Annotated in this window: 213 protein-coding genes, 8 tRNA genes, 11 pseudogenes and 4 riboswitches (2 of these 236 only partly in view); of the genes and pseudogenes, 59 read left to right on the top strand and 173 right to left on the bottom strand. The window is 46.7% G+C overall.

All coding sequences use genetic code 11. The features are described from left to right. Positions 1-401, top strand: partial view of a phosphotransferase gene (locus LCF57_RS13975; protein ID WP_226001228.1) — the final stretch only. Its footprint begins 496 nt before the window's first position; 401 of the gene's 897 nt are visible here — the last part of the coding sequence; its start codon lies off the left edge, out of view; the stop codon is at positions 399-401. 257 nt (positions 402-658) lie between these two features. Further along, positions 659-1,531: an arylamine N-acetyltransferase family protein gene (locus tag LCF57_RS13970; protein WP_226001227.1), complete on the top strand. Its 873-nt coding sequence runs from the start codon at positions 659-661 to the stop codon at positions 1,529-1,531. A gap of 81 nt (positions 1,532-1,612) precedes the next feature. Here the strand turns inward: LCF57_RS13970 and LCF57_RS27900 are convergent. Next, a pseudogene (locus tag LCF57_RS27900) lies at positions 1,613-2,628 on the bottom strand (protoglobin domain-containing protein). A gap of 254 nt (positions 2,629-2,882) precedes the next feature. Then, positions 2,883-4,778 (bottom strand): PrkA family serine protein kinase, encoded by a 1,896-nt coding sequence (locus LCF57_RS13955; RefSeq protein WP_226001225.1) that lies wholly within the window; start codon positions 4,776-4,778, stop codon positions 2,883-2,885. Between the two features lie 242 nt (positions 4,779-5,020). Here LCF57_RS13955 and LCF57_RS13950 point away from each other — a divergent pair, with 242 nt between their 5' ends. After that, the gene (locus tag LCF57_RS13950; protein ID WP_226001224.1) at positions 5,021-5,857 is read left to right on the top strand and encodes a DUF2161 domain-containing phosphodiesterase; all 837 of its coding nucleotides are present in this window, start codon (positions 5,021-5,023) and stop codon (positions 5,855-5,857) included. Between the two features lie 94 nt (positions 5,858-5,951). Here LCF57_RS13950 and LCF57_RS13945 read toward each other — a convergent pair whose 3' ends face one another. Continuing rightward, on the bottom strand, positions 5,952-7,205 hold the full coding sequence (locus tag LCF57_RS13945; RefSeq protein WP_226001223.1) for a PLP-dependent aminotransferase family protein: 1,254 nt from the start codon (positions 7,203-7,205) through the stop codon (positions 5,952-5,954). A gap of 49 nt (positions 7,206-7,254) precedes the next feature. Beyond that, positions 7,255-7,911, bottom strand: a complete 657-nt coding sequence (locus tag LCF57_RS13940) for a response regulator transcription factor (protein WP_226001222.1) — start codon at positions 7,909-7,911, stop codon at positions 7,255-7,257. Positions 7,912-8,186: 275 nt separating this feature from the next. On the opposite strand from LCF57_RS13940, the gene LCF57_RS13935 reads away from it, so the two are divergent. Then, positions 8,187-8,594, top strand: a complete 408-nt coding sequence (locus LCF57_RS13935; RefSeq protein ID WP_226001275.1) for a hypothetical protein — start codon at positions 8,187-8,189, stop codon at positions 8,592-8,594. Next, positions 8,591-9,658: a phosphodiester glycosidase family protein gene (locus LCF57_RS13930; RefSeq protein ID WP_226001221.1), complete on the top strand. Its 1,068-nt coding sequence runs from the start codon at positions 8,591-8,593 to the stop codon at positions 9,656-9,658. Before LCF57_RS13935 ends, LCF57_RS13930 begins: the two co-directional genes overlap by 4 nt. 88 nt (positions 9,659-9,746) lie before the next feature. Here LCF57_RS13930 and LCF57_RS13925 read toward each other — a convergent pair whose 3' ends face one another. The 12 genes from LCF57_RS13925 to LCF57_RS13870 all read right to left on the bottom strand — a co-directional run bounded on the left by LCF57_RS13925 (position 9,747) and on the right by LCF57_RS13870 (position 22,432). Then, positions 9,747-9,995 (bottom strand): AbrB/MazE/SpoVT family DNA-binding domain-containing protein, encoded by a 249-nt coding sequence (locus LCF57_RS13925; protein ID WP_025720558.1) that lies wholly within the window; start codon positions 9,993-9,995, stop codon positions 9,747-9,749. 364 nt (positions 9,996-10,359) lie between these two features. Beyond that, positions 10,360-10,824, bottom strand: a complete 465-nt coding sequence (trmL, locus tag LCF57_RS13920) for a tRNA (uridine(34)/cytosine(34)/5-carboxymethylaminomethyluridine(34)-2'-O)-methyltransferase TrmL (RefSeq protein WP_226001220.1) — start codon at positions 10,822-10,824, stop codon at positions 10,360-10,362. Positions 10,825-11,020: 196 nt separating this feature from the next. Further along, positions 11,021-12,112, bottom strand: coding sequence for a 3-phosphoserine/phosphohydroxythreonine transaminase (serC, locus tag LCF57_RS13915; protein ID WP_226001219.1), 1,092 nt, complete (start codon positions 12,110-12,112; stop codon positions 11,021-11,023). Positions 12,113-12,378: 266 nt separating this feature from the next. After that, positions 12,379-13,803, bottom strand: a complete 1,425-nt coding sequence (glnA, locus tag LCF57_RS13910; protein WP_226001218.1) for a type I glutamate--ammonia ligase — start codon at positions 13,801-13,803, stop codon at positions 12,379-12,381. 271 nt (positions 13,804-14,074) lie between these two features. Further along, positions 14,075-15,112 carry a 3-deoxy-7-phosphoheptulonate synthase gene (gene aroF, locus LCF57_RS13905; protein WP_226001217.1) on the bottom strand — a complete coding sequence of 346 codons (1,038 nt, stop codon included), beginning with the start codon at positions 15,110-15,112 and terminating at the stop codon, positions 14,075-14,077. 234 nt (positions 15,113-15,346) lie between these two features. After that, positions 15,347-16,303, bottom strand: a complete 957-nt coding sequence (locus tag LCF57_RS13900; protein WP_226001216.1) for a 4-hydroxy-3-methylbut-2-enyl diphosphate reductase — start codon at positions 16,301-16,303, stop codon at positions 15,347-15,349. Positions 16,304-16,414: 111 nt separating this feature from the next. Then, positions 16,415-17,893 carry a sensor histidine kinase gene (locus LCF57_RS13895; RefSeq protein WP_226001215.1) on the bottom strand — a complete coding sequence of 493 codons (1,479 nt, stop codon included), beginning with the start codon at positions 17,891-17,893 and terminating at the stop codon, positions 16,415-16,417. A gap of 1 nt (position 17,894) precedes the next feature. After that, positions 17,895-18,584, bottom strand: a complete 690-nt coding sequence (locus tag LCF57_RS13890) for a response regulator transcription factor (RefSeq protein WP_068503687.1) — start codon at positions 18,582-18,584, stop codon at positions 17,895-17,897. Positions 18,585-18,732: 148 nt separating this feature from the next. After that, complete coding sequence (locus tag LCF57_RS13885; RefSeq protein WP_226001214.1) at positions 18,733-20,319, bottom strand: S1C family serine protease; 1,587 nt, start codon at positions 20,317-20,319, stop codon at positions 18,733-18,735. A gap of 195 nt (positions 20,320-20,514) precedes the next feature. Further along, positions 20,515-20,829, bottom strand: a complete 315-nt coding sequence (locus tag LCF57_RS13880; RefSeq protein ID WP_152381045.1) for a hypothetical protein — start codon at positions 20,827-20,829, stop codon at positions 20,515-20,517. A gap of 84 nt (positions 20,830-20,913) precedes the next feature. After that, positions 20,914-21,489 (bottom strand): 3D domain-containing protein, encoded by a 576-nt coding sequence (locus tag LCF57_RS13875; RefSeq protein ID WP_226001213.1) that lies wholly within the window; start codon positions 21,487-21,489, stop codon positions 20,914-20,916. A 61-nt stretch (positions 21,490-21,550) separates the two neighbouring features. Further along, positions 21,551-22,432, bottom strand: a complete 882-nt coding sequence (locus LCF57_RS13870; protein WP_226001212.1) for a putative sporulation protein YtxC — start codon at positions 22,430-22,432, stop codon at positions 21,551-21,553. A 195-nt stretch (positions 22,433-22,627) separates the two neighbouring features. Between LCF57_RS13870 and LCF57_RS13865 the strand changes: the two genes are divergently transcribed. The 4 genes from LCF57_RS13865 (at position 22,628) to LCF57_RS13850 (ending at position 25,910) form a co-directional block, all read left to right on the top strand. After that, entirely contained in the window at positions 22,628-23,023 is a 396-nt protein-coding gene (locus LCF57_RS13865; protein ID WP_226001211.1) for a hypothetical protein, read from the top strand. Between the two features lie 209 nt (positions 23,024-23,232). Further along, on the top strand, positions 23,233-23,727 hold the full coding sequence (locus LCF57_RS13860; protein WP_226001210.1) for a cation:proton antiporter regulatory subunit: 495 nt from the start codon (positions 23,233-23,235) through the stop codon (positions 23,725-23,727). A 5-nt stretch (positions 23,728-23,732) separates the two neighbouring features. Further along, positions 23,733-24,959: a cation:proton antiporter gene (locus LCF57_RS13855; protein WP_226001209.1), complete on the top strand. Its 1,227-nt coding sequence runs from the start codon at positions 23,733-23,735 to the stop codon at positions 24,957-24,959. A 72-nt stretch (positions 24,960-25,031) separates the two neighbouring features. Then, the gene (locus tag LCF57_RS13850; protein WP_226001208.1) at positions 25,032-25,910 is read left to right on the top strand and encodes a YitT family protein; all 879 of its coding nucleotides are present in this window, start codon (positions 25,032-25,034) and stop codon (positions 25,908-25,910) included. Positions 25,911-26,271: 361 nt separating this feature from the next. On the opposite strand, the gene mqnC is transcribed toward LCF57_RS13850, so the two are convergent. From mqnC to metA, 4 genes are all read right to left on the bottom strand, one after another. Beyond that, complete coding sequence (mqnC, locus tag LCF57_RS13845; RefSeq protein WP_226001207.1) at positions 26,272-27,405, bottom strand: cyclic dehypoxanthinyl futalosine synthase; 1,134 nt, start codon at positions 27,403-27,405, stop codon at positions 26,272-26,274. Positions 27,406-27,860: 455 nt separating this feature from the next. Beyond that, on the bottom strand, positions 27,861-29,039 hold the full coding sequence (locus LCF57_RS13840) for an aminotransferase class I/II-fold pyridoxal phosphate-dependent enzyme (protein ID WP_226001206.1): 1,179 nt from the start codon (positions 29,037-29,039) through the stop codon (positions 27,861-27,863). A gap of 2 nt (positions 29,040-29,041) precedes the next feature. Further along, positions 29,042-30,220 carry a PLP-dependent transferase gene (locus LCF57_RS13835; RefSeq protein ID WP_226001205.1) on the bottom strand — a complete coding sequence of 393 codons (1,179 nt, stop codon included), beginning with the start codon at positions 30,218-30,220 and terminating at the stop codon, positions 29,042-29,044. Positions 30,221-30,345: 125 nt separating this feature from the next. Continuing rightward, on the bottom strand, positions 30,346-31,263 hold the full coding sequence (gene metA, locus LCF57_RS13830; protein WP_226001204.1) for a homoserine O-acetyltransferase MetA: 918 nt from the start codon (positions 31,261-31,263) through the stop codon (positions 30,346-30,348). Between the two features lie 115 nt (positions 31,264-31,378). After that, a riboswitch (SAM riboswitch) is annotated at positions 31,379-31,505 on the bottom strand. Positions 31,506-32,058: 553 nt separating this feature from the next. On the opposite strand from metA, the gene corA reads away from it, so the two are divergent. Continuing rightward, on the top strand, positions 32,059-32,994 hold the full coding sequence (gene corA, locus LCF57_RS13825; RefSeq protein ID WP_025716163.1) for a magnesium/cobalt transporter CorA: 936 nt from the start codon (positions 32,059-32,061) through the stop codon (positions 32,992-32,994). Between the two features lie 164 nt (positions 32,995-33,158). Here corA and LCF57_RS13820 read toward each other — a convergent pair whose 3' ends face one another. From LCF57_RS13820 to LCF57_RS13765, 12 genes are all read right to left on the bottom strand, one after another. Beyond that, complete coding sequence (locus LCF57_RS13820) at positions 33,159-34,166, bottom strand: HRDC domain-containing protein (RefSeq protein WP_226001203.1); 1,008 nt, start codon at positions 34,164-34,166, stop codon at positions 33,159-33,161. 165 nt (positions 34,167-34,331) lie between these two features. Then, positions 34,332-35,210: an ROK family protein gene (locus LCF57_RS13815; protein WP_226001202.1), complete on the bottom strand. Its 879-nt coding sequence runs from the start codon at positions 35,208-35,210 to the stop codon at positions 34,332-34,334. 222 nt (positions 35,211-35,432) lie between these two features. Further along, complete coding sequence (locus LCF57_RS13810) at positions 35,433-36,329, bottom strand: 5'-3' exonuclease (RefSeq protein WP_226001201.1); 897 nt, start codon at positions 36,327-36,329, stop codon at positions 35,433-35,435. Positions 36,330-36,398: 69 nt separating this feature from the next. Then, the gene (locus LCF57_RS13805; protein ID WP_226001200.1) at positions 36,399-36,764 is read right to left on the bottom strand and encodes an arsenate reductase family protein; all 366 of its coding nucleotides are present in this window, start codon (positions 36,762-36,764) and stop codon (positions 36,399-36,401) included. 7 nt (positions 36,765-36,771) lie between these two features. Next, positions 36,772-37,728, bottom strand: a complete 957-nt coding sequence (locus LCF57_RS13800; protein ID WP_226001274.1) for an RluA family pseudouridine synthase — start codon at positions 37,726-37,728, stop codon at positions 36,772-36,774. Positions 37,729-37,749: 21 nt separating this feature from the next. After that, on the bottom strand, positions 37,750-38,313 hold the full coding sequence (locus LCF57_RS13795; RefSeq protein ID WP_226001199.1) for a cob(I)yrinic acid a,c-diamide adenosyltransferase: 564 nt from the start codon (positions 38,311-38,313) through the stop codon (positions 37,750-37,752). Positions 38,314-38,331: 18 nt separating this feature from the next. Continuing rightward, positions 38,332-38,901, bottom strand: coding sequence for a hypothetical protein (locus LCF57_RS13790; protein WP_226001198.1), 570 nt, complete (start codon positions 38,899-38,901; stop codon positions 38,332-38,334). Between the two features lie 100 nt (positions 38,902-39,001). After that, complete coding sequence (locus LCF57_RS13785) at positions 39,002-39,208, bottom strand: aspartyl-phosphate phosphatase Spo0E family protein (protein WP_226001197.1); 207 nt, start codon at positions 39,206-39,208, stop codon at positions 39,002-39,004. 114 nt (positions 39,209-39,322) lie between these two features. Next, positions 39,323-40,534, bottom strand: a complete 1,212-nt coding sequence (locus tag LCF57_RS13780; RefSeq protein WP_318840682.1) for an aminotransferase class I/II-fold pyridoxal phosphate-dependent enzyme — start codon at positions 40,532-40,534, stop codon at positions 39,323-39,325. A 12-nt stretch (positions 40,535-40,546) separates the two neighbouring features. Further along, entirely contained in the window at positions 40,547-41,047 is a 501-nt protein-coding gene (locus LCF57_RS13775; RefSeq protein ID WP_226001196.1) for an Lrp/AsnC family transcriptional regulator, read from the bottom strand. 157 nt (positions 41,048-41,204) lie between these two features. After that, complete coding sequence (locus LCF57_RS13770) at positions 41,205-41,591, bottom strand: spore coat protein (RefSeq protein ID WP_226001195.1); 387 nt, start codon at positions 41,589-41,591, stop codon at positions 41,205-41,207. A gap of 34 nt (positions 41,592-41,625) precedes the next feature. Continuing rightward, positions 41,626-41,862 (bottom strand): hypothetical protein, encoded by a 237-nt coding sequence (locus LCF57_RS13765; protein ID WP_226001194.1) that lies wholly within the window; start codon positions 41,860-41,862, stop codon positions 41,626-41,628. Between the two features lie 115 nt (positions 41,863-41,977). On the opposite strand from LCF57_RS13765, the gene LCF57_RS13760 reads away from it, so the two are divergent. Then, complete coding sequence (locus tag LCF57_RS13760) at positions 41,978-43,216, top strand: NAD(P)/FAD-dependent oxidoreductase (RefSeq protein WP_226001193.1); 1,239 nt, start codon at positions 41,978-41,980, stop codon at positions 43,214-43,216. A gap of 71 nt (positions 43,217-43,287) precedes the next feature. Here LCF57_RS13760 and LCF57_RS13755 read toward each other — a convergent pair whose 3' ends face one another. The 4 genes from LCF57_RS13755 to LCF57_RS13740 all read right to left on the bottom strand — a co-directional run bounded on the left by LCF57_RS13755 (position 43,288) and on the right by LCF57_RS13740 (position 48,278). Next, the gene (locus tag LCF57_RS13755) at positions 43,288-44,541 is read right to left on the bottom strand and encodes an MFS transporter (RefSeq protein WP_226001192.1); all 1,254 of its coding nucleotides are present in this window, start codon (positions 44,539-44,541) and stop codon (positions 43,288-43,290) included. 119 nt (positions 44,542-44,660) lie between these two features. Continuing rightward, positions 44,661-45,380 carry a hypothetical protein gene (locus tag LCF57_RS13750; RefSeq protein ID WP_226001191.1) on the bottom strand — a complete coding sequence of 240 codons (720 nt, stop codon included), beginning with the start codon at positions 45,378-45,380 and terminating at the stop codon, positions 44,661-44,663. A 54-nt stretch (positions 45,381-45,434) separates the two neighbouring features. Further along, entirely contained in the window at positions 45,435-45,848 is a 414-nt protein-coding gene (locus tag LCF57_RS13745; protein WP_007429540.1) for a DUF350 domain-containing protein, read from the bottom strand. 60 nt (positions 45,849-45,908) lie between these two features. Then, positions 45,909-48,278 carry an endonuclease MutS2 gene (locus LCF57_RS13740; protein ID WP_226001190.1) on the bottom strand — a complete coding sequence of 790 codons (2,370 nt, stop codon included), beginning with the start codon at positions 48,276-48,278 and terminating at the stop codon, positions 45,909-45,911. Between the two features lie 152 nt (positions 48,279-48,430). Here LCF57_RS13740 and LCF57_RS13735 point away from each other — a divergent pair, with 152 nt between their 5' ends. Next, a complete protein-coding gene (locus LCF57_RS13735; RefSeq protein WP_226001189.1) occupies positions 48,431-48,790 on the top strand; it encodes a phage holin family protein in 360 nt (119 codons plus the stop codon). A gap of 149 nt (positions 48,791-48,939) precedes the next feature. On the opposite strand, the gene zapA is transcribed toward LCF57_RS13735, so the two are convergent. The 15 genes from zapA to ilvB all read right to left on the bottom strand — a co-directional run bounded on the left by zapA (position 48,940) and on the right by ilvB (position 70,648). Continuing rightward, positions 48,940-50,964: a cell division protein ZapA gene (zapA, locus tag LCF57_RS13730; RefSeq protein ID WP_226001188.1), complete on the bottom strand. Its 2,025-nt coding sequence runs from the start codon at positions 50,962-50,964 to the stop codon at positions 48,940-48,942. A gap of 207 nt (positions 50,965-51,171) precedes the next feature. Further along, positions 51,172-53,619, bottom strand: coding sequence for a phenylalanine--tRNA ligase subunit beta (gene pheT / locus LCF57_RS13725; protein WP_226001187.1), 2,448 nt, complete (start codon positions 53,617-53,619; stop codon positions 51,172-51,174). A gap of 28 nt (positions 53,620-53,647) precedes the next feature. Further along, the gene (pheS, locus tag LCF57_RS13720) at positions 53,648-54,679 is read right to left on the bottom strand and encodes a phenylalanine--tRNA ligase subunit alpha (RefSeq protein WP_318840680.1); all 1,032 of its coding nucleotides are present in this window, start codon (positions 54,677-54,679) and stop codon (positions 53,648-53,650) included. Positions 54,680-55,108: 429 nt separating this feature from the next. Further along, positions 55,109-56,974 (bottom strand): ribosomal protection-like ABC-F family protein, encoded by a 1,866-nt coding sequence (gene abc-f / locus LCF57_RS13715; protein ID WP_226001186.1) that lies wholly within the window; start codon positions 56,972-56,974, stop codon positions 55,109-55,111. Between the two features lie 365 nt (positions 56,975-57,339). Next, positions 57,340-58,416, bottom strand: a complete 1,077-nt coding sequence (locus LCF57_RS13710) for a polysaccharide lyase family 1 protein (protein WP_226001185.1) — start codon at positions 58,414-58,416, stop codon at positions 57,340-57,342. Between the two features lie 231 nt (positions 58,417-58,647). Continuing rightward, a tRNA-Gly gene (locus LCF57_RS13705) sits at positions 58,648-58,718 on the bottom strand. Between the two features lie 106 nt (positions 58,719-58,824). After that, positions 58,825-60,966 (bottom strand): EAL domain-containing protein, encoded by a 2,142-nt coding sequence (locus LCF57_RS13700; RefSeq protein WP_226001184.1) that lies wholly within the window; start codon positions 60,964-60,966, stop codon positions 58,825-58,827. Between the two features lie 338 nt (positions 60,967-61,304). After that, positions 61,305-62,408, bottom strand: coding sequence for an ATP-binding protein (locus tag LCF57_RS13695; protein ID WP_226001183.1), 1,104 nt, complete (start codon positions 62,406-62,408; stop codon positions 61,305-61,307). Positions 62,409-62,746: 338 nt separating this feature from the next. After that, complete coding sequence (locus LCF57_RS13690) at positions 62,747-63,163, bottom strand: hypothetical protein (RefSeq protein ID WP_007429530.1); 417 nt, start codon at positions 63,161-63,163, stop codon at positions 62,747-62,749. Positions 63,164-63,429: 266 nt separating this feature from the next. Further along, positions 63,430-63,969: a peroxiredoxin gene (locus LCF57_RS13685; RefSeq protein ID WP_013370083.1), complete on the bottom strand. Its 540-nt coding sequence runs from the start codon at positions 63,967-63,969 to the stop codon at positions 63,430-63,432. A gap of 341 nt (positions 63,970-64,310) precedes the next feature. Next, on the bottom strand, positions 64,311-65,387 hold the full coding sequence (gene leuB, locus LCF57_RS13680; protein WP_007429528.1) for a 3-isopropylmalate dehydrogenase: 1,077 nt from the start codon (positions 65,385-65,387) through the stop codon (positions 64,311-64,313). Between the two features lie 205 nt (positions 65,388-65,592). Further along, a complete protein-coding gene (locus LCF57_RS13675; RefSeq protein ID WP_226001182.1) occupies positions 65,593-67,134 on the bottom strand; it encodes a 2-isopropylmalate synthase in 1,542 nt (513 codons plus the stop codon). A gap of 125 nt (positions 67,135-67,259) precedes the next feature. Then, a complete protein-coding gene (ilvC, locus tag LCF57_RS13670; protein WP_007429526.1) occupies positions 67,260-68,252 on the bottom strand; it encodes a ketol-acid reductoisomerase in 993 nt (330 codons plus the stop codon). A 163-nt stretch (positions 68,253-68,415) separates the two neighbouring features. Then, complete coding sequence (gene ilvN, locus LCF57_RS13665) at positions 68,416-68,901, bottom strand: acetolactate synthase small subunit (RefSeq protein WP_013370080.1); 486 nt, start codon at positions 68,899-68,901, stop codon at positions 68,416-68,418. Between the two features lies 1 nt (position 68,902). Beyond that, positions 68,903-70,648 carry a biosynthetic-type acetolactate synthase large subunit gene (gene ilvB / locus LCF57_RS13660; protein WP_226001181.1) on the bottom strand — a complete coding sequence of 582 codons (1,746 nt, stop codon included), beginning with the start codon at positions 70,646-70,648 and terminating at the stop codon, positions 68,903-68,905. A gap of 611 nt (positions 70,649-71,259) precedes the next feature. On the opposite strand from ilvB, the gene LCF57_RS13655 reads away from it, so the two are divergent. After that, positions 71,260-71,700 (top strand): GNAT family N-acetyltransferase, encoded by a 441-nt coding sequence (locus LCF57_RS13655; protein ID WP_226001180.1) that lies wholly within the window; start codon positions 71,260-71,262, stop codon positions 71,698-71,700. A gap of 33 nt (positions 71,701-71,733) precedes the next feature. Here LCF57_RS13655 and LCF57_RS13650 read toward each other — a convergent pair whose 3' ends face one another. The 10 genes from LCF57_RS13650 to LCF57_RS13605 form a co-directional block, all read right to left on the bottom strand. Then, positions 71,734-72,069: a hypothetical protein gene (locus tag LCF57_RS13650; RefSeq protein WP_226001179.1), complete on the bottom strand. Its 336-nt coding sequence runs from the start codon at positions 72,067-72,069 to the stop codon at positions 71,734-71,736. Positions 72,070-72,341: 272 nt separating this feature from the next. After that, entirely contained in the window at positions 72,342-73,301 is a 960-nt protein-coding gene (locus tag LCF57_RS13645; RefSeq protein WP_226001178.1) for an ABC transporter permease, read from the bottom strand. Between the two features lies 1 nt (position 73,302). Next, complete coding sequence (locus tag LCF57_RS13640; RefSeq protein ID WP_226001177.1) at positions 73,303-74,382, bottom strand: ABC transporter permease; 1,080 nt, start codon at positions 74,380-74,382, stop codon at positions 73,303-73,305. Then, entirely contained in the window at positions 74,375-75,913 is a 1,539-nt protein-coding gene (locus tag LCF57_RS13635; RefSeq protein WP_226001176.1) for an ABC transporter ATP-binding protein, read from the bottom strand. The genes LCF57_RS13640 and LCF57_RS13635 overlap by 8 nt, the downstream gene beginning before the upstream one ends. 137 nt (positions 75,914-76,050) lie before the next feature. After that, complete coding sequence (locus LCF57_RS13630) at positions 76,051-77,088, bottom strand: BMP family lipoprotein (RefSeq protein WP_226001175.1); 1,038 nt, start codon at positions 77,086-77,088, stop codon at positions 76,051-76,053. 370 nt (positions 77,089-77,458) lie between these two features. Continuing rightward, positions 77,459-77,818 carry a 50S ribosomal protein L20 gene (rplT, locus tag LCF57_RS13625; protein ID WP_007429517.1) on the bottom strand — a complete coding sequence of 120 codons (360 nt, stop codon included), beginning with the start codon at positions 77,816-77,818 and terminating at the stop codon, positions 77,459-77,461. A gap of 53 nt (positions 77,819-77,871) precedes the next feature. After that, positions 77,872-78,072: a 50S ribosomal protein L35 gene (gene rpmI / locus LCF57_RS13620; protein ID WP_007429516.1), complete on the bottom strand. Its 201-nt coding sequence runs from the start codon at positions 78,070-78,072 to the stop codon at positions 77,872-77,874. 20 nt (positions 78,073-78,092) lie between these two features. Continuing rightward, positions 78,093-78,590, bottom strand: a complete 498-nt coding sequence (gene infC, locus LCF57_RS13615) for a translation initiation factor IF-3 (RefSeq protein WP_007429515.1) — start codon at positions 78,588-78,590, stop codon at positions 78,093-78,095. A 317-nt stretch (positions 78,591-78,907) separates the two neighbouring features. Further along, positions 78,908-80,146, bottom strand: a complete 1,239-nt coding sequence (locus tag LCF57_RS13610; RefSeq protein WP_226001174.1) for a glycosyltransferase family 2 protein — start codon at positions 80,144-80,146, stop codon at positions 78,908-78,910. Between the two features lie 20 nt (positions 80,147-80,166). Next, the gene (locus LCF57_RS13605) at positions 80,167-80,340 is read right to left on the bottom strand and encodes a hypothetical protein (protein ID WP_226001173.1); all 174 of its coding nucleotides are present in this window, start codon (positions 80,338-80,340) and stop codon (positions 80,167-80,169) included. Positions 80,341-80,746: 406 nt separating this feature from the next. Here LCF57_RS13605 and LCF57_RS13600 point away from each other — a divergent pair, with 406 nt between their 5' ends. Both LCF57_RS13600 and LCF57_RS13595 read left to right on the top strand, forming a co-directional pair. Next, on the top strand, positions 80,747-81,274 hold the full coding sequence (locus LCF57_RS13600) for a phosphatase PAP2 family protein (RefSeq protein WP_226001172.1): 528 nt from the start codon (positions 80,747-80,749) through the stop codon (positions 81,272-81,274). A gap of 51 nt (positions 81,275-81,325) precedes the next feature. Next, positions 81,326-82,459, top strand: coding sequence for an MGDG synthase family glycosyltransferase (locus tag LCF57_RS13595; RefSeq protein WP_413232197.1), 1,134 nt, complete (start codon positions 81,326-81,328; stop codon positions 82,457-82,459). A 46-nt stretch (positions 82,460-82,505) separates the two neighbouring features. Here the strand turns inward: LCF57_RS13595 and trmB are convergent, their stop codons facing one another. Then, on the bottom strand, positions 82,506-83,219 hold the full coding sequence (gene trmB / locus LCF57_RS13590) for a tRNA (guanosine(46)-N7)-methyltransferase TrmB (RefSeq protein ID WP_226001170.1): 714 nt from the start codon (positions 83,217-83,219) through the stop codon (positions 82,506-82,508). Positions 83,220-83,323: 104 nt separating this feature from the next. Beyond that, positions 83,324-83,521: a hypothetical protein gene (locus LCF57_RS13585; RefSeq protein ID WP_013370066.1), complete on the bottom strand. Its 198-nt coding sequence runs from the start codon at positions 83,519-83,521 to the stop codon at positions 83,324-83,326. Between the two features lie 307 nt (positions 83,522-83,828). Between LCF57_RS13585 and LCF57_RS13580 the strand changes: the two genes are divergently transcribed. The 4 genes from LCF57_RS13580 to LCF57_RS13565 all read left to right on the top strand — a co-directional run bounded on the left by LCF57_RS13580 (position 83,829) and on the right by LCF57_RS13565 (position 87,466). Next, the gene (locus tag LCF57_RS13580; protein WP_226001169.1) at positions 83,829-84,782 is read left to right on the top strand and encodes a TIGR01212 family radical SAM protein; all 954 of its coding nucleotides are present in this window, start codon (positions 83,829-83,831) and stop codon (positions 84,780-84,782) included. Then, complete coding sequence (locus tag LCF57_RS13575) at positions 84,783-85,364, top strand: class I SAM-dependent methyltransferase (RefSeq protein ID WP_226001168.1); 582 nt, start codon at positions 84,783-84,785, stop codon at positions 85,362-85,364. Between the two features lie 130 nt (positions 85,365-85,494). Beyond that, on the top strand, positions 85,495-86,469 hold the full coding sequence (locus LCF57_RS13570; protein ID WP_226001167.1) for a type I phosphomannose isomerase catalytic subunit: 975 nt from the start codon (positions 85,495-85,497) through the stop codon (positions 86,467-86,469). A gap of 25 nt (positions 86,470-86,494) precedes the next feature. Then, a complete protein-coding gene (locus tag LCF57_RS13565; protein ID WP_226001166.1) occupies positions 86,495-87,466 on the top strand; it encodes an alpha/beta fold hydrolase in 972 nt (323 codons plus the stop codon). A gap of 72 nt (positions 87,467-87,538) precedes the next feature. Here the strand turns inward: LCF57_RS13565 and LCF57_RS13560 are convergent, their stop codons facing one another. The 5 genes and pseudogenes from LCF57_RS13560 to LCF57_RS13540 form a co-directional block, all read right to left on the bottom strand. Then, a complete protein-coding gene (locus tag LCF57_RS13560) occupies positions 87,539-88,069 on the bottom strand; it encodes a YfiT family bacillithiol transferase (RefSeq protein WP_318840679.1) in 531 nt (176 codons plus the stop codon). A gap of 137 nt (positions 88,070-88,206) precedes the next feature. Beyond that, positions 88,207-89,496, bottom strand: a complete 1,290-nt coding sequence (gene odhB / locus LCF57_RS13555; protein WP_226001164.1) for a 2-oxoglutarate dehydrogenase complex dihydrolipoyllysine-residue succinyltransferase — start codon at positions 89,494-89,496, stop codon at positions 88,207-88,209. Positions 89,497-89,501: 5 nt separating this feature from the next. Further along, the gene (locus LCF57_RS13550; protein ID WP_226001163.1) at positions 89,502-92,393 is read right to left on the bottom strand and encodes a 2-oxoglutarate dehydrogenase E1 component; all 2,892 of its coding nucleotides are present in this window, start codon (positions 92,391-92,393) and stop codon (positions 89,502-89,504) included. A 307-nt stretch (positions 92,394-92,700) separates the two neighbouring features. Beyond that, positions 92,701-94,415: pseudogene (locus LCF57_RS13545) on the bottom strand (ABC transporter ATP-binding protein). A 104-nt stretch (positions 94,416-94,519) separates the two neighbouring features. Next, positions 94,520-94,593 (bottom strand) — tRNA-Pro (locus LCF57_RS13540). A 132-nt stretch (positions 94,594-94,725) separates the two neighbouring features. Between LCF57_RS13540 and LCF57_RS13535 the strand changes: the two genes are divergently transcribed. The 3 genes from LCF57_RS13535 (at position 94,726) to LCF57_RS13525 (ending at position 96,623) form a co-directional block, all read left to right on the top strand. Next, complete coding sequence (locus tag LCF57_RS13535; RefSeq protein WP_226001162.1) at positions 94,726-95,031, top strand: hypothetical protein; 306 nt, start codon at positions 94,726-94,728, stop codon at positions 95,029-95,031. Positions 95,032-95,491: 460 nt separating this feature from the next. Then, positions 95,492-96,250 carry a DUF2087 domain-containing protein gene (locus LCF57_RS13530; protein WP_226001161.1) on the top strand — a complete coding sequence of 253 codons (759 nt, stop codon included), beginning with the start codon at positions 95,492-95,494 and terminating at the stop codon, positions 96,248-96,250. A gap of 31 nt (positions 96,251-96,281) precedes the next feature. Next, positions 96,282-96,623: a GIY-YIG nuclease family protein gene (locus tag LCF57_RS13525; protein WP_226001160.1), complete on the top strand. Its 342-nt coding sequence runs from the start codon at positions 96,282-96,284 to the stop codon at positions 96,621-96,623. Positions 96,624-96,625: 2 nt separating this feature from the next. Here the strand turns inward: LCF57_RS13525 and LCF57_RS13520 are convergent, their stop codons facing one another. From LCF57_RS13520 to LCF57_RS13465, 12 genes are all read right to left on the bottom strand, one after another. Beyond that, a complete protein-coding gene (locus tag LCF57_RS13520; protein WP_226001159.1) occupies positions 96,626-97,186 on the bottom strand; it encodes a GNAT family N-acetyltransferase in 561 nt (186 codons plus the stop codon). Positions 97,187-97,214: 28 nt separating this feature from the next. Further along, entirely contained in the window at positions 97,215-97,772 is a 558-nt protein-coding gene (locus tag LCF57_RS13515) for a hypothetical protein (protein ID WP_226001158.1), read from the bottom strand. Between the two features lie 285 nt (positions 97,773-98,057). Beyond that, complete coding sequence (locus LCF57_RS13510) at positions 98,058-99,002, bottom strand: class I SAM-dependent methyltransferase (RefSeq protein WP_226001157.1); 945 nt, start codon at positions 99,000-99,002, stop codon at positions 98,058-98,060. Between the two features lie 130 nt (positions 99,003-99,132). Next, positions 99,133-100,344 (bottom strand): rhamnogalacturonan acetylesterase, encoded by a 1,212-nt coding sequence (locus LCF57_RS13505; RefSeq protein ID WP_226001271.1) that lies wholly within the window; start codon positions 100,342-100,344, stop codon positions 99,133-99,135. A gap of 60 nt (positions 100,345-100,404) precedes the next feature. Then, positions 100,405-100,905, bottom strand: coding sequence for a DUF2809 domain-containing protein (locus tag LCF57_RS13500; protein ID WP_226001156.1), 501 nt, complete (start codon positions 100,903-100,905; stop codon positions 100,405-100,407). A 196-nt stretch (positions 100,906-101,101) separates the two neighbouring features. Then, positions 101,102-101,431 carry a hypothetical protein gene (locus LCF57_RS13495; RefSeq protein WP_226001155.1) on the bottom strand — a complete coding sequence of 110 codons (330 nt, stop codon included), beginning with the start codon at positions 101,429-101,431 and terminating at the stop codon, positions 101,102-101,104. A gap of 155 nt (positions 101,432-101,586) precedes the next feature. Next, positions 101,587-102,195, bottom strand: coding sequence for a GNAT family N-acetyltransferase (locus LCF57_RS13490; protein WP_226001154.1), 609 nt, complete (start codon positions 102,193-102,195; stop codon positions 101,587-101,589). After that, the gene (locus tag LCF57_RS13485) at positions 102,192-102,905 is read right to left on the bottom strand and encodes an HAD family hydrolase (protein WP_226001153.1); all 714 of its coding nucleotides are present in this window, start codon (positions 102,903-102,905) and stop codon (positions 102,192-102,194) included. Before LCF57_RS13485 ends, LCF57_RS13490 begins: the two co-directional genes overlap by 4 nt. Before the next feature lie 33 nt (positions 102,906-102,938). After that, a complete protein-coding gene (locus LCF57_RS13480; RefSeq protein ID WP_226001152.1) occupies positions 102,939-103,109 on the bottom strand; it encodes a hypothetical protein in 171 nt (56 codons plus the stop codon). Position 103,110: 1 nt separating this feature from the next. After that, the gene (locus LCF57_RS13475; RefSeq protein WP_226001151.1) at positions 103,111-103,689 is read right to left on the bottom strand and encodes a DJ-1/PfpI family protein; all 579 of its coding nucleotides are present in this window, start codon (positions 103,687-103,689) and stop codon (positions 103,111-103,113) included. Between the two features lie 270 nt (positions 103,690-103,959). Next, positions 103,960-105,045 (bottom strand): saccharopine dehydrogenase family protein, encoded by a 1,086-nt coding sequence (locus LCF57_RS13470; RefSeq protein WP_226001150.1) that lies wholly within the window; start codon positions 105,043-105,045, stop codon positions 103,960-103,962. After that, positions 105,032-105,808, bottom strand: a complete 777-nt coding sequence (locus LCF57_RS13465) for a class I SAM-dependent methyltransferase (RefSeq protein ID WP_226001149.1) — start codon at positions 105,806-105,808, stop codon at positions 105,032-105,034. The genes LCF57_RS13470 and LCF57_RS13465 overlap by 14 nt, the downstream gene beginning before the upstream one ends. Positions 105,809-105,978: 170 nt before the next feature. Here LCF57_RS13465 and LCF57_RS13460 point away from each other — a divergent pair, with 170 nt between their 5' ends. Further along, positions 105,979-107,067: a LuxR C-terminal-related transcriptional regulator gene (locus tag LCF57_RS13460; RefSeq protein WP_226001148.1), complete on the top strand. Its 1,089-nt coding sequence runs from the start codon at positions 105,979-105,981 to the stop codon at positions 107,065-107,067. A gap of 103 nt (positions 107,068-107,170) precedes the next feature. Here LCF57_RS13460 and LCF57_RS13455 read toward each other — a convergent pair whose 3' ends face one another. From LCF57_RS13455 to LCF57_RS13375, 18 genes and pseudogenes are all read right to left on the bottom strand, one after another. Next, positions 107,171-107,350: a hypothetical protein gene (locus tag LCF57_RS13455; RefSeq protein ID WP_025721641.1), complete on the bottom strand. Its 180-nt coding sequence runs from the start codon at positions 107,348-107,350 to the stop codon at positions 107,171-107,173. Positions 107,351-107,428: 78 nt separating this feature from the next. Then, positions 107,429-108,429, bottom strand: a pseudogene (locus tag LCF57_RS13450) (sugar kinase). After that, positions 108,426-109,487 (bottom strand): SPFH domain-containing protein, encoded by a 1,062-nt coding sequence (locus LCF57_RS13445; RefSeq protein ID WP_226001147.1) that lies wholly within the window; start codon positions 109,485-109,487, stop codon positions 108,426-108,428. Before LCF57_RS13445 ends, LCF57_RS13450 begins: the two are co-directional and overlap by 4 nt. A 167-nt stretch (positions 109,488-109,654) precedes the next feature. After that, positions 109,655-110,320 (bottom strand): HD domain-containing protein, encoded by a 666-nt coding sequence (locus LCF57_RS13440; protein WP_226001146.1) that lies wholly within the window; start codon positions 110,318-110,320, stop codon positions 109,655-109,657. Between the two features lie 518 nt (positions 110,321-110,838). Continuing rightward, complete coding sequence (locus tag LCF57_RS13435) at positions 110,839-111,873, bottom strand: NAD(P)/FAD-dependent oxidoreductase (RefSeq protein WP_226001145.1); 1,035 nt, start codon at positions 111,871-111,873, stop codon at positions 110,839-110,841. A 114-nt stretch (positions 111,874-111,987) separates the two neighbouring features. Then, complete coding sequence (locus tag LCF57_RS13430) at positions 111,988-112,440, bottom strand: DUF1572 family protein (RefSeq protein WP_226001144.1); 453 nt, start codon at positions 112,438-112,440, stop codon at positions 111,988-111,990. A gap of 69 nt (positions 112,441-112,509) precedes the next feature. Next, a pseudogene (locus tag LCF57_RS13425) lies at positions 112,510-112,695 on the bottom strand (DUF4269 domain-containing protein); the annotation flags it as partial. 162 nt (positions 112,696-112,857) lie between these two features. Then, positions 112,858-113,379 (bottom strand): GNAT family N-acetyltransferase, encoded by a 522-nt coding sequence (locus LCF57_RS13420; protein ID WP_226001142.1) that lies wholly within the window; start codon positions 113,377-113,379, stop codon positions 112,858-112,860. A 54-nt stretch (positions 113,380-113,433) separates the two neighbouring features. Further along, the gene (locus tag LCF57_RS13415; RefSeq protein WP_226001141.1) at positions 113,434-114,441 is read right to left on the bottom strand and encodes a phosphotransferase family protein; all 1,008 of its coding nucleotides are present in this window, start codon (positions 114,439-114,441) and stop codon (positions 113,434-113,436) included. A gap of 2 nt (positions 114,442-114,443) precedes the next feature. Further along, positions 114,444-114,924 (bottom strand): annotated as a pseudogene (locus LCF57_RS13410) (8-oxo-dGTP diphosphatase). 253 nt (positions 114,925-115,177) lie between these two features. After that, positions 115,178-116,134, bottom strand: a pseudogene (locus LCF57_RS13405) (aldo/keto reductase). 134 nt (positions 116,135-116,268) lie between these two features. Continuing rightward, a complete protein-coding gene (locus LCF57_RS13395) occupies positions 116,269-116,757 on the bottom strand; it encodes a hypothetical protein (RefSeq protein ID WP_318840683.1) in 489 nt (162 codons plus the stop codon). Between the two features lie 63 nt (positions 116,758-116,820). After that, positions 116,821-116,940: pseudogene (locus LCF57_RS27895) on the bottom strand (helix-turn-helix domain-containing protein); the annotation flags it as partial. A 12-nt stretch (positions 116,941-116,952) separates the two neighbouring features. Further along, positions 116,953-117,078 carry a hypothetical protein gene (locus tag LCF57_RS27580; RefSeq protein WP_264083611.1) on the bottom strand — a complete coding sequence of 42 codons (126 nt, stop codon included), beginning with the start codon at positions 117,076-117,078 and terminating at the stop codon, positions 116,953-116,955. A gap of 84 nt (positions 117,079-117,162) precedes the next feature. Continuing rightward, complete coding sequence (locus LCF57_RS13390) at positions 117,163-117,624, bottom strand: hypothetical protein (RefSeq protein WP_226001138.1); 462 nt, start codon at positions 117,622-117,624, stop codon at positions 117,163-117,165. A 12-nt stretch (positions 117,625-117,636) separates the two neighbouring features. Continuing rightward, entirely contained in the window at positions 117,637-118,065 is a 429-nt protein-coding gene (locus tag LCF57_RS13385; RefSeq protein ID WP_226001137.1) for a GNAT family N-acetyltransferase, read from the bottom strand. Between the two features lie 165 nt (positions 118,066-118,230). Further along, positions 118,231-118,398 (bottom strand): hypothetical protein, encoded by a 168-nt coding sequence (locus tag LCF57_RS13380; protein ID WP_226001136.1) that lies wholly within the window; start codon positions 118,396-118,398, stop codon positions 118,231-118,233. A 225-nt stretch (positions 118,399-118,623) separates the two neighbouring features. Next, positions 118,624-119,310 carry a hypothetical protein gene (locus tag LCF57_RS13375; protein WP_226001135.1) on the bottom strand — a complete coding sequence of 229 codons (687 nt, stop codon included), beginning with the start codon at positions 119,308-119,310 and terminating at the stop codon, positions 118,624-118,626. A gap of 423 nt (positions 119,311-119,733) precedes the next feature. On the opposite strand from LCF57_RS13375, the gene LCF57_RS13370 reads away from it, so the two are divergent. The 4 genes from LCF57_RS13370 to LCF57_RS28190 all read left to right on the top strand — a co-directional run bounded on the left by LCF57_RS13370 (position 119,734) and on the right by LCF57_RS28190 (position 121,886). After that, positions 119,734-120,309 carry a class I SAM-dependent methyltransferase gene (locus LCF57_RS13370; RefSeq protein WP_226001134.1) on the top strand — a complete coding sequence of 192 codons (576 nt, stop codon included), beginning with the start codon at positions 119,734-119,736 and terminating at the stop codon, positions 120,307-120,309. An 18-nt stretch (positions 120,310-120,327) separates the two neighbouring features. Continuing rightward, positions 120,328-120,933 carry a DedA family protein gene (locus tag LCF57_RS13365; protein WP_226001133.1) on the top strand — a complete coding sequence of 202 codons (606 nt, stop codon included), beginning with the start codon at positions 120,328-120,330 and terminating at the stop codon, positions 120,931-120,933. A gap of 150 nt (positions 120,934-121,083) precedes the next feature. Continuing rightward, on the top strand, positions 121,084-121,173 hold the full coding sequence (locus LCF57_RS27890) for a putative holin-like toxin (RefSeq protein WP_305954445.1): 90 nt from the start codon (positions 121,084-121,086) through the stop codon (positions 121,171-121,173). Positions 121,174-121,796: 623 nt separating this feature from the next. Continuing rightward, complete coding sequence (locus tag LCF57_RS28190; protein WP_007429455.1) at positions 121,797-121,886, top strand: putative holin-like toxin; 90 nt, start codon at positions 121,797-121,799, stop codon at positions 121,884-121,886. A 202-nt stretch (positions 121,887-122,088) separates the two neighbouring features. Here the strand turns inward: LCF57_RS28190 and LCF57_RS13350 are convergent, their stop codons facing one another. The 3 genes from LCF57_RS13350 to recQ all read right to left on the bottom strand — a co-directional run bounded on the left by LCF57_RS13350 (position 122,089) and on the right by recQ (position 127,436). Continuing rightward, a complete protein-coding gene (locus LCF57_RS13350; protein ID WP_226001132.1) occupies positions 122,089-123,399 on the bottom strand; it encodes an alkaline phosphatase in 1,311 nt (436 codons plus the stop codon). A 177-nt stretch (positions 123,400-123,576) separates the two neighbouring features. After that, positions 123,577-125,487, bottom strand: a complete 1,911-nt coding sequence (locus tag LCF57_RS13345; RefSeq protein ID WP_226001131.1) for a B12-binding domain-containing radical SAM protein — start codon at positions 125,485-125,487, stop codon at positions 123,577-123,579. A gap of 50 nt (positions 125,488-125,537) precedes the next feature. After that, complete coding sequence (recQ, locus tag LCF57_RS13340) at positions 125,538-127,436, bottom strand: DNA helicase RecQ (protein WP_226001130.1); 1,899 nt, start codon at positions 127,434-127,436, stop codon at positions 125,538-125,540. Between the two features lie 218 nt (positions 127,437-127,654). Here recQ and LCF57_RS13335 point away from each other — a divergent pair, with 218 nt between their 5' ends. Continuing rightward, the gene (locus LCF57_RS13335; protein ID WP_226001129.1) at positions 127,655-128,668 is read left to right on the top strand and encodes an RluA family pseudouridine synthase; all 1,014 of its coding nucleotides are present in this window, start codon (positions 127,655-127,657) and stop codon (positions 128,666-128,668) included. An 82-nt stretch (positions 128,669-128,750) separates the two neighbouring features. On the opposite strand, the gene LCF57_RS13330 is transcribed toward LCF57_RS13335, so the two are convergent. Beyond that, positions 128,751-129,599, bottom strand: coding sequence for a hypothetical protein (locus tag LCF57_RS13330; protein ID WP_226001128.1), 849 nt, complete (start codon positions 129,597-129,599; stop codon positions 128,751-128,753). A gap of 660 nt (positions 129,600-130,259) precedes the next feature. Between LCF57_RS13330 and speD the strand changes: the two genes are divergently transcribed. Both speD and LCF57_RS13320 read left to right on the top strand, forming a co-directional pair. After that, entirely contained in the window at positions 130,260-131,066 is an 807-nt protein-coding gene (speD, locus tag LCF57_RS13325) for an adenosylmethionine decarboxylase (RefSeq protein ID WP_226001127.1), read from the top strand. A 274-nt stretch (positions 131,067-131,340) separates the two neighbouring features. Further along, the gene (locus LCF57_RS13320) at positions 131,341-132,759 is read left to right on the top strand and encodes an NAD-dependent malic enzyme (protein WP_226001126.1); all 1,419 of its coding nucleotides are present in this window, start codon (positions 131,341-131,343) and stop codon (positions 132,757-132,759) included. 79 nt (positions 132,760-132,838) lie between these two features. Here the strand turns inward: LCF57_RS13320 and LCF57_RS13315 are convergent, their stop codons facing one another. Then, complete coding sequence (locus LCF57_RS13315) at positions 132,839-133,519, bottom strand: serine/threonine protein kinase (RefSeq protein ID WP_226001125.1); 681 nt, start codon at positions 133,517-133,519, stop codon at positions 132,839-132,841. 93 nt (positions 133,520-133,612) lie between these two features. Beyond that, a complete protein-coding gene (locus tag LCF57_RS13310; RefSeq protein ID WP_226001124.1) occupies positions 133,613-134,389 on the bottom strand; it encodes an HAD family hydrolase in 777 nt (258 codons plus the stop codon). A gap of 376 nt (positions 134,390-134,765) precedes the next feature. Here LCF57_RS13310 and LCF57_RS13305 point away from each other — a divergent pair, with 376 nt between their 5' ends. The 3 genes from LCF57_RS13305 (at position 134,766) to LCF57_RS13295 (ending at position 136,943) form a co-directional block, all read left to right on the top strand. Further along, positions 134,766-135,620: a hypothetical protein gene (locus LCF57_RS13305; RefSeq protein ID WP_226001123.1), complete on the top strand. Its 855-nt coding sequence runs from the start codon at positions 134,766-134,768 to the stop codon at positions 135,618-135,620. 112 nt (positions 135,621-135,732) lie between these two features. Further along, positions 135,733-136,488 (top strand): threonine/serine exporter family protein, encoded by a 756-nt coding sequence (locus LCF57_RS13300; RefSeq protein ID WP_226001122.1) that lies wholly within the window; start codon positions 135,733-135,735, stop codon positions 136,486-136,488. Between the two features lie 20 nt (positions 136,489-136,508). Continuing rightward, positions 136,509-136,943 carry a threonine/serine exporter family protein gene (locus tag LCF57_RS13295; RefSeq protein ID WP_152380969.1) on the top strand — a complete coding sequence of 145 codons (435 nt, stop codon included), beginning with the start codon at positions 136,509-136,511 and terminating at the stop codon, positions 136,941-136,943. A 105-nt stretch (positions 136,944-137,048) separates the two neighbouring features. On the opposite strand, the gene LCF57_RS13290 is transcribed toward LCF57_RS13295, so the two are convergent. Then, a complete protein-coding gene (locus LCF57_RS13290; protein ID WP_226001269.1) occupies positions 137,049-137,570 on the bottom strand; it encodes a GNAT family N-acetyltransferase in 522 nt (173 codons plus the stop codon). Positions 137,571-137,775: 205 nt separating this feature from the next. On the opposite strand from LCF57_RS13290, the gene LCF57_RS13285 reads away from it, so the two are divergent. Then, entirely contained in the window at positions 137,776-138,504 is a 729-nt protein-coding gene (locus LCF57_RS13285) for an MBL fold metallo-hydrolase (protein WP_226001121.1), read from the top strand. A 69-nt stretch (positions 138,505-138,573) separates the two neighbouring features. Then, on the top strand, positions 138,574-139,662 hold the full coding sequence (locus tag LCF57_RS13280; protein ID WP_226001120.1) for a M24 family metallopeptidase: 1,089 nt from the start codon (positions 138,574-138,576) through the stop codon (positions 139,660-139,662). Between the two features lie 66 nt (positions 139,663-139,728). On the opposite strand, the gene LCF57_RS13275 is transcribed toward LCF57_RS13280, so the two are convergent. The 5 genes and pseudogenes from LCF57_RS13275 to LCF57_RS13255 all read right to left on the bottom strand — a co-directional run bounded on the left by LCF57_RS13275 (position 139,729) and on the right by LCF57_RS13255 (position 146,655). Further along, positions 139,729-140,427: a queuosine precursor transporter gene (locus tag LCF57_RS13275; RefSeq protein WP_226001119.1), complete on the bottom strand. Its 699-nt coding sequence runs from the start codon at positions 140,425-140,427 to the stop codon at positions 139,729-139,731. Between the two features lie 249 nt (positions 140,428-140,676). Continuing rightward, the gene (locus tag LCF57_RS13270) at positions 140,677-142,074 is read right to left on the bottom strand and encodes an L-cystine transporter (RefSeq protein WP_226001118.1); all 1,398 of its coding nucleotides are present in this window, start codon (positions 142,072-142,074) and stop codon (positions 140,677-140,679) included. 234 nt (positions 142,075-142,308) lie between these two features. Beyond that, positions 142,309-144,212: pseudogene (locus tag LCF57_RS13265) on the bottom strand (beta-glucoside-specific PTS transporter subunit IIABC). A gap of 165 nt (positions 144,213-144,377) precedes the next feature. Continuing rightward, a pseudogene (licT, locus tag LCF57_RS13260) lies at positions 144,378-145,212 on the bottom strand (BglG family transcription antiterminator LicT). A gap of 207 nt (positions 145,213-145,419) precedes the next feature. Next, entirely contained in the window at positions 145,420-146,655 is a 1,236-nt protein-coding gene (locus LCF57_RS13255; RefSeq protein ID WP_226001117.1) for a PTS transporter subunit EIIC, read from the bottom strand. 501 nt (positions 146,656-147,156) lie between these two features. Between LCF57_RS13255 and LCF57_RS13250 the strand changes: the two genes are divergently transcribed. Further along, positions 147,157-148,857 carry a methyl-accepting chemotaxis protein gene (locus LCF57_RS13250; protein WP_226001116.1) on the top strand — a complete coding sequence of 567 codons (1,701 nt, stop codon included), beginning with the start codon at positions 147,157-147,159 and terminating at the stop codon, positions 148,855-148,857. Between the two features lie 98 nt (positions 148,858-148,955). On the opposite strand, the gene LCF57_RS13245 is transcribed toward LCF57_RS13250, so the two are convergent. The 10 genes from LCF57_RS13245 to cobD all read right to left on the bottom strand — a co-directional run bounded on the left by LCF57_RS13245 (position 148,956) and on the right by cobD (position 159,448). After that, positions 148,956-150,587, bottom strand: coding sequence for a cobyric acid synthase (locus LCF57_RS13245; protein ID WP_226001115.1), 1,632 nt, complete (start codon positions 150,585-150,587; stop codon positions 148,956-148,958). A gap of 42 nt (positions 150,588-150,629) precedes the next feature. Further along, the gene (cobS, locus tag LCF57_RS13240) at positions 150,630-151,511 is read right to left on the bottom strand and encodes an adenosylcobinamide-GDP ribazoletransferase (protein WP_226001114.1); all 882 of its coding nucleotides are present in this window, start codon (positions 151,509-151,511) and stop codon (positions 150,630-150,632) included. Then, positions 151,508-152,143, bottom strand: coding sequence for a bifunctional adenosylcobinamide kinase/adenosylcobinamide-phosphate guanylyltransferase (locus LCF57_RS13235; protein WP_226001113.1), 636 nt, complete (start codon positions 152,141-152,143; stop codon positions 151,508-151,510). The genes cobS and LCF57_RS13235 overlap by 4 nt, the downstream gene beginning before the upstream one ends. Next, the gene (cobT, locus tag LCF57_RS13230; protein ID WP_226001112.1) at positions 152,140-153,210 is read right to left on the bottom strand and encodes a nicotinate-nucleotide--dimethylbenzimidazole phosphoribosyltransferase; all 1,071 of its coding nucleotides are present in this window, start codon (positions 153,208-153,210) and stop codon (positions 152,140-152,142) included. Before cobT ends, LCF57_RS13235 begins: the two co-directional genes overlap by 4 nt. Before the next feature lie 42 nt (positions 153,211-153,252). After that, positions 153,253-154,089 (bottom strand): ABC transporter ATP-binding protein, encoded by an 837-nt coding sequence (locus LCF57_RS13225; protein WP_226001111.1) that lies wholly within the window; start codon positions 154,087-154,089, stop codon positions 153,253-153,255. Further along, positions 154,086-155,132: a FecCD family ABC transporter permease gene (locus LCF57_RS13220; protein ID WP_226001110.1), complete on the bottom strand. Its 1,047-nt coding sequence runs from the start codon at positions 155,130-155,132 to the stop codon at positions 154,086-154,088. The genes LCF57_RS13225 and LCF57_RS13220 overlap by 4 nt, the downstream gene beginning before the upstream one ends. Then, complete coding sequence (locus LCF57_RS13215; protein ID WP_226001109.1) at positions 155,129-156,136, bottom strand: ABC transporter substrate-binding protein; 1,008 nt, start codon at positions 156,134-156,136, stop codon at positions 155,129-155,131. The genes LCF57_RS13220 and LCF57_RS13215 overlap by 4 nt, the downstream gene beginning before the upstream one ends. Positions 156,137-156,338: 202 nt before the next feature. After that, positions 156,339-156,550: riboswitch (cobalamin riboswitch) on the bottom strand. Between the two features lie 78 nt (positions 156,551-156,628). Beyond that, the gene (locus LCF57_RS13210; protein ID WP_413232196.1) at positions 156,629-157,369 is read right to left on the bottom strand and encodes a histidine phosphatase family protein; all 741 of its coding nucleotides are present in this window, start codon (positions 157,367-157,369) and stop codon (positions 156,629-156,631) included. A 14-nt stretch (positions 157,370-157,383) separates the two neighbouring features. Beyond that, entirely contained in the window at positions 157,384-158,355 is a 972-nt protein-coding gene (cbiB, locus tag LCF57_RS13205; RefSeq protein WP_226001107.1) for an adenosylcobinamide-phosphate synthase CbiB, read from the bottom strand. After that, positions 158,345-159,448, bottom strand: a complete 1,104-nt coding sequence (cobD, locus tag LCF57_RS13200) for a threonine-phosphate decarboxylase CobD (protein WP_226001106.1) — start codon at positions 159,446-159,448, stop codon at positions 158,345-158,347. The genes cbiB and cobD overlap by 11 nt, the downstream gene beginning before the upstream one ends. A gap of 162 nt (positions 159,449-159,610) precedes the next feature. On the opposite strand from cobD, the gene LCF57_RS13195 reads away from it, so the two are divergent. Together LCF57_RS13195 and LCF57_RS13190 are read left to right on the top strand one after the other, a co-directional pair. Beyond that, on the top strand, positions 159,611-160,612 hold the full coding sequence (locus LCF57_RS13195) for a lipoate--protein ligase (protein ID WP_226001105.1): 1,002 nt from the start codon (positions 159,611-159,613) through the stop codon (positions 160,610-160,612). 160 nt (positions 160,613-160,772) lie between these two features. Further along, entirely contained in the window at positions 160,773-161,573 is an 801-nt protein-coding gene (locus LCF57_RS13190) for a Cof-type HAD-IIB family hydrolase (protein ID WP_226001104.1), read from the top strand. Positions 161,574-161,682: 109 nt separating this feature from the next. Here LCF57_RS13190 and LCF57_RS13185 read toward each other — a convergent pair whose 3' ends face one another. After that, positions 161,683-162,594, bottom strand: coding sequence for a DMT family transporter (locus LCF57_RS13185; protein ID WP_226001103.1), 912 nt, complete (start codon positions 162,592-162,594; stop codon positions 161,683-161,685). Positions 162,595-162,727: 133 nt separating this feature from the next. Between LCF57_RS13185 and LCF57_RS13180 the strand changes: the two genes are divergently transcribed. Further along, positions 162,728-164,224 (top strand): PLP-dependent aminotransferase family protein, encoded by a 1,497-nt coding sequence (locus LCF57_RS13180; protein ID WP_226001102.1) that lies wholly within the window; start codon positions 162,728-162,730, stop codon positions 164,222-164,224. A 9-nt stretch (positions 164,225-164,233) separates the two neighbouring features. On the opposite strand, the gene LCF57_RS13175 is transcribed toward LCF57_RS13180, so the two are convergent. Together LCF57_RS13175 and LCF57_RS13170 are read right to left on the bottom strand one after the other, a co-directional pair. Further along, a complete protein-coding gene (locus LCF57_RS13175; RefSeq protein WP_226001101.1) occupies positions 164,234-165,004 on the bottom strand; it encodes an MBL fold metallo-hydrolase in 771 nt (256 codons plus the stop codon). A gap of 167 nt (positions 165,005-165,171) precedes the next feature. Beyond that, entirely contained in the window at positions 165,172-166,233 is a 1,062-nt protein-coding gene (locus tag LCF57_RS13170) for a sulfate/molybdate ABC transporter ATP-binding protein (RefSeq protein ID WP_226001100.1), read from the bottom strand. A gap of 221 nt (positions 166,234-166,454) precedes the next feature. On the opposite strand from LCF57_RS13170, the gene LCF57_RS13165 reads away from it, so the two are divergent. Beyond that, positions 166,455-166,856, top strand: a complete 402-nt coding sequence (locus LCF57_RS13165; protein ID WP_226001268.1) for a secondary thiamine-phosphate synthase enzyme YjbQ — start codon at positions 166,455-166,457, stop codon at positions 166,854-166,856. A 168-nt stretch (positions 166,857-167,024) separates the two neighbouring features. On the opposite strand, the gene LCF57_RS13160 is transcribed toward LCF57_RS13165, so the two are convergent. From LCF57_RS13160 to LCF57_RS13150, 3 genes are all read right to left on the bottom strand, one after another. Further along, positions 167,025-167,606 (bottom strand): TetR/AcrR family transcriptional regulator, encoded by a 582-nt coding sequence (locus tag LCF57_RS13160; RefSeq protein WP_025716214.1) that lies wholly within the window; start codon positions 167,604-167,606, stop codon positions 167,025-167,027. Positions 167,607-167,611: 5 nt separating this feature from the next. Beyond that, the gene (locus LCF57_RS13155; RefSeq protein ID WP_226001099.1) at positions 167,612-168,244 is read right to left on the bottom strand and encodes a YigZ family protein; all 633 of its coding nucleotides are present in this window, start codon (positions 168,242-168,244) and stop codon (positions 167,612-167,614) included. Positions 168,245-168,392: 148 nt separating this feature from the next. Further along, the gene (locus tag LCF57_RS13150) at positions 168,393-169,748 is read right to left on the bottom strand and encodes a glucose-6-phosphate isomerase (protein WP_226001098.1); all 1,356 of its coding nucleotides are present in this window, start codon (positions 169,746-169,748) and stop codon (positions 168,393-168,395) included. A 249-nt stretch (positions 169,749-169,997) separates the two neighbouring features. Between LCF57_RS13150 and LCF57_RS13145 the strand changes: the two genes are divergently transcribed. Next, complete coding sequence (locus LCF57_RS13145; RefSeq protein WP_226001097.1) at positions 169,998-170,897, top strand: NAD(P)-dependent oxidoreductase; 900 nt, start codon at positions 169,998-170,000, stop codon at positions 170,895-170,897. Positions 170,898-170,983: 86 nt separating this feature from the next. On the opposite strand, the gene LCF57_RS13140 is transcribed toward LCF57_RS13145, so the two are convergent. The 4 genes from LCF57_RS13140 to LCF57_RS13125 all read right to left on the bottom strand — a co-directional run bounded on the left by LCF57_RS13140 (position 170,984) and on the right by LCF57_RS13125 (position 175,990). After that, entirely contained in the window at positions 170,984-171,298 is a 315-nt protein-coding gene (locus LCF57_RS13140; RefSeq protein ID WP_226001096.1) for a pyrimidine/purine nucleoside phosphorylase, read from the bottom strand. A 237-nt stretch (positions 171,299-171,535) separates the two neighbouring features. Next, positions 171,536-173,581: a transketolase gene (tkt, locus tag LCF57_RS13135; RefSeq protein WP_226001095.1), complete on the bottom strand. Its 2,046-nt coding sequence runs from the start codon at positions 173,579-173,581 to the stop codon at positions 171,536-171,538. A gap of 359 nt (positions 173,582-173,940) precedes the next feature. Then, positions 173,941-174,840, bottom strand: coding sequence for a formyltetrahydrofolate deformylase (gene purU, locus LCF57_RS13130; protein ID WP_226001094.1), 900 nt, complete (start codon positions 174,838-174,840; stop codon positions 173,941-173,943). 22 nt (positions 174,841-174,862) lie between these two features. Further along, positions 174,863-175,990, bottom strand: a complete 1,128-nt coding sequence (locus tag LCF57_RS13125) for a deoxyribonuclease IV (RefSeq protein WP_226001093.1) — start codon at positions 175,988-175,990, stop codon at positions 174,863-174,865. Positions 175,991-176,303: 313 nt separating this feature from the next. Between LCF57_RS13125 and LCF57_RS13120 the strand changes: the two genes are divergently transcribed. Further along, the gene (locus tag LCF57_RS13120) at positions 176,304-177,218 is read left to right on the top strand and encodes a TIGR01777 family oxidoreductase (RefSeq protein WP_226001092.1); all 915 of its coding nucleotides are present in this window, start codon (positions 176,304-176,306) and stop codon (positions 177,216-177,218) included. Positions 177,219-177,393: 175 nt separating this feature from the next. On the opposite strand, the gene LCF57_RS13115 is transcribed toward LCF57_RS13120, so the two are convergent. Both LCF57_RS13115 and LCF57_RS13110 read right to left on the bottom strand, forming a co-directional pair. After that, positions 177,394-177,744 carry a hypothetical protein gene (locus tag LCF57_RS13115; protein ID WP_226001091.1) on the bottom strand — a complete coding sequence of 117 codons (351 nt, stop codon included), beginning with the start codon at positions 177,742-177,744 and terminating at the stop codon, positions 177,394-177,396. A gap of 14 nt (positions 177,745-177,758) precedes the next feature. Further along, complete coding sequence (locus LCF57_RS13110; protein WP_226001090.1) at positions 177,759-178,964, bottom strand: WXG100 family type VII secretion target; 1,206 nt, start codon at positions 178,962-178,964, stop codon at positions 177,759-177,761. A 161-nt stretch (positions 178,965-179,125) separates the two neighbouring features. Between LCF57_RS13110 and LCF57_RS13105 the strand changes: the two are divergent. Beyond that, positions 179,126-179,257, top strand: a pseudogene (locus LCF57_RS13105) (XRE family transcriptional regulator); the annotation flags it as partial. A gap of 88 nt (positions 179,258-179,345) precedes the next feature. On the opposite strand, the gene LCF57_RS13100 reads toward LCF57_RS13105, so the two are convergent. From LCF57_RS13100 to LCF57_RS13030, 15 genes are all read right to left on the bottom strand, one after another. Next, positions 179,346-181,157: a DUF6382 domain-containing protein gene (locus tag LCF57_RS13100; protein ID WP_226001088.1), complete on the bottom strand. Its 1,812-nt coding sequence runs from the start codon at positions 181,155-181,157 to the stop codon at positions 179,346-179,348. A gap of 64 nt (positions 181,158-181,221) precedes the next feature. Continuing rightward, complete coding sequence (locus LCF57_RS13095) at positions 181,222-181,734, bottom strand: prepilin peptidase (RefSeq protein ID WP_226001087.1); 513 nt, start codon at positions 181,732-181,734, stop codon at positions 181,222-181,224. 28 nt (positions 181,735-181,762) lie between these two features. After that, positions 181,763-182,743: a TadE/TadG family type IV pilus assembly protein gene (locus LCF57_RS13090; protein ID WP_226001086.1), complete on the bottom strand. Its 981-nt coding sequence runs from the start codon at positions 182,741-182,743 to the stop codon at positions 181,763-181,765. Beyond that, entirely contained in the window at positions 182,712-184,928 is a 2,217-nt protein-coding gene (locus LCF57_RS13085) for a hypothetical protein (protein WP_226001085.1), read from the bottom strand. Before LCF57_RS13085 ends, LCF57_RS13090 begins: the two co-directional genes overlap by 32 nt. A gap of 32 nt (positions 184,929-184,960) precedes the next feature. Next, the gene (locus LCF57_RS13080) at positions 184,961-185,629 is read right to left on the bottom strand and encodes a TadE family protein (RefSeq protein WP_226001084.1); all 669 of its coding nucleotides are present in this window, start codon (positions 185,627-185,629) and stop codon (positions 184,961-184,963) included. Beyond that, entirely contained in the window at positions 185,629-185,820 is a 192-nt protein-coding gene (locus LCF57_RS13075) for a Flp1 family type IVb pilin (RefSeq protein WP_226001083.1), read from the bottom strand. Before LCF57_RS13075 ends, LCF57_RS13080 begins: the two co-directional genes overlap by 1 nt. Positions 185,821-185,833: 13 nt before the next feature. After that, the gene (locus tag LCF57_RS13070; RefSeq protein ID WP_226001082.1) at positions 185,834-186,712 is read right to left on the bottom strand and encodes a type II secretion system F family protein; all 879 of its coding nucleotides are present in this window, start codon (positions 186,710-186,712) and stop codon (positions 185,834-185,836) included. A gap of 12 nt (positions 186,713-186,724) precedes the next feature. Beyond that, the gene (locus LCF57_RS13065) at positions 186,725-187,522 is read right to left on the bottom strand and encodes a type II secretion system F family protein (protein WP_226001081.1); all 798 of its coding nucleotides are present in this window, start codon (positions 187,520-187,522) and stop codon (positions 186,725-186,727) included. Further along, a complete protein-coding gene (locus tag LCF57_RS13060) occupies positions 187,519-188,766 on the bottom strand; it encodes a CpaF family protein (protein ID WP_226001267.1) in 1,248 nt (415 codons plus the stop codon). The genes LCF57_RS13065 and LCF57_RS13060 overlap by 4 nt, the downstream gene beginning before the upstream one ends. Positions 188,767-188,790: 24 nt before the next feature. Then, positions 188,791-189,948 (bottom strand): ParA family protein, encoded by a 1,158-nt coding sequence (locus LCF57_RS13055; protein ID WP_226001080.1) that lies wholly within the window; start codon positions 189,946-189,948, stop codon positions 188,791-188,793. Between the two features lie 525 nt (positions 189,949-190,473). Continuing rightward, positions 190,474-192,801 carry a histidine kinase gene (locus LCF57_RS13050; protein WP_226001079.1) on the bottom strand — a complete coding sequence of 776 codons (2,328 nt, stop codon included), beginning with the start codon at positions 192,799-192,801 and terminating at the stop codon, positions 190,474-190,476. A gap of 219 nt (positions 192,802-193,020) precedes the next feature. After that, positions 193,021-193,908 carry a metal ABC transporter permease gene (locus LCF57_RS13045; RefSeq protein ID WP_226001078.1) on the bottom strand — a complete coding sequence of 296 codons (888 nt, stop codon included), beginning with the start codon at positions 193,906-193,908 and terminating at the stop codon, positions 193,021-193,023. Next, a complete protein-coding gene (locus LCF57_RS13040; RefSeq protein WP_226001077.1) occupies positions 193,905-194,831 on the bottom strand; it encodes a metal ABC transporter permease in 927 nt (308 codons plus the stop codon). The genes LCF57_RS13045 and LCF57_RS13040 overlap by 4 nt, the downstream gene beginning before the upstream one ends. Positions 194,832-194,836: 5 nt before the next feature. Then, entirely contained in the window at positions 194,837-195,601 is a 765-nt protein-coding gene (locus tag LCF57_RS13035) for a metal ABC transporter ATP-binding protein (RefSeq protein WP_226001076.1), read from the bottom strand. A 14-nt stretch (positions 195,602-195,615) separates the two neighbouring features. After that, positions 195,616-196,584, bottom strand: a complete 969-nt coding sequence (locus LCF57_RS13030; protein WP_226001075.1) for a metal ABC transporter solute-binding protein, Zn/Mn family — start codon at positions 196,582-196,584, stop codon at positions 195,616-195,618. Between the two features lie 235 nt (positions 196,585-196,819). Between LCF57_RS13030 and LCF57_RS13025 the strand changes: the two genes are divergently transcribed. Beyond that, the gene (locus LCF57_RS13025) at positions 196,820-197,611 is read left to right on the top strand and encodes a DUF3153 domain-containing protein (RefSeq protein WP_226001074.1); all 792 of its coding nucleotides are present in this window, start codon (positions 196,820-196,822) and stop codon (positions 197,609-197,611) included. Positions 197,612-197,622: 11 nt separating this feature from the next. Here LCF57_RS13025 and LCF57_RS13020 read toward each other — a convergent pair whose 3' ends face one another. The 3 genes from LCF57_RS13020 to LCF57_RS13010 form a co-directional block, all read right to left on the bottom strand. After that, the gene (locus LCF57_RS13020) at positions 197,623-198,042 is read right to left on the bottom strand and encodes a thiol-disulfide oxidoreductase DCC family protein (RefSeq protein WP_226001073.1); all 420 of its coding nucleotides are present in this window, start codon (positions 198,040-198,042) and stop codon (positions 197,623-197,625) included. A gap of 137 nt (positions 198,043-198,179) precedes the next feature. Then, positions 198,180-198,506 (bottom strand): hypothetical protein, encoded by a 327-nt coding sequence (locus LCF57_RS13015; RefSeq protein ID WP_226001072.1) that lies wholly within the window; start codon positions 198,504-198,506, stop codon positions 198,180-198,182. Positions 198,507-198,629: 123 nt separating this feature from the next. Then, positions 198,630-199,049 carry an organic hydroperoxide resistance protein gene (locus tag LCF57_RS13010; protein ID WP_226001071.1) on the bottom strand — a complete coding sequence of 140 codons (420 nt, stop codon included), beginning with the start codon at positions 199,047-199,049 and terminating at the stop codon, positions 198,630-198,632. Between the two features lie 246 nt (positions 199,050-199,295). Here LCF57_RS13010 and LCF57_RS13005 point away from each other — a divergent pair, with 246 nt between their 5' ends. The 3 genes from LCF57_RS13005 (at position 199,296) to LCF57_RS12995 (ending at position 202,583) form a co-directional block, all read left to right on the top strand. Continuing rightward, positions 199,296-200,615: an Nramp family divalent metal transporter gene (locus tag LCF57_RS13005; protein WP_226001070.1), complete on the top strand. Its 1,320-nt coding sequence runs from the start codon at positions 199,296-199,298 to the stop codon at positions 200,613-200,615. 218 nt (positions 200,616-200,833) lie between these two features. After that, the gene (locus LCF57_RS13000; RefSeq protein WP_226001069.1) at positions 200,834-201,376 is read left to right on the top strand and encodes a PadR family transcriptional regulator; all 543 of its coding nucleotides are present in this window, start codon (positions 200,834-200,836) and stop codon (positions 201,374-201,376) included. Between the two features lie 13 nt (positions 201,377-201,389). Then, positions 201,390-202,583, top strand: a complete 1,194-nt coding sequence (locus LCF57_RS12995; RefSeq protein ID WP_226001068.1) for an MFS transporter — start codon at positions 201,390-201,392, stop codon at positions 202,581-202,583. A gap of 105 nt (positions 202,584-202,688) precedes the next feature. On the opposite strand, the gene kdpC is transcribed toward LCF57_RS12995, so the two are convergent. The 5 genes from kdpC to LCF57_RS12970 form a co-directional block, all read right to left on the bottom strand. Then, complete coding sequence (kdpC, locus tag LCF57_RS12990; RefSeq protein WP_226001067.1) at positions 202,689-203,417, bottom strand: potassium-transporting ATPase subunit KdpC; 729 nt, start codon at positions 203,415-203,417, stop codon at positions 202,689-202,691. 56 nt (positions 203,418-203,473) lie between these two features. Next, positions 203,474-205,504 carry a potassium-transporting ATPase subunit KdpB gene (gene kdpB, locus LCF57_RS12985; RefSeq protein ID WP_226001066.1) on the bottom strand — a complete coding sequence of 677 codons (2,031 nt, stop codon included), beginning with the start codon at positions 205,502-205,504 and terminating at the stop codon, positions 203,474-203,476. 53 nt (positions 205,505-205,557) lie between these two features. Beyond that, positions 205,558-207,234 (bottom strand): potassium-transporting ATPase subunit KdpA, encoded by a 1,677-nt coding sequence (gene kdpA, locus LCF57_RS12980; RefSeq protein WP_226001065.1) that lies wholly within the window; start codon positions 207,232-207,234, stop codon positions 205,558-205,560. Positions 207,235-207,382: 148 nt separating this feature from the next. Beyond that, positions 207,383-207,460, bottom strand: a complete 78-nt coding sequence (gene kdpF, locus LCF57_RS28185) for a K(+)-transporting ATPase subunit F (RefSeq protein WP_081752060.1) — start codon at positions 207,458-207,460, stop codon at positions 207,383-207,385. Positions 207,461-207,651: 191 nt separating this feature from the next. Continuing rightward, entirely contained in the window at positions 207,652-208,047 is a 396-nt protein-coding gene (locus tag LCF57_RS12970; RefSeq protein ID WP_025715648.1) for a hypothetical protein, read from the bottom strand. 115 nt (positions 208,048-208,162) lie between these two features. Continuing rightward, positions 208,163-208,335: riboswitch (cyclic di-AMP (ydaO/yuaA leader) on the bottom strand. A gap of 463 nt (positions 208,336-208,798) precedes the next feature. On the opposite strand from LCF57_RS12970, the gene LCF57_RS12965 reads away from it, so the two are divergent. Then, complete coding sequence (locus LCF57_RS12965) at positions 208,799-209,284, top strand: glutathione peroxidase (RefSeq protein ID WP_226001064.1); 486 nt, start codon at positions 208,799-208,801, stop codon at positions 209,282-209,284. A 94-nt stretch (positions 209,285-209,378) separates the two neighbouring features. Here LCF57_RS12965 and LCF57_RS12960 read toward each other — a convergent pair. Then, positions 209,379-209,461 (bottom strand) — tRNA-Leu (locus tag LCF57_RS12960). A 283-nt stretch (positions 209,462-209,744) separates the two neighbouring features. Here LCF57_RS12960 and LCF57_RS12955 point away from each other — a divergent pair. Beyond that, positions 209,745-210,383 carry an urease accessory protein UreF gene (locus LCF57_RS12955; protein WP_226001063.1) on the top strand — a complete coding sequence of 213 codons (639 nt, stop codon included), beginning with the start codon at positions 209,745-209,747 and terminating at the stop codon, positions 210,381-210,383. A gap of 403 nt (positions 210,384-210,786) precedes the next feature. Beyond that, positions 210,787-211,008 carry an XRE family transcriptional regulator gene (locus LCF57_RS12950; protein ID WP_226001062.1) on the top strand — a complete coding sequence of 74 codons (222 nt, stop codon included), beginning with the start codon at positions 210,787-210,789 and terminating at the stop codon, positions 211,006-211,008. Between the two features lie 128 nt (positions 211,009-211,136). Here the strand turns inward: LCF57_RS12950 and LCF57_RS12945 are convergent, their stop codons facing one another. The 6 genes from LCF57_RS12945 to LCF57_RS12920 form a co-directional block, all read right to left on the bottom strand. Next, complete coding sequence (locus LCF57_RS12945; RefSeq protein WP_226001061.1) at positions 211,137-211,520, bottom strand: helix-turn-helix domain-containing protein; 384 nt, start codon at positions 211,518-211,520, stop codon at positions 211,137-211,139. Between the two features lie 65 nt (positions 211,521-211,585). Continuing rightward, positions 211,586-211,960 carry a helix-turn-helix domain-containing protein gene (locus LCF57_RS12940; RefSeq protein ID WP_226001060.1) on the bottom strand — a complete coding sequence of 125 codons (375 nt, stop codon included), beginning with the start codon at positions 211,958-211,960 and terminating at the stop codon, positions 211,586-211,588. Between the two features lie 185 nt (positions 211,961-212,145). After that, positions 212,146-212,601 (bottom strand): MarR family winged helix-turn-helix transcriptional regulator, encoded by a 456-nt coding sequence (locus LCF57_RS12935; protein WP_226001059.1) that lies wholly within the window; start codon positions 212,599-212,601, stop codon positions 212,146-212,148. A gap of 162 nt (positions 212,602-212,763) precedes the next feature. Next, positions 212,764-212,846 (bottom strand) — tRNA-Leu (locus tag LCF57_RS12930). Positions 212,847-212,861: 15 nt separating this feature from the next. After that, a tRNA-Lys gene (locus LCF57_RS12925) sits at positions 212,862-212,937 on the bottom strand. 87 nt (positions 212,938-213,024) lie between these two features. Continuing rightward, positions 213,025-213,096: transfer RNA gene (locus LCF57_RS12920), tRNA-Glu, on the bottom strand. 235 nt (positions 213,097-213,331) lie between these two features. On the opposite strand from LCF57_RS12920, the gene LCF57_RS12915 reads away from it, so the two are divergent. Both LCF57_RS12915 and LCF57_RS12910 read left to right on the top strand, forming a co-directional pair. Then, positions 213,332-214,090: a DeoR/GlpR family DNA-binding transcription regulator gene (locus LCF57_RS12915; protein ID WP_226001058.1), complete on the top strand. Its 759-nt coding sequence runs from the start codon at positions 213,332-213,334 to the stop codon at positions 214,088-214,090. A gap of 68 nt (positions 214,091-214,158) precedes the next feature. Further along, positions 214,159-215,034, top strand: coding sequence for a Cof-type HAD-IIB family hydrolase (locus LCF57_RS12910; protein ID WP_226001057.1), 876 nt, complete (start codon positions 214,159-214,161; stop codon positions 215,032-215,034). Between the two features lie 99 nt (positions 215,035-215,133). Here LCF57_RS12910 and LCF57_RS12905 read toward each other — a convergent pair. The 3 genes from LCF57_RS12905 to LCF57_RS12895 all read right to left on the bottom strand — a co-directional run bounded on the left by LCF57_RS12905 (position 215,134) and on the right by LCF57_RS12895 (position 215,833). Next, positions 215,134-215,222 (bottom strand) — tRNA-Ser (locus tag LCF57_RS12905). A 1-nt stretch (position 215,223) separates the two neighbouring features. After that, positions 215,224-215,299, bottom strand: a tRNA-Asn gene (locus tag LCF57_RS12900). A gap of 45 nt (positions 215,300-215,344) precedes the next feature. Continuing rightward, positions 215,345-215,833 (bottom strand): SprT family protein, encoded by a 489-nt coding sequence (locus LCF57_RS12895; RefSeq protein ID WP_226001056.1) that lies wholly within the window; start codon positions 215,831-215,833, stop codon positions 215,345-215,347. Between the two features lie 143 nt (positions 215,834-215,976). Between LCF57_RS12895 and cmpA the strand changes: the two genes are divergently transcribed. Continuing rightward, entirely contained in the window at positions 215,977-216,111 is a 135-nt protein-coding gene (cmpA, locus tag LCF57_RS12890) for a cortex morphogenetic protein CmpA (protein ID WP_007429337.1), read from the top strand. 99 nt (positions 216,112-216,210) lie between these two features. Here cmpA and LCF57_RS12885 read toward each other — a convergent pair whose 3' ends face one another. The 5 genes from LCF57_RS12885 to LCF57_RS12865 all read right to left on the bottom strand — a co-directional run bounded on the left by LCF57_RS12885 (position 216,211) and on the right by LCF57_RS12865 (position 222,282). Continuing rightward, positions 216,211-218,433, bottom strand: a complete 2,223-nt coding sequence (locus LCF57_RS12885) for a Tex family protein (RefSeq protein ID WP_226001055.1) — start codon at positions 218,431-218,433, stop codon at positions 216,211-216,213. 179 nt (positions 218,434-218,612) lie between these two features. Then, entirely contained in the window at positions 218,613-218,963 is a 351-nt protein-coding gene (locus LCF57_RS12880; RefSeq protein WP_007429335.1) for a type II toxin-antitoxin system PemK/MazF family toxin, read from the bottom strand. Positions 218,964-218,969: 6 nt separating this feature from the next. Beyond that, complete coding sequence (locus LCF57_RS12875) at positions 218,970-219,251, bottom strand: CopG family ribbon-helix-helix protein (RefSeq protein WP_007429334.1); 282 nt, start codon at positions 219,249-219,251, stop codon at positions 218,970-218,972. Positions 219,252-219,545: 294 nt separating this feature from the next. Then, complete coding sequence (gene alr, locus LCF57_RS12870; RefSeq protein WP_226001054.1) at positions 219,546-220,742, bottom strand: alanine racemase; 1,197 nt, start codon at positions 220,740-220,742, stop codon at positions 219,546-219,548. 268 nt (positions 220,743-221,010) lie between these two features. After that, positions 221,011-222,282: an outer membrane lipoprotein-sorting protein gene (locus LCF57_RS12865; RefSeq protein WP_226001053.1), complete on the bottom strand. Its 1,272-nt coding sequence runs from the start codon at positions 222,280-222,282 to the stop codon at positions 221,011-221,013. Between the two features lie 587 nt (positions 222,283-222,869). On the opposite strand from LCF57_RS12865, the pseudogene LCF57_RS28180 reads away from it, so the two are divergent. After that, positions 222,870-223,156 (top strand): annotated as a pseudogene (locus LCF57_RS28180) (helix-turn-helix domain-containing protein); the annotation flags it as partial. Positions 223,157-223,287: 131 nt separating this feature from the next. Here LCF57_RS28180 and LCF57_RS12855 read toward each other — a convergent pair. From LCF57_RS12855 to LCF57_RS12845, 3 genes are all read right to left on the bottom strand, one after another. After that, on the bottom strand, positions 223,288-224,919 hold the full coding sequence (locus LCF57_RS12855) for a formate--tetrahydrofolate ligase (protein WP_226001052.1): 1,632 nt from the start codon (positions 224,917-224,919) through the stop codon (positions 223,288-223,290). 209 nt (positions 224,920-225,128) lie between these two features. Beyond that, a complete protein-coding gene (locus LCF57_RS12850) occupies positions 225,129-225,437 on the bottom strand; it encodes a hypothetical protein (RefSeq protein WP_226001051.1) in 309 nt (102 codons plus the stop codon). A gap of 105 nt (positions 225,438-225,542) precedes the next feature. Continuing rightward, positions 225,543-226,046 (bottom strand): DUF6933 domain-containing protein, encoded by a 504-nt coding sequence (locus LCF57_RS12845; protein ID WP_226001050.1) that lies wholly within the window; start codon positions 226,044-226,046, stop codon positions 225,543-225,545. A 534-nt stretch (positions 226,047-226,580) separates the two neighbouring features. Here LCF57_RS12845 and LCF57_RS12840 point away from each other — a divergent pair. The 5 genes from LCF57_RS12840 to LCF57_RS12820 form a co-directional block, all read left to right on the top strand. Beyond that, entirely contained in the window at positions 226,581-227,285 is a 705-nt protein-coding gene (locus tag LCF57_RS12840) for a response regulator transcription factor (RefSeq protein ID WP_226001049.1), read from the top strand. Position 227,286: 1 nt separating this feature from the next. After that, on the top strand, positions 227,287-228,231 hold the full coding sequence (locus LCF57_RS12835; RefSeq protein ID WP_226001048.1) for a sensor histidine kinase: 945 nt from the start codon (positions 227,287-227,289) through the stop codon (positions 228,229-228,231). A 101-nt stretch (positions 228,232-228,332) separates the two neighbouring features. After that, positions 228,333-229,256, top strand: a complete 924-nt coding sequence (locus LCF57_RS12830) for an ABC transporter ATP-binding protein (protein ID WP_226001047.1) — start codon at positions 228,333-228,335, stop codon at positions 229,254-229,256. Continuing rightward, positions 229,249-229,944: an ABC transporter permease gene (locus LCF57_RS12825; protein WP_226001046.1), complete on the top strand. Its 696-nt coding sequence runs from the start codon at positions 229,249-229,251 to the stop codon at positions 229,942-229,944. Before LCF57_RS12830 ends, LCF57_RS12825 begins: the two co-directional genes overlap by 8 nt. A gap of 122 nt (positions 229,945-230,066) precedes the next feature. After that, positions 230,067-230,211, top strand: a riboswitch (FMN riboswitch). 171 nt (positions 230,212-230,382) lie between these two features. Continuing rightward, on the top strand, positions 230,383-230,686 hold the start of the coding sequence (locus LCF57_RS12820) for a DMT family transporter (protein WP_226001045.1). 644 nt of this gene lie beyond the right edge of the window; the window shows 304 of its 948 coding nt (coding positions 1-304); it begins with the start codon at positions 230,383-230,385; the stop codon falls past the right edge of the window.

The raw sequence follows: 230,686 nt of genomic DNA, 5'->3' as shown, positions 1-230,686 counted from the left end.
TACAGCAGCCCAAGGTTCGAGAAGCAATCGACTCGGAGCAAAAAGCCTCCGCCTTTATACATGGCGACTACAATTATCCCAATCTGATTAAAGACAGACGGCTCCAGATCCATTTAATTGATTTTGAAAATTGCTCCCTGCATGTAAGAATGAAAGACTTGTCCCATCTTCTTCATCGAAATTGTCTTTGGAACGGGACAAAGATGCTGCGCGCGATTGACTACTATCAGCGATATCGTCCATTAAGCACCCGTGATTTACATTTGCTTCACGCGCTTTTGATCTCTCCCTATCACGTGGTCCGCAACATCAGAATAGGCGGCATCCGTTCTGCTAAGCGTGTTATTCCATCCTTAGCGCAATTGAACAGATACCGACGTGAGCTTAGAGCGCTGCTATAATCTGCACGATTGAAACCAGAGCAAAAAAACAGAATATAAAAACAGACCTAACTAAACGGTCTGTTTTTTTATGCTCTGATAGCCATATACGCGAAAAGTGTTTGTTACTAAACCGGATTTATCTGCTGATTGTACCGGTACACTTAAAGATTTATAGTATTGTAACCAGTACATTCTCTTTCTACAATAATGCTAAGACTCAAGGAACTTTACTCTGAAGAGGTATTTGAAAAACTAATCATTGAGGTGAATGAGGCATGTACATCATGACAAAAGAAGAAATAAAGGCTTATCTAAACAGGATCGGAATTCAAGACATTCTGCCCCCTACCCAATCCTATTTATTTGAGCTGCATAAGGCCCATGTGAAGCATCTTTCGTGGCAAACGGTGGACATTTTTGCAAGAAAACCGGCAGCTATTGGTTTTCAAGAATCCGTTCAACTGATTTTGCAGGGGAGAAGCGGTTATTGTTTTCACCTGAATGGTGCGTTCAGCACACTACTACATTCACTGGGTTATAAAGTCTGCCTGCATCGAGCAGGAGTTCAGCCTCTGGGGGCAGAGCCACGCATCAATTCATTTCATCTCGGGTTAACCGTGAACTTGCTAAATGAGCAGCATGAAGATGAAGTATGGATTGTTGATGTCGGTTTAGGCGATATGCCCTATGAACCTGTTCCACTCCGTATGGGTACTTATAAACAAGCTCCTCTTCAATATAAGGTTACGGAGTCCGGGCTTGTTGCAAAAGGCTGGCGGTTAGAGCATGATTCGCTTGCTTCATTTGTTGGCGTTGATTTTGACCCTACGGTTGTTCAGGATTTGGAAGAGTTTATGCCAAAACATCATTTCTATAGCCGCTCAGCGGATTCTCCATGGTTCAACCTATTTTTGATTCGGCAAAGACAAGCATTAGAGACAAATGAACTAAGAGGCTGCATTTGGAAAAAGCATGGGCTGAACGGATTGGAAAAAATAGAGCTGGATCATAAATCGCAGTGGCTGGAAGTATTGGCAGATGTATTTGGCGAGCCACTTGTTCACTATAGTCACCAGGAACGGGACGAGTTATGGAAAAGAGTATTTGCGGCTCATGCCGAATGGAAGAAATCAACCATTTCCTTATAGGTAATACACTCTTCCTCGGTTGCGCTGATTGGACCGCCACAGAGGGAGAGCATTGTCACTATTCTATCTATCCTCTTACACCTACATTATTTCGCTGGGATGTTGAAGCATCTCCAACTCCTTCACCATATTTTCAATCAGCTTTGTGAAGGAGGCCAATTCCTCGGAGCTGGAAGCTTGTTGCCGAGCACTGGCTGTTGTGGCAGCTGTTTCGGATTGAACGCTTTCCAGCATGCGAGCAATATCCATCACTTTGCGCTGAATTTGCTCCTGCGCTTGCTTCGAATTGGATGCCAGCTTTCGCACCTCCTGTGCTACAATTTGAAACCCTCTCCCCGCTTCCTGCGCATGTGCTGCCTCGATGGCCGCATTCAGCCCCAACAGATGCGTCTGATCGGACAGCTCACGGATCGTGCTGTTCATCTGCTCAATTTGCTTAATCTCACCGCCCAATTGTTGTACCAATTCCTCTGTATGTTCCTGGGAAGAAGCCGTGTTACAGGCACTCTCCGCGATATTATCTGTATTTTCCCTAAGCTCGGCAATCATCCCGGTCAAATTTTGGGCAATGCGGGACACAACGGTCAGCACCTGTGTCTGTTCGTTGGCCGCTCGTTAATTTGTTCCTTTTCCTTCTTCTGATAAGCCTCCAGCACAAGCTGAGAATCCAAATTAAACATTTTGGAAAGAGCGTGAACAATCGGATACCAGTCATCAATCCCCGAATGCTTTAAAATATCAACTGCAATATCAAGATAAGCAATATACGTACCTAAATAATAATCGGAGGACAAGCCAATTCGGGAATGCACCTGCCCCACAAAAAGACGGTGTGCTATAAATTGCTCATCTATTTTTCCATCTGCAAGAGAAAGCCAGTATTCTCGTTGTGTTTGCTTAAGCCGTTCAATATTCGACCATTTGGAGATAATCGACATAAGGTGCGGGATCTGCTCTACGTGCTCATAGAAACGATCGACGACCTCATTCACAATAGATTGGAATAATCCCTGATAATGATGCAATAAAGCTAAATCATCATGGGTAATACCAATATATTGAATCTGCTTTAGCCTATTCTCATCGACATGAATCATAAGTTCCTCCAACTAAATAGTTTACATAGATTTAACATTACCTATTTATCGTCATATTTTCTACAAAATGTTAAAAAACTGAGAATTAATTGTGATTTTTCACATATCAACGTAAGAAAAAAAACTCATGTGACAACCATCTTTTGATACAAAAAAATCCGGCAGCACCTAAAACTTCCTGTGCTTACCGGATTCCCACATATGATATGATTGATCGAACTGCGCTGTCTGCTGTCCTTGCTAACCTCAAATGACTAACGATTTAAGAGACTGCCTACATACCGCAACAAATCGTTAGCGCTGGCCCCTGTGTAGCCGTGCTCCTCAATCAGCCGCTTAATGACCTCATTCATCCGTTTAAGCTGGTTCGCATCAGGCGTTTTGGTCGAGGTCGTAATCTTCACAATATCTTTCAAATCCGCAAACAGCTTCTTCTCAATTGCCTCTCGCAGTCGATCATGATGATGATATTCAAACTTCCGCCCCTTACGCGAATACGCAGAAATCCGGATTAATATTTCCTCGCGGAATGCCTTTTTCGCATTTTCGGACACCCCGATTTGCTCCTCAATCGAGCGCATAAGCCGCTCATCTGGGTCGAGCTCCTCATCCGTGAGCGGATCGCGGATTTTAGACCAATTGCAGAAGGCTTCGATGTTATCCAAATAGTTGTCGAACAGCGTCTTGGCTGATTCCTCGAAAGAGTATACAAAGGCCTTCTGCACTTCTTTTTTCGCCAACTCGTCGTACTCTTTGCGGGCCACGGAAATGAAATTAAGATAGCGCTCCCGCTCTTCCTTTGTAATGGAAGCATGCTGGTCCAGACCATCCTTGATCGCTCGTAAAATATCCAGAGCATTGATGGACTCCACATTTTGCTTAATTAGCGCGCTGGAAATACGATTAATGACGTACCGTGGGTCTACCCCGGACATGCCTTCCTCGAGAAACTCATTTTGCATCTCCTTCAGATCGGCTTCCTTATAGCCTTCGACCTCTTCACCGTCATACATGCGCATCTTTTTGACCAAATCCATGCCCTGCTTCTTCGTTTCTTTCAAGCGGGTAAGCACGGAGAAAATGGCAGCCGTTCGCAGCGCATGAGGAGCGATGTGAATATGCCGCATGTCACTTTGCTCAATGAGCTTGGCATAAATCTTTTCTTCCTCCGACACTTTCAGGTTATAAGGAATCGGCATTACAATCATCCGCGACTGCAATGCCTCGTTCTTTTTGTTCGCAATAAAGCTTTTATATTCCGACTCATTGGTGTGAGCTACGATCAATTCATCTGCACTGATGAGCGCAAACCGTCCGGCCTTAAAATTTCCCTCCTGGGTCAGAGACAGCAAATTCCACAAAAACTTCTCATCGCATTTGAGCATTTCCTGAAACTCCATCAACCCGCGATTCGCTTTGTTCAGCTCTCCGTCAAAACGATAGGCACGCGGATCTGATTCCGAGCCATACTCCGTAATCGTGGAAAAGTCGATACTGCCTGTCAAATCAGCAATATCCTGAGACTTCGGATCAGAAGGACTGAACGTACCTATGCCAATCCGGTTTTCTTCCGATATAAATACCCGTTCCACGCGTACCTTTTCGATATCGTCATCAAATTCCGTACGCAATCTCATCTGGCAGGAGGGGCAGAGATTACCTTCAATGCGTACACCCAGCTCCTTTTCAAATTCAGGGCGCAGCTCATGCGGAATAAGATGAAGCGGATCTTCATGCATAGGGCAGCCTTCTATAGCATACACAGCCCCCTGATCCGTTCTCGAAAATTTCTCCAGCCCACGTTTCAGCAAAGTAACCAGCGTCGACTTGCCCCCGCTGACGGGTCCCATTAAAAGCAGGATACGCTTGCGCACATCGAGCCGTCTGGCTGAGGAATGGAAGTATTCCTCCACCAGCTTTTCCAGCGCACGATCCAGCCCAAAAATCTCCTGCTCAAAAAATTTATATCGCTTATGTCCCCCAACCTCTTCTACACCAAAAGATTCAATCATCTTGTAAACCCGTGCATGAGCGGTCATCGCCGGCGTCGGGTCTTTCTTGAGTATCTCGATATACTCTCTAAAAGTGCCGTTCCAGGCCAGACGGTTGTTTTCCGCCCGGTACTCCGCAACGCGTTCAAAAATATTCATGCTCGGTTCCTCCCATGACTGCGTAATGACTATCCTCCACTCCTGATGGTAATGGCTACACTCGTCACGACTTTCAGGATATGATGTAATCCCCCTAAAAAAAAGTGTAATACATACCTATGCAGATTGATTTCAGAATTGACCTATTTTTTGTGTGCTAAAATATACAACAACGACGCGGAGCTGACGCATTATGGTACAATATAAGCTCGGAATAACAGGATAAAGGGGCGGGAGAAGCAATGGCGGTTCGGCATGAGACAGAGCTATATGCTCCGATCAAAGCCTTTTTTGAGAGCTTGGGATATGAAATCAAAGGAGAGGTGCGCAACTGCGATTTGGTGGGTATCAAGCCAGGACAGCAGGAGCCACTGATTGTGGAGATCAAAAAGACGTTTAATCTGTCGCTTGTGCTGCAAGGCATGCAGCGTTTGAAGTTAACCAGCAATGTATATGTGGCCGTAGAACGAAATCGTGCAAAAAAGGGAGCCGTGAATCAGCGCTGGAACGAACTGGTCGCACTATGCCGTCAGCTGGGAGTCGGCTTGCTTACCGTCACCCTGTTTAAGACCAAGCCACCGCTCGTAGAGATATTGTGTGAACCTGCGGGCCCTAACCGCGATGATCGTAAAACAACAGCGATCCGCCTCGGCTCGCGCAAGGAGAGACTGCTGCGGGAATTTCACGCACGCAGCGGTGACTACAACACCGGCGGCAGCACCCGGCGTAAGCTGGTCACGGCCTACCGGGAAAAAGCGCTGCGTGTAGCCGCAGCCTTGCAGGTCCTGGGGGAGGCCGCCCCTGTACAGCTCGCCCGTTCGGCTGCCGTCAGCGGAGCGGCTGCTGTCCTGCAGCACAACTACTACGGCTGGTTTGAGCGCGTAGCCCGTGGCCGCTATAAGCTGACCCCGTTCGGCGAAGCCGCCCTGAGCGAGTATGCAGCGGTGCTGCAAGAGCAGAGCAATGAAACGGCCGCAGCAAAGGCCGTAAAGCCTGACGAAGGCGACACGCTACATCGAATCGCAGAAACGCCAGTCCCTTACTCCTCCACCGCTGCTGCGGATACGGAAAATGACTGACATTAGAGCGGTAGGTTGTCGGTACGCCCTATCTGTGTCATTCAGCAGTAATTTGCTGTTGGCACAGATAGATTTCCCGCCCCCTCTGCGCTTGCTAGCTTCGGGCGGTAAATTCACTGATCGTCTCACCGATCAGATTCATGCCCATAAGCAGCTGCTCGCGGCCCGGATGGCTAAAATTAAGGCGAATATGGGACGCGCCCTCACTGCCAACCGCACACAGTGCCCCCGGCATAAAGGCTACGCCCTTGGGCAACGCCGCTTTTAACAGCAATGCGCTATCCAGCCCATCTGGTAGCCGCACCCATACATACATGCCGCCTGACGGAATGTGATACGTCACGTTCTTCCAAAACGGACGCTTGAACAGCTCCAATATGAGCTGAAGCCGTGTTGAGTATTCCTTGTTCAGCATCGCCAAGTGCTCGTGCCATTGAAAACGCGAACGGGTCAAAAGCTGGAACAGCAGCCGCTGGTTCATCGTACTGGACTGCATATCAGCCAGCTGCTTCAAGGCATACATCCCTTCAATCAGCGGTGCAGGACCAGCTGCCCAGCCCGTTCTCAGCCCAGGAGCGACTGTTTTATTGAAGGAGCCAATATATAGCACTTGACCGCCCTGACCTGCATGATCCAGTGCAAACAGCGAAGGATATGCCTCTGCAAATTTCCGACTCTGTCCATGCGGACTCTTGTCAGGGGACTCGTTCTTTTGCTTAAAATGCAATTCACCATAAGAATCATCCTCTACTACCAGCACCTGATGGTGCCTGCACAGATCCAAAATTTCCTGCCGTCTTGCTGCGCTCCATAAGAAGCCGGTCGGGTTCGTAAACGTCGGCGTGGCAAAAAAAAGCTTGGGGCGATAGCGGATCATTAAAGCTTCAAGCTTATCAGGAATGACACCTTCCCCATCTGATTCAACAGGCACAACCTGCGCCCCTTGCATAGATAACACCTGCAAACATCCGGGGGAGGTTGGATTTTCGACCAACACCGGATCACGCTCATCCACCATCAGCCTTACGATCAGGTCAATGGCCTGCTGACTGCCAGTTGTAAGAAGGATTTGCCCCGGGGGCACCCTAACTCCTTTTCGCTGCTCCCACTCTCCCGCAAGCCATGCCCGCAAAGGAAAATAGCCCTCCGGTTCACCATACTGGAGGGCATCAGGGCCGGAACCAAACACATCATGAGCTGCTTCTTCCAGCAGCTTCACTGGAAACAGTTCTTGTGCAGGCAATTCTTCAGCCAGAGATATAAAGGAGTGTCTTCTCGCATTTTCCCGGATATGACGCACTGGAGAAGCCAACATTGCAGCCGTTCGTGAAGCAAAGGAATATTGCATGAACATCCTCCTTCTCCTGAAAATAGGTCACTGCCTCCGGGCTGACGCGTCAGGCATATAGCTGCTTCAACTGACGTGCATATAAGGCATAACGTTCAATCGCCTGCGCCCGGCTGGACACGCCTAATTTTGCATAAATTTTACGTAGATAATTATCAATGGAGCGTCGACTTACTTCGATCTCGGTAGCAATTTTGTCATATGTAATGCCTTGTACAATACGTTCCATAATGAAAACTTCAGTTTGTGTCAAATCATCAAAAGGCTCAGAGGCCACTAACGGCATAAACGGCCAGTTCCCGCAACGGATCCAGTCCATCGGTAAAGAAGCAAATCCTTCGCGTAAACCGTTGATCAGATGGATAAGCTGGTTGGGTGACGCCTGTTTGGATAGCATTCCATTCGCTCCCAGCGAAATTAGTTGCTGAAACAACGTAATATTATCCTCATCCGTCATAATAACAATATGGCTGTCTGGAGACAAGGCCCGCATTTGAGTCAAAAACGGTTCCGCGGTCCCCTCAGGCAACCTGTAATCCATTAAAATGACCTCCGGCTGGATGGAACAAGCCAGTTCCAGGCCTTCCGTTCCGGAGGAGGACATCCCTCTGACAAGTAAATCCTGCTGATCTTCCAAAATAAGCTTTGTTCCCAGCATACTTGTAGGATGGATATCTATAATGACCACCTGCCATACTTTTCTCATGTCTTAACCTCCTGAGTTTACAAAAAAATACATAGTTAGCTAAAATGAATCTAAAATTGGGGATTACATATGTAGAAATTGCGCGAATGTGTACGTATAGGAAGTGAAAACGATTTAAGGAAATTGTATCCTAGGACTTCCTTCCGATGCAATCTCTTTTTCCAAATATTCTTATACTCTTACTTCGCTTTTGCGAAATAAATAGGCCCATGATAGAATTGGAACTGCAAAATAAAGACTGGAAATTTGACTTTACACGGGAGTTGAAAAATCACATGCAAGTTTCACCTGAACGCCCTCTTGCCGAAGCCCGGCGGAGCAATTCAAGAAAGGGGTTGCCCGTAAAGGCTTTTCTGCTATTTTGGTTTATTCTTATTATACTAGGTGCTCTCGCAACCTATCTGTATAGCAATCACTTGAAGCAGCAGATGCTAGACGAGATGCAAACCCATACAGACCAACAGATTCAAGCGCTCAAATCCGACTATGAAAAGCAGCTAACCGCACTTTCCAAGGAAGTTAGCGGCTTGCAGGGAAAAGTGCAGTCCTTCAATGAACTGCTGACCTTTACGAAAGACAATGCCAATAACAAAACCGATAACAGCAATAAGCTTTATACTCAATTAAACGAAGTCAAGCAGCAGCTTAATATACTTCAGAAAAAAATGGACTTGCTAAAATGAATATAGATGCAAAACAAGTGAATCGGTTCTTTATGTTAGCCCTTGCTCCTTTTATCGGCTTGTTGGGGTGTATTTTGTTAGTGCATCCTCCCCTAAGCTTTCCCAGGTCTACTGCTCCGAGTCTGCAAAAAGCCGAACCGATTGTACAAACGCAAGCCGTAGGCAAGCAACTCGATGAAGCCAAACAAACGGCAACGTACACCTTGTCTACGATTCGCCGGACATCCGAGCTGTATAAGCGAACGACCCAAACGATGAATCAGCTTGTCCAAACAGCCTCTACCCAGTCCAAACGTCCCGCGGTCATCTATGATCGGCGTATTACCGCCAAGCTGGGGGTTCCCTATGAGCGTGTAGATAGCAAACGGATTACCATTGAATTGTTCAAGGTGAATCCAGGTGTCTATCACGGGTACGCCATGAAGGTTAAGTTAAAAGATCCTACCGCAATGAAAATGTCACTGGGAAGCGACAAATTGGGCGGCTCTGAAACAACGATGCGTGCTGTCTCGAGACACGGAGCTGTCGCTGGCATCAATGCAGGCGGCTTTGCGGATGGGGACGGCAAACGCTATCCATTAAGTACTACCGTCTTGAACGGCCACTACCTTACCGGCTTCCAATCCAGTTACAAGGATTTGTCATTCGTCGGACTGAGCAGCAATGGCAAACTTATCGGGGGCAAATTTTACAATCAAGGCGCTCTGGATAGCTTAAAGCCTGTCTTTGGGGCTACCTTCGTTCCCGTTCTGCTCCAAAATGGACAGAAGATGCCTATTCCTGACAAGTGGAAAATCTCGCCCCTACGGGCCCCACGAACGGTCATCGGCAACTATAAAGATGATCAACTGCTCATTATCGTCGTAGACGGCTATAATGAAAGCGGAGGTTCAGGTGCAACGCTCGAAGAACTGCAAGGGAAAATGTACAATCTGGGTGTCCAGGATGCCTATAATTTGGACGGAGGCGGTTCCTCGTCGCTCATATTGAACGGACGAATCGTTAACAAACCGTCAGATGGTCAACTTCGTCCGGTCCCCACTCATTTTTTATTCTATAAATAATAAATAAACCTAATAAAATATGCTTGTCGAAGTATGGCTCCATTAGAAAAAAAGCATCACGAACGAATGTCGTGATGCTTTTGCCTCATTAGGAGGAGTACTGTGTCATTTCTGTCAGACATTGAGCACAAATATAACGGTCTTTAAAATCGTTCACTTGTTCTATTGAACCGCAGAATACACATTTCGGACGATAACGCTCCAAAATAATATGGTCACCCTGAACCAGAATTTCGACAGGATCTCCCTCGTTCATTTGATATCTTTTGCGCAGTGATTTAGGCAAGACTATTCTCCCCAGTTGATCAACTTTACGCACTACACCGGCAGGTTTCATCGTAAGCGTACACCTCTCCTATTCAGTAATAACTTCCAGTTTACTTTCCCTGCGAAAAACTAGGTACAAAGACACTATTCTTTATGTAGTATTCGCTGTCTTTTTGTCGAATCCTGCTGATCGCAGGAAATTTTATTACATTTTTTCAAAAAATCATGAACCATATCAAAGTATGGCACAGAATGTCTATAATATTTTATCGACCACCAAGCCAATTATCATTAGCTATATTAGAGAATTTTGCGAATTACGACGATATAAACTATCGTCAAGCCCCTTTGTTAAATTCAACTTAGTAAATATTCCGCAACTTTTATTAACAACTAATGTCCTAGTACTTTATTCGTGATTCACTTGGTTTTTTTCACGATAAACCTGGAAAATCCATCTGTCTCAACGCCTCATAGACGATAATTGCAGCGGAATTCGACAAGTTTAGAGATCTTACTTTATCTGACATAGGCATTTTAATGCATGTATCCGGATTCGCTGCTAACAGCTCCGGAGGCAACCCCTTCGTTTCTTTACCAAATACCAGAAAGTCTCCATCCTGGAAAGAAATATCGCTATAACGCTGGTTTGCTTTTGTTGTCGCATAAAAAAAGCGACCCTCCTGATACTTCTCCTGTACCTCAGCAAAAGACTCATGGTATTCAATGTGGACAGCATACCAATAATCAAGTCCGGCCCGTTTTAACGTGGCATCGTCGGTACGAAAGCCCAGCGGCTTTACCAGATGCAGATGTGTTCCAGTTGCAGCACACGTTCTGGCAATATTCCCTGTGTTAGCCGGAATTTCCGGCTCGACAAGCACAATATGTAATGGCATCACGGTTCGTTCCCTTCATCATTAAATGGTTTTAATAAATAATCTACAGCTAAATGCAAATGTATATACTGCAAATATATACATTTTATCATCTATCCCCCACACTACTAAAAGCCTTCCCTTATACACGTTCAGGGAAGGCTTTACTTTTACTTTTTCGATTTCAAATAGCGTGTATCGAAATATATCCGTAAAATCAACGGTTACGTTGCTTGAAGCTATCCATAAACTCCGCCAATGCTTGACAGTTCTCCAGTGGAACAGCATTGTAGATCGAGGCGCGAAGCCCTCCTACGCTGCGATGTCCCTTCAATCCGATAAATCCGGCCTGCTCGGATTCCTTAATAAATTGTTTTTCCAGATCCTCATTTGCGAGACGGAAGGTTACATTCATAATAGAGCGATCTTTGCTGTCTACACAGCCACGATAAAAGCCTTCACTACTGTCAATACGGTCGTAGAGCAAAGCAGCTTTCTGTTGGTTTGCACGCTCAATGCCTTCCAGGCCACCTTCCTCCTGAATCCATTTCAGCACTTCATTCACCATGTAGATGGCAAAGGATGGTGGTGTATTGTAGAGAGAGTTATTTTTTTCATACGTACTGTAACGCAGCATCGTAGGAATGTTGGTCGGTGAGGATGTCAACAGCTCTTCACGGGCAATTACAACCGTTACACCGGAAGGTCCGAGGTTTTTTTGTGCACCTGCGTAGATCAACCCAAATTGAGTAACATCAAACGGCTTGCAAAAAATATCACTGGACATATCGACAATCAACGGTACGGAACCCGTATCTGGAAATTGCTTGAACTGTGTACCTTCAATCGTCTCGTTGGACGTCATATGTACATAAGCGGTATGCTCAGGCAAGTCCAAAGCCTCCACATTCGGAAGACGCATGTATTTCTCATCAGCGGAGGAGGCAGCAATATGAGTCTTGCCCAGCAGCTTGGCCTCTTTGTATGCCTTATCGGACCAGCTACCTGTCATTACATAGCTTCCGACCTGTCCTTCGCTCAGGAAATTCAAGGGCAGCATTGCAAATTGCGTACTGGCGCCCCCTTGCAGAAACAACACCTTGTAGCCCTTCGGATTGCCCAGCAGAGATAACAGACGTTCCTGTGCCTCATTATGAACAGATTCATACACGGCCCCACGATGTGACATTTCCATGATAGACATCCCTGTCCCCTGAAAATCCACGAATTCAGCTTGTACGCGTTCCAGCACTTTAAGCGGCAATGCCGCTGGTCCTGCATTAAAATTGTAGGCTCTCTTACTCAACAATTTCCCATCCCTTCTCTACTCTGGTGTGGATATTATCGCTATGATAGCAGTATTCATAAATGCGTTCAAGACTTGTATAAAAATGTTTTTGAATTCATTCATGATGTGACAAAGCTGTGAATGTTATCATATTTGACATCTTCACTTTGTGATATTCATTTTAATGTTAAAAGGTCCCCGGCTATAAGACCGGAGACCTATCTTGAACAACAGCTTTTATCCGTAGGCTAATGTTTGTTCTTCAAGGTTGCTGCACTGCCGATATATTAGCAGTCGAAATACAGGCTGTATTCGTGCGGATGAACACGGATGTTCACCGATTTAGCTTCAGAACGTTTGAACTCTACATAGTTATCAATAAAGTCCTTCGTGAATACGCCGCCCTCAGTCAAGAATTCGTAGTCAGCTTCCAGAGCGTCAAGAGCCTCATCCAGTGAAGCTGGTACGCTGCGGATTTTACCTTTCTCAGCGTCAGACAGCTCATAGATGTTCGTGTCAAGCGGACCATAGCCCAGTTCGATTGGGTTCAGTTTACGCTTGATACCATCCAGACCCGCCATCAGCATAGCCGAGAAGGCCAGATAAGGGTTAGCTGTGGAGTCCGGTGTACGGAACTCGATCCGACAGCCTTTTGGCGTAACAGCCGCTACTGGAATACGTACAGCCGCAGAACGGTTACCTTTGGAGAATACCAGGTTAACCGGTGCTTCGTAGCCTGGAACAAGACGTTTGAACGAGTTTGTGCTTGGGTTTGTCAAAGCGATCAACGCAGGTGCATGGTACAGAATACCGCCAATGTAATGAAGAGCCATTTCGCTCAGGTTAGCATAAGCACCTTTTTCGTAGAACAAAGGAGAGTCTCCATCAAAAATGGATTGGTGAACGTGCATACCGCTTCCGTTGTCCCCGAAGATTGGTTTTGGCATGAATGTTGCCACTTTACCATATTGACGAGCTGTGTTGTGTACAATGTATTTATAAACGAGCAGGTTATCCGCTGTTTTCTTCAGTGTATCAAAACGGAAGTTGATTTCCGCTTGGCCTGCTGTAGCTACCTCATGGTGATGGCGCTCAATTCTCAGACCTGCTTCTTCAAGCAGGCGGCACATTTCACTACGAATGTCTTGTTGAGTGTCTACTGGCGCTACAGGTACATATCCGCCCTTCACTCCCACTTTAAAGCCCAGGTTGCCGCCCTCTTCCTTACGGTTTGTGTTCCAAGCTGCTTCCTCTGAATCTACGAAGAAGGAAGAGCTGTTCATGCCGCTTTCGTAACGAACATCATCAAAGATGAAAAACTCGGACTCAGGTGCAAAAAATGCTGCTGTGCCCACTCCTGCGGATTGCAAAAATTCCTCTGCCTTTTTGGCAATACCACGAGGATCACGGTCATATTTTTCGCCGTCTGGCGTAATAATGTCACACAGAATATTCAGTGTAGGATGCTGAGTGAAAGGATCGACAAAAGTTGATTCTGGATCAGGCAGCATAACCATGTCGGATTCCTCAATACCACGATAGCCGGGAATGGAAGAACCGTCGAAAGCAACACCGTTAACAAATGTTTCTTCATCTACTTCGGAAGCTGGCAGTGAAATATGGTGAGCACGACCAGATAAATCTACAAAACGAAAATCTACCCACTCAATATTATTTTCCTGAATTGTTTTCAATACGTTTTCAACGGACATGTCTTCTTCCTCCCAATTTTTCCGAACATTAAGTCTTATACAACACTGAAATGTTCATGATCGAATGTTTTTTTCTGTCGTCATTATAAATCTCAAACATGACACGGGTCAATAGCTATGTAAGGTATTTTTTAAACTAATGTTAGATATTCTTACGCCCTTGATAACATTTGAATAGCACAAAAAGCCCGAAACATCGGGCTTTTAAGCGATTTTAATCTTGTTACTGCAATGCGGCAAAACTTTTATGCAATGATGTTAAGTATTCGTTTTAGGAAACAGTACTAGGGGTGTGGAATGTTTTGCCTACTGCAGGAGCCAGCAATTCCAAATCTTTCAGCAAATCCGCAAATTGATCAGGGAACAGGGATTGTACACCGTCGCCCGTCATCGAGTTGTCGGGATCTGTATGCATCTCAATAATCAGTCCGTCAGCACCAGCAGCCACCGAGGCCTTCGTCATAGGAACAACCAGCTCGCGCCGTCCTGTACCATGGCTTGGATCGGAAATAACCGGCAAATGGCTCAATTGTTGCAAAACAGGAATTGCGGACAAATCCAGCGTATTTCTGGTGTAGGTTTCGAATGTGCGAATACCGCGCTCACACAGCATAACATTTGGGTTACCGCCTGCCAAGATGTACTCGGCAGCATTCAGGAACTCGTCATAAGTCGAGCTGAAACCGCGTTTAAGCAGCACTGGCTTTCCACAGGTTCCCAGCTTGCGCAGCAAATCGAAGTTTTGCATGTTGCGTGTACCTACTTGCAGAATATCCGCATATTCCGCACAGATGTCCACGTATTCTGGTGTCATGACCTCTGTGATGGTCAGGAGATCGTGTTTTTTGCCCGCTTCGGCCATCATGATCAAACCTTCTACACCGGTTCCCTGGAAGCTGTAAGGCCCCGTACGCGGCTTAAAAGCACCTCCACGAAGGACTTGTGCACCCGCAGCTTTAACCAATGCGGCAATCTCGTCAATCTGCGTAGCAGACTCAACGGCACATGGACCACCCATAATCACAAGCTCGCCCCCGCCGATATTTACACCTTTAATGGAAATGATCGTATTTTCGGGATGGAAATCACGGCTCGCCAATTTGTAGGACTTCGATATTTTAACTACATTTTCTACGCCCTTCATTTGGCGCAGGTGTTCAGCCAGCTTGGGCTCTACGCTGCCGATCAATCCGATAATCGTGCGATCCGATCCGCGTGAAACATGGGCCTGCAAGCCTTCCTTTTCGATAGCTTCAACAATGGCATGGATATGTTCTTCAGGTGTTTGAACACCGGCGATAACGATCATATTTTTCTTCCCCTCTATAAAACATATTTTATTAATCACTTATGATATTATGACGCTTAAACGCTTGTTCGCTTTTAAGCTTTTATTCATTAAAGTAACTATACCTGTTTTGACTTTACTCGTCAATACTTAATTATTACTCCATTTATCTTTATCAGATTTATCTTTATCATAACAATTAAAAAGCCGCTATCCGGGTATCATTCCTCGAATAGCGACTATGGTCAATCCATGTTATTTCGTTGTTTTTGACTTTTCCCGTACAGGAGGCAGCAGTTTTTTCATATCAATGGTCCGCTGAATCTCCCACGTATCAGGGTTAGCCGGATCATACTGTTCCAGATACGTAATGACCTCTTTCGTAATCAGCGTAGGTGTAGAGGCTCCAGATGTGACCGCAACCTTCGTAACGTCCTCCAGCCACTCTCTCTTCAGCTCTGTCACATCTGAAATTCGATAGGCTGTAGTGCCGGCGATCTCCTCGGATACTTGGGCCAGTCTGTTGGAGTTATTGCTGCGCGGATCACCGACAACAATCACCAGATCCGCCTGCCCAGCCTGCTCGGCTACAGCCTCCTGACGCACTTGCGTTGCCAGACAGATTTCATTGTGTATCTCGGCACCCGGGAACTTCTCCAGCAACTTTTTCATAATGTGCTTGATGTCCCATTGGCTCATGGTCGTCTGATTTGTAATGAGGATTTTGCCCTCAGACAGCGTAAGCGTGTCAATTTCCTCTTCCTTTTCAATCAGATGGACATGATCCGGCGCAATTCCGATAGCTCCCTCCGGTTCAGGGTGCCCCTTTTTGCCGATATAAATAATCTGGTATCCTTCCGATGACTTCTCCCGAATCAGATCATGGGTCTTCGTCACATCCGGACACGTCGCGTCAACCGTAGTCAGTCCCTTGTCTCTGGCCAGCTTGCGAACCTCAGGGGATACGCCATGGGCGGTAAAAATAACGGTACCCTTCTCTACCTGGCTTAAAATCTCCATACGATTCGGACCGTCCAGTGTAATAATCCCTTCGTCTTCAAAGGAATTGGTGACATGGCTGTTATGCACAATCATGCCCAGTATATAAATAGGCCGGGGTAAGTCCAGGTTTCTGGCAGCCTGACGAGCCAATACCATGGCATCGACTACGCCGTAGCAGTAACCCCGGGGTGAAATTCTGAGTACTTCCAAAAATAGCACCCGCTTTCTTCGACACAGTATACCGCTCCAATAAGTGGGCAGCTATGGGCATCCAAGCCTCTACCGGCCAATTCTATGATGTAGTTGCCTTCCTATTATAGCTTATTCCAAAGGTGCGGAAAAGCTGACCGGAAGCCAGATGATAAATGTCGTTCCTTCTCCTTGACGTGTAACCACTTCCACTGACCCGTGATGTTCATCGATAATCCACTTGGCAATAGACAGTCCCAAACCGATTCCCTCCGTAACACCGCGTGACTCATCTGCCCGGTAAAAGCGGTCAAAAATAAAGGGAACCTGACTCTTGTCCATCCCGATGCCCGTGTCACTGATCCGCAGACCCACCTGTCCCTGATAAACAATGGCATCAAATCGGACGGTGCCTTCAGGAGTATACTTGAACGCATTATCAATAAAAATAAATAGCATCTGCTGCAAATAATCCTTACTGCCTTCCATATAAATGCCATTCAACAGCGAAAAGTCGCCCACATTCCATTCGGCTGTTCGCTCCAGAAATTGAGCCCGACGTGCAACCTCATTTACAAGCGGTTCCAGCGCGACGGGATTCTTATCGAATGTTTTCCCCGTATCTGCTCTCGCAAGTGACAGCATATCGCTCACCAAACGACTCATCCGCTGGCCTTCATCGGCCATGTCATTCAGCGCCTCCATAGATAGCTCGCGAATCATTGCTTCATCCATATTCGGTCGCTCTCCCGGCTCGGTAGTCCACATTTTGACCAAAAAATCAACATTGCCACGAATCGTCGTAAGCGGTGTACGTAGCTCATGGGAAGCATCGGCCACAAAACGGCGCTGTGCGCCGTATGCATCCTCCAGCTCCTTGTAAAACGCCTCTGTGCGGCCTAGCATTTTGTTAACCGTCCCGATGAGCTGCCCAATTTCATCTGCCGGTCCGTCATATTCAATACGAACACTCAAATCGTTACTGGATTGAATCTGATTTGCCCCCTCAATCACCTTAACCAGCGGCTTCATGGACTTGCGAGCCAAAAAGAGGCCTGAGGTCGCAGCGGCGAGTAAAGCAAATAACGAACCGTATACAAGCACACTTTGCAGCCTGTTCATGAGACGATCCTGAGAGCCCGTGAATTGCCCCACCTGTAGCATTCCAACTACCAGGTCAGCGGCCTTGATTGGCTGCTGATAAATCATAAAGGTATCTCCATCTACGCTCACACGTCGAACTCCCTCACTTTGAGCTGCTCCTTCCCCTGTAGCTGGCACAGGAAAGGTGATATTGAGGTCTTTCATATTTTGAGTCGTTTTGGTTACCCCGGACGTGTAATTATAAATTTGTACATATAGCTGTGAGTCATCAATTCCACGTCCCTGCTTTAAGCCCAAATCCAGATTGGGGACTTCAAACAATCCACCTTTGATAGTAAGCGATAGCGATAGCTGCTTGTTAATCCGTGGCGCCTGAGTCATAAGCTGACTTTTTACTTCATTGTATGTGTAATAATAAACCAGTCCGTAAATAGCCAGACCAAAAATGACAAGCACTATAGCCAAGATGCTCGAATACCAAGCTGTCAGCCGCCACCGAATAGACATATTACACATCACCTCTTAAAATATAACCGGCTCCTCGAATCGTGCGAATGAGTCGTTTGCCGCCATCCTGCTCCGTTTTTTGGCGAAGCATGGCAATATACACCTCCAGCACGTTCGATTCCCCGCTATAGTCATACCCCCAAATTTTGTCCATAATCAAATCGCGTGACAGCACACGTTTCGGGTTTTGCATAAACAAATGGAGCAGCTCAAATTCTTTTGCTGTCAGCTCCAAACGTTTGCTCCCACGAAACACTTCACGCGATTCGTTATCCAGCTGCAGGTCCTCGAAAGTAAGTCGGTTTCCGTTATTGTCCTGTTGTTCGGTTTTACGCCGCAAAAGCGCCCGCACCCGTGCCAGCAGCTCCTCCAGTGCAAACGGCTTGACGAGGTAATCGTCGGCTCCCAAATCCAAGCCCTTAACCCGATTCTCCACTTCGTCCTTGGCTGTAAGCATCAGAACAGGTACCGTGCTTCCGCCCTCGCGCATGCGGCGGCATACCTCAAAACCATCCACCTGGGGCATCATGACATCCAGCACGACAACATCAGGCTCGGCTGTAAGCATTTTATTCAATCCTTCTGCTCCGTTGGCGGCCGTCAGCACTTCATAGCCTTCAAAAGCCAACCCTCTGCGCAGCATGGACACAATTTTCTCATCGTCATCAATAATCAGAACGGTAGAACGCATACACGATCGAACTCCTTTATCATCTTCTTTTCACTCTATTGTAGCAGGAGTAGACGCGTGTAGCACCTTGCCGCCGCATACAGCAAGAAACGGAAGGACTCTTCCTTCCGTTTCCAATTAACATGTTCATTTAAATAGAGTTATTAGCTTATTGCTGAAGAGTTGAGCTAAAGTCATTTTTGTTGCCTATTTTCAGCTGAATGTCCTTTTTCTGTCCAGCCCGTTCAATGTTAAGTGTCAGTGCTGTACCTACCTTTTGTTTTTGGATGAACTGAATCAGCTCTTGTGATGTGCTATAAGGTGTGCCATTGGCTCCGATAATCACATCGTAAGGACGCAGATCCGCCTGATAAGCAGGCGATTTGTAAATAATATCGCGCACAACCGAACCTTCGGTTAGAGATGTACCCAATTCCTTGGCTACTTCAGGGCTCAGATTTAACAGACTTGCACCAATGAAGGGTACAGGCTCTTTCGGGATTGGCTGATTATTTTTCAGCTTATCGACAACTTCCAAAATCGTATTGGACGGAATCGCAAAACCAATTCCCTGTGCGTCTGCACTCACAGCTACGTTCATACCAATAACCTGTCCTTGCAGATTCAACAGCGGTCCACCAGAGTTACCTGGGTTAATGGACGCATCCGTCTGAATGAGATGCTTGTATTGGGTCGGTTTTCCAGTCGATTCACTATTAATGGTGATTGTACGTTCTTTCGCACTCAGCACCCCGGCTGTTACCGAATGTTCAAAACCTTCAGGGTTGCCGATAGCTACCATCCACTCACCGACTTTAGCATTATCAGAGTTACCCAGCGTTACTGTCGGGAAGTTATTTTTACCGTCAATTTTAAGTACCGCCAAATCAAGGTCTGCATTTTTTCCCAATACTTTAGCCTCATACGGCTTATTGGTTCCCTCCACTGTAACCTGAACCACGCTTGCACCTTCGACAACATGATTATTGGTCAGAACGTAACCCGATTTATCAAAAATAAAACCGGAACCAATACCAAGCGGGGTCAGTTGTCCGCTATTGCTACCTTCGTTTCCATTACTGCCACCGCTGTTACCATCGCTATCCCCGTATTGATTTCCAAAGAAGTATTGATACAGGGGGTCATTGAAATAAGGGCTGCTTTGTCTGCCACTACTACTGGATTGCTTGGCAAGCGTTTCGATTTTGACAACTGCCGGCCCTGCCTTGGCTACCACGGATTGAACATCAGCAGTACCTGAAGGCATCACAGCCGGAACTGCACTTGGCGTAGAATTCGTGGTTCCTGAATTTGTCGTTTCTCCGCTGTCCGCTACCGCTGAAGTCATCGCCGTTTCCGGTGTAAACATATTGGTTCGGTCAGCTGTATACATCAATACTGTAATAACCAGCATTCCGGCCAGAAAAGACAGGAAAATCGTTTTTATCTGCGACTTGGGCTTATTCGGCTTGAATTGCCAGTTGCCATTATTCCGTCCTGAACCATCATGTTGCTCAGGCCCGGCTCGATGGTAGGAGGGAGGAAAAGATCTTACCGCCTGCGGTGGTGTAATCTCAACGTCGTTCTCCACGACCTGCCCTTCTTTGCGTTGTCCGTCCGATTGAACTGAAGAAAAGGGACCATAGGAATAATAATATGAAGAACCGTTTGATTCGTTCTGTCGAGTTGTTCTATCTGCATCAACCTGATCGTTGTCGTTCCGGCGTCCGGAATTATTATTTTTGAATTCGTCCATTGTATATCTCCTCCCAAACCCTATGCTTCAAGGTGGTGTTGTTTAACTGACTTTATTTTGCACTTTAAACCTTAATTCCACCTTAAAAAAAATTAAAAAGCAGATAAAACCTTAGTCCTATATGTACTTAACCATTTTCACTTCATACGAAATGCCCCGGAAATTTCCGAGGCATTGTCGATTATATATGCTGTTTTATTTCGTGTTAAAGTTTTCATCGAACTTTTGGTTCGGTGTTTGCGCATTGCTTTGAATTTTGCTACGACTGGAGTTTTGTACTTTTTGTGCTACTGCGCTCGTACCGCCTTGATCTGTCGCAAATTCTTCATCATATTTCTCATTTGGTGTTTGGAAGTTGTCTTGAATTTTATTTTGTTCAGACTGCTTCACCTTTTGAGAAACAACACCTACCGAATTGTCTTGTGCAAATTCCGCTTTAAATTGGTTACCTACGTTTGCTTTGAATCCTTTGTTCGTGAAAGAACTTCCGCCTTGATTTTGATTTGGCATAATTTCCAACCTCCCAATAAATTTTGTGGGATAAGCTCATCCCGCAACATAGTATGTGAAGTCAGAAAGGACAATATTCAAGGATTAAATGGAAGCATCTAGTGTTGAGCTTGGAATGGATTTATGCGTTTCTATCGCCTTTTGGAGCGATTGTATCATCTTTTCCGTACATTTTCCGTTCCCTTTTTTTATAATTTGAACATTCACGTCTTTCTTACCCCATTCGGAGTATACCTGCCGGGTTGTCTTAAAATACAAGTCAATTTTGTTGCCCTTAATTGCTGATCCTGTATCTGCCACAATGCCATAGCCGTAACCTGGAATGTACAAAATGCTGCCCAAGGGAAACGTCTTGGGATCAGCCGCAATCGTGGACAGTGTGTTTTTGTCACGACGCACTTTTACACCGGAATACGTAATACCGTAACCGGGATGATTTGGCCGTTTGCCAGTGGATTCATAGCCTGCTGTATATCCTGTTGCCGTGACCGTCATGGTCGTAATGACCTGTTCTTCGGGTGGGGCTAAAACAGGTGTTGATTGCCATTTCTTATGCTGGACCGGTTCTTTGTGACCGTATACTTCATTACCAGGCATGATCATACAGCCTGCAATGAGGATAGTGCCCAAAATCCGTTTCCATATCAACATGGATCTCATAAAAAACCTCCCCTTGAGGCAAAGGCTTTCCAGAAATCCGTTGGATTATACAAACATTTTATTATTTTTGAACATCCTGATCTGGATAAAGTCTGCTCAGCTTTACCTTATCTTCAAAAATATGCAGCAGCGTTTGCACAATGGGGGTGTGTTCATCATGTGTATGCAATATAATGGAAGCAGGAGAAATCGAAATAAGGGTGCTCACGATTCGATCCTCGACCTCCATTTCAAGCTCAATTCCTGGCATCTCCACTATGATGTCATCTGCATCGGGAGTCGATATAGGGACCATAGCGCTATCGAGAATGATAAAATCATGCCCGCCCTGATGAAGCACATGCACGAGCGGAACTTTACTTTCCTGAAAAAACACAAAGTATTTGAGCAGCCCCATAAATTCTTCATACTGCCGATCTGCCCAAAATTCCTCCATGGCAAAGTCGACGATTTCTTCAAGCTCTTTTTTATACGCATGCAGCCTAAATTGAATAAGCCCTTCCAAATTCATTACACGAAGCTCCCTGAAATCCTTTTCCAGGAGAGTGGTCAGTTTACCGTGGCGTTTTAAACGTCCTCTCGGGCCATCATCATTTAGGAGGGAGCGAATCATGCTGCGAATTCGGGTCGTGTCCTCTTTTTCCAACAGCGAACAAGCTTTAGTGAGAATTTGGTTAAGCATTTCCCACTCTTTAACTTGGATAATATAATCCGCTATCGCCGAAGACATGATGCTGTATACACAGGGGAGAAAGCCTTCAAACTCCGAATTGCTCTCCGTGCCCTTGCAGGTCCATGCCACTTTGTTTTCCAGCTGTCTGAAAGTGAATCGAAATCCGCGCCGTGACATATGTAGGCCCTTGGTTCTACTTTTGACCACCTCATAGAAACGATCGGCTTCCTGTTCTCCATCTGTATTGGTCCACACTGTAAACAGTTCCATTGGCTCACTCCTTTCGATCACTGCTTTCAGTATATGGCGGCCTCTGTAGGGTTATACGAAGTGAACGACTGGAAACGGGAAGTCATATTTATATGGGAATAATCGGTTTCAAAAATCGAAAGAAGTTTGAATATTTAGGGTGGGGTATGTTAAGGTTATAGCAATATGAATTTTTCATAAGAGGGAGGGGATAAGATGTCAACGATGCTGAACATGCTGCGTACATGTATGGTCGTCATATTGAGCCTCGTTCAGATTTTGTCCCTTCCTGTGACGTTTCATGCGGAAGACACCACTCAATCCCTGCAGTTTACTGCGAGTTCTTCTTTGATGCCTTATGCTGACACTTCCTCGTTGAAAACGAACTCCCACGGGCTGGAGCATTACTCCAAACCAGCTATTCGCAAATCCTCCCCATTGCTTCATCTGGTGGTTGCTGCGGCCAAATCACTCCCTTATGTGATTTTGATAGCACTTGTGCTGCTGCTGAGCATCCCAAAAATACGTCTACCTTTCATTCCTGTCATTTGTAAGCTAAAAAAGCAATTGTGCTTGTTTCCCATCAAATTCACCTCTAGTTATGTGGCTTAATCTCCCCTTTTCATATGCATATCACACATTTGCATGTCTATTTGTTTATTTTTCCTAATAAGTCTGAAAAGAAAAATATAGATTCCAGTTTTATGTAATTCATTAAAATTCATACAAGTCGATTCGGATTTCATATCACACTCAAAGTATGTGATTTATTTCCCATATCATTTATTTCAAATAAACGTATCATACAGGAGGCTTTACAAATGGATATTCGAGAGTCTATTTTGCCAGGAATCGGAATTAAGTATCGAATAGATGCTGAGAGTGGCGACCGAATTGTCATTATTATTCATGATGACGGCAGGCGTGAGTTGTACCATTTTGATTACGAGGATCTGGAACAAAGCATTTCTATGACCACTCTGAATGATCAGGAAGCACGACAGGTGGCCTCCATCATCGGTGGCATGACGTATAGACCCAAACAGCTTGAAAGCGTAGAAATGACGTTTGACGATTTTATTATCGAATGGTACAGAGTGGAACCCCACTATGCAAGTGTTGGCAATTCTATCGGTGATCTGGATGTAAGGCAAAATTCGGGCGCTACTGTCATTGCTATTGTGGAGAAAAAGGGGAAGAAGTTTGTAAATCCTGGCCCTGAAGTGGTTATTAACGAGGATGCCACTGTGGTCGTTGTTGGGGAACGTGATCAGCAAAAACGCTTTAAACAAATTCTTATGAACGGAAGCGGGTAGATTGGATGGATCATCTGGTATTTGAGGTTGGTTTGGCTATTGTTCTAATCGCAGCAGCCGGACTTATTTCCTCCAGACTGCGCTTCTCGGTCATCCCTTTTTATATCCTGATTGGAATGGCAGTTGGACCGCACGCGATGGAGCTATGGCATTTTGATTTCCGGTTTATTGAAAGCGCTCCGTTCATTGATTTTATGGGCAGGATCGGAGTGCTGTTTCTTCTCTTCTACTTGGGTCTGGAGTTCTCAGTAGGCCGCCTGATTAAATCAGGACGCTCCATTGCTGTGGGCGGGACCATTTATATCGGCATCAATTTTACATTGGGGCTGGCTCTTGGCTTTCTGAGCGGCTTCCCTATAGCGGAGACGCTGGTCATTGCCGGGATAACGACAATATCATCCAGTGCCATTGCTGCCAAGGTGCTGGTGGATCTCAAGCGAACCGCCAATGCCGAAACTGAAATGATTTTGGGCATTATTATGTTTGAGGATGTTTTCCTCGCCGTATACATTTCCATCCTCTCCGGATTGGTGCTCAGCGATTCATCCTCGCTCGGAGGTGTACTGCTATCGGCACTCATTGCGCTTGGCTTTATGCTTGCTGTCATTATTATCGGCCGAAAGGCCATTCCTCTGTTAAATCGAATTCTGCGTATTCGCTCCAATGAGGTATTCGGACTTGTTGTTTTCGGCTCCCTGTTTCTGGTGGCCGGTTTTTCGGAAACGATTCATGTGGCGGAAGCCATCGGAGCCCTGCTGGTCGGTCTGGTGCTGGCTGAGACAGAGCATGCCAAACGGATTGAGCATTTAATTGTGCCTTTCCGTGATTTCTTCGGCGCCCTGTTCTTCTTCAGCTTTGGACTTTCCATTGATCCGTTATCCCTGGGGGGAAACGCAATATGGCTGGCACTGGCGGCGGTCATGCTTACGCTGTTCGGTAACATTTGGGCCGGGATGCTGGCTGGGCGTACGGCCTCCTTATCGCCCAAAGCATCCGCTAATATTGGTCTGACCATTGTCGCGCGCGGTGAATTCTCGATCATTATGGCCAATTTGGGCAAAGAAGGCGGTTTACTTGATATTGTTCAACCCTTTGCAGCCATTTATGTCCTCATACTGGCGATTCTTGGACCGTTGTTGACCAAGCAATCAAAACCTATTTTTAATATGATGAACAAAATATTCAAATTCAAGGACCCCCGCCTTCGAAACGAAGAAAGTAATACGATGTAACTGTAGAGGCTGGATACGACAATCATTAGGAGGGAAGGCTATGCCGCACATTGAAAAGCATACCAAAGCTCTATGAAGCGGCTTGTAAAGTCCGCTTTGGGAGATACGAGCAGGTTCCCTGTCTTTTATACGGTGATTGGCGGAATTACGTCATCCGTCGGTCTGGAATTGTTTTTACATCCGCACGATATGATCGCTGGAGGCGTCACAGGTATCTCCAGACTCGTGTCGCTTTATACACAGGAGCATTTTGGATTACTGCTATTCGTTTTGAACTTGCCCTTGATGCTGCTGTATTCACTGTCTACCCACAAGCCCATGCTGCTTCGGGCATTACCTGGCTTGTTTGCCTTTTCAGGCTCAGCCATTATTCTGTCGCCCTTCCCAGCAGTGAGCGGCCATCCGGTTGTATGTGCTTTGGGGGGCGGAATCTGTATCGGGCTTGGTGCAGGGCTGGCGGCCCGTCACGGGGGGCTACTCGATTCACTAGGGCTGAACGAGTCTGGCGATGGCCGCCCATCGGCTCTGTTTCTAACACAACGGAAAATTCCGCTGATACAAATTGTGATGCTTTGTAATGGTCTGCTGCTCATTACGACTGGTTTTGTGTTAGGCTGGGAGCCAGCTCTGTACTCAGCCTTATCCTGCCTCGCCGCCTACGAAACGACCCGGCTGATGATGTTTACGGGTCTGACCCGCATGGTTTGTGTCATCAGCAATAACCAGCACACTGTCGAGGATGTTCTGTACCGCAGGCTTCGTATACAACGTATTTCTGTGGGAAGTCCTGTTCAGACAAAGGATGAAATTAAGAAAGATCTGGTCGATGAAAAAACTGAAAAGACTATTGTGTACCATGTTCATCTTTTGGATTTGCAGCGCTTCAAAGCGATCATTCAAATGACTGACCCGCAGGCTGAGATGATGTATATGAAGCGATGGAAGGTGTAGCAAAAGCCAAGGATTAGCAACAGCCGCTTATAAGGGGGTGGCTGTTCAAAGATTTGTCGATCGAAATAGACCGTTTATCTTTGGAGAGGGCGGTCTATTTCTTTTTGTTGAAGTAACAAAAGTAGAACAACGACTGTTTTAAGTCTGCATTTGGAATATTATCTTGTTCTTCATTTTATAGAAATAATGTCAGAACCGTTAGTTTGAAATAATATCTTTAATCATTTGCTTATTGCCTGCAACAATAAACTTCAAGATGAATATAAACAATTCAAAAAACGCTTATCTACACTAATCCCTCTATACGGATTACTGATAGATAAGCGTTTTTAATGATTACGAAATATGAACGGATGTATTCTTAATTTTGCATAATAAAGTCATGTTCAATACTGCTGGCACTGTCAAAAGTACGAATAATATCATAACGGGTATTACGTTGTGCCGGAATGTGACCGGTCTCGCGGATCAACTGTAAAATGGACTCGATGTTGACTTTATACGTTGCGCCTGCGGCGGAAACGACGTTTTCCTCAATCATTGTGCTGCCAAAATCATCGCAACCGTAGTAGAGCGATTTTTTGCCGATTTCCGGTCCCATGGTTACCCATGAGGACTGAATGTGCTTGATGTTATCCAGTACAAGGCGACTGATCGCAACAGTTTTCAAATATTCCTCCGGTGTCTGGCGCTCCTTCTTCAGATTTGTGTTATCTGGTTGGAAGGTCCAAGGAATAAAGGCCAAAAATCCTTCAGAATTATATTTATTTTCAATACATTCGTCCTGAGCATCACGAACACGCAGCAAATGCAGCGCTCGCTCCTCCATCAATTCGCCAAAGCCGATAACCATCGTAGCAGTCGTGTTCATACCCACCTTGTGGGCCGTTTGCATCACATCCATCCAATCACGCCACGAGCCTTTGAGACGGCTGATTTTGCGGCGTGTGCGGTCATCCAAAATCTCTCCGCCTCCACCCGGCAGTGAATCCAGTCCGGCCTCATGAATGGCTCGAATGGTTTCTTCCATGGAAAGACCGGATTTTTCTTTCATCTTATGAATTTCAGCCGGCGAGAAGGAGTGCATCGTAATATTAGGAAAACGCTCCTTAATGGCTTTCAGCAAATCCGTATAGTAACTGAACGGCAGATTCGGATTCACACCGCCTTGCATCAGAATCTCAGTGCCTCCTACATCCTGCGTTTCCTTGATCTTCTGAAAGATCACCTCATCCGGTAGAACGTAACCTTCATCTGAACCCGGTCTGCGGTAAAAAGCGCAAAAACGGCAATATACATCGCACACGTTCGTATAGTTAATATTTCGTCCGATGACGAAGGTTTTAACGGGATTCGGATGCATTCGATTCATGACTTTATTCGCCGCATGACCGATTTTCTCTACCTCGTCTGATTCGAACAAAGCAACGGTATCCTCTAAATTCAGGCGTTCGCCGCGCAGGGCTTTATCTAAAATATGGTCGATTACACTCATGGTGTATCCTCCTTCGCTTTCACAGGGCGACGAAATGAAAGACAGGACTTATGAACGAGAATGCTTTCACAAACCTGCGTTCGAACCCTGCCGTAATGTATGTTCATGACTTGCCTTGTATGTTGTCTGTACTATTTAGCATAGTAAAACCTATTGATAATACTAACATATCTTTAGGTAAGGAACCATACTTATTCCCGCTTCTTTCTGCTTTTCACCTTGAGAAGTATGGGGTTATCCAGCTCATTTTTAACAGTACGTATATCCAAAAAATAAGAAAACAGGACTGAAATGTGCGTTTTTTCACACTGTTCTTTATGTTATTCTATTGAAAACAGCAAGTCTCCTGAAATACTGGAAACTTGCTGTTTAGTACTGTACATAATTTGCTTCTTTTGCATGAACACGCCAAGATGCTGCTGTTGTACTGATGCTAAATGCTCTAGCTAAATGCTCTATCTTAACGCCTCGTTCAAATCGCTGATCAGGTCGTCAATATCCTCCAGTCCTACAGAGAAACGAAGTAGTCCGTCCGTAATTCCACGCTCCAGACGTACACTATGCGGCATAGCCGCATGTGACATCATCGCTGGGTACGACAGGATGCTTTCTACAGCTCCCAGACTCACCGCAACAATTGGAATACGCACACGACTGAGGACTTCTTTTGCCCGCTCACCAGAACCTACATCAAACGAAATAACGGCACCGTAGCCGCTGGATTGGCTCTCATGAACAGCACGCCCCGGATGATTCTCCAGCCCCGGATAGTATACAGCCTGAATATCGGCCCGCTCGTTCAGCCAGTTCGCAAGCTTTGCTGCGCTTTTTTCACTGTGTGCCATCCGGGCTTCCAGCGTCTTCATGCCACGCATGAGCAACCATGACTCTTGTGGGGCCAGCACAGTCCCCATCCCGTTTTGGAGCTGCTTGATTTGTCTTCCCAACGAGTCGGTACGTGCTACCGCAAGCCCTGCCAGCACATCACTGTGTCCACCGAGAAACTTGGTCGCACTGTGCAAGACAATATCGCCCCCCTGCTCAATCGGACGCTGATAATAAGGTGTCATAAACGTATTGTCCAGCAACGTCAAAAGTCCTTTGTCCTGTGCCCAAGAGGTTACTCCTGCTATATCAGTAATTTTGAGTGTAGGATTGGACGGGGTTTCTATATACACAGCCTTTGTATTGTCCTGCAAGGCCTCTTTTACAAGGTTGAGGTCTGTCATGTCGACAAAGGTCGTTTCGATATTCATCCGTTTCAGTATAGAGGTCAGCAGTCGATACGTTCCTCCATATACGTCCTCCGAAACAATGACATGATCTCCAGCCGACAGAAGCATAAATACAGTGGAAATGGCCGCCATGCCGGATGCAAAGGCAAAACCTCTGGCTCCGCCTTCTAAGAGGGCGATATAGTCCTCCAAAGCTTGTCGTGTCGGATTACCGGAACGGCTATAGTCATGCTGTGGAGGATTAAAGATATCATGATGGTGAAAGGTAGAAGCCTGATAGATGGGAACACTCGACGCCCCTGTTACACTGTCTATTTCAGAGCCAAAATGCAGCAGCTTGGTGGCGAATTTCCGCTCCTTATTAAGAGCTTGCTCGATTTTCCTTGCATCCTCAATCATTGCTACTCCCCTCCTTCAACTTCTTGACGTGCCGCTTCTAAGGCCGAACGCAAATCTTCAATTAAATCGTCTGTATGCTCGATACCTACTGAGAAACGCAGCAGCCTGTCATCTACCCCCACTGCATCCCGAATTTCTGCTGGTATATCGGCATGCGTCTGCACCGCAGGATAGGTCATCAGCGATTCTACTCCGCCCAGACTTTCGGCAAATGCAATCAACTTAATGTGACGAAGTAAGGGCTCCACATAGCGAGCATCCTTTAACTTAAAGGAGAAAATACCTGTGTTGCCGCTGGATTGTTTGTTTTGTATCTCACGACCCGGATGACCTTCGAGCCCCGGATAAAATACTTCCGCCACTGCAGGGTGAGTCAATAAATAGTTAGCAAGTACCGTCGCATTATGCTCATGTCGATCCATACGCAACGCCAGCGTTTTCATGCCTTTCATTAATTGATAGCTGTCGCTTGGGGAAAGCACAGCTCCTATAGAATTGTGAAGGAAGGAAATTTCGTCCGACAGCTCTTTGCCCTTGGTTACGATCAAACCTGCCAGTACATCATTGTGTCCACCCAAATATTTGGTTGCGCTATGTACCACAATATCGGCACCCAGTTCCAATGGACGCTGGAAATATGGTGTTAGCAGCGTATTGTCTACAATAGTAAGCAACTTACGTTGTGATGCCCATTCAGCCACCGCTCGAATATCAGTAATCATCATCAATGGGTTCGTAGGCGTTTCTATGAATACAGCTTTAGTATTCGGTCGACATGACTGTTCGAGTGCTTCAAGATCGTTTGTATCCACATAACTTGCCGTCACGCCGAATTTAGATAAAATGCGCTCCAGCAAACGATATGTCCCACCATAGAGATCCAACGATACAATGAGATGATCTCCCTGTCCAAACAAAGCAAATACCGTTTGCAGCGCTGCCATGCCGGAACTGCAAGCAAAGCCTGCATCACCAGATTCCAATACAGCTGAGGCCTCTTCCAGTACCTTTCGCGTCGGATTGGTCGTCCGAATGTAATCAAATCCTGTGCTTTGACCCAGACGGGGATGACGGAACGCCGTAGCTTGATAAATCGGATAATTAATAGCCCCGGTTACTGGCTCCTCTACTGAACCGATCTGCGCTAATCTGCTTTCGATTTTCCACTGCTTCTCACTCATATGAATCCTCCCATTAACTTCCAATTCGGATGTTGTAACCTACGCTGCACAAATGGATGATCAAACACTATACTGCTGCACTACTGCAAGGTGGTACTGCGGCAAGGTGAATTTTAAGCCCCTTTTTAAATCTGGGGCCCGATATCGTAAGGCGTTTCTTGGTATACATAATAGTTAAGCCAATTAGAAAATAATAAATTGGCATGCGCACGCCAGATAGAGGGCGGTGTGCGTTCAGGATCATCATTGGGAAAATAGTTTTTGGGGACTTCAATGTCCAATCCTTTGGCCACATCACGATCGTATTCCCATTTCAGCGAAAGCGGATCGTATTCAGAATGACCCGTTACAAAAATTTGTTTACCATCACACGTGGCTACCAGATACACGCCGGCTTCCTCCGATTCGGATAAAACCTCTAATTCGGCAATACGATCAATATCCTCCCGTCGAACCTCCGTATGCCGGGAATGTGGAGCATAAAAAAGTTCATCGAAACCGCGTAACAGCTTCACTTTAGGCTTAATAACCGTGTGTGGAAATACGCCAAAGCATTTGAAGTCGAGTCCGTATTTGGGGACACCGAAATGATGGTATAGACCTGCCTGTGAGGCCCAACAGATATGCATGGTCGAAGTGACATTCGTTTTCGTCCATTCAAAAATTTGCTGGATTTCTTCCCAGTAGTTCACATCTTCAAACTCAAGCTGTTCCACCGGGGCGCCTGTAATAACCATGCCGTCAAAACGACTGTTCTTGATCTCGTCAAACGTTTTATAAAACATGTTCAAATATTCTTGCGATGTATTTTTGGATACATGGGACTTCATGTGTACCAATGTAACGTCCACTTGCAGCGGAGTATTGCCGACCAGTCGCAAAAGCTGGGTTTCTGTTGTCTCTTTTGTAGGCATCAAATTCAAAATGGCGATGCGCAACGGACGAATATCCTGGTGATAGGCCAGGCTTTCATCCATTACGAAAATATTTTCGCTCTCCAGCACTTCCTTGGCTGGTAATGTATCCGGAATCTTAATCGGCATATAACTCACTCCTTGTTCGGTAAGTTTTGCGAAAATCGTCTGTTGAGATGCCGGGCATATAATAAAAAGACCTTTCTCCATTAGAGAAAGGTCATATTTGTATCCATATGCGCCTCTCTCATCTGTCAGGGCAATACGCTTTTGTACAAAGCGCACGTCCTGCAAGAATTAGCACCGTGCGATTAGAATCGCCGGTTGCCGGGTATCATCGGGCTAGTCCCTCCACCTGCTCTTGATAAGATTTCGCTATATTCATTTTAGGTTCACAAAGTTCTTTTTTAAACACTTTAATGCATCGGCTGGGCTTCGTCAAGATGGGACTTGTAAATTTGTGTCCTTCATTCACATTTTGTCTACCTTTTCCATAGGTTAAATCATCCCACTCTTATCATTGAAGCTCTTGTCATTGCTGCTGATTCAGCCCATGATTTTGCGCTTGAAAGGCCGTAGGCCGAGCGTTATACTATACAAGTGCTAATAGGCACAAATATAGAGCAACAGTGCAAATTTTGATTGCTTTCTGCGGTACTGTGGCAACCTTAAAAAGAACATTTGTGAGGTGAATCCGGAATGGAAGGCGACCCGAGTCCGAATAGGCGGCGATCCCTGAACAACAGCATAGGAATGACTTCAGCTTGCCGAAAGACGGGACGCCAGGCTCTGCATGCTCCAAAAGCCTTCGGCTTTTGATGGGAATGCGCGCTTACCCGAACCGGCTAACTGGCTAACTGAGTCCATTCCTTATGCTTAAGGTACACGTATTTCCGTTGCGACGGAGCATAAGGAGTGACAAATATGAAAATCCGTTTGGTAAACAACGGGGTTTTTACCCCTGTCGAAGAAATTGAAATGGCGCTTACTGCACCAGCAGAAGGCTTTTATTGGATTGATGCCGATGTCGATGATCTGGCAGTGCTCCAGCCTTTATTCTCCATGCATGATCTTGCGGTCGAGGACTGTTTGAGTGAAGAAGAGCAACGCCCGAAGATTGAAATTTACGAAAGCCATTATTTTATCGTTGTAAACAGTATTCGTTTTGATGATGAAGAAATATTTTTGCGTGCTTTGAACATTTTTCTTGGCCGTCATTTTATCATTACGGTGACCAAGCAAAAAATCAATGAACTTCGCACCCTTAAGCCTATGCTTTGGGAGCAGGAGGTAAGTCAGCCGGACCGTTTTATGTATCTGTTGATCGACTTGATTGTTGATAACTATTTTTTGGTTGGTGACCGGATTGAGGTTCGCATTGAAAAGCTGGAAGAAGATATTCTCATGCATACGAAAAAGTCGCATTTGAATGAGATCATCGGCTTGCGTAGTGAGATTCTGTGGCTGAAAAAAGTGCTAGGTCCGCAAAAGGAAGTCATTAACACCCTGAACAAACGGGATTTACGACTCATCGACGATCAATTACAAAAATACTTTAGCGACATTTATGAAAATGCTGTGAAAATTTCGGAGACTTTCGAAACTTATCGCGACTTGATGGGTAACCTTCGAGAAGCTTATCAATCCAGTATTGCCAACCGTGCAAACGAAATTATGCGCGTGTTCACGGCAATTACGACCGTATTTATGCCATTGACGGTTATTACCGGAATATATGGAATGAACTTCGATAATATGCCTGAGCTTCATACACGTTATGGTTATTTTGTTGTCATAGGCATTATGGTGGCGCTAGGTGTCAGTATGTTCTGTATTTTCCGCAAGAAGGATTGGGTTTGAAAAGAAAAGAGTGACCAAGACAGCAGCCGTATCCGTTCAGGATATAGCTGCTGTTTTGTTGTATTGTTGCGTATTTTCCCACACAATCACTCAACTTTTTTCTAAAAAAGCCCTGACCTATTATACCTTTCGGCGAATGAGCGGTGCTTCCGATTTGTACTAGGTTATCCTACATGTCGATCTGATGTCTCCTGATGGCGGTAACGGATACGGATTAGGCGCAGGCGCTCATAAACTTGATCCAGTCCTGTTTCTGCCGCCTTTTCTTCGCCATACACTTGCAGCATGACGGGCTTGAGCAGCGTATCCCCCAACTCTTCATAGGCAGACCAGATGGCTGCCTGCTCTTCCTCGGATACGTTTACCAGTTCCTTACGGATTAGCTTCTCCATATCAAATCCATCCCTGTCCAGATGCTCCACAGCCTCGATCATCTCTCTACGATGCAAACCTGCCTTTATTCCGATATGCTCCAGCGAAAGACCGTCTGAAATACCTTCAATAATCGTTTTTGTCAGGCTGAATTTGTTCAGTTCCTGCCTGTATTGGTTCTCTTTTTGTTTGTACATCCATGACAAAAAAACTTCTTCTTCCAGCGTCTCGGTTACCCAATTCAGGGGGAATGGCGTGGTCCGGTCATTTTGTGTCGTAATAGCCAATAGCTCGTTCCCATATTGCGACACCTTCCCCTGGCCCATACCGGGTAGCTCGAGCAACTCCTCATCTGTATGGGGAAGATAAACGCTAATGAGTCGAAGCAGACGATTCGTAGCAATAAAATAGGGAGCCTTGCGCTCGGCGGCTGCCTTTTGCCGTCTCCACATTGTTAATTGCTCATAAACATCATCACGCGGAAATAAATCGCTATAACAATACAGCTTTTGCAGCGTTTGTCCCCGTCCTGCTGCTCCTTCCTGCTCATGAAAAACCCCATTGATTAAAGGTCTATAGCCCTCAGCCATCTTGAGCGCCAGCTCATGGCGGTACACATGCAGCAATTCCTGCCACAAGCTTCCCTCATACCAAAGATCATCCGTGCTTTCATCCAAGCCATGATGCGTGCTCCAGCCGGCACTCCATATCCTCTCATGTTGCCCAATCCATACCTGGGCAAAGCTCTCATAGCCATGTTCATTCCGTTTGGACAAGCGATTCAAAAATGCAATCTCCATATTTTTTCCTCCCTGTGTATCGTTGATTACAGTCCCGTACAACGCAAAAACACAAAAAAGCACCTATCCTGCGTATTCGCAAGAAAGGTGCTTCCCTTTTTGAGCCGTACTATGCTGTTGCCTATATGATAACCATACCTTGGAGCCTCGTCAACCCAAAAATTCTTAACGACTTAGCTTTTCCTTGGCCAAGGCCAGAGCACCGCACAATCCGGCATTGTCGCCCAATCCCGGGCTTACGATGTATTGATCAATGTCTATAGTCAGACTCGGATGCTGTACGTAACCGTTCAATAGCTCTTGAAGCTTGCTACGAATGAGCGGGAACAACTGCTCCTGCTTCATTACTCCTCCGCCCATAATAATTTTTTGTGGTGACAGAATTAATACGTAGCTCATCAAAGCCTGTGCCAGATAATACGCTTCCATTTCCCAAGCCGAGTGATCAACAGAAAGCTCATGTCCCTTAACCTTCCATCTTTTTTCGAGCGAAGGCCCCGCTGCCAGTCCTTCCAGACAATCTCCGTGATAAGGGCATGTCCCTTCATAAGTATCCTCTGGATGACGGCGCACCAGGATATGCCCCATCTCTGGGTGAGATAATCCATGAATCAATTTTCCACCAACCAGAGCCCCCGCCCCGATGCCTGTACCTATCGTAATATAGAGACAGCTGTCCATTCCCTTGGCTGCACCCCAGATGGATTCACCCAATGCAGCTCCGTTCACATCGGTGTCAAATCCCATAGGTACATCAAAATGCTCTTTCAGCTTGCCAATCAGATTGTAATTTCCCCAATGCGGCTTGGGTGTTGTCGTAATATAGCCGTATGTATCACTACCCTCGATAGGATCAATCGGTCCAAATGACCCTACTCCCAGCGCTTCAATACCCTTCCCCTCAAAAAATGAAATGACATTCTCCATCGTTTCTGCTGGCGCGGTTGTTGGAAAGCTCGCACGCTCCAGTACCTCTCCCCGTTCATTGCCAATTCCACATACAAATTTGGTACCGCCTGCTTCAATTGCTCCCAATACTGTCATTGCTTCTGTTGTCCCCTCTCAATCGTACGTAGTCCGTTTCCCTCTACACTATATTCACCTGAAACATGCCCAAGGTCAATCCCTTGACCACAATTGTAAATAATCCTTCACATGACCGAATCTCTGTTAATATCTATGTACACGTAAGGATGCTAACGTTCCAAACGTCAGCATCCTTACGTGTACTATTCCTGAGTATACATATGAAGCATACCTGCCTCATTATGATCCGGTGGCAACACCCATCAACGTGCATAAGCTTTTCATTTCAAGCTGCTCAAACTTGTCGACAATTTGCACATGATCCAGTGTTAGCAAACAGCTGTCCAAAGCACATGCTACAGGTACATTACAATGAATTTCAGCAAGCTTGCGTGAAAGATGCAACATATCCAGATCACTCTCAATCTTTTTGCGCACCGATGGCGTCAACTGATCCAGGTTCTCCAGAATTCCTTCAATGGAGTCATATTCCTGTACGAGCTTGAGCGCTGTTTTCTCACCAATACCGCGTACCCCCGGGTAATTGTCGCTCGCATCCCCCATTAAGCCTTTGAGGTCGACCACTTGGCGCGGCTTAAGTCCTTTTTCAGCCAACAGCGTCTCTGGGGTATACACCATATAATTGCCGTGGCCTTTCTTCATAATGATGACCCGTGTCCGCTCATCCACCAATTGGAGTAAATCATGATCTCCTGAGAGAACCATCACATCCATGTCTTCATTTTGCGTATAATAGCGCGCAAGCGTACCGATACAATCATCCGCTTCAAAGCCTTCAGCTCCAATGTTGGGAATGCCGAGGCTATCCGTCACTTCACGAATCAATGCAAATTGGGGAATCAAATCATCCGGTGCATCGGCTCGATTTCCCTTATACGCTGCAAAATGCTCCCCGCGAAAAGTCGTTCCGCCCATGTCCCAGCAGCAAATAACATGGGTAGGATCAAACGTTTGGACAGCATCCCAAAAATATCGAATAAAACCATATATGGCGTTCGTTGGCACTCCAGCTTTTGTGCGACGGATATAGCCGTTAGCGGCAGTTGCATAATAAGCGCGGAATAGCAGAGCCATGCCGTCAACCAGCATTATGGATTGTTCATTACGTTGTGTCACAGATTGTATTGCTCCCATTCATATTATTTAACCCCAACAGTATACCATATCCCGAAGCGGAATTGGGCGTTATTGAGCACCCCATGCCTCCTCAAATGTTTCCTCTTTGAAGCCTACCGTTACTTTACTCCCGTCTGTTACGATGGGGCGCTTGATCAACCTGCCATTCGAGGATAAAAGCGAAATTTGCTCTTCACGGCTCATATCTCCGAGCTTGTCCTTCAATTTTAACTCCTTGTATACCTCACCGCTCGTATTAAAAAATTTCTTGAGCTCCAGTCCGCTTTTACTGATCAAATCCTCCAGTTCCTCCGGTCCGGGCGGTTGTTCAAAAATAGGAATCAGTTCCGTCTCATGTCCCTTGTTTTGCAGCCATTTTACTGCATTACGGCAGGTGCTGCATTTGGAATACTGGTATATTTTCAACTGGCTCATCTTTAGGTTAATCCTCCATTTTGTTTCTTAACAGCTCCTGCATTTCGGCCATATCATCCGGTAGAGGAGCATAGAACGTCAGACGCTCCCCTGTCACTGGATGTACCAAGGACAGCTCTGAGGCATGCAGCGCTTGTCGAGGCATCCGGGCATCAAGCTGCTCATATTGCTCACGAGACGCTGCGTCATCGGGTATAGCCCGGTACATTTTGTCTCCGATCAACGGACAGCCGATGTACGTCATATGTACACGAATTTGGTGTGTACGCCCGGATTCCAATTTTAGACCGATACGACTTCCTTCATTCCAAGCTTCCTCCAGCTTATACAGCGTCAGAGCAGGATAACCACTCGGAGTCACCATTCTCAAATGCGGATCATCTGGATTACGGTCAATCGGCCCATCCACGCGTCCTTCCTGTCGCCCAGGGCGCCCATGCACCAAGGCCGTATAGCGCTTATCCACCGTTCCCGCAATCATCTGCTCAGAAATATGCTGGTGTACATACGGATTTTTAGCCACAACGAGCACCCCTGTCGTCTCCTGATCGAGACGATGAACGGGACGGAACCGGAACAACTCTCCCTTGGACTGCCAATAATGTACAACTCCGTTAGCCAATGTGCCTGTGTAATGTCCATGAGTCGGATGAACAATGATTCCTGCCGCCTTGTTTACGACCAACAGATGCTCATCCTCATACAAAATGTCAAAAGGAATCGGTTCGGGTAAAATATCATCGGAACACTCGCGCTCCATCCGAATTTCCACCCGATCCCCAGCCTTTACCTTTACGCTGATATACACTCGTGTCCCGTTCAGCATAATCCCTTGTTCGGTCAGCTTTAGCTTGGATATCAGCTTACGTGAAATGTTCATTCTTTTCTGTAAAATCGTCTTCAACAGCATTCCTTCCTCTTCAGGAGGGATCATATACACGATAGGTTCATAGTACAAGCTCATCACAAATTCCCGGTTGCCTCCTTATTTGCGGAACACTTTTTTGCTCCGCACATATTCGACATCGGGTATACCCTGACGCACATTCGCTGTGCGGGCCACGACAAAGAAATAATCAGAAAGACGGTTCAAATACCGACGTACCGCAGGATTAATTTCTGTGTGCTTACCCAGTGTGACTGCCCGGCGTTCCGCGCGTCGACAAACCGTACGACAAATATGAAGCGTTGAGGATAATGTGCTGCCACCCGGTATAATAAACCGCTCCACCTTCGGATTTTCCTCCTGACATGCATCAATCCAGCCTTCCAGCCGCTCTGCCAGCTCATCCTTCACCTTATATTTGCTTTCATTGATTTTAACAAATGCCAAATCCGATCCGCAATCAAACAGCTCCTGCTGTATTTCCTCCAATTGGGTCCGAATATCCGCAAACTTTTCTCCTTCGGCAAAGCTGATTGCTTGTCCTACAAAGCTGTTCAGCTCGTCGATTGTGCCGTATGCCTCCACACGGTCATCGTCTTTGGACACTCGACCTCCGATAACCGAAGTTTGTCCCTCATCACCTGTTCTCGTATAAATTCCCATCGTACTCCATCCCCCTTATCATTCCGTGAGTGCTTTCAGCACCTTGATGGCTTCTTCCTTATTGCTTGTACGCGGCGGCACGGTAGCAAACAATGTTTTTGAGTTATATTTTAGATCCTTAAACATCTTCATCTGCTCCACCGGAATTCCAAACAAATGAGTTTCCTGGATCACATCTGTTCCTTCTTCTCCCTGCCCCTTCTTCTTAAATACGCCGCCTTCGAACACACCCCGAGCATACGTATTCTTGTCAAAAGCGTCATCTAACGGCAGATTCGAACCATTCTGTCCGTACAGTTTCATATCCTCTTCCGGTAAAATAAACAGATCATGCTCTCCAGCAGCATACTCAACGACCAGTTTCTGCTGGTTATACAGCGGGCTGACTGAAATCTCGATGTTGGGAGCCTGTTCGCCCAGCTTATCCTTAAGCTTTTGTGTCAGCTCATCACGAACGACTGAAGCATCCCCTTTATCCATAATAAAAATGGAAAAGCTGTCCTTGTCCCGTCCACCACATCCGGCCAATAGTACGAGTGCCAGCATTCCGATAATCCACGGTGACAGCCTTTTTATCCCTGCTCTCATCTGTACGCCCCCTCTTCCATGCCACTAATATATCATAAGTTGTGAACGCAAAAAAAGAAGGCCCTGCGGCCTTCTCATACCTTCGGCTGAATGCACATGGTCACACCTTGCACTCCGTACCATACAGCTTCATGTATTCATTGATTTTCAAATCGAGCTTGCAGCTGATCTCGATAACAAGATCAGAGGTGAAGGACTGCTCTTCCTGAAACGTCCGTGTCATCTCATTGCGCAGAAGCAAAATTTCATCTTCCAGGGAAATGTCGTATCCTATTGAACCCGACGAATGATATCCAACATATGACATGAGCATTCCTCCTGCAATTGAAAAATTGAACTTCCTGCTTTCGATTTCAAATTATAGCATATAAATTTAGAAATAAAAGACTATTTTCTATGATTTAACCATAAAAAAATAATTTTAACCTTCTCTTCTTACTTTTTCTACAAAATGACCAATCCGATCCAGTGCTTCCGTCAGCTGACTGACAGAGGTCGCGTATGAGCAGCGAAGGTAGCCTTCGCCTCCCAAACCGAACACATTCCCCGGCACAGCCGCAACCTTTGCCTCTGTCAAAAGGCGCTGCGCAAATTCATCCGAGCTCAGTCCCGTGCTTTGAATACTAGGGAAAACGTAGAAAGCCCCTCGCGGCTCGTGACATTCCAGACCAATCTCCCGGAACCCCTCAACCATCAGACGACGACGCTGATTATAGGCTTCCACCATCCGGTCCTTCTCACCCAAACCATTCCGTAAGCCTTCCAGTGCCGCAACTTGCCCCATGGAAGGCGCACACATAACAGTATACTGGTGGATTTTGAGCATGGCAGCAATCAGGTCAGGATGCCCACATGTATATCCAATACGCCAGCCCGTCATGGCAAAGGCTTTGGAAAAACCACTGACGAGAATCGTACGATCCATCATACCTGGCATAGAAGCAAAGCTGACATGCTTTTCTCCATAATTCAATTCGGCATAAATTTCATCAGAAATAACGATTAAATCATGCTTTTCCACAACTTCCGCAATCGGAAGCCAATCTTCATAAGTCATTGTAGCCCCGGTCGGGTTGCTCGGATAGCACAAAATCAGCACCTTGGATTTAGGCGTAATTTTAGCCTCCAGTGCCTCAGCGGTCAGCTTAAATTCATCCTTGGCGAACGTTTCAATACCTACCGGAACCCCGCCCCCAATCGCAGTGATAGGAGAATATGAAATGTAGCATGGCTCAGGAACGAGAATTTCGTCGCCGGGTACGATTAATGCGCGCAAGGCAAGATCAATCGCCTCACTGCCACCAACCGTCACAATAATTTCATTTTTCGGATCATAACGGACTTCAAATTGCTCATTCAGATATTCACTAATCGCTTCACGTAATTCTGGTGTTCCCGCATTGGACGTATAGCTGGTAAAGCCTCGCTCCAATGAATAGACGCAGGCTTCCCGCATATGCCAAGGGGTTGTGAAATCCGGTTCGCCTACTCCAAGGGTAATAATATCCTTGTTGCTACCCACCAGATCAAAAAACTTACGAATGCCCGAAGACGGAATTTCGCGTACCAGCGGGGACAAATAGGAACTCATGGCTTTGTTGCTATCGGTAAATGCTTCTGATTTGAGATTCATCATGATCTTCCTTTACGGCGAAATCATCAGACGGTTATCATCCTGATGGTCCTCAAAGATAATTCCGTCCTGCTTGTATTTTTTAAGCGTAAAATTGGTCTTGGTGGACAATACCGAGTCAATAGGTGACAGCTTTTCCGATACAAAATTCGCAACCTCACGGAGGTTACGGCCTTCAACCTCTACCAGCAAATCGTATGCCCCAGACATGAGATAAACCGATTTAACTTGCGGATACAAATAGATCCGTTCGGCAATCCCTTCAAAGCCTCTTCCACGCTCAGGTGTAATCTGTACTTCGATCAAAGCAGTAACCTTCTCGTCGTCTACTTTATCCCAATTGACCACAGCGGCGTATTTGACAATCACATGCTGGTCTTCAAGCTCTTTAATTGATTTACGCACATCCTGCTCGTCAACCCCCAGCAAAGTAGCCAGCAAAGTCGGTGTTCTTCTTGCATCTTCTTTTAACAATTCCAATACTTTTAATTTCAAATCATCCAGTTCTGTCATTCTAATAAGGCCTCCATCAAAAGAGATTACTATACATCATACAATACGTACTTTAAACCTGCAAAGAAAAACCGTCCGCCCCGGTAAACCCGGCAACGGACGGCTGTTATGGGAAATTGCTTCAAACGCCAAGTTACTTGTTTACACCATAACCCGTTTACATGTAATAAGGGTTGTGTTGATGAGAAGACTGGCTTTGCTGATGCATAGGCTGACCGTATCCTCCCGCAGCGAACGATTTTTGCTGAATGAACTGCTGGCATTCCTGTTGAGTCTTGCGAGCTTCTTGAATCTGTTTGTCCAAATCAATGCGCAGCGCTTTAGACGGGGTGGAATACATATTGTTCTGACTCATCAGACGGTACAAATCACCTTGCAGACGCAACGTATCATTCGTAAGGTCGGTGAACAGCTGGCGTACAGACGGACAATTGGATTCTGTAGTCGCCGTTGTATACTCCCTCACTGTACGTTTCATATCAGCAAGAATGGTATAGAGCAAATCCTCTTCGGGCATAAATGACATATTGTTCTGTGGATACATCCTGTCATACCTCCTTTTATTGATTCATGCATCATTACTGCTGCGGTTGCATAGGAGCAAGCTGTTGGTGCTGTTGAAGAGCATTGGAAAGCAGGTTCAAATGGTGTTCATGAGTTCTGGCGAACTGTAAACAGGCTTGTTGAACGGCAGGCTGCTGGATGGACACTGCTGTCGCTGCACATTGTTTGAGCAGTAGTTTTTCATTAGAGATAGAGTCTACGATGTACTCCAGCTCTTTGCCAGTCAAAGGTTGCATGTTCATAGATTGCATAGTCCGTGCCTCCTTATATGTTTTGTTGCACGCTGGTTATCTTGTCCGTTTCGCGAAATACTATGTACGACATATTATGAGATACTACATATTCCTAATAAGGAGTGCTATGAATATGGATCTAATTAGTGGAAATACATTTTGGCCGAGTACCCTGGAGCAGCCACTGAACTTTCCACCTTTGGCAGAGGACTTGAATTGTGACATATTGATCATCGGGGGCGGGATGAGTGGCTCACTCTGCTCCAGGCTATTGGGAGAACGACAAGTAGACACTGTGGTTATTGACAAGCGCAAGCTGGTACGTGGAAGTTCTTCGGCCAATACTGGAATGCTGCAATATAGCAATGATAAGCACCTGACCTCTCTTATCCATACGTTTGGTGAGACTAATGGCGTGCTGTTTTACCGTATGTGCAAGGATGCTCTGGATCAGTTAGAAAAGCTGGCTGCCACACTGGATACGGACCCTTCCTTTATTCGACGCAGCAGCTTGTACTATGCAAGTACATCGGAGGATGTGCCAGTGCTTCAGGAAGAGTATAAACAGCTGACCCGGTTTGGATTCCCAGTGGAATACTGGGATGAACAACAGGTGGCTGCCCGGTTTCCTTTTCGAAAACCGGCAGCATTGTACACACGCGAAGATGCAGAGGTTAACCCATTTCTGTTTGCCCAAGAACTGTTTCAATCCGCAAGCCGTCTCGGTGTACGCTTATATGAGCATACGGAAGCCAAGCATTTTGAATTCGGCGAAAATGAGGTTATTTGTCATACCAGCGGTGGAACCATCCGGGCGAAAAAAGCCATTTTTGCAACAGGTTATGAAACACAAGAGATTAAAACGGATCGCGGAGTCGTACTGGAAAGTTCTTATGTTATCGTTACCAATCCAGTCGGAGATACACCCTTGTGGCATGAGCAATGTCTGATCTGGGAAACCGCACGGCCCTATCTGTACATACGCTCAACACAGGAAGGACGTATCATTATTGGTGGTTTGGATGAACCTGTACTGAAATCAAACCAGCGTGAAATCAGATTGCTGCACCAACAGAAAAAGCTGTTACAAGCATTAGAGGAGCATTTTCCCAATTTGTCATGTAAGATTGATTATGCATGGGCAGCTGTATTCGGCTCCTCTCATGACGGTTTGCCGTATATTGGTCCACATCCGCGTTTTCCAAACTGCTATTTTTTAGAGAGCTACGGGGGAAATGGGGCGGTTACCAATATGATGGGCGCTCAGCTGTTGGCTGATGAGCTTACAGGCACACACCGACCAGAAATGGAGCTTTTTTCACTGACCCGTACCACCCGTCCATCGCCCGAAACAACGAAGCCACTGGCTTAATCATATGGAACGTGAAAAACCTCCTATCCACGTCTAAAGTAGATCTGGAGGTTTTGTAATAGTCTTTCAGACTATTCGGTTTGCTTGTGCCAGCGTTTTGCATTGGAATGAGATGTGCTTTGCTTTGTTTTTTGCTCCATTTTTAGCACATTTCGCATAAAAAACCATCCGGCCACCGGCATTAATGCTAGTCCAATTAGCAACCAGATCATCGCAGCAGGGGCTTTGCTAATACTTAACACACCCAAAAAAATTAACGTTCCGGTCAATCGGCCGACCATGAGGCATAGCTCACGTAGTACAACGAGTTCCACTCTCTGATTGGCATCTCCTTGGCTCGTCCCCATGAGATCAAAGCTTGCAGAGATCATGGGGATTAAATACAGGGGCATAAACAAGGCAGTGCCGATTCCCATGATCAGTAGCATGCTATATTCCATACGCCACAATAATGGTAAAAGCACAATAACCAGCAGCACGGCACCCAGGAGCATACCAACCGAGCGATAGCGTGGCTTGAGCCATTTGCCAACAGCCCAAAAGCTGAAAAACGAAACACCTGACGTAATAAGTGAAAACTGCGCCAGCTTCCACTCCTGCTGTGTAACCACATATACAAGCAATGTAATCAGGAAGGCAAAAACGCCTTCGCGGATGCCCTGTGCAACAAGGGATAACGACAACGGACGCCACATGCTCCCTTTTTGTGACAATCGCTGCTTTGGCTCCTTCCAATTGTAATTTCCTGTCGTTTTGCGCTTACGAAGAAAGAAACTCAGCACCACCCCCACGACATAAAATGCCAGGGAAATGCTGAAGATTACGCGATAGCCCGCATCATCCTCCATTCGGGCAATAATCCAGCCAGACAGCCAAGGACCTACAATACCAGAAAATGAGCCCAGCAAACCCACCCAACCGTTAAAATGATCACGGCTTACCCGGTCTGTGACTTCGAAAAAAATCACATTAAACGCCAGCCAGAATAAACCCAGGGCTGCCCCCAACAACATCCCAAGCGGCCATATGTAGTTTACAGCCTGCGGTCCTGTAAATAATACAATCAAATAAAATAAGCCGGACATGGCGGTCCCCACGCGCAGAGCATTCATCTTGTTATGTTCTTTGACCCATTTTCCAGCCACCCAGACCATTATTCCCAGCGCAATTTGCTGGCTGACATTAAACCAACCAATCATTGCGTAATCCTGCCTGCTTTTCCACAAATACACGTTAAGAAAAGTGCCGGACAAAGCTGCTGCAAACACAAACAATCCATTCAAGCTTAGCAGCAGAATGGATTGTCCGTTTAGGTTTGATTTCAATGCAGTTCCCCCTAACCGAAAATCACCCACCAGCTTCTTACATGCAAGTCAGCTTGCTTTAAGATCTCTTCGATTTAAGTTGCCCATAATAAGCTTGGGACTATCCGGGGAAATGCTATTTAATTGTTGGAAATGCCACTGAGCTTCTCCAGCATCCGCAGTCGGTCATTCTCTGAAAGCGTCTGTTGAACATGGAAGCAGCTCGGACACACATAAACATTTAAAACAAACGGCAAATCCAGAACAGGTTGGCCAAGCGCAGGAGAGAGCGACAGGTTAAAGCCTTCTCCGGTTACAGTTTGCGTTCCCGCATGCAGCATATATTCACCGCACTGGGAGCATTCAAGAACTTCATCCTGTCTGTCAAGTATTTGTTCAGCACCTTGCTCATAAGCCATCAAGTCCGCACCGCTTTCTTCAAATTTTTGCAAGGTATGCAGTACAGGTAGCTTATGAAGCTCATTGTCCTGCAACAATGGAGCGCCCTCTGGCTTTTCAACTACCGCTTCATCCTCTGCCTCATATAAAATATCCTGCTCCTCATCATCACCAAGCTGAATGCTCAGGGTACGATAGCCCTTTAGTGCTTCCTTCTCATGAGAATGGAGCAACGAGTTGTCAGATGCCGCATGATCGTACTCATGTTGCGGATATTCGTGCCGATGCTTTACCGCATGTCTGGGTACAGGCGCAGAAGCCGACTCAGACTCGTCTTCATCATCATTTATGTCTGAATATCCTTTCAGGTCATTATGGCAGTAAGGACACTCTTCTTCAGGTCCCAGTTCTTCATCCCAAATAATTTCCATGTTACACCATGGACAAATAGTCATTTCCAAGCTTTATCATCCTTCCGTTCCAAGCGTATACCAAGCTTTAGTATACAGGATGTGTCAAGTCACACTAGCACCAATGACATAAGATAACGATATCGAAATAATCATGGAGAACAAGCCGACAGCGCGGTTATCCTCTTTAATCTCTTGATCGATAGAAAATACCGGTGTCAGAAACTCAAACAGAAAGTACGCCGCAAGCAGCAGTAAAAAGCCAACGAACGACCAAATCATCGTATCATACACACTGGATTTGGCTTCCATGGCAAAGCGGAGCACGTTGCAAATGCCGAACATTTTCCCGCCCGTAGCCATCGCTACCGAAATATTCCCACGCTTGATCTCTTCCCAACATTTATACCGGGTTACCAGTTCAAAGCATGACAAAAATACAATCAGCTCCAGCACCGCCACCGAGAAATAGCCCAGCATCATTCCCAACGGATGTGACAGCAATTCATCAATCGCCATCTTCACTTCATCCCTCCCGTGCTACAGAGCATTGCCGGCTGGAGCCGGCAAACCCGTAGCTCATTCCAATTCAGCAACAGTTACCCCTGTGCCGCCTTCATTGTAATTACCAATGCGGTAGCTTTTCACATGCTTATGCTTGCGAAGATATTCCTGAATGCCGGTGCGCAAAACTCCAGTACCTTTGCCATGAATAATGTGAACCTGACCCAGATTGGCTAAAAACGCTTCATCCATGAAGCGATCTACCTCGATCAGGGCTTCCTCCACATTCGCTCCACGAAGATCAAGCTCATTGCGTACATTATCATCCCGCGTTCGTTTGACGCCTGTCACTGGCTTCTGAACCCTTGGTGCAGTTGTTTGAGCAGGCTGCAGCAGTTCCAAATCATCCAGACTGACCTTCATTTTCATGATACCCAGTTGAACGACAGCTTCCTTGCTACCAGCTAGTTCGACCACGTGGCCTTTTTTGTTCAGACTATGAACTGATACCTCATCTCCGGCCATAATAGATCGAGTACGTGGGGCAGCAGCACGTTTGACCGTATTCTTCTTACGTTGCTTTGGTCCAGCCTCATCCAGCTCTTTACGAGCTGCAATCAGCTTATGCTCCTTGACTGAAGCCCCTTCTTCCTGAGCCAGTTTACGCAAATCGCTAATGATTTTCTCTGCTTCACTTCGAGCCTTATCCACGAGAACTCTTGCTTCATCCTCGGCTTTTTCCAGCATACGATCCCGTTGTGACTCCAGCTTATCCAGCTCAGTCTGGTGACGGCTGCGCAATGCTTCCATTTCCCTACGCAACTGCTCCGCCTTTTCCCGCTCCTGCTCAGCCGTCAGACGGTTCTGCTCCAGTGACGCGATCATGTGCTCGACGCGCTGGTCTTCTTCCGTTACCTCGCCACGGGCATAGTCTAAAATACGGGTCGGCAAGCCCAATCGCTCGGCAATGGCAAAAGCGTTGCTTCGTCCAGGTACACCGACCAAAAGACGGTAAGTTGGGCTTAATGTAGCGACATCAAACTCCATGCTTGCATTAATGATTCCTTTGCGCTCATAGGCATACGCCTTCAATTCACTATAGTGCGTCGTCGCAACCATGCGGCAACCCATGGCATGCATATGCTCCAAAATAGATACAGCCAGAGCCGAGCCTTCCGCAGGATCCGTCCCTGCTCCCACCTCGTCAAGCAACACGAGGCTTTTAGGTGTCATATTTTTCAGAATGCTAATGATGTTGGTCATATGGCTGGAAAAGGTACTCAAGTTTTGCTCAATGCTCTGCTCGTCACCAATATCCGCATAGATAGCATCAAATACGCATAGCTGACTTTCATCCTCAACAGGTACAAAAAGTCCCGACATCGCCATCAAGCTTAGTAGACCGATGGTTTTCAGGGTAACGGTTTTCCCCCCTGTATTCGGTCCCGTTACGATAATGGAGGTATAGGAATTACCCAGCTCCACGTCAATGGGAACGACCTGCTCCAACGGGATTAGAGGATGTCTGCCTTTTTTCAGCTTCAAGTACCCGCGGTCATTCATCAAAGGCAAGGTAGCCTTCATTTCACGGGCAAGACGCGCTTTGGCAAAAATAAAATCGAGATTGCCCAAAATGTCCACATCATACAACAGCATATCCGCTTGTTCGGCGACAAGTGCGGTCAGCTTTTGTAAAATGACTTCAATTTCACGTTCTTCTCTCAGCCGTGTTTCCCTCAGCTTGTTGTTCATAGCTACAATCGATTCAGGCTCGATAAACAGCGTTGCACCGGACCCGGATTGATCATGCACAATTCCGCCAAAATAAGAACGATATTCGGCCTTGACCGGGATTACAAAACGATCTCCACGAATCGTAATCAACTGATCCTGCAGCATTTTGGAGACGGTGGAGGAACGAATCATGGAATCCAGCTTTTCACGAATACGCACTTCACCTGAGCGCAGCTCCCGGCGAATTTGTGAAAGCTCTGTACTGGCAGAATCCAGCACCTCTGCATTTTCGTCAATGCAGCCCTTAATCGAGTTTTCCAAGCCTCTCTGCTCTGAAAGCTGCTCACTCCAAAATAGCAAGGTTTCGACAGGATTCTCCTCATGCAGACTTGCTACGTATACCTGTATACGACGTGCAGCCTGCACTGTAGTCCGAATACCAAGCAGTTCCTGCGGACTCAGCGTTCCGCCAATACGTGCGCGTTTCACCGCCGGAGTAATATCCACCACTCCGTTAAATGAAGGCACTCCTTTGAGCCGATCAGCGGCATAGGCCTCATCCGTGCCTTTCAGCATTTTCTTGATACGCTCCAAATCATCGCTGGGCTGTAGTTGAAGAGCTGTTTGCTGGCCCGTTGCCGTTTGTGCATAGTGACTTAGTTTATTTAGAATTTTCTGGTATTCAAGGGTTTTAAAAATTTTAGAGTCCAACTTCACTACTCCTTTCACTTATATCTATATTATACCGAAAGCCGCAAACTTACGCTATTTGCCAACTCTGTTTACACATAAGAAAGCCCCTTATGCTACACACTAACTTTTGTCTAACCCTGTAAATTCAAAAAAACGAAGGAGGTTATTCCGTGAACATTCTTGGGCACATTGTGCGTTTCATCGTGGCTGCTCTGGTTCTGATGGTCGTAAGCTGGATCGTTCCCGGATTTAGTGTAGGCGGCTTTTGGAGCGCGCTGATCCTTGCGATTGTCATTGCCTTGATTGGCTATATCGTTGAGGCAATATTTGGACGGCGCGTTTCCCCATTCGGACGTGGTATCGTAGGTTTTCTGGTGAGCGCATTGGTTATCTGGGTCGCTCAATATGTTGTGGCCAATGTGAGTGTTTCCGTTCTGGGCGCATTGCTCGCTGCATTGGTTATCGGGATTATCGACCTGTTCATTCCGGTATCGACACCTTTTGAAGCGGGTCGCAAGGCCAAGGATTAATTTCGGTTTACATTGCGGCAAAGCTGTCCCAAGCAGATTTGTTCTGCCAAAGGGCAGCTTTTTGTCATTACACACTACGGTGAATCCAATATACAAATAATCCCCGGCGAGAAGCAGCCGGGGATTTGCATTACATCTATAATCCGTATCTACTGATCCTGTTCGATGAGCTCAATCCATTCATTGTACTCCGTTTGAAGCTTGGTGTATTCTTCTTGTAATTGATGCAATTCCGTCGAAATCTTTTCTGTATTTTCCCGATCTACATCCTGTTGAACTTGTAAAAGACGAAGCTGATGGGCCGCCACTTCATATTTTTGCCCTACTTCATTAAGCTCAGACTGTAACGCAAGCCGTTCCTGCTCTACAGCTTGCTGTTCAGTCTTCGCCGTTTCGGCAGCTGCAACTGCCAAACGAATCTCCTCCTGCAGTTGCTCCTTTTGTTCAACCGTTACAGCTATTTCACGTTCCCACGCAGCAAATTCTTCCTTACGTGCAGCGTCTTCAGCCTCCCAACGTTCCACCTCGGCCTTCAACTGCTCATATTTAAGTTGCCACTCCAATAATTCCTCTTCAGTACGTTCCAATTCACTTTGCCGTTCACTATCTTCGCGCTGGAGTTTCTTAATGTTCTGCTCCAATTGCTCAACACGGCTCTTCATGCTGCTATGCTGCTCCTGAAGCATATTGTACGCCTGAATTCCTTCCTGCTCACGACCGTTTGCCTGCTCCAGCTCATCCTGAACGTGTATTAGTTCAGACGAAAGCTCTTTGATTTTGGCTTCCAGCTGTAACAGATGCTGCTGTTGTGCAGCAAACTTGCTATTCACAGCTTCTACTTCAGCCTCCGCATGCTGTAATTGCTCCTGCGTTACTTCCTTCTGCTGACGTGCCTCCTGTATCAAAAGCTCCAGTTCATCAACAGAATGCTGACGCTCCTCAGCAAGCTTCTTCCATGACTTCTCGCTTTCAGCCAGCGCAGCCAGCTCACTTTGCAGCTTGCGAGAAGATACATGAGCCTGCTCCAGCAGCTTCTGCATCCGGCGCTGCTCTTCCTCCAGCTTAGCTGCTTGCTGCTGCATAGCCTTGGCTTCAGCCGCTAATTGATCATATCGGCTTTGCAGCTCTTCACGCACAAGCACATCTGCCTGTTCCCGTTCTGCTGCGGCCTGTCGCTGTGTTTCCAGCTGGGACTCCAGCTCGGATTGCTGCTGCTTCAATACTGTTGCTTGCTCTTGCGCTTCTCCCAAGCGGGAAGCCAGCTCTGCTTTGCCTGCCTGCAACTCGTCCAATTGTTCCTGAAGCTCCTCGATCCGTATCTCCTGCTCCAGCGCAGCTTCTTCAGCTCGTTTCTCCGCTTCCTGATACTGGAGATTTTTTTCACTCAACTCTTGCTGCACCTGTTTACGTTCTTGCTCCAGCTGCTCATTCAGCCCGGAGCACTTGGTCTGCCATTCGCTTACCTTCTGGCTATGCTCCTGCTGCAAAGCAGCACGGAGCTTTTCCAATTCCGTACGCTGACGCTCCTGATGAGCCTTCTCCGCAGCTAAAAGCTTGGCTTCAGCCTGTTTTGCTGCCTCAGCCAAATCCTTTTTCGTTTGCTCTTCCACTTGCCGCATACGAGCATTTGCCGCTTCCTGCTGCTCTTTCAATTTGCGGGAAGCTTCTTGACGGGCCCCCTCCAATTCACGTTTAGCCTGCTTTTGTTCATTTTCAAGCTCGGCTGCTTTTTTCTCCTGCTGTTCCAGCCTTGTCTTCAATGCAGCAATTTCCTTGGCTGATACGGATTCGGTTTCTGCCAACTTCTTCTGGGTTGCTTCCTTCTCTTCCTTCAATTGAATAAGAGACTGCTGCATATCTGTATTTTTCTGCTGCTGTTCTCCCAAGGCTGTCTGGAGCTGTGCCAGCTCTCCCCGGAGTTCTGCACGTTCCGCAGCTAATCGGTTCATATGGCTCTGAATTTCCTGAATTTGTACAGCCTCTTCTGCCATATGGACTGCAGCCAGTACGGCAATTCGGGGCATATCCAGACGTGAATGAGCTTGAGAAATACTGTGCATGCGCTCATCCACGTAATTGGCAACCTGTTTCATATAATCGGGATTACTGCCGACGAGTTTATAAGAAGTACCGTAGATCTCTACAGTGACGCGAGTGCGATCCGGTGTAGTCACAATTATGCCCTCCTTCAATACTACTGTGTGTTGATTCTAAGTTGTGTCCGATTCTATGGTACCCCGCCCTTCGTGAAGCGTTCAACCCCATAGTCCGGCTTCCCCGCAGCGGGTGAATATCAGAGTAGAGAGCTTCAATGATGATAGGCCAAAAAGCCGTATCGAACCTCTGTCACTAAGATTCGATACGGCTTCCCGCATTTCCTGCTACTTTCTCAATTCCGCTCCAAAAGTTTGTTCCAGAGACGTAACGACAGGAGAATGCGCCGCATTAATCTCTTCATCCGTCAGCGTGTGCTCCCAATGACGGTAGGTCAGGGAAATTGCTACGCTCTTCTTGTCCTCACCAAGCTTGCTGCCAGTAAATACGTCAAACACCCGTGCATCCTGCAACAGTTCTCCACCTGCAGCGTAAATAACACGAAGCAGTTCACCTGCCTCAACGTCTTTGTCAACCACAAGGGCAATGTCACGTTCCACAGACGGGAAACGAGCCAACTCTCTAAATTGGATATGACTGTTGGCATGTTCAATGACTTGCTGTAAAGCAATTTCCGCCACATACGTATCATTCAGTCCATAAGACTGCTGCAATTCCGGATGGATTTGCCCAATCGTGCCGATCCGCTGGGAATTTCCATTCACATCCAGCCATATCGAGGCGGAACGTCCCGGATGATAACTTTGTGGTTGATCAGCTACATAACGAATGCTTGCACTCAACCCGAAATAGTCGAACACCGTTTCAAGAGCCCCTTTAATATCAAAGAAATCGACCTTCTCAGCACCAATGTTCCATTGTTTTTCACGGCGCACTCCAGTCAACAGCAGACTGAGCACTTGAATTTCATGCGGCTGACGAGTTAATGTTTGCTCTTCTGTGTAAAATACAGTGCCTATTTCAAAAATCGCCAGATTTTCCTGCTTCCGATTCATATTGTATACCGCTGTATCCAACATCTGTGGAATAATGCTCGTACGCAGAACGCTGCGGTCCTCGCTCATAGGCATCGCCAAACGAACCGATTGGCTGCCTTCTGTCAGGGCATTAAACATCCCTGCACTTTGCGGATGTACAAACGAATAGCTGATTGTCTCTTGCCACCCGCCATGAGCCAACAATTTGCGTAGCGAGCGACGCAATAATTGCGATGCCGTCAATGCCCCCGGAGTTGTCAGCCCCTCAATCGGCGTGGTCGGAATGTTGTCGTAACCGTACAGACGTGCAACCTCTTCGATAAGATCCACATCAATGGTAATATCCCCGCGGCGTGTAGGCACTTCAACTTCCAGCACACCTTGCTCTGCATCACCGCAACCAAAATGCAGTCTGCCGAAGATCGTTTTAACCTCAAGCAGCGACAGCTCTGTTCCCAAATATCGATTTATTTTATCCAGCGATAGCTTGATAATGCGATTTTCAGCTTTTGCAGAAGCAGCTTCTACGATCCCCTGGAGTACAGCTCCCCCTGCGTAACGTTGAATCAAGGCAGCCGCACGGTTTACAGCAGATACAACGGCACCCGGATCAACCTCTTTTTCAAAACGCAGGCTCGCTTCCGAACGAAGTCCAAGTTGACGGGAGGTTTTGCGAATCGTACCGCCATCAAACTTCGCGGATTCCAGCGCAATGCTGACGGTCGCGTCCGTCACTTCCGAATTGGCCCCGCCCATCACACCTGCCAGTGCAATCGGCTTCACACCGTCTGTAATCAGCAGCATATGCGGCTCCAGCTTGCGCTCCTGATCATCCAGTGTAGTTAATGTTTCGCCTGCGCGAGCGAGTCGGACTTCAATGTTGCCATTTTCCAGCTTATCCGCGTCAAAAGCATGCAGCGGCTGGCCGTATTCCAGCATGACATAGTTCGTAATATCCACGATGTTGTTAATCGGACGAATGCCCGCCGCCATCAGGCGGTTTTGAATCCACAACGGGGAAGCCCCCACTTTTACACCCGTAATATAACGGGCCGCATAGTGCGTACACAGCTCAGGTGTATCCACTTTCACGGACAGATGGTCTGCCGCTGCATCACTGATTTCCGCCAGATCCTTCACCGGGTCAGCCAACGTAATATCACGTCCCAGAATGGCGCTTACTTCATAGGCTGCTCCGTGCATGCTCAAGCAGTCCGAACGGTTCGGTGTCAGATCAAAATCCAGCACGTAATCATCCAGCCCCAGCAGCTTCGTAATTGGCGTACCAATTTCAGCATCCTCCGGCAGCACCAGAATACCTTCCTGCAATTCTTTTGGCAGCAGCTTATCATTCATGCCGAGTTCCTTCGCCGAGCAGATCATGCCCATGGACACAACACCACGCAGCTTGGCCTTCTTAATATGAAAATCTCCCGGCAGCTTTGCACCCACAACGGCAACAGGAACCTTTTGACCTGCGTCCACGTTTTTGGCACCACACACGATTTGCAGATCTTCTCCCTGACCCGCATCGACAATACACACATTTAGCTTATCTGCATCAGGATGCTTTTCCTTGCTTTTAACATAGCCGACAACAACGCCAGTAATCCCTTGGTTGCGATTTTCGACTTCATCTATTTCAATGCCCGAACGGGTGATTTTCTCTGCCAGTTCCTCCGCGCTCACCTGATCCAGCGATACATAATCGGACAGCCACTCGAATGATACTTTCATATGGGTTCACTTCCCTTGATATAGTTGTTTATTGACGTGCAAACTGTTTCAAGAACGACAGGTCGCTATTATAGAAATGACGAATATCGTCAATGCCGTATTTCAAAATGGCAATTCGCTCTACGCCCATGCCGAATGCAAAACCACTGTACACCTCGGGATCAAAACCACCCATTTCCAACACCTTTGGATGAATCATGCCACAGCCCAAAATTTCGATCCATACGCGTTCGCCATTTTTCTTCACAAAGGTAACGTCAACTTCAGCACTCGGCTCGGTGAATGGAAAGAAGCTTGGGCGCAGTCGAATTTCGGTCGATTCCCCAAACATTTCGCGTGCAAATTGCAGCAAGGTTCCTTTCAAATCACTCATACGAATGTCCTTTCCAACCACAAGACCTTCAATTTGGTGGAATTGGAAGGAATGTGTTGCATCGTCATCATCACGGCGGAAAACCGTTCCCGGACAAATGACCTTAATAGGTGTTTCACCCTTCATGGCTTCCATCGCGCGAATCTGAACCGGTGACGTATGGGTACGCATTAACAGATCCTCGGTCAGGTAAAACGAATCCTGCATGTCACGTGCCGGATGATTTTTAGGCAGATTCAATGCTTCGAAGTTGTAATAATCCGTCTCTGCCTGCGGCCCCTCTGCAACTCGGTAACCCATGCCTGTGAAAATGTCTTCAATTTGCTCAATCACTTTGTTGAGCGGGTGAATTCCACCTTGCGGCAATGCGCGCCCTGGCAGCGTAACGTCGATTTTTTCTGCTTGCAGGCGCTCATTCGTCTCTGCTTTCGTGAACTCGTCCTGTTTGCGGTTAACAACTTCTTCAATCGCCTCACGCACTTCATTGGCTACCTGTCCAACCACCGGACGCTCTTCCGCACTCAGCTTGCCCATACCGCGCAAAATCTCAGTCAACGCACCCTTTTTACCTGAATACTTAACCCGCAGATCAGCCAGTTCCTTGGCTGTTGCCACCTTCTCCAATACTTCCAGTGCTTCTTCCTTCAAGGCCAGCAAATGTTCCTTCATTTGGATGGTTTCGCTCATCGCCTGTTCAGTCCCCTTTCTTCATCTCCAGCTTTTCAGACAACAAAAAAAGGTCCTTTCTCCCGGTAAGGGACGAAAAGACCGTGGTACCACCCTCGTTAGACAATCAAGCTCAGCTCACCTATTATTCTGCCTTTCGGCAATACAGGTGCTTATTCACGCTATGCATCATCATCTCGCTCTGCACGTTGTAACGGTCGTGAACCGGTATCCTCTACTTGCCCATTCGTCATCCACATGACGCTTGAGGTTCAAGGAACTGCTCCGGAGCGAACTTCAACAGCCCAATATTTGCAGAAACGCTCTCAATCTTACGGCGCTTCCTCCCTGTTCAATCGGACACTGCCTACTCTTCTCCATCAAGACATTTTTATTTTCGAACTATTGTTCATTATTATATGCAAACTACCGCGCTTTGGCAAGCAGGGCCTACACTTCATTCTTATGAATACTTGGAGAATCCAGCCAATCCAGCCTGGCACGAATACGTCTGATTTCGCTCAGATGCTCATCATTCTCATCCATCATACCCGTCATGCCCATCAGCTCCGTAAGACGCAACTGTAATCTTAGACGCTCCTCGCGTTGCTCCTGATCCTCCGGCTCCCGTTGACGGCTTCGCTCCTCTTCTTGCTTTTCGTCGGCTGTTCCCTCATAGATTTCATATCCGCCTCCCGACTTCATATCGAGCAGCCGGGTTGCCGTGTACCGCACCAGCTCCCGATCATGCGAGACAAGCACCAGCGTCCCGTCATAGCTGCGCAAAGAATCTTCTACAATTTCACGGGTTTCAATATCAAAATAATTCGTCGGCTCATCCAGCACCAGCAGATTGGCTCCACTAAAATACAAGCGTAAAAAAGCTACTCTGCATTTCTCCCCCATACTGAGCGTCCCGATCCTTTTGAACACGTCTTCTCTGGCAAAAAGAAAGCAGCCCAGCACCGTTCTCGCTTCCGTCTGTGTCATCGTCGGGAGGGAAAGCAGGCTGTCCAGCAATGTCTGATCCTCTGGAAGCTGCTCCAGCTCCTGTGAAAAATATCCGATCTTCAGCTGTGGGTTGGCTGTAATTGTCCCAGTCTGCGTCTCAAGCTGACCTGTTAATAACCGAAGCAGCGTGGTCTTGCCAATTCCATTGGGTCCCCGAACAGCCAGACGGTCCCCACGTGCAACGTTCAGATTAAGATCCTTCACGATGACACGGTCGCCGTAGCTAAAACCAACCTGCTCGGCACGCAGTAAATATTTAGCCTGAAACCCGCTGTCACTTAATTTCATGTGCAGAGACGGAGCTTCACGCGGTTGCTCTACCCTATTGGCCTCCAGCCGCTCCAGCTCCTTCTCCTTCGCATGGTAACGGGAGATATTTTTATTAGCCTTGGCCTTATAAAAGCTCTGTGTAATGGCCATCTCAACCTTGGAGGAGGCACGATGGGCCTGATGAAACCATTCCCTGTAATTTCGAATCGTTTCCTCCAACGCCTGCCGTGCCAGCTCCTGCTTGCGATAACTGGCTTTCTGCTCCCGCAGTTCCCGTTCCTTCTGCGCTTTATACTCCTTATAGCCGCCTGTATAGCGTCCAATGCCTGTAGATGTCAGCTCAATTATGCTTGTAGCCACCCGATCCAAAAAAGCTCTGTCATGCGATACAAACAGCAGTGTTCCATGATACGTGGATAGCCACTGCTCCAGCCAAAGCAAGCTTTCGGCATCTAGATGGTTGGTCGGCTCATCCAGCACCAACAGCTTCGGCTGCCTGACCATCAGCCCGGCCAATCGCACTCTTGTCTTCTGCCCACCACTCAGATCACCATAGGCAATGGACCACGTCTCCGTAGGCACACCCATTCGGGTAAGCGCCTTTTCCACCTCAGACTCCCAAGCAAAGCCTTGCAGGCGTTCGTACTCATCCATCAGCTCGCCATAACGCTCCAGATAATGCTCCGCGTCCTTTCCAGCATCGGCTAGTTCAGCTTCCAGCTGTCCCAACGCTTGCTTGAGATGCCAGTGCTGTGGGCTGGCCTGCTGTGCAGCCTCCAGTGCCGTCCGGGACAAATTCACCGTATCCTGCTGTTTCAGCCAGCCACGCTCTTCCAGCGGTAAATCATGCTCTACTTGACCAGAAGTTGGCGCTTCATCTCCCAGTAATATTCGTAATAGCGTCGTTTTTCCCGCTCCATTTCTGCCAAACAACGCGAGCCGTTCTCCCTCCGTCACATCCATTGACACATTCTCAAACAAAGAGATTCCGTTCCATTCCTTTACTACATTGCGAACACGTAAAATGGTTTTCATACCACGATCATCCTTTCCCAGTCCGGGTTTCACACCGGAAGCAATAAAAAAAGCCGCAGAAGGCTGCGGCTTGCATACAAGGAAAATAGAATGACTGCTATGATCGTTTCAGAACATACGCTTATGCAAAAATAAAACCATGAACGAAAAAACCGACTCCCGTTCCGGAATAAACGCATACGTCCCAACTCTCATTTCAGACACACTTCTCCCGTTGCAGCTTGCAGCCGCCTGCCAGTAACTGTGCAGTTCAATGGGAAAATCAGTGTGCTTACTTCATCGGACGTATGGTTACCTTCCTTTTCATGGGATGCTTGCTTGAAGTCAGTATAGCAGATAAAAATGCATTTGCAATAAATTGAGAGTTATTTTCCAAATACCAAGGTTGTATTGGACGAACCGGCATATTTAGTTACAAACTCTTTGGTATATTCAGGCGTTTGAACCTGGTAGCTGTAGTTCTTGCTTGGATTCCAGCTGGTTACACGCGATTTTTGGTTTTTGATGGCGGGAAAACTCCCCACGTCTTTAAACTCGCCATTGGCTTTATCATCAAGAATACCACCTTTTTCACTACCTTTGCCAAAGCAGTTGTACTCGGAATAAATTCTTGCATTCGTAGCTATGGTGTAAGCCAGTTGGAAGTTATTAATATAGTTATTTTTAACATGGAAATATCCATATCTCATAAGCCCTGGGCCACGGACAAGCAAGTTTTCAAAATAATTATTGGCAATTGTGATATGGGGCATGCCATCATAATTTTTATTACCGTCATCAGGATAACCCAGAATGAGACCATATTTATGATTAGCAAACTTCGAATTACTGATGGTTACATAATCGGCCGATTGCCCTATATACAAAAGTTTGTCCAAATCCGAACCATTCGGATCATAATTGTGACCCGCAAAAGTAACGTGATCAATCCAATAGTTAGTACCCGCAGTAAGATATAACTGGATGTCATCGTTACCGTTAATGTTGGCACTGTGTTCAAAAGTTAAGTTTTGAAAGATTACATTTCCTGAATTAGCTGTTGTTTTCAAATGAATATTGACCAGCTTGTTTTGCGCGTAAGAACCAATGAGCGATTTGTTGGAGCCGATATTGACAACGGTTTTGGAGGAGGCAGAAATATTCTTTTCAATCACCAAAATTTTTGGAGTGGAATCCCCTAACTGGTTTTTCAAATCGTTAAGATTGTTGATATAGATAACCTGACCGTTCTTGCCCCCGGTTGTACTAGGCTTGGAAGCTCCATTTTCATTTTTAGCCTGTCCAGCAAAACCAGTCATTCCGTTCGTTGACGTATTCGGAAAGTCAGCTGCAGCGAACGTAGAGCTTACCGGAAAGATCAAAAGCACAAACGTTAACACCAAAAAAGAAGATAATTTTTCCTTATTACAGTTACACCATCCTTTTTTTATATTATATCCCATTTATATAACTATACTTATTTTTTAGAAAATGGTAAATAGTTCTTTTTATCTGTTTATTTATAGCACATAAGCGAAATATTCGGATTTTTATTTGTATAACATTGTAAAATAGTTCATAAGAACGCAAACAAGCCGGGATGCCCAATGGCCCCTGGCTAAAATGTGTTCATCTAATTACGAACAAAATAAAAACCCTTGCTTCACAAGGGTTTCTAGTGTCTTAAAACAGAAAGCGGGTGATGGGAATCGAACCCACGCTATCAGCTTGGAAGGCTGAAGTTCTACCATTGAACTACACCCGCATTTTAAAACATCTCAATTCTTATGTGGACAAGCTCAAGCTATTGTCAAACAACTGAATCAGGATGTTATATAGTATAACTCACCTTTCTGTAAAATGCAAGTAAACTACATACTATCCTGAGACAGCCAATTCATAGGCTCACGCAAAAATAATTTTTCAAAGGCTTCTGCCGGAATGGGACGGCTAAAGTAATACCCCTGCCCTTCATGGCATTCCTGGGCCTGCAAAAAATGAAGCTGCTCCTCGTTTTCCACGCCTTCTGCCGTAACCTTCAGCTTCAAATGGTGAGCCATAGAGGCAATGGTAGATACGATGGCCGCGTTTTTGCTGTCGACTAGTACCTCATTTACAAAAGAACGATCAATTTTAAGACGATCTATCGGAAGATTTTTCAAATAATGCAACGAGCTGTAGCCTGTACCAAAATCGTCGATACTGATTGCAACCCCGATGGCCTTTATTTTTTTCAATTGTTCAAAAGCCCGATCCTTGTCAAAGGTCATACTCTCGGTAATCTCCAGCTCCAGATAGCAGGGGTCCAGTTTTGTATAGGCCAAAATGCCCCGAATGACATCCACTAGTTTTATTTGCTGAAATTGGCGCATGGATAAATTGACTGATATCGGGATCGGTTGGTATCCCGCCTCCTGCCAGCGCTTGTTTTGCAGACACGCCTCCCGTAGCACCCACTCTCCCAACGGCACGATCAGACCGCTTTCTTCGGCCACCGAAATAAAATCTCCCGGCATCACCATCCCACGCTGGGGATGATTCCAACGCACTAATGCCTCAAAACTGGTCAACTCGCCGCTTCGCAGGTGAACACGTGGCTGATAAACCAATGAAAACTCTTCATTTTCAAGCGCGCGCCGCAGATCATTTTCTAATTGGAGTCTTTCATGCGCCCGCATCTGCATCACACTGGTATACTGCTGAAAATTCACTCCTTGCTCCTTGGCACTATGAACAGCAGTATCCGCATGCTGAATGAGTTGCTCACTCTGATCGGCGTCCAGCGGGTACAAAGCTATACCTACGCTCACCATCACATGATAGGACTCTCCACTAATATTAAAAGGCTGATCGAACAGCTTTACCATATCATCAATCCGATTCCTCATGATTCCCATATCTTCGTACCCTGTTAGAAGAAATGCAAATTCATCTCCACCCATGCTGAAGACCTCTTCCCCCTCATGTCTAAAATGTCCCAGGCGTTCGCCTACCGCATACAGCAGGTAATTCCCTGCCATATGTCCAAGCGAATCATTAATTGTTTTGAAACGGTCTATATTCAGCACTAAAAGCGCTACTGTCTCATCCGATTTCAATGAATCACGCAACAATTTATCCAGACGTTGGGACAGTCGGCGACGGTTCGGAAGTCCTGTTATATCATCAGTATAGGCAATGAAATTAAATTCAGATTCTGCCGCCTGCTTTTCCCGGTAGGGAACTAAAACCATTTGCCGGACCAAACCGCTCAGCAGATTATAAAACGCCATCGTATTGATCAAAAGTCCCATAAGATGATTGACATCACTCATTTGCTCAGAAGACATGTAGAACAACTGGCTCACAACACAAAGCCCAGCCCCACGAATAATAAGCAACATGCCATATTCCGTCGGGAGGAATTCGCGATATCTTCGTAACCCGAAGACAATAGTAGACACGAGTAGCAACATAACCACCAGATTCAACATCCATCCGAGGTTGTCTAATTCATACCTTATACGAAGATCCGGTAATTCAGTACCATAAGCCTTAATAACGCCTAGTATGAGCAAAATACAGCTTATACCTGCCCACAAAGCAATTGTCTTGTATCCAGACTTTGTCTTTCTATAGGGGAGCAAACAAATGATTAAGAACATAACAGCAGCAAAGACTCGATTCACAAACAGAAGCCATAACGAAATATTTGAAGACAAAGAAAAATCCGTCAGGCTTAGGAAACTAACCGAAACGATATGAACAAGGTATAGCATTCCAGTCACTAGAAATGTGGGCGCAATAAAAAGTCTCTGCAAGGATAGTTGCTCCAGCAGAACGGACCAGGATTGATAAAAAATAGAGAAACAAATCGCAGCGCAGGCAAAACCTATAACTGGATATAGCAAGAAATAAACATTATAAGAGTATATCTTATCCAAAGTTACATGAAATAACTGAACCAAGATAAACAAACCTATCGCAGCAATACCGATGCCAATCGTTTTCTTTACTTCCAGTCGTATACTCATCCAGCCTCTTCAGCCCCCTGCATATCGGAGATTCCGATCATCTAAGACGTTTTACAGCTTTGGAAGCCGTTGTTTAAGTCTATAGTATCAAAAATAATGTTGTATTCTGGTATATAATAGCATTTAATCTGTGAAAGGTGAATCTTTTTTTAGTCTTATATTCACGAATTTATTTTCGCATTTACGCAAAAAAACGAGCTTATAGCCCCAAAAAAGCGCATAATCTTTTCAGATTATGCGCTCCAAGCGACCTTTTTCAACTATGTGATACCTATACTCAGCGCTCCACAACGCAAAAGAATTTGCACACAGCACTCCTTTGCGAAAATTGTACATTTTCAAACCACAGGAAGCGTGATTTTAAATTGCGTCCCCCTTCCATGCTTGCTGTCTACATGAATAAAGCCTCCGTGATTTTTGATAATTCGATAGCTCACAGCTAGTCCCAGACCAGTTCCACTTTCTTTCGTTGTAAAAAAAGGATCGAATAAACGCGACAATGTATTGTGATCCATACCCAATCCGTTATCTTCAATACAAATGTGGACATAGGAGCCTTCAAGCACCGTATGGATACCAATGCATCCCTCTCGTTCGTCGCTGATGCTTTCAATGGCGTCCATCGCATTTTTAATCATATTGAGAATAACCTGCTTAATCTGCTTTACATCAATAGAAACCTTCATGAGCTCTTCATTTTCATCCAGTGCGATCTGGCAGCCCTTCATCAATGCCTCGCTTTCTGTCAACATCACAACCTCTTTCAGCAACCCCATCACAGATACAGCCGTTTTTTGCGGAGCCGAAGGCTTGGACGAATTCAAAAACTCGTAAATAATGTCGTTTGCACGATCAATTTCGGTTAAAATAATGCGGGCATACTCATCTCTGCCCAGCTCCATCAAATGCGGTCGAAGCAACTGAATAAAACCCCGGATTGCAGTAAGCGGATTACGGATTTCATGGGCTATGGAAGCAGAAATGCGTCCCAGCATCGCCAGCTTGTCATTTTGGTATGCCGTCTGCTCAATCTGCTTGTAATCCGACACATCCTTGACACTAAACAAAAAATCGCCATCCATCTGATCCCCGTAGGTCACTGTTATCAACCAATGCCGACCATACTCATCAATCAACTCATGATAGCGCTTTCTATGAAAGATAGTTTCTTTATAAATCCGCATGATTTTCTTCTTCTTAAACCGACTTAACTCAGGATGATGCAAAATTTGCATCAGGTTGCGACCCGCCAGCGAACTACGTGGTAATTCCAGCAATTTCGCCATTTGCACGTTAATAAAGGTCAGTACCCCGTCACTGTCAAACAGCATGATACCACTATCCAGGTTCTCCAGCACATTTTCATACTTGTTATTGGCGATCTGTGTGGGAGGGCAGGCTCCCACGGTATCAAGCAAGGCTTCTTGGAATTCACTGATCATGCCAGGCTTCCCCCTTGTTTCGGAATGATAAACTGGCCGTATCGGACGCGTAACATTCTTGAAGAAGAGAAAGACAATCTATCGACTACCCTTCAATGGTGTAGAAAACAGATTCACAAAACTCCGACCATCTCTTTCCAATTCGAGTCTTATTTTATGATAGACAAGATCAAGGATTCGAGTCAATCGGAAAAAGTGTCGAATCCATATTTTTATCCCGTTTTCTTTCGTCATAATATCTACGCAACATTACCAAAACGAAAGAATAAGTTAGGAATAGGCGCCCTACACACCAAAGAAGCTCTCGAGAATTGAGAGCTTCTTTGGTGTGTAGGAAGTCAACTGCCGCTCTTATTATGTTGAAGCCGGGATCGTCTTTGGCTCATAACAGCCAGTCTTCTCTTAAGTTCTCCCTGCCATTTTTCATCATTCATCTGTTTGGCTACCATCAATAAATCAAGAGACATGTCAATTTGACGCTTCACAATTTCAAATGCATCTTCACTCTCACGATTTACACAGTTTTCAAATATCGTATCATCATCTTCCATGACATAATCCTGAAAGTCAATCTCGCTTGCCCCATCTCCATGTGCATATTCAGCCAAAATTTCATATTCATTTTCGACTTTATAATGAACTTCAATGCGACGACATACCGGGCAAAACAGCAAAGGAACATTATGGACTTGGGTACGGTAATGCTTCAGCGTTCCCTTGGTTCCTACCATGCTTGCTCCACAGCAATAACTCATCCGGGCTCAGCCTCCTCTGAACAAAACCTGTTCTGCCTTGTTATCTTCTACACTACCTTATTCGCTTTCGTCAGCCAAAATTCCTCTAGAACATAACAACATTTCCATAATTATTTGTTGCTTCACTCTGTATTACTCCATGCAAACCAGCTCACCCTAAATATTTCACTGTATAACACAGGCAAGCAAGCAGGCAAGCAAGCCCCCAATATCGGCATAAAAACCGTTTGTTGGGGGCTTGCTTGTTCAATATTCAATATCTGATATTACAGGTTTTTGTCACCTGGTTTCCAGTTCATTGGGCACAAGCCACCGGATTGCAGAGCTTGCAGTACACGCAATGTTTCTTCTACACTGCGACCTACATCGTTGTGGTTAACCACTTGGTATTTCAATTCGCCTTCTGGATCAATGATGAACAAGCCGCGCAATGCAACGCCTTCTTCTTCGATCAGAACGCCATAATCGCTTGCTGTTTTTTTCGTGATGTCAGAGGCCAACGGGAAGTTCAGCTTGCCCAGACCGTTGTTTTCTTTAGCTGTGTTAATCCATGCTTTGTGACTGTGTACAGAGTCTACACTGATACCCAGAATTTCAGTATCCAGCTCTTTGAATTGGTCAGCAGCATCGCTCAATGCTGTAATTTCCGTTGGACACACAAAAGTGAAATCCAGTGGATAGAAGAAAAATACAAGCCATTTGCCGCGGTAATCAGAAAGCTTCACCGATCCAAATTCTTGACCGTCCCCACTCACTGTTTCCAATGCAAAATCAGGTGCAGGTCTTCCTACCAATCTTTCTGCCATAACATGAAATCCTCCTTTAAAATATGTAAGAAAAACACCAATTGTGTTCTCCTCAATCATCTATATTGTATTAACAACTTACTTGATAAATGTTATCATTCGCACAATTCAAAGTCAATATTATAACCATTACTTTTTTATAATTATTTTAAACTAGATGATAAATTCACGATTTATACACATTTCGAGCATCTTACACATGCTGATACAGAAGCAGCCCCTGATTACTCAGGAGCTGCCGGGGCAAACATTTGCTGTAATAGCATTACTATATAATTGACTGTATAAGCTTACTATATAAATAGGTAGCTTTTTTTCAGACAGGTGCGTTTCCGAGCTTTTTAGCGAATCGCTGCTGCGATCAGATCGCCCATTTGAGTTGTCGAGATGGCTTGAGATTTATCCACCGCAATATCCGCTGTGCGATGTCCTGCATCCAGTACCTCAGCTACCGCTTTCTCAATTGCGTCAGCTGCCTTCTCATACCCGAAGGTAAGTCGGAACATCAAAGCAACGGACAAAATCGTTGCAATCGGATTGGCCAGTCCTTGACCTGCAATGTCCGGCGCTGAGCCGTGCACTGGCTCGTACAAACCAAAACTGCCTTCTCCGAGTGATGCAGAGGACAGCATACCGATAGACCCGGTCAGCATAGCCGCTTCATCACTAAGAATGTCACCAAACATATTTTCCGTCACGATGACGTCAAAGCTGGATGGACGACGCAGCAATTGCATCGCACAGTTATCCACCAATACATGCTCCAGTTCTACATCTGGATAATCTACAGCGACCCGGTTAACTACTTCGCGCCATAAACGGGAAGTTTCCAGTACGTTAGCCTTGTCTACCGATGCGAGCTTTTTGCGACGTTTTTGTGCAATCTCGAAAGATTGGCGAACAATCCGCTCTACTTCCGTTACATTATATGCGCAGGTATCAACTGCCTCCTCACCCTGAGCGCTCTCACGTCTGAACTTCTCTCCGAAGTAGATGCCGCCCGTCAGCTCACGCACGACGATCAGATCTGTTCCCTCCAATACTTCTGGTTTCAGTGTAGAAGCGTCCTTAAGACAATCGAAGACGACGGCGGGACGAAGATTCGAAAACAGGCCGAGCTCTTTGCGAATACCCAGCAGACCAGTTTCAGGACGAAGTTCCTTAGGGTTATTGTCCCATTGAGGCCCCCCTACCGCCCCCAACAATACGGCATCTGCAGATTGACATACAGCCAGTGTTTCTTCTGGCAGTGGTGTTCCCTTTTTATCAATAGCGATTCCGCCAAACAGCGCATGCTCCGTTTCAAACGAAAGACCAAACACTTCTTCCGTACGTTTCAAAATTTTCTCTGCCTCAGCGACCACTTCCGGTCCGATTCCATCACCAGCTATTACCGCAATCTTTTTCACGTCTGCCATCACGTACACTCCTCTTGTTATACAGCCATACGGGCGTATTTTTCATATCTTCTTTGTAACATATATGGCAGGGTTTTGACTAAGATATAGAATCTATCAATTCAATAGGTTTAGCCTATAAGCCGAATTTTTCATTGAAATATAACAAAACAGGACCGGGAACACCCCGATCCTGTAAATACCAATTTCTTCAATTTGTATACATTTAGGACTTGTAATCTACGCGATTGCTGTAGTTTTTACGCTTGTCGATTAAACCGTTCAGCGCATCCACGTAAGCCCGGGCACTCGCTTCCAGAATATCAGTGCTTACGCCACGTCCCTGTACAGACAGCCCGTTTTGAGTCAGCACCACATGCACTTCACCCAAAGCATCCTTACCATGGGTAACAGACTTGATGGAGTAATCCGAAAGTACAACGCTCTCGCCGCTGGCTTGATCAATTGCATTGTAGATCGCATCGACAGAACCGTTCCCTTCAGCCTCTGTCTCAATAATCTGACCTGCGTCGTTAACCAGACTCACTTTGGCAGAAGGCGTAGCCTCATTGCCAAAGGTTACGAACATCGTTTTCAACTTGAAGACCTCAGGTGTATCTGCCAGTTTTTCTTCCAGTAATGCCAGAATGTCATCATCCGATACTTCCTTCTTCTTGTCAGCCAAATCCTTGAACTGCCCGAAAGCACGATTCAGATCTTCTTCGCTTAATTCGTAGCCCAACTCGATCAAACGCTCGCGGAAGGCATGACGTCCGGAGTGCTTGCCCAGAACCAGCTTGCTTTCCTTCAGACCGATACTTTCCGGTGTCATGATTTCATAGGTCGTTTTTTCCTTGAGCATGCCATCCTGATGAATACCTGATTCATGTGCAAAAGCATTCGCACCAACAATCGCCTTGTTCCCCGGTACCACCATCCCTGTCAAACGGCTGACCAGACGGCTCGTACGGGCAATTTCAGACAATTGCAAAGACGTTTTGGCCTGGAAAAACTCCTGTCTCGTTTCCAGCGCCATTGCAATCTCTTCAATAGCTGTATTTCCAGCACGTTCCCCAATGCCATTAATGGTTCCCTCAATCTGATCCGCCCCGTTCAGGATGGCAGCCAGCGTATTAGCGGTAGCCATGCCCAAATCATTGTGACAATGTGCACTCAGCTGAATCTTTTCCACATCAACTACATTTTCCTTGATATGCTTGAAAATGTTGCCGTATTCATAAGGCGTCAAGTAACCCACCGTATCTGGGATATTAACGACAGACGCACCCTCCTGTACAGCCATGGTGACCATTTCGACTACAAAATCAAGCTCTGTACGACCTGCATCCTCCAGAGAAAACTCCACTTTGGGCAAATACTTTAGTCCATAGCGAATGGCTGAACGGGCCGTCTCCAATACCTGTGCCTTTTCCATCCGCAGCTTATGCTGACGGTGAATCGGAGAGGTTGCCAAAAAGATATGGATACATGGGTCCTGGGCTCCCTTGAGCGCCTCGCGAACCGCGTCAATATCTTGCTCTCTTGCACGCGAAAGTCCAATGACTGTTGAATTTTTGACAGCCTTGGCAACCGCATTTACAGCGGCCAAATCCCCTGGTGAAGCAGCCGGGAATCCAGCTTCCATACGGTCAATACCCAGTTTTTCCAACTGATGGGCAATCTCTACTTTCTCACGGGTATTCAAGTTCACGCCCGGTGACTGTTCTCCGTCTCTCAACGTTGTGTCAAATATATATATTTTGCGCAACGTAACGCACCTCCCTCAGAATTAGGACCTTTAAATTACAATGCGGCTCACGCAATAAGCAGGGCCGCATTGTAATTTAAACTTTATAATAAATCATATTATGGAACTCATTGTACAAAAAGAGCTTATTTCTTGATCCAATGCATCATTTCACGCAATTGTCCACCCACCACTTCAATTGGGTGGTTAGCTTCGTTACGACGAGTAGCCGTCAGGAATGCGCGTCCGGATTGATTTTCAAGGATAAAGTCACGAGCAAATTTACCTTGCTGAATATCAGTCAATACTTCCTTCATCGCTTTCTTCGTATCTTCTGTTACCACACGTGGTCCAGTTACATAATCACCATATTCCGCTGTATTACTGATGGAATCGCGCATCGTTGCCAATCCGCCTTCATACATCAGGTCAACAATCAGCTTAAGCTCATGCAAGCATTCGAAGTAAGCCATCTCAGGAGCATATCCTGCTTCAGTTAATGTTTCGAAACCTGCTTTTACGAGTGCGCTCACGCCGCCACACAATACCGCCTGCTCACCGAACAGATCCGTTTCCGTTTCTTCACGGAAGGAGGTTTCGATTACGCCCGCACGTGTACAACCGATGCCCTTTGCGTATGCAAGACCGATTTCCTTGGCTTGACCCGTTGCATCCTGCTCAATTGCGATCAGGCCCGGTACGCCAAAACCTTCTACATAGGTACGACGTACCATATGTCCTGGGGATTTTGGAGCAACCAGCAATACATCACTATCTTTAGGAGCTACGATTTGTCCGAAATGAACATTAAAACCATGGGAGAACAAAAGAGCTGCGCCTTTTTTCAGGTTAGGTTCAATTTCATTTTTGTAAACAGAAGCTTGTGTCTCATCCGGCAACAAAATTTGAACCACGTCTGCACGGCTTGTTGCGTCAGCTACGTTCAGAACTTCAAAACCGTCGTTTCTTGCGACATCGGCTGATTTGCCTTCACGCAAACCAATAACAACATTCACACCACTGTCACGCAGGTTTTGTGCTTGAGCATGTCCTTGGCTACCGTAACCGATAACGGCAACTGTTTTTCCTTTCAATACGCTAAGTTCTGCATCTTTTTCGTAGTACGTTGTAACTGCCATGGTTAATTTCCTCCTTTTAATTGGACCCTTCATAATGAGCGGGTACTCCAAGAGATTTTACCTCGCAAACAGTATCTAAAAATCTCTTCGAGCCCCCGCTCTTATGCGGGCGGTTCTTTATTGATGTAATGCGCTATAAGCGGTAATCCGTTAAAGCTCCATATTAAGCATTGCCACGTATCATAGCTGTGACCCCGGTTCGGGTCAGCTCACGAATACCGTATGGCTTCAGCAACTCGATCATGGCGTCTATTTTTTCGGTATCACCAATGACCTGAACGATCAGGCTCGTCGTTCCAACATCGATTACAGCTGCTCTGAATGTTTCCACCACACCCATGATTTCTGGTCGTTGGGGTGGTTCTGCTTTTACCTTGATCATCGCCAATTCACGAGCAACCATCGGCTTGGAACTGAGATCGATGACTTTGATTACATCAACCAGCTTATAAAGCTGCTTTTCAATCTGCTCCAGGTTGTTCTCATCTCCTACAGTTACAATGACCATACGAGATAATCCGACTTCTTCCGATTGACCAACGGTTATACTCTCAATGTTAAAGCCACGGCGACCGAACAAGCCAGACACCCGCTGCAAAACGCCGGGATGATCATTTACCAGTACAGCAATGGTATTTTTAGTCGTCATTTTACTCGTCCCCCATCAACATTTGATCAATTGTCGAACCTTGCGTCACCATCGGATATACATTCTCTTCCTTGCTGACTACAAACTCGACAACGACCGGTCCGGGTGTATCAAGCGCCTCCTGCCAAGCCCGACGTGCCTCTTCCTTATTCGTAGCACGCAAACCTTTTACACCGTACGCTTCAGCTAGTTTCACAAAATCTGGACTTCCAGCCAGATCAATGTGACTGTACCGATTGTCATAGATCAGTTCCTGCCATTGGCGAACCATCCCAAGTACCTGATTGTTAATAATTACGATTTTGACCGGGATGTTATTAATAGCGCAGATGGCTAACTCCTGCGAACACATTTGCATACCGCCGTCCCCGTTAATCGAGATTACCAATCTGTCGGGATTGGCCATCTGAGCACCAATCGCAGACGGAAAACCAAAGCCCATCGTACCCAGTCCGCCAGATGTTACCCATGAGCGCGGCTGATTGAATTTGTAATACTGTGCTGCCCACATTTGATGCTGGCCCACGTCGGTCGTAACGATTGCGCCGCCCTTGGTTGTTTCATCTAGCAACTCGATAACCCATTGTGGCTTGAGCACTGTATCGGAATCCTTGTAAGAATAAGGCTTTTCGTTCTTCCATTGCTGAATTTGCGCTCTCCATGCATCTGCCCGATCTGCGCGTTTCACATCCTGATTCAGCAATTCCAGTACCGCCTTCACGTCGCCTACAATTGGAATATCGGTCGCAACGTTTTTTCCAATTTCAGCAGGGTCAATATCAATGTGGACGATTTTGGCTTGTGGAGCAAATCCGTCCAGTTTGCCTGTCACCCGATCATCAAAGCGAGCACCGATACAGATCAGCAAATCCGACTGTTGAATAGCGTGATTGGAGGTGTACGTTCCATGCATGCCCGGCATTCCCGTCCACAGCTCGTGTCCGCTTGGGAAAGCTCCAAGTCCCAGCAATGTTGTCGTTATAGGAATTTCCGTTTTGCGAACAAACTCGTAAAGTGCCTCATGCCCACCAGAGTATACAACCCCGCCACCGGCCAGAATGAACGGACGTTCTGCCTCGGAAATGGCCTGAGTCAGCTTGTCTATTTGAATTTTATTAGGCAGCACTGTTGGGTTATAGCCCCGCATGATCACAGGTCCCGTTTGTGGAACAAACAGCGTTTGGGCTGCCGAAATATCCTTCGGAATATCAATTAGCACTGGTCCCTTGCGGCCTGTGTTGGCAATATGAAATGCCTCATGGATGATCCGCGGCAACTCCTCTACGTCTCTTACCAAATAGCTGTGCTTCGTAATCGGCATGGTAATTCCCGTGATATCAGCTTCCTGGAAAGCATCCGTGCCGATCAGGGAGGATATAACATTACCCGTGATGACCACCAACGGTACCGAATCCATAAAAGCCGTCGCAATACCAGTTACCAGGTTTGTCGCACCAGGTCCGGATGTCGCAATACAAACCCCAACTTTACCGCTTGCTCGTGCGTAACCATCTGCCGCATGAATAGCTCCTTGCTCATGACGGGTGAGGACATGTTTGAAATCCTCAAAGCCATACATGGCATCATAAATATAAAGCACTGCACCACCAGGGTATCCGAAGACACAATCTACTCCCTCCAGCAACAGGCTACGGAGCAAAATTTCCGAACCTGTAATTACTTCAGGTTCCATCCACTTTTGACGTAATTCATCGGTTGACCGAACTTCAGGAATTTGTGCACTCATTGGTCATCCTCCTTTACAAAATTTACATACAGCTGACATTTGTGAAAACAAAAAAACCTTCCATCCCTAGAACAGACTTGCTGTTACTGAGGGACGAAAGGCTGTAGCCTCCGTGGTACCACCCGTGTTTGCCCGATATCTCACAATATCGAACCTTGGCAGGTACAGAAATCCAAAGGATTCCCATATCTGGCGTCTGTAACGTAGACCGTACGATTTTCCCTAATAGGTGATTCAGCGACCGTTAATTACATCGGGGCCAAATACTTTTCAGGAAAACAGCTCCGAGGTGAGCTCGTTAAAAAGGGATTTTGGTGAAGCTTGCAGCTAATGCCTCACTCTCTGAACAAAAGAGCCCTAATCACTTCGTCCTCTTCATTGCCGTTGAGTTCATGTCATTCTTTCAAATGTTTAGACACATTATATGTCCCCCATCTGGGATAGTCAATACCCAGATTTCATAAAAATTTATGTTTATCTTTCGAAGCACCTCATAGTAGCACGCATGTAACCGGTACCCGCATATTATAAAAAGACCACACGGTAAGACGGGTGTACACCTCCAAAGCCACGTCTTGTCTTGTTAACAGGGTAGAAAAGGAGGCCCGTTTATGATTCGCAAACGCGTCGCTCAGGATGATACGGTGATCTTTCGTCTGATCGAGCAGGAGCTTGTCCCCCTGTCGCATTTAAGCGCCCAAGAAATGGAGCAAATACGCAAAGAATTACCCCGGCGCTTAAACCGGGGCATCACTTTTGTGGCTTGCAGGCCGGATAATGCACAGGTTGTTGGCTTCATTCATGTTATGCTGCATGGAGAACTGTTATACATTGATTTGATCGCAATTTCTTCGGCTCATCAAGGTAAGCACTACGGAAAAAAATTGCTGGAGTATGCCGAGCACTATGGACGAATGCGACACTGCAAGCGGGCCAAAGTCATGGTGGACGAAGACAATATCCGGGGAATCCATTTTTATCTGCGTCACCAATATCACATGCTGCGATACGTAGCCCTGAGCCGATGCCACGAATTTGAAAAATCACTGTGAAAAGCGGCCTCTTTGGATCATGATCTTGTTATACTAAAATAAATTGGGGTAATACGGATAACCTACTCCGGGGTACCCAGGGCCAGACTGAGGGCCATATCCTGGTGTACCATAACCTGGTCCGTAGCCGTTATATCCGCCTCCGTAGGCACCAATGTAAGGAGCCGTGCCGATGGCAAGCAAGTCAAACAGCACCAGGGGAATAATCGCCTTCGTGTTGACTTTTTTCTTGCGGTTTGGTTGAAGAACCAGTCGGTTACCCGAAATGCGGATCAGCTTGCCGCTGACCTGGGAACCATCCTTGCGAGTAGCGAAGATGACTTTGCCGACAAGCTTCTCCACCTGCTTTCTGGTTACTGCCTGTTTCATCGTATTTCCTCCTTCTTTCTCAACGAATGGACAGATTGAACGGCTCCTTGATAGCTCACCACCACCATAAAATAGACTGGAGCTGACAGGGGCCGAGCGTCCGTCCAATCTGCATAGCACATTCTATTCTCTTCATACCAGAAGCGTATGTTTAAATGCCTGCACAACCTAAAAAAATCTAGTACCTGCAGACGCAGATACCAGATTTTCAGATGTCCAATTTACAGTTTTAAAACATACAGCGGCCAGCTGTTGATGAGTTATTAATGTTATTAACGCTTGCTTGGATCATAAAGTTGACCCAAAGCAGCCGGAGCTCGTGACCGGCCTACAGCAGCTACCAGTACAATAATCGTCAAGAGATACGGCAGCATAAAAATAATTTCCTGGGGAATACTTTGCGACCATGCAAACAATTGTACATAGTTGCGAATGGCTTGTGAAAAACCGAAAAACACGGCTGCGCCAAAAGCACCGAGCGGATTCCATTTACCGAAAATCATAGCGGCAATAGCAATATATCCCTGGCCTGAAACTGTATTGTGCGAGAACATATTGGTTGTAGTCAGGGTGATCGTAGCTCCACCAATACCAGCCAACGCACCACTGATCATAACGCCGATATAACGAAGGCGATTAACCTTGATCCCTACTGTATCCGCTGCACCCGGATGCTCCCCAACCGAACGCAAACGCAAGCCAAACGGAGTTTTATACAAGACGAAATATCCAACAATAACCAATAGAATAGCCAGGTACGTCGTTGGATATGCTTGGAAAAAGGCTTTTCCTGCAATTGGAATATCCACAAGAAAAGGGATGGATATTTCGTTAAAACCCTGAATACGACCGGTATCACCATCACCTTCAAATAAAAGCTTGACCATGTATAGCGTACTACCTGCCGCCAGAAAGTTAATGACAATCCCGCTTATGACTTGATCGGCTTTAAACGTAATAGAGGCTACAGCATGAATCAACGAAACCAGAATACCGAACACTGCAGCCGACAGCACACCTACCCAAGCTGCAGAGGTCCCTCCCAGCCCCGCTTGTTCGGCATAAAATCCGCCGACACCAGCCGCAAACGCCCCGAATACCATAAGTCCTTCCAACCCAAGATTCGTTACACCGGATTTTTCTGAAAAAACTCCGCCGAGAGACGCAAATATAATCGCCGTCGCAAAAACGAGCGTTGTATGGATTAATTCACCAAGTGTTAACCAACTCATTTTACAACACCTTCTCTTTCTTCCGCTTGGAGTAGAGCGGCTTCACAACCCAACGCACAATTCCTTGGGCCGCAATGAAGAAAATAATCGAGCCAATGACCACCCGGATAATTTCGGGCGGTACATCCGCGCTAAAGCTCATCCCCGCGGAACCATACGTAAGCGTTCCGAACAAAACAGAGCCAAGCAGCACACCGAACGGATTATTCATCCCGATCAGAGCCACGGCGATACCGTCAAATCCGGTTCCCGGTGATCCAGCCATGACGGATTGGTAATGGAATACCCCCAACACTTCAAATGCACCCGCCAATCCCGCAAAAACACCACTAATAAACATCGCTTTTATGATATTACGATTTACATTCATACCAGCATAACGGGATGCGTCCTGATTAAATCCGACAGCCCGAAGCTCATAGCCCTGCTTTGTTTTCCACATGAAAATATAGAAAAACACCGCCGCCAGCAAAGCAATAACCGTGCCCCAATGAACCCGGGCATTTCCCATCATCTGTGATAACCAATCGATGGAAATGGAAGCGGAAGGCTGAATATCCATCGAACGATTCTCACCCTCCATTAATGCAAACTGATTAATGACCAGGTTGGCTAAATACAGACCGATCCAGTTCATCATAATGCATGTAATAACTTCATTTACACCTCGCTTGGCCTTCAAATAGCCCGCAATCGCGGCCCACAAGCCACCAAAAACTGCCCCTGCAATTACAGCCAGTGGAGCATGAATGATAGCAGGCAGTCCATGAAGCTTGATGCCCACGATTGATGCGGCTGTCATACCTACCAGAAACTGACCTTCACCACCAATGTTAAACAATCCGGCGCGAGCTGCAAAAGCAAATGCCAGCCCCGTTAAAATCAATGGAGTCATTTCACGGATAGCCTCGCCAAAGTTGTATGAATCTCCGTATACACGGCTAAACAATGCGGAATAAGCCACAATGGGATCGTACCCGCCAATCAGCATCACAACAGCACCCAGAAGAAGACCCAAAATAATAGAGACCAGTGCCAGTACAAAGGAGTCTTTCGTAAATATTTTCAATAGGTTAGCCATTCTCTGCTCCTTTCTTCACTGCACTTCCTGCCATCATAAGTCCCAATTCCTGGTCATTCGTTTCTTCCGGCAGCACTTCCCCGACAATCTTGCCCTCATAGATGACAGCAATTCGGTCGGACACATTCATAATCTCGTCCAACTCAAAAGAAATAAGAAGGACCGCTTTACCTTGATCCCGCTGAGCAATCAGTTGTTTCTGGACAAACTCAATGGCTCCGACATCCAGACCGCGTGTAGGCTGCGCTGCAATAAGAAGATCCGGGTTTTTATCAATTTCACGCGCAATGATAGCCTTTTGCTGATTTCCGCCAGACAACGCTCTTGCCTTTGTGTAAATATCTGGTGTTCTTACATCGAACTTCTCAATGAGACTTTTTGCCTGTTTATCGATCGCTTCTTTGTTCAAAAAGCCATTTTTACTGTAGGGTGCTTGGTAATACGTCTCCAGCACCATATTTTCACTCATGGAAAAATCGAGCACCAGCCCATGTTTATGGCGGTCCTCCGGTATATGTGAAACACCTGCCTCGGAAATTTTGCGTGGCGACTGATTGGCGATCTCTTGCCCAAGCAATTGAATGCTTCCGCCATCGACCTTGCGCAATCCTGTCATGGCTTCAATCAACTCACTCTGTCCATTGCCGTCTACACCAGCAATCCCCAGAATCTCGCCCGCCTTTACCCTCAGATTCAACTCATTCAGAACACTAATGCCATCCTTGTTTTTAGAGACCACATTGTTCATTTCCAGTACAGTCTGTCCTGGCTGTGCACGCTGCTTGTCCACTTTAAAGGACACACGACGACCTACCATTTTCTCCGCCAGCTCATTCGGTGTTGTTGCTGACGTTTTGACCGTATCAATAACCTGACCTCGACGAATAATGGTGACTGTATCTGCAATCTGCATGATTTCTTTGAGCTTATGCGTAATAAGAATGATAGATTTACCTTCAGCTACCAGGCGCTTCATAATGTCCAGCAGCTCAGTGATTTCTTGTGGTGTTAGCACTGCTGTAGGCTCATCGAAAATGAGAATATCTGCACCACGATAGAGGGTTTTGATAATTTCCACACGTTGTTGCATACCGACGGATATATCCTCAATTTTGGCATTCGGATTCACCTGCAGGCCGTATTGCTCAGACAACCGCTGTACTTCGGCGGCAGCCTTTTTATAATTGATTTTCAGACCCTTACGAGGCTCGGAGCCCAAGACAATATTTTCGGTAACGGTAAACGGCTGTACGAGCTTAAAATGCTGATGCACCATGCCGATCCCCAGATCAATCGCCTTATTGGGGCTATCAATCTGCACTGGTTTACCACCGACTTCAATCGTCCCTTCTTCTGGCTGATACAGTCCGAAAAGAATATTCATAAGCGTAGATTTACCCGCGCCATTCTCGCCCAAGAGAGCATGAATTTCTCCCTTATGCAGCTTAATGCTGATAGAGTCGTTGGCAACGATGCCGGGGAATCGTTTTGTAATGTTCTTCAACTCAACGACGGGGGTCGCTGCATCCATGAAATCACCCTTATACACTTTATAGTATGTGCTCCAATGAGCTGACTGACCTTTATGATTCGTATAACTCCAGACGTAAGAACAAGGCTAGTCTTATGAACCAGCCTTGTCGCCACCTCTATGTTCTTCAAACCCGATTATTTCGAAGGAACTGTAATTTCGCCCTTAATAATTTTTTGCTTATATTGTTCCACAAGATCAAGTACGTCTTTAGGGACATTTTTCGTTGATGTATCCGCCAGACCAACTCCGTTATCCTTCAAAGCCAGTGTTTCAATACCACCCTTGAACTTACCGTCAACAACTTCCTTAGATACACGCTTTACAGCTTCATCCACACGTTTCACCATGGATGTCAACGTTACGTCGTCACCAAACTCAAGGGATTGGTCTTTATCAACACCGATAACCCATACTTGCTGACCTTGTTGCTTACGTGCGAGCGCTTCGTTAAATACACCCGTACCTGATCCACCAGCTGCGTGGAAAATGATATCTGCGCCGCTGTTATAGATCGTCGCAGCCGCTGCTTTACCCAGATCTGGCTTATCAAATGCGCCTGTGTAGTTTACTTCCAATTTTGCATTTGGATTTACAGCTTTAATCCCCGCTTCAAAGCCCTTTTCAAAACGCTTGATCAGCGGGCTGTCTTGTCCTCCCACAAAACCAATTTTGTTTGTTTTGGTAAGCTTACCAGCTACAACCCCCACCAGGAAGGAACCTTCATTTTCAGCAAAAACAACCGATTTTACGTTAGGCGCATCCACGACACTGTCGATGATCGCCAGATTTTTGTTCGGGTTATCCTTTGCTACTTGTCCAATCGCATTCGCCAGATTAAAACCGATCCCCCAAGTCAGGTTAAAATCACCCTTAACAAATTGGTTCAGGTTAGGAATATAATCTTGATCCGATTTACTTTGCAGGTATTTAACTTTAGCGCCTGTATCTTTCTCAGTCGCTTGCAGTGCTTCCCAAGCAGATTGGTTAAACGATTTGTCGTTTACTCCACCCACATCTGTAACCATGCCGATTTGGACATTTGATGTTTTGGCAGAACTGCCTGTGTCCCCACCACTTGCGTTGGACGCACCTTGATTTTTGTTACCGCAGCCTGCGAGAATGACCGAGATCGCCAGCAGCATAACCAAAGACATACTGAAAATTTTCTTCATGCTGATACTGTTCCCCCTTAGTGTTAGATCCCTGGAGCTGTCTCTTTTTCTTTGAAAATGTACATGCCATACATGTCATTTACTGACGAGACAGATCGTACAGAAGACTTACTTTAGAGATTATACAATTATGATCGGCTAAAATCTAGATAATTAATAACCTTGGGTCAATTTTTTTTGGTTTTTTACAAATGTAAGCGTTGCAAAATTTAAAAAAAGCATACATTCTGCCATTACACGTCATATTTATTCGTATTTTGGAGAAAATAAGCCTTTTCGTTTCACTCCATAGGTACAAAAAAAGGCATCCCTACACAGCTTACTGCTTGGGATACCTTTTTACCACTTTCATGGTCTCCACGCTCAATAATTAAGCGTTGATTTTGCCTTTAGCAACAGTTGCCAAAGAATTGAACGCATTGATATCGTTGACTGCAAGATCAGCCAAGATTTTGCGATTAATGTCTACACCAGCCAATTTCAGGCCGTGCATCAGTTTGCTGTAAGACAAACCATTCAAACGAGCTGCTGCATTGATACGCACGATCCACAGTCTGCGGAAATTACGTTTCGTCTGACGACGGTCACGGTATGCGTAAACAAGCGATTTCATTACCTGCTCGTTAGCTGTTTTAAAAATGCGGTGTTTAGAACCAAAATAACCTTTAGCAAGCTTCAATACTTTTTTATGACGACGACGAACGACGAATCCGCCCTTTACTCTTGCCATATCAAAAGACCTCCCAAATAATGTTTATGCTTTATTCATTGCCGAACTATATGCTATTTGAGGTTAGCAAGACCTTGTTTCAGACGTCTAACGTCCCCAGGTGCCATCTCAGGGTTAGTACCCAGAACACGTTTTGCACGTTTGGATTTGTGGGAAAGCAAGTGGTTTCTGTAAGCTTTGTAACGCGTTACTTTACCAGTACCGGTAATCTTGAAGCGGCCTTTAAGGCTGCTATGTGTTTTCATTTTAGGCATTGAACTTCCTCCTTAATTTATCATTGACTCTTTGGAGCCAATATCATAATCATGCTGCGTCCTTCGAGCTTGGGCTGGCGCTCCACGGTACAAAGATCAGCAACTTCCGTTTTCACACGCTCAAGAATTTTTTGTCCCACATTAGCATGGGTAATTTCACGACCGCGGAAACGAACGGAACATTTCACCTTGTCCCCTTCATTCAGGAACTTCACCACATTGCGAAACTTGGTCTGGTAGTCATGCTCCTCGATGTTGGAACGGAACCATACCTCTTTGATGTCAACGATCTTCTGGTTCTTACGGGCTTCCTTTTCTTTCTTTTGTTGCTCATAGCGGAATTTTCCGTAATCCATAATCCGACACACGGGCGGCTTCGCTTGAGGCGCCACGTTCACGAGATCCAAGTTTGCGTCAATCGCCATTTGTAGAGCTTCACGAGTCGGTTTAATCCCGATTTGTTCCCCGTTCGCACCAACCAGACGTACTTCTCTCACCCGAATCTCATCATTGATCATATGTTCCTTACTAATAACCCTCCACCTCCAGAACCTGTTATTTTTGTATTTTGTGTGTAGACACAAAAAAGGGATGACGACTATGCAGCCGACATCCCTGTCTGATACTCAATTCATCATGAAAGGTCAATTCACAAATCATTGGATCATGACCAGCCGGCAATACCGGACAGGTGAGAAGTCGGACCTTCTGCTTGTTAATCCATATTTTTCATTAACATACTCATATATCTTATCATGTTGCAGGTGAAGTGTCAACACCTTTTCAAGAAACAAGTAACACCTCACCATTCGGGTACATTGGTCCCGCACCGCAACTATCCTTGCTTGCTCTGAACCTCTTCCAGACGAACGACACGCGTATGCTGAGTGTGGCTCCATTGCTTGTTGTTCTGTGTGAAGAACGCATAGAACGTAATCGGATACCACGAAACCAAATAGACTGGGAACAGCAGCAAGTACAGATATACTTTTTTGAACGTGACCTTTTCCAGGATCATAGCGATCAAAAAGGTGACAATATTCAGACTCACAGCCACAAAACCGGTCCAAGCAGGGAATTGTACATAGATATTTTCAATATTGGGTCCACCAAATAATGCAATATCTATCCACATCGCTACTGTCATCAAGAAGGTAAACAGTACGATATACACGTTCAAACCATAAAGAGCCATATCGAATTTAATCAGGCTTCTATGCTTGATACTTTGCCACAGCAGCGGGAAGAAATAACGACGAGCGACCGTAAAGTGTCCCTGCATCCAGCGCAGACGCTGTCTGGACGAAGCTTTGAACGTCAACGGCTTCTCATCATATACCTTGGCATCGTAATTAAATCTTGGATATACGTTGCGTTGTGTGCAACGCATGGTGAATTCCAAATCCTCTACCAGACTTGTTGCACCCCAACCCATTTCCTTGAGCAGATTCGTTTCAAAGCACATGCCTGTACCACCAAGAAAATTAGCCATATTCAGGTTGTGACGTGACAGCTGCCACAGACGGTTGATGTACCAGTAAGATACACCATATGCGGCTGTGATCCAAGAATCCTCAGGATTTTTGGTATCAATGTACCCTTGGATAACACGGGCCCCTGTGCACAAATCATTGTTCATTTCACTCAAAAAATTGGTATGCGCCAAATTGTCAGCATCAAACATGACAATGGCATCATATTGGCGCGGCATAGCCCATAATTCCTTGAGCATCCACTCGATGGCGTAGCCTTTACCACGCAAATTCGGATTTGTGCGTTCACAAGCATTCATACCGTGAGCGCGAACAATGTCTGCTGTCTTATCCGTACAGTTATCACAAATCACGAATACATCGTATAGTTCCTTCGGATAGTCAAGCTGCTTCAAGTTTTCCATCAATGCTCCAACAACTTGTTCTTCATTGTGGGCAGCGACTAAAATGGCAAATGACTTTTCTGGAGCCGCATGCGCTTTTCTTTTTTTGCGTACCAATCCGAACAAGGAGAATGCAAACTGATAGACAGCGATCAACGCCAGTATAATCTGGAGCGTCACGAAAATAGCGTCTAACATAATCTCTTGTTACCCCCTTTTTATACCCCTTTAAAAATCTTGCGTTTATTGTTTTCTATCTGTGTAGCGCAAGTTGCGGCGCTTTTGTGCGCCTTTTCTGTAATTTTGACCCGACCCTTGCTTTCTTCATTGGCTGTGCGCAGCCCCCTTTTGGCTGACACAGGAATGCCATTACGATTTTCGTTGGTTTTCAAACTTTTGTCAAAGCCTTAAAACTGGTCTCAGCAGCAAAAAAACACGACAAATTCCCGTTTAAGCAGGGAATGCGACGCTGAGCCTCTCATTCATAACGCTTAGGTCTTATTTTCATCCATTTGCTAACTTTTTATTTCTTTGGTCCCTCCTTTTTGTGGGCCAATTAGCAACCACTTCTAATCACTCTATCTTATTAGACGGATGAACGCAAAGAAAGTTATACAATTCAGCTTATATTCCTTAAACATTTTTGTGTAGAATTGAACCAGGTAAGTGGTGATTCTTGAAATGCATAGCGTTTAAAAATATGATGAGAGCAAGAGAATAATTACTTATGGCCTGATTCTGTCAAAGTGATTGAAAATATTTGCCGACCTACCTGTAACGGCAACCGGAGGAAACCAAATGCAACGTCTAGTCGTAAAACTTGTAAATCTGGAGCAGCAGTTGTTCAAATGGATCAACGGACGCTTACACAACCGTTTTTTGAACTTCTGGCTTTATTATCTCACACATTTGGGCGGGGCTACCTTTACAATAGCCTCTACGTTACTTATTTGGTGGCTCGCTCCGTATCCATGGAAGGATGCCGGTATGAAGGGAGCCATTGCTCTGGGGGTCAGTCATATCCCCGTAGCGATTGTCAAAAAATTGTATCCACGGATTCGCCCGTATTTGGCGCTACCGGGTACGAATACATTTCGCAACCCCCTGTCGGATCATTCTTTCCCCTCAGGGCATACAACCGCTATTTTTTCGGCTACCGTTCCTTTTATGCTTCAGTCACCGATGCTTATCCTACCGCTGTTGCCTATAGCGCTAGTTGTAGGTTTTTCCCGGATTTACTTGGGACTCCACTATCCCACGGATGTACTTGCAGGAGCGGTTATTGGAACTTCTGCAGCAATCGGAACGGTTGCATTCTGGCCTTAAAGCCGATATGGTATGATTGAGAACATCCCAGCAGGAACAGGTGAAATGAGAGTGGCTAAAAAACGAGTGTTATTATTATCGGAAGGTTTCGGTGCCGGACATACTCAGGCTGCATACGCGCTCTCAAGCAGCTTGCGGAAGCTTTCTCCGAATGTGCAGACCCGAGTGCTGGAGCTGGGGAGCTTTTTGAATCCGAGAATGGCCCCGCTTATTATTACAGCATACAAGAAGACTGTTGTATCGCAGCCTCGCCTAGTCGGATTGGTTTACCGTCATCAGTACAAAAAATCATTAAACCGTCTTACAACGCTCGCTTTGCACCGTCTGTTCTACACACAGACCCGAAACATTCTCCGACAGCTTCATCCCGATTTGGTGGTATGTACTCATCCTATCCCGAGCGCGGTGATTTCACGCTTAAAGCGCTTAGGCTTACATGTTCCGCTTTGTACTGTCATCACAGACTATGATGCACATGGAACATGGATCAGTCCCGAGGTTGATCGGTACTTTGTATCTACGCCTGAAGTCATGCGCAAGCTGCGCGCGCGCGGAGTACCCGTGTCAAAAATCCAGGTGACCGGTATTCCGGTTCATCCAAATTTTTGGGAACATCCGGGACACGATGAAATTCGGGAACAATTTGGCCTTAAACCTATCCCGACCGTACTCGTTATGGGTGGCGGCTGGGGCCTTATGAACGACGAAGTCATTCATCGCTCGCTTACCGATTGGAGAGAAAACATTCAATTTATTTTTTGTTTGGGTCATAATGATAAAATTCGTCGTAAAATGCAGTTGGACCCCCGTTTCAATCATCCAAATATTCATATCTTTGGATTTACACGGGAAATCGACAAATTAATGGAGGTATCGAATCTTCTTATTACCAAACCCGGCGGGATGACATGTACCGAGGGGTTAGCCAAAGGGATTCCGATGCTGTTTCACAAACCTCTTCCCGGACAGGAGGAGGAAAATTGTCAATACTTTACGGCTCAAGGCTTCGGAGAACCGATTACTTCGCTGGATGTTGTCGTTAAATGGATGAACCGATTACTACACGATTTTCCGGAAATCGTTCGCAAGCGACAGGAGCACGTCCATAATGTAGCGCGATACTATCCTCTTCAGAGCGCACAGAGTATTTTGGATATACTGGAACCAAACGGGGTGCTTTCCTAAAAAGGAAGCACCCCCGCTTTATTTTAATCGTTTTATCTCTATCGCTTTACTTTCCGTACTTTTCAAGACGCATTTTGTCGTACTCTTCCAAAGCGTCTTTGCCAATCAGCACCTCGACACGATGGATATTCATACCTTTGCCCATAAATTTTTGTTCATATTCCGTCATAACATGCTGCTCGTTAATCCCTTCACGATGAAGGTTCAACGATATATTCGTCATTTGCAGACCACTGTCGGCAAATGAATTCAGGGAAAACTCAAACAATGTCTCCGAATCCGTCTTAAAATGAATTTGCCCTCTGCTGTTTAAAAGCTGACGGTACTTGTCCAAAAAGCGCGGATGCGTCAAACGACGGCGCGCATGCTTGGTTTTAGGCCAGGGATCACTAAAATTCAGATAAATGCGTTCAATTTCTCCAGGTTCAAAAACATTCTCAATCTGTTCAATGTTTGCCAGTGCCAACTTGATATTGGGTGGCGTGCCAACCTCTGTGTCGCTCCAGGCCAGGCGAGACTTTTCTGTTGCACGTCGTACCAGTTCATCATACATATCAAAGCCAATGTAGTTGATGTCCGGATTTCGGAAGCTCATTTGGCTAATAAATTGTCCTTTACCCATGCCAAATTCCACATGAATCGGACGATCATTACCGAAAAGCTGCTGCCACTTTCCTTTATACTGCGTCGGCTCCAAGATGACCAGATCCTGTTGTTCTTCCAAGCTTTCCCTTATTCCTTTTCTTCCGCGTAAACGCATGTTACTCCTCCATATACTCTGTTATCAAGGAAAAAGGAATTCCACCCCCGCTTGAAGATACGGAAATGAAATTCCTTTTTCAATATATTTGGATTGGGGTCCAACTAATTTAATTGTTCATAGTCTACCCCATCAGCAGGTGAAAAATCAATTGTCTTTTGGCAAGCCGCTCTGATTTTTTGACGTGCGGCCGTTCCAATCTGACGGTCCTGCCCAAAACGGACACCAGTCAGCGCCAACGCCTCATCAAAGGTTAACTCAACAGTAACTTTATCCATACGCGTTTTATCCTGCGTATTCATAAAAGATCACCTCACGGGTTATTAGTGATGGAACCGACGTGCATTTCCCCTAAAGCAGGCGATAGAAACAGCATAGCTATTTCCCTGAAAATAATCATTAGCCACCAGATAACTTTTATTTTCAGGTTCGAAAGCAGTCCTTATATTGTATGTCTGGTACCGCTTACAATATAACACATCGTGTAACCTTTTTCAATCCTGAATCCAATAAAATCCGCACTTTTTATTGTCTTCCTCGGTCAAGTGATTCCCAATTAAGACTGATTTTTGTTACAATAAGGTGATCGTAAAAAAAAGGAGTTCACCCATGAAAACAGATTTGTTGCCTGCTCCTCTGCTATGGGGAGATAAACGGTTCCATACTTGGAATTACGAAATGCGCGAGCAATTTCAAAATAAAGTGTTTAAAGTTATGCTGGATGCGGGTTTTACTTGTCCGAATCGCGATGGATCTATTGCCAAAGGAGGCTGCACTTTTTGCAGCGCGCGCGGATCGGGTGATTTTGCCGGACGTCGCCGTGATGATCTGGTCACCCAGTTCAATACGATTCGGGATCGTCAGCATTTAAAATGGCCAAACGCCAAATATATTGGTTATTTCCAAGCCTACACCAATACGTATGCCCCGGTTGAGGAACTGCGAGAATACTTTGAGGTTATTCTGGAGCAGCCGGGGGTTGTGGGTCTGTCCATCGCTACCCGTCCTGATTGCTTGCCTGACGATGTAGTGGATTACCTTGCCGAGTTGAACGAGCGCACGTACCTGTGGATCGAAATGGGACTGCAAACCGTCCATGAATCCACCTCAGAACTGATTAACCGTGCTCATGACACTCAATGCTATCTGGATGCGGTGGAAAAGCTGCGCAAGCGCAATATTCGCGTGTGTGCCCACATCATTTATGGTCTTCCGCAGGAAACGCATGAAATGATGCTCGATACCGGACGCTCAGTAGCGGCTATGGATGTGCAAGGCATTAAAATTCATTTGCTGCATCTCATGCGCAAAACGCCGATGGTCAAGCAGTATGAAGCGGGTTTATTACGCTTCCTGGAAAGGGACGAATACGTTAAGCTGATCGTCGATACACTGGAATTTTTGCCACCCGAGATGATCGTTCATCGACTGACTGGAGATGCTCCCCGCGATTTGCTGATGGGACCCATGTGGTCGCTCAAGAAATGGGAAGTGCTTAACGCCATTGATGATGAGCTGAAATCACGTGAAACGTGGCAGGGCAAATACTGGAGGCAGCCTTAAATGGGCTTCCTATCTGTCTTGAGCTATGCTCATCAATTGGTGGCTGCGCGTGTGCAGCCAGGTGATGCTGCTATCGATGCCACTGTTGGTACAGGGGCAGATACGCTGTTTCTGGCAAAAGCCGCTGGCAAACGGGGCCGTGTTTACGGCTTCGACATTCAGCAGGAAGCATTGCAACTCGCCCGGCGGCGGCTGGAAGAAAACGTCTCCTCCTCATTAGCAGAGGTATCCTTGCTGCTGCAGGGTCATGAGCAAATGAGGAAGGCTATTCCCAACGAGCTGCATGGCAAAGTCGCTGCGGTTATGTTTAACCTAGGCTACTTGCCTTCCGAGGGCGCCGATTCATCTGTCATCACGCATACGGACACTACGCTCGCCGCGCTTGAAGCAGCCCTGCAACTGCTGCGACCACGCGGCATTCTGACCACCGTATTATATCCAGGACACGCTGGAGGCAATGAAGAGGCTGAAGCCGTCCTACAATGGGCTTCTGCTCTTCCCGTCTCTATCGGTCAAAGTATTATTTACCGTCAATTACAACGGGACACCTCGCCATATTTGGTGGCGATTGAAAAAAAATAGCATATCGGCTTTCCAAGCCAACTTATCCAGGTTATGAGCGGCTTTTTCCAGCCGCCTTACATATATCATTTTGAAAGTCGTAAGGGATTTCTGTTGTGCACTCAATACCCATTCATGGAGGAGAGAAATTATGCTAAAGCCATATCCGCTGCAATTTCAACCTGAATTTAAAGAAAGAGTCTGGGGAGGACGAGCATTAGAACAATTTGGTCTAACCCCACCAGAAGGACATATTGGCGAAGGATGGATGATTGCCGATCATCCGAATGGAACCACAACGGTCATCAATGGTGAGCTGGCAGGCAAGGGACTGGATGAAATCCGCGAAACCTATGGACAGGAATGGCTTGGAGCCAAAGGAGTATCGGAAAAAGGTGGCCGCTTCCCGCTTCTAATCAAGCTGCTGGATTGCAATGATGACCTGTCGGTTCAGGTACATCCTACAGATGATTATGAGGGACTTCCGGCCGGAGAGCTTGGAAAAACCGAAATGTGGTACGTGCTTGATGCCAAGCCGGATGCGAAAATCATTTATGGTCTGACCGAAGGTGTAACACGCGAAAGTCTGCGTACAGCTCTTGAAAGCGGAGACATCCTCGGCAGTTTGCGTCAGGTCCCTGTTGAAGCAGGCGATACATTCTTCATTCCCGCCGGCACTGTACATGCGCTGTGCGCGGGTGTTGTCGTTGCTGAAATCCAGCAAAATTCGGATACGACCTATCGGTTATATGACTATAACCGTCCTGGTTTGGATGGCAAGCCACGTGAGTTGCATATTGAGGATTCTCTCAATGTGACCTCATACGAAGATGCAGGCGCAACAACAATGAAAACTGGCGGTTTACAGCCAGGTGAATGGCTCCAGCTTGCAGCCTGTGAGTATTTTGTCGTGGAAAAGGGTATCGTAGATGGAAGTTGGTCGCTTGCTACAACGAAAGACAGCTTTACGATTCTCGTCATTTGCGAAGGCAGTGGTACCCTAGCGTGGGACGATAATGCCGAGTCTCTTACCTGTAAAGCTGGAGATTGCTTCCTGCTGCCTGCCAATCTGAACGGTTACACATTGAATGGACAAATGACCGTACTTAGATCTTATCTTCCTTAAAGCTCAAAGGATGTGATGTCTAATCATGCGGGAATACACCTTCACCATCGCTGAAAATGACGGAACCGAGCTTTTTGCCTACCGCTGGCTGCCCGATCAGCAGATGCCCCTAAAGGGGATTGTACAAATTTCACATGGGATGTGTGAGAGGTCTTACCGCTATATCCGACTGGCAGAGAAGCTCACTGCTTCCGGCTACGGTGTGTATGCCAACGATCATATCGGTCACGGGCGCACAGCTGGTGATCCTCATAAGCTCGGTATGCCGGGAGCAGATGCGTTCAATCGAATGGCAAACGGCATGCTGGAGCTGGGTGAAATTGTGGCTAAGGAGTTCCCTGATCTGCCTCGTTTTTTGCTGGGTCACAGCATGGGGTCCTTTTTAACCCAGAAAATAATGTATGACGACAGTCACGTATATCACGGGTTTATGTTATCGGGAACGAACGGGCGGCGTGGTCTGCTGAAACTCGGGGAGCAGGTTGCCCTGCTGCAAGCCAAGCTGCAAGGAATGGATCATCGCAGCATGCTGCTCAATGCGATGGTCTTTGGCGGTTTTAACCGTGCCTTTCGTCCGGTGCGTACGGCATTCGACTGGCTATCCCGTGATCCAGAGGAAGTAGATCAATTCGTACATGATCCATTGTGTGGAGCCATCTGTACGACAAGCTTCTTCCTTGATTTTTTCAGGCTGCTGCAAGAAATCCATTGGCCTTCCTCACTGGAAAACATTAATCCTAAACTGCCGGTCTACATATTTGCCGGGGATCGTGATCCGGTAGGATTGTTCGGTAAAGGTGTATTGTCGCTGGTGGATATGTATCGAAGCCTGGAGCTTCAGGATGTGGAATACCGCCTCTACCCTGATGGTCGCCATGAGATGCTGCATGAAACAAACCGCGATGAAGTCATGTGTGACATTGTTGACTGGCTGGACCGTCATGTTAACGTGGCAGCGACCTCTGTTTTGGCTGGAGGCTCCGAGACATCTTCATAAATTAGCTCTTAATAAAAAGAAACCTTCAAAACCACGGTTAAAGTGAGTTTAAAGGTTTCTTTTTTATGCAAATCACCATGCATTCCGTTCTCTCAGGGAAGTAATATGAGCTGTATGATGTTTGCCGTGCCAGGCATAGATGCCGATGTTTCGTTCGAGCCGGATCGTCTGACCCGATTCAGGATGAATAAACGTTCGATGCAGCTGCTCTTCTCCTAACGATCGTAACACGGTCACCCACCGTTTATGAAGCCCTTCCAGCAATTGCAGTGACGGCTCCAGTGGAAGCTCCCTAGCGTCCGGTATTTCGGCCCAACGTCCCTCATCGTATGGCTTGATCGTCGGTGTATCCTCCGTCAGCGCCAGCTTAAAACGAATATAGCTGTTCATATGGCTGTCTGCCAAATGATGAACAACCTGCCTTATCGTCCATCCACCTTCACGATAAGGCGTATTAAGCTGTTGCTCATTCAATCCCTCAACCGCCTGACGAAGCTGCGAAGGCAGTTCAGCAATGTCGTGAACCCATACAAGAAGCTGCTCCTCTGTAATGGTATCTGGAACGACAAACGGCCCAATCGGGTAGCGCAAATCTTTGTCCAAAACAGTCCCCACCCTTCTCTGCATCTGTGTGTTTATTAGGTCTGAATCTTATGGTATTACTATGCAGGAAAAAAAGCAGACCCGCAAGAGTCTGCTTTTTTTCATATACATCATGCTTGGATATAACTGGATCTTTATTATCCCTCCAGCAACAGAGATTCCGGATCTTCCAGCAATTCTTTGACCGTTACCAAGAAGCGAACCGCTTCGCTACCATCGATAATCCGGTGATCGTAAGACAAGGCGATATACATCATCGGACGATTTTCCATACGCTCCTCGTCAATTGCAATCGGACGAAGCTGGATTTTGTGCATCCCCAAAATACCCACCTGCGGCGTGTTCAGAATTGGCGTAGACAGCAGGGACCCAAAAATACCCCCATTGGTAATGGTAAAGGTCCCGCCCTGCAAATCTGCCAGAGAAAGCGAGTTGGAGCGTGCTTTGCCAGCCAATTCTGCAATGCTTTTCTCAATTTCAGCAAAGCCGAGACGATCGGCGTCCCGTACGACCGGTACGACCAAACCTTCCTTGGCAGATACAGCAATCCCGATATCATAGTATTTTTTCAGTACGATATCATCGCCGTTAATTTCTGCATTCACGGTAGGGAATTGCTTGAGTGCGCCAACCACTGCTTTCGTAAAGAAGGACATAAAGCCGAGCCCTACATCATGCTTCTCCTTGAACTTATCTTTACGGCGTTTACGGACATCGAGAATGGCGGTCATATCCACTTCATTAAAAGTGGTAAGCATAGCAGCTGTTTGCTGTGCCTCAACAAGGCGCTTGGCAATCGTCGCTCTGCGACGAGACATCCGCTGGCGTTCTACAGGCTTGCTGTACTCCGTTTGAGATGAAGACGAAGCCGCAGGCTTGTTGACAACGGGAGACGCTGGTGCAGTCGATGCCGCACCTGCAACCTCAACACTGTTCGTATGCGTTTTAACATCTCCCTGGAACACCCGTCCGAGCGGGTCTTTTCCCTGTACCTGCTCTAGATCAATTCCGCGTTCACGCGCCAGCTTCCGGGCGGATGGAGATGCCGTCTGATTTCCCCCGTCATTATTAGACGAAACAGGCTGTGCGGCCCTTTCTGCTACTGCAGTAGCCGGTGTAGTCGCTACGGGTGGTGCTTCCGGTGCTTTAGTCGCTGCTGCTTCTCCAGCACCAGACACCCCTGCGCTACCACTGCCGGTTCCGATCAAGCCAACAGCTTCACCGATGGACACAGTCTCTCCCTCCTGACGAAGGATTTTCTGGACAACTCCCGCTTCTTCTGCACTAATTTCCAGATTGACTTTATCCGTTTCCAGTTCCAGTAGAACATCCCCCTGTCCTACGGAGTCCCCTTCCTTGACAAGCCATTTAGAAATTGTTCCTTCCGTGATGGATTCTCCCATTGCTGGCACTAAAATATCGCTCACAGCCGCTACCTCCCCAGTGTAATATTATTTTTGGAATCCTGCTTCAACGCTGATTGAATAATCCGCTGCTGTTCTAGGCTGTGCACTTGCTGATAGCCGCTCGCCGGGCTGGAACGTTCCGGTCTGCCTGCGTAACGAATTTCCGCTCCTTGCGGCACAACATTCCGCAGACGAGGCTCAATGTAACTCCATGCCCCCATATTTTTAGGTTCTTCCTGAGCCCATACGAATTCTTTAACATGCGGGAAACGGCTGAAGATATTCCGAATTTCCTCTTCCGGGAAGGGGTATAACTGCTCTACACGAATAATGTGCAGACGCTCTTCCGCCTCATTTTTATCTTTCTCCAACGCCTCTTCCAGATCAATCGCAATTTTGCCACTGCAAAGTACAATGCGCTCTACACGATCCGGGCGTGCACCCAGCCCTGGCTGCTCCAGCACAGGATGGAATGTTCCCTCACTGAACTCTGAAGCAGGTGAAGCGACACGATTGTTGCGAATCAGGCTTTTCGGCGACATCATCACAAGCGGACGCGCTTCCTCACTTTCGCTCAATGCAGCCTGACGGCGCAACAGATGGAAATACTGCGAGGCACTGCTCAGATTGGCGACAGTCCAGTTATTTTGTGCAGACAACTGGAGGAAACGCTCCAGCCGTGCGCTCGTATGCTCTGGTCCTTGTCCTTCACTTCCATGCGGTAACAGCATGACCAAACTGGATTTCTGTCTCCATTTGGCACGGCCCGCGGAAATAAATTGATCGAAAATAACCTGTGCGCAGTTCGCAAAATCACCGAATTGTGCTTCCCAAATCACTAACGTTTCAGGAGAAAAAACGTTATACCCATACTCAAAGCCAAGGACAGAAGCCTCAGATAAAGGGCTATTATGAATACTGAACGAGGCGCGTGCTTCTGGCAGTGTATGAAGCGGGCAATGTGTATTGCCAGTTTCAGGCTCATGCAGCACGAGGTTACGGTGAGCAAAGGTCGCACGCTCCGCATCCTGACCCGTCATACGAATCGGCTTGCCGTCTGCGAGAATGGTAGCCAGGGCCAGTGTCTCGGCCAAACTCCAATCTACCTTTTCCCCCTCGTTCAGAGCTGTTTTTCTACGCTGTAAAATGCGATCCAGCTTCGGATATACATGAAAATCTTTTGGCCATTTGAGCAGGTTTTCATTGATTTGGCGCAGCTTTTTCAGTTCCACCGCGGTACGGACCACAGAGCCCTGATTTTTTTTGGCCTTAACAGCAGTAATTTCAGGCTCCTCTTCCGGTTGATTCTTCACATGCTCATGTGCTTCCTTCAGTCGGTTTTGCACCTTTTCAATAAGGCCGGCACTAAACGCTTCATCCACAATACCCTGCTTCATCAGTTTTTGAGCATATAATTTGCTCACCGTCGGATGATTCTTCACCTTGCGATATACCAGCGGTTGGGTTGTTTCCGGGTCATCGGATTCATTGTGACCATAACGACGATAACCAATCAGATCAATCAGGAAATCCTTCTTGAAGCGATTGCGGTATTCGCCAGCCATACGAGCCGCTGCAATGCAAGCTTCAGGATTATCCGCGTTCACGTGTACAATCGGAATTTCGTAGCCCTTGGCCAGATCGCTGGCATAACGGGTCGAACGTGAATCGACACTCTCTGTCGTAAAGCCCAGACGATTATTCACAATAATATGCACCGTACCGCCATTACGGAAGCCGCGCAAATTTGTGAAATTGAGTGATTCCGCCACGATCCCCTCACCCGGGAAAGCCGCATCGCCATGCATGATAATCGTGGCTGCCTTGCTGACATCCAGCTTCGGATAGCCTGCTTGACTACGGTCTTCCTGCGCTGCGCGGGAAAAGCCTTGCACAACCGGATTCACATACTCCAAGTGACTTGGATTATTCGCCAAGGTCAGTCGGGCCTGTACTGCCTCCCCATCCTTGACAAAACGATCAGCACCCAGATGATACTTCACATCTCCAGTCCAGCCGTAGTTTATTCCGGTCGAGCCTTCCGACGGGATCAGGTCCTTATTCGGAGAATGATGAAATTCAGAGAAAATTTTGCTATAAGGCTTGCCCAGCACATGAGCCAGCACGTTCAAACGCCCCCGATGCGCCATACCCATCAGAACGTGACTTGCTCCTGCATTCGTGGTGAGTCGAATGATCTCATCAAGTACAGGTACAAGCACATCATTACCCTCGATGGAAAAACGCTTCTGTCCGACAAACGTTTTATGCAAAAACTCTTCGAACTGTTCTACCTCCACCAATCTGCCCAACAGCGTCTTGCGTTCCTGTGTTGTGAGTGGCTTGGAGGACCAGCCGGATTCTGCATAGCTGTTCAACCAACTGCGTTCCTCTTCGCTATGAATGTGACTAAATTCATAGGCAATCGGTCCTGTGTATGCTACACGCAACCGTTGAATGGCTTCCCATCCGTTCAGTGTTCCCGCAGGAGCGTTATCCCATATTAAAGAGGCCGGAAAGGCCTTTAAGTCCTGTTCAGTTAAACCGTAAGATGCTGGATCAAGCAAGCGAGTGTCCTGCTCGGCATCCAGTCCCAACGGATCGATTTGGGCGGCCAAATGTCCGTATTCACGGATGTTCCACACCATTTTCCCCGCTGTAACCGCTTTCTGTAATGTGTTCGAATCGAGGCTCCCCAGAGCGCTTGCGGGGGGTCCTTGCAATTTGTAGTCTATCATGGAAGCAGCCGAGTATTCGGATTGCGGCGGCTCACCCCATTGATCAAACAGCTCGCGGTAAGCCGGATCAACCGTTCCGGGGTCCGCTACATACTTTTCATACTGGTCCTGCACATAACCTAGATTAGGTCCGTAATACGCCTGCCAAGGTACCTGTCTACTGCTCTCTTCCATTGTCATCTCGTTCCCTCCGTCAAATTTTGAAATTCATAGCTGGACGGAAATCATTTTAAATTTGTTTTTTTGTTGAACCCTCAATTTAAGTTGTTCACAATATGCTCACATTATATGAAATCCTTCATCAAAAGTCGAATTTCATAGTTCTTATTCCTCTTCCATTGTATAAACTTTTCTAGCTATGAGCATTTCCTTTTTCTCAACATATCCATGCGTAAATGAGATGAATCGGGCTATTCCACATATAAAAAAAGCACCTGAGGCAAAGTTGTCCTCCCGCCTTGGCGCTTTATCATGCAATTCATCAAGATCAGGAACCGAATTGAGCCGTATGTAGACGACTATAGACTCCACCTGCGGCAACCAATTCCTCATGTCTTCCCTGCTCGGTAATGCCTTTTTCGGTAACCACGATAATACGGTCCGCATTTTTGATCGTCGCCAGTCGATGGGCAATGACCAATGTCGTTCGTCCAGCCGACAATTCCGCCAGCGATTGTTGAATGGCCGCTTCTGTCTCCGTGTCCAGTGCAGAGGTCGCCTCATCCAAAATAAGTATCGGTGGATTTTTCAGGAACATTCGAGCAATCGCCAACCGTTGCTTTTGGCCTCCAGACAGCTTCACACCACGTTCACCGATCACCGTATCCATCCCTTCAGGCTGAGAACGAATAAAATCATGCAACTGCGCACGGTGTGCAGCCTCCCATATTTCATCTTCTCCCGCATCCAGCTTGCCATACCCGATATTTTCGCGGATGGTACCAGAGAATAGGAACACATCCTGCTGCACAATCCCAATCTGACGGCGTAGAGAACCCAGCGTCATGCTGCGGATATCCAGCCCATCAATGGTAATGCTGCCGCCTTGCCATCGTAAAAACGGGGCAGCAAGCTGCAAATCGTCGTTTTCCCCGCTCCTGACGGACCGACAAAAGCAACCGTTTCACCAGCGTGAATGCTAAGGTCAATCTCTTTTAGTACCTGGTCCTTACCTTCATATCCAAAGGAAACTCCGTTATAGCAAATATCTCCCCTCAAATGCTCCACATCACGTGCATTCGGCGCATCTGCCACTTCCGGTACGGTATCCAGCAAATCCGTATAACGCTTGAAGCCCGCAATCCCTTTGGGATAGCTCTCAATGATAGCGTTGATTTTATCAATCGGACGAAAAAATACATTTGACAGCAAAATAAACCCGACAAACTGCCCATACGACAGCTCTCCACGAATGACATAGTACGCACCAAAAATCAGCACAAACAGCGTAACCATACGGGTCAGCATATAGCTCATCGACAGCCCGTTGGACATAATTTTATAAGCCATCAGCTTTGCGCCTCGAAAACGATTATTGTCCTTGTCAAAGCGTACCTTTTCAAAATGTTCGTTGCCAAAGGCTTGCACAACACGAATACCGCCAATCGTATTCTCGACGCGGGCATTAAAATCCCCTACACTCGCATACATCGCATCAAAGGCCTTCGTCATCCTTTTATTAAAATAAATGGACAACCAGATCAGTACCGGAATGACCGCAAAAATCAAAAGCGCCAGCTTCCAGTGAATCGAACTCATCAGCACAAAGGCTCCAACCAAGGTCATTATTGCAATGAACAAATCCTCCGGTCCATGATGAGCCATTTCCCCAATTTCCATCAAATCGTTCGTAATCCGTGACATCAAACTGCCTGTCTTGTGATTATCAAAAAAACGGAACGACATCTTTTGCATATGCTCAAACAGCTTCCGTCGCATGGCCGTCTCAATATTAACCCCGAGCATGTGGCCCCAGTAGTTAATAATGTACTGCATCAGTGTATTTACCCCGTAGATTGCCAGCAAACCAGCGCAGGCCCACAAAATCAGCCTCAGATTATTTTGCGGCAATAAGTCGTCCACCACATAATTAACTGCAAGCGGAAATCCCAACTCCAGTAGCGCGGCGAAAACAGCACACGAAAAATCCAGTAGAAACAAAGACCGATAAGGTCTATAATATTCCAAAAAACGACGTAACATGCTTCCCCTCATTTCTGTATGCACTTATTGGTAAATAGGAATGCAAACCATAAAAAAATGCCCCGCAGGCGCATATCTGCGTCAGCAGGACATTTAAATTGAAATCGGAGTAGCGGGATTCGAACCCACGACCTCACCCACCCCAAGGGTGCGCGCTACCTAGCTGCGCTATACCCCGATAAATCGGTGTATGTAGATCAATGCTGTTATTTACCATTATAATCTGGTCTTAAAAACCTGTAAAGGGACTATTTAGTCCAATTGTTACGAAATGATATGATTCCAAAACTGAGATTTACAGGAGCTAACGATGCAAAGCAAAAAAATAATCATATTCGGAGCATTATTTCTTTTATTACATTTAAGCGTTCCTATCTACTATAGCTTTGCAGAGGAAAACCCTGCCATAGATCAAGAAACGAAAGAGAGATTAATGGAGCAGTATGGTTTGGAAGAACCGGAATCCCCTACATCAGAACAGCAGCAAAACATATTATTCGGAGGTGATTGGGGCTTTAGTCCTTCTGCTGGTGCTGTGATGCTGGAATTGGCAAAATTAACTCATAATCCGCTCGTATTTATCAGTCAACAACTGGTACATTCGCTGAGACAGTAAGCTTTTTTTATTTGGAAAATTCAATGATATAGAACATAAGGATCATTTTTTCGAAGCAAGTTGTTGAATGCCTGGAGTCACTTCATCCTTTTTTTGAAAAGTTCAATTCAATAGGTCCCCTACCCGCCTCCAATCCCATTACCGATTCCAGCATAAATCTTCGTTGCATTCATTGTTTATTTTTCACAGCTTAGTTCGATGAAATTTTGGCCTGTATTATAATTCCATAGTAAGCATCGATTGTACCGTCTCTCTTGGATTCCACTCTTCCTCATATCTCCCCAAAAAGTAATGCGCGTTTTGCCACCCGCTCTCATCTTATTTATTGAGACTGTTCTCGACATGGAGACTATGAGTTGTTGTATAGTCCATTCATACCATTCAACTCATTGATTTATTATAAACAAAATGTTATATTGTCTATAAAAATAACCATCATTTAATCGAGGTGTTTGCTAAAATGGATCATTCCGAGCTATTTTGGAATGCTGGAATCGAGGAACTGAAGCGCGGGTATATCCGTCAGGGAGAGCAGATCGTTTGCCTGCTGGACGAACAGCGATACGAGCAAGGCATCATATATGAGGATCAAGGGGTATTTTATGACGCGGAGAGATACATGCGTCTTCATATTGAGCGGACATATGGTTCGGTATTTGAATATTTGATTAGCCTGGACAAAAAGCTGACCGGGCTGACGGATCATCAGAATCGGCTGCTTCAGTTATTTTATCAAGGCATGGGCGATACGGATATTCAAAAGGAAACCGGAATCGGTAGTGCATCCACCATACGCAATCATCGCTTTGGTCTCAAGGAAAAAGAACGGCAGGCCAAGGTATTTCTCACATTAATGGAGCTGCTGAAGGAGAAGGACCGTCACGCTCCCGCCATCGTCGAAGTGCCGGTACGGGCACGAATGGTGGACGAACGCTACAACATTACAGAAGCCGAAAAGCAAAAGATACTCAAAAAGTATTTTCCGGACGGTACAGACGGGCGCCTAAAAACCTTCAAAATGCAAGAAAAGCACAAGCTGGTTGTGCTGCGTGAAATTGCGGGACGTTTCGAAAAAGGACAAACGTATCATGAGAAGGATATCAATGTGATTTTAGAGGAAGTGTATGACGATTATGTCACGGTGCGAAGATATATGATTGAATACGGTCTATTGGATCGCAAACCGGATGGCAGTGAATATTGGTTGAAAGATTATTGATGGGTAACGTTTATAAATAGGAGGATTCAACATGAACCGAAGAAAAGAACTGGTACAGCAATACAAGGAGATAAAAACAGAGGCTGGAATCTATTGCATTCGTAATACACACAATGGAAAAATGTTTGTCGCTGCTACGCCGAATTTGAAGTCGCTAAACGGTCGTCGTTTTGAGTTGCAAATGGGAGTTTTTATGAATAAACCGCTGCAACAGGAATGGAATGAATATGGCGACGATGCGTTTGAATTTGAAGTGCTGGACATTTTGAAGAAAAAGGATTCAGAGTTCTTCGATGTTAAAGATGCACTGGCAAAACTGGAGCAGACTTGGCTTGATCGACTCCAGCCTTACGGAGACAAAGGATATTTGTAAAATTATTGATCCACGGAATGCTCCTCCCGAAGGTAGCCAAAAATAACAGCGTCGACGAATTGCCCTTTTTCATAAAAATAGTCTCTCAAGTGGCCCTCTTGGGTAAAACCACTTTTGAGCAGTAGCCGTCTGGAGCCTTCGTTATCTGGATCAATGAAGGCTTCTATACGGTGAACCTGCAGCAAATGAAAGCCATAATCAACTACCACCTTCATCGCTTCTGTCATCAGGCCTTGCCGCCAATATTCCGGTGCCAGCTCATAGCCGATTTCAATACGGGAGTGCTCCTTGTGCCAGTTATGAAATCCAATTGTACCCACGATCCGCTCAGGAGCTTCTTTTAACGCAATCCCCCAACGAAAGCCCTCTTGCTTCTCATATCTAGTTAGCATGGAACGAATAAATTTTTCTGCTTGCTCTACCTCTATAAAGCTTTCCAGATCATAATATTTTGTGACTTCATCTTTGGAGAAATAGGCGAATACGTCCTGCGCGTCCTCTAATATAAGTTTTCTTAAACGAAGCCGTTTGGTTTGCAGCACCGGAAATGTTTCCTTTGTCATCATGCATCTCCTTCCTCACATAAAAAACTTAATTGAGCAGCCCCCAGCCAATGGCAACCAGCACTCCATTTATTAGTAATAATGCAATACATGCTCTCCACTTGTTGACTTCATTCGTTTGAAAAAATGCGGGCACTTTACTACGACACATGAACAAAGTAAACGACAAATTCCAAATAATACGCATACCATACTTTATGTAATATAAAGCAGGACTTAGCTGTACACCACCCAATACGGGCGGGACATTCGGAATGAACAAAATGGCACAGGCATAACGCATAGTCTCATATGTAAAATAAAATACAGCCAGCCACCAAGCCCACTTCTTACCAAACAACATACCGACACCGGCAGTCGTTCCGGCCAAACCAAGCAAAGCAATGAATCCTTGAAACATGCCCCTGCAAACCCCTACCAACGTAGAAGCCTCATTCAACGCATTGAGTGTCAATAGCTGTGTCACCAGCAGAAGAGCCCCATTAAAAATCAGTAAAATGGCTGCAATACTTACACCTAAAGGCCGTTCAAGAGCTACGTTCGTGACATATTCCTCTACTTCTTTTTTTGTATATAAATCCGACACTTCTTCTACTCTCCTAACCCAGTTGTATACATCTATTTTCGGGCGGCTACAATAACAGTGTGTTCTCGCCTCATTCCCATATATCGGCTTTCAGGAAACTATGATTTAGATTAATAGAATCCCAAATAGAGTAATATCTATCCTTATACTACCATTCCAAGATTGAATCTGACAAATGAACGCACTAAATTCAATCCAAAAGCACTAACAGCGCCTGCTTGTACTTTTCTACATTCATTTTGTGCCTCCCTTATACTCTGCTTTTCACCTCTGAACACTTAGCTCCTATGAACCCAAACGCGTTATTTTCGTGGCTTTATAACCAGTAGAAGATTGGATATACTCTACTTGATAACCCGATCGGGCATCCAAAAGCTCTTCCATAAATGGAAGGCATGGACTGTACATAAAACTCCCTCCGGGCCGAATTGCTCTGAGGATTTCCATATATTTGTGAGCGTACTCATAAATATTACCGTCAGCCTTCAGATGATGATGTATAAAATGATTGGAAAACGCCATATGAGACACGATCGTTCCCCATGCGCTTTGCTCATAGGTGGTCTCCAACCAATCTCCCTGGGTTACACAGCCTTCTGTTCTAGCCAACCGATCCGCCCCATAAGCCTTGATTCCGTGAGAACGCAAATAGAAGACCAGCCGTGCTTCCGATCCGCAACCGATGTCGAGAACAGGCTCTTGCATACGAGCCATGTCCAATCCTAGCAGCTTGGCTTGCAGCTCCGGCGTATATTCCTCGCAAGGTATCCAAAAGGTATACTCACTCTTGGCATACTTGGCAAACATCGCTCGTCCGTTGGTCCGAATTAAAAAATCTCTCAACTGCCCGTAATGCTGCTGGAGCAGCAGGCTCAGTCTTGCTTTATCGATAGATTGCTTTTGGAACAGCTTTCGAATCCGTTCGAAGAATCGATCGTACAGCTCCGTAAGCTCCCTCGCATGATTGGTGTGAAAATGCAGAAATTGATTGGTGCTTACAAACTGATGCAGCGTTTTGGACGCAACTTCCGCAACAAAAGCGGTATACGTATGCTGACGCTTTAAGTTATGCAGCATGAAAATCAATTCCGGGCCCCTCTGTGTCATCCAGTAGGTCAACTCTGGTGAAGGACCCATAAGAACATTTCCCTCTCGTATATAGAACAAACTTCGCTGCTGATTATAGAACATTTGACTATCAATGAGTCTGCTGAGCAGGGCAACCGTCATCTTCGCTTCCTCCTAATCTACAAGATAGATAAGTCCACAAACGTGAAAGCCCTACCCAAGCCGAAACAATGCCATCCTTGGGTAGGGCCAGCTTATTTTCCAAGTATACCATGGGTATGGAGATAGCGTTTTATTGCAAATCCTCCGCCTGTACATAAGAAGATAAAGGAATATTCAACTCACGGATCCCCTGAGCTACCAGTCGGGCTATTTGCTCTGCGCCGTACTCCTGAAAATGCGTGTCATCCTTCACCCCATCAGGGAATGCAGGATACACCCCTGGCTCTACATGTAGAAATAACGGGAGTGTACCTTCCGGACCAAGTGTATTATAGTATGCTACACTCAAGCGACTAAGATCAACTAGTGCAACACCTGTCTCGGCTGCCGTTTCCTTCATGGCCTGCACATATTCCGGGAAGCTAACCCGAAAGGAAGCACTTGCTGCGTCATAATCCCGACGGCCAACAGGAGTAATTAACACAGGTGTAGCCCCACGTTGTGTGGCTCCTTGAATGTAGGTTTTCAAGTAAACTTTGTAATCCGCTGGTGAAACATAACGCTCTTGGTTGTTAATCGCCGCATCATTATGACCAAACTGTATGAGCAGATAATCCCCAGGACGGATATTCCTCAAAATATCATCTAGTCGTCCCTGCACAAGGAAGGTCTTCGTGCTTCGTCCACCTATCGAGCGATTCACAAAAGTAGTCTCATTTGTAAAAAACGGAGCAATCATTTGACCCCAACCCGCCTGAGGCTTCATCGAGGATTTATAGGTTTGAACCGTAGAATCTCCGGCAAGGTATACCGAAGGATGTTCTCCAGCCGTTCGAGCGTCCTTGGGCGTGATAACCAAAGCGTTAACCTTCGGATCATTTCCCGAGAAGTACAATTCCAACTGACCATCGATAAGGGCGAGTTCAAATCCTGCCTCGACAAATTGGCCTGCAGCTTTGGTCGTAGGCTCCACCTTAACGATGGACTCGGCTTTAACAGTTATATCTGTGTTCCCGGCTGTATCTCCGGCAATCAGGGAAAACGTGTAATCCGCAGGTGGTAAATTGACGACAAAGGATGAGCCTTGAACACGGACAAAATCCGAACGAATAGCATCATTGCCACCACGATCCGCTTCGCTTACCTTGGACAGATCCATAAATCCATAGCCTCGCTCAGGCGTGTAAGCATCCTTGGCGGTAACCTGGGTGTATCCGTCAGCTACCTTCCCCGGGCCAAAGTCAAAACGAATAGACGCAGCAAGCTGTTTTTCGGCCAGTGCCTGCCCTGGAACAAGCATGGTCGCAAATAACAAGCTGAACCCCGCACATAATCCAATCATCTTACCGAACAACCTGTGACGTTTTCCCTTCTGTTTCAAGCGCAACCCTCGCTTTTCAAGTTATTTGAGTGATTTGGATGTTTTCAATGAATTGTCGTCGTCTTTTTGTGTATGGATCCCCATCAGCTTTTGGCAGCCTTGATCCAGCACCCAGGATATCGCAATACCAACCGTATACCTGATCAGATCAGCGGTCAGGAATCCTTTGCCGAGCACCAGCCCGCCCAGCGTCGTCGTCCGGATGTGGTTGATCCAGGGAGCTTGGTACATCTGACTGAACTCAATGGCGAAGCAAAACAGCAAGCTGCCCCATAGGGCTACAGACAATTGACGATCTACCCACAACATTCTAAGCCCAAAGTAAATCATGCACGCCCACAAGGCATCCCCAAAGTGACTGGCAACAAATTCAGGCAACCGGGAGGAGAAGATCCGGCTTCCCAAGCCCAATACAATAACGACCAGTATGGCAACCAGATACCCAGCGCGTTTCTTCCAGTGAGATTTCACCTGTATTGCCCGATTTGCCTTTCTGCCGACGCTTTTACGAACGCTCCTCATGCTAGATCACCTGCCTTAACACTGGAAAAGTCCCCGTTGGGCTGCTGGAAATCCGTTAAGCTTTCCCTTAGGATAACGCTTGCAAGAATGCTTAACCTTATGCTGATGTCATATTGTATGCACACCAGCTTGTCTATATTTTTCATCTTATAATCAATCATAATGAGCCTCCACCATATCGTACAAACGCAGCAAATCACATTAAGCGCATAGCAATCAGCAATTTCCGCCGCCTGATTGGTATACAGCTTCGTTCCGTCACTGCTAAAAGCAACCAAGCCAGATTCGCCGACAGGCGTCCCCCAACCATAATTGCCGAATACTCCTTCATCGAAATACCCTGTCCAAATACACCACTGGCGGTTGTTTGCACATTTTGGATAGCATCACCCAATAAAATATTTCGAATCGTCGCACCACAATTACGGTCTACGATTCTACCATTCAAATCATACTGGTCAGGGCAGTAGTAGCTACATCTGGCACCAACCAGTAACAGTTGATCCTCTCCTAACGGCTTGTACAAAATGATAATTACCTAGTCGTCAAAGCCAATGGAGGAGGAAACGACTTCAAATCCGTTCGTGTACGGGCCAATATCAGCATGCATTTGAAGTTTGTGCTTGATGGTTGTCTGCTTGCTATTTCGGTTCATGTTTCCTCACTCCACTTCTAATGATGCTAAAATTCAATACCGCGCACCTTGGCAAAAACCATCTGGTGTGCCAATTTTCCCTCTTCGTCATATTCGGTGTTCCTTAAAATCCCCTCCAATGTAAAGCCTGCTCGTTCCGCTACCTTGGCGCTACGTGTATTATTGGAGTCACAACGAATCTCCAGCCGATTAGCCTTCAAATGCTGTATGGCAAAATCCGTAATACCATGTACAGCCTCTGTTATAATACCTTTCCCGGTCCATGATGTTCTGAGCCAATACCCGATCTCAAATCTGCGCGTATCCCAATCGATGCGATGCAAGCCGCTGCTGGCTACAAATTCTCCCGAAGCCGTATCAAATACATATAGCATCATGTCAGACCGCTCCAGAAATTCAAGTCTGGCTTGACGTGACCTGATCTCGGATTCCTCCGGCGTAGGAAGATTTCTCGCAAAAGGAAGCCAAGGCCGCAGTTCATTTACACTCTCCCGAATCGCTTCATTGACCACCGCTCCATCGCCCCACTGTGGAGCGCGAATCGTCAATCGCTCCGTCTGGAATTGCTCTGGAAACGATAACAGGATAGGCTTGGTTAGATCGTGTGCTCCATGTTCATAATGCTCTGTGCTCATGATGCCCCCTCCTCCGTATTCATTGAATAGCTGAGACGATCCAGCCAATTGATGATTTCGCGCAAACTCCCAATCTGATAGTCTGGTATAACGCCTATTTCCTCCCACGGCATAAAGCCTTCCAGCCAGATGGTATGCAAGCCTGCACTTTGCGCACCTCGAATATCATTTGTCGGATGATCCCCTACATACCATGCGTGACTGGGATCATCAATTTCCAGCTCCTTCAGAGCCAGCTCGAATATTCGAGGATTTGGCTTCTCAATGTTCACGCCACCTGATACGATAATGGAATCCACATAATCCCTCAGCATAACCCGGTCGATTTTCGCTTGCTGCGTGCGGAGTGAGCCATTGGTGATAATCCCCAGCTTCAAACCACGTGACCGCAGTTCGGACAGCACTTCCTTCGCTCCGTCCATCAGTACCGTAAACTTATGAAATTCACCATACCAGAAGCCCAGCATCTCTTGTACTGTCGTATCTTTATTTTTCAATTCCAAGTCTGCATGCAGCTCGGTATACAGCTCCCTCTTGTCCCGATATCCGTCTTGATCCGCCAGACGTATTCGTTCGATTACAGCTTCTCGCTTATCCGGGCCTTCGGCCACAATAAATCGTTCCACAAAGCGCTCCGCAAATGCCACAAACGCCTGTTTACGATGAATTAGCGTATTATCCAAATCAAAAATAATCGCTTCTATAGACATAAGCAGCTCCCTTCTTTCTTCCTCTTACACCGATTAGGCTGAAACAAATTGAACAACTCCGATCACAAAAAACAAGAAAAAAATAGACAAGAAGATGATAATCATGTACTTCATGATTATCCCGGAAGTCGACCCGCGTTCCAGCTTCGCCTCGATTTGAGCCAATCTTTGTTTGATTTCTTCCAAGTCCTGTTCTACCTTCACGTCATACTCCCCCTCGTTCGTTTGGACTTAGCGGTTTAAAATACTTAAAAAATGAAATGGTCTCATCGAGATCCTGTTCATTTTCGTAAATGTCCATGAGCTTCCCCAACTCAATACCAAAATCCACATAGGCGTTGGCTTTGGCAGTAACAATATGCCTATCTGTAACAACATCGGTGTTTAAGAATGTTCCCTGCCGACCAAGCTTCTCCATCTCTTCAATTGAGTTAGTCGTGAATGAGTGCCCATTCAGCACACCCGCCTGACCTAATAACAGCGTACCTGCACAGATAGCCCCTATCCCTCTTTTCTTCTGATGCAAGTGCTGGAGCAGTTCGTGCAGATGCTTATTTAAAGCGACTCCGCTTACATCACCACCCGGAATAACCAACAGATCCACTCTCTCTACATCCACTTGCTCTATAGAGCAAAACGGAAGAATTGAAAAGCCCTCATATGAAGTCACAGGATCTTTGCTTATCGCGAAAGGGACAATTTCCCCACGGCTTTTAAGAAAATACGTTGCCAACATGATTTCAAATTGCACAAAGCCGTCGAAAATAAATACGTATGTTTTCATGCTCTTATACTCCTTAAAAAATATGAACCTTTGCTGAATTACATCCATACGCTGTGGAGATGTATCTCTCCAAGGGATAAAGCTTTTGCCAATGGGAAGCCAGCTTTCATAGGGGTTCCACATTTTATCTCATCCCCTCCGGTCTTTCCCAAAAATATGTACTCGTTCTAGTGTAATCCAATAGGAAAAGAAATCCAAGACCTATCCGCAGTGCATTGCTGAATAAGGCTTGGATGATATGAAAAACCTTTTTATTAGAATATATAACTTCTAAACATGCTGTCCGTCCACCTGAATCTCTACGGCTATCAGTTCTCCCAGCCAATCTCGCATACAACTCCACGCAAAACACTGCTCCATGTGAAATACACCATAGGGAAGTTCTGAACGGTACAGAGCCAGCGCTGCAAATACAGCTGCCTTGGCGGTTAAATTGGACTGCTGATATCCCCTTAGTTGGCATTCGACCTTCGTTTTCTTGCCTTTGAGGGTTCCGCGCGCGTCTACCTTGACTGCTACAGCGTTTCCTCCAAGATGCAGTTTGCTAAAGCTACGAACTACGATGTCACGCACGGATTGCTGTCGGAGTAAGCCTGATAGATTTGTGGCTCGTAGTCCTGCCAGCAGCCGGGTAGTCAACCGCGAATCAAAGCAAAGGCGTGTGCTCACCGTGGGAATGCCGAGCGTACGTGGAAGTGTCTGCTGGTCCGAAAAAGGAAAACGATATGCCCGATGGCGACCCACTCCTACACCGAAGTCAGCTACTTTGCCGTCGGTAAAGCTTTTTCGCATCACCAGACGTCCCTCTTCCATAACCTCCAGGTCCGTATGAATTTGATCTACTGTCCATTCAATAGCAGCCTGACCATGTTCATCCCCCAAACCGAGCATCAAAGATATGTTCAACTCTTCCGTCTGATCCATAAGCTGTGCCGCTTGTAGCGCCAGCAGATTGGTCAGTCCCGGAGCCAATCCCACACTCAACAGAGCTGTGGCCTGATAAGCTCGTGCCTCCTGATGACACTGCTCCACCTGCTGCAAAAAGGCTCCATTGGCAGTAATATCCATGTAATGCACGCCATGCTGAAGGCAGGCACGTACCAAGGCTGTATTTTCCTGATCTAGACACATGATAACGACTTTGGCCTGTTCTAGTATCGACGTGGCAATCGGCTCATGAATATTCAGCTGCATAGGGCGTACTTTACCGGCTGTTTGCCGGCTAAATTCAGTGGCACGCTCCAGACTGCGTCCTGCGGCAAACACCTTGCCGGGGAACAGTTCACTTAACTCCATACATACTATTTTTCCAACATGCCCATATCCGCCAATGATGATGATGTTATCCTTCGCCATGAGCTGCTTCTCCCCCTTTAATCGCAAACCACGCATTCACTAAAAAAGCGCCATAATACCGGGTAATGTGGGTAAAGCCTGCATCGGCCAACATTTCCTGTATGACCGTATTAGACACCGGGTCTGACTCTTTGCCAATGGACGCGGCGAATCGCTCCCAGTCCTCCAAGGGAATACCCTGATTCAGCATATGACCTTTCCACGCCTGCATTTGAATGGAAAATGCAGGATCCTGCGGACACCCATTTATAGAAGCTAGACAAAAAGGCGCCCCCGGCTTGAGACGAGCGGATATCTGACGTAGCAATGCCTGTTTGCTCTCCAGGCCCCGAAGAAAATGAAGCACCAGCAGGCAGGTAGCAGCATCATCATATAAACGCTCTTCGTAGGGCTGTTTGAGCTGTTTTTCAGACTGCTCATTGCGCTGTATACACAGCAAATCTTCCAACGTACCTGTAACCAACGATATTTTGGAACCGATACCCGCTTGCTTCACACGCTTACGTGCCAAATCCAGCATGTGCTCAGAGGGATCAACTGCCGTAAAAGACCACGCTTTATGTCGCCCTCCAAGCGTAATTAGCTCCTGACCCCCTCCCGCCCCGATAATCAGTAGCTTTGGTTCTGTTGTCTGCATAGAGGCTTGTGCCTCAAGCTGTGCGGTTATCAAACGATCTGTCATTTCATATAAATGACCATATCCCGGTATTTTTAAAGCAATCGTATCGGCATACTTATGCACACTCGGATGATTCCAGCTCATAGTTCCCTCCAAACATTTGGCCTTGAACTTCCTTGGCCAATCATATATTGTAGATTTAATTAAGAATCATTCTCAATTATAAAGGTCATACGTATATCCACCATCCCATAAATGTGGGATTTAAATAGAAGACTTTAGAAACCTCCAGCCTTTTACGATGGGAGCAGCTTATGAACGTACACTTTACACAACTGGCACAGCTTAAGGACGCTCAACAGCAAACGTACAAGCATACGCTAATCGACCGCTTACGTACTCAGATTTCTTTCGATGCTGCGTGCTGCACCTCGGTAGATCCGCGTACACTGCTTTCCACAGGGGCATTGACGGAATCGGGTGTGGGAGAAATCCATAACAAGCTGCTGGAATACGAATATTTGCACGACGATATGATGAAATACGATCAGATGGTGCGAGAAGGACGATCCATAGCGACGTTACACGGGTCTACAAAAGGGCAGCCGGATCGGAGCAAACGGTTTAGAGATGTTTTACAGCCCGCCGGATTCGGGGATGAGCTACGTGTTCCGTTCATGTACAAAGGAAGCTGTTGGGGATTCCTTACGTTGTTCCGCCACCATACAAAGCCTGTATTCAGTGCCGAGGAGCAACAACTGCTTGAAGCACTAGCACCGTCTATAGCCTACCATCTACGTCAGGCTAGTGTCGGCTTGTCCCCAGTTCCCGGCACGACCATGGAAAATGAAATAGAGCCAGGGGTTCTGGTGCTTTCCGACAAACTGGAGCTGATTTCGTCTAATATAACAGCAGAGCAGTGGCTAAAGCTGCTTCGACAGCAGGAGGGAATCGATGAAAGCAGCCTTCCCGCCCCGGTCCGGGCGGTATGCTTGCGAGCGCTATCCACAGCCCTCCAGCCGATTGGGCAAGCTTCCATCACATCCACTCCACCGGCCAGATTATGTATTCCCTTCGCAGACGCTGGAATCCCGTGGGTAACACTTAGGGCCACCCTCCTGCAAGGGGGACAGGAACATATGGACGAGAACCAGTTAGCTGTATGGTTTGAGCCTGCTAAAGCAACGGATATGCTACCGCTTATGGCGGAGGTGTATGCATGGTCCGAGCGAGAGAGACAGATTGTGCAGCTCATTATTCAAGGCTTTTCGACCAAAGAGCTGGCAAGCGCACTTCATATTTCAGCCTACACGGTGCAGGATCATCTGAAGGCCATTTTCTTGAAGACAGATGTAAGCAGCCGTCGCGAGCTGGTATGGAAGGTATATTCCAGATTCAATTAACATGCCTCCAAATCGCTCCAAGCCTTTACATGCCAAAAAGACAGATGACCCTCGTTTAAGGATCATCTGTCTTTGCATATTTGCTCTATCGAGACGCAAAAGCCTATTGCTTCGAAGAGGATTTCGTATCATCGTATGACACTGGGGAAGGCTTCGCAATCCATTCGTCAGCCTCAGGCTCGATATCCACGCCGTTGTCCAGCTTCGTTTTTTCCATCAAGGAATCTCCGTCCTCGTTCTTCTTGTTGCGGATTTTCGCTTCGTCTTGAGTGTGGTCGCTCATGTTGATTCCTCCTTTTTGTTTCATCTGATTGTTGTTGTACCTTACTCATAATTACCCATTGTCGTCCTGTACAAACCTCTACACGACCAGATGACCTTTTTTCTCCGCCGGACCTATGGTTGCCTCAATGCCAGCATTAAACTCCAAAAAGTCGCTCTCCACTCCATCACTGAAAATAACCCCATTTTCCGGCATCTGCGAAGCAATCCGCAGCGGTTTTTGGGCGGCTACCTGGCCAAACACGAGCTCCGTAGCGGTCGTCCGACTGGGAAAGGGTTCTCTCACCGTAAAATAAAGCGAGGGCCAACTCCAGGCTGCACGATGATCATGGCCAATTCCTTCTGTTGCTGCTTCTTGACCATAGGCTTCATCTGACACGAGGTCGTCTGGAGTCAGGGAAATCGGAAGCTGCGTAGCACTGCCGACAATCCCGGCTGCTCCGGCCAGCACACTGGTCAGCCAGCCCGTTGCCCCCAGCCCTGTGGAAACGATAATGCCGCTGGACGATTGCTGCTCTACCTGATCCTCCAGTCTTAGCTCGTATCTCGCAGAGACATGGGTTTTGCGCCCAATGAACAAATCGTTCACGGCATACAGCGACTGGCCATCATTCAGTTGGGCCTTAGCCAGCGTGACTTCCTTAATCGGGCGCCTATGCACAAACACATCCGGTACCACCGAGCGCAGATCGGATACGGTAAACGGCAACAATATCCCATCCCAGCGCAATGGGTCCGGATTCACGCCAATAAGCGGCTGCTCGTTCAAATATTTTAACGTGTTGGCTACGAGCCCATCCTGACCAGTACCACTATCGTATCCTGCTCACCAAAAATAAAGTTCGGCACATGCTCCCTCTCCACAATCTGGACTCGACCCAAGGCTGTTAATTCCGATGTTGCCGTCGCCACCGCCCTGCGGTAATTCTCATCCTCCAGCACATAATCGCTGAAATCCGCACCCAGACGCTCCATAAAGAAGCGAGCCTGCTGGATTGTATTATATCGGACAACCAACTCCTCCAGTCGCGTTTTACGCTTCACCAAAATAATTTTGCGCTCTGTCATTCGGCTGTTCATCGTGTTCTTCCCCCAGCTCCTCTCGATCCTGCTGATCCGTTTGTTCCCGCATCTGACATCAGACCTTGCAACAAATCCGGCGTAATGTTCAACTGACCGATTTTTCCTGCATTTTCTGCAAGCTCCTGGAATGCTATCGCAATCAGCTTATCTGGACTCATATCCATATTCGCCATAGCCTGAAGCACGTTCGGCTCCACATCCTGCAACGATTTCATCACTGCCGTCAGTTCGTAGGCCTTGGCATCGGCTTCGGCCTTTTTATTCGTTACGGTCAGCTCAATCAGCTCGCGTTTTTTCTCCTCCAATGCCGTGTCAAAGCGCAGCTGCTCCTCCTTCATCTCGCTTTGCTTTTGCTTCACGGAACGCTCGGCATCAAGCTGGGTTTCACGAATTTGCCTCTTTTTCGTCTCCACCGCAATTTCCGTGTTCAGCTCGTTCTCCTTCACACGCCGCTCCTGCTCAATGGAAGCATTGCGACGCTCATACAACGCATGATCCGCATTGCGAAGAATTTCCTCCCTCGCCTGCGCCTCCAGCGCTCTCATTGTCTCCTTATTCGGTAAAATCGCCAGGATCGACAGCCCCATGACCTCGATTCCCAGCTTTTCCATTTCTGTATGCTGAGCCATATCCTTCGTCATATTTTGCGCCAAACGCTCACTGGACTGAACAGCCTCCTTGAGCGGGACGCGCTCCAAATACTTTTTGGTAAGCACCTTCGCGATGTTAATCACCCGTTGTGCCAGCTTGCCCGGATCATCCGAAATATAGCGTTTTTCCTTCAAGTCATACGTATAGTTCAATATCTGCGTCGTTCTCCGATAATCCACAATCCGATAAGTCAGCTGTCCCTGCACCGTCACCGCCTGAAAATCATTCGTCATATCCTCAAACATGAACGGCACATCAATCGAAGAAACAGGTACGACGACAACCGAGGTCGTTGGAGCGTAATAATAAAAGGATAACCCGACCCCCTCTCGAACCACTTTACCGTTCTTCACCTTCATCACATACTCACTCGGCTGAAATTTAACAAAATTAAATCCAAACATAGTCGCTTCCTCACTTTCTATACAGTTTATAATATTTTGTTATTATCATTTTGATATTAACAATAAAATAGCACACTTTCTCAATAACATCAATATGACATTTATAAAAAAATAAAAGGCCGCTTCCTCTCCGGTTAGAGGAAACAGCCTTATCTTATTGCACCCACTTATTTAACATCCACATTCCATTCCCTATAAAATTGCTCCAGGTACATCTCCATCCATTGATGCCGGGTCGCCGCCAGTTCTTTGGCGTAAGCGGTATTCATTAAATCCTTGAGCTTCAACAGCTTTTCGTAAAAATGGTAGATGGCGCTTTTGCCTGCGGCACGATAATCGTGCTGTGAAAAATCTTTATCCGGGTGATGCATCATAGTGCCTTTTGAGCCTGCATACATAAAGGTTCTTGCAATGCCGATCGCTCCAAGGGCATCCAATCGGTCTGCATCCTGTACAACCTGACCCTCCAGCGTCTCCATAGGCGGATTTTGGCCACCATTGTAGGACATCGTCGCAATAATGGTCATCACGTGCGTAATCACATCCGGATCACTTACATGCAGACGCAGCCACTGCTCCACTTTATCCAGCCCCGCTTGTTTGGAATCATTTAATTTTTCATCGGCTACATCATGCAGCAGTGCTGCCAGTTCACAAATAAACGAATCTGCGCCCTCTTGGGCAGCAATGGTAAGGGACAGCTTTCTTACCCGGTCAATATGCCACCAATCGTGACCACTGTGATCATGCTCCAACTGCTGCTGTACAAAGGGCTCTGCCTTTTGAATAATATCTGCCAAAACAGCCTCCTCTTGCTCTGTTCGTTTTTCCATAAGTCACCTTCCGATCCAGCCATGCTATCTATAAGCAAGCTAGTTTAAATTTTTAATGCTTGACCATTTGCTTACTACGAATCATCGAGAGCGCCTTACGGGCGGCCAGCTACCCATTCGGCATCTCGTGCTTCATTCTTCTTTTAATGACTCGATCGCTGGCTCATACCCATGATGTCCCAAAAGGATGCCACGCACGTTCCTGTGCATACATATCCTCATTATTCAAATAGGGAAGCAACGAAGCCACTTTGCTGACAGGTGTGCAGCATCAGGCTGTAAAGAAGCTGACACCTCACATCATCATCCGCAGGTGGATGCTTTGCCAGCAAGGCGCGAAGCGGTGGCGATGGGAAGCTTATATATCCTCTTCATTTTATTCTATATTGTGTAAGGCATCCATTCTTGTTGATCTGGAAGTAAATGCGATACAAAAAAGAACTTCCAAAACCACATCTAATGGCTCTGGAAGCTCCTTTTATATGCTCTACTTATTCAATTCAGCCTATTTCCGATGCCTACTCCACAACACCCAGCTCACGATTCTTTTCCTTGAAACGGCTGTTGTGGGAGGATACATAAGCCGCTTTGTCCGCTGAGGGATCAATGTATAGCTTAGCGCTGTTCAGTGCAAGAGCAGCATCCGTGAACGTACCTGCAATCAGATACAGCTTGCTTCCATACTCGACAAAATCACCTGCTGCGAAAATCCCCGGCACATTCGTTTCCAACTTTTCACTCACCCGGGCATGCCACTCACTCATATCCAGCCCCCAATTCCGAATCGGGCCGAAGTCGGATTTCAGGCCATGATTCACGATTACTGCATCGACATTCAACACCTGGGTTTCGCCCGTCTCTACATGACTAATCGTCACCTGCTCAATCGTTTCTCCGTTGTGACTATGTAGCTGACTCACCGCATAAGGCGTGAGGACTTGGACCGAAGACGCTTTCATTCGAGCTACATTTTTCTCATGTCCGCCAAAATGATCCCGACGATGTACGACGGTCACACTCGCCGCAATAGACTCCAGCTCATTCGCCCAATCTACCGCCGAGTCACCTCCGCCGGAAATCAGGACATGCTTGCCCCGGAACGGCTCCAGCTCTTGCACGGTATAATGCAAGTTCGTAACCTCATAACGGTCGGCCCCTTCAATCTCCAGCTTGGCCATTTTAAGAATGCCATAACCTACGGCCATTATAACGGTACGAGTCCAATGCTGCTCCCCTGTTGCAGAGGTTAGCAGAAAGGTTCCATCGGCTTTCCGTTCCAAACCTGTGATCTGCTGTCCCAGCACAATCGTGGGCTCGAACGTTCGCGCCTGCTGCTCCAACTGGTCGATCAGCTTTTCACATAAAATCGGGGTAACTCCCCCAACATCCCATATCATCTTCTCCGGGTATATGCGCATCCGTCCGCCCAGTTCATGCTTAGCTTCGATCAGCTTGGTTTTCATATCTCTCATTCCACTATAAAATGCGGTATACATTCCGGCAGGACCACCGCCGATAATCGTTACATCATATAATTCCAAGGACTCTGTCACTCTGCAACTCTCCCTACCTTAGCGTAATCTGTCTGCTTCCATTATAAGTGATAATAATTATCAATATCAATTAAGAAATAAAAACATGACGATTACGCAGGTTGCCGCTTTCCCTCATTCTCCGTTCAGGGATTGCTGCACTATCGAATGCAATGCTTTTTCATTAAGTCCATTTTGCACAAATTGAAAACGGTGATCTGCCAATCTTTGTACCCGGTCTATGATCTGTCCCAGATGATAAGCCGTATGTTCTACCACATGGTAAACGTCATACATATTGATCGCGCCTGTGTTGTCCAATGCTGCACAGAAGGATGAAAAAGCTTCTTCTACTTCCTCCATAAGTTGTTCCTTATTTTGCATGGATGGTATGAAGCTATCCTCCATTCCTTGCTTGTATGTAATCGCCGAATCCATGAGTTTGGCTGAGTTTCTACGCACATGCACCATAATATGATGGATGATCCCACCAATACTGTTCGTTTCCGCCTCACCAACGTGCCATAACCCCTGTTCGTCTAAAAGCTTGATGCATGCCCGCAGCTTCACCAAATATTGATCATACATTCTGTGTTTGGATATGGTTTTAAATTCATGCATAGAAGGATTGATATGGTCCACAACCTCCCTAGTGCTTCATCTGTCCAATCTTCTAATTTCAATAACCATATGACGAAATCCATTTTGTCTTGTCACGGGAATCGGTTGTCCAAAAATCTCAACAGGCCATCCATCACACTTAAAGTTGACGGTTACCCGCTCCACCTGATTCACAATCTTGGTTCGTGTTACAAAACCTGGAGATGCTCCGAAGCGTTTTTGTACATCATTTTGAACACAGGATCATAAGGATACAGCCACTGCATATCCCTTGAGATTTTAATATCCGATATACCTCCACTTGGGCTGAGTTTCCTGCTGAAAGATACTCCAGGCTTCGCCATTGATGAACGTCTAAGCTTCGCGCATTATCCTCTTTCTCACTCACAGCTCGATCCAAAACCGATTAACAAGATTTCCGTCTTCCTCTACGTAATCCTTGTCCGGTGTTCCGCCGTTTCGCAGAATCGTTCTTTTGGAGGCGATATTATCGGAGTCGCATACGACCAAAGCTTTGATAATACCCAGCTCCTTTGCTTGCTCCAGCGCCAAGGCCAGCATGGTAGCAGCATACCTGTTCCCTCGTGCCGAAGGACGGATACCGTAACCGATATGCCCTCCTGCATTGAATAGGTGTTCGTTAAGATCATGCCGGATGTTCACCGCACCAATCACCTGTTCATTTGCATTCACAAGCCAATAGGTCGAGCTTTTGACCCAGCCTTCAGGCAGGTCAACTCCATTTTCCTGATTACTTAAAAACGTCAGCATTTCTTCAAAATCATATGGCTCTATAGAAATTACCCATGGCACCATTGGCTCCTGACTCTTTTTCCATTCTTCATAAAAAGAAAGGTACGCTTCCTTCCATGTCCGAGCGGGCTTTACCAATCTAACTAATTGCATGCTACTCACTTCCTTCTCTTTATGCGCTTGATTGGTCTGTTATGATTTATATAACTATGATTTATATATTTCAACGTCCGTAAATTTTTGCGCCCATTCTGCAAAAGAGAGCTTGTCATCCCAAGTGACTTGCTTCATCGCTTTGGCACAGCCCCAGTTGAGAATTTGCTGACAAAGCATATGCACCCGGAATCGTTCAGTAAATCCTTCTTTGGCCTCCATACCTTTGAAATAAACGGCAAGAAACTGTTGTGCCAGCTCTTCCTGGCCGTTTTCCAGATACATGGTAGTTATCTTCTGAAGGTCTGCAACCCCATCGCCAAAATAAGCTGTCGTAAAATCAAAAAGACCACTGACTCTCCAGCCGTTTTCTCCGTTCTGCACAAGCACATTTTGCGGTTTAAAATCTCCCATCACAAATGTGGCAGCTTCCAGTTGATCAAATGCTTGACGTGAATCTTCCAATATTCCCTCTACCCATTCCATATCCTGTACAGAAATGTCCGAGTATTTTCGGGCATCCTCTAGCCAGTATCGAATTCTTGCATACAACCATGCCCGATAAGAGATTTCAAAAGGACGAATGGCCAGAGTCGTTGTATCCAGCTCTCCACTGCTCTTAACCTTCCAGCTATGGAGCTCCAACAAGGCAGCAGCTAGTATTTCTGCCATTTGCTGTTTATCCAGTGAGGTCAGTCTTGCCTGCAGCTCGGGTGTATGTATGTGCTCACCGTATAAACGCGGCATAACAGCATAGCTCCAGCCGAAAATATCCTCGGTATCATCCACCAGATAGGGTGCTGGTACAGGAATTAAAGTCCGTGTGTGCAACTGCTCCACCATAAACCTTTCTTCCACCCATTGTCCCGAAAAAAGCGGGTTTCCCTTTAACACAAACTGTCCAGCCGTTGAGGAAATATAGAGAGTTTGTCCCATCACTCCTTCTGTCGTTTTTTCGGAAGACAGCAGGCGCCCCAAATCAAAGCGATCCAACACCCTCTGCAATTGATCATTCGTGACCTCTCCTAGCCGATTAGATGAAAAATAAATCGTCGTCGTCATCTCTATACCCCATAATTTTTAATCGTTGCTTCGAGGGTTTCGTCAGTATCCGCCAGCCACACAAAACTAACCTCGAACGTTCCCGGCTCGAAAAATAAGGGAAATCTCCGCTTAAACCAATCCTGCATCGGCAGATTGAGCGCCTCCTTCATATCCACCCACAGCAGCTCTCCTTCGGGAGGATTGTTCAATAGTTCACCTTCCGTTGCTGTAGCCAAATAGTTAAAGACCATGTATCGCAGCCCTTGACTCGGGTCGCAATATTCGTCAATTCCTTTAAATACAATTTCCTTAACCGTTAATCCCGTTTCTTCCTTTACTTCACGAATGGCCCCATTCAATACTCTCTGGAAACTCTACTTTCCCTCCTGGGGCAATGTAGCCCGGAAAACCCTTTTTATCCGGTCTGTTCATAAGCAATACCTTGGTTCCGTCCTGAATCATACACATGGTATATAATTTGTGTGTCACTTCCGTGGTCATTCTGATCACACCCTTCTTTATTCATTCTTCTCTATGATCTAGCTTTAAATTTTCATACCAGCATAGGGTGGTTAAATATGGTATTCCTCTTACTTTAGCGCGTTATTTTATATAGCGCAATAATCCAAACCATAGACTGGATGAGAGAATTCATATAAAAAGACCGCTTTTCTGTAGAGCCGCTGGTACTCCCAAGCAACTCCAAAAAGGAACGGTCTTATCATAATTAATCATAATGCCAATATTCAGACTTCTAGACAATACCTGGATAACGGGCGCCTGCAGCGAAGCCTTTGGGCGAAATACGCTCGATCTCCCGAAGCTCTGCTTCTGACAAAGAAACCTGTAGAGCACCAAGGTTTTCCTGCACTCTTTCCAGCCTCTTCGTTCCCGGAATCGGAACGATATGGTCGCCCTGTGCCAGCAGCCATGCCAGGCCCAGTTGAGCAGAGGTACACCCTTTTTGCGCTGCCAGCTTTTCAATCAGGGAGACTACCTCCAGATTTTTAACGAAATTCTCGCCTTGGAAGCGGGGAAAGTGACGACGGTAATCACCTTCTGGCAGATCGTCAAACTGCTTGATCTGACCCGTAAGGAACCCTCGTCCCAGTGGACTGTAAGGCACGAAACCAATCCCTAACTCCTTCAGAAGCGGAAGAACTTCGTCCTCCACTTCTCTGCTCCACAAGGAGTATTCAGTTTCCACCGCAGTAATCGGATGCACCGCATGTGCGCGGCGAATCCGCTCAGCCGACGCTTCCGACAGGCCGATAAAACGGATTTTCCCATCCTTGACCAGATCGGTCATCGTTCCGACTGTCTCTTCGATTGGAGTATTGGGATCAACCCGATGCTGATAATACAGATCGATATAATCGACCCCCAGATGGAATAGGCTAGCATCTACGGACTTTTTAATATATGCCGGATCTCCCTTGGGTCCCTGAGTGTGCGTGATCCCGAATTTAGTGGCAATCACGACCTCCTCCCGCCGACCCTTGAGCGCACGTCCAACCAGCTTTTCATTGCCGCCGAACTTCTGTTGTACGTATTCCTCACCATAAAGGTCTGCTGTATCGAACAGCGTTACACCAAGATCCAGCGCCCCCTAAAGTGTGCGCACTGACTCCTCGTTGTTCGGCATCATCATCGTGCCCAGGCTCAGTGCTGACACCTCCAGCCCTTCACGTCCCAGCTTTCTTTTCTGCATATGATGGTTCCCTCTTCTCTCCGGGTAATGGATGGATGGATTGAACATGTACTCATTCTAATCGCCCCGTATGAAAGCAACCACAGTATGTTTATGCTAGTAACAACATTACCAGGCAAAGGTTGGATCTTAGATCACATTTTCTCTTCCATAACCGGCGTGTAAATACAAATGTGCAGACCCGGGTGGTCCGCAATATTTGCTAAAGAATTAATATCATAAGCAACTGCCTCCACTGCGTTAGGCATTTGAAAGGAAACCCGGTTCACTTTTTTGAGCTGGATCTTGTGTTGCTTCCACATGGTGTCAAACTCCATACTTTCCCCGCGTAGCCGCTCTACCATCTCCTCAAACCAGGGATCTCCTAAATACTTGTCATAATAGGTCCTAAAAACAGCTACCGAATAGGACGCAAACTCTTCCCAGTTAACCATACGGTTACGTACTCCAGGATCGACGAACAATAATCGAATCATGACACGTTCTGAAGCTGACAAGGAGGAAAAATCGGTAATAACCTCGTTCGCCGCACTATTCCAAGCAAGCACTTCCGCTCTTTCATTACTGATAAAGGAGGGGTAAGTCAACTGATCCATAATATTTTGCCACTGTGAATTCAGCATCGTATGGGGGGAGGACACAGCAGTCGTCTCATTGGGATTCCACAATTGAATGAGATGCGCGTGCTCATCAGTAGTTAATTGAAGAGCTTTTCCTATATTCTCGATAATATCCTTCGAGGCTGTGAATTCTCTACCTTGTTCCAGCCATGTGTAATAAGTTGCACTGACACCTGCCAGCATGGCAACTTCTTCTCGTCAGAGTCCCGGTGTCCTGCGCTGGCCCTGCAAATGTCTAATACCTGCCTGTTCCGGCTGAAGACGATGTCTACGTGATTTCAGAAAAGCACCCAACGCTTTGGATTTACTATTATTATTGGACATATGTCACCTCTTTTCGGATCCATCCTTTCAAATCATCAGTTGGTGCTTATCACCTTATCTCTATCCAGTCAATCGCACGAACTGTTATAATCCCTCATCAAACAACTGCAAGCCTATGATTTCAAAGGCAACGCCATCACCCACGTCAACATTTACATCACAATTCATCTCGTCAGCATCCAAAATAAACGAAGCGTCTCCCACAACAATCTCCAGGCAGTCCATCCCACCTGCTTCGTTGCGCATCACTTGATATATCGTTCCTTGAATCCAATAGTCGCCTGACTTTTCCTGAGGTCTAAAAATCCCTGTCAATTCAGCAGCTTCCAGCCTTCTGAACCCTTCTACGCGGACGTGAGAGGTTTCAACTGAAATAACACAGCCCGGAACCAGTTTTTCCAAGCTTTGTCCATACGGAATAACATACGCATAGCCTGAAGTCATTTCATGTCCAAAATAAGCCCAATAGCCGTACACTTTTTCCTCGCCATTCCTACGGACCATTATTTTATGATCTTTATTTAATTCCTTGATCTGTAGACGCATATTATGGAGTCCTCATTGGATATTTTTCTTGTAATAATAGTGTTTACTGCCTCGGGGAGCATCATCAATGACGCCAACCACTTCGTACCCATGCTTTTCATAAAATTCAGGTGCTTGAAAAGTAAACGTATTGAGCTGAATAAAAGTACACCCTTTGTTTTTAGCGATTTGTTCGATTTCACCAAGCAGCTGCGAGCCGTAGCCCGCTCCTCTGTAGTGCTGATCTATCCACAAAATATCAACCTCCACCCAGTTCCAACACATTACACTTAAGAGACCGCCAATGATCTGACCATCTTCATTTTTAAGGGTAAGATTAATCTCTTCATATCGGGTTCGAACATCTTCAGGTACATGTTTCGCATTAAATTCAATCAATTTGTTTCTGACTAAACGCGCTTCATCCCTACTACTTCGACTCATTTGAGTTTTCAGCGACATGATATAAGCCCTCCAATTTTCAAATGTGCATTAAAACGGGGTTCTACTGTTATTTATTGTATATATTTTTCTATACATAGTCACTTACTTCATTTTGAGAGTCTGTATCCAGGGTTGCTCTTTGGATGTATGTAGGGCAAGCTGCTCATCCATTGCTGACTGGAGTCAGTTTGCCGCCGCCGGACAAATAATCGTCTTCCCGTTCAACCAGCTATTTGCACTCGCACTTGCATCATAATAAATCGTGTGTCCGTTATCCATAGCGCCCACTGAAGAATTGCTGAATGCTAAAAGAGCAGACCCTCCGGTGTGCGGAGAGCCTGCTATCTTCAAAATCTATCATCTGTATTGTATTGCGCTTCAAGTTGGGCCTTTCTCTTTTCCAGGCTGGCTGTATCGTTAGTGCTGGATGAAGGTGAAGTGCTTGCAACAGATATAGAACTGCTGGATGTCGATGAAATATTCATATCATTTTTCCACCTTTATAAAATGTAGGTTTGCAATTGTGGAATAGCCCGTTTTAAAATCGTTTTAAGTCATGATACTGCACCGGAATCTCTAAGATGACGATGAAACAGATTGCTCAAAAACCTTAGCGATTTTATCAAATAAAGCTGATATTTCTTCATCTGTTGCATTCGATTCGTCCGTATTTCCCATTGCGTTTTTCAGGGCAGAGAGCAGATCTGTTTCTTGATCATTCTCCGAAGTGGTCGACCCGGATACAGGACTGGAACTCAGGATGCTTTGCAAATCACTCAGCAAGGATCTTTTTTCATCTACCGTAAGCTCTTGTTCAGATGCGGTACTGTTATCCTCTTGGTTGGAGGCTTCTTGGATATTCCATGCAAATGGAGGCATAATTCCGCCCATGGCTTGCATCATCGGAGGCAGACCACTGCTATCAGCTTCAGGCTGGAATGAGCCCCCTTCAGACGGCGGTGCAGGACGATTATTTTGAATCGTTTCTGCTACCTTATCGAATAGATCTGATACCTCCTTATCCGTTGCCGTGGAAAGATCGAAACCCGATAATAAGTCGGTAATCGAGGCCAATGGGTTTTTCGTGCTGCTGGTAAGCTCATCTGAATCAGAGGAAGTACCTGAATACGTCAGGTAGCTTTGCAGATCAGACAATAGTGTTTTCTGTTGGTCCGTAGTCAGCGTAAAGGGTTCCTGAATTTTGTTGTAATCGTTACTGCTGTAAACGTTACTGTAGTTTTCAGTAGGTAGTGAAGCCTGCATCCTCTCGCGTATTCTGCAAATTCCTTGCTCAATTCGAGTGAATCGTTAGATTTCTTGTGTGTCGTGTGACCCGTGTTATCTAATCCATTCTCGTTTGACTTCACCGTATTCGAATGTTCGTAGGAAGTCGTAATCAGATGCCTGTTAATGGATGGTGACAAAGTAGATCCCCTCTCTGTGTACATTAGTTTTTAGCAGCACACCTACCTTTCATCGGTAGCAAAACTGAATGTAGCCTGAGAGCACGCTGAATGATAACTGAATAATTATCCCCATTTCCCTAGACTATAGCCAAGGAAAATCCCCGCCGTCGGACGGGGATATGAACCCTACTCCAGACAGGAGTAAGTATAGGGATAATTTGTTACTCTTAGCAGAGAATAAACGAACGTATTCAGAAAAGTGAAAGAAGGGGAACGGTTCATGATCCGTATTAGTCATTTGGTTCACGAAAGATTTATGTTCTTATTTAAATTTTTGCATTCACCTACATATGTGGGGAGTGTAACACCAAGCTCCAGATTTCTGGCTAAAAGTATGATTGAATCTATTCCTTGGAGTGAAGTTCATGCCGTCGCCGAGCTTGGGGCTGGCACGGGAGCAATTACCCAATATATTTCTCCAGCTGCAAGAGCCCAAACCAAGGTTCTGCTGTTTGAAAAGGATCAGACTATGCAGGAGAGCTTAAAAAGAAGGTTCCCGAATTATCTGTGTTATTCCGATTCACGTGAGCTTCAGCTTGCCATAAAAAATGCCGAAATTGACCAGCTTGACTGCATAATAAGCGGGCTACCCTTTTTTAATTTCCCACAAGCCATGCGAAATCAGATCGTAGAGCAAATTCATCTATCGCTCAGAGATGGAGGAATGTTCATCGCCTTTCAATATTCTACACAAATGAAGCAGCAGTTAGGTGAATGGTTTGATATTGAAGAGATCAAATTTGTGCCCATGAACGTTCCACCCGCATTCGTCTATGTATGCCGGAAGAAAGCATAAGTAAGGGGGAAAATGGGTATGGACATTGAACATTTAATTTCCATCATTGAAGAGTACGGCTATGCGGCATTATTCTTTACTCTATGGCTCGGAATCGTGGGGCTACCCATTCCAGACGAAGTCGTTGTGATGACTGGCGGGGCTGTAACAAGCATAGGAATCCTTCATCCGCTACCCGCTTTTTTAATGGTTTATCTTGGGGTTATATCGGGCTTATCCTTAGGATATGTACTGGGGAGACTGTTAGGTATATCCGTTTTGGACCGTTTGCGACGACGGAAAAAAATGGACAAGTACATTACCTTTTCGGAAAATTTAGTACATAAGTATGGAAATTTCACGATTTGCATTAGCTATTTGCTGCCCATTGTCCGTCACATTATTCCTTACATCGTCGGTATCAATAAAATAAGCTTCAAACGCTATGCACTTTTCTCTTATTCAACTGGCTTGATTTGGACGCTAATCTTCTTTCTGCTCGGACGTTTCTTTGGCAAGCATGTAGAGACAGCTGGAGAACTGATACATCGTTATGGCTCGCAGGTTACTCTGCTTGTCATTGTACTGACCATTATATTTTTTACAATGAAATATGTATGGGGGAAGAAAACAACGGAGGAGTAAAGGAATAGCATTTTAAAGAGAATTTCCATCAAGGTCGAAAAAACGTTTTTAAGTGTTTTATTACTTTGATTATCTCTGATTTATGGTATACTTTTCTAGTACAATATACGGCTATAGAGGGCGGTCGGCTAATCTCCCAGAAGGGAGGTGATGCCCATGGAGGTCAAAGATGCTATCTCCTTAATGATCATGTTCGGCATGTTCATTCTGGCGTTACTTACCTACATGAAAAAGAAATAGACCGCCCTGACCAAAGGTAAACGGTCTATTCTCGACCTTATCTTACGCGGCCGACTGCTCTTTATGCAGTTGTTGTATGCTGGAGCCGTGTTAGAGCACGGCTCCTTACTTATTCTTACCTCATTATAACCGATTTTATTACGTAATTACATGTTTTTATTAATCAGATTTCTAAATTATTTGATATTCGAGTTTCATACTCCAGATGAGGAGCTATAGAGTCAGATCATCCCGTGAGTATTCCCCAAATAAATTTAACCTTGCTAGGAGAACTCATCCTAATAATATCTTGACCACAACTGCGCACTCTACTTGCGTCAAAATTGTCGATTCAGCTTAAATAAATTGAACTCGAAAAATGAAACACAAAAACGGAGTAGGCGGAATGGTGCTGTACAAGCGAGGCGGTCGCTTTTGTCCCCGGATTTTTGCTTAAACAAAGCTTAATTCAAGAAATCCGGGGGCGGGGGCGCTGGGAAGCACCATCCGACTGCGCAGTGGCACGACAGGTAACTCTTTAGTTCAGGCTTGTCCTTTTTAGCAATACTATCCATATGATATACTATAAACTAACAACAGAATGGCTTAGATGGGCGGTCGGCTAGTCTCCTGCAAAGGAGGTGATGCCTGTGGAGGTTAAAGATACATTGATGTTGATGATTCAATTTGCGACATTGGTGATCTTGATTATTTCCTTCAACAAAAAGAAATAGACCGCCCTCTGGAAAAGGTTAGCGGTCTATTTCACTAATCCAACTCTACAGCCACCGCCCTTATAAGCGGCTGTTGTAAAAGAGTGAGGATGTTGGCAGCATCCTTACTCTTTTTCAGTATATACTTATTAGCTTTAGTTTATCATAGGAAAAACCATATTTCCAATATGGAATATCTTTTAAATGATGCCCACACCCCGAGCTATTTCTTTAATTGAAGCAGCTTAACCAGCTTGTCATGAATGGCAGTATTCGGGTAATTCCCGCTAAACTGAGAGGAGCCCGGTCCCATTGCAGTCAATGCAACATCTACTGCGGTGTGTCCTTTTGTCGTCCAATCAATATAGAACGTTTCGTCCGTACCATGAATGGTGAAAGGACCGTCTTCATTGGTTGTACCATCGTCGGCTTCATCTTTCGCATCCTTACCTTCAATCGCCAAACCGCCTGTTTCATGGTCCGCCGTCACCAATACTAATGTATCTGGATGGGCTTTGGCATAATCCTTAGCTACTTTAACAGCCTTATCCAGCTGTTGCCCGGCCTTAATCGTTAATTCACCTTCATTGTCATGCGCCATCTCATCTGTTCCTTCTTCCTCTACCATCAGGAAAAAGCCTTTTTTGTTTTTGGAAAGAATGTCAATCGCTTTCGCTGTCATATCTGGCAAAGAAACCGTTGGGTTGTAAGAGTTGCCGAGCTTGTTGTGAGCTTGGAACATTTCTTCATTGGCGAACAATCCGAGCAGTTTAGAGCCTTTGGCTGCTTTCATTTCTGCCTGATCTGTCACATAACTATAGCCCAATTTCTTGGCCTGCTCCACCAAATTTCCCTGAGTTCCCTTACTGGCTTCCTCAGGATCTTCTGCCGGGGCATCAGGATGTTTACCGGCTGTTCCTGCCGGATACCAGAAATCCTCACCACCGCCCAGAATAACATCCAGCTTACTCTTTTCCAGATACTGCTTGGCAATCTCACTTTGAGCAGAACGCTTCTCAACATGCGCACCAAAGGCTGCACCTGTTGCGTCTGTCACTTGGCTTGTCGTCACGACACCTGTTGACATACCTGCTTTTTTAGCCAACTCCATAATCGTTGTGACTGGTTTTTTATTCAAATCCATCCCAATAGCACCGTTATATGTTTTTACACCTGTTGCAATTGCAGTAGCCGCAGCTGCCGAATCTGTAACCAGGTTGTCCCCCGAGCTCGTGCTAACGAGGCCCGTTACCGGCAGATTGTCCATTTCAAGCAATCCCGACTTTCCAACCGTGGCCAAGCGAATCGCGTTGCGACTTGCTTCTCCCATACCATCGCCGATAAAAATAATGACATTTTTAGGAGCAGTGGCTCTTGCTGATGCAGCATTTTGTCCTTTCGATGCCTGTGCGGTAGTGGATTTGGTAGCTGACGCTGCAAAAGCCTTAGGAATATCTGAGGATAACAATGGCGCACTCAAGACGGTAAGGGCGCTTAAAGCAAGAAGACTCTTTTTCACTGAATGCTTTTTCACAAGGTCACACTCCAATAAAGTTAATATATGATGAAATAATCATATATTTGTTTTGTGAAATTTTATAAAGCAATAGATTATGCGAATGTAAAAATTATTTTCATAAAACATAAAAAAGGCACCGACTCTTGTATGTTAAAGTCGATGCCTTCTGTAGTTTTTAAAAACTATTTTTAGTTAAATCGCAGCAATTTCCTTGCCGATCGGCATGGTATAGTAAAGCGGCTTTTGCTGTTCATTTTGCTGATAGACTACTAGTAGCAGTGTTCGCCCTTCAGCAGTCAATGGGCTACCGCCACTCAGGATATGTTCCAGACTGAACGGTAAAATATCCAGCACAGCGTGCTTTTGCAGCTCCTTTTCACCCAGCTTCAAGGAAGCGAAGGCCGGGATCATCTCGCGATATGGCTGTGATTGCTGGCTGCTCATAGCGGGATGGACATCCGTAGCAGAAGAAGGAGATGCTTGTACACCATGCTGTGTCGAAGCCTCTCTCACCGTCTCAGCCACAACGTCCGCAACCACAGGTGACAACAGTACATCCGGGTGCTGAAGAACCATTTTCATATAGCTGGACCAGTCGTCCTTCTCCAAAGTATGCTCCCACCAGATTTTACGCGGCTTGTATTTATGGTTCAGGAAATAATCGAGCTTCATCAGCCCGAGTACGATCTCCATTCGCTTCGTTGCGCGCGATACCAGAAAGGACTGGAGACGCGTGAACAAGTCTTCGAGCTGGTGGCCAATTTTTTGCCAGCCTTGCCCCTCCCAGTAGTCTCCGAACTCTTGAAAGAAATCAAAGGCGGAGACAAATTCACGTTCGATCAAATAGTTCACCGTATGATCCATACGATGGGAATTCCAGTATTTCTCCAATACATCTTCCAAGCGTTTGAGCCGAACGATATCAGCAAAGGAAAGGACATCATTGCTCAGCATTTCATAAGGTGCCACATCCATGTATGTGTAATTATATTTATCGGCGTCAATACGCAGCCCCGTACCTCGCAGCATTTTGAGGAAACCGAGCTGGAGCTCTTCCGGGCCGAGCGCAAAAACGTCATTAAACGTTTTACGGAAGGTATTGTAGTCCTCCAAAGGCAGACCAGCGATCAGATCCAGATGCTGGTCGATTTTGCCGCTTTGCTTGACCTTCGTAACGGTGCGGGAAAGCTTGGCAAAATTCTGCCGGCGCTTAACCAGCTCATTGGTCGGGTCGTTCGTCGACTGGACACCGATTTCAAAGCGAAAGATGCCCGGCGGCGCATTTTCCGCCAAATAATCCAACACCTCGGGACGCATAATATCTGCTGTAATCTCAAACTGGAAGACACAGCCGCGATGGTTTTCAATCAGAAATTTGAACATCTCCAGCGCATAGTCCCGTTTGATATTAAATGTACGGTCCACAAACTTGATCAATTTAGCCCCGTTGTCAATCAGATACAAAATGTCCGACTTTGTGCGCTCAATATCGTAATAACGCACCCCGACCTCAATGCTCGACAGACAAAACTGGCAGCTGAACGGACACCCCCGGCTCGTTTCAAAATAAACAACCCGCTTCCCGAGTTCCGGTAAATCTTCGGCAAAGCGATAGGGCGACGGCAGCTCGTTCAAATCCGCCTTCGGGCGGCCCGGCATCAGGATAACCTCTTCTCCCTTGCGGTAAGCCAGTCCATATACAAAATGGAACTTGCGCTCCCCCTCCAGCTCCTGGAGCAGTTGATGGAACGTTTCTTCTCCCTCACCAACAACGATAAAATCCACATTCGCCAAGCGCTTCATCCAGTGCTCTGTATCGTAAGATACCTCCGGACCCCCCAGTACGATTTTGACCTCGGGCATAATCTTTTTCAACACATCAATCACTTTAATGGTCTCTTCAATGTTCCATATATAGCAGGAGAAGCCGATGACATCTGCTCCCCGCTGGAACAAATCGGATACGATGTTCATCACCGGGTCCTTGATCGTATACTCCGCCAGCTCGATGTCAAAATCCTTTTCACTGTAGGCTTTGAGACATCGGATGGCCAGCGAGGTATGAATATATTTTGCATTTAACGTTGATAAAATGACTTTCATAGGTCACAACCTTCTATAGTTTGCATGGATGCTTCTATTCTTTAGTATAGCTATTCAAAATCCTCATACACATCGTCTGGATAAATCTCATTCTCGTTCACCGTTCCACCGACATTCCCCTGATTTTGAAAAAAATCAAGAAACAGCTTGCCATACTTGCGGAACTTCACTTCACCGACACCCTTGATCCGCAGCATATCTGCCTCGGATTGCGGGTTCGCCACACTCATCTCACGTAATGTAGCATCATTGAAAATGATATAAGACGGTACATGCTCCTGAGCGGCCAGATCACGGCGGATCAGGCGCAATTGCTCAAATACGGTTTCATTGACCGCCGCTGGATATGCATCGCGTCCCTGTCTTCCGCGTGAACCTGCCCCACCTGCAAAAGCCGTGGCATGTCGAACCACACGCTGCATAACTTCACGCTGACCTTTCAGCACTTCAACTGCAAGTTGCTGCAAACGAACGACCGGATATTGGCCCTCAGACAACATCAAATAGCCTTCCGATACGAGAACATTGATAATTTCAGCAATTTCTTTTTCCGTCCGATTGCCCATCACCCCATAGGTTGGAAGGCTGTCAAAACCATACTGGAGCACCTTTTTGTTGCGTGAACCTTTCAACACTGAGGCTACCATCGAAACCCCAAAACGCTCCCGCATGCGATGAATGCATGAAAAAATCTTTTGCGCATCTATGGTCATATCGACCAGCTCCCGTTCATCCGTGCACGAGCTGCATACGCCACAAGCTTCATGCTCCTCTGCCTCGCCGAAATACTCAAGCTGTGCTGTACGTAGGCAGCGAGTTGTGTAGCAATAGTCAACCATCTGCTGGAGCTTGCGGTAGTCGTTGCGCTTGCGGTCTTCATCCTGCGGATTTTGCTCAATCAGGAACTTTTGAGTGATAATATCTTGCGGTCCGAACAACAAAATGCATTGACTCGGATCGCCATCACGTCCTGCGCGCCCCGCTTCTTGGACGTAGGCTTCCATATTTTTAGGCATGTTGTAGTGAATGACATAGCGCACGTTCGATTTATCAATCCCCATACCGAAGGCGTTGGTCGCAACGATGACACGGATATCGTCGTACAGGAAGCCTTCCTGGCTATCTGCACGTTCCTGATCTGTCATCCCGGCATGATAGCGTCCAGCTGCCATGCCCGCATCGCGCAGCCGTTGGTACAAATCGTCCACGTCTTTACGAGTCGCCGCATAAATAATGCCTGATTCACCCTCATGCTCTCGGGCATAATTCAGCAAAAAGCTGCGCTTGTCTTCCCCGCGCAGCACGCTGAACGCCAAATTCGGCCGTCCAAGGCCTGTGACGAACGTCTCCGGTGAGCGCAGACGAAGCAGCCGCACGATGTCGTCCATAACCTGCGGAGTTGCCGTTGCCGTAAACGCAGCTACAATCGGGCGTTCATACAGCCCTTCCACGAACGGAGCCACGGCCAGATAGCTGGTGCGGAAATCATGGCCCCACTGGGATACACAGTGAGCCTCATCCACCGCAACGCAGGAAATCGGCAGCTGGGTCATCTCATCGCGGAACCAATCCAGCTCCAGCCGCTCTGGTGCAACATACAGCAGCTTCAAATCGCCATTCCGTGCGGCGCGGATGCGGTCATTCACTTCTCGCCCGCTCAGCGTGCTATTGATATACGCAGCCGCGATTCCCATCGTCGTCAGCGCATCCACCTGATCCTTCATTAGCGAGATGAGCGGTGATACAACAATCGTTATACCCTCATGCAATAAGGCAGGAATTTGGTAGCATATGGACTTCCCGCCGCCTGTCGGCATAATTCCTAACGTATCGTTGCCTTCCAGCATACTGGCGACAATTTTCTTTTGTCCCTCCCGGAAGTCGGGATAGCCATAAAATTTTTGTAGTAAATCCTGCGCCCGTTCCAACGTCGGTGCTTGTACACTCATAAATTTAAAACCCCTCATATTTCCAGCGTCCTCGACGCATATCAGCTTTTCTTTCGGTATCTTTAGTTTACCGGGGTTCAAGGTAATGTTCAACCGCTGGAAGACCGTTATACAAGTTTCCTTCCCCATGGCATTCGCTGTTTTCTCATGATATAGTGAACACGGTACCGCAGTTGTACACAATGATGAGATACGGTACCAAGAAGGAGAAAGAATCCATGAACAATCGGAAACCCCAACGAAAAAATCATACAAAATCAACGTTTAACACAGGCGGCTCCAAGCGCAACCACAAATCTGCCGAAAAACCTGGCTCACATAGACCGGAAGCACAAGGAAAAAAGAGCACTTTTGATAAAACTCCTGCAAAAACATATATCGTCCAAGAGCCTGCCGAGCTGCTGAGCTTTTTGGTAGAGCATGTCACTGGAATGGGGCGTAATTCCATTAAATCAGCGCTTGCCCGAGGACAGGTGTCTGTAGACGGCGTGGCACGCACAGTACACAACTTCCCACTGGAGCAAGGTCATACCGTCACACTCTCCAAGGAAAAAGTTGCTCCCGAGGTGCCGCTGACCGGCCTGCGTATTTTACATGAGGATGAAGCCATCATTGTCATTCATAAGGATGCCGGGCTTCTGTCCGTCGCCTCTGCGCAGGAAAAGGAAGTGACAGCCTACCGCCAGCTTACGGCCCATGTGCGGCGAGAACATCCGTATAATCGTATTTTTGTGCTGCATCGTTTGGATCGGGATACGTCAGGAGTCATGATGTTTGCCAAAAGCGAGGCCATACAGCAGCAAATGCAACAAGCGTGGAAGGAAGTGGTGTATGAACGAACATACATCGCTCTCGTAGAAGGGCAGATTAAAAAAACGGAGGGTACGATCTCCTCATGGCTGAAGGAAAGCAAAACGCTGAAAATGTACTCCAGTCCATATCCGAATGACGGGCAACACGCGGTCACTCATTACAAGCTGCTTCAAGCTAATCGGCATTTTTCCTTGCTGGAAGTACGTTTGGAAACCGGACGCAAGAACCAGATTCGCGTACATATGGAGGATATCGGTCATCCGATTGTTGGAGATAAAAAATATGGCTCCAAATCCAAGTCGATCGGCCGCCTTGGTCTGCACGCACGCGTATTGTCATTTATTCATCCCGTCACTGGGGTATTGCTGCGTTTTGAATCCGACACGCCTAAGACCTTTTTGAATCTGTTTCGGGATTAAAATGGTATAAGGCATGCAGGGATTGGATGGAAATATGAATGGAAAGCTTGGGGCTGTATGGGTCAGCCCCAAGCTTTGTTGATTAAGCGGTATGTTGCCGAACACCGTCAGCCATTTTCATCAATTCATCCCATATGTATACGGGAGTGTTGCATACTGGACAATTTAGCCAACCGTTTAAATAAGGCAAATGGGTCAAAAGCTTGTTCTCTTCGATTTTCTGGGTGTACTCATGTAGCCACTGTATATCGGAACCTCTATGATCCAATAGACCGGGGTGAATCGGATGGGGAATCAGGCTGCTTGAAAGTACAGGATCTTTATCGTAAACGATCAGGGCATCACTCTGTTCAGCAGGCCAAATATAGAGTGGGACACCGCAATGCGGACAATCCAGCGTATATTCGTCCCCTGTATCGAAACTTTGAAGCATATTAGCTATACTGCGATAGCCTTGAAAGGCAGCAGCAGCAGCCAAAACATAACGCTTGCCTATATTTCCCTCGTGTTCTTTCGCATTAAGCACCATTTCTTCGGTCAACTGTGCAAGTCTTACAATCGCATGTTGATATTGCTCATAAATATATTCAGCCACACTAGAATCCACTTCTATTTGATCCCTTGTAAATTCCAGTGGAACTTTGGTATGCAAAGGATTGTAATTTTTCGCTTCGAATATTCCGCAGATGTTATATATATCCGCACGAATACCTACATCAGAGCTGTTTAATGCAATGTCTACAAGGTAAGGTACGGCTGCAAATGTACAAGTATACAACGTGTTTTGGTGATATAGTTCCTCCCAATACAAGGTGTCAGCTATTTCGCCGTCATATCCGGCTTGGAGCTGGTTCAACATTTCCGGAACGTATTGAGAAGAACCGTAGGGGCCTTGGAGCAAATCCCAGACCGGATCGGACAAAGCCAGCATCTTGGTACTCCTTTCACCGTTTTTCTTACAGAAACGTGGGATCAGGTTATGCAATCCCTTTTGCCATCAAAATTCATTTAACTTCATAATTCTTAGCTTTTTAGGTTTATACGCATATTATAAACTGAAGTTGCTTTTCTCGTTTACGCAATGTACAAAGTCACTATCTTCGGGGTCTATAATCATATTCGGTAAAGTTTTAAATATTATGAAGATGACATATACTTTTTTTGAACGTTAAAAAATAATGAAGTACATCTTGAATAGAGCGGTCAATCACCCGGATCTTCTGTTTACTACGAGTCCATTGTCGATTCTGTTCCAACAACACAACAACTAATCTTCTAACAACCCGCTTTTCCCACACTTGAGTAGACGCCCATATAGCCTTTTTCCTTATGTGCATAGTTCACATTATAAATCCTGTTACTTAAAAATCGCTAAGGGAGAAATAAAGTATATATATATTAATTTCCATACATGTTAAAACGAGATGATCCTCTGGTTCCCTTGCCTGTTTGCAATTCTCCCTAACGGGTAAGACATATTTGTTCATGCCTTTAGTCTTATAGCTACAGAACTGATTTGATGAATCGGTATATGAACAGGAACGTTGGGAATATTATGTATGAATACTGCAACCATAAGGGGAAATAGCCTATGACCATCACACCGGAACAGCGGATTACCCTGCACGGATTTAACAATCTGACCAAATCATTAAGCTTCAACATGTATGATATCTGTTACACCAAAACCAAAGAAGAACGCGAGGCCTATATTGAATATATTGATGAGCAATACAATTCGGACCGGCTGACAGCTATCCTGAAAAATGTATCCGACATTATCGGCGCCCATGTGCTCAACGTATCCCAACAGGACTATGTTCCTCAAGGAGCGAGCGTAACAGTGCTTATATCGGAAGGCCCTATTGTGGAGGTACCAACTGAATCATACGCCGAATCACCAGGCCCTCTGCCTGACTCTGTCGTGATACAGCTGGATAAAAGTCATATTACTGTCCACACCTATCCAGAGTATCATCCAGACGAGGGGATCAGTACGTTCCGAGCAGATATTGATGTCTCTACCTGTGGAGAAATTTCTCCGCTTAAGGCATTGCATTATTTGATCCATTCTTTCGACACAGATATTATGACGATTGATTATCGGGTACGCGGCTTTACGCGTGATACGAATGGACATAAGCTGTTCATTGACCATGACATCGCCTCCATTCAAAACTATATTCCCGACGAAGTACGCAGTCAGTATGACATGATAGATGTGAACGTGTATCAGGAAAATATTTTCCATACCAAATGCAAGCTAAAACAATTCGATTTGGACAATTATCTGTTCGGCTATACAAAGGAAAGCCTGAACATGGATGAGCAACATAACATATCAACACGCCTCAAAGCTGAAATGGACGAAATTTATTATGGTAAAAATATGACGTAACCAGATAAGCGCCTACGAATCCAATGATGCACAATACTAAATCATTTTTTTAAAGAAAAGGACGATTGCTTGGGCTGAAATGTAGCCGGGCTTTTGTCCTTTTCTGATGCGGAGTCATAGGTATCTTCCAGCTTTATCTGTACAAATGGGTGATTGTTCAATATGATAGGGAAAGAAACTACTAATTTGAAATGTCAGCAGCTATTTGGAGGCTCGCTTCCATTTGTAAGCGCAATCAATTGATTTTGTTATGCAACAAAAAGGAGGAATTTGCATGCAAGGCGGTATTGGCGGTAAAAATATCATTTTACGACTGGAAATTTCCACCGAGCACATCCAATTTGGTCAATTGATTACGCTGGTAAACGAACATGGCGGAGATGTCATTGCGATTGACGTCATTCGTACCTCTGAGAAAGTCACTGTGAGGGATATTACGGTGACCATTGCCGATCCAGCAGAAATCGACCGAATGATTACCCGGATCAAAAAAGCGCAAGGCGTAAAAGTATTGTCCATCTCTGATCGTACCTTTCTGCTACACCTTGGGGGTAAAATTGAAATGCAGCCCAAGGTTCCAATTCAGAATCGCGACGATTTGTCCCGGGTATATACCCCGGATGTGGCACGTGTATGCATGGCCATTCATGAGGAGCCGGACAAAGCCTTTCGGTTGACGATCAAACGCAACACAGTTGCTGTTGTCTCTGACGGAAGCGCCGTTCTCGGATTGGGTAACATCGGTCCCTACGCAGCCATGCCGGTCATGGAAGGTAAAGCCATGCTATTCAAGCAGCTCGGTTCCGTTGATGCCTTTCCGATTTGCCTGGATACACAGGACACCGAGGAAATTATCAAGGCTATTAAGCAATTGGCCCCAGCTTTTGGCGGCATTAATCTGGAGGATATTTCGTCACCACGTTGCTTTGAGATTGAGCAGCGGCTACGAAAAGAACTGGACATTCCAGTCTTTCATGACGATCAGCACGGCACAGCTGTCGTCTTATATGCTGGTCTGATCAATGCGCTGAAGGTCGTCGGCAAATCACTGTCTGAGGTCAAAATTGTCGTGTGTGGTATCGGCGCGGCGGGTGTGGCCTGCAGCAAGATTTTGCTATCTGCCGGAGCCGTCAACATCATTGGCGTAGACCGTCACGGAGCAATTACAGCTGATGAGACTTATGAGAACTCGATGTGGAACTGGTATGCGCAGCATACCAACCCCGAACGACTGTCTGGCTCGCTGTCTGAGGTTCTGAAGGACGCTGACGTGTTTATCGGTCTATCGGCAGGTGGACTGCTGCAACGAGAGGACGTGAAACGCATGAATAAGGCTCCTGTGCTATTCACCATGGCTAACCCTGTTCCTGAGATTGCGCCAGAGGAAGTCGAGGATATCGCAGGTGTCATCGCCACAGGACGTTCGGACTATCCTAATCAGATTAACAATGTGCTTTGTTTCCCCGGTATTTTTCGGGCAGCGCTTGACTGCCGTGCCCGTGAAATTAACGAGGAGATGAAGCTGGCAGCAGCAGAAGCCATCGCAAGCACTATCCGTCCCGAGGAGTTAAACAAGCTATATATTATTCCTGGGGTATTTAATGAGAGCGCTGTTCAACGTGTACGGGAAAATGTCATTAAAGCTGCAATTGCGAGCGGTGTCGCCAGAAGAGTACCCCGAGATTTCAGATAAAAGAAAAGGATTGCTCCCTTCATTACGGGTGCAATCCTTTTTTAAAATTCAGGCGCTAAATGGCCTATCGCAACAGCCGTTATGATCTCCATTTAGAGAACAATTGACTGGCCCGCTGGGCAAACTCCTCCAGGTTGAAACTGGAGTTATCCAGCTTGTAATACCACTTTTTAATCGTATCCAAAATCCAGGACGGGACTTTAACATCCGATATACCTGAATAAAACGTATGATACGCCCATACCAGATGCTCCCATCGTTTGTCATCGCCTTCTTTGACGTATTCAGATACATCCAATACCTTGGCACGTCCATTTTGCATCAGCACATTCTTGAGGTGGATATCACGTGGATTCAATCCCTTGGATCGGACAAATTCCCTCGCCTCTTCCACATCCAGAATGACCTGCTCCGGCACCGGTATTCCTTGGAGCAGACAATCCAGCAGCGTAATACCGGATTCATAGCTTATCACAATGTATTTATCGCCCTTCCCGTAATAATGAGGAAAATAATCGGACCCCTGCAAACGTTCATACACCTGGGCCTCCGCATCTTTCTTCTCGATCGCCATGCCTGAATACACCTTGAACGCGTAGCCGGGTAATGAATCAAGTGTAAATACGGCCGCATCTGTCCCGATGCCAATACAGCGGACGTCCTGGGTGACTGTTTTAATAGTAACTGGGTCATTATCCTCCGTACTGTAAACGGTCACTTGACTTATGATGTCGTCTGCTTGTCTCCATTGTTCAACCATGTGCGATCCCTTCCTTCTCGGTTCTAAACCATTTCAAATGAAGTTAGACATATGCCGGATAAGTTGTATTACGGGTTATCTTCAGGAACAGATTCAAAATGATGCAGGATTGATTTTGGAACATGCAATATGCACCGGGTTCAAAGTATCAGGCAGCAGTAATTTCTTCAACTCTGAATAACTTGCCGCTGTTTCATAGGCTCCCAACACGTCAGATTCCGGGGAAGCGTTCCTGTGATTGAACCAAATTACCCGCCAATTGGCGGCTACAGCTCCGGCCACATCATTCCGCCAGGAATCCCCAATATAGCAGCAATGCTCTGCCAAAGTTCCTGTCCGCTCGTTCACCACCTCAAAAATGCGTGGATCAGGCTTGGCATAGCCAACGGTTCCAGATACAAAGATATGTTCTGGTGCAACATGATTTTCCAGCGCCATCGCCTTGATTTTGCTCATCTGGTGCTCTTCAAGACCGTTCGTAATCAAGCCAACCAAATATCCAGCCGAGCTCAATGCATCCATTAAGGATGTAGCTCCCTCAAAAGGAGCTATCCGATACTGGCGATCCAAGTATACTTTTTGCACATGTGCCGCCTGCTCACGAGTGATATCTACTCCGAATTCCTGTAAAGCCAGAACAAAACGGCTCTCCCTCATATCGTCCAACTCATCTGATCCTGCCTTCCCCTCCAATAGTCCTCCTTGGGCCGACAATAGATCGCTATAATAACGAATGCGGTGGTAGGCTTCTTCATAAGGAAAACGCTCACTTAATCCTAATACTGTACGCAGCGCATCACGTGTAGGGTGCAAATGATCATACATAGTATCATCTACATCAAAAAAAACGGCCTTCTTTTGCAAATTCATATGCCCACTTCTTTCTGTAAAATCTTTGGATGACGCTCATCTTCACCTTGTCCTGATATTATACCCGTTGACCTGTTGTGTTGCACCCTACGCTTTTACGATCCGCCTACCGTTTTCACCGCTTGACACCTGCTAGCATACACTTAAAAGACCACTTTTTTTCGCAAATTCACTTTACTCCTGTACTGAACTAACATACTGAACTAACATAGGTATCTTGTCCTGCTTGACCCGAAAGAGTTTTATTCCTCAGTACACAGGTAGAAGGTCACATTTTTGAAAAGATTCGTTACAGAGGTTTACATTTCGTGTGAAATCACTTAACTTTTAGGGATGAATGCTTTACGGATGTACTTGGAAAAGGGAGGCATACACGATGGATTCCGGTTCTAACTTAGCCTACGGATCAGCTACACCTTTGATTGAGGCACTTATCGAATTTGAACAGGAGCTTGAAGCGAACCGGCATTCTCTGGGTTTTGATTTGGGATTGATTATGGAGCAGGGTCGCGCACCACGATATATGGCTACACCGCCAGACGTCATTCCTTTTGCCCATGCAGGCGTGGATGGAATACATTATGGTTTTTTAACCGATTTTGGACTTGAAAAGGATCTTTCACAGGCTCCCATTGTGTGCGTATCCCCCGTTGATTGGACAGGGGTATGGGTGGTTGCCCGCCATTTACAGGATTTTTTAAGCGTGGTTTTTACAGAAAACAGTTCATTAAAACGGTACTACGTCAATGGACAGGACTATTCTGGACATATAGATCAGCGAACAGCTCAGGCCGCAGATGAACGTACACAATTTGTACGCGAATGCTTTCGGGAACGCTTCAGTATCCAGCCGATACAGGATATGGCTGTCTACATCGACAATTTGCGATCGGAACGGAAGCAAATTGAAGCTGCTCCTACGTTGAACGGCTTGGGCATTCGGAGATTTTCTACTGCAAAGCATCACTCTTCTAATAAGGGTGCCCTTTTGAGCGTGGCAGAGCCCTTCCATTGGGAACAGCAAGGTGAAGCTGTGCGTGAGTTGTTTCGCAGCGGATCGTATGAAGCCAGACTGGCCTTTATTCGGGATGCCCAGACACGACATCTGTTCACCCATTCCGCCTTGCGTGCTTTTGTAGCAGGACAGCTTAAATCTATGGGCCTGTCTGAGGCCGCAGCATGTTTGGAGGAGTCCTATTATACAGTTATTCCAGATACGGTGGAATCTTAACCGAATTCTTGAATTTCCCCAACAACACCGCCTCTAAAAAGGCGGCTTTTTGTGCTACAATAAATGAAAATAATAGGGTCAAACGACCCGGTACGCATGAAAGAGAGCGAGCATGAATAATCATTCCTATCCTACTCCTGAGATCGTGGAGGTTTGTCTGTTGGCCGGCAAGCTGATGATGCAAAATGGAGCTGAAACTTATCGCGTCGAAGACACGATGTCTCGCATTGCCTCGGCCTACGGTATCCCCGAGTCCCATAGCTATGTAACACCGACCGGGATTTTTTTTGCCATTAACAACTCGGAGCCTGCCAAGCTCATTCGTATCGTAGAGCGGACCACCGATTTGCACAAGGTAACTGCGGTGAATTCCATTTCACGTAAAATCAGCACAGGTAACTTGTCTCCCCGCGCTGCGGTAGAGGAGCTTTCAGAGATTGAATGCGGGCCTCTCCGCTATTCCAACCGTGTACAGCTGGCAGCCGCCGCCCTGGCTAGCGGTTGTTTTATGATTATGTTTGGTGGAGTCTGGCGAGACTTCCCTGCAGCCGTGTTGTGCGGCGGTATTGGCTTCGCATCCGTGCAATATTTTCACAGGCTTGTTAAGGTTAAGTTTTTCTCAGAGTTTTCCGCATCTTTTTTGATTGGCTTACTGGCGGCTCTGCTCACGATAGCAGGTTGGGGGCAGATGATGGACAAAATCATTATTGGCTCCGTCATGCCACTCGTGCCAGGCTTGTTAATAACCAATGCCATCCGTGATTTAATGGCCGGACACCTTGTTTCGGGACTTTCGAAGGGTGCTGATGCTTGCCTGACATCTTTTGGCATCGGAGCTGGCGTTGCAGTTATCATTACGTATATGTGATTCGGAGGAGATCCAAGCTTATGCTTGCACAATTATTCACAAGCTTTATTGCCACCGCTGCTTTCGGCATTCTGTTTCACGCCCCCCGGCGCTCGCTGCTGCAATGCGGCTTTGTGGGTATGCTCGGCTGGCTCGTCTATTATTCGACCACGGGTGGTATGGGACCTGTGAGCGCCAGCCTTTTGGCAACGGTCCTTATCGGCATTGTCAGTCAAGGCTTTGCGCGACTGTACAAAATGCCTGTGATTATTTTCAGCGTGGCAGGCATGATTCCACTCGTTCCAGGAGGCATGGCCTATAATGCCATGCGTCAGTTTGTACAACATAATTATCCCCAAGCACTGGAGCTGGCTATAAGCACACTGATGATCGCAGGAGCCATTGCTGTCGGCTTGGTGTTATCTGAGGTGCTTAATCAAATTTTTCACAGTATTCGGTTTAGACCTCACCGCTAAAAGTAAAGAAATAGGCTGCTTTCAAATCACACGCCTTCCAGTGTATGAGACTTGGAGACAGCCTTTTTAATTAAACGATCTTTGCACGCTCGCTTGTTATTCTCGTTATCCCTCAACATCATCCACTCGTCTACCCAATATAGCCAAATCCCGCTCAATGTTATCCAGTATGGCAACACGCGGACAATAACCCCATTGTTCAAAACCAAATTTCCGCAGCAACGCAATACTTGGCTCATTGTGACCAAACACAAATCCCAACAGCGTTGTAACCCCAAGTCTTGGGCATTCATCTAGCATATGCTGGACCAGACGACTTCCGGTTCCGGTTCCACGGAAATTCTCATGGACATAAATGCTGATTTCTGCCGTACCGTTATAAGCTGGACGACCGTAAAAGGACTGGAGACTGGCCCACCCGGCAATGACCCCTTTTTGCCTCAAAACCCACAGTGGCCGATGGTTCTCCTGATGAGCCTCAAACCACGGAATACGGCTTTCCACTGTCACCGGTTCCAAATCTGCCGTGACCATTCGACCCGCAATCGTAGAATTATAAATATCCACAATATCGTGAAGATCCTCCCTGCGCGCAAATTCAATGGAAAAAAATTGTTCCTGATTCATCATTCATATTCGCCTCCTGTTGTGATTATTGATTCATTGTACAAGACAAGCGCCGGAACAGCCATATCGAGTTATTTTGCGGATTAGACACAAAGGGTCTTATAATAGAAGATAGGACACACAACAGCTTGATCGATCAATCCGTTTAACAACATAAGATGAGGAGGTATGCTTCAGAGTTCAAAGGATTCTGAGGCAGCTTAATATGAATATTCGGTCTCAAATCTTGATTCTGGAAGTACCTATGGAATCCTTTTTTGGAAAGACGACCATTTATCCTGTACTGCTCAAGGATGAGGATGGACTTACGCTCATTGACACAGGAATGCTCGGTCAATTAGAGCTATTGCGCAAGGCTATTGCTGATGTGGGAGAGGATATCAACCATCTGAGGAGAATTATTTTAACACATCAGGACATTGACCATATCGGGAATGTTCACGCATTGCTGGACTTGCTGCCAAATACGGCCCTGCTGGCTCATAAAGATGACATTCCTTACATGACAGGGGAACGGCCGTTTGTGAAGCTGACACCGGAACGGATCAACCAGATGGATACTGTATTCAAGCAGCAAGCCGAGGATATGATTCGTCGCCTGCCAGACTTGCGTTTTGCTCATATTCTTGAGGACGGAGAGCAACTACCTTATGGCGGGGGAATACAAATTATTCATACACCTGGCCACACACCAGGGCATATCAGCTTGTATGTGCCTGCGCAAAAGCTGCTTTTGGCAGCGGATGAGCTGCGCGTCGTCGAAGGTGAACTGGTTGGTCCTGCGGAGTCGGCTACGCCGGATATGCCACTGGCCTTGAAAAGCCTCGATAAACTGACTGTATTGGATGCTGAGAAGGTACTCTGCTACCATGGCGGTTTTTATGATCAGAATGTGAAGGCTCGACTGCAAACATTAAGCCAGGAACGAGGATAAACGATTCTAAGCTACAAATCGTTATGCCACAAGAGCTATAATGAACAATACAGAAAGGAATGAATCTGAATGAATGATAAAATAACCCGGCTGTATGATGAGCTGAAGTCACAAGCATGGGACGGCCTACTTGTAACTGATCCCAAGCATATTTACTATCTTACAGGCTTTGCCAGTGACCCGCATGAACGCTTTCTCGGTCTGGTACTGCTTCGAGACCAAGAGCCTGAACTAATCGTACCTGCCCTGGATGCAGAGGCCGCCCATGCGGCTTCTTCCGTAACACGCATATCCACCCACACCGATACGGACAATCCATATGATCTGCTTCGCCAACGCACAGGCAGCGGAGTGAAAGCATTCGCCCTGGAAAAGGAACACGTCTCCGTTCTCCGTTACGAGCAACTACATACTGCCATTGGCGCCACTCAATATGTGGATCTTGGTCCTGTACTTCAAGAAATGCGTGTGAGAAAAACTCCCGAGGAAGTACAACGACTCAAACATGCTGCCCGTTTGGTGGAAGATGCTCTTCGTCATGGTCTAACCCATGTGCGTGAAGGCGTGACAGAGGTCGAGCTGGTGGCTGAAATCGAATACCAGATGAAAAAAATCGGAGCAGACGGTCCATCCTTTGACACCACGGTGCTGTCTGGACCCAAAACAGCGCTCCCTCATGGTGTTCCAGGTACCCGCAAGCTGCAGCACGGCGATCTGCTCATGTTTGATATGGGCGTATACTCCGACGGCTATGCTTCGGATATTACGCGTACTTTTGCTTTTGGAAAGCTGTCGACTGAGCTGGAAACAATATATAAAACGGTTCTCCGCTCGAACGAAGCTGGGATTGCCGCCATTCGCCCGGGAGTAACCTGCGCATCTGTAGACCAGGCTGCACGGGCTGTGGTTGAAGCCGCCGGGTATGGCCCTGCCTTTAACCACCGGGTTGGACACGGTCTTGGCATGAGTGTACATGAGTACCCATCTGTCCACGGAGGCAATAACGACCTGCTTCATGAGGGTTTCGTGTTCACGATAGAACCGGGCATCTACGTGCCAGGTCTCGGCGGTGTGCGGATTGAAGATGACGTTCTGGTCACCTCTGGTGGTGTAGAAGTATTGACCTCTTTTCCAAAAGAGCTGACGGTGCTGGGATAAGTTATTGTTAACCATCCAATTATATCTTAAGAAGTAAGAAAAAAAGGAGGGGCACCCCCAAGCCAATTATGGCTTGAGCGTTTGCCCCTCCTCTTCTATAAAGCGGAAATTGCGTGCGATGTACAAAATCGGAGTACCTGCCGCGGTCAGTACGAATTTTAAAATATAGGTGGTAAACAACAGCTCCAGCCATATCCCCCACGCATAACCGTAAAAGGCAATGCTACAGAAAAGGAGCGTGTCTATAAACGAGCTGATCATCGTGCTGCCATTGCCGCGAATCCAGAGCTGATGACGCTTCGGGAAAAACTTGCGAATCCAGGCGTACAGACGCACGTCCAGCAATTGACTGACCGCATAGGCCGTCAAGCTGGCAAGTGCAAGCCTTGGCAGCAATCCGAATAGCTGTTGCATCGGTGCCTGAGCAAAATCCGTTGCAGTCGGCTGGAACAGCAGTACCATCTGCATCGTGATCGTTGTCATAATCAGCGTGAAAAAGCCGAACCACACCGCTTTGCGCGCCTCTTTAGGCCCGTATTTCTCATTCAACAAATCGCTGGCCATATACATAGAAACATACATCGTATTTCCCAATGTCGTGGTAATGCCGAGCAGATCAATGGTTTTGGTAACCTGAATGTTGGCCAACACGGTAGCAACACCAATCCATGCGTACAATCCTTTTTTACCGAACAAACGATAACACAACAAAAAGAACATAAAATTGACGAGGACAAATACTGCCCCCCATAACAGATTAAACATGAAATCCTCCTAGTTTTGATAGCGCGGGATGGTTGCGAACCGCGGTTTCTCCGAAACAAGCCAGAAAAACATTATTTTAATGTATCATAGATTAGAATTTGTGAACAGCCATAATTACATTGCGATGAAATAAAAACAAAGAGCCGGCCTGATGGCCGACTCTGAATATTGAGATGCACGCTGCATGTGCTGTATCTACTACAGAAATGATAGGAGCCTGCTCCGTACACGATTCGTTGCATCGTTTATTTAAGAGCGTGCCGTTGCATCTAAATCCATTCCACGGTCGTTGAACACGTCCTGATCATTTTCCTTGAGCACCTTGCCGGAAATAAGTCCTGCGGTAATAGAATCATTGACATTCAGCGCAGTACGTCCCATATCAATCAACGGTTCAACTGAAATGAGCAGACCCGCCAAAGCCACTGGAAGATTCATGGTAGAAAGCACAATCAGGGAAGCAAAGGTGGCGCCACCACCTACACCCGCCACGCCGAACGAGCTGACCGTAACGACCAGAATGAGTGTGAGGATAAAATCCCAGCTCGTTGGATCAATCCCCATCGTTGGAGCAATCATGACCGCCAGCATCGCCGGATAAATACCCGCGCAGCCGTTTTGCCCAATGGTCGCTCCCAAGGTCGCAGACAAATTCGCGATGCCGTCGGACACACCAAGCTTTTTCGTTTGTGTTTCAACATTTAACGGAATGGTCGCCGCACTGGAACGAGAAGTAAAGGCAAAAACCAGTGTAGGCAATACCTTTTTCACATATGTCACCGGATTGTAGCCGAACAAGGCCAGCAAAATAAGATGAATGACAAACATCACCAATAAAGCCACATAAGAAGCAAGTACAAACTTAATCAGCTTCAAGATTTCATCCGGATTGGTCGTAGCTACGACTTTAGTGATCAGTGCCAAAATGCCGTAAGGCGTCAACCTCAGCACCAGCGTCACAATTCGCATCACTACAGCGTACACGGCATCGATTACATTGCGGAAGGTTTGTGCCTGCTCCGGCTTTTTACGATCCAGTCCAAGCACAGCCACCCCGATAAAGGCCGAGAAAATAACCACTGCCAGCGTTGAAGTACGACGCGCGCCCGTCATATCCTCAAAAGGATTCGAGGGGATAAATTCCAGCACCTGCTGTGGAATGGTCATATCCTGAACCGTTCCAAGACGCTCTTCCATCTTCAGGCCCTGTGCCTGCTCCTTTTCCCCGCTTTGAATCTCAATTGCTTTTAGATCGAACGACAGGCTGGTTACAATACTAACTGAAGCAGCAATAGCCGTTGTAATCAGCAATACAGCAATAATGGACACGCTTATTTTGCCAAGGTTCTGTCTTCCCTTCAAATTCATAATAGCCGAGATAATCGACACCATGATAAGCGGAATGACTACCATTTGCAGCAAACGGACATAGCCATTACCTGCAAGGTTGAACCAATCGACCGATTTCGTAATAACCTCGGAACCAGAGCCATAGGCATACTGAAGAATAGCCCCGTAGATCAGACCGAAGCCCAACCCGGCAAATACTCTTTTTGTAAAGGAGATGTGCTTCTTCTGCATCCAGACCAACACGCCGAGCAGTGCAAGCAGCACGAGCACATTCAAAATAATAAAGAAAGTATCCATATATTTTTCCTCCAGACAGATTATGTTGTGTAAAATGACGCTTAAATCCGTTTATTACTATATCATAAAACCAACTATCTTTGTAGGTTTTGTTCCAATAAATTGTTTAAGCCAGCTCAGCTTCTTCGGATTCCAATGAAAACGCAAAAAGGCAAGTCTTCCTGTTTCGGAGACTTACCTTTTGTTGAATCCAACGATTGATGTCAAGATTATACGTAAAATCTTTTGTTGTCGTTAGACGATCACTGTATATAAAAGCTCCTGTTCCTTAACCACTTTATGCTGATTTCCGGCAGACTCCAACCCGCTAAACTGAGCTACGTTCGTAACAATAACAGGTGTAATCGTTTCATAGCCAGCCTTGCGGATTTCTACCAGATCAAACTCCAGCATGAGGTCGCCTACCTTCACGCGATCCCCTGCTTTCACATGAGGTGTAAAATGAAGACCTTTCAGCTTAACCGTATCCATCCCAACGTGTATAAGCATTTCAAGTCCGGAATCACTCACCAAACCTACAGCATGCCCACTTTTGGAAATGGAGAACACAGTACCTTCGACTGGAGAAACAACGCGACCTTCAGATGGCTCAATAGCCCATCCTCTGCCCATGATTTCTTGAGAAAATGCAGGGTCATTGACTTCACTGAGCGGCTTAACCTCACCCCTAATCGGGCTAATACCGGGATTTTCTCGCCTTTTGGCAATGAGGCCACGGCAGGTTGTGCTACTTCCTCAGTGGCGGTGTCTCCAGCAGCATCTGTTGTTGCTTGTGGTGCTTCTTCGTTCTTTTCATCTGCAAAGCCGATCAAATAGGTAACCAACGCAGCAACCACAAATGCGATTATGAGACCAAGAACTGCATACAAGAAAGTCGGTCCGATAAACATTGCCAGGCCAGGCAAACCAACCAGTCCACCCATAACATACGCTTTTGTGCCGAACAAGCTCATGAAGCCCCCGCCGACAGCTCCACCAATCAAGGCTGCGACAAACGGTTTTTTAAACCGCATGTTTACTCCATACATCGCAGGCTCGGTTACACCCATAATAGCTGTCAAGCTCGTGGAGAAAGCCACTGTTTTGACTTTGGTATTTTTTGATTTCAAGAATACGCCCAATGAAGCACCGGCCTGAGCCAAGTTAGCTGCTCCCATAATCGGAATCATGTAGTCAAAGCCCAATGTTGCAATAGAACCAATCATAATAGGAACCAACGCATAGTGCATACCTGTCATAATGATCAGGGAGAAGGTACCGCCAAGCAGCAGACCTGCAAGTGCACCTGTATTTTCAAACAACCAAGAGATACCGTCCGACAGGCCATTACCAATAATGGCCCCCAGCGGCCCTACTGCAATCAACGTCAAAGGTACAATAATCAATAGAGTCAATGTCGGAACAACAAGCAGCTTCAGTGATGCATGCGTATACTTATCAATGAATTTTTCAACATAGGACGCTAGCCAGATCGCGATAACGATTGGAATAACGGTCGAAGAATAAGTGGCCGCTGTCACCGGAAGACCGATAAAGCTAACCTTCACATTGGATGCCAGCAAGGCCGTAATCGTCGGATGCAAAATCGAGGCCCCTATCGCAGCCGCGATAAACATGTTACTTCCCAGTTTTCTAGCAGCACTCACAGCCAGAATAATCGGCAGGAAGTAGAAGGCACCGTCACCAATGGCCGCTAAAATCGTATAGGTTTGACTCTTGTCAGACATCCAGTGCATAGCCACCAATAGGGCTATGATCCCTTTGATCATACCTGCACCGGTGATCGCTGGCAAAATAGGTGTAAACATCCCAGCAATAAAATCAAACAGACTGCTGATTGGATTTTGTTTTTTCTTGGCTGGATTGCTTGCGCCTGTTTCACTTTGTGGTGCCTTGGACATGTTGCTCACCAACGATTTGTATACATTAGCTACATCATTACCGATAATAACCTGAAACTGGCCGCCGCTTTCCATAACTCCCATGACGCCGTCCGTTTTTTGCAGCTGCTCCTTCTGAGCTTTTTTATCATCATGAAGATTGAAGCGCAGACGGGTCATGCAGTGAACTACCTGCTCAACATTCTCTTCACCACCGACCAGTGTAAGTATCTCTTTGGATAATTGATTTCGATCCATGAGGGTTTCCTCTTTTCTTTTTAAGATATATAACAAGCGAATTGACAATAAAAAAACCTGAATACAGAAAGCAGACAGCTTTATAAAAAGCCAATCTTCTTTCAGCATTCAGGTTTTGCCTTCTCGTTTAGAAGTAGCAATCCTAAATCTCTGATCGTTGATAAATCATTGATTTTTAATGATACGTTCGATATGAATGGTGAGATACAACATCTCATCCTGAGACAAGCTTCGACCATAGATTTTAGTCGTATAATCCCTTATTTTTTCCGCGCAGGCATACGCATTCTTATACTGCACCTTGACCATATCATGAAGAGGAATTATCTGAATTTTGTACAGGAGTCCCATTCATTACCCGTTGAGCAAAAAATTTGAGATGTGTAATAAATCGATAATAGGTTAACGACTCTTCATCCAGCTCTATTACAAAAAAGCGGCTTACAATGTTAATAATGTCCTTGACGATGTTAGTCAGGGCTATCGTTTCGCGCATTTCGCTGTTGAGCTGTGCATTCACCAAATGCAGAGCGATGAACGCTCCTTCATCATCCGGAAGCGTAACTCCCAGCTTGTCCTGAATCATGTGTAATGCTTTGGTCCCAATTGAGAATTCTTTGCGGTACATTCGTTTGATTTCCCAGTAAAGTGCATTTTTGATATCCATACCCAAACGATAACGCTCAATGGCAAAATGGATATGATCCGTCAGCGAAATATAGATGCTGTCATGCAACTCTACACCAAGTATCGTTTTGGCATATTGAATGATTTCATCAGAAATTTCAACGTATTCAATAGGGATATCAGACATCAGGGTCATCAGCTTGCGGGAAACCTCGGTGCTTTCAAGCTTGAAAATTTTCTCGATTTTCCCCTCATCAATCTCATCGCCTGTGCTTTTCTTAAAAGCAATTCCTCTTCCCATAATAACTAGTTCTTTCTGTTGTTCATCAATCACCGTCACGACATTATTGTTCAGCACCTTTGCTATCTTCATTCCATCACCTTAAGCCGCTTGGAGTAGTAAAAAAGGGCAAAACCAAAACTGACACTCAGTGCCTGCTTATGGTTTTGCCCGATATGCTCAGTAACAATCCACGATTATGCAGTTTTAAATAACTGTCACCATAGTATCATATAAATACAGAGCCGACAAGAGTTTTTTGTAAACACTTTCATAGGGCTTCTGTGCGATTGGCACACCTTAGCTTTTTAAGCTCTTTTCTACAGTCACATCCGAGGAAGTGCTGCTGCCGGAGACTGGAGATACTTTTGAAAGCTCCTCTTTCTCATCCACGAAGCCCATGAAATACGTAATGACCCCAGCCGTAACCAACGAGATTAGCATTCCCAAAATGGCATATATAAATGTGGGACCGATGAATAGTCCCAGGCTGGGCAGACCTGATATACCACCAATAGCCATTGATTCAGTTTCAAATAGACTCATAAATGCACCACCGAGGGCCCCTCCGATCAACGCCGCAACAAAAGGCTTTTTAAAGCGCATTGTGACTCCATACATCGCCGGCTCGCTCACCCCCATCATGGCAAGCAAGCCTGTCCAAAAGGCCAGCGTTTTCACTTTGACATTTTTGGATTTAAAAAGCACGCCAAATGCTGCACCTGCCTGAGCAAATGCTGCTGCCACGACCACAGGGAAGATATGATCGTAACCCAGTGTTGCAAGCGAGCTGATCATAATCGGTACCATTATATATTGCATACCTGCAATAATAAGTAAAGACATCGCCCCCCCAAGCAGCAGCCCTGCAAACATTCCTGCATTATCAAATAGCCATGCGAGTCCATCCGATATATGTTGACCGAGGTAACTCCACAGCGGTCCAAGAACGAACATCATCAAAGGTATAGTGATCACCAGTGTCAAAGTCGGGACAGCCATCAATTTAAGTGAAGAAGGGATATGCTTGTCTAACCATTTTTCCACATACGCTGCCATCCAGACGACAACAAGTATTAATATTATGGATGAAGCAGCTTGCGGGTTAATAACTGACAGACCAGCAAAACGGACCTCCTCACCGGACTGGAGCAAAGCTGTTAGTTGGGGATGGAATACAGATGCCCCGACGGCTGCCGCAACAAACACATTGCTACCCAGCCTTCTTGCCGCACTTGCCGCCACAAAAATAGGAAGGAAGTAAAATACCCCATCGCTGATAGCCAATAAAATAGTAGACGCCTGCGGATCAGACAGCAAAAAACCGAAGGACATTAAAACATATATAACTACCTTGATCATTCCTGCGCCAATCATTGCCGGTAAGATCGGAGTGAACACGCCTGATATAAAGTCAAACAAGCGACGTATTGGATTTCCTCCTGTGGGAGCTTGGGGGCTACTGGAAGTCGACACCTGTTTATCTTCTCCTTCTACCTGCGAAATTATTTCTTTGGAAAGTAGTTCCTGATTCATAACAGCCTTTTTCTCCTTTTATATGCATATTGAAGCCACATTCGAACTTACTAAAGCAAGCTTAAAGGAAGCTTGAAAAAATCGTCATTCCTTATACTGCTTATATTACTTCTTTTTTACAATATTTTTAATAGATGGGGTAAGTTAATCGTTTACACGCTCCAGATCATTTACATCTAACTCACATCTAAACACCCAAGACCATAGTAATATATTTTTTGTGTGTTTTTGGGCAAATATGACTATTCAACCGCCTGTTAATTATGTAAAATAGGTCTAACCTACTTTTTAGTAAATCATGGATTACTTCCCTTTCTCATTCTTGTCTCTTGAATATAGCTGAAATATACATAGAATCCGAACATTTTCAGTCTTACCTTCAAGCAAAGAAAAGAAAACAAGTAGATCATGCGCGTCTAGTATCGCAGTGGACAAGCGGCCTACATCAAGCGGGGGAATTCGTCTATTTTTTTATTACCATCATGTGAGAGGAGATTTTTCATGAAGCGTTTTAATCGTTCCATTGGCGCGAAATTGCGAGTTATGTTTTTATTGATTCAGCTCTTTGCGTCCCTTCTGTTCAGTATCAGTTTCTATGCAGTATCCATGAGTATCATTAATAACAGTGTCATACCTCAGGTAGACCAAATTTTGGAAACCGGAGCCAAAAATGTGTATCAGGATCTCAATATTTCTTTAGCTGTTCAGGCTGGGCAAGGAAGTGGTTCTGATTCAGGCTCCGCTATACAGATGGAATCTTATCTTCAGGACAAGGTCGATACTCTCAAGTTAGAATCGGCATATATCGCGGTGGTGAAGGATGGTAAGGCCGAAGTTGTCGCACGTAATGTAAAATCAGCATATAAGGTCAAGGATGCCCTCGTACCTGTAGAAGATATTAAAAAGGCCAAACAAGGCGAGATGAATGTCAGTGACATTTACAGCGACGCATACGGGGTACACAAAACCGCCTTCTTTGCTGTATCGGGTAGTAATCTAATTCTTGGTGTGAACGAAGATGTCGGATTTGTACAGGAAAAATCCCAACAAATTTTATGGATTTGCATAGGTATTACTATAGTTACGCTCCTGTTGGGAGGAGTTATTTCTACCCTTATCGTACGCAAGGTTGTGGGGCCCATTGCCGAATTGGTTCGTCATAGTGAAAAAATCGCTCAAGGGGACCTGTCACAGGAAGCTAAGGTTCATGGTGACAACGAAATTGCGCAGCTTGCCCGCAGCTTCCAATCCATGTCTCATAACCTGAAAGAAATGATCGGCCATGTGCTTTCTACATCTCGTGCGGTTGTAGAAGGCTCCAACGAGTTGCTTCGTCGGACTGAAGTCATAAGTGTTAAAGTGCAGGATTCCACAGTTGCTGCAGAGGAAGTGGCCAAGGGTAGTACCAGCATAGCTTCAGCTGCTGCCGAAAATGCTCAGGCCATGGAGGAAATCGCTCAAGGGGTGCAGCATATTGCATCCTCTGCCAATGATGTATCCGATCAAATCAGTGAAGCGACCCAAGAAACGGTTAACGGTAATACGCTCGCTCAACATGCTGTAGCCCAAATGACACAGGTAGGACAAGCCGCCGATGAATCGCTGCGATACATTCATAGCATGAATGAGCGCTCCGAAGCCATTGGCAGTATCGTTTCTGCTATTTTCGATATTACGAAACAAATTCAAATGCTGTCCCTGAATGCCTCCATTGAGGCTGCCCGTGCGGGTGAACATGGTCGCGGCTTCGCCGTCGTAGCCGGAGAGGTCCGCAAGCTCGCCGAGCAATCCAAGGAAGCAACACAGGAGATTTCCGACTATTTGATTACCATTCAGGAAGTATCACAGCAGTCCGTGGATTCCGTCACCCGGGTCAGTCGTGAAATTCATTCGGGCACGGAAATGGTTCAACAAGCAAGTTCGGCCTTTAATCAGCTCAGTGAGCTTATGCAAAAAATCAATGCTACGATTCAAACGGTATCCGCTGCAACGCAGCAAGTATCCGCAAGCTCAGAAGAAGTATCGGCTTCCGTAGAGGAGACAGCCCTCATTGCTGCCAATGCACAGCACATGATTCAGGAAATCGGTTTAAATACCGAGGAGCAACTGAATGAAATGGAGAGCCACAGCGAGGTAGTACGTCAATTAAGCAAGCAAGCGACTGAACTGCAAAAAGCAGTGCAAAAATTTAAAATTGTATAAGCAGGCAACCTAAAAAGAGGTGTCTCTCAGTCATGAATCTGGCTGTAGAGACACCTCTTTATTTTAAAAGGCATATTTTATTGGACCACGTATAAAATTTAAGAGTTCATCCCCATAATGCGATAAATCTGATCCATATCCAAATGAGCCCGGACCACCTCTGCAACCCGGTCAAACTCTTGTTCCTTAGCTTCCCGTACAGTGAAGGTGCTATCAAGCGGTGTCAAGCCCTTCGCCTGTCTCAATCCATCCAGCCAGGAGCGGCGAAAACGATCATTATCAAACACACCATGCAAATAGGTTCCCCATATTTTACCATTTGACGTCCCCCAGCCTTCCTCAAAGCCTGTCCCTTCGCCACGCCGGATATGGAATAGCGTACGCATTTGATCCCTACCTAAAGCTCCATCTCCAGGTGGTTGTGGTTCCGTAACACACTTTGTAACACACTTTGTAACACCCATATGTATTTCATAGCCTTCAATGATTGGCTTGGGATCATCATCCGAATCTGATGCAGTGTTTAGCAACAGTGGACAATGATTAGACAAGGTTCCTTGTACGCGCACGGTTTGTTTTTCCTTTAAAAAGGTCGTGGTTAAAGCCAGCCATCCCAGACCTTTTGCCTGCTGGGGCAAACCTGATTCTACTGCCTCAGGATCAAACAAAGCCGTACCAAGCATCTGATAGCCTCCACAAATGCCGACCAACTGCGTACGTCCTGTCTGCATGGCCTGTCGGATGTCTTCCTCCAGACCTCTATCGCGCAATTCAAGCAGATCGCCGATGGTGTCCTTGGTCCCTGGTAAAATAATGGCGTCCGGCACGCCCAATTCCCCGACCTCTGTGACATAACGTACGCTCACATCAGGCTCTGCGGCCAAAGCATCCGTGTCCGTAAAATTGGAAATCCTCGGATATCGAATTACCGCAATGTCCAGTTCCTTATCTTTTGCAGACAGCCGGGGCTTTTTGTCCAGTACCACGGAGTCCTCTGCCTCAATGCGAATGTCCGGCAGAAAAGGCAGCACACCAAGTACCGGGATACTGGTCCGTTCCTCCAGCCAATCCAGTCCGGGTTGAAGCAGAGACAAATCGCCCCTGAACTTATTAATAATGAATCCTCGGATACGCTGCACTTCATGTGGCTCCAGCAGCTCGATCGTTCCTACCAGAGAAGCGAAAACACCGCCCCGGTCGATATCTGAAATAAGTAATACGGGAGCGTCAGCCCAGCCCGCTAGATTCATATTTACAATATCGCGATCCTTTAAATTAATCTCTGCCGGGCTGCCCGCCCCTTCCATTAGCACGATATCATAGGTATCACGCAGCCGGTTCAGCGCATCCATGACCGTCTGCTTGGCTTTTGGCAAAAAGTCCTTTCGGTAATCGGAGGCGCTCATATAGGCATATGGTACACCGTGTACAACAATTTGTGAGTGCATATCCTTGACGGGCTTAATCAAAATTGGATTCATGTCGGTGGTCGCTTCAATACCACAAGCCTCAGCCTGTACACCCTGAGCGCGTCCAATTTCCTTGCCGTCCTCAGTGACATACGAATTGAGTGCCATATTCTGTGACTTAAACGGTGCGGGACGATAGCCGTCCTGTACAAATATACGGCACAGTGCAGTCGTCACCACGCTTTTGCCCACATCCGATGCTGTTCCTTGAAGCATTAATACAGCTGCCGGGTTCGTGCAGGACGGTTCGAAAGTTGACAATTGCCTCTTCCCCTTTAATGAATTCATTTTAAACAGATCACATCACAGCCCGTACAAAATTACAATAAACAGCAACAAAACAGTCTCCAGCAATTCGTTCAAGGCTCCGTAAATATCACCCGTCAGCCCGCCCAAACGGCGATTGACACGATTTGCGGCGAAGGTTCCAACACCGTAAGCCAACAAGGGCAGCAGCACAAAGCCTATCCAGATTGGAAGGTTCTCGGAATACAAAAGGAACGTCCGTAAGCAGGCCCCTACCATCGACGAATCCCCTATACCACCTGTTCCTATAGGCAACGCAGCAAGGAAATATTGTCCTGCGGCCGCACCCAGAGTCACCAGAACAGCCCAGAATACAGCCAATCCTACACGTCCACTGCTCATATCGGCAAAACGTGCTGCCAGTCCATCATCGTTACGAGCTTTGGGCCAACGCTTCATCGCATGCACCATAAACCAGCGGCTCCAAACCATCGGAAGCAGCAACAAGCCGGACAGATTCCGCTCAACCAGTGCGGTATCCAGCACAATATATAGTAAAGAAGCCTTGAGCATGAGCAGCAGCACACAAGCAATGACACCCATCGCTCCTACACGACTATCCTTCATAATCTCCAGCATCCGCTCACGGGAACGGTAGCTGAACAACGCATCAGCCGCATCCATCCACCCGTCCAAATGGAGTCCACCCGTCAGCCAAACCCACACGGCGAGAGTAAGAACCGCGCATGGCAACGGTGGCAACACCAAAGAGGCGAGCACTGCAAAGCACCAGACGATGAGGCCAATCACTGCTCCGACCAGTGGATAGTAGCTTGCACTACGCTTAAGCAATTCCGGGGAAAAGTCCAGCTCCGCCTTGACCGGAAGACGGGATAAAAATTGAAAGGCCGCAGCAACAGCTTGACGTTCGCGGCTCATAGCTTATGCTCCAACTGTTTAAGTTCTATGGGAATGCCCGCCGTCACCAAAAATACTTCGTCGCACAGATGGGCGATTCGTTGATTCATGATTCCGCTCAAATCCCGATACAGCCGTCCGAGCGGATATTCGGGCACGATCCCGTCACCGACCTCATTGGTCACGATGACGAGCGGGCCCGGATACTGCGCCACCGCTGCCGCCAGCTCGTCGATGGCGGCTCGGGACGCGGCCTCGCCGTCCTCGTCTGCGGCCAGCAGCACGTTCGACAGCCACAGGGTCAGGCAGTCGACCAGCACCATAGGCGCGGGTGATGGCTGCGCTACTTGGCTGGCGTGCAGGCTGGCAGGATCGCTGCCTTGCGCAGCCGGCCATGCCTCTATTTGTGCTATATCAGGGAGGCCGCCAAGCCGCCGCAGCAGCTCCGGCAGCGCCTGCGCTTCCTCCAGCGTCTTCCAGTCATACCCGGCAGACTCGCGCTGGAACCGATGAAGGGCGATACGCTCCTTCATCTCCGTGTCGTAGGCTTGTGCCGTGGCAATGTAGCAGGCGCGCGGCGCGCGCGTCATGCATAAGCGCTCGGCAAAGCCGCTTTTGCCGCTGCGTGCCCCGCCGGTCACGAGCGCCTTCATCGCTGCGCGGCTCCCTGACCGTCCGATACGCCAGCATCGGCAAAGGTCGCCATTTCGCGCATAATGCGGCACGCCGCATCAATCAGGTGCAGGCTCAACGCCCCACCTGTGCCCTCCCCGAGCCGCATGTCCAAATGCAGCATGGGCTCCAGCTTGAGCTGGCGTAGCACCGCTGCGTGCCCACGCTCGTCCGAGGCATGCGAGGCGAGCATGTACGCCGCGCTTGCAGGCGCCAGAGCGCGCGCAGCGAGGGCAGCTGCGCCGGAAATAAAGCCGTCCAGCACGACTGGACAGTGATGTGCGGCTGCACCAAGGATGACGCCCGCCAAGGCGGCAATCTCCAGACCGCCGACCTTGGTCAGCACGTCGAGGGCGTCATTTCCATCCGGCTGGTTCACGTCCAACGCGCGGCAGACCACCGCTATTTTACGGGTAAGTCCGGCTGAATCTACCCCCGTGCCCCGGCCTACAATAACTTCCGGCTCTAGTCCGGTAAGGGCACATACGACCGCAGCACTGGCTGTCGTATTCCCGATGCCCAGTTCCCCGGTAACGAATAGCCGTGTACCACCTTCGAATGCTTCGGCTACAGCTTCAGCTCCGGCCAAAATCGCCTGCTCCGCTTCCATACGCAGCATGGCTGGCCCTTTAGCCATATTCGAAGTGCCCATGCGCACCTTACGGTTGACCAGATCCGGGTGAGAGACATCCGCATTTACACCAACGTCCACAACCTTGACATCTGCGCCCGCATGGCGTGCAAGTACATTAATGGCCGCACCGCCTGACAACATGTTATACAGCATTTGCTGCGTGACCTCAGCCGGGAAGGCACTGACCCCCTCTTCACATACACCGTGATCCGCAGCCATGACCATCACGGTTTTGCGATTAAATTCAGGCTTGTCTACCCCTGTAATTCCTGCCAGCTGAATGGCCAGACTTTCCAACTTTCCAAGACTTCCCGGCGGCTTCGTTAATTGGTCTAAATGCTTAGCAGCGGCCGATGCAGCCACTTCATGTGGCGGGGTTATGCTATTAATTAGCTGACGCAGCTTTTCGTTCATACCTTCCACTCCCTGCTTCTTTTATATGTGCTATAAAATCTCCTATTCATCTGCTGCATCACGAGCACTCCTGCGCAGCAAAAGCTGTGGTACACCGCTATCTGGATGAGGAAGCATCACAGGCTCAACGCCGTATACACGGTGAATTCGCTCCTCGGTTAACAGCTCCGCTGAGGCTCCCACCCCTTCAACCTTTCCGTCCTTGAGCACAAGCAAATCATCGCAAAATTGGGCTGTCAAATTAAGATCATGCAGAACCGCAATGATCGTCACACCCGTTTCTTGCCGCCATTCTGCCAGCAGCTCCATAAATTCAAGCTGATAACGCAGGTCCAGATAGGTCGTAGGCTCGTCCAGCAGCAATATGTGTGGCTCCTGCACCATCACCTTTGCCAAAGCTACGCGCTGTCGCTGCCCCCCGCTCAAGCGATCCAATGCTCTGTCCGCCAGCGAGATAAGGCCCAAGCGCTCCAGCACACGATCCGTGATAAGGTCAACATCCACACCCTTTTCCCTGCCCAGCCAGTCCTGATGAGGAAAACGTCCCATTTCTACGACTTCCCTGACTGTGTATCCCACGGGAGGAAGTCCCTCCTGTTGCAATACGGCTACAATTCGGGAAAGCTCTTTTCTGCTATAGCTGCCAACCTTTTTACCATAGATATGAACGCTGCCCGAGGTGGGCTGATCTACACCGGAAAGCAAATGCAGCAAGGTCGATTTTCCACTGCCATTCGGACCAATAATGCCCCACCAAGATCCCTCGTCTACGCTCCAGCTTATATTCTCCAACGCATGGAACTCTCCGAAAGCACGAGTCAAGCCAGTTGCCTCTAACGCCGGAATACGCGTCTTCTGTGATCCACTTTGTTCTGTCACAGCAGTCCCCCCCTGCGCAGCTTTTTGTTCCGATACAGGAGGTATGCGAAGAACGGAGCGCCGACAAAGGCCGTCATAACACCCAGAGGGATTTCCGTTGGAGCTAACAACGTGCGAGCCGCAGTATCTGCCCAAGCCATAAAAATAGCTCCACCCAGCGCGGACAATGGAACAATCATCCGATAATCAGGACCTGTGACCAGACGGATGATATGCGGTACGACGAGTCCTACAAAACCAATGACTCCACATACCGAGACAGCGGCAGCTGTCAGCAGTGTGGATACGATCAGCACAGATAGCTTCGTAGCATCTACCTGAACCCCCATGTGAGCCGCCTGACGTTCACCCAAGGCCAGAATATTCAGCACCCTTGCCCGGTTCCACAAAAACACTAATCCTATGACCACATAAGGTAAAAGGATTCCCGTATATGACCAACCACGCAGACTGAGACTTCCCATCGTCCAGTACAATATTTCATTGACTGTCTCCTTCGACATGGCTGTCAGAAAGGAAACAACCGCACCTAGAAAAGATTGCATCACCACACCCGACAAAATGAGACTTTGTGTCGGAATCTTTCCACCTTCCCGTGCCAGCGTCAGCACCATCCATAACGTGAGCATTCCGGTGAAAAACGCCACCAGCGGCAGCGTCCATATGCCAACAAATGAAAACTGAAGCCCCCAATAAATCAGTACTGCCGCTCCTACCGAAGCACCCGAGGACACCCCTAGCGTGTATGGATCAGCCAACGGATTGCGAAGCACACCCTGAAATCCGGCTCCCGCCAGCGCAAGCGCTGCACCTACCAGCATTCCGAGTAACACCCGTGGCAGCCTGACCTTCAAAATAATCTGCTCCGAGGACGTATTCCAATCGGGTGTAAACGTCTCACCTAATCCCGGTAGATGATTAACCAGAATACCTGTGATTTGGCTGACCGGAAGCTTGGCCGAGCCAATGCCGAGACAGAGCAGCAGCGTCAGCAGCAGCAAGGCCAGGCCTACACCTCCAAAGCCGATCAGTCTACGGTTCATTTGAAAATTTCAGGATACACGCCTTTGGCCACTTCCTTGAGACCTTCTGTCACGCGCGGACCCGGACGGCTGATCAAATTATCATCCACGGCAAAAACCCGGTTGTTGCGAACAGCCGATATTTGATCCCATCCACTGCGGGCTTTGATAATCTCGCCAAGCGTCTTACCTGTTTTGTCGTCCTTGACACTTTTGCTGTACAAAATCACGTCTGGATTCGCAGCAATAATATTTTCCTCACTGATCTGGTACCAGCCCTTCTGGGTCGCACCTACATTTTCGCCGCCTGCCAGCGTAATCAGCTCGTCCATAAACTCCCCCTTACCAACCGTCCAGCCAGGTGAAAACTCAACGTATACTCGCAGCTTCTGCCCTTTGCCGATATTTTTAACACCGTCCTTCACTTCGGCTACATCTGCTCTCATCTTGTCGGTCACCGTTCTTGCTTCCTTCTGATGGTCGGTGATTTTTCCATACAGCTCAATATTAGCTATGACATCTTCAACCGTTTTCGGTTCTGTTTTAAAAATCATAATTCCCATATCGCGCAGCTTGGTTGTAGCCTGCTCACTAAGGGATATCCCTGCAAAAACGACATCTGGATTCGCAGCAATAATCGCTTCTTCATTCGGCTTCATAATACCGCCCATTTTGGGCTTTTTCGTAGCTGCTTCCGGGTAATCCGAGTAGTCGGATACGCCGACAATTTCTTTATCCAGCCCGATGGCGAACAGCGCCTCGGTTTCTGCCGGGGAGACGGAAACGATCTTATCCGGCGCTTTTTTGAACGTGAACTCCTGTCCTGTTGCGTCCTTAATCGTCAACGGGTAAACCGTTTTGCCCGGAGGCTCTTGTGCAGCCGCTGACTGTCCCGTCTGCTGCGAAGAAGCCTGATTCCCTTTATTTTCGGCGTTTTTTCCATTCGCGCCACATGCACTCAGTACAACCACCAAGACCAAAGCCAATAGGCCTGTTGTCCAGACCTTTATTTTTTTTCCTGACATGATTTACACCCCTCCATAAAAAATCGTAAGAGCATCGCTTGAATATCGTCCGCTATCTTTTAAATCCAGCCTCTTTCCCTTCAAAAAAACCCCGCATCCTTATATCAGGACACAGGGGTCACGTTAGCGCAGATCATGCGCAGGCGGCAGCTTCTTCCGCATGGACAGTCACTGCGAACACGTCATCCTTTCCTCGAAGGATTATGGTGAGAGGCGGACGGGCAGGTATCCTGACTTATGGCAAGCTGCAGCCGCCCAAGTTCCTTTATATGCTTGACGGCACATAAAGCAGGGCTGACAGGCAATTACCATTTACAGTGGCGGGACCGCGCCGGATTCACACCGGCTTCCCTTTTAACAGCGAGTAGATGAAATTTCCATTACACTGCGCTGACCTCGTCTGCTGGATATTTGATGTAGTGTTAGCCAAGCCGTTCTTTTACTTGATGATTATAGGTTAAAAAGAGAATGCTTACAACCCAAATAGCCTGTTTACCCGCCATTATCTAATGAATAAGGAAGCATCTCTGCTATGAACTTGTGCGGCTCTGCCAGCCTCAACTGAATTCTCAATGCATCTCCCGGCTTTGGATGTAAGCTCCAAAAATCGTGTCCCGGAATTAGCATATGAGCCAACTGACGAATTACGCCACCATGGGTGACGACCAGAACAGAGGGGAGAGCATCAACCGAACCTATTGGCTGAACTTCCCTAGCGATACGCCACTCATACAGAGAGTCAAGAAATTCGCGCAAACGATGCTCAAAATCTACCCAAGACTCCCCTCCAGGAGGCGTGATCCGCTGCGGCTCATCAATCCAGGCACGATACAACGCCACATCCTTAAGCATGTCATACGTTTTTCCGTCCCATTCGCCAAAATGAAGCTCTCTTAGGCATGGCTCTATAATAGGAGACTTGGCGGATAGAGTGCGTCCAGCTTTTAATTCTGATTCTGGCAAAATGATCTGCAGGGTCTGGCAACACCGCATCAAATCGCTGCAATAGATTCGAGCAAAGGACCGACCCTGTAGCTTCTCCCGCAAAGGCTCCAGTTCCTGCTCTGCTCCCGCTAGCAAACTAATATCTGTGTGTCCTAGATATCGACGCTCCCTGTTCCACAGGGTTGTGCCGTGGCGTACCAACACAAGCTCCAGATCCCATTGCGAGCCTTCATTAACATGTCCGTGTGCCTGTTTTTCCTTTTTCTTTTCCTTCAAGCCATATTTCAAGGTCGCATCACTCCTCACTGCGTCCATTCCAAGACAAAACAGCCTGCGGCTCCTAGCAGACACAATCCAACAAACATGCTGGACACGGTGAACATCAGCCGGATCGTGTGCCGGATATCCTCCGACTCCATCGGTCGTACCCGATCGCCCATGTATGCACGAAAGGAGCGTACGCCGTGATAGACGTTAAAGCCTCCAAGCCGAATCCCCAGCGCACCGGCAACGGCCGATTCCGGGAAGCCGCTGTTTGGGCTTGGGTGCAGACGAGCATCGCGCTTGACTGTGCTCCAGCTTCTTGCAGCATCATGCGGATGCATCCACGCCGCTACCACAAGCATAAGCGCTGTCAGGCGTGCCGGAATGTAGTTAGCTACATCATCCAGCCTTGCCGAAGCCCAGCCTAAATGTAGATACTTTTCATTTTTGTAGCCAACCATGGAATCGAGCGTATTTACGGCACGATAAGCCAGCGCCAAGGGTGCCCCTCCGATCAGGGCATAAAAAAGCGGAGAAATAATCGCGTCAACGATGTTTTCAGCGACCGTTTCGACGGTACCGCGTACAATTTCAGGCTCATCCAGTTGCTGCGTATCCCGCCCGACAATCATACCGAGCTCCCGGCGTGCCGCAGGCAGGTCACCCGCCTGCAACTCGCGGTAGACTGCCATTCCCGCTTCCTTGAGTCCTTTGGAAGCAATCGTGGTTGCGATCAGAACGATTTCTGCACCAACAGACAGCCACGGGTGAACCCAGGCAAGCAAACGCAGCAGCGCCCAAGCGAGCACAAATGTCCCTCCCGCCACCATGAGTGGCAGTAGCAAGCCGGCGCGTTTCAGTCCACGGTCACTGCTGACCTGACGGCGAATCGCCTTTTCCAGCGCTGAAATGGCATACCCCATTCCGATGACCGGATGCGGCAACCACTTCGGATCGCCAATCAGCCTGTCCAGAAAATAGGCCGCCATAATAATCAAGCTAACTGTCACGCCAACGCTCCTCCTCCAGCACTTCACCCAATGCAGACAGCAGTAAGCCATTGGCTTCCGCGTCCTTGACCGCAATCCGAAAATGGCTCGCCGTCAGCCCTGGATACATAGCACAGCTACGAATAAGAATTCCGCGCTGTCCAAGCGCCTGCTGTACAGCTGATGCACTCCACGTTCCCGGCGCCCGTACCAGCACGTAATTCGCTTCGCCGGGAATGACACCGCAGCCCCATTCCGCCAACGCGGTCAGCAGACGGCCGCGTTCCATAGCAATCAGCTCCTGTGTGCGCCGCTCGTAGGCCTCCCCGCTTCGCAGACACGCCTCCCCAGCCAGCAACGCCAATCCATTCACACTCCAGGTCACCTGCTTGTCCGTCATTCGCCGAATATAGTCCGGATGTGCAATCGCGTAGCCTAGGCGCAGACCAGGAATGGCATAGAATTTAGTCATCGACCGGATCAAAATCACATGAGGATACCGATCCAGCATAGGCAGCAGTGAAATTCGCCGCTCCTGTGGAATAAAATCAATGAAAGCTTCATCCACCACCAGCACGGTACCCGCTTTGCCAGCCGCCTCTGCTAGCTCGCGCAGCTCCTGCTCGCCGTATTGCACACCGTTTGGGTTATTGGGCTGCCCCAAAAACAGAACATCTACCTGCTCCATGAGCTGGAGTATGTCCTCCACGTCAGCCTTCCATTGCAGCGAGGCCTTGCCGTATACCCGGCTTACCTCGGCCCCGAATTTGCCTGCCAGCTCTGCATATTCTGAAAAGCATGGCTCCACCGTACCCACACGTTGGGGAGCCAATCCCAACAGCAATAAAGCCATGCTTTCAGCCGCACCGTTTCCGATACTCAGCGACTCGGGTGGAACATGCAATCGCCGTGCCAGCATATTTTTAAAATTCCGGTGCCCCGGATCTGGATAGCGAATCACAGTATCCAACGCACTTTGTAGCACCTCTAGCACCTCGGGCGGTGGACCGAGCGGATTAATATTGGCGCTAAAATCTACAAAATCCGCAGCTACGCCACCAAATGTCGCCGCAGCCGTCTCCCTGTCCCCGCCATGACCGTAAACCTCTATCATTGCCTATCATCCTTTCCGGCCGTTCCTGATCATTTAGCTCCATTATGGGACTGTTTTTTGCGTTCCGTCAATGCAAATGAGCTTTTGTGTACATTGCTCACTTGGGTTACAATAGAAGATGATACACATAAAATTACACAGTTTGTATACGGAGGAATGGACATGCTGTTCATCGACAACCAGGGCATACACGATCCAGCCATTAATCTTGCCATTGAGGAGTATGCGCTTAAGCATCTACCGCTGGACGACAGCTATCTGCTGTTTTACATTAATCAGCCTTCTATTATTATAGGGAAGCATCAAAACACCATTGAAGAAATCAACGCCGAGTTTGTCAGAGACAACCATATTCAGGTCGTTCGTCGCCTGTCCGGCGGTGGAGCTGTATATCATGACCTTGGTAATTTAAATTTCAGCTTCATTACCAAGGATAACGGGGAGTCCTTTCATAATTTCCTCAAATTTACGCAGCCTGTTATTGATGCCCTGCGCCAAATGGGTGTGGAAGCCGAAATGACTGGACGCAACGATCTTCAAGTCGGTGAACGCAAAATTTCGGGAAACGCCCAGTTTGCCACACGTGGACGCATGTTCAGCCACGGCACATTGATGTTTAACCTGAATCTGGACAATGTGGCTGCGTCCTTGCATGCCAACCCTGAAAAGTTTAAATCCAAAAGCACCAAATCCGTCCGCAGCCGCGTTGCTAACATCAGCGAGCTGATGGATCGTGAGATGACGATAGAGCAATTTCGTGAGGAACTGCTGCGTTTCATATTCGGAGTAGAGCTGGATCAGGTACCCCAATATAAGCTCACCGATGCTGATTGGGCTAAAATTCATGAAATTTCCAAAGAACGCTATCAATCCTGGGACTGGAATTACGGTCAATCCCCGGAGAGCAATATCAAGCACACCCGTAAATTCCCGGTCGGTATTATTGATATCCGCATGGACCTTAAAGAAGGCCATATCCGTGACATTAAAATCTATGGTGATTTCTTCGGTGTGGGCGACGTCGCTGATATTGAAAATATTCTGCGTGGCAAACGCTATGATGAAGGCGAGGTTCGTCAAGCCTTGTCCTCTCTCGATTTGAAGCATTATTTTGGTAATATTGAGCTGGACGACTTTGTCGGGCTTGTATTTTTGGAAGACTAACAGCTACTTTTTCCCATCGTTTCAAACCAATACTTCAGTGGTTATAAGGGGACAGGCTCTTATAGGGGGCGTCCCCTTATATGTGATATTGTCATTTTGAATATTATGAGATACAATTTTAGCATTGCCCCATGATAGAGATAAAGGAGAGATTACCGATATGTATAAATTAATTGCTATTGATATTGATGATACACTTATTAACGATCAGAAGGAAGTTACTCCGGCGACACAACAGGCCTTGGAAGCTGCTGTAGCCAAAGGTGTTGTGGTTACGCTCGCCACTGGACGAGCTTACGCTTCCGCACATAAAATTGCCCGCCAAACAGGATTGAACGTGCCGATCATTACGTACCAGGGAGCTTTGGTCAAAAACCTGCTGGACGAAAACGTGCTGTATGAGCGTTATGTTCCACTCGTGGCTGCACGCCGCCTGTATGAATTCTGCCTGGAACGCAATCTGCATTTGCAAACCTATATCGATGACAAGCTGTACACACGTGAAGATAATCAGAAAATCAAGGATTACACCGAGCTGAACAATACGGAATATTTTGTAGAGCCTGTATTCAGTAAAGTTATAGAGCAACCGGCTCCTAAATTGCTGATCATTGACGAGCCGGAAGTGTTGGACGAATTAATTCCCGAGCTGCGCGAACTGCTTGGCAATGAAGTGCATATTACGAAATCCAAGCCTCATTTTCTGGAAATTATGCATCATGAAGGTACCAAGGGCCACGCTCTCACCTTCCTGGCAAATCATTTTGGCTGTGAGCTGTCGGAAACGATTGCCATCGGCGACTCCTGGAACGACCATGAAATGCTTGAATGTGCAGGTCTCGGCATAGCCATGGAGAACGCCATCCCTGATTTGAAGAAGCTGGCTGATTACATCACTACCAGCAATAACGAAGACGGCGTCAAGCATGCCATCGACAAATTCGTATTGAATATTGAATAATTTTAAGTTAAAAACCTCCAAGCGCCGCATATTCAAGAACATTCGGTTGCTTTGGAGGTTTTTTTTGTATCATCAAATACGATGCCTGAATGTAAATGACTCACATTTTTCAGGGAGCCGTGCGCAGCTTTCGTCTGTTCACCAGACGGATGATTCCGTTGTTCATGCACATCAATCCGGTCACAATGAGCAGCACCCCTGCCAGCATCCACCAGCTTACATGCTCTCCATATAAAAAAGCACCAAGGCCTACAGCAATCGGTGGTGAAATATAGAGCCATGTGGTCGGAAACAGTGGATTCGTACGCTCCATGAGCCAGTAGAACAGTGTATGTGCAATCATCGAACCAAACAGGATCAGATAAAATAACGACCCCATGGCAGGAAGGTACTGCCACCCCTCAGAACTCCACGGTTCCGTGATCGCAGACAGTACCAGCAACATCCAACCACCATGGAACATTTGCGCTGCATTCAAGGCAATCGGATTCGTATCACGAAACGCATCCATGACTCGCTTGGAATAAAGAGCCCCTCCCGAATAACACAGCTCACCCAGCAAAATGACTATGCAACCCGCTAGCCACAAACCGCTAATCTGAACCGCCAATCCGGGCAATACCACGAGCACTACCCCGAGAAAACTAATCATGCAGCCAATGAGCGTAATTCTCGTCGTTTTTTGCCGCAGTAATGCGGACTGCATCAGCACAATCATCATCGGCCCAGTAGCTGACAAAATAGCACCGATCCCCGAGCTGACATATTGCTCTGCCCAATACAGTGCTGAAAATGTACCGAAGGTCGTTCCCGCTCCAATCAGCAGCATTTCCTTACGCCATAATAACGACCACCGAACCTTTCCCGATAGTCTCATCGCAATAAACAAAATCGCTCCTGCTGCCAGAAAGCGTGTGCCTGCTGATAGGAATGGTGGAAGCCCGGCTTCCACTCCCACTTTTATAGCCAAAAATGTTGTGCCAAAAATAAGACACATTACTGTAAAGGCAATACCAATCATGACACTTCCCTCTCCCTTCTGTTACTCACAAGCATACAAGGAGACAGACAGAACAGATGTGTACCCACAGAACAGTTGTATATGATTTTGAAGGGATGTATAGTACAATACACACAAAAGGAGCGTGGACAGCATGGGCAGGAACAACAGCGAATTACTCTTTTCGACGACCGATCAGGCCTTAAAGCTGTATGAGCAGGTCATTCATTACCTTAATGTGCGGATTGATCGCGGGGACTGGCCAGCCAACGTTAAGTTGCCATCTGTGCGAAGCTTGGCTCAGGAATTGGGTGTGCATCGGTTAACCGTCTTCCGGGCATATCAGGAATTAAAGCAACAGGGGCGTATTTATGTAAAGGATAAATCAGGGTACTACGCTCATGCTTCCCATGCAAATACATTGGAAGGATTTTCCTCCCGCTCGGAACGTTCATCTACCAAACAAAACTTACACTCGGAATCTGCCTACGCGGCAGACGATCCGTCTATTTCCGCCTGGAGGGGAATGGATGGGCTTACCCGTGTCCAGTCTGTGAACGCCGACTTCCAATTTTCCAAATCATTGATTGATCCGTCTCTCCTGCCCAACCGATATTGGGGAGAATTAATGATGCAGGTTTTTGAAAAGCATCCGAAAGTGGCGGCTACCTATTCTTCTGTACAAGGGGATGCTGAGCTGCGTGATGCCATGGCGCAGCATTTTAGTGCAGATAAGCATTTTGCCTTATCAACAGACGAAGTGCTGATTACCTCCGGCGCACAACAAGCCATCGATTTAATTTCCCGATCTCTTCTACGTACAGGAGACCGTGTATTAATCGAGCGGCCTGCCTATGGTCCCGCTATGGAAATATTCCGTAGACAAGGCGCACGTCTGACTACAACTGATATTCGCCCGGAAGGTTATGATATGGATCAGATTGAATGGTGCATGAAAACGGAAAAACCGCGTCTCTTTTATATGAATCCGACATTTCACAACCCGACCGGCTTTACGGTACCTGATGAGCAGCGCAAACGTCTGCCCGAACTGGCTGAGCGTTATGGATGTCTTATTGTCGAGGATGACAGCACCTATGACATCAGCTTTGGGCAAAAGCCCCCTTCCCCGATTTTTGCCTATGACATCTCGGGAAGCGTCGTCTACATTCGCAGCTACAGCAAATATGTAGCACCCGGTCTGCGCATCGCAGCCGTGACCTGTCGACGCCAGGTTATGGCCAGCCTGATGAGTGTCAAAGCGCTGGTGGACAATGGATCGCCACTGCTGAATCAAAAGCTGTTTTTACAATACTTTCAATCTCCACGTATGCAGCAGCATATCAAAAAGCTATGTATCGCGCTCCAGATTCGTAAGGAAACGATGGAAGGCAGTCTCCGCGAATCAGGCTGGACATGGACCAGCCCGTCAGGAGGACTCAACCTGTGGCTCCAGCTGCCTTTTGCGTTGAAGCCCAATGAGTTGCTTGCCAAATGTATACAGGAGTCCGTCTCCTTTGTACCGGGTAACGTATTTGATCCCGTTGGCGCGGAGGGTACAACGCATGTGCGGCTGTCCTATTCATACGCCAACGAGCTGCAAATCAAAGAGGGCATCTCCAAACTACTCCGCATCAGCCGGTCGATGTAATGGGGATTGCTATTCCAACGGCAGACTCATGCCGGTTTGTGCCAAGCAAATCCCTTCCAGAAGCCCGTAGTTGCGTGTGACATCCACATCATGGGACATATGTGTAAATACCGTACAATCAGGCTCAAGCCTTCCTATAAGCTCCTGAGCCTCGAGCATGTCATATACCGAGCGGGTCGAATACTCGGCCTCCTCATGATAAAAACTCGTTCCGAGCACGAGCAGATTCAGATTATGCAAGGGCAGAATTTCCGCCTCATTCAGTCCAATCGAATCCGAACAATAGGCCCACGAAAAGCCGTCCTTTTCCAGTCGATAAGCGTAAGCATATCCGTTCTTGCCATGATTCACACGCCAGCCTCGGATATTCCACCCGGCAAGCTGGGCTCCCTGATCAACAGGGATGAGATCCAGATGTCCAGGAAGCCAGGAAAATTGACGCAGAATCGTATCAATCACTTCCTGTGGAGCATACAAGCGGCCTCTATTCCCGGTCCAGCGACAGGCATCCGCCCATTCCGGCAATCCTCCAATATGATCAAAATGCGCATGTGTAACAAGGATCGTACGGATGAAGCGGAGGTCCCGTAATTCTAGCTGTCTGCGCCAGTCCGGACCACAATCAATCATAAAGTCCTCCGTATCGCTTTCGATCAGCACAGACGATCTCAGCCTTACATTCGCCCCTGTCGAGCGTGCCTCTGTGCAGACGAGACAATCACAATATACACGCGGAACACCCATTGCATCCCCCGTGCCAAGAAAAATAAGCCGATTCATGAATTAAACTCCTATCTATCTGAATGGTTGTCGTATTACTATTATAGCGAACACACCGATTCTGCGTAAATCGTCTGCGTAAATTCTTCCACCTCCAACGCCAAAAGGAGCATGCCCCAAGCCCTGAAATCAGGCCGGACATCCCCTCATGCGTAATTGTTATACTTTTAAATCATTATAGGCATTGGATCTTTCTTCAGGCGATTTTCCACCATCCAGCTCGTCTGGTCATTATACAGATAGGCCCGATGTACCAGCACTCGCACTTGCTGACCAGGCTCCAGAGTAGATTTCTCCAGCGAACGGTACGTCATAAGCCGTTGATCTCCGACCTGTACTTCAACCATCCACTCACTTCCCCGGAAATGCAAATGCTTCACAACGCCTTCCTCGGTCGCTGACAGAAGTGCAAACTCTTCACTTGGCCCGACATCAATATACTCCGGCCGGATCAAGGCACGTACTCCTACTCCAGCAGCTTCCTCGAAGCCCTTAAGGCTGGATGCCTGTTCAATCACTGTCGACTCACCAATAAAAGAAGCAACGAACGGCGTCCCCGGCTTTTTATAAATATCCCAAGGCGTTCCCTTCTGCTCCAGCCTTCCTTGATTAATGACCATAATTTCATCCGCTACCTCAATCGCCTCATCCTGATCATGAGTGACGAAAATGGAGGTAATGCCCACCCGCTCAATCAACTCCCGCAGCCAGCTTCGCAGCTCCTGACGAATCTTGGCGTCAATGGCTGCAAAAGGCTCATCCAGCAGCAACAATTGAGGCTCCGGCGCCAAGGCACGCGCAAAAGCAACCCTCTGCCGCTGCCCACCTGATAATTGATGCGGATAACGATGCTCGAAGCCTTTGAGCCCTGTCAGCTCGACCAGCTCTGTGACTCGCTCTTTGATATGGGCTTTGGAGCTTTTTTTCACTTTTAGACCAAAGGCAATATTATCGTACACGCTCATGTGCTTAAACAAAGCATAGTTTTGGAAGACAAATCCGATTCCGCGCTCTTGAGGGGCCAGCTCATTCACTCTTTTTCCGTGGAAATGAATCTCTCCGGTATCTGGTTGCTCCAACCCTGCCAAAATGCGTAAAATAGAGGTTTTTCCGCCACCACTCGGACCGAGTAAACCAATCAAATGGCCCTTCCGAATCTCAAAAGATACGTCCTTTACCGCATGAAAATTACCGAAATGCTTGTTTAATCCCTTTACTTCGACATGCATATCCGTACACTTCCTTTCCGCTTCTGAACCTGTTCAGGAACAGCAGCAGCCTTGCTTTTCGCAAAGCGCGTACCTCATTTGAGTCATTCAACTAATCCAATGTCTATACTATGTTTTTCTTATGTGATACTTTATCAAAGGAAAGCTTTTGTCGTCAACTCTATATATTAGGTTGAGAGCTAAAAGGGTAAAATATGAAAAAGAAAGGAGATGAAATCATCATGCTGCATACTTTAGAGTTATCTACTACACGGCGAGATGAAATACGTGATATTACTCGTGAGGTTGCTTCACTGGTCGAAAAAAGCGGGGTTCAACACGGAACCGTACTCATCTATTGTCCACACACAACGGCCGGAATTGCCATTAATGAAAATGCTGACCCGGATGTCAAACATGATGTGATATTAAGACTGGATGAGGTTTACCCGTGGGAACATCCCCAATATCGCCATATGGAGGGAAACACGGCGTCCCACCTTAAATCCATCACAACGGGCCCCTCTCAGACTGTCATCATCCATGATGGAAGGATGCTACTAGGACGATGGCAAGGAATTTATTTTTGTGAATTCGATGGACCACGCAGGCGACAATACTATGTAAAAATCATGGAGGGCTGACGACCATAAAAAAAAGACGATGATGTTCTCCTCCTGGATTCATCATCGTCTGTTAAATTCTTAGTCGCTTTCGCAAAGTAACGTAATGATTAGTCACCGCCTTGAAGTGCAAATACCTAGAAAAGCGCCCTATAAGTTCATGGCCGAGGCGTGTGATTGCAGGTACGCTCATAGGTGTCTGCACAGCAGCTTTACATGTGCTAAAGCAGCAGGTCTGATTTCTTCAAAGGTTAAACCATCTTGGATATAGAATGACACAAAGCCGTGCATAGATAAAAACAGACTTTTCGGTACCCATGAACAATCTTCCTCCGAGTGTCCCTGACCACTCAATTCCTGAAGGATCATAGAAGCAAACAATTCCACACAACGGTTTTGCTCTGTGCGACAATATGCAAGCAATTCTTCATCGTGCATCATAAACATAATTTCGTACTGATATGGATTTTCTAAGCCAAAACGGATGAATTCCAGCATCAAGTACTCCAGTCTGCTCAAGCCGCCCTCAGGCGTACCTGTTGCTGATTGCAGCAAAATTCCGCGCAATGTATTAAAATCCTCAATTACAATGGCGTAGAACAGTTCAGCCTTCTCTTTAAAATGATAATATAACGAACCATGACTGTAACCCAGATGCTGGCCAATGCTGCGCATTGAAATCGCACGGTAGCCCTTGGTAATAAACAAGTGCCTGGCCGCTTCCAGAATCCGCCCTCTTGACAACTCCTGTTCCACTGCTCTTCTAGCCATATTATTTATTCCCCTTCAATAAAGTAAAGCTGCTCTCCCTCCGACACAAGTGATTGCCCCTGTGTCAAATCTGTTATCCAGTTGCTGAAGGATTCAGCATCACCAGCCAGCGGCAGACAGGTTAACGTAACTTTATCCGTAAATATGGTTTCTCCAGTACGGATGCTGCGATTCCGCAATTCATTTTCCACTTTACCCAACCAAGTATAATCTAATTCCACAAAAATTTCACGATGCAATACACGCGTAATCGCATCGCCTGCCTCGATTGCTGCAACGGCACCGTCTGAGTATGCACGAATCAGACCTCCTGCTCCCAGCAAAATACCACCAAAGTAACGGGTGACGACAATCGCCACATTTTTCAGCTTCTGATTACGGATCACCTCCAAAATGGGCTTTCCAGCCGTACCACTTGGTTCTCCATCATCCGATTGCTTCTGGATTTCGTCTCTTTCTCCAATCATGTAAGCTGAACAATTGTGGGTTGCATTCCAGTGCTCTTTTTTGATGCGTTCTATGAAAGCCGTCGCCTCTTCCTCGGTTTGAACAGGCTGAATATGGCCGATAAAACGGGATTTACGGATCACAATTTCCTTGCTGCCGGAACCGCGTACGGTTCGGTATTGTTCCAACATATTACGTATACCCTTCCTTACTTCATTTTACAAGAAAGCAGTCCCCCGCTTCTGGCAGCCGGTGAACTGCTTCCCTGTACTTTATCTGAGGCTACAACCTATAACACCCTGCTCGAAATCCTGCTTTGGGTCAGAGATTATAGTTCCCTTATTCAGACAATCTCGCTTCAAGCTCAGCTTTTTCTTTTTCGAAGCCCGGTTTGCCCAACAAGGCAAACATATTCTTCTTGTACGCTTCTACGCCCGGTTGATCGAACGGATTTACGCCCAGCAAGTAGCCGCTGATGCCGCAAGCTTTTTCGAAGAAATAAGCCAGATACCCGAAGGAGTACGGGCTCAGGTCAGGAATATTTACAATGAGGTTCGGTACTTGTCCGTCTGTGTGAGCCAGCAATGTACCTTGGAATGCTTTTTTATTTACAAAATCCACGGTTTTGCCTGCCAGGAAGTTCAGTCCGTCCAGATCATCCTGGTCTGCCTCGATGGTGATGTGGCTAGGCACATTTTCGACTTGGATAACCGTTTCGAAAATATTGCGGCTGCCTTCCTGAATGAATTGTCCCATGGAGTGCAGGTCTGTCGAGAAATCAACGGACGCAGGATAGATGCCTTTATAATCCTTGCCTTCGCTTTCGCCGTACAGCTGTTTCCACCACTCGGATACGAAATGCAGGGAAGGCTCATAGTTTACGAGAATTTCAATGGCTTTACCTTTACGGTACAGAGCGTTACGAACGGCTGCATATTGGTAAGCCTGGTTCTCAGCTACGTTCGGGCTGCTGTATTCTTTGGATGCGTCTGCCGCTCCTTGCATCATTTCCTCAATGTTAATGCCGGCTGTAGCAATCGGCAGCAAGCCTACTGCTGTCAGTACAGAGTAACGGCCACCCACATCATCAGGAATAATGAAGGATTCATAGCCTTCTTCGTTAGCGAGTTTTTTCAGAGCGCCGCGTTCTTTATCCGTTGTTGCGTAAATACGTTTGCGCGCTTCTTCTTTCCCGTATTTTTTCTCCAGAGCTGCACGGAATACGCGGAAAGCGATAGCTGGCTCAGTAGTCGTACCTGATTTGGAAATAACATTGACGGAGAAGTCTTTTCCTTCAATCAGTTCCAGCAGATGATTCATATATGTAGAGCTGATGTTATTGCCTGCAAAATAGATAGCCGGACCTTTGCGTTGGTCTTTAGACAGGGCATTGTAGAAAGAATGCGATAGCATCTCAATGGCAGCACGTGCTCCAAGGTAAGAACCGCCGATACCGATGACGATCAGTACTTCGGAATCGCTTTGGATTTTAGCTGCAGCCTTTTGGATGCGTGCGAATTCTTCTTTATCATAATTGGTAGGCAGGTCAATCCAACCCAAGAAATCGGAGCCTACACCTGTTTGGTTGTGCAGTTGCTCATGAGCTAGTTTGATGGGTTCTGCAAAATAATCAATTTCGTGCTGACCTACAAAGGAGAGTGCTTTAGTGTAATCAAAAATAACTTTTTTAGACATGTTTGGAACCTCCTGTTTGGTATTACTAAGACCATGAATACGAACATAAGGACTTAGGAATAGGATACTTTAATTTGCAGGGCCTGACAAGCTTGCGTTACCTGTATGTCGTGTGCCTTGACAGACCCCGGTGTAGATAGGGTGGCATACCCATGCTACAATAAATTGAGAACAACCTGTTAAACATTCATTTCAAGCCGAATTCGCATCTTATCGGACGGTATCCTCCAACAAGAAAGGTGATTAGCAATGAAAAACATCGGATTTATCGGACTGGGCACCATGGGCGCCCCGATGGCATCCAATCTGCTGAAGCAGGGATTTGGAGTCACGGTTTATAACCGTACGGCTTCACGCTGCGAGCCACTGGTAGAGCAGGGCGCTCGTACAGCTTCAACGCCTCGTGAGGCAACTGAAGGTCAGCAACTGGTCATTACCATGGTCAGCGATGATAACTCAATTCGTGACATCTATTACGGTGAGGACGGCGTGTTTGCCGGTCTCACATCTGGCGTGACCGTGATGGATAACAGCACGATTTCACCTGAGCTGGTCAAACAGCTTGCCGCTGAAGCGGACAAGCTGGGCTGCTCCTTCATTGATGCTCCTGTAACAGGTAGCAAGCCTGCCGCTGTTGACGGAACACTCGTGTTCATGGTCGGCGGAAACGCGGAAGCCATTGCAGCACAGTCGGACGTTTTTGATGCCTTGGGCAAAAAGGTACTTCATATGGGGCCAAACGGCAGCGGAGCCGTAGCCAAGCTCGCTCATAATACGATGGTCGGCATTAACAACCTCGCTCTGGCTGAGGGCTTCGCTATTGCCGCCAAATCCGGTATTCCGGCAGACAGCTTCCTTGAACTGGTTCAGCTCGGATCGGCTGGCAGCAAGGCTGCGGACCTGAAAGGACGCAAAATCATTGAGCATGATTTTAGCAACCAGTTCTCACTTGCCTTGATGCTCAAGGACTTGAAGCTTGCTTCCTCCCTTACCGATAGCCTGTCCATTCCGACACCAATGCTGGCCATTGCCAAAAGCCTGTTTCAAGCCGGGCAAACGCAAGGCTACGGTGACGAGGACTTATCCGCTGTCGTGAAGACATACGAAGCATGGATTGGCCGCACCATTGGTGGCAAGCCTCTCGAATAAGCTGTAATTTTCTTTGCTGTTATACGCTAGCTTAAAGGGTAAGGACACTTGGCTTGAAGTCGTGTGTTCTTACCCTGTTTAGCTGTTTATTCAGGGTAAGAACAGCAATAATCAGTCACACTTCGTACTTCAAGTTTGAACGAGGACTGCGCAGGTACGTGGAACGTTGCCGTTCCCTGTATTTCCAGCCATTCCTCAGTACCTGGAAGCAATACTTTCAGATCCCCTGCCAAAATCTCCATGATCTCGCGGGAATCCGTGCCGAATTCATATATTCCCGGCAGCATAATCCCCAGTGTAACCTTACTGCCGTCACTCAGGATGACTGTACGGCTCGTGACCTGACCGTCATAATATATATTTGCTTTTTTAACTACGCTGACTCCATCAAACTGTGACATTTTTTATCCCCTCATCTGCTCATCAATGGTTGAATGAATATTGTGCATCATAACATAGATTTGATTCCATATTCAGTAAGAAAATACACACTGCATCGCCGTATCCTATACACTGGATTTTCAAAAAAGATTTCTTGAAAATCTCGGTTGTATGAAACAAACAGCCGTAAGCCTTTCTCAGGTTACGACTGTCTGTTTCACTTGGATTTCCATCACAGGAGCGTTGTTTACTCCGTTTTATTTCAACAAAGCTTTCACACGGTCAACTACGTTTTCTACTGTAAAGCCATATTCCTTAATGACGCGGTCGCCAGGTGCGGATGCGCCAAATGTACTGATACCGAGAATGTCGCCTTGGTCGCCGACATATTTTTCCCAGCCCAGTGGGTACGCCATTTCTACAGCCAAACGGGCTTTCACATCAGGCAGCAGAACGGAATCTTTATAAGCTTTGTCTTGTTTTTCGAACAGATCCCAGCTTGGGAAGCTGATAACACGTACTTGGATACCTTGCTCCGCCAGTGCTTCCTGTGCTTTAACAGCCAGTTGTACTTCGGAACCTGTAGCCAGAATTTGAGCAACCGGCTTGCCGTCCTTTGCATCTGCAACGACATAAGCACCGCGTTGGATACCTTCACGTGCATGCTCGGCAGAAGCAGCCAGGATTGGCAGGTTTTGACGAGTCAATACCAGAGCAACCGGGTTTTTCTTGTTTTCCAGCGCGTAAGCCCAAGCAGCAGAAGTTTCATTGCCATCCGCCGGACGAATGACCGTCAGGTTCGGGATAATACGCAGGGAAGCCAATTGTTCAATCGGCTCATGGGTAGGACCATCTTCACCTACAGCAATACTGTCGTGAGTCAGAACGTAGGTTACAGGCAATCCCATCAGAGCTGCCAGACGAACGGCCGGACGCAGATAATCGGTAAATACAAAGAATGTACCGCCGAATACTTTTACGCCTTGGTGCAGTGCCATACCGTTCATTGCAGCAGCCATACCAAATTCGCGGATACCGAAATAGATATTACGGCCGGCATAGTCTTCTGGCGTAAAGTTCGTCAGATTGTTCAAATGTGTCATCGTGGAGCTTTCCAGATCGGCAGATCCGCCTGTCAGGAAAGGTACGTTCGGCGCCAATCCGTTCAGTGCATTACCAGAAGCTACGCGAGTCGAAACGGCTTTGTCTCCAGCAGAGTATTTCGGAAGATCACGGTCCCAGCCGTCTGGAAGATCGCCGTTGATTGCTGTTTCGAACTGGGCTGCCAAATCAGGATGAGCCGCTTTGTATTTCGCAAATTGTTCATCCCATGCTTTGTTCGTCGCGATACCGCGCTCTTTTACTTTTGCAAAATGCTCGCGAACCTCTTGCGGTACATGGAAGTCCTCTTCGTATACCCACTTGTAAAATTCTTTTGTCAGCTTGGCTTCTTCTGCACCCAGCGGAGAGCCGTGAGTACCGCCGTGTCCGCCTTTACCTTGTTTGTTCGGGCTTCCGTAGCCGATGACTGTTTTCACTTCAATCAACGTAGGACGTGTGGAATCGCCTTGCGCCTCTTCAATCGCTTTTTGGATCGCTGGAAGATCGTTGCCATCCTCTACGCGCAGCACTTGCCAGTTGTAAGCCTCAAAACGTTTGGCAACACTCTCGGAAGAAGACAGATTCAGCTTACCGTCCAGTGTAATATCATTGGAGTCGAACAATACGATCAGCTTGCCCAGTTGCAGACGCCCAGCCAGTGAAGCCGCCTCGTGGGAAATACCTTCCATCAGATCGCCATCGCCGCAGATCGCATATGTGAAGTGATCCACAACTTTAAATCCGTCTTTATTGTATGTTGCAGCCAGTTGAGCTTCGGCCATTGCCATACCTACGGACATGGCCAAGCCTTGTCCCAGTGGTCCTGTCGTAGCATCTACACCAGCAGTGTGTCCAAACTCAGGGTGACCTGGTGTAAGACTGCCCCATTGACGGAATTGTTTAAGCTCTTCCATAGGCAGATCATAGCCGCTCAGGTGCAGCAAGCTGTACAGCAGCATGGAGCCGTGTCCTGCAGACAGTACAAATCGGTCACGGTTAACCCATGTAGGATGATCCGGGTTATGATTCATTGTTTTAGCAAAAAGTTGGTAGCCCATTGGCGCGGAGCCCATTGGCATACCAGGATGTCCCGAATTCGCTTTCTCGATGGCGTCAATTGCCAACGTACGAATAGTTGTGATGGACAAATTGTCGATTGTGGAGTTTTCATCCTTTTGAATCGCTTGATTCTGGTCAGTCATGGTTTGCCTCCTCATATTGTAAAAAGTATGCCAATTGCATTCGGTCATGCTCTCCAATACTACTGTCCGATATCGAAACAGCGTCTCTTGGAGTGAGTGAATCTGCTTGAATGTTTCAATATGACTTATACATTCTTAAGTATTGTACCATTTGCCGTGAAGGTTTGCCAGATTGTTTATAGAGATGGTTGTCGAAATGTGGTACAGAGTCCTCATATCAATATACCCGTTATGTATTAACCTCATTTAAAAAATGATAAAATCACGAAAAAATATCACAAAAAACAAAGCCCGTCGAAATGACGGGCTTTGTTTTTTTTAAAAGTGGTGTACTCAAAATTTTTTTTAAAATTTTAAGATTAATTAAAAACGACGGTTTTGTTCTCATGAACCAGAACTCGATCCTCCACATGCCACTTCACGGCCCTTGCCAAAACGACCCGCTCAATGGTGCGTCCAATTCGTTTTAGCTCATTTACATCGTCTCCGTGGCTTACCCGCTGCACGTCCTGCTCAATGATCGGACCACCGTCCAATTCCTCGGTTACATAATGCGCGGTAGCGCCAATAATTTTCACCCCGCGTTTATATGCTTGGGCGTACGGCTTGCCACCCACAAATGCAGGCAGAAAGGAATGATGGATATTGATAATCCGGTTGCGGTAGTGCTCAATAAACTTGGGAGAAATAATTTGCATGTACCGCGCCAAAATAATAACATCAATGTCGTCACCAATGACCTCCAGTTGACGGCGCTCCGCCTCTGGCTTGGTATCAGGTGTTATCGGAATATGATGATACGGGATGCCAAACGATTCCACATACTCCTTCATATCCAGATGATTACTAACCACCAATGCAATATCTGCGTCCAGATCCCCTGCCTGCCATTGCCACAGCAGCTCTACCAAACAGTGATCCTCTTTGGAAACGAAAATAGCTAGTTTTTTCTTGCGGCTGACCGCAGCAATCGTCCACTCCATACGGAATTGCTCAGCAACAGCGACAAAGTCCTGCTCCAGCTGCGGCTGGGCTGCACTCAAATTCGGCAGATCAAATTCAACCCGCATAAAAAACATACCGCCGGACGGGTCCATTGTATACTGGTCAGATTGGACGATATTGGCCCCATGCTCGTACAAAAAGCGGGACACGGCCGCTACAATCCCCGGCCCATCAGGGCAGGATACAAGCATACGTGCGCGGTTTTCATGTGCAGATAAAGTGCTGTTTGGATGATGTTTTACGTGAAGTTCCATGTGGCTACTAATCCCCCTTGGTTTATACTGTCACTGGCAAATGACTGCCGGCAAACCAGGCAATCAGCCGTTGATTAATATGTTCTTCGCTTAGCTCTGGAAACAGGGCTGCCTCCGTGATCATGTCATACAGACGCTCCAGCGGCTCACGTGGATCGGCTTTTCTCGCTTTGGCATCATTTTTCAGCAGAGTCCAAGTGTCCAGCACAAATTTTCGTACATCCACATCCTGCTTTTTGAAAAACGAATGCAATTGCTCGACCTGACCCAAAAATTCATCTCCAAAGCGCTCCTTCACATTTCCGCGAAGCAAAGCAATTTCAACTTCATACATCGGACGCTGCGTTTTGGCTTCCTTTCCGATCCATGGTGTTTCCAAAATAAATGGGCGTCCTTGAAGTGCCTCATGATGTACCACATTATGAATGGTCTGATAGCCGATCCAGCCCGATCCAATCGGAGTATGACGGTCTTTACGAGCGCCGACTGGATTTTTGCTGTCATTGATGTGAACCACTGCAATGCGATTCAAGCCAACAATACGGTCAAATTGCTGCAAAACACCATCCAGATCGTTCACGATATCATAGCCCGCATCATGAATATGGCAGGTGTCCATACAAACCTTAAGACGCTCGTTGTGCTCCACTTTATCTATAATGGAGGCAATTTCCTCGAAGCTACGTCCCATTTCGGTACCTTTACCCGCCATTGTTTCAAGTGCAATATTAACATCTGTCTCTTTAACACCGTTCAGTACCTCGTTCAGACCATCCGCAATACGCCCGATTCCGTACTCTGCATCCTTATCGGTAAAAGCACCCGGATGCAGCACTATATTTTTCACACCAATCGCGTGTGTGCGGCGAATTTCCTCCTGAAGAAAGCTAACCGCCAGCTCATAGGTATTTTCTTTATAGGAACCGAGATTAATGATATACGGGGCATGCACCACGATATCCTCCATCCCTTTTTCGGTCATTAACTGCTTGCCTTCTTCCAAATACATGGATTCCATCGGCTTACGACGCGTATTTTGCGGTGCCCCCGTATATATCATAAACGAGCTGGACCCGTAAGAAGACGCTTCTTTTGTAGCACTCAGCAGACCCTTGTCCGAGAAGGACACATGAGAACCAATTTTCAGCATGATCCTGATTCATCCCCTTATCCTTATTATCCTGTTATGCTTGTCTTAATTAATTTAATCATTTTAACGTGATTATTGAAATCAAACAACATGGCTTTTATGGCAGCCTATCGTATGTGCTTTCATTGGGAATCATACAAGCATAGTACGAACCAGAAGACATGCCCGTCCAACGAGGGTAAGTAAAAGCATGGATTGATGGCCTTTAGGGGCCATTAGCGTACACAAGTCGTTCAAAAGAAGTTTTTTTTCTTAAAAAGGGTTATATTCTATAACATATATATTTTTGCGAATCGGAAGGAGAGCTTGCTCCATGAACATCATCGTGTGCGGAGGTACTGGATTGGTAGGGAGTGCGCTGGTCAAAAGCCTGCTGGGCGACGGATACACTGTGAAGGTCATTACGCGTAAGCCGCTGGAAGGTCACGAATCAAGCCCCCGCTTGCAATACATGAGCTGGAACGAATTGAAACAAAGGCCTGAATTACTGGAAGGCACAGATGCGGTCGTTAATTTGGCAGGCGAAACGCTGAATCAACGCTGGACGGACAAGTCCAAACAAAGAATTCTTCAATCACGACTATTGTCCGTTGCCCGGCTGGCTCAGGCACTGAATACTCTGCAAAGAAAACCGGAGGTCATCATTCAGGCATCGGCTGTTGCCGCATATGGAACTTCCTTGACCGAAACGTTCGATGAAACCAGCCCACGTCGTTCGGAAGATTTTCTTTCACAGGTGGTCGAGCAGTGGGAAGAGGCCACAGGCGCCTATCCATCCGATTCCCGTTTAATTAAGCTACGTATTAGCCTCGTGCTGGACAGAAAAAAAGGGGCGTTTCCACTTATGAAATTGCCCTACAGATTCGGATTCGGCGGCAGAATAGGCAGCGGTAATCAATGGATGAGCTGGATTCATATTAAGGATATCGTTCGTCTGATCACGTACTGCATCCATACAACGGAGATCGTTGGGGCAGTGAATGCTTCATCACCACACCCGTTGACGAACGACCAGTTTGGCAGAACCGTCGCTCAAGTATACCATCGTCCACATTGGTTCCCCGTTCCCGGCTTTCTCGTTCAAAAGCTTGTCGGTGAGATGAGCACCCTTGTATTGGACGGGCAAAAAGTACTCCCACGCAAAGCGCTGGAGCACGGATTTAAGTTTAACTATCCTTCACTGAAGGAAGCGCTGGAGGAACTCCATTCTCCTCCAAAGCAGCGTTGAATTAAAAGAGGAACTCCAGGATGGTAGCATCTCACCAGCTAGGGTTCCTTTTTGACAATCTATTTTCATACAAAAAAAATTTAATTTAAATAATACGAACCATAGAACCCTTCTTTATTCTTTTAATGTGTTCTGATTCCTGTACAAACACTAGGACGAATTCTTGCAACGCCTCTTAACTTATCCCTTCAGCTATCCTCTCAACTATTTCCTTATCAAAATCATCTAGTTCAGCCATTAAAAGATCATATTGTTTTATAGATTCAGAGGTGTTCAATACTCGAAGTACTGCAATACTGTAGTGTCCAAGAGTATCAATACCAAATAGCTTGTTTACTTCCGGATCTCTGAACTGGCTAATATACTTCAATTTTTCGATAATTTTTTGGTTGCAGAGCTTCTTTTTTGCTATCTGACTCATAGCATTCATCATAACCTGGTTATGATGAATATCCAGACACTCCACTAATTTATCGTCACTTATCTTTCCCTCTCGTATTTCTTTTGATAAAGTGAGTAGATTCATTATACACTCTCCATTCAATCTAGTTTAACTGGTCCAAAATTCTCTAAAAGATACTGCCGTTCATTTCTGTAATTGCCCCAGAGATGTTCTGCAAGCTCCTTATTTCCAATCCTCTCTGCTTCTTTTATCTCCACCATATAAGCCCTAAGCTCCATGATAATTCTATTTTTGAATTCATATGTTACATCCAAACTTGGAAATCCTTTAGCCTTATCATCAAGGAAATGTTGATACTCATGTCGCAATGCACTAATTGAAGCATCCTCATATATATTCAGTTGACCAGGCTTCCCTGATCCTTTGGGAGCATACGCCATAATATCTCTATCCAAAATCCTAACTTCAACACCCGCTTCTTGTGTGTTTTTAATAATGTTACTCCACTCTTCTGGGTGAGAAAGTCTTCCCGGACCATAAATATCCCTAAATGGGTCAGCATCATTTTTACCTAACATATTATCAGATAAACGTTTTGAAGTCCCTTTAGCTTCAATAATAGTCCCAGATTTCACCTCATATTTTATTGACGATCCCAAACCAACTTTAGGCTTAATTACTGAGCTAACTCCTCCAAATAGTGCAGCTGTACTAATCATATTGGCCCAATGTTCCTTTGACCAAGCATTTGTAGGGAATGTAGCTTCTCTGATCATTCCATGTATACCAAAAGTCCAGAAGTTAAAAAAATCATTTGCTGAATCAAACTGCTTGGATGCTCGCTCCGCATATCCTTGATACAGACCTTTCGGAATACCAAATGTCCAATAGTCTAAAAATCCTCCTACGGAGTCATAGCGTTTTTCGTATCTGTCCTCCGCAGCAGCCATAAAATCCTCACCAAGCTCTACCAAACTATCTGCCGATTTTTCCAAAGCATTCCGTGTATCTGGAGCAGGAACTGCACAAGCATTCGGTGGAGGTGGTAAACAGCTAGAGTCTATACTCCCTACTTCCATTAGATCCGCTAATCTGAATTTTTCTGCATGATGACGCAACTCCCTAGCAATGGAATCCGTCAGAGTAACAAAGTCAGTCATATTCTTCTGAGATGTTTGGAAACGGTAGTAGAATTGCTCTTTGGTTATACCATCCCATGATTGCTGCATAAAAGAAATTTGCTGTATCAATTGACTATTCATCTGAATCGCTGTTTTCTGTGCAGAGTCAAATTGCTTGGAGACGGATATAAGTTGTTCAGGAGTTACTCTAATGGTTGTCATAATTTACCTCGGTTCAAGTTCGTTATGACATGATAGCATTATTCAAATTTATGGAAAACAGCCTTATCTCCTAAATTGTTATAAGAAAGAGTGTTTCTTTATACCTGTATCAAAAGGCTCAGCTCTGAGTATCAGCAAATAGTTATACCTCCCCGTCAACTGCCGCTAAAATGTGGCGTAACGAGTACATAGCTATGAAAATTATCGACGATATATGTAACAAGCTAGAATGTAATTTGACAGATGTCATCAAACATACTCTAGATGATAAATTGAATCAAAATACTCAATAAACTACCCTCAACTTAAACGTCAAAGAAGCCCAATACTTTAAATGGGCTTCTTTTTCTTCTATACATACATAATATATTACCCTTCACCTTAGGAAGCATCGGAGGATTTAGCAGAGTCCAGCCGATAAGTGTAAGACACTCCGGCAATTTTAAAAGTGTCTCCATCCTTCATAACGTACTCCTTGTAAGGCACCATCGGCTCTCCGTTCAAAACAGTTCCGTTTGTCGAGGACAAATCCTTGATGATGTGACCTTCTCCTTTTGCATCCATACAAAGCTCAATGTGAGAACGGGATGCCCCCTCTGTATTGTCTACAAACTGAACCAATTGCGGATCTCTTCCGATAAAGAAGCTGCCTGCAACGAACTGATCTGGCTGCAACCGAATGCGCTCGGTCGCTCCACTTCCTGGTGCTTTGCGCTCCAGACAGGCAATCGGTGATTGCTGAACGTGTGGAATATGTGTCTCTTGGTCCGTACGAAGCAGCACCGTTTCTTGCCTGGATGCTGCATTTAGTAGCTCCGTTACACCAGACAGAGACTTATAATAAGCCTCGCTGGTTTCACTGGCTTCCAATTCATTTGCCTGAACTGTGCCATTCCTAGGTGATTCGTGTAAGTCATAACGTGCAGAAGCCATCCCACTATCCTCCACAACTCGGCTTCCTGTTCTCTCAGACTCCGAGTTTGGAAATGACCATCGCCAGCTTTCCTGCCCTTGATTACTCGGATCGGAAGAATGCTTGTTTTGATGCTGACGACCCGCTATAAATCCGGTCAGCTTATCCACCTGATAGCGGTCATTTTTCCGCTGAGTCGGCGTAGCAGCTCCTAACCATTCCGAATCCAATACAGGTACTGAATCGGCGTAGATATGAGGCGAAGCGCCCTTACGCCACCATTTTCCCGTCCAGCTTATATAAGCGACCACAGCAAGTACCACAGTCAGCACAACAAAAATGATCAACGGCATGGTCTCAGAATGATCCAGATAAATGTAACGCCACACGATGGCCGAAGCGAGCAAACACCCGAGAGCAATGTACGTTTTATATTTTTGCAATGTAGGCTCCACTTCTTCCATTTCGGCGTTTACCTCTGTACTCTCCTCTGGCTTCACAGAATGCTTAAGCCGATTAATCCGTTTAAGCTCCTGAATTTCCTGCAAAGTCTCCCGCTTCTCTTGTCCGTACACTCCTCCACGTTCTGAATGATGGTGCAATGAGGACAGTCCATCACGCTTTCCTTGAGGCTCATTTGGGAAATAGGCATTTCTATTATGAATTTCTTCTATCCCCTCATCTTGAGCACTAAAGCTCTCTGAACTAGCCTTCATCCCCTGCAAAAGCAGCTCCTTCAACGATCGCAATTCAAACTCATTTCTATCGCATAGCTCAAGTATGCATTGCATATTTTCTCCCTGAAAGTGAGCCACACGAGTCATCAAACGAATAATCATCTGCTTAAATTGACTGCCTGCTTGTCCTTCATACAATACACTCTGTAAAGGAACATAGGTTAAACTGACAGCTTTTCTTGAACCAGAACCGTCTATAAAAATATAATCCTCATGCAAAATAAACTGCCTTATATCTAGCATATATTGCGGGCTGCGATGAAGAGCATCTACCACTTCAAAAAGAATTCGATAAAACTCAGAAGCCAAGACGCCCCCGCCCTTCCATACCTGAGAAAGCATGCGTTGACCTGAAATATCGTAATGCAACTCAACCTGAAAATCGACTTCCTTTATTCTTAGTTCCAGAAGACCAGGAATCCGATTACCAGTCATCATTCCGGTTTGCACGGAATTTAAATCATTAGTCTTGAGTCCGCTTTCCTTATTTAAAACCATAAATGTCCCGCTGTTTCGGACAAAATCCCTGCTTAAACCAAACAATTCATGACCTCCTCAGCATTTTCCCGCTCCCTATAAGGCAGCATGATCCAGCCAGGCGGGTATGTCATGGCAAAAAGTAAAGATAAGCACTGATCGCTCCCGGAATGACTGCGGTCATAAATGGAAACCTGAGATGCGCTTCTCTCCCACTGGTCAACGCCTTGCCGCTGCGAAACAGGAAAAATCCTCCCAAATTAAAAGCAACGCGCCGCAGTCTCATGATGGTTTCCCTCCGCCATAGCAGGATTCCCAATCCAATAATGCCTGCAAAAAAAATTGAATATAGAGCCGATTGCCACGCAAAAGCAGCACCTGTCCAGGCTCCGATTAGACCAAATAGCTTTACATCTCCTGCACCTACTGCTCCTATCCAATACAAAATCAGCATGAGGCCAAATCCTGTCCCAAGTCCAGCAGCAGCAAATAAAAAACCATGCCAGCTTCCAAACAGCGTATTAATCAGCAAACCTGCGACCATGCCGGGCAGCGTAAGCTTATTAGGAATTTTCATACTCCGTAAATCGGTGACCAGCGCAATCACCAGTAAAACTCCACATACAATATACATCCAAGTCAATGCGACCTTCCCCCTCCCCATCTATTGTCTACTCTACAGAAAATGGAACCTCGATACGTTGTCCATCCTCTGTTTCAATCACAAAGCTCCATTGACCAGGTGTCGTGTTTGTCCCCACAAACCAATTCCATTCAATAATTCCCTCGTCATTAGCTGAGGTCCAGCCCAAATGCTGGGCCGTGCTTTGACCCGACTTATAAAGTACAGACAGATTAGCAGTCGTTCCGGGTTCAATCTTGGCCCTGATCAAATTGTACACGCCCTTCACGGCAGGCTCTGGCTTGGCCAGCACCTGTATGGCATGCTGTGCATCCTTATCATCTATAGCATCTCCTGTGCCTGCTCCCTCACCTGTATCGCCGATCCAAAGGCGTTCCTCTGCTGCCGCCTGAAGCACTATGCTGCGATACAAAAATGGGACCTTCATCGGTAGTTCATAGGACAGCTCTACTCTAAAATAAGGGTCTTTGGTTCCTGTAAGAGAAGGCACATGCACACTCGTTACATGAATACGGTCATACTCAAGAATACTCTCCTCCATAAAAGGCTTTAGCATCGGCTTTAGAACAGGATCGAGTGCTGCTTCCGTCAAGCGCCCCCGCAGCTCATCCAGGGGCTTTCGACCGCCCTGTACAGCGCTTTCTACCCAATCGCCAATCGGAGATGGCAGTTGCGCAGCAAATTGGCTTGCATATTCACTCACAGATAACTTGGGTAATTCATCCAGCGGTTCACGAGCTGCATCTATTTTGGCGGACGCCGCATCTATCGCCAGAGATACCGGGTAGATTTTAGCGGAAACCTGCTTAACCGCTTCTGAAGCAGTGGTCTGCAAGGCCGTGGATACCAGCGTCATCTGAACCATATAAATGAGAAAAACAATAAAGAACAGGAACAACGGCAACACCAGTGACGCTTCTAGAACAATACTTCCTTGTTCACACCGCTTCTCTCCACGAACCCGCTGTAGATACCGATTAATAGGAAAAATGCGCTGTTTTCGTAACATAGTACACACTTCCCTTAATACTCTCGCCTTCCTTTGACGCAGTTCCGAGCATCTTCATTACCCCCGGTAAAAACCACAGCCGCATCCCGTTCTTGACCTCACCCTTTGCATACGTTCGCCGCTCAGCAGGATTGACATCTGTATTTAGGCGGATCAAAGCAAGCATACGGGACATCTTGCGTTCATTATTACTATGAAGCATCAGAAACAATCGCAAGTGATCCTTGTACGTCATTCGAAATTTCAGAAAATCAGACAAAGGCACATACCCCTTTTGCGCCAGCATAATCATATCTTCAATTGCCTTTTCTACTCCATATAACAAAGCCGCCGCCAAAATAACCAACGGATTTCCCTTTGAGCTATTTTTGACCAGTCCCTCCATCGTACGTATGGCAAGTCTCATTGCGAAAATTTCACCATAAGCGGATGCCAGATTACCCGTTGGATTATGGAACCCGTATAGGATGTACTCAACCTCCTGATTATTCACCTCCAGCTGATCACCCAAAATCTGTGCTGCATTACCCACATTTGCACCTGATCCAGCCAAACTGCCAAATCGGCTAAAATCCACGTGATGATAGTAAGAAAGCGCATATTCGTTCTGGTAAAATTCATCCCCCAGTTGAGTCAGCAAACCGGATGCAGCCCCGTATAGACCATCCATACTATCCATGGAGGCCCCTGCCGCTTCATAGGTGTCATAGGATAAATCAGTGGTTACAGATGGACTGGATGTAGACTGATTAAATGCAATACTTTCATTGTAATACTGCTCCAGCTCTTGGAACTGTTCTGCACTTTGTTTACCTTTGGAAAGAACCTCAATGATGCGATATGCATGCTTAAGCTTGTTTTTCGCCTCTTTTTCCATTTTCTTGCGTTCTTTGTCAGGTCCACGTCGCGTGTCCATCATTCTGGCTTCACTGTCGAGTACATTGGCAGCTCCCGACCAGACATATGCATTCAAGTACTTGTCCATCTCCTTGAGCGCTGAGACAACTTCTTGCTTGAGCATATCTGCATTCATAAATGGATCTGTATAAAAGGATAACGCACGCATCATTCCTGTCAGTCTGTTGTTAACTGTATTAATAGAAGCACGTTGCTTTTCGATTTCTGCTTCCCATTGCTCAAATTCCTTATCGGGAATCAACAGATCCTCAACCTTTTGCCGGGCGCTTCCTACTAAGGGATCGGCATTAGAACCCCCTCCGCTTGGAGTAGGTGCAGCAGAAACCTCATCGTAGCCTGCATTGGCTGCTCTCTGTTTATACTGCGCAATGACTTTGCGCATCTCTTCATTAATCTGCCTGGCCTCATTTAACGGCTCCTTGGCTTCCAGAAGCAACTTATCATGCTCTTCTCCAGCCTGAACCTTAGCCTGACGAAGGCGGTCAAGCGCTGATTTCGCCCTTCTTGAATATTTCTCCATCTGCATGATTTTAACGTCATCCACGCTTTTCTTATTATCCTCATATACATGCACGTAATGCTTGTATTGTGCGGCAATATCGGCTACAACCTCGAGCGGGTCCCAAATATACTGATTGGGTATATATGCGCCCTGCTGCTTAATAATCCGTTTGCGAACCTCTTCCATACGAGCCCCTGCCTCACGCTGCTTCACCAGCATGTCATCCAGCTTGGCCTCACGTTGGTCATACAGCTTTTGCAGCCGTTTCAGCAAATCAACCGTATGCGAAGCCTCCTTCATATTTTGAGAGAGGGGCTTCAGCTTTTCGAGCACTTCAAACGTAAAATCGACAGGCGCTTTATACTTCATCTCTTCACGAATCTGCTCATTAAATATGGAATATTTACCAAGCTCCCTTTCCATTTGCAGAGAACTCGAATCCAGCTTCGTATTCATAAGCGGCAACGTTTGTGCACGTGCTGTACGCTTAGCGCTGTCATTCAGCACTTTGACCATGATTTGTTGTCCGTCGCTTTCACCATAAGCAAACAGCCCGTACTCCTGTTGCAATACCGGATCATAAGCAGACATCACTGAACGAACCGCCGCATGAGTCAGACGCTCGGTCTGCACATGCAGGGCAGCAATTCTCGCATAATCAATAAAGACAGCAATAAAGCCAAACATGACCGCCAAAATCAAAATCAAGAAGACCGTGACAGCACCTAACTCGCTATCCTTTGTATTTCGTCCCTTTCCAAACACCCGCTTCCTCCTTTCCAGTCCATTCCCGTTCCTTACTTACCGTTCTGGCCATATTGCATCAACACTTGTCCGGCACCTGCCGGATCTACCTTTTCGCCTGAGCCTCTGCCCATAAACTTCGCACCGTAATACCGGGCCAGTTCCACCGTACGGATCCATTCCACAGGCTCAACCACACCCGAACTCATTTTCCCTTCTAAATCCGTCTGGTCCAGAAACTGATTCAACAACGGCACTTTCACGATCTTATTCAGCTCCGTTGTCACCTCGCGGTGAATCAAACTGTTCTCATATGTCATCTGTCCCTGCATCCCCGCAGGCATTCTACTTTCGGCATTGGACAGCTTCTGAGCAGGCAATGAGCCTCCCTCCCTGCCGTCAGGTACCTGTACACTTTCCAAATCATTAGCTCCGACCCAGCCAAACAAAGCGCCCAGCATGATATCATCCTTCAAACGCCAATAAAGCGAATCCCGTTGTCCTTGTGCAAAAGCCCCTGTACGCGGGTCCCTGAAGCTATTATCCCAACTGTAAGCAGCTCTCTCCGAAGCGGTAGAAGCGACCTGCACCAGTATAGATTTTTGATATATGTACAGGCAGAAAAATAACATCACAAAAATGATCAACAACAGAATGGGAAAGACGAGGGACGCTTCTAATGAGAAGCTCCCGTCCTCTTTTTGTGCCAATATGCGCAGCATTATGAGTCCATAAAATCGTTACTCTTTTTATCTGCCTTTTTCAGCAAGCCTTCTACAATCTTCTTAATCTGATCCTTGAAAATAATTGCCACTGCAATCAGAATCGCAATGATCAGAATCATTTCCAACGTACCCAGACCTTCCTCCTCGTTGTACAATTTACGGATACCGCCTGTTACTAATGTCAACATCGTTTCATTCCTCCTACATATTCATCATCATTAAAGCGGGAGCACCCACCAGCACGATAACCGTAAGCAAAATCAGCGCCATTGGGAATACGAGCTTAGATGAAGCCTGCTCCCCTCTTGTCCGACTAATCGACGTCCGTTTGCCCCATATCGTCTGGGACAACTCACGTAACGCCATCACGAAATCGCTCCCACCGCGTCTCATATTCAGCAATACCGTTGTCGTAAATACCGTCACTTCTTGAATACCGCAACGTTTGCTTAAATGCTCAAATGCCTGTTGAAAGGAATAACCGCTTTCCCATTCCCCCACAGTCTGGCGCAATTCCCGATACAACGGATGTACCGTATCTGCCCCTTTGCGCTCCACACAATGGAGCAACGCCCGTTGCACCGTCTCGCCTGCACCAACCAAAAGCATCATTTTACTCAACAGTTCAGGCAATTCCAATAGAATTTGCTGATCCCGCTTCTGTACTTTTCCGTGCAAATCCTTGGCCAGTGCGACTGGAACCAGAACACCGAGTCCCAAACCAAGCACCAGCCCAGTTGCATCTCCACCCATCATCAGTGATATTAAGGCTCCACCAGCGACCATCATATATCCGTATCCGAGCATTTCTGCCAGGAAAAGTATCGTTTTTTCTCCACTGTTTCGCATACCATACAGCTTTTGCACCGAACGCTGGAGCTTGAACATCAGCACAGGCAGCCTCTGAGTCGCACGCAAGACATAAATCATGTGTACAAAAGGAACCGAAAGTCTTTGCAGCCGTATTCCTTCCAGCTTCATATGGCGAAAATGTGCATACTGAGCATCGTACATCCGGTTCAGCACCACCCAACCTCCCATTTGCAGAACCAGCGTGACCAGACAAACCAACATCACCATGTTTATCTCTCCTTACACTTCAATCTTCATAATTTGATTGATCCACACAAGACAGCCACCAAGCACCAACAGACAAATGGTGGACAAAATCATACCCGTACCACTATATAAAGGCATCATGTAATCTCCTGCGGTCATTGTCATAAACAGTACAAATAAAAAAGGAGCAGCAAACATAACTCTCGATTCAAAACGCTTTTGCGCAATCATCACACCGATTTCTTGTTGAATTTCCAGCTTCTCCCCAATGACATTTGAAGCTCGTCGTACGACCTCCACCAGATCACCTCCGGTTCGTTTACAAGCCGCAAATACATCTGCAAAATTCGTAATATCCTCCATTTGGGCCCGACGGGCCAAATCCTGCAAGGCAGCCTCCACGGGCTGTCCAATTTCGAGACAGGCTGTAATAATGTTAAATTCAAAAATCAGATCATGATCTCCATCCGGACTGAGCAAACGCAAATCCTCCACAGCCTCACGAAAACCATTCTCTACCGACCTCCCCGCCGAAAGAGAAGACGAGAGGGAATATAAAGCCTGCTTGAATTGGATGCTTAGAGCAGACCTACGTCGTTGCAGCAAAAATTGCCTGAAATAACGGGGCGTCGCCAGAGCCCCGGCAGCACACAGTAACGATAATATCCATTGGTGATAAAATAGATAGCCAATCATTGCGAATAGCACGCCACTAAAGAGAATGCACATACTTTTTTGTATTGTCGTTAATGTATACACCGTATAGTCAGGCAGAGAAGGGACCTGACGGGATGCTTGCTCCGGCTTCACAGCCGCCATTCCTATCTTCATACCGATGTTCCCCCCCTGTGCCAGCTTTCCGGCTTGATCCCGGCCATTTGCAGCTTTAAAGTATGGTGCAAACCTTCACCACAACGTTCCAGCCCCCCTATAATTCTTCCCTTACTTTCTCCGCGCTCCTGAAAGCGATAGAGCGGATTAAGCGTCACCTCACCATTTTCAAAACCGATTACTTCGCTAATTTCCAGTACTCGCCTGGATTTGTCACGCAGCCGTGACAGATGGACGAATATATCAATGGCCGAGCTAATCTGCTGCCGGACTACACCAAGTGGAAGATCGGCCCCGCCGAGCACCATCGTTTCCAGCCGACTGACCATATCACGGATATTATTCGCATGGCCAGTTGACAAGCTTCCATCGTGTCCTGTGTTCATCGCTTGTAGCATATCCAACGCCTCACTTCCCCTGACCTCACCCACTACAATCCGGTTAGGTCGCATACGCAAGGAGGAACGAATCAGATCACGAATCGTGATTTCCCCCTTGCCCTCGGTGTTCGCGTTCCGCGTTTCCATAGAAACGAGGTTAGGGACGGTCACTATTTGCAGCTCTGCCGAATCTTCAATAGTAATAATCCGTTCGGTCGGTGGGATAAACTGGGATAATGCATTCAGAAAGGTTGTTTTACCGGAACCCGTTCCTCCGCTTATAAAAATGTTGTATTTGCTACGTACCAGGTCCCTGAGCATTGCGCCGGCTTCCTCATCCAGCGCTCCTATTCGTATCAAGTCCTCCATCGTCATGGGACGTTCAGGAAACTTGCGTATTGTCATGGTTGGCCCCTTGAGGGCGACTGGTGGCAGTACAATATTGACGCGTGATCCATCCTTTAGACGGGCATCCACAATCGGCGAAGCCTCATTCACAATTCGGTTCACTCCGGCTACAATCGTCTGGATCATATCCTCCAGTCGCTCTCGGGACTCGAATTGATCGGACACCTGAATCACCTCACCTGCCCGCTCCACAAAAATCTCCCGGTGACTGTTAATCATAATTTCCGTAACTGTCGGATCATCGATCAATGGCTGGAGCACATCCAGCCCACGGAACGAATTGAAAATTTTACGGACAAGTGCATGTTTCTCACGGGAAGTTAAGCCCGCCAGCTCTGCATCATGCAAAACTCGATTTTCAATATGTCGGACCAAATCCGCATCGCCTACCGAAGACGTCACGTCCAGCCCACCTCGGATATCCGCTCGCAGTGCCTTAAATCGCCCCTCATTGATGCTCATCAGCCCCTTCACCCCCTTTTAAGACCAAGCAGCGGGCGGCTGTACTGCACTCTCCACATTCAGCAGCTCGCGACACAGATGGCGGATTTCCCGCTGATAAATCGGTGAACTGAGCAGTAATTCACGATGCTGCATCTGTTTCCATGAAGGAATATACGGCAGCGCTCCGTCTAGCTCCATAAAGTCTCGGGGCAAGGCGTTGATCATAGTTCCCATATAACGGTTCACCACAAAACTCGTTTTGGACAGCATGGCTTCAAGCCCTTCGGGCTGTGTTAAATCCAGAACGTCCAGCCATAGGCCACACTTATGCATGCTCATTAAATCATCAGCCAGCAGCCAGATCAGCTTATGACTGGCTTCAAGTACCGCTTGAGCGCGGTCACCATTTTCGGATTCGCCATCTACGATCACTACATCATACTGTCCGCTTTCGGCAATCGTCCGAATCAGCTGCACTGCTTCATCACAGGTCATGTCTATTAGCTCCTTGCGATTATAAACGGGCTGAAAAGTATCTGCCTGAATCTCAGGACGATGTACACAATAGGAAGCCATGGATAAGGGAACGCCTGCACTTCCCGTCGCCTTGAGATCATATAGCAGCCTGGACAACCCTTCTCCTTCTGTACCGTTACAACTACCTGAACCTGTGAACAACGAGCTTGAATCCACCGTTTCCAGGTTCAAATAAAATACGGAATACCCCTCATTCCCCAGCTGCTTGGACATATTGAGCGCAGCCGTTGTCTTGCCTAACCCGCCGGAAGCCGCCACTATGCCGATAATTATTCCGCCTTCCCGGCTGTTTACACTTTGTCGACTGCTCGACCGCTGTCTTACCATTTCCAAAATAGAACCTACCAGCTCGGATAAAGGCTGGTATTTCAATAACGGTTGTCCGTATTCGCTTACTTCTTCTCCCTCATGCAATACCAAGCAAGGAATATCGGCAGCTTCCCGATCTGTCCATAGACTCAAAAAAGCCGCTTCACCCACCACGACATCCGGTCTTTTCATTCCGTTCGTTTCCATCATGTATTGACAAAATGCTTCCGGCTGCGAAAATGCCGTTATCCTCAGCCTTCTGGCGTACTCGCTTCCGTGTACATAATTCAGTAGCGGCTCAATATATTCCCGGCCTGCTACAGCCAACACCACTTTCACCGGAATCATGACGCTCATCCCCTTTCCCAACACAACAACGCAAAAAAGCACCGTTCATCAAGCCGTAAGTACATACGGCTGGTGAACGGTGCTTCCGTCACGTGCAATCTATTTACTGGTAGAATAGCATAGCACCTATTTTAGAGCAAGTATTTTTTATGCAAATACGACTTCAAATTCTTTTTAGGAGCAAAAGGCGGGGATACAATCCCCGCCTCCCACTACCTTCATCTTAGTAAAATTTGTGGTGACGACGATGACAGTCATGATGACGATGATGACGATGTTTCCGATGATGGTGACATTTTTTTTCAAAATGATCATGATCATGTTTAAATTTAGGTTTAAACTTAATGACCGTCACCTTAATGATTTTCTTAGTAACGCGTTTTCTTGGCTTAGGGAAATGACAATGATGCCGATGATGTTTAAACATATTCAAATTCGCCTCCATTTCTTTGAGATAGAATATACTATGGAAGCACTGAACAACCGGAAACCAGCATATGACTATTTAAGTTTGAATCGGGCAATTTACCCCTCTTCCTCCAGCTTGATATTCGGATCATAGTCCGCCACGATTAGAACGTCCATATGACGCGCTTGACGGAGAATTCTCGGAACGACTGTAACCTTTCCCCAACACTTACTTCGGGAAGACTGCCCCACGATGAGCTGCGTACCTGTATATCCTTCCACCGGAGCAATTAAAATGTCTGCAATCTCCCGTCGGCTGGAAACAAGCCGAATTTCAAAGCTTCCTCCTAATCGGTTGGTCAACATCTTTAGCTGTTCCAAACGAGGGTTCAACCCCTCGGGTATACTCTCACCGACATGAACATAAGTCACAATCCACACGGCCTTCAACCGAAAAGCGATACGAAAACCACGGCGAATCAGCCTTTCAGCATTTTCACTTATCGTGACGCCTACGAAGATTACTTCCTCCCTACGCCACGGTCCCCGAAGCGATTCGTGACGATCCCACGATTCCAGTCGTTCATCCACATCATCTGCCAATTCCCGCAAAGCCAGCTCACGCAGCGCAATCAGATTACCTAATTTAAAAAAGTGGCTAAGCGCCTGTTCCACCTTGGCAGGATCGTATATTTTGCCATCACGCATCCGCTGCTGCAACGATTTTGGAGCCACATCAACTAGCTGTACCTCATCGGCCAAACGCATCATATGATCGGGGACAGTCTCTCTCACTCGAATGCCGGTAATTTGTTCTACCGCGTCATTCAAGCTCTCCAAGTGCTGTACATTCATTGTAGATATGACAGAAATACCTTGGTCTAAAATAGTCAATACATCCTCATAGCGCTTGGATCTCGGACTGCCAGGAACGTTGGTATGTGCCAGCTCATCAATAAGCACCACCTCAGGATTGCGCCTGAGAATGGCCTCCGTGTCCATTTCTTCCAAATGTACACCCTGGCGCTCGATGGGCTGACGGGGAATCATATCCAGAGAGCCCACTTGTGCCAATGTTTCCGCTCTTCCATGCGTTTCCAGCAATCCGATTACAACATCAATTCCACTATCCAGCAAATCATTGCCTTCTCTCAGCATCGTATATGTTTTGCCGACCCCTGGAGCAGCACCGATGTACACCTTGAGCTTGCCGCGCCGAATTTTGGCTACCTCAGCCTGTGCCTCCTCATCGCTCAAGCGATGATATGGATCATTATCTCCTTCCTCCTGTCTCATCGTTGGCAAAATCCGTTCACCCTCCTGCTCGGCTCGATCCGCAATCAACAGCAGGTCCATGTTTTTCATCCGTTTAAAAATTCCGTTCACCAGCGATCCTCTAACCAGCTCCTGCCATCGGGTCTGCCGAGAATGCCCCATGACAATCCGGGTAACATTATGCGCTACCGCATAATGGATAAGCTGACGAGGCAATCTTCTGCGAGAAAAAAGCGGAATTTCTTCAAATGTCGATCCTATCTTGTCAGCCAACTTCACAATTGAGCGCTTGAAGGCTGCTGATTCCTTGGACAGCTTGTGCTTCGGGCTGACAAAGGAGACCACCAGCATATCTCCACCCAACCGCTTGGCGACCTGCTCTCCTCTGCGAACATAAATGGACCCGTTCCAATGATACTGAACAGGCACCAAAATACGCTCTGCGGCTCCTGACGCCCCGTGCAATCCTAATTCCTCCCGGTGCCGTTCCAGCGAATCGTTCACATCCTCTGCCACTAATCGCAGAGCCAGCTCGCGCAGCTTACCGAGATTTCCCCGATGGAACATTTCAGGATTGGGCGTATGCATGTATCCTTTCGCCAGCCGTTCCAAAATGGTCTCCGGTGTGACATCAATCAGACGGATTTCATCCGCCAGCTCCAGTGTATCGACTGGAACCGTGGATGCCGCTTCAATCCCTGTCAGCTGATAAACCCACTCCGTTATCCCTTCGAGTTCATAGACATTGACCGTCGTAATGACGCTAATCCCCAGCTCCAGCAAATATTGAATATCCTCCAGCCGGGTTGGAAATCGGGCATCTTCCCGGTTGCGATGTGCCAAATGATCCACCAGCACCACCTCGGGATTGCGTTCCACCAAAGCTTCCAGATTCAAATCTTTTTGCTCCACACCATCCTGCATCCAATGAATACTGGGCACTCGCTCCAGCGTGCCGATTTGCTCCACGGTTTCACGCCGCTGCATGGTCGAGACCGCACAAATCACCACATCAATGCCTTCATGCTGAAGCGATTGTCCTTCCTGGAGCATATGATACGTTTTGCCCGAACCACTGACTGCACCGATGTAAATTTTGAGTCTGCCCCGATGCAGTTTGTTAATCGAATCCAGTATTTCCTCGGGTGATTTGCGTTTGAAGCTCTCCATCCTTTGTTCCTCCCCGCAACGCGACAGCTCATTTGCGTCCGTTCTTGTCTGGTTGTAATGAATGTACTCCGGTGTTCCAGACAATTCAAGATGAGCATCCTGGCTTTCCCCGAAAAAAGCCATACAAGGCAGTATACACGCAAAAAAGCGTGAATTCAGGCATTTCCTGCCCGTTTGCACGCTTTTTTGGTAAACCTGTAGGTGGTCGCTTCCAACGAATTAATGGCTATCTTCGCCAACCATCCCTCGCTGCTGAAGCCATTTTTGCCACACCACACCATGGGATGGAGAAAAGAGAAAAGCTATAAGCAGCAGCACACCCGATACACACAGCATACATGCTGCAATAGAGGCATCCAGCATACTTGCCGTGTAGAAGCCTGCCACCGAACTGATAGCCCCAAATCCGACGCTGTACACAATCATATGGGACAATTTCTCCGTGAGCAGGTAAGCCGTAAGTGGCGGTACCACAAGCATTCCAACCACCAGAATTGCCCCCACGCTCTCAAATGACGCCACGGTCGTAAGCGATACGAGACTCATCAGCAGATAATGAAAAAAAACAACCGGAATGCCCAGTGAAGCTGCTAATGCGGGATCAAAGGATGTGATCTTAAATTGCTTGAAAAAGCCCCACACCACGAGCATATTGATTAAAAACATCACACCTGTAGTCCATACAGCCCTCGGACCCACATCGACACCAGCAATTTCTAGCGTATTCCACGGCACATATGCAATCTCCCCATACAGCACGTGATCCATATCTAGATGAACATTAGAAGCAAACACGCTGACCAGCAGAACGCCGATGGCAAACAATGTCGTAAACACTACGCCAATGGCTGCATCACTTTGCAGACCGCTTTGCTGGAATAGCTGAATCAGGTACACCGTTAGAAGACCCAGCACGGCCGCACCAAACATCATCCATACCGAATCCCTGGACCCGCTGATTAAAAAAGCAATAACAATCCCCGGCAGCACCGCATGGCTGATTGCGTCACCGATCATGGCCATTTTTCGAAGCACGAGAAAGCAGCCCACAATGCTGCATCCCCCTGCCACTAACATTCCCGTCAAAATCACATAAAATGAACTCATAGGGCACGCTCCTTTCTCGGCGGCCCGACTGCCTGCTCCAGATTATTTCTGGTATTCAACCGAACGATAGCCTTGGAAATCATTCCGCGCTGTGGCGCAAAAATCAGGCTCACACCAAACACCACAGTCGCACACAGGACGCACAACGGTCCTGTAGGGAGATTTTGCCCCAGAGAGCTAATGAGTGTCCCGCCAAGGCCTGCTATAGCACCAAACAAGCCTGAGAGGCACACCATAACCCCCAGCTTCTCTGTCCAGTATCTTGCTGACACTGCTGGGGTAATCAATAAGGCTGCCATCATAATGACACCCACGGCCTGAATGCCGGCCACCACCGCAATGACAATCAGCAACATCAACAGCTTATCCAGCAGCCCCGCTGGAAAACCAAGTCCGCGAGCAAAGCCGGGATCAAAGCTAAGCAGCTTAAATTCCTTGAAGAACAATATGCATATCCCGATCAGCACCACCGAGATTGCCGCCATCGTATAAACATCAGACCATACCATGGCCGCAGCCTGGCCGAATAAAAATTTATCCAATCCGCTCTGGTTTCCCGCGCCACTATGCTGAATTTCCGTCAACAGCATAATGCCGAAGCCAAAAAATACAGACAGCACCGCCGCAATCGCCGAATCGCTTTTGATTCGCGAATACCGGATCAGCGCACTAATGGCAAAGGTCGCAGCAATGCCTGCAATGGCAGCCCCAATCATAAATCCAAACACGGATTTCGTACCCGTAATCATAAACGCCACGCATACTCCCGGCAAAGCTGCATGTGCCAAGGCATCTCCCATAAGCGACTGCTTACGCAAATACATAAAACTGCCAATCACGCCGCTGCTTAAACCGAGCAAAATGCAGCCCAGCAAAATCCACTGCATATTCGGATCGGTCAAAAGCGTAGCCAAGCTTGTCATCTCCCTCACCTCACTCCGAGTATTGTGCCGGAATCCGGGCCTGTTTTGAGTATACTCAGACGTCCGCCATACGTACGTTGCAGATTTTCTTCGGTAAAAATCTCTGATGTCTCTCCAAACGCCGTCAGATGACCGTTCAACAGCATGACTTGGTCAAAATAATCCGTCACCGTAGACAAATCATGATGAACCACCAGCACGGTTTTTCCCTGCCGCTTCAGATCGTTGAGCAATGATATAATTGCTTTTTCGGTTGCAGCGTCCACACCAACAAACGGTTCATCCATAAAATAAAGCTGAGCGTCCTGTGCGAGTGCTCTGGCTAAAAAAACACGCTGCTGCTGTCCGCCTGACAGCTGACTAATCTGCCTGTCCGCATATGGGCTCATGCCTACCTTGTCCAGACACTCCATCGCTGCCTGGCGATCTGCGGCTCCCGGTCGTTTAAACCAGCCCAGTCTGCCGTATCGTCCCATCATGACCACATCCAGCGCGTTCGTCGGAAAATCCCAATCCACCGACTCCCGCTGCGGTACATAACCAACCTTGAGCAGCTGCTGCTTGTAGGGCTTGCCGTAGACCAGCACCTCACCCTTGAGCTTTGGAATCAGTCCGAGCGCTGCCTTAATCAGCGTAGATTTTCCAGCCCCGTTCGGTCCAATAATACCGATCAGCTTGCCTTCCGGTACCTCAAAGGAAACATCGAACAGAACGGGCTTTTTTTGATAAGCTACAGATACATCACGAACGACAAGCGGTGAATGACTCATATGTTTTGCCTCCTTTATTTGAGCGCTTTAACAATCGTATTGACGTTATGCTTAACCATTCCAATGTACGTGCCTTCTTCCGTGCCTTCTTTGCCCATGGCATCCGAATATAGCTCGCCACCAATCCTTATCGTATGACCTTGCTGAGCGGCTCCCTGAATAACCGCATCTATGGCCTTTCTCGGAACGCTGGTTTCTACAAATACGGCTTTGATTTTATGCTCCATCAGATAGTCTCGCAGCTTGGTCACATCTTGAGAGCCCGCTTCTGACTCTGTACTCATGCCTTGAAGTCCCTTAACCTGAATATCGTAAGCATCTCCAAAATAGCCGAAGGCATCATGTGCCGTGACTAGCACGCGCTGGGCTTCCGGTATGCTGGCAATCTGCTCCCTCGTGTAATCATCCAGCTTCCGCAGCTCAGCAAGATAGGCTTCTGCGTTAGCCTTATAATCCTCTGCATGCGCAGCATCAAGCGCCGACAATTCGTCTCTGACGGTTTCTACCGCAGACATCCAGTTTTGTACGTTAAACCAGATATGCGGATCATGCTCAGACCCCATTTCCGGGCTGCCCGTACGCAGCTGATCCTGGGTGATGTTTTTGGAGACAGGTATGACGGGTTTTTGCTTGCCGATTTTCTTCAGAATGTCTTGCATTTTTCCTTCCAAATGCAACCCGTTATAAAAAATAATGTCGGCCTGATCCAGCTTGCGCATATCTCCCTGAGAAGCCTTGTACAAATGCGGGTCAACGCCTGATTTCATAATGCCTGTAACCTCCACATGATCACCGCCGACCTTCCCAACAATATCCGAAATCATGCCGATGGTCGTCGTAGCCTTTATTTTTTGTCCCGCCTCTCTCGTCGTTCCCTGTTCCTTCTGCTCCTGACTACATGCAGTGGCAAGAACCAAAACTAGTGAAAATACTCCAACTGTCGTTACCCATCGCGGCAAAGTTTTCTTAGACTGCTTGTTCATGCTTTAAAACCTCCTTGGAATATTCGTATTGGGACAAACTATTTCCTTAAGACAATTATTTTTTACCAGAACTATATTTTAGAGTATACACTAAAGTTTTTACCTAAGGAAACATTTTTAGAGTATAAATCTTATTCCTTTTGCCTTATCGTTCGATTTTGCCTCTCTGAATGTGTAATATATAGAAGACATCCAATCGTTAAAATAAAGAACGTATATAAAGAAGGTGCATATCATGAAGCAAACAGGACGCAGCCCATATCAGGACAAACATCAGCAACATCGAATTCGGCCAATACTGTACATTTTTGCGCTGCTGTGCTGTCTAGCTACCCTTACATCGTGTGCTCGCGGGGATATCCATGTAGATGTTCATCTTGATCGGAGTATGGATATGGATGCATCGTTCAGTGTAAACAATCAGACGCTGGTGATGTTGGACAATCCCGGGCTGCTGGATCGATTAGCCAAGCGTATTCAAAGCAACAATGTGGACGTTCAGCCGCTAGCTGAACAGGGGAGAAAGGGATATCAAATCAAGGGGCATTACGAAGGAGGTTGGAGTACAAACGGAAAAAATCCCAATCAGGAATTCAATCTGCCCGAGGGATTAGAAGTAAAACGCGCTGTGACCCAACATTTTTTCACAACAAATTATGATCTTACAATGAAGCTTGATCTGCCACGGATGCTTCCTGAAGAAGCCAGGGGACTGAGTGACAAATTACAGCAAATGAATGTGTTCGCGCGCAAATTACTGGAGCGGCAGCTTGATCTTAACTTTAGCCTGTCCTTGCCAATCCGACCCGCTGCCAGCAATGCGGACGGTGTATCGGAGGACGGAAAAACACTGCGTTGGGATATTGCCCCATTGGAATCCAATGAGCTGAAATTATCCATCAACGTACCGAATTTACGACATATCGTGTATGTAGCTATTGCGGGCTTGATACTGATTGTGGCGATTGTGATATGGCTGATTCGTAGTCATCGCTCCAGAAGGAAAGCTGATCCCTCTGAATCTTAAATTCTGAATACCTAAAAAAATCGTTCCCGAATCTCTGGTGGGGGGATCTGGCATTGATCCTCTTCATCCTTGCCAAACCAGCGGTATCGGTTACGTGCTACCCAGTTATAGACAGCATCACGCATAAAGCGGGGAATCAGAATGAAAGCATAGGCTAGAGGGTATGGAAAACGAAGACGTCTGGCAATCCGCAAAGCCGCAGTTGACCTTGTATAATACATACCGTCTTCAATCAATACAAACGTATCCAGCTGATCTGTAGATAGTCCTCCTGCACGTAAAAGCCTTTGTCCTTCCTTAGATTGCAGGGAACCAAAATGGAATATCCCCTCAGGATCACGCTTGATAATAAAGCGGGCTGCCCCCTGACAAAAATGGCATACCCCATCCACCAACACAATGGAATGCTCTAAATGATCAGACTGCTTCATAATGCTTTCACCTCCAAGGAAATCAACAGCTTGTATGCAATCAACTTCATGCATATAACAAAAACGAATATAACAAAAAAACGTCGAAATCATCCGACGCTTGTTTAGAAAGGTATCGACTTTTACTTGTTCGGAAACTAGCTCAATGCTTTCTCGAACAGTTGTTTGGCATGAATCTGCCCTAAAATCTCTTCATGAAACTGATCCATACACTTGCAGATAAAATCCTTATGGCATACCGGGCAAGGTGTCGTTAGCAGTCGACTAATATTCGTCAAAGTCCACTCCGGATTACGTTGAGAAAAAACGCGGCACTCCGTACCATCGGCCAAACTCATTTTAAACTCATAAAGCCCTTCTTTTTCGTTGCTGCCAGCCAGCGTGAAATTAACAATATTCGGTCTGTAAGACATCATATCACCCGTATTTTTCAAATTTGTTTCGTACCTGGTGACCAGAATCACCTAAGCCATCTTAATGAATTTTGGCGTTGATGTCAAATGGTCGGGGAGCTCAATGAATCAAGATCTATGTACTAAAGCCGCCGGAAGTGGGCGGCCAGCGTGTATAGTTAATAAGCATACTAGTCAAATGACGTTGAGTTCGACATCAATGTTACCGCGAGTTGCTTTGGAATACGGACAAAAATCATGTGCTTGTCGTGCCAAATCCTCAGCTTGGGAACGCTCAATATCCGGTATTTTCACGTCCAGACGTACCGCCAGCTTGAAGCCTCCATCGCTAGGGTCCTTACCGATAGAAACGTGACTGGTAACCTCAACATTGTCCACCTTCACCTTGGCTTTCCGAGCTACGTTGGCCAATGCGCTCTCATAGCAAGCCCCATAGCCTGCCGCAAACAATTGCTCTGGATTAGTAGCCTCTCCACCTGCACCACCCAGCTCCTTTGGTGTGCTAAGTTTATGCTTCAAAACTCCATCCGATGAAGCAACTGAACCGTCTCTTCCACCATGTACCGTCGCTGATGCTGTGTATAATGCCTCCATGATCTCATCTCTCCTTCTCTATATGATTTGCATCTCGCGGGAATCTACCATCATGTTAATACATGATTTCCTTCTCGTATGTACTTTAAACGAACCACACAAAATGAATCATTAAAAAATATGATTAACTTGCTTGACCACACAAAAGTTGCACTAGACAAAAACTATTGTAGGTGTACAATAGGGATAGTACAATCGTTATGTCACTAATACTATAATTCAACATGAATAAAGAAGGTGAAGCGTATGAAAAATATGAAGGGTAACGTGATGGAAATCGCTTCACTGTCCGAAGTGAATCGCTCCTTGAGCGTCCCTAAAGACGGTACCTGGTTTCGGAAGTTTCTAGCCTTTGCCGGACCCGGCTATATGGTTGCTGTCGGCTATATGGACCCCGGCAATTGGGCTACAGACATTGCAGGCGGATCGAAATTCGGCTACACGCTACTGAGTGTCATTCTAGTCTCCAACCTGATCGCTATTCTACTGCAAGCCTTATCTGGCAAGCTTGGCATTGCCACAGGTAAAGATTTGGCACAAATGTGCCGTGATACCTATAGTCGTCCCGTCGCAATCGGCTTATGGCTTTTATGCGAAATTGCCATTGCTGCCATGGATTTGGCCGAGGTCATAGGGTCAGCCATTGCATTGAAGCTGCTGTTCGGTCTCCCGCTACTGTATGGCGTTATCATTACCGCATTTGATGTCATGCTCATTTTATTGCTGCAAAACAAAGGTTTTCGGGCTTTGGAAACATTGGTCATTGTGCTAATGGCGACAATTGCCGGGTGCTTTGGCATCAATCTCATTTTGGCACAGCCATCATGGGGCGGCGTGTTAGGCGGATTTGTGCCAGATTCACAAATTTTGACCAACCCTAGCATGCTGTATATTGCTATCGGTATTATGGGTGCTACCGTAATGCCTCACAATCTTTATCTGCATTCATCCATTGTACAAACTCGCAAATTTGAGCAGACTTCTGCAGGTAAACGGGAAGCCATTAAATTTGCAACTTGGGATTCCAGTATTGCGCTTATGTTTGCTCTCTTTATTAATGCCGCCATCTTAATCGTGGCAGCAGCGGTGTTTCATACTGCCGGAAGAACAGATGTAGCAGAAATCAGCGATGCCTACTATCTGCTGTCGCCTTTGCTCGGAACCACACTTGCAAGCATCCTATTTGGGATCGCATTGCTTGCCTCCGGCCAGAATTCGACCGTAACAGGTACGTTAGCCGGACAAATCGTCATGGAGGGCTTTCTCAACCTTCGTCTTTCCCCTTGGCTGCGTCGTCTGGTAACCCGACTCATCGCAATCATTCCAGCGGTAATTGTCACTGCTATCGCCGGTGAAAAGGGAGCGGAGGAACTACTTGTACTGAGTCAGGTCATTCTGTCCATCCAGCTACCCTTTGCCATCATCCCACTGTTGCTCTTTACGAGTGACAAAAAGATCATGGGTGAATTCGCAAACAAAACATGGCAAAAAGCACTAACCTGGATCGTGACAGCTGTCATTATCGTCTTGAATGTGATACTCATTATTCAGACGATTTCAGGTTGAACCATAATCATTTGCAGACGCCTAGGCTACACCCAAAAAAGGAGATATCCAAAACGCCATAAAAGGCGTAAGGATATCTCTTTTCTTTTCCCAATCGTATATCTGTACATTCATGCAAAATTCTTTACTTCCTTAGTTTGTAATGATACAGTAAAACTATAATACTAAACTTTTAGTATTAAATGTTTATTATCAAACTATGTAGAGGAGATATCATTTTGAGTACGACACGTGTAATGGTTCTTGGGCTTTTATTACAATACGGAGCAATGTCCGGATATGAGATACAACAAAAGATGCAATCCGCTCAAACGGATAAATGGGCTTATGTGCAACCAGCTTCTATATACCATGCCTTAAAAAAACTGGATTCAGAAGGAATTGTACATTTGGAAACGTTAGAACAGACAGGGAACCGGTCAAAAGCTATATATGCTATTACGGAGACTGGAAAAAGTGAGTTTAGTCGGCTTTTAATCGAATCATTTAAAGAATCTTCTGTTGTATTTCCAACAGCACTGTACACAGCTTTAACTTTTATGGATGAGGCTGGGCTCCATGAAATTGAAGAAGCTTTAAGTTCTCAACAGCAAGCCATCGAAAAAATCTATAGGGATATGAAATTGGGGCAGGAACAAAAAGCTGAACTTATGGATATCCCCGTAAACGTCATGTTAATTTTCAGAAATATTTATGATCAATGCGAGCTTCAATTAAAATTTGTTAAACAAATTAAAGAGGAAATCAGAAGAAATTCATAAGGAGGATGTAATCATGAAACGTAGTAAAGGAGCACAGCATAAGCAAAAAGCTGCTCTAATTGTTGTTGGATTAGCTGTATTCATTGATATGTTAATCTATGGATTAGTCGTCCCCATTTTGCCTAGGTACGCAGATTCTCTGGGAGCAACTCAAACCGAAATCGGTTTATTATTTAGCAGTTATGCAATCGCATTATTTATAGCTACACCTGTTTTTGGCTTATTAACGGATCGGATTGGGAGAAAGACACCTCTATTATGGGGGTTAATTGGACTCATAGCCTCCACTTTAATGTTCGCCATAGCCCACACCCTCTGGCTGCTTGTACTGGCACGTGCTCTTCAGGGAATCGCAGCCGCAATGACCTGGACAGCAGGGCTCGCTCTCTTGGCTGATCAATATCCATCTGAAGAACGTGGCAAAGCTATGGGCTTGGCATTATCCGGTCAAGCCGCCGGAACCCTTCTCGGACCGACAATTGGTGGTTGGTTGTATCAATGGGGAAGTTACCAGCTTCCTTTTTACTTTGCCATCTCCTTGGCCGTCATTGATGCTGTACTTCGGTTAATACTCCTGCATGATATTCCAGAAGCGAAAAATGAAAAGTATATTTCCCCTTTCTCGTTCATGAAAAATAAAGATTTGCTTTTGGTTATTGGAGTTGTGATTATCGGCGCATCCATCCCAAGCGTACTTGAGCCAACATTACCGTTACACCTACAGTACAATTTTAGCGCTAACCCTGGACTTATTGGATTATTATTTGCCATCCCCACACTTGCTTATGGCCTGGCAACACCTTTTATAGGACAGTTTTCCAGTATGATTGGTTACAAAAATGGAATTCTCCTCGGTCTACTTATGGTATCCATTGCTCTTCCTCTGACTGCACTTCCAGGAATATTATCGTTTCAAGCTATTATTTTAGCTGTTTTAGGGGTTAGCATGGGCATGGTTCTTGCTCCCTGCTTACCCCAACTTGCTGATATTTCTCAACGAAGTGGAATTCATTCTTATGGAATTACTTTTGCACTCTATAACACGGCATACTCGATTGGCCTAATGATCGGCCCTATTTTGAGCAGTACTCTTACGGATCTAATGAATATTAAGTTATCTTATTTAATCATAGGCATTATTGTATTTATATACATGTTCGTACTCGCTTCAGCCTTAAGGAAAGCCAAAAATTCATATCTCCCATAAGGAATAAAGCACTTCCTTGCAGCTTTATCCATCCCAGAGCATCCCAATCTCATAAAAAAGGTATCCCTCAAGCTTATCGCTCGGGAATACCTTTTTTTGATCCATCTATGGCTTTACAGACTCTACCTTCATTTGCGCTTCAAGTGCGAGGTTCAGCTTGAGCACGTTCACACGCGGCTCTCCGAACACTCCGGCACTACGGCCTTCTGTTTGCTTCTGTACCAGTACTTTCAGCTGATCCTGCGCGATTCCCGTCAAGCCGCTAATGCGCGGAATTTGCACCTGTGCCGCCTGTGGCGAGATGTGCGGGTCCAGGCCTGAACCGGAGTTCGTAATCAGGTCCACCGGAACCTGACTAATCGGCACATCTGGATTTTGTTTCTGCCAAGCGGCAATGGAATCCTGGACTCGCTGTATCAAGGCCGGATTCGACGGTGCGTAGTTATTTGAGCCTGAACCAGCCCCGTTATAATCAATGCTCGATACCCGACCTTGGAAAAAGGCCGGATTGGCAAAGGATTGCCCGATCAGTTCAGAGCCGACTACCCGTCCCTCCGCATTCTGTAGCATGCTGCCGTTTGCTTGCTGCGGAAACAATACCTGCGCCACTCCTGTACTGACTAGCGGGTATGCCAAGCCGCATAAGAGGATCATCAGCACCGAGGTTCGCAAAGCGACTCCAACGACTGTACTTCCTCGCATCTCCTGTCTCTCCGGCTGCCCCTCTGACATAGCGCCTGTCTCTGTACGGTTGCTACTACCTTGTCCGGCAGACTCGGCTTTTTCGTGTGCAGCAAATCTACGACCAGACATCATCCGATAAAACCCACTCATGTTGCTCACCCTTTCCGCTTCCATTGTATCTGAAATGCATCCTTTTACAGGCTGCTTTAAATCCATAAATGCACCAGCAAATCAATCGCCTTAATGCCGACAAACGGTACCACCATACCACCCAAACCATAAATCAGCAAATTTCGCCCGAGTAGTCGGTCCGAGCTCATCGGCTTATACTTTACGCCCTTCATGGCCAGCGGAATCAGGAGCGGAATAATAACCGCGTTAAAGATCAGCGCTGACAAAATAGCGGACAGCGGAGAGCCAAGCCCCATGACGTTCAGGGCGCCCATTTGTGGAATGGCCAGCATGAACATCGCCGGGATAATGGCAAAATATTTGGCAACATCGTTCGCGATACTAAACGTTGTCAAAGCGCCGCGTGTCATGAGCAGTTGCTTGCCGATCGCGACCACCTCAATAATTTTGGACGGATCGGAATCCAGATCCACCATATTGGCGGCTTCCTTGGCCGCGACCGTGCCGCTGTTCATGGCAAGACCGACATCCGCCTGCGCCAGCGCAGGAGCATCATTGGTACCGTCTCCGGTCATAGCCACCAGCTTGCCCTGTTCCTGCTCACGGCGAATCACCGCGATTTTATCCTCCGGCTTGCTTTCGGCTACAAAATCGTCCACACCTGCTTCACGCGCAATGGTAGCGGCAGTCAGCGGGTTATCCCCGGTACACATAATCGTACGAATACCCATTTCCCGGAGCTGATCGAACCGCTCCTTCATGCCCGGCTTCACCGTATCCTTCAAATAAATAATGCCGTATATCTGATCATCCAACGCGACTGCCAGCGGTGTACCTCCTTCAGAGGCCACCTGATTCGCTTTTTCCTCCAGATCGGCTGGAACGCTGCCGTTTTGCGATACGATCCACTGCCGGACAGAGTCCACCGCACCCTTGCGCACCTTTCGTCCGTCGGCCAGATCCAGACCACTCATCCGGGTTTCCGCCTTGAACTCGATAAAGGCTCCGCCTGCCGCCAAAGATTCATCCAGCGTGTACTCCTGCTTGCGCATCAATTCCAGCACCGAGCGTCCCTCGGGCGTCTCATCCTTCATAGAGCTCATCGCTGCCCACTTCACTAGCTCTGCCTTCTCTACGCCCCCTACAGACACGAATTCACTCGCCATCCGGTTCCCGAAGGTGATGGTACCCGTTTTGTCGAGAATCATCGTGTTGATGTCCCCGGATGCCTCTACCGCCTTGCCTGACATCGCCAGCACGTTAAACTGGGTGACCCGGTCCATACCGGCAATCCCAATAGCTGACAAAAGCCCTCCAATCGTGGTCGGAATCAGACAAACCAGCAACGAAATCAAGACTGGTACAGGCAAATCGATGTTAAAATGACGGGCAATCGGAGCCAGCGTGACTACCACGATCAAAAAAATAATCGTTAAGCTGATCAACAGCGTGTTCAGCGCAATTTCATTCGGAGTTTTTTGCCGCTGCGCCCCTTCCACGAGCGAAATCATTTTATCAATAAACGTTTCGCCTGGCTCTGTTGTAATCCGAACTTTAATACGGTCACTCACTACCCGCGTCCCGCCCGTTACCGAGCAAAAATCACCGCCCGATTCCTTGATTACCGGAGCCGATTCTCCCGTAATCGCGGATTCATCCACTGAGGCAAGACCTTCAATAACCTCACCATCACTCGGAATCATCTCGCCCTGGGACACCATCACAATGTCACCTTTGCGAAGTTCAGTCGAGCTGACCACCTGAATCTCGTCCCCGATAAGCTTGTTGGCTTGTGTATCCTGCTTGGATTTTTTCAAAGAGGCCGCTTGCGCCTTGCCCCGCCCCTCCGCAAGCGCTTCGGCAAAGTTGGCAAAAAGCAACGTGAACAGCAGGATAATAAAAACCGCTAGATTAAAGCCCATTTCGTTGCCAGTTCCAAAATAACCGGGAAACAGCAGCATGAGCAGCACGACCAGTGTACCGATCTCCACGACGAACATGACAGGATTTTTCATCATGATCATCGGATTTAATTTCATAAAGCTATCCTTGATCGCATGCTTCAAGATGCTTTTATCCAGCATGCGTTTACGTTGTTCCTTCATGATCAAGCACCCCGTTCATCCATTCTCATTTTCTTCTTCATGCTTATTCTTCATCACATGGTCAAAAATTCAGCAACAGGCCCCAATACGATGACTGGCAAAAAGGTCAACGCACCAATCAACAGGACAACTCCGATCAGGATAGCCCCAAACAGCTTGTTGTCCGTGCGCAGTGTGCCTGTCGTCACCGGAGTCGGCGCTTTGGCATTCAACGAAGCCGCAACAGCCAACAGTGCAACCATTGATACATATCGTCCAAAGAACATCACTATACCCGTCGTCATGTTCCAGAACACGTTGTTATCTGCAAGACCCTCAAATCCCGAACCGTTATTTGCCGCAGATGACGCATATTCATAAAGTACCTGAGTCAACCCGTGATATCCGGGGTTTGTGACCGCATCATATCCCCAATGACTCATAAAAGCGAGCGCAGTCGGCGCCAGAATGAGAAACGGATGTACCAAAATGGCAATCGCGATCAGCTTCATTTCCTTGCCTTCAATTTTCCTACCCATAAACTCCGGGGTTCTTCCGACCATCAGTCCGCATATGAACACACCGAGAATCGCGTACATCAGCATATTCATCAGCCCGACACCCTTGCCGCCGAAAATAACGTTTAGCATCATTTCACCCAAAGCAGCCATACCACCCAGCGGGGTCAGAGTGTCATGCATATTATTGACCGAGCCTGTCGTTGCCGCTGTCGTCACCGCAGTGAATAATGCCGATTGTCCAATGCCGAAGCGAACCTCTTTCCCTTCCATGCTTCCCTGAGAAGCATCTACACCCAGCGCCTGTATCAGGGGATTCCCCGTCTTCTCAGACACGTACGTAATGGATAGGAAAATGAGGAACAATACCATCATCGAGCTAAAAATAATCCAGCCCTGCTTGCGATTACGGGCAAACAATCCAAAGGTATACGGCAGCGAAGCTGGCATCACCCACATAGCCAAAATTTCAAGCACGTTCGTCCAGGGACTTGGATTCTCAAAAGGATGAGCAGAGTTGGCTCCCGCATAACCGCCCCCATTCGTACCCAAATGCTTGATGGACTCCAAGGAAGCAATCGGCCCCAAAGCAATCTGCTGCTGTGTTCCGCTCAGCGTCGTAACATCCACCGTAGGCTGTAGCGTCTGCGGTACTTTCAATCCAACCAGCACCAGCGTAAGCACAAAGGCCAGCGGCAGGAAAATCCGGATAATCGCCTTGATAAAATCTTGAAAAAAATTGCCCATTCCTTCACCGCGCCGCGTCAATCCTCTCATAAAAGCCGCAGCAACAGCAAATCCAGAAGCCGCCGAAGTGAACATCATCATCGTGACAAACGCCATCTGTGTCAGATACGTAAGTCCGCTTTCTCCACTATAATGCTGGAGATTCGTATTGGTCATAAAGCTAATCACCGTGTTAAAAGCCAATGACGCTTCCATATTGCCGTTTCCAGCCGGATTACCGGGAAGCATTCCTTGCAAACGCAACAGCACATAGCTGATGATTACTAGCACGACATTGGTAGCAAGAAAGCTCATAACATACGTAGTCCAGCGCATACTCCCCAGCTTTTTCAAGCCCACAATCTTATAAATTAGCTTTTCTGTTCTGCCAAACATCCGATCCGTTCGATTCGGTTCATTCGAGAATACATGATACATATAAGTGCCCACTGGCTTTACCAAGAGCAGCAATATGACAATCACAATTCCAATTTGCAGCAGCTCCATCCTCTATTCCTCCTTCAAAATGCTCCTGCGTGTGGAACAACAGACCTGACTCAGACCACCAATCGAGTGCACACGTTTGCGCCAAACCCGCAACCTGTGATATCTGATCCATGATCTGCTGTTCCTGTCCGCATCCTCTTATAGCTGATTAGAACTTTTCAGGGTTCAGGAGCGCGTAGATTAAATACACCAACACCATAGCTGTGAGCGCAAGCACAACAATCATCCTTTTCGCCCTCCTTTAGAGGTCTGCGCATCACACCAGCGTACAAATAGCAGTATCGCTCCGTAACTCACAGCCAGCACGAGCAGCATGTATATATCCATCATGTTCAAGCCCTCCCGTATCGGTCCTCAGATCGTCATTTTTACTCCATCATAAAAGCAGAAATCATAAAACAACTACGTTATAAGCGCTTATCCGTTCAACAGAAAACCCACCTCTCCGTTCAATGTGTAGATCACATGATCCGCTCCCAATCCCCGATAAATTCCTTGTGGATTACAGCCGTGCGTGATGACATAGATCAAATCTGATGTCAGTGGCCGACATATTTGCAGGAAACGGCAAGTCAGATTCAAGCTGTTTTCGAACAAATACACGCTACCAATTTCTTTTTTGGGAAAATTCCATTTTCCCGCTTGCATCGTATTGATGCGCACAATGTGCTCCACACCCATTTTTTTGAGTTGTCGTTCCTCCTGAGCGCTATTGGTGAGTACCGCAAACGCCAGTTTTTTGAACATGAGCAACTTCACAAAACTTCTGCCCGCTTCATTCGGTGCAGTGACAATAATTAACCGACCTTCCATCAGTAGCTCCTCTCCCGGTATAAAAAGACAACAAAAAGAAGCCAAAGGAAAAAGGCTTTCCTCCGGCTTCTTACATATCCATGATAAAATAAACCATGGCTGCACACGGCGGTTTGTTGCCTCTCCCTGTACGCTTACGAGGTTAGCTGTCGGATTTGGACGTGAGAGTCGCCCTATTTCCGGCACTTGGCCAGAAAATTCACCCCGTGAGACCACGGCTTCCAAAGCCGTATTAATCCCGATTGGTTCCCCCGCTTTTGCATTTGCAAAATTCAGCGCTTAGATAATTCGTTGCTGCTTCATTCTTGTTAATTTGAAATTACGTCTTGAATCATACACCCGCACAAGGAACACTGTAAAGCTCACCTGTGGGGTTATAAATCGTTCTTTGGAGCACAAAAGATTAATAATAACGCTTACAACATGACTATGCTTCTCCCATCTCCTTGAATCTCTGTTTTTCATCCCTTTTTGAAAATGAAAGGCATGTCAATATTGGCGTAATGGGACGAGTTTTGTCCTTTTATTGTAAAAGCAAAAGTAAATGTGCTATGTATACCAGATAAACGCCGATTGAGCCTGCTTTTACGATGAGAAACACTGCAATTCGCTCTATTTGCAGCGCGATTTGCCCTTTTGAACAAAATGCGATTTTACAATAACAAAACGCACGTTACATCTATTGCGACTTGCATCTCTCTATTGAATTGTCTACAATTTAATTTTAGAATATCAAATTAGGAGGGGCACCATGACCGTTTATGAATATGCTGCCAAAACCCTGCAAGGAAAAGAAATCCCGTTATCCATATATGAAGGGAAAGTTCTGCTCATCGTTAACACGGCCAGTAAATGTGGGCTTACTCCCCAATATAAGGCGTTGCAGGAGCTGTATAGCCAGTATCAGGAGCAAGGGCTCGAAATTTTGGGATTTCCCAGCAACCAATTTGCCAAACAAGAGCCGGGTTCCAGTGAGGAGATTTCGGAGTTTTGTCAGATCAACTACGGAGTTACCTTTCCGATGTTCGCCAAGACAGATGTCAATGGTGATCAGGCACACCCTTTATTTCACTACCTTACCAAAACTGCTCCAGGTGTATTAGGCTCCAAAGCGATCAAGTGGAATTTCACGAAATTTTTAATCACACGAGAAGGTAACGTATTTAAGCGCTATGCACCGCAAACAGCTCCGGATAAGCTGGCAGAAGATATTAAAAAGCTCTTGCGGGATAAATAAGATTCGTTCAAACCAAAAAAAGCACCCCTTCACGTAAAACGTGTCAGGATGCTTTTTTCGGTTATTGCTATTTGTAATCATGTCTTACATATAATGCGGTCGAGAGGACTCGAACCTCCACGGGCGTACGCCCACTACCCCCTCAAGATAGCGTGTCTGCCATTCCACCACGACCGCAAATCGTAATGCTTTGAGGCAACAGATTTATTATACTCCCTTATATTATATTTGTAAACCCAACTTTAATAATTATTTTATATGTAATATTAAATAACATATAAGAGCTATAAAAATATTTAATTTGACATTTTAGCAATATAAATGTGAATATATATTACACAATTATTTAATTGATTGTGATAAACTTAATTTTAAGGTTAAATAATATAACATAATCCTCATCTCAAGGAGGCGAACCACCCTGCATAAAGGCAATCGCTTACTAAATTACGCATTATTGTTGGACCCTTCCCTCCCCGTCGGCGGCTTTACCCGTACTTACGGATTGGAGGAACTATTCCGTAACGGGCGCTTGACCTGTCTGCAAGACCTGGAACATTATATGCGGAACGACTTGTATCCTCAATTCACAACGCTTGACGGCATGGCTATCAAAAGCCTATATGTCGCCATTCAACAGGAGGATGGTTGGCGTATCGCTCTTATTGATAAGATGCTGCATACCCAACGTTCCTCTCTACAGCACGCGAAAGAGTCACGTCTGTCTGGTCAGCGTCTGATCAAACTTGCCAAAGCTCTGTATCCTTGGCTTGAATTTGACCAGCTTGAAGCCATACTTATTCAATACAGCGCAATTGGCACACTCGCTACCGTTCATACCTGGATTAACTTTCTCCTTGGAAATGATGTGGAGCAGACCATTCACGGCTATCTTGCCGCAGCGGTGTCCTTCTGTGTTGAAGATGCTTCCAAGCTGCTAAATACACCTTATGAGGAAAAAAATACTCTCATCGAGCGCATGACCGACGTATTGCTCACCACCTGGAAAAAGTTCAATGTGCCTGGGTCAGCTACATTTCAGCACGAACTGCTACACAACATTGGCCCAGTTCCTACATTACTCAACCGCCTTATATGAGTCGTAAAGGCCGTTTGGATGAAGTAGGGCTGTTTCCCTCCCCCGGCCTATCCAAACGCCTTCCAGCGCCTCCCTGATGCCTCGTTTCGCCAATCCGGCTGCAACAGCAAAAGCACCCTACCGCTTTTCCCAAGTGGCAGAGTGCTTTTTTTATCCAAGCATAACCGCAAATCACACCGTTAACAGGCTCTAGATGGCTGAATCAGATCACCCAGCACTTCAGGATTTTGCAAAATCCTCACTCACTTAATTAAGTAATTAATTTAACGAAATAACGTATTTTCGATTGTAAAAGCACGTATAAAAGTGTATCATGGTTTTAGATGGTTAATTCTAACATGTTTACTGATGATTATTATAACACACCAATTATTCCGCAAGAATCCGTAAGGGGCGATTTCTCTTGAACAACAAAATGCCTGTCACCTCCTTCGGGTGGGCCATCAAACAACGGCTTGTCGAACTTCGACTGGATCAGAAAACATTTTGCGAGACACACAACATTCCGCCTTCACGTTTATCCAATCTGATTCATGGCACCCGCAAAGCACAAAGGTACAGAAAACAGGTTGCAGCAATTCTGGACATCGACGATAACGACTATAAGGAGGCATCACCACTCTAAAACCAACCATGCAAGGGTTCCAGCTACATATATGGACTCCATATCCCTACAACCCAAATAAACTCGTAATTCGAACCCGCCAGTCCGTTTTACGGGTTTTCAATTCGGGTAATCCTCTAGCAAGAAGATCATTCCGACTTTGTTTTGTTATTCTCTTTTTTTTGCTTGCGGTATTTTGCGAATTCAACATATTCTAAAATAAAATTCTGTTCTTCTGCTTCCAGATCTTCTGCCTGGCAATTCAATGGCCCCATTACCCCAAAAAAATAAGCAGCCTTTTGCTCCTGGAGCACGCCTTCCCCCGGCTTGATCCCTTTCATTAACCAGTCGAGCGATACGTTAAAAAAGTCCGAAATTTGAATTAGATGCGTCGTACCCGGCGTTGTTTTCCCTCTTCTCCAATCACCGAGATTCCCTGAACTTATTTTGAGCTTTTCACAAAACGCCTTTTTGGTCATTCCCCGATCCTTAATCAAAGCTTCAATCCGCTGATAAATAGTTTGATCTCCCACAATGTTTCCCCTCCGACAGCATAACTTTTACTAATGAAATTTCAGTTCAAACCTTAAGCAAATCACTATTCGGCAGTTGAATTGCCGTGTTTTTTCTCTTTACGAGAACGAGTAAATTCAATATACTCAAGTATAAAATCCTTTTCCGCCTCACTAAGCGCTTCCCCCTGGCAATTCAGTTGCCCTGAAGCCTCAAAAAAATAAGGGTCTTTCGACTCCTTTAGCGCCTCACCCCGCTCATCTCGTCCCAGCATGATCCAATCCAGACTGGCATTAAAAAACGAAGCGATTTCAATGAGTTTATTCGTGCCCGGCGTCGTTTTTCCTCTTTTCCAATCTCCAAAGTTCCCCGTACTAATACCCAGCTGCTCGCAGAACGCTTTTTTGGTCATTCCCCGTTCCTTGATAAGGTGCTCAATACGTTGGTAAATAGATTGCATAGAAGTTCCTTCCTCCCTAGCAGACTCTCAAATAACGATATCATGTCCCCTGTTCCCATTTCAAAGATCACGTGTGCCAAAATTGCCGAATTATGTATGTTGGTTTTCATTATACCACAATATGCAACAAAAACCGCCTATTTTCCGAAGAAAACGGCGGTCTTTAGTCAGCTCTTGTACACCAATTACGGAGTAGAGTTGTCGATTTTAAGTAATATCTGCTTCAATTCATTTAGAGTTTCGCTCAAGTGCAATAATTCTTCTTCTGGCAAAAACACCAGTCTCTCTTGAATTTTATTGGAAAAGGTATGGAATACCTGTTCACAAAAAGCGTCGCCTTCTTCTGTAATTGCCACATTCACGACTCTGCGATCCGAGTCACACGACTGGCGATCAGCCAACCCATGCTCCACCAACTTGTCCAGAAGAGGAGTCATATTCGGACGCGAGACATTAAGTTGTTTGGACAAATCTGATACGGTAGACGAGCGTACTTCACGCAGCAGTAGTAATACCTGAAAGTTATTAGGCGACAAATGCAATGGGAAATCAAGCGGACCGTAGGTGAAAAATTTCTTCTTCACAATCGGAAACAAGCCCAAAATATTTTCTGATATATTTCCTAACAATTGAGTGTCCATATTTTTCACCGTCACTTCATAAGTTTATACTTATCATTCTATAACATTATGGCGTTATATTATACTATGGAATCATTATTTCTTCATAATCATTACTTCATACATCACTGCACAAACAAAAAAAGCCTCTACTACGAGAGACTTTTCCGTTTATTCCACTGATGCGGTCGAGAGGACTCGAACCTCCACGAGCGTACGCTCACTACCCCCTCAAGATAGCGTGTCTGCCATTCCACCACGACCGCATAACAAAATATAAATGGTGAGCCATGAAGGACTCGAACCTTCGACACCCTGATTAAAAGTCAGGTGCTCTACCAACTGAGCTAATGGCTCATGCTGTTCATCCAAGCTGCCCGCCATTAGACCAGACCTCAGGAATTCCCCTTAAGCATGCAACATTGTAGTCTGTAAAGACAACAATGACCCGTAGGGGATTCGAACCCCTGTTACCTCCGTGAAAGGGAGGTGTCTTAACCCCTTGACCAACGGGCCTTATTTTTATACGCCAACTTGGCGACAAGAAAGAGTATATCAAATAGATTAGAGAATGGCAATACTAAATTTTAAATAAGACATTCGCTAAATTATAAAACGCATATTCACTTACGAAATGCATCCTATTACATCTAAAATCACAAGTTCATGAATGTTTTATTGCAAATAAACTTATATTTACTTATAATCACTTACATAAACCGAAATCATTTTATACCAAAGGAGCTTACTTATGTATCAGGAAGAACGAATGCTACAGATCGTTGAGTACTTACAGCTTCATAAGCGCATTTCGGTGGACGATATTTGCGAAATTTTTAATGTATCACGGGATACAGCTCGTCGGGATTTGGTAAAGCTTGAGGAGCATCAAAAGATTATTCGCACTCGCGGTGGCGCTCTCCTCCCCTCACTCCACGATTCGATTAGAAATTATAACGAAAGACTGCTCACTCTATCTGCAGAAAAGCAAGCGATCGGACAACTGGCCGCCAATATGATACGTGATAAGGATCGCATCATATTGGATTCCTCTACGACTGTGCAGGCGTGTGCAGAAAAACTAAATGTACAGGAATGCTCGGTCATCACCAATTCAATTAATCAAGCTGACGTGCTATCCGGAAAAGAAGGTGTCTCCATTCATCTGTTGGGAGGCCGCCTGCAAAAAGAACACCGATACGTATATGGTTCCTCCGTCATCGCCACCTTGTCCCACTATTTTGTGGATAAAGCCTTTATTGGGGTTGGAGGTATAGCCCCCCATGGACTGAGTGTATATCACGAGGAGGACGGTATGCTGATGCATCAAATGATGAAACAGGCGGATCAGGTCATTGTCCTTGCGGACCATACAAAATTCGGAAAAAAATTCCCTTACCGCTTTGCCGGTCTGTCCGAAGTCAATACTGTGATCACCGACCGCTTGCCAGACGCGGAAATGCTGGAGATCTTTCAACATCATGATATTGAGGTCATTGTCCCCTCATAGAAAATGAAGTCGATCTGCTGTAGTTCAAGACCCATACAAGAGATATAAAAAAGACAGGAGATGGAGAAATGAAACTGTTTGCGATTGATATGGATGGAACACTGCTGAATGAGGAAGGAAAAATAAGCAAAGTGAACGCGAAGGCTATACGCCAAGCACAGCAGCAAGGCGTCCAGGTGGCGATTGCTACCGGCAGAGCGTCTTATGATGCCTGGACAAAGCTGGAGGAAGCCGGACTAGTAGCCCCCGTCATTGGAGCAAACGGTGCGACCGTCCATGATGCACAACGCCACCAGCTAACCTCTACACCCATGGACAGAGATGAAACCTTTGAAGTCCTGAGCTGGCTGCGCGCAAACGATTTTTACTATGAGGTCATGACAGACCGCGCTATATATTCTCCACAAAACGGACATCAGCTGCTTGCTGTGGAGATGGACCGTCTGTTAAGCGCCAACCCGAATATTTCCCTGGATACTTTATTACACGCAGCCGAAAAGCAATATGAACAGACGGGGCTTGTCCGCATCAACTCATATGAGGACATTCCACTGGATGTGGAGATTTATAACGTGCTCTGTTTCTCCTTTGATCAAGCCAAGCTGGATCAAGGCCGTGAGCGCTACCGGAATCTTGGCGACCTTAACATGGTCATTTCCTCAGACCATAACTTTGAAGTCGAGCATAAGGATGCATCCAAAGGTAATGCATTGCGTTACCTGGCAAATCATCTGAGCATCCCTATGCAGGAAGCCGTGGCGATCGGAGACAGCTATAATGATATTTCCATGCTGACGATGGCGGGGAAGGGCATCGCCATGGGCAATGCAAAAGACGATATCAAGGCCGTCTGCTCCGAAGTTACCCTGACCAATGTGGAGGATGGCGTTGCTCATGCTCTGTTGAACATACTCAAAATGGTTGAAGTTGACACTGTAAATTAGAAGTCATACCGTTATTTTCAAAACGAATTATAGACAAAAAGGACGCTCGCAAGCATCATTCCGATGCATACGAGCGCCCTTTTCTGTTTCAAAAAACAACGGAGAGAGAGGGATTCGAACCCTCGCACCGCTTTCGCAGCCTAACCCCTTAGCAGAGGGTCCCCTTATAGCCACTTGGGTACCTCTCCATGGCTCCCCGAACAGGACTCGAACCTGTGACAACTCGATTAACAGTCGAGTGCTCTACCAACTGAGCTATCAGGGAACATTACTGTAAATATTGTATACAGTATGGTTAATTTACCATGATTCAGGGGGTGCCGTCAAGTGCTAACAAACAGAGTTTACTTCCACATTTACCACAGCGGTAACGCTGTGGATCCATTTTACGTTTCCGCAAGTATTCCTGTCCACAGGAAACGCACACCAGCTTGTAACGAAAAGGCTGCGGCTTCCTTTCCAATCTTCCCGGCAGGGTTTGGCAATGCCTGCTTCCTCCTACACGGGCCAGCCATGCCTTGAAATCTGCATCCCGATGTCGATAGCCCATTCCGCGCAGATGCAAATGATAGTGGCACAGCTCATGCTTTATAATTTTTTCCACCTCAGAGCGTCCGAAGGCTGCAAGCTGATGTGGATTGATTTCAATATGATGACTTTTCATAAAATAACGACCACCTGTAGAAGACAGGCGGGCATTGAAGCGGGCTTGATGCCGAAACGGCACACCGAAGCTTTCCAACGAAATATACTTCACCCACTCCTGAAGCTCTTCATTACTCATGGACCTGGACTCCATCCTTACCTGTTCTCCTCCTTTGTCCCATACTGACAAGCATATTACAAAATAACGATCGAAGTCTAACCCTAATTCACAAGCACACTTTAGGTACTCATCCCATATGCTAAACATACAGAAGTAACACGGAGGAGGAGATTGACTTGCCTCAATGGCTCAGCAACCAGCTCATGCGGGCCTTTTACAAAAAGGACCGTCGTCAGATCAAACTGTTGAACGATTGTTGGTTTTTTTATCATAAAGCCCCTGGTGTAGAATTTGATGCCAACAACGGGTGAACGCGAAGGCATCAAAAAATGAAAGCCGGAGTCTCCGATTGGTTCGGAGATTCCGGCTTTTGTTATATCCTCGTAAGAAGGTTATGCGGCTTTATAGTATTATGCCTGTGATTGTGCCTCTGCTGGAGGCTTCATCGTCAGACCCACTCTGCCTTTTTTCAAATCGACATTCAACACCCATACCGTTACATTATCACCGACAGATACGACATCCATCGGATGCTTCACGAAGCCGCTGCGCAGCTGTGAAATATGAACCAACCCGTCACTTTTAATACCGATATCGACAAATGCGCCAAAATCAATGACATTGCGGACGGTCCCCTGCAGCTCCATACCAGGTGCCAGATCTTCGATCTTCAACACATCCTTGCGGAATACCGGCAAAGGCAGTTCATCACGCGGGTCACGTCCCGGACGCTGGAGGCTCTCCAGAATATCCCGCAGCGTCGGTACACCAACCTCCAGCTTAGCGGCCAACTGCTCGATGTTGGAGACGTTCAGTGCCTGCGCTGCAGCCTGGGTGCCCAAATCGTGGGCACTGATGCCCAGCTCAGCCAACAAGCGGTCTACCACGGTATACGATTCCGGGTGAATTGGCGTGCGATCCAACGGATTTTCTCCACCCGGTATACGGATAAAGCCAATGGATTGCTCGTAGGTTTTTGCACCCAGACGCGGGACCTTTTGCAGCTGACGACGGTTGCTGAACTTACCGTTTTCTTCACGGTACTTCACGATATTTTTGGCGATCGTTGCGTTAATTCCTGCTACATAGGACAACAGTGCCGAGGAAGCGGTGTTCACATCCACACCGACATGGTTAACAGCCGATTCTACAACATCCTTCAAGCTTTCATCCAGATGCTTCTGTGATACATCATGCTGGTATTGACCTACCCCAATGGCTTTGGGCTCAATTTTGACCAGCTCAGCCAGCGGGTCCTGCACTCGACGCGCGATGGAAGCCGCACTGCGCTCAGCCACGTCCAAATCCGGGAACTCCTCCTGCGCCAGCTTGGAGGCGGAATAGACGCTCGCACCTGCCTCATTGACAATCAGGTACGCCAAGTTGCTGTCACCAATCTCCGCGATGACCTCAGCTACGAACTGCTCCGTCTCGCGCGAAGCGGTTCCGTTACCAATGACGATCAGCTCAATGCCGTATTGGGCAATCAGCTGCTTGAACTTCTCGGCAGCCTCACGCTTCTTGTTGTTCGGCGGTGTCGGATATGTGACCGCCACTTCCAGCAGCTTGCCCGTGTCATCGACAACCGCCAGCTTGCAGCCTGTCCGGTATGCCGGATCGACACCAAGCACACGGCGGCCTTTGATCGGAGCCTGCAGCAGCAGGCTGCGCAGGTTGCCTGCAAAGATAGAGATGGCCTGCTGCTCGCCCTTCTCCGTCATTTCGGCACGCACCTCACGCTCAATCGATGGCGCAATAAGTCTTTTATACGCATCCTCAATGACGCTGCGCAGCAGCTCTTCCACAACGGACGAGCCTTTAACCACTTGACCTGCCACGTAATTGTAAATCGAATCTGGCGCTACCTCCAGTCCGACCTTAAGAATGCCTTCACGTTCCCCACGGTTAATCGCCAGAATGCGGTGAGGCGGCATTTTCTTGGCCAGCTCACGATAGCTGTAATAGTTCTCATACACAGACTCTTGCTCCGCGTCCTTCGCTTCGGAGGTTAACATGCCATGGTCGAGTGTATATCGACGTACCCATTGGCGAATCGTCGCATCGTCTGCAATATTTTCCGCTAAAATGTCCAAAGCTCCCTGAATAGCCGCTTCAGCGCTTTCGACTCCCAGCTCTGCATTCACATAGGATTCGGCTTCTTTCAGAGCATCGCCTTGCTTCGGCTGGCTCCAGATCCAGATAGACAGTGGCTCCAGTCCACGTTCCTTCGCCACACTCGCGCGGGTTTTGCGCTTTTGCCGATAAGGACGGTACAAATCCTCCACTTCCTGAAGCTTAACCGCAGAGGTGATAGCGGCCTGCAGGTCTTCCGTCAGCTTGCCTTGCTCATCAATGATGCGGATGACTTCTACCTTACGATCCTCCAGATTACGTAAATACAGCACACGGTCTTCAATTTCACGCAGCTGGTTTTCGTCCAGCTCTCCTGTCATTTCCTTACGGTATCGCGCGATAAAAGGAATCGTATTCCCTTCATCCAGCAAACTGATCGTTGTCCGAATTTGCTTGAGTGCCAGCGACAGCTCTCTCGCCACTTGTTTGACATTCCGCTCCTGGCGTTCTGCTTCGTTCGGCTCCTGTCCGATTTCCGTCTTTGTTTCCTCGTTAGACAAACCTATCCCTTCTTCCTTACAGCTCTTGTCATACATCATGTCTTTCATTATCACAAAAAACGATTCAAAGCGCCAGCAGGTGACGCTAAAGCGAGGCCCTGCCTGCATTTTCCTTGGACATGCAAAAGGACAGCGCCCAAGCGCTGCCCTTTTCCCGTTTCACTCGTCGTTCCAACATACTAAAAATCAATCAAACCAAGACTGATTTGTAGCGAATCGCTCACTTTGCGCATGGTTTCTTCATCCAAATGGGTGATTTTGTCGGTAAGCCTTTGCTTGTCGATCGTACGAATTTGCTCCAGAAGAACGACAGAATCGCGATCAAAGCCATGCGTGGCCGCGTCGATTTCCACATGTGTGGGCAGCTTTGCCTTCTGAATCTGGGCGGTGATGGCTGCCACGATCACGGTGGGACTGAACCGATTGCCGATATCATTTTGAATGATCAGCACAGGTCTGACGCCACCTTGCTCGGAACCGACTACGGGTGAAAGGTCTGCAAAAAAAACGTCGCCGCGCTTTACGATCAATATGGATTACACCCCGCTAACTGTACGGCCCAAGGTGCTGTTTGCATCTTCCTCCGCATGAAAGGCTTCGGATGCCATGGTCAAGTTAATTTTAGCCATTTCCATGTATCCACGCTGCATTGCTTCACGAATGTAACGTTTTTTACGTTCGCCTACATACAGCTTCATAGCCTGCCTAATAAATTCACTGCGGTTGGAATTTTCCATAGCTACGATCCCGTCCACTTCCTGCAAGAGATGATCTGGCAAACTGATCATTATTCTTTTGGTGTTCTGCAAATTGGCCAACTTCTCTTCCACCCCCAAAACCTTGTCGCCATTGTACCATTATAACGTTATTCCCGGTAATTTATTCAAACGGAACACAAGAGAATGTATATGATATTCGTATATCATCTATGCTGCATTCCATTATAAACTACACAGTTCGCTTTCGTACAGGCGTTTGATCCCCGAAATACAAGTGTCAGCGGAGCCTGGTGCGTTTTTTGACAGCTATAGCCCTCTTTTCTTTCCTTGTGTACATATTTCGGGACGTTGTGCGAAAACTCCTGCTTTTATCCGGTAATTTGCGTTATGAAATTAATTCCAGCGGGTAGGAAGAAGCGAATTCACTCGAACAACAGGAACATTGCCTCGTGTATATACACGCGGTACCCTGCCTGCGATCATGCAGATCACCTCATAGTGGATCGTACCAAGCTTGGATGCCAGCTCATCCGCCGCAATAGCTTCGCCGGACTGCTGACCGATGAGAACAACCTCTTCGCCGGTTTGAATTTCTTCCGCATCCTCTGCGAAAGATTGTAAGGAAACCATACACTGGTCCATGCATATCGTACCGAGTACCGGGACGCGGCGACCGCGTATCAACACATCGACTTTCCCACTCAGCATACGGGAGTATCCATCCGCGTAGCCGATCGGCAAGGTACCGATCCGCTCTTCACTGGAGGTCACATACCGGGTGCCATAGCTAATCCCCCAGCCCGGAGGAAGCGTCTTGGTATAAACCACCACCGTCTTCAACGACAACACAGGCAACAGTTCAATAGTCTGCCGGTTTACCTCATCAGACGGATACAGTCCGTATATACTGATGCCAATTCGTACCAAGTTAGGGGAAAGCGAAGGAGTATCAATGGTGGCCGCGCTGTTGCCCGTATGTATAATGGGAATGGTAATACCATGTTCCCTTAGCGCTTCCACCACGCCCCGAAACCGATCATATTGTAACAGTGTATAGCTTTTGTCTTCTTCATCCGCGCGGGCAAAATGGGTGTACATGCCTTCCAGCAGCACCTGCTCTAACTGCCCGGCCTGCTGCACAAAGGCAATAGCCGTTTCCCCGGGCAGTAGCCCGAGTCTTCCCATGCCGCTGTCTATTTTGATGTGCACCTTCAGCTTGCGTTCGCTTCCTTTGCGGTCCAATCGGCGGATACCTTCCAGCACTTCCTCACTGAACACCGTCAGTGAAATGTCATGCTCCCATGCCGTTTGTACAGCTTCTGATGGGGTATAGCCGAGTACAAGGATTGGCAGTTCAATCCCCGCATGACGAAGCTCCAAAGCCTCGTCCAAAAAAGCGACGCTCAAATAATCCACACCCAGACGTTCCAATTCCTTTGAAATTTCTACGGCACCGTGTCCATAGGCGTTAGCCTTGACACAGACCAGCAGCAGCTTATCCGCTGGCAATGCCTTGCGAAAAGCTTCATAGTTGGCGCCAAGGTGATCCAGGTTGATTTCGGCCCGGGTCGATCTGTATTGTGCTTGCAATATCCAGTCACCTTCTTCAATTGTTAGCCTGTAACATAACCTTTTACCATTCGGAATGTTGCAAAGTCCTTATTCCTAAAGGTTAATGGTAATGTTCAGAAACGTGGCTGTCAATGGCAGGGGGCTTTGCCAGCCTCCTCTACCATCTCTACAATAGAACAGGATATACAAGCGATGCACATCTTAGACCGCGAATGAACAAAAGACGGATACGGGCGGCAGCAGAGCATTTTACACTCTAGACCGTCTGCATCCGTCTTATAAGGTTTTATTTACCCGATTGATCCTGTATAGAAGCGGCAATTTGTATCATTTCGCTCACAGGCAGGTCAGCACTGGTGATTCGGAACTCGATTCCATCATTCATCCAGGTCAGGGTTTGCTGTTCACTTCCTGTCAGTACGGCAAAGCTTCCTCCAATATCAACCAGTTCACCTGCGGTCAGAGCGACCGCCCGATCTTTCGGACGTGCCTCCACAATCGTATAGTTATACGTTCCGCTATACCGCAGCATTACCGCATGTGTACCGTTTTCCTCCAGCTCCGGCGTATCCTTGATTTGCACCCCGGCTGGCGTGTAGGACGGTTCGATCAATCCAAACTCACCCATCATAGCTTCTGCAGCATCCGTGCCCGCCGATGTTCCGGTTGCTGCATTAGATGCTTCTGGATTTTGTTGCTCCGTGCTGGCTGCTGTATCCGGTTTTGGAGTATTTCCTGTGTCAGCTCCATCCACCTTCGCTTCCCCAGACTGCTGCCGGGTTGCATCTCCTGCAGTTCCCTGCTCTTGTCCAGGTTCGCTGGATTTCACGCCAGTCGCCCCATCCACCACACCGCTAGGATCAAGCTGACCGCTGGAATCCACTGCTCCGGAAGATGGCGCCCCTTCATTCCTCGTACTTGCTTTACCCGAGGCCATATTGCGCTCCATATCAAAAGAGTCCTTGTCGAATTTCGTATCAAACGCAAATTGATCAAATTTCAGATCAACGACCACCTTGGCGTTTGCATCAGAAACCTGTACCTGAGTGGGTGCATAGTTGCTTTTGGACAGCCATATCTTTTGTCTGACCAGCGCGTGGCTGTTGTAATTCGCCGCCACATCAAACACATAGGATTTATCGTCGGTAGCCAGTTGACGTGAGGCATCTCCGATAATGCTACGAACCAGCGTTTCATATAAATATACTTGGCCTTGGTTGTTCGGCCAGTCGCTTTTAAAGCGGAAGCTTTTGTTCAGGCTGGGCGTTAATACAAATACGCCCTCGTCATTACGCAGCACAATTTGCGTAACATCCTTTTTCTCGTTCGTCATGGCAATTCGGTAATAGGACGGCTTGCGGTAGGAAATATCCACCTTGTATTCCTGCGGCGTGTCGCCGGTATGCAGCGTCATCAAAGCTGTACCGTGGTAGCTGTTCAGGTCGCTCACCACGTCACTCAAATCTTTAACCACATCGTCCGCGCTCTTCTTGCCGCACCCGGCCAGCAGCAGCGTTACACACATGACCATGGCAAGCATCCATGAAATCCGGCGCATGTCATCAACCCCTTCAGCACATGTTTTAAATGAATTAGTACATGTCTATGAAGGACTTGTTCGATTTATGCAGAATGGCATGACAAGCTTGAAGCAATCTATGGCTTATTTTGTACAAAATCACATTCGTTGACCAAGTTTATCCATTGAGTGTTGAGGGTGCATCGCTTATTATTGCTCTTGTGATAATAATTCTCATTTACAAAATGATGAATCCATCAATGATATGGAGGTTGCCATGATCAATACATTGCCCAAATTCATAAAATAAGTTTGGAAAAGCTTATCGATACTTGTTGATAGGCTTCTTTTTTTGTTGAACCGAGAGAAGGTATACTTAGGTTCATATGATAACCATTCTCAATAAAAGGAGCGTTACACCGTGAATCAGTCCTCGTCGTCCCCATCCCTCCCCCGTCCAGCTCGCTGCTTTTTCATTTTAAGGGGATTGAGCTGGTCGGCAAGCCTGTAGCTTCCTCATATCCAATTTCAACTCACTGCCTGCTTATGTTCATCAGCGGGACAGGTATGGTGGACATAGGCCCAGAGCAGTAACGTGCAAAGAATAAAGAGAGCTCTATAATGCATTGCCAGCATCCATCGAAGGCACCATTACATATATGGAAGATCACTATGAAAAGCCTATTACCGTCAAGCAGCTTGCCGAGCAGGCAAAAAGCCGCTGCATTACCTCACTGAGCTGCGCTTGGATCATGCCAAGCGGCTACTGCTGGAATGCAAACGGCCTTTACGTGAAATCGCCCGTCAGGTTGGCTTCTCTGACGAATATTATTTTAACCGCCGCTTTAGGCAGATGACCGGGATTCCCCAGCGGCAGTACGCACTTAATATTCCCTGCTCCGTGGGCGTCAAGGCCGGGTAGACTTCGTAGATGCAGACCGCTGGAACTGGAGCGATGCCATGACCCGGCAAAAGCTGCTCACCGCTCTGCCCAAGCTGCTTGGTGCGTCATTATAAGATGGTCGTATTTTCCGAAAAAAAATACTACATCAGGCCCTGAATGCTTCCATCGGCCTCCAGCGACATATGCTCGGCGGCCGGGGATTTAGGCAGTCCAGGCATCGTCATGGTATTGCCCGTTTCCACCACTACAAAGCCTGCGCCTGCGGATAAAGAAGCCCTGGACACGTGAATCGTAAAGCCCTCCGGGGCTCCTAACAAAGACGGTTGATCTGAAAAAGAATAGGGTGTTTTGGCCATACACACAGGCAGTTGTCCAAAGCCAAGCTGCTCCATACCGGACAACGCTCGTTTAGCCGCCGGAGTATACACTACTTCTGCCGCCCCATAAATCTCCTTCGCAATCATGCCAATTTTCGTCGGCAAATCAAGTGCAGCATCATACAAAGGTGCAAAGCGGGCTTTGTCCTCCTGGAGCAGATTTAGCAGGCTTTGAGCCAAGCGTTCTCCCCCGCGGCTTCCCTGCGCCCATACCTGCGACAGCTCAGCGGGTACACCCAGCCTGCGGCATTCCGCTAGAATCAGTTCCAGCTCAGCTTCGCTATCTGTCACAAAATGGTTAATCGCTACCAGTACAGGCACGCCAAACTTTTGCAAATTCCGTACATGCCGGTTCATATTAGCTAAACCAAGCTGTAATTGCTCCAGATTTTCCGCATCCAGCTCATTTTTAGAGACTCCGCCGTTATATTTCAGTGCTTTCGCGGTGACGACCAATACAGCCGCATCTGGCTGCAACCCGGACTGGCGGCACTTGATGTCAAAAAACTTTTCTGCCCCCAGCTCAGCCCCGAATCCGGCCTCCGTGACGACTACCTCTCCCAGCTTCAACGCCAGCTTCGTTCCGATCAGACTGCTGCATCCATGTGCAATATTCGCAAAAGGTCCACCATGCACAATGACTGGAGTTCCCTCCAACGTTTGTACCAGATTGGGCTTCAATGCTTCCCGAAGCAGCACAGCCATGCCCTCCACCGCGTGTAGCTGCTCTGCTGTTACCGCTTCACCCGCCTCGTTATATCCAATCACCATCCGACCCAATCGCACTTTTAGATCGTCCATATTTTCACTTAAGCATAGTACCGCCATGACTTCCGAGGCCGAGGTAATCAGAAAGCCACTTTCTCTCACCGCTCCATTACCCGTGCCCAATCCGGTCACAATACTTCGCAAGCTCCGGTCATTCATATCTACAGCCCGTTTCCACACGATCCGTTCCGGCTTCAGACGCAAAGCATTTCCATGAAACAAATGGTTATCAATCATCGCTGCCAGCAAATTATGTGCTGCCGAAATCGCGTGTATATCACCCGTAAAATGCAGATTAATGTCTTCTGCAGGAACAATCTGGGCCTGTCCTCCCCCAGTGGCTCCCCCTTTCATACCAAAGCAGGGCCCAAGGGACGGCTCACGCAGCGCAGCAACGGTTTTGTGACCCAGCGCATTCAGCGCCTGTGACAGTCCAATGGTTGTTAGTGTTTTTCCTTCCCCCGCCGGCGTCGGATTCATCGCCGTAACCAGTACCAGCTTTCCATTCGGACGATCCTTCAACTGCTCCCACAGGGACGGATTCAGCTTTGCTTTATATTTTCCATACGTCTCTAGATGTTCTTCTTCAATTCCCGCTTCCTTGGCTACATCAATAATCCTCTTCATTCCTCGTTATGTACCCCCCATTTTTAGGTCAGACCCATGGTGTCAAACACTCTATATGTTATTCTACCAAAGTGTGCCGTTTATTGCGCTATGATTCATCTCATCGCAAGCGTTATCATCATGTGAGCTATAAAAAAAGAGCATCCCCCGTCACATAGACTTTGGTGGATACTCTTTGGGCATGTGTCGTTTAATGACTGGCTCTTACATTAACCTGCAGCGTTAGCAGCGTAATTTTCGGCAATAAATCCTTTGGAAATCAGGACAGCTTGGGCTTTCTTGGTCGCAGGGCCATAGCCCTGGGTCAGCAGATCATTAATATGTAAGCGGTTATATATGAAGCAAAATACAAAGCTGGACGCCCCGCTCGTAAGGATCGATACCAGAAAAATAATAACAGCCCACTTCCAATCCCCTCTAAACAGCGCAGGGAAAAAACCGAAAAAGAGCGTGGTCCATGAAAAACCCACTTTGCGCTCCTTGATCATTCCCGTTTTATTTCTTAATTTAATTTTCATATTACCCCTTACCTCTCTCTATATATAGTCTTTTGGAACTACAGTAGATTATATAACATAGAGGGAATAAGTGGAACTTATTTTTTGCCTAAAATAGCAATTCACTCAAACACTTTCTAGCTTATAATGCTTTTCTAACGCTTCTTTAAAAACATCAACAGGATACTGGTATTGCACCGTTTTAAACACAATCCGGTTGTTCCACTGATTTTTTTCCAGCTCGCACCCATGCTCCATATCCAATTCCTTCATGACAAAAATAATCTCATCCAAGGTTCTCATCACACTATAGCTGTTCGTCGTCGTAGCCAGCATCTGCTCGCCTTCCTGTGTGTATGCCTTTACGATCTGCTCATCAAAACCTTCGCTGATCATCAATTCCTTCAGGGCTTGGACAAAAAGAGTCGGCAGGTTTTTGTACTGCGATTTTTTAATCCCAAACAGCGTAATGCTCAAGCGGGATGCATCATGCATAAACACAATATTTTTTCTCCGATTCAGTAAAAACAAGCTGGCATGCCAACTATTTAAAGGCGGATAAATGTCAACGTGAAGTGGTTCGGCATCCCATTCCTTCAGCAGTTTTTGTGTTCCCCGTATAACAAACATCGTTGCTCTCCTTTATTGACGGTCCTGTGCCGCAGCTCATGATTTGACATGCCTGATCTCTTGCCTAAAGCATGTCCAAGATATCTTAACACCCTATTCCTAATATCGGCTTGTAAACTCTTTCAGTATAGTATAGTAGAATTGCAACTGCCAGTAATTTGATTACATCTTATGTTAGGGTTGAGTTGACCTCGGTAATCCCACTTACTTCTCATGAGCGGATTTAAATACTATCTTATGTGGTGCTTTAAGCATCTTTGAATTTACGAATAAGCCCAATTTTCATCAACTTTAATAATCATATGTTGCAGTTAAAGCCACTACTTCTACATCCCTATGCGGCCATTTAAGCAATTTCAATACATCTCTTGTTGTGGTTAAAGGCTAGTAGAATCAAGGGTTTCGATTTTAACAATGTGCCTATTTTACTACAGCCTTGGAGATTTTGTATGGAAATCCCCTCCACTGCTCTATATAATTCAGGTACAGTTCGTCACACGAGCTTAATCCAAAAATTAGGGGTGTTCCACACCTATGTCACAACATATTCTACTGATTGAAGACGATCTATCCATTGCCGAAATGCTGCACAAAGTACTCACCAAAGAAGGCTACAAGCTAACCACCGCTTCTGACGGTGAAGAAGGCCTGCTTGCTTTTGATCGCCACACCTATGATTTGGTCCTGGTGGATTTGATGATGCCGAAGGTGGATGGTATGGAAGTAATCCGCCGAATCCGCACCAGCAGCGCTGTGCCGATCCTGATTATGTCAGCCAAGGACAGCGACGTGGATAAAGCGCTTGGGCTGGGATTTGGTGCAGACGATTATGTCGCCAAGCCTTTTTCGATGCTGGAAATGACCGCACGGATTCAATCCGCGATCCGCAGATCTACTACATATGCCCGTCAGCAGCAGCAGGAACAACCGAAAGCACAGGTTTTGACCTTTGGCAATCTGCATATTGATTTGGATCATTTTTCAGTCATTCGCAATGAAAATGAATTGCAGTTAACAGCCAAAGAATCCGACATTCTCAAGCTGTTCGTAACCAATCCGAACCGTGTATTTACGAAGGCCCAATTATACGGATTTATCTGGAAAGAGGACTATATGGGCGACGAAAACGTGATTAACGTTCATATTCGCCGCCTGCGTGAGAAAATTGAAGAAGACCCCTCTCACCCTGTCCACATTAAGACCCTTTGGGGCATCGGCTACAAATGGGAGAACGGCTGATATGAATATTGAGAACAATTCGGAATGGATTGTCGTCGTCATCATGTCAGTCGTTATTGTATGGTTTTGGCGAGAGCGTGTGGCCTACAAGCGCAGTATTAAGGATGTCCGAACCCTACTAGAGCGGATTGTGACGGTGAACCATGCGGAAAAGCTGCTATATGTCACAGGTGACGCTGAGCTGCAACGGCTCATGACCGAAATCAACCGCCTGCTGGACCTGAATCTGAGGGTGTCAGCCGATTACAACCGAAGCCAAATCGCCATGCGTAAAATGATTTCGAACATTTCGCACGATCTCAAGACCCCGCTTACGGTTGTGCTTGGGTATGCCGAGATGCTGGATGGTGATCCGAATATTTCGCCGGAAGAATGCACAAAGCTGCTATCCAAAATTCATCAAAAAACAAACGAAGCGATTGAGCTGATCGGCAGCTTTTTTAGCTTGGCGAAGCTGGAGGCCAATGATACGGACATTCCACTGACACGGCTGGAGGTGGGAGAACTGTGCAGACGCAGCATTTTGGAGTTTTATGATCTGCTGACCGCACAGGGATTTGCTGTGCATATTGATATCCCGGAGTATCCCGTTCATGCCTTGGGGAACGAAGGGGCGATTGGGCGGGTGCTGAATAATCTGATTTCTAATGCGATTCGCTACGGAGCAGACGGGCGAGCGCTGGGACTGACTTTATCGGAACAGCCGGACACCGTGCGTATAGAAGTATGGGATCGTGGGAAAGGCATACAGGAACCGGAGCAGGACAAGGTTTTTGAACGTATGTACACACTGGAGGACTCACGCAATAAGGCGATACAAGGCAGCGGACTGGGCCTCACGATTGCCAAACGCCTGGTCGAGACGATGAACGGAGAGATTCAATTGACCAGCAAGCCTTATGAGCAGACGGTCTTCTCTTTTACCTTGAAGAAAATCAACTATTGACGAATCATTGAACTTAATAAATTTGTAAGAATCACGAAAGAAAAATGAATATTTCACCCTTTATTCTTGAATTATCAACCGTACACGAAGGGAGAACACCCATGACTTACCTATTACGTACACATCAGCTGACCAAAGCCCTGAAGGGTAATGAAATTGTAGCAGGGGTCAGTATGAATGTCCGAAAGGGGGAAACCTATGGCTTTCTCGGCCCCAATGGAGCGGGCAAAACGACGATAATGAAGATGATTACCAACCTGCTCAAGCCGACATCAGGTGAAATTGAATTATTCGGTGAAAAATTAACACCAAAATCGTACCATCTACTCGGACGGATGGGTTCGATTATTGAATACCCGATTTTTTATGACAGGCTGACAGCCCAGCAAAATCTGGAGCTACACTGTGAATACATGGGCTATTACAACAAGCAGGCTGTTCGGGATGCGCTGGAGCTGGTGAATTTGCGCAACGCGGGTGATAAGCCGGTTAAGGACTTTTCCTTGGGGATGAAGCAGCGTCTTGGAATTGCCCGAGCCATTGCCACCAAGCCGGAGCTGCTGATTTTAGATGAACCGATTAATGGTCTGGACCCGGTGGGAATCAAGGAAATTCGCCAGTTATTTCATATGCTGTGCAAAGAATACGGGATGACCCTGCTCGTGTCCAGTCATATTTTAGCGGAAATTGAGCAGATTGCGGATACGGTGGGCGTAATTAATCACGGGCGGCTGATTGAGGAAGTAACGATGGAACAGGTGCGGGAAAACAATACGGAATACATCGAATTTACAACCAACGATTGCAAAAAGGCAGTCTACGTCCTCTCCCATCATCTGAATCTGAACAACATTCGGGTGCTGAACGAGCAAAGTGTACGTATTTACGATACAAGTGTACCGCAAAAACAAATTACGAAAACCCTCATTATCAATGATGTTGAGGTGGATTCCATTCATCAGAAAAACAGTACGCTAGAAGACTACTTTTTGCGTCTGCTAAATGGGGGTGATCTCCATGCTTAAATTAATGCAGCTAGAGCTGAAAAAATTTCATCTGGCGGGATATATCCGTTCAGCTCTGATCGCCAATGCCTGTATTCTTGGGCTGATCTGCCTCATTGCGCTGGACAGCCACAGTGAGGGAGTACCCGAATTTACACGGTACACTCAGCTTCTGGATCTCATGGACAATTTGGTCAGAGCCACTTTTATGGTGTTTGCCGCCGTTTTGCTTTGCCGCTTTATTGTAGGCGAATTCAAGTCCAAATCGATTACGATCCTTTTCATGTACCCGATTCACCGCAAAAAACTGATGATCGCCAAACTCTTGGTCGTGGTACTGTTTACGTTCCTGTCCATTATTGTATCGGAAATTGTCATCACGGCTGCCATTCATCTGCTTAACCAGTTTGTCGTTATTATACCCGATCAGCTTACGCTTGCTGTATTGGGCCAACAATCCGTACGGACGCTGTTGAATGCCGTTGCCGCCAGCTTTATGGGACTGGTTCCACTATATATGGGAATGCGAAAATATTCTGTACCCACAACAATTGTGACCTCCATCCTGATTGTAGCATTGCTTTTCTCCAATAATAACGGTGCAATGCTTAGCTCCTTTGCCCTCGTGCAAATCAGCTTTGCTGTGCTGGGAATGCTGGTCGCTTATGCAGCGATCCGTCGCATTGAGTATAAGGATATTACCCCGTAAAATGTAATGATGTAAAACGTTTTCAAAAAATAAATGAAAACCTTTGTTAAAGGTACACACACTTTTCACTGGACTTCATTCTAAAACAGGTATATCCTATAGGAGAAATAAAAAAACGGAATAAGGATCTTCGGGGTAGGGTGTGATTCCCAACCGGCGGTATGGCTCATGGAGCTAAGCCCGCGACTCTGTATCCGGCAACAGGATATGGACTGATTTGGTGAGATGCCAAAGCCGACGGTAAAGTCCGGATGGAAGAAGATCGAAGCATAAACATGCCGTGAGTCGATGAGTGCTGCATGATTGGTTTGGCAGCAACTTCATTTAACTTGCATAAAGCGGCAAGTTTATTTGATCAGCCCCCGTCTTGCATGGCCTCTCGCCATGGACGGGGGTTTTTGTGCCACCGGTCCTGTATTCGCAAGGAGCTAGATGAATATGAGTCAATCAACAACTGTACTAACTTCCAAGGGTTTTGATCGCAGCTCCCACATGAAAAGTGGTTTTTGGCTTGTCGCGATTGGAGCGGCCTTGTGGGGTGCTGACCCGCTGTTTCGTATTATTTTGTTAAAATCATTCACCTCAGCCCAAATTGTACTGATGGAGCACGTGCTGCTTTTTATTTCTTTGGCACCGATCCTGTGGAAGCATCGTGAGGAGCTTAAAGCAGTACGGCTTCGTCAGGTTTTGGCGATTTTGTTCGTCTCGTGGGGCGGCTCAGCTTTGGCCAGCGTGATTTTCA

This window comes from Paenibacillus sp. BJ-4, assembly GCF_020404765.1.
GTDB lineage: Bacteria > Bacillota > Bacilli > Paenibacillales > Paenibacillaceae > Paenibacillus.
The sequence above is the reverse complement of the archived record's forward strand: the minus strand, read 5'-3'. Positions and strand labels throughout refer to the sequence as shown.

Excerpts from the sequence above, each read along its gene's own strand:
- LCF57_RS13970 (WP_226001227.1), top strand. The coding sequence starts at position 659 with ATGTACATCATGACAAAAGAAGAAATAAAGGCTTATCTAAACAGGATC.
- LCF57_RS13955 (WP_226001225.1), bottom strand. The coding sequence starts at position 4,778 with ATGAATATTTTTGAACGCGTTGCGGAGTACCGGGCGGAAAACAACCGT.
- LCF57_RS13950 (WP_226001224.1), top strand. The coding sequence starts at position 5,021 with ATGGCGGTTCGGCATGAGACAGAGCTATATGCTCCGATCAAAGCCTTT.
- LCF57_RS13945 (WP_226001223.1), bottom strand. The coding sequence starts at position 7,205 with ATGCAATATTCCTTTGCTTCACGAACGGCTGCAATGTTGGCTTCTCCA.
- LCF57_RS13940 (WP_226001222.1), bottom strand. The coding sequence starts at position 7,911 with ATGAGAAAAGTATGGCAGGTGGTCATTATAGATATCCATCCTACAAGT.
- LCF57_RS13935 (WP_226001275.1), top strand. The coding sequence starts at position 8,187 with ATGCAAGTTTCACCTGAACGCCCTCTTGCCGAAGCCCGGCGGAGCAAT.
- LCF57_RS13930 (WP_226001221.1), top strand. The coding sequence starts at position 8,591 with ATGAATATAGATGCAAAACAAGTGAATCGGTTCTTTATGTTAGCCCTT.
- LCF57_RS13925 (WP_025720558.1), bottom strand. The coding sequence starts at position 9,995 with ATGAAACCTGCCGGTGTAGTGCGTAAAGTTGATCAACTGGGGAGAATA.
- trmL (WP_226001220.1), bottom strand. The coding sequence starts at position 10,824 with ATGCCATTACATATTGTGCTTGTCGAGCCGGAAATTCCGGCTAACACA.
- glnA (WP_226001218.1), bottom strand. The coding sequence starts at position 13,803 with ATGTCCGTTGAAAACGTATTGAAAACAATTCAGGAAAATAATATTGAG.
- aroF (WP_226001217.1), bottom strand. The coding sequence starts at position 15,112 with ATGATCGTTATCGCCGGTGTTCAAACACCTGAAGAACATATCCATGCC.
- LCF57_RS13895 (WP_226001215.1), bottom strand. The coding sequence starts at position 17,893 with ATGTCTATTCGGTGGCGGCTGACAGCTTGGTATTCGAGCATCTTGGCT.
- LCF57_RS13890 (WP_068503687.1), bottom strand. The coding sequence starts at position 18,584 with ATGCGTTCTACCGTTCTGATTATTGATGACGATGAGAAAATTGTGTCC.
- LCF57_RS13885 (WP_226001214.1), bottom strand. The coding sequence starts at position 20,319 with ATGGACGAATTCAAAAATAATAATTCCGGACGCCGGAACGACAACGAT.
- LCF57_RS13880 (WP_152381045.1), bottom strand. The coding sequence starts at position 20,829 with ATGCCAAATCAAAATCAAGGCGGAAGTTCTTTCACGAACAAAGGATTC.
- LCF57_RS13875 (WP_226001213.1), bottom strand. The coding sequence starts at position 21,489 with ATGAGATCCATGTTGATATGGAAACGGATTTTGGGCACTATCCTCATT.
- LCF57_RS13870 (WP_226001212.1), bottom strand. The coding sequence starts at position 22,432 with ATGGAACTGTTTACAGTGTGGACCAATACAGATGGAGAACAGGAAGCC.
- LCF57_RS13865 (WP_226001211.1), top strand. The coding sequence starts at position 22,628 with ATGTCAACGATGCTGAACATGCTGCGTACATGTATGGTCGTCATATTG.
- LCF57_RS13860 (WP_226001210.1), top strand. The coding sequence starts at position 23,233 with ATGGATATTCGAGAGTCTATTTTGCCAGGAATCGGAATTAAGTATCGA.
- LCF57_RS13855 (WP_226001209.1), top strand. The coding sequence starts at position 23,733 with ATGGATCATCTGGTATTTGAGGTTGGTTTGGCTATTGTTCTAATCGCA.
- LCF57_RS13850 (WP_226001208.1), top strand. The coding sequence starts at position 25,032 with ATGAAGCGGCTTGTAAAGTCCGCTTTGGGAGATACGAGCAGGTTCCCT.
- mqnC (WP_226001207.1), bottom strand. The coding sequence starts at position 27,405 with ATGAGTGTAATCGACCATATTTTAGATAAAGCCCTGCGCGGCGAACGC.
- LCF57_RS13840 (WP_226001206.1), bottom strand. The coding sequence starts at position 29,039 with ATGATTGAGGATGCAAGGAAAATCGAGCAAGCTCTTAATAAGGAGCGG.
- LCF57_RS13835 (WP_226001205.1), bottom strand. The coding sequence starts at position 30,220 with ATGAGTGAGAAGCAGTGGAAAATCGAAAGCAGATTAGCGCAGATCGGT.
- metA (WP_226001204.1), bottom strand. The coding sequence starts at position 31,263 with ATGCCGATTAAGATTCCGGATACATTACCAGCCAAGGAAGTGCTGGAG.
- corA (WP_025716163.1), top strand. The coding sequence starts at position 32,059 with ATGAAAATCCGTTTGGTAAACAACGGGGTTTTTACCCCTGTCGAAGAA.
- LCF57_RS13820 (WP_226001203.1), bottom strand. The coding sequence starts at position 34,166 with ATGGAGATTGCATTTTTGAATCGCTTGTCCAAACGGAATGAACATGGC.
- LCF57_RS13815 (WP_226001202.1), bottom strand. The coding sequence starts at position 35,210 with ATGACAGTATTGGGAGCAATTGAAGCAGGCGGTACCAAATTTGTATGT.
- LCF57_RS13805 (WP_226001200.1), bottom strand. The coding sequence starts at position 36,764 with ATGAGCCAGTTGAAAATATACCAGTATTCCAAATGCAGCACCTGCCGT.
- LCF57_RS13800 (WP_226001274.1), bottom strand. The coding sequence starts at position 37,728 with ATGAGCTTGTACTATGAACCTATCGTGTATATGATCCCTCCTGAAGAG.
- LCF57_RS13795 (WP_226001199.1), bottom strand. The coding sequence starts at position 38,313 with ATGGGAATTTATACGAGAACAGGTGATGAGGGACAAACTTCGGTTATC.
- LCF57_RS13790 (WP_226001198.1), bottom strand. The coding sequence starts at position 38,901 with ATGAGAGCAGGGATAAAAAGGCTGTCACCGTGGATTATCGGAATGCTG.
- LCF57_RS13785 (WP_226001197.1), bottom strand. The coding sequence starts at position 39,208 with ATGTCATATGTTGGATATCATTCGTCGGGTTCAATAGGATACGACATT.
- LCF57_RS13780 (WP_318840682.1), bottom strand. The coding sequence starts at position 40,534 with ATGAATCTCAAATCAGAAGCATTTACCGATAGCAACAAAGCCATGAGT.
- LCF57_RS13775 (WP_226001196.1), bottom strand. The coding sequence starts at position 41,047 with ATGACAGAACTGGATGATTTGAAATTAAAAGTATTGGAATTGTTAAAA.
- LCF57_RS13770 (WP_226001195.1), bottom strand. The coding sequence starts at position 41,591 with ATGTATCCACAGAACAATATGTCATTTATGCCCGAAGAGGATTTGCTC.
- LCF57_RS13765 (WP_226001194.1), bottom strand. The coding sequence starts at position 41,862 with ATGCAATCTATGAACATGCAACCTTTGACTGGCAAAGAGCTGGAGTAC.
- LCF57_RS13760 (WP_226001193.1), top strand. The coding sequence starts at position 41,978 with ATGGATCTAATTAGTGGAAATACATTTTGGCCGAGTACCCTGGAGCAG.
- LCF57_RS13745 (WP_007429540.1), bottom strand. The coding sequence starts at position 45,848 with ATGGCGATTGATGAATTGCTGTCACATCCGTTGGGAATGATGCTGGGC.
- pheT (WP_226001187.1), bottom strand. The coding sequence starts at position 53,619 with ATGAAAGTATCATTCGAGTGGCTGTCCGATTATGTATCGCTGGATCAG.
- pheS (WP_318840680.1), bottom strand. The coding sequence starts at position 54,679 with ATGAGCGAAACCATCCAAATGAAGGAACATTTGCTGGCCTTGAAGGAA.
- abc-f (WP_226001186.1), bottom strand. The coding sequence starts at position 56,974 with ATGAAAACCATTTTACGTGTTCGCAATGTAGTAAAGGAATGGAACGGA.
- LCF57_RS13710 (WP_226001185.1), bottom strand. The coding sequence starts at position 58,416 with ATGGGATATAATATAAAAAAAGGATGGTGTAACTGTAATAAGGAAAAA.
- LCF57_RS13700 (WP_226001184.1), bottom strand. The coding sequence starts at position 60,966 with ATGAGTATACGACTGGAAGTAAAGAAAACGATTGGCATCGGTATTGCT.
- LCF57_RS13695 (WP_226001183.1), bottom strand. The coding sequence starts at position 62,408 with ATGATCAGTGAATTCCAAGAAGCCTTGCTTGATACCGTGGGAGCCTGC.
- LCF57_RS13690 (WP_007429530.1), bottom strand. The coding sequence starts at position 63,163 with ATGAGTTATTGCTGTGGAGCAAGCATGGTAGGAACCAAGGGAACGCTG.
- LCF57_RS13685 (WP_013370083.1), bottom strand. The coding sequence starts at position 63,969 with ATGGCAGAAAGATTGGTAGGAAGACCTGCACCTGATTTTGCATTGGAA.
- leuB (WP_007429528.1), bottom strand. The coding sequence starts at position 65,387 with ATGGCAGACGTGAAAAAGATTGCGGTAATAGCTGGTGATGGAATCGGA.
- ilvC (WP_007429526.1), bottom strand. The coding sequence starts at position 68,252 with ATGGCAGTTACAACGTACTACGAAAAAGATGCAGAACTTAGCGTATTG.
- ilvN (WP_013370080.1), bottom strand. The coding sequence starts at position 68,901 with ATGACGACTAAAAATACCATTGCTGTACTGGTAAATGATCATCCCGGC.
- ilvB (WP_226001181.1), bottom strand. The coding sequence starts at position 70,648 with ATGAGTGCACAAATTCCTGAAGTTCGGTCAACCGATGAATTACGTCAA.
- LCF57_RS13655 (WP_226001180.1), top strand. The coding sequence starts at position 71,260 with ATGATTCGCAAACGCGTCGCTCAGGATGATACGGTGATCTTTCGTCTG.
- LCF57_RS13650 (WP_226001179.1), bottom strand. The coding sequence starts at position 72,069 with ATGAAACAGGCAGTAACCAGAAAGCAGGTGGAGAAGCTTGTCGGCAAA.
- LCF57_RS13645 (WP_226001178.1), bottom strand. The coding sequence starts at position 73,301 with ATGAGTTGGTTAACACTTGGTGAATTAATCCATACAACGCTCGTTTTT.
- LCF57_RS13640 (WP_226001177.1), bottom strand. The coding sequence starts at position 74,382 with ATGGCTAACCTATTGAAAATATTTACGAAAGACTCCTTTGTACTGGCA.
- LCF57_RS13635 (WP_226001176.1), bottom strand. The coding sequence starts at position 75,913 with ATGGATGCAGCGACCCCCGTCGTTGAGTTGAAGAACATTACAAAACGA.
- LCF57_RS13630 (WP_226001175.1), bottom strand. The coding sequence starts at position 77,088 with ATGAAGAAAATTTTCAGTATGTCTTTGGTTATGCTGCTGGCGATCTCG.
- rplT (WP_007429517.1), bottom strand. The coding sequence starts at position 77,818 with ATGGCAAGAGTAAAGGGCGGATTCGTCGTTCGTCGTCGTCATAAAAAA.
- rpmI (WP_007429516.1), bottom strand. The coding sequence starts at position 78,072 with ATGCCTAAAATGAAAACACATAGCAGCCTTAAAGGCCGCTTCAAGATT.
- infC (WP_007429515.1), bottom strand. The coding sequence starts at position 78,590 with ATGATCAATGATGAGATTCGGGTGAGAGAAGTACGTCTGGTTGGTGCG.
- LCF57_RS13610 (WP_226001174.1), bottom strand. The coding sequence starts at position 80,146 with ATGTTAGACGCTATTTTCGTGACGCTCCAGATTATACTGGCGTTGATC.
- LCF57_RS13600 (WP_226001172.1), top strand. The coding sequence starts at position 80,747 with ATGCAACGTCTAGTCGTAAAACTTGTAAATCTGGAGCAGCAGTTGTTC.
- trmB (WP_226001170.1), bottom strand. The coding sequence starts at position 83,219 with ATGCGTTTACGCGGAAGAAAAGGAATAAGGGAAAGCTTGGAAGAACAA.
- LCF57_RS13585 (WP_013370066.1), bottom strand. The coding sequence starts at position 83,521 with ATGAATACGCAGGATAAAACGCGTATGGATAAAGTTACTGTTGAGTTA.
- LCF57_RS13580 (WP_226001169.1), top strand. The coding sequence starts at position 83,829 with ATGAAAACAGATTTGTTGCCTGCTCCTCTGCTATGGGGAGATAAACGG.
- LCF57_RS13575 (WP_226001168.1), top strand. The coding sequence starts at position 84,783 with ATGGGCTTCCTATCTGTCTTGAGCTATGCTCATCAATTGGTGGCTGCG.
- LCF57_RS13570 (WP_226001167.1), top strand. The coding sequence starts at position 85,495 with ATGCTAAAGCCATATCCGCTGCAATTTCAACCTGAATTTAAAGAAAGA.
- LCF57_RS13565 (WP_226001166.1), top strand. The coding sequence starts at position 86,495 with ATGCGGGAATACACCTTCACCATCGCTGAAAATGACGGAACCGAGCTT.
- LCF57_RS13550 (WP_226001163.1), bottom strand. The coding sequence starts at position 92,393 with ATGACAATGGAAGAGAGCAGTAGACAGGTACCTTGGCAGGCGTATTAC.
- LCF57_RS13535 (WP_226001162.1), top strand. The coding sequence starts at position 94,726 with ATGCAAAGCAAAAAAATAATCATATTCGGAGCATTATTTCTTTTATTA.
- LCF57_RS13530 (WP_226001161.1), top strand. The coding sequence starts at position 95,492 with ATGGATCATTCCGAGCTATTTTGGAATGCTGGAATCGAGGAACTGAAG.
- LCF57_RS13525 (WP_226001160.1), top strand. The coding sequence starts at position 96,282 with ATGAACCGAAGAAAAGAACTGGTACAGCAATACAAGGAGATAAAAACA.
- LCF57_RS13520 (WP_226001159.1), bottom strand. The coding sequence starts at position 97,186 with ATGACAAAGGAAACATTTCCGGTGCTGCAAACCAAACGGCTTCGTTTA.
- LCF57_RS13510 (WP_226001157.1), bottom strand. The coding sequence starts at position 99,002 with ATGACGGTTGCCCTGCTCAGCAGACTCATTGATAGTCAAATGTTCTAT.
- LCF57_RS13505 (WP_226001271.1), bottom strand. The coding sequence starts at position 100,344 with ATGATTGGATTATGTGCGGGGTTCAGCTTGTTATTTGCGACCATGCTT.
- LCF57_RS13500 (WP_226001156.1), bottom strand. The coding sequence starts at position 100,905 with ATGAGGAGCGTTCGTAAAAGCGTCGGCAGAAAGGCAAATCGGGCAATA.
- LCF57_RS13490 (WP_226001154.1), bottom strand. The coding sequence starts at position 102,195 with ATGAGCACAGAGCATTATGAACATGGAGCACACGATCTAACCAAGCCT.
- LCF57_RS13485 (WP_226001153.1), bottom strand. The coding sequence starts at position 102,905 with ATGTCTATAGAAGCGATTATTTTTGATTTGGATAATACGCTAATTCAT.
- LCF57_RS13475 (WP_226001151.1), bottom strand. The coding sequence starts at position 103,689 with ATGAAAACATACGTATTTATTTTCGACGGCTTTGTGCAATTTGAAATC.
- LCF57_RS13470 (WP_226001150.1), bottom strand. The coding sequence starts at position 105,045 with ATGGCGAAGGATAACATCATCATCATTGGCGGATATGGGCATGTTGGA.
- LCF57_RS13465 (WP_226001149.1), bottom strand. The coding sequence starts at position 105,808 with ATGAGCTGGAATCATCCGAGTGTGCATAAGTATGCCGATACGATTGCT.
- LCF57_RS13460 (WP_226001148.1), top strand. The coding sequence starts at position 105,979 with ATGAACGTACACTTTACACAACTGGCACAGCTTAAGGACGCTCAACAG.
- LCF57_RS13455 (WP_025721641.1), bottom strand. The coding sequence starts at position 107,350 with ATGAGCGACCACACTCAAGACGAAGCGAAAATCCGCAACAAGAAGAAC.
- LCF57_RS13445 (WP_226001147.1), bottom strand. The coding sequence starts at position 109,487 with ATGTTTGGATTTAATTTTGTTAAATTTCAGCCGAGTGAGTATGTGATG.
- LCF57_RS13440 (WP_226001146.1), bottom strand. The coding sequence starts at position 110,320 with ATGGAAAAACGAACAGAGCAAGAGGAGGCTGTTTTGGCAGATATTATT.
- LCF57_RS13430 (WP_226001144.1), bottom strand. The coding sequence starts at position 112,440 with ATGTATGATCAATATTTGGTGAAGCTGCGGGCATGCATCAAGCTTTTA.
- LCF57_RS13420 (WP_226001142.1), bottom strand. The coding sequence starts at position 113,379 with ATGCAATTAGTTAGATTGGTAAAGCCCGCTCGGACATGGAAGGAAGCG.
- LCF57_RS13415 (WP_226001141.1), bottom strand. The coding sequence starts at position 114,441 with ATGACGACGACGATTTATTTTTCATCTAATCGGCTAGGAGAGGTCACG.
- LCF57_RS13395 (WP_318840683.1), bottom strand. The coding sequence starts at position 116,757 with ATGCTGAATTCACAGTGGCAAAATATTATGGATCAGTTGACTTACCCC.
- LCF57_RS27580 (WP_264083611.1), bottom strand. The coding sequence starts at position 117,078 with ATGTCCAATAATAATAGTAAATCCAAAGCGTTGGGTGCTTTTCTGAAA.
- LCF57_RS13390 (WP_226001138.1), bottom strand. The coding sequence starts at position 117,624 with ATGCGTCTACAGATCAAGGAATTAAATAAAGATCATAAAATAATGGTC.
- LCF57_RS13385 (WP_226001137.1), bottom strand. The coding sequence starts at position 118,065 with ATGTCGCTGAAAACTCAAATGAGTCGAAGTAGTAGGGATGAAGCGCGT.
- LCF57_RS13375 (WP_226001135.1), bottom strand. The coding sequence starts at position 119,310 with ATGCAGGCTTCACTACCTACTGAAAACTACAGTAACGTTTACAGCAGT.
- LCF57_RS13370 (WP_226001134.1), top strand. The coding sequence starts at position 119,734 with ATGATCCGTATTAGTCATTTGGTTCACGAAAGATTTATGTTCTTATTT.
- LCF57_RS13365 (WP_226001133.1), top strand. The coding sequence starts at position 120,328 with ATGGACATTGAACATTTAATTTCCATCATTGAAGAGTACGGCTATGCG.
- LCF57_RS27890 (WP_305954445.1), top strand. The coding sequence starts at position 121,084 with ATGCCCATGGAGGTCAAAGATGCTATCTCCTTAATGATCATGTTCGGC.
- LCF57_RS28190 (WP_007429455.1), top strand. The coding sequence starts at position 121,797 with ATGCCTGTGGAGGTTAAAGATACATTGATGTTGATGATTCAATTTGCG.
- LCF57_RS13345 (WP_226001131.1), bottom strand. The coding sequence starts at position 125,487 with ATGAAAGTCATTTTATCAACGTTAAATGCAAAATATATTCATACCTCG.
- recQ (WP_226001130.1), bottom strand. The coding sequence starts at position 127,436 with ATGAGTGTACAAGCACCGACGTTGGAACGGGCGCAGGATTTACTACAA.
- LCF57_RS13335 (WP_226001129.1), top strand. The coding sequence starts at position 127,655 with ATGAACAATCGGAAACCCCAACGAAAAAATCATACAAAATCAACGTTT.
- LCF57_RS13330 (WP_226001128.1), bottom strand. The coding sequence starts at position 129,599 with ATGCTGGCTTTGTCCGATCCGGTCTGGGATTTGCTCCAAGGCCCCTAC.
- speD (WP_226001127.1), top strand. The coding sequence starts at position 130,260 with ATGACCATCACACCGGAACAGCGGATTACCCTGCACGGATTTAACAAT.
- LCF57_RS13320 (WP_226001126.1), top strand. The coding sequence starts at position 131,341 with ATGCAAGGCGGTATTGGCGGTAAAAATATCATTTTACGACTGGAAATT.
- LCF57_RS13315 (WP_226001125.1), bottom strand. The coding sequence starts at position 133,519 with ATGGTTGAACAATGGAGACAAGCAGACGACATCATAAGTCAAGTGACC.
- LCF57_RS13310 (WP_226001124.1), bottom strand. The coding sequence starts at position 134,389 with ATGAATTTGCAAAAGAAGGCCGTTTTTTTTGATGTAGATGATACTATG.
- LCF57_RS13305 (WP_226001123.1), top strand. The coding sequence starts at position 134,766 with ATGGATTCCGGTTCTAACTTAGCCTACGGATCAGCTACACCTTTGATT.
- LCF57_RS13300 (WP_226001122.1), top strand. The coding sequence starts at position 135,733 with ATGAATAATCATTCCTATCCTACTCCTGAGATCGTGGAGGTTTGTCTG.
- LCF57_RS13295 (WP_152380969.1), top strand. The coding sequence starts at position 136,509 with ATGCTTGCACAATTATTCACAAGCTTTATTGCCACCGCTGCTTTCGGC.
- LCF57_RS13290 (WP_226001269.1), bottom strand. The coding sequence starts at position 137,570 with ATGAATCAGGAACAATTTTTTTCCATTGAATTTGCGCGCAGGGAGGAT.
- LCF57_RS13285 (WP_226001121.1), top strand. The coding sequence starts at position 137,776 with ATGAATATTCGGTCTCAAATCTTGATTCTGGAAGTACCTATGGAATCC.
- LCF57_RS13280 (WP_226001120.1), top strand. The coding sequence starts at position 138,574 with ATGAATGATAAAATAACCCGGCTGTATGATGAGCTGAAGTCACAAGCA.
- LCF57_RS13275 (WP_226001119.1), bottom strand. The coding sequence starts at position 140,427 with ATGTTTAATCTGTTATGGGGGGCAGTATTTGTCCTCGTCAATTTTATG.
- LCF57_RS13270 (WP_226001118.1), bottom strand. The coding sequence starts at position 142,074 with ATGGATACTTTCTTTATTATTTTGAATGTGCTCGTGCTGCTTGCACTG.
- LCF57_RS13255 (WP_226001117.1), bottom strand. The coding sequence starts at position 146,655 with ATGAATCAGGAACTACTTTCCAAAGAAATAATTTCGCAGGTAGAAGGA.
- LCF57_RS13250 (WP_226001116.1), top strand. The coding sequence starts at position 147,157 with ATGAAGCGTTTTAATCGTTCCATTGGCGCGAAATTGCGAGTTATGTTT.
- cobS (WP_226001114.1), bottom strand. The coding sequence starts at position 151,511 with ATGAGCCGCGAACGTCAAGCTGTTGCTGCGGCCTTTCAATTTTTATCC.
- LCF57_RS13235 (WP_226001113.1), bottom strand. The coding sequence starts at position 152,143 with ATGAAGGCGCTCGTGACCGGCGGGGCACGCAGCGGCAAAAGCGGCTTT.
- cobT (WP_226001112.1), bottom strand. The coding sequence starts at position 153,210 with ATGAACGAAAAGCTGCGTCAGCTAATTAATAGCATAACCCCGCCACAT.
- LCF57_RS13220 (WP_226001110.1), bottom strand. The coding sequence starts at position 155,132 with ATGAACCGTAGACTGATCGGCTTTGGAGGTGTAGGCCTGGCCTTGCTG.
- LCF57_RS13215 (WP_226001109.1), bottom strand. The coding sequence starts at position 156,136 with ATGTCAGGAAAAAAAATAAAGGTCTGGACAACAGGCCTATTGGCTTTG.
- cobD (WP_226001106.1), bottom strand. The coding sequence starts at position 159,448 with ATGATAGAGGTTTACGGTCATGGCGGGGACAGGGAGACGGCTGCGGCG.
- LCF57_RS13195 (WP_226001105.1), top strand. The coding sequence starts at position 159,611 with ATGCTGTTCATCGACAACCAGGGCATACACGATCCAGCCATTAATCTT.
- LCF57_RS13190 (WP_226001104.1), top strand. The coding sequence starts at position 160,773 with ATGTATAAATTAATTGCTATTGATATTGATGATACACTTATTAACGAT.
- LCF57_RS13185 (WP_226001103.1), bottom strand. The coding sequence starts at position 162,594 with ATGATTGGTATTGCCTTTACAGTAATGTGTCTTATTTTTGGCACAACA.
- LCF57_RS13180 (WP_226001102.1), top strand. The coding sequence starts at position 162,728 with ATGGGCAGGAACAACAGCGAATTACTCTTTTCGACGACCGATCAGGCC.
- LCF57_RS13175 (WP_226001101.1), bottom strand. The coding sequence starts at position 165,004 with ATGAATCGGCTTATTTTTCTTGGCACGGGGGATGCAATGGGTGTTCCG.
- LCF57_RS13170 (WP_226001100.1), bottom strand. The coding sequence starts at position 166,233 with ATGCATGTCGAAGTAAAGGGATTAAACAAGCATTTCGGTAATTTTCAT.
- LCF57_RS13165 (WP_226001268.1), top strand. The coding sequence starts at position 166,455 with ATGCTGCATACTTTAGAGTTATCTACTACACGGCGAGATGAAATACGT.
- LCF57_RS13160 (WP_025716214.1), bottom strand. The coding sequence starts at position 167,606 with ATGGCTAGAAGAGCAGTGGAACAGGAGTTGTCAAGAGGGCGGATTCTG.
- LCF57_RS13155 (WP_226001099.1), bottom strand. The coding sequence starts at position 168,244 with ATGTTGGAACAATACCGAACCGTACGCGGTTCCGGCAGCAAGGAAATT.
- LCF57_RS13150 (WP_226001098.1), bottom strand. The coding sequence starts at position 169,748 with ATGTCTAAAAAAGTTATTTTTGATTACACTAAAGCACTCTCCTTTGTA.
- LCF57_RS13145 (WP_226001097.1), top strand. The coding sequence starts at position 169,998 with ATGAAAAACATCGGATTTATCGGACTGGGCACCATGGGCGCCCCGATG.
- LCF57_RS13140 (WP_226001096.1), bottom strand. The coding sequence starts at position 171,298 with ATGTCACAGTTTGATGGAGTCAGCGTAGTTAAAAAAGCAAATATATAT.
- tkt (WP_226001095.1), bottom strand. The coding sequence starts at position 173,581 with ATGACTGACCAGAATCAAGCGATTCAAAAGGATGAAAACTCCACAATC.
- purU (WP_226001094.1), bottom strand. The coding sequence starts at position 174,840 with ATGGAACTTCACGTAAAACATCATCCAAACAGCACTTTATCTGCACAT.
- LCF57_RS13125 (WP_226001093.1), bottom strand. The coding sequence starts at position 175,990 with ATGCTGAAAATTGGTTCTCATGTGTCCTTCTCGGACAAGGGTCTGCTG.
- LCF57_RS13120 (WP_226001092.1), top strand. The coding sequence starts at position 176,304 with ATGAACATCATCGTGTGCGGAGGTACTGGATTGGTAGGGAGTGCGCTG.
- LCF57_RS13115 (WP_226001091.1), bottom strand. The coding sequence starts at position 177,744 with ATGAATCTACTCACTTTATCAAAAGAAATACGAGAGGGAAAGATAAGT.
- LCF57_RS13110 (WP_226001090.1), bottom strand. The coding sequence starts at position 178,964 with ATGACAACCATTAGAGTAACTCCTGAACAACTTATATCCGTCTCCAAG.
- LCF57_RS13090 (WP_226001086.1), bottom strand. The coding sequence starts at position 182,743 with ATGTTACGAAAACAGCGCATTTTTCCTATTAATCGGTATCTACAGCGG.
- LCF57_RS13080 (WP_226001084.1), bottom strand. The coding sequence starts at position 185,629 with ATGCTGCGCATATTGGCACAAAAAGAGGACGGGAGCTTCTCATTAGAA.
- LCF57_RS13075 (WP_226001083.1), bottom strand. The coding sequence starts at position 185,820 with ATGTTGACATTAGTAACAGGCGGTATCCGTAAATTGTACAACGAGGAG.
- LCF57_RS13070 (WP_226001082.1), bottom strand. The coding sequence starts at position 186,712 with ATGGTGATGTTGGTTTGTCTGGTCACGCTGGTTCTGCAAATGGGAGGT.
- LCF57_RS13065 (WP_226001081.1), bottom strand. The coding sequence starts at position 187,522 with ATGAAGATAGGAATGGCGGCTGTGAAGCCGGAGCAAGCATCCCGTCAG.
- LCF57_RS13055 (WP_226001080.1), bottom strand. The coding sequence starts at position 189,948 with ATGATTCCGGTGAAAGTGGTGTTGGCTGTAGCAGGCCGGGAATATATT.
- LCF57_RS13050 (WP_226001079.1), bottom strand. The coding sequence starts at position 192,801 with ATGGAGAGCTTCAAACGCAAATCACCCGAGGAAATACTGGATTCGATT.
- LCF57_RS13045 (WP_226001078.1), bottom strand. The coding sequence starts at position 193,908 with ATGAGTTCATTTTATGTGATTTTGACGGGAATGTTAGTGGCAGGGGGA.
- LCF57_RS13040 (WP_226001077.1), bottom strand. The coding sequence starts at position 194,831 with ATGACAAGCTTGGCTACGCTTTTGACCGATCCGAATATGCAGTGGATT.
- LCF57_RS13035 (WP_226001076.1), bottom strand. The coding sequence starts at position 195,601 with ATGAGTCATTCACCGCTTGTCGTTCGTGATGTATCTGTAGCTTATCAA.
- LCF57_RS13030 (WP_226001075.1), bottom strand. The coding sequence starts at position 196,584 with ATGAACAAGCAGTCTAAGAAAACTTTGCCGCGATGGGTAACGACAGTT.
- LCF57_RS13025 (WP_226001074.1), top strand. The coding sequence starts at position 196,820 with ATGAAGCAAACAGGACGCAGCCCATATCAGGACAAACATCAGCAACAT.
- LCF57_RS13020 (WP_226001073.1), bottom strand. The coding sequence starts at position 198,042 with ATGAAGCAGTCTGATCATTTAGAGCATTCCATTGTGTTGGTGGATGGG.
- LCF57_RS13010 (WP_226001071.1), bottom strand. The coding sequence starts at position 199,049 with ATGGAGGCATTATACACAGCATCAGCGACGGTACATGGTGGAAGAGAC.
- LCF57_RS13005 (WP_226001070.1), top strand. The coding sequence starts at position 199,296 with ATGAAAAATATGAAGGGTAACGTGATGGAAATCGCTTCACTGTCCGAA.
- LCF57_RS12995 (WP_226001068.1), top strand. The coding sequence starts at position 201,390 with ATGAAACGTAGTAAAGGAGCACAGCATAAGCAAAAAGCTGCTCTAATT.
- kdpC (WP_226001067.1), bottom strand. The coding sequence starts at position 203,417 with ATGAGTGGGTTTTATCGGATGATGTCTGGTCGTAGATTTGCTGCACAC.
- kdpB (WP_226001066.1), bottom strand. The coding sequence starts at position 205,504 with ATGAAGGAACAACGTAAACGCATGCTGGATAAAAGCATCTTGAAGCAT.
- kdpA (WP_226001065.1), bottom strand. The coding sequence starts at position 207,234 with ATGGAGCTGCTGCAAATTGGAATTGTGATTGTCATATTGCTGCTCTTG.
- kdpF (WP_081752060.1), bottom strand. The coding sequence starts at position 207,460 with ATGATTGTTGTGCTTGCGCTCACAGCTATGGTGTTGGTGTATTTAATC.
- LCF57_RS12970 (WP_025715648.1), bottom strand. The coding sequence starts at position 208,047 with ATGGAAGGTCGGTTAATTATTGTCACTGCACCGAATGAAGCGGGCAGA.
- LCF57_RS12965 (WP_226001064.1), top strand. The coding sequence starts at position 208,799 with ATGACCGTTTATGAATATGCTGCCAAAACCCTGCAAGGAAAAGAAATC.
- LCF57_RS12940 (WP_226001060.1), bottom strand. The coding sequence starts at position 211,960 with ATGCAATCTATTTACCAACGTATTGAGCACCTTATCAAGGAACGGGGA.
- LCF57_RS12935 (WP_226001059.1), bottom strand. The coding sequence starts at position 212,601 with ATGGACACTCAATTGTTAGGAAATATATCAGAAAATATTTTGGGCTTG.
- LCF57_RS12915 (WP_226001058.1), top strand. The coding sequence starts at position 213,332 with ATGTATCAGGAAGAACGAATGCTACAGATCGTTGAGTACTTACAGCTT.
- LCF57_RS12910 (WP_226001057.1), top strand. The coding sequence starts at position 214,159 with ATGAAACTGTTTGCGATTGATATGGATGGAACACTGCTGAATGAGGAA.
- LCF57_RS12895 (WP_226001056.1), bottom strand. The coding sequence starts at position 215,833 with ATGGAGTCCAGGTCCATGAGTAATGAAGAGCTTCAGGAGTGGGTGAAG.
- LCF57_RS12865 (WP_226001053.1), bottom strand. The coding sequence starts at position 222,282 with ATGCGCCGGATTTCATGGATGCTTGCCATGGTCATGTGTGTAACGCTG.
- LCF57_RS12855 (WP_226001052.1), bottom strand. The coding sequence starts at position 224,919 with ATGAAGAGGATTATTGATGTAGCCAAGGAAGCGGGAATTGAAGAAGAA.
- LCF57_RS12850 (WP_226001051.1), bottom strand. The coding sequence starts at position 225,437 with ATGAAAATTAAATTAAGAAATAAAACGGGAATGATCAAGGAGCGCAAA.
- LCF57_RS12845 (WP_226001050.1), bottom strand. The coding sequence starts at position 226,046 with ATGTTTGTTATACGGGGAACACAAAAACTGCTGAAGGAATGGGATGCC.
- LCF57_RS12840 (WP_226001049.1), top strand. The coding sequence starts at position 226,581 with ATGTCACAACATATTCTACTGATTGAAGACGATCTATCCATTGCCGAA.
- LCF57_RS12835 (WP_226001048.1), top strand. The coding sequence starts at position 227,287 with ATGAATATTGAGAACAATTCGGAATGGATTGTCGTCGTCATCATGTCA.
- LCF57_RS12830 (WP_226001047.1), top strand. The coding sequence starts at position 228,333 with ATGACTTACCTATTACGTACACATCAGCTGACCAAAGCCCTGAAGGGT.
- LCF57_RS12825 (WP_226001046.1), top strand. The coding sequence starts at position 229,249 with ATGCTTAAATTAATGCAGCTAGAGCTGAAAAAATTTCATCTGGCGGGA.